Origin of the sequence: Arthrobacter sp. StoSoilB13 (assembly GCF_019977255.1) — a bacterium.
Classification (GTDB): domain Bacteria; phylum Actinomycetota; class Actinomycetes; order Actinomycetales; family Micrococcaceae; genus Arthrobacter.
On sequence record NZ_AP024647.1, the window covers coordinates 1,434,919 to 1,665,604 of the forward strand.

185 protein-coding genes, 3 tRNA genes, 34 pseudogenes and 1 riboswitch (2 of these 223 running past the window's edge) are annotated in these 230,686 nt (G+C 62.0%); of the genes and pseudogenes, 71 read left to right on the plus strand and 151 right to left on the minus strand.

What is annotated here, in order from left to right:
* The 4 genes from LDP01_RS06730 to LDP01_RS06745 form a co-directional block, all read right to left on the minus strand.
* Positions 1-1,158, minus strand: partial view of an ABC transporter ATP-binding protein gene (locus LDP01_RS06730; RefSeq protein WP_224088098.1) — the 5' portion only. Its footprint begins 549 nt before the window's first position; 1,158 of the gene's 1,707 nt are visible here — the first part of the coding sequence; it begins with the start codon at positions 1,156-1,158; its stop codon lies off the left edge, out of view.
* Positions 1,155-2,147 carry an ABC transporter permease gene (locus tag LDP01_RS06735; RefSeq protein WP_224088100.1) on the minus strand — a complete coding sequence of 331 codons (993 nt, stop codon included), beginning with the start codon at positions 2,145-2,147 and terminating at the stop codon, positions 1,155-1,157. The genes LDP01_RS06730 and LDP01_RS06735 overlap by 4 nt, the downstream gene beginning before the upstream one ends.
* A gap of 2 nt (positions 2,148-2,149) precedes the next feature.
* On the minus strand, positions 2,150-3,241 hold the full coding sequence (locus tag LDP01_RS06740; protein ID WP_224088102.1) for an ABC transporter permease: 1,092 nt from the start codon (positions 3,239-3,241) through the stop codon (positions 2,150-2,152).
* A gap of 127 nt (positions 3,242-3,368) precedes the next feature.
* Positions 3,369-4,997 carry an ABC transporter substrate-binding protein gene (locus tag LDP01_RS06745; RefSeq protein WP_224088104.1) on the minus strand — a complete coding sequence of 543 codons (1,629 nt, stop codon included), beginning with the start codon at positions 4,995-4,997 and terminating at the stop codon, positions 3,369-3,371.
* Between the two features lie 319 nt (positions 4,998-5,316).
* On the opposite strand from LDP01_RS06745, the gene LDP01_RS06750 reads away from it, so the two are divergent.
* Entirely contained in the window at positions 5,317-5,847 is a 531-nt protein-coding gene (locus LDP01_RS06750) for a caspase family protein (RefSeq protein WP_224088106.1), read from the plus strand.
* 41 nt (positions 5,848-5,888) lie between these two features.
* Positions 5,889-6,146, plus strand: coding sequence for a hypothetical protein (locus LDP01_RS06755; RefSeq protein WP_224088108.1), 258 nt, complete (start codon positions 5,889-5,891; stop codon positions 6,144-6,146).
* 29 nt (positions 6,147-6,175) lie between these two features.
* Here LDP01_RS06755 and LDP01_RS06760 read toward each other — a convergent pair whose 3' ends face one another.
* Together LDP01_RS06760 and mnmA are read right to left on the minus strand one after the other, a co-directional pair.
* Entirely contained in the window at positions 6,176-7,801 is a 1,626-nt protein-coding gene (locus tag LDP01_RS06760) for a gluzincin family metallopeptidase (RefSeq protein ID WP_224088110.1), read from the minus strand.
* 103 nt (positions 7,802-7,904) lie between these two features.
* Positions 7,905-9,026: a tRNA 2-thiouridine(34) synthase MnmA gene (gene mnmA, locus LDP01_RS06765; protein ID WP_263422309.1), complete on the minus strand. Its 1,122-nt coding sequence runs from the start codon at positions 9,024-9,026 to the stop codon at positions 7,905-7,907.
* Between the two features lie 202 nt (positions 9,027-9,228).
* Between mnmA and LDP01_RS06770 the strand changes: the two genes are divergently transcribed.
* Complete coding sequence (locus LDP01_RS06770) at positions 9,229-10,476, plus strand: NAD(P)/FAD-dependent oxidoreductase (RefSeq protein ID WP_224088113.1); 1,248 nt, start codon at positions 9,229-9,231, stop codon at positions 10,474-10,476.
* A gap of 40 nt (positions 10,477-10,516) precedes the next feature.
* Here the strand turns inward: LDP01_RS06770 and LDP01_RS06775 are convergent, their stop codons facing one another.
* Both LDP01_RS06775 and LDP01_RS06780 read right to left on the minus strand, forming a co-directional pair.
* Complete coding sequence (locus tag LDP01_RS06775) at positions 10,517-11,746, minus strand: cysteine desulfurase family protein (RefSeq protein WP_224088115.1); 1,230 nt, start codon at positions 11,744-11,746, stop codon at positions 10,517-10,519.
* A gap of 57 nt (positions 11,747-11,803) precedes the next feature.
* Entirely contained in the window at positions 11,804-12,487 is a 684-nt protein-coding gene (locus LDP01_RS06780; RefSeq protein WP_224088117.1) for a helix-turn-helix transcriptional regulator, read from the minus strand.
* Positions 12,488-12,578: 91 nt separating this feature from the next.
* On the opposite strand from LDP01_RS06780, the gene LDP01_RS06785 reads away from it, so the two are divergent.
* Positions 12,579-12,998: a hypothetical protein gene (locus LDP01_RS06785; RefSeq protein WP_224088118.1), complete on the plus strand. Its 420-nt coding sequence runs from the start codon at positions 12,579-12,581 to the stop codon at positions 12,996-12,998.
* 3 nt (positions 12,999-13,001) lie between these two features.
* On the opposite strand, the gene LDP01_RS06790 is transcribed toward LDP01_RS06785, so the two are convergent.
* Both LDP01_RS06790 and LDP01_RS06795 read right to left on the minus strand, forming a co-directional pair.
* Positions 13,002-13,718 carry a hypothetical protein gene (locus LDP01_RS06790; RefSeq protein ID WP_346658868.1) on the minus strand — a complete coding sequence of 239 codons (717 nt, stop codon included), beginning with the start codon at positions 13,716-13,718 and terminating at the stop codon, positions 13,002-13,004.
* A gap of 129 nt (positions 13,719-13,847) precedes the next feature.
* A complete protein-coding gene (locus tag LDP01_RS06795; protein ID WP_224088119.1) occupies positions 13,848-14,774 on the minus strand; it encodes a diacylglycerol/lipid kinase family protein in 927 nt (308 codons plus the stop codon).
* Positions 14,775-14,896: 122 nt separating this feature from the next.
* Between LDP01_RS06795 and LDP01_RS06800 the strand changes: the two genes are divergently transcribed.
* The 4 genes from LDP01_RS06800 to LDP01_RS06815 all read left to right on the plus strand — a co-directional run bounded on the left by LDP01_RS06800 (position 14,897) and on the right by LDP01_RS06815 (position 18,018).
* Entirely contained in the window at positions 14,897-15,838 is a 942-nt protein-coding gene (locus tag LDP01_RS06800; RefSeq protein WP_224088120.1) for a J domain-containing protein, read from the plus strand.
* Between the two features lie 85 nt (positions 15,839-15,923).
* Positions 15,924-16,391 (plus strand): tRNA (cytidine(34)-2'-O)-methyltransferase, encoded by a 468-nt coding sequence (locus tag LDP01_RS06805; RefSeq protein WP_224088121.1) that lies wholly within the window; start codon positions 15,924-15,926, stop codon positions 16,389-16,391.
* A gap of 186 nt (positions 16,392-16,577) precedes the next feature.
* Positions 16,578-17,183, plus strand: a complete 606-nt coding sequence (locus LDP01_RS06810; protein WP_527249066.1) for an RNA polymerase sigma factor — start codon at positions 16,578-16,580, stop codon at positions 17,181-17,183.
* 1 nt (position 17,184) lies between these two features.
* Positions 17,185-18,018 (plus strand): anti-sigma factor, encoded by an 834-nt coding sequence (locus LDP01_RS06815; RefSeq protein WP_224088123.1) that lies wholly within the window; start codon positions 17,185-17,187, stop codon positions 18,016-18,018.
* A gap of 97 nt (positions 18,019-18,115) precedes the next feature.
* On the opposite strand, the gene LDP01_RS06820 is transcribed toward LDP01_RS06815, so the two are convergent.
* The 6 genes from LDP01_RS06820 to LDP01_RS06845 form a co-directional block, all read right to left on the minus strand.
* Complete coding sequence (locus tag LDP01_RS06820; RefSeq protein ID WP_224088124.1) at positions 18,116-19,519, minus strand: GntT/GntP/DsdX family permease; 1,404 nt, start codon at positions 19,517-19,519, stop codon at positions 18,116-18,118.
* Entirely contained in the window at positions 19,516-20,061 is a 546-nt protein-coding gene (locus tag LDP01_RS06825; protein WP_224088126.1) for a gluconokinase, read from the minus strand. Before LDP01_RS06825 ends, LDP01_RS06820 begins: the two co-directional genes overlap by 4 nt.
* 74 nt (positions 20,062-20,135) lie before the next feature.
* Entirely contained in the window at positions 20,136-20,915 is a 780-nt protein-coding gene (locus LDP01_RS06830) for a PIG-L deacetylase family protein (protein WP_224088128.1), read from the minus strand.
* Positions 20,916-20,920: 5 nt separating this feature from the next.
* Entirely contained in the window at positions 20,921-21,874 is a 954-nt protein-coding gene (locus tag LDP01_RS06835; RefSeq protein WP_224088130.1) for an electron transfer flavoprotein subunit alpha/FixB family protein, read from the minus strand.
* A 12-nt stretch (positions 21,875-21,886) separates the two neighbouring features.
* A complete protein-coding gene (locus tag LDP01_RS06840; RefSeq protein WP_216924063.1) occupies positions 21,887-22,690 on the minus strand; it encodes an electron transfer flavoprotein subunit beta/FixA family protein in 804 nt (267 codons plus the stop codon).
* A gap of 254 nt (positions 22,691-22,944) precedes the next feature.
* Positions 22,945-24,666, minus strand: coding sequence for a trypsin-like peptidase domain-containing protein (locus tag LDP01_RS06845; RefSeq protein ID WP_224088132.1), 1,722 nt, complete (start codon positions 24,664-24,666; stop codon positions 22,945-22,947).
* A 345-nt stretch (positions 24,667-25,011) separates the two neighbouring features.
* On the opposite strand from LDP01_RS06845, the gene LDP01_RS06850 reads away from it, so the two are divergent.
* Complete coding sequence (locus LDP01_RS06850) at positions 25,012-27,060, plus strand: TPM domain-containing protein (protein ID WP_224088134.1); 2,049 nt, start codon at positions 25,012-25,014, stop codon at positions 27,058-27,060.
* A gap of 99 nt (positions 27,061-27,159) precedes the next feature.
* Entirely contained in the window at positions 27,160-27,948 is a 789-nt protein-coding gene (locus LDP01_RS06855; RefSeq protein ID WP_216924066.1) for a PspA/IM30 family protein, read from the plus strand.
* 99 nt (positions 27,949-28,047) lie between these two features.
* Here LDP01_RS06855 and LDP01_RS06860 read toward each other — a convergent pair whose 3' ends face one another.
* From LDP01_RS06860 to LDP01_RS06880, 5 genes and pseudogenes are all read right to left on the minus strand, one after another.
* Positions 28,048-28,845 (minus strand): GntR family transcriptional regulator, encoded by a 798-nt coding sequence (locus LDP01_RS06860; RefSeq protein ID WP_224088135.1) that lies wholly within the window; start codon positions 28,843-28,845, stop codon positions 28,048-28,050.
* Positions 28,846-28,995: 150 nt separating this feature from the next.
* Positions 28,996-29,069, minus strand: a tRNA-Met gene (locus LDP01_RS06865).
* 406 nt (positions 29,070-29,475) lie between these two features.
* Positions 29,476-29,549, minus strand: a tRNA-Met gene (locus LDP01_RS06870).
* A 203-nt stretch (positions 29,550-29,752) separates the two neighbouring features.
* A pseudogene (locus LDP01_RS06875) lies at positions 29,753-32,750 on the minus strand (UPF0182 family membrane protein).
* Between the two features lie 130 nt (positions 32,751-32,880).
* Positions 32,881-34,017 (minus strand): YlbL family protein, encoded by a 1,137-nt coding sequence (locus LDP01_RS06880; protein ID WP_224088136.1) that lies wholly within the window; start codon positions 34,015-34,017, stop codon positions 32,881-32,883.
* Positions 34,018-34,228: 211 nt separating this feature from the next.
* Between LDP01_RS06880 and LDP01_RS06885 the strand changes: the two genes are divergently transcribed.
* Positions 34,229-35,665: a zinc-dependent metalloprotease gene (locus tag LDP01_RS06885; protein ID WP_224088137.1), complete on the plus strand. Its 1,437-nt coding sequence runs from the start codon at positions 34,229-34,231 to the stop codon at positions 35,663-35,665.
* A gap of 45 nt (positions 35,666-35,710) precedes the next feature.
* On the opposite strand, the pseudogene LDP01_RS06890 reads toward LDP01_RS06885, so the two are convergent.
* From LDP01_RS06890 to nudC, 3 genes and pseudogenes are all read right to left on the minus strand, one after another.
* A pseudogene (locus tag LDP01_RS06890) lies at positions 35,711-36,335 on the minus strand (M48 metallopeptidase family protein).
* Positions 36,335-38,468: pseudogene (locus LDP01_RS06895) on the minus strand (UvrD-helicase domain-containing protein). The pseudogenes LDP01_RS06890 and LDP01_RS06895 overlap by 1 nt, the downstream one beginning before the upstream one ends.
* Entirely contained in the window at positions 38,465-39,454 is a 990-nt protein-coding gene (nudC, locus tag LDP01_RS06900) for an NAD(+) diphosphatase (RefSeq protein ID WP_224088138.1), read from the minus strand. The pseudogene LDP01_RS06895 and the gene nudC overlap by 4 nt, the downstream one beginning before the upstream one ends.
* Before the next feature lie 179 nt (positions 39,455-39,633).
* Here nudC and LDP01_RS06905 point away from each other — a divergent pair, with 179 nt between their 5' ends.
* Entirely contained in the window at positions 39,634-40,929 is a 1,296-nt protein-coding gene (locus LDP01_RS06905) for a macrolide 2'-phosphotransferase (protein ID WP_263433670.1), read from the plus strand.
* A 24-nt stretch (positions 40,930-40,953) separates the two neighbouring features.
* Here the strand turns inward: LDP01_RS06905 and LDP01_RS06910 are convergent, their stop codons facing one another.
* From LDP01_RS06910 to LDP01_RS06920, 3 genes and pseudogenes are all read right to left on the minus strand, one after another.
* Complete coding sequence (locus LDP01_RS06910) at positions 40,954-44,484, minus strand: ATP-dependent helicase (protein ID WP_224088140.1); 3,531 nt, start codon at positions 44,482-44,484, stop codon at positions 40,954-40,956.
* Positions 44,481-47,799 (minus strand): annotated as a pseudogene (locus tag LDP01_RS06915) (ATP-dependent helicase). Before LDP01_RS06915 ends, LDP01_RS06910 begins: the two are co-directional and overlap by 4 nt.
* Positions 47,796-48,212: an MGMT family protein gene (locus tag LDP01_RS06920; RefSeq protein WP_224088142.1), complete on the minus strand. Its 417-nt coding sequence runs from the start codon at positions 48,210-48,212 to the stop codon at positions 47,796-47,798. Before LDP01_RS06920 ends, LDP01_RS06915 begins: the two are co-directional and overlap by 4 nt.
* Positions 48,213-48,278: 66 nt before the next feature.
* On the opposite strand from LDP01_RS06920, the gene LDP01_RS06925 reads away from it, so the two are divergent.
* The 4 genes and pseudogenes from LDP01_RS06925 (at position 48,279) to LDP01_RS06940 (ending at position 51,775) form a co-directional block, all read left to right on the plus strand.
* Positions 48,279-48,989 (plus strand): 3'-5' exonuclease, encoded by a 711-nt coding sequence (locus LDP01_RS06925; RefSeq protein ID WP_224088144.1) that lies wholly within the window; start codon positions 48,279-48,281, stop codon positions 48,987-48,989.
* Positions 48,990-49,312: 323 nt separating this feature from the next.
* Positions 49,313-50,263: an ABC transporter substrate-binding protein gene (locus LDP01_RS06930; RefSeq protein ID WP_224088146.1), complete on the plus strand. Its 951-nt coding sequence runs from the start codon at positions 49,313-49,315 to the stop codon at positions 50,261-50,263.
* 12 nt (positions 50,264-50,275) lie between these two features.
* Positions 50,276-51,041, plus strand: a pseudogene (locus LDP01_RS06935) (amino acid ABC transporter permease).
* Positions 51,038-51,775, plus strand: coding sequence for an amino acid ABC transporter ATP-binding protein (locus LDP01_RS06940; protein WP_224088148.1), 738 nt, complete (start codon positions 51,038-51,040; stop codon positions 51,773-51,775). The pseudogene LDP01_RS06935 and the gene LDP01_RS06940 overlap by 4 nt, the downstream one beginning before the upstream one ends.
* 134 nt (positions 51,776-51,909) lie before the next feature.
* Here LDP01_RS06940 and LDP01_RS06945 read toward each other — a convergent pair whose 3' ends face one another.
* The 10 genes from LDP01_RS06945 to hemE form a co-directional block, all read right to left on the minus strand.
* A complete protein-coding gene (locus LDP01_RS06945; RefSeq protein WP_224088150.1) occupies positions 51,910-53,190 on the minus strand; it encodes a glycoside hydrolase family 3 N-terminal domain-containing protein in 1,281 nt (426 codons plus the stop codon).
* A gap of 142 nt (positions 53,191-53,332) precedes the next feature.
* A complete protein-coding gene (hemL, locus tag LDP01_RS06950; protein WP_224088161.1) occupies positions 53,333-54,652 on the minus strand; it encodes a glutamate-1-semialdehyde 2,1-aminomutase in 1,320 nt (439 codons plus the stop codon).
* Positions 54,653-54,706: 54 nt separating this feature from the next.
* Positions 54,707-55,822, minus strand: a complete 1,116-nt coding sequence (locus LDP01_RS06955) for an LLM class flavin-dependent oxidoreductase (protein ID WP_224088162.1) — start codon at positions 55,820-55,822, stop codon at positions 54,707-54,709.
* Complete coding sequence (gene hemB, locus LDP01_RS06960; protein ID WP_224088163.1) at positions 55,822-56,802, minus strand: porphobilinogen synthase; 981 nt, start codon at positions 56,800-56,802, stop codon at positions 55,822-55,824. Before hemB ends, LDP01_RS06955 begins: the two co-directional genes overlap by 1 nt.
* Positions 56,799-57,692, minus strand: coding sequence for a uroporphyrinogen-III synthase (locus LDP01_RS06965; protein WP_224088164.1), 894 nt, complete (start codon positions 57,690-57,692; stop codon positions 56,799-56,801). The genes hemB and LDP01_RS06965 overlap by 4 nt, the downstream gene beginning before the upstream one ends.
* 1 nt (position 57,693) lies before the next feature.
* Positions 57,694-58,680: a hydroxymethylbilane synthase gene (hemC, locus tag LDP01_RS06970; protein WP_224088165.1), complete on the minus strand. Its 987-nt coding sequence runs from the start codon at positions 58,678-58,680 to the stop codon at positions 57,694-57,696.
* Positions 58,677-59,900 carry a ferrochelatase gene (locus LDP01_RS06975; RefSeq protein ID WP_224088166.1) on the minus strand — a complete coding sequence of 408 codons (1,224 nt, stop codon included), beginning with the start codon at positions 59,898-59,900 and terminating at the stop codon, positions 58,677-58,679. The genes hemC and LDP01_RS06975 overlap by 4 nt, the downstream gene beginning before the upstream one ends.
* Complete coding sequence (hemQ, locus tag LDP01_RS06980) at positions 59,897-60,598, minus strand: hydrogen peroxide-dependent heme synthase (RefSeq protein ID WP_216924089.1); 702 nt, start codon at positions 60,596-60,598, stop codon at positions 59,897-59,899. The genes LDP01_RS06975 and hemQ overlap by 4 nt, the downstream gene beginning before the upstream one ends.
* A 72-nt stretch (positions 60,599-60,670) precedes the next feature.
* Positions 60,671-62,164, minus strand: coding sequence for a protoporphyrinogen oxidase (gene hemG, locus LDP01_RS06985; RefSeq protein WP_224088168.1), 1,494 nt, complete (start codon positions 62,162-62,164; stop codon positions 60,671-60,673).
* Positions 62,165-62,169: 5 nt separating this feature from the next.
* Positions 62,170-63,297, minus strand: coding sequence for a uroporphyrinogen decarboxylase (gene hemE, locus LDP01_RS06990; RefSeq protein ID WP_224088170.1), 1,128 nt, complete (start codon positions 63,295-63,297; stop codon positions 62,170-62,172).
* Positions 63,298-63,456: 159 nt separating this feature from the next.
* On the opposite strand from hemE, the gene LDP01_RS06995 reads away from it, so the two are divergent.
* Entirely contained in the window at positions 63,457-64,776 is a 1,320-nt protein-coding gene (locus LDP01_RS06995; RefSeq protein WP_224088172.1) for a glutamyl-tRNA reductase, read from the plus strand.
* Between the two features lie 10 nt (positions 64,777-64,786).
* Here the strand turns inward: LDP01_RS06995 and LDP01_RS07000 are convergent, their stop codons facing one another.
* Both LDP01_RS07000 and moeB read right to left on the minus strand, forming a co-directional pair.
* On the minus strand, positions 64,787-65,776 hold the full coding sequence (locus tag LDP01_RS07000) for an SDR family NAD(P)-dependent oxidoreductase (RefSeq protein ID WP_224088173.1): 990 nt from the start codon (positions 65,774-65,776) through the stop codon (positions 64,787-64,789).
* 40 nt (positions 65,777-65,816) lie between these two features.
* Positions 65,817-67,016, minus strand: a complete 1,200-nt coding sequence (gene moeB, locus LDP01_RS07005; protein ID WP_224088174.1) for a molybdopterin-synthase adenylyltransferase MoeB — start codon at positions 67,014-67,016, stop codon at positions 65,817-65,819.
* Between the two features lie 6 nt (positions 67,017-67,022).
* On the opposite strand from moeB, the gene LDP01_RS07010 reads away from it, so the two are divergent.
* Genes LDP01_RS07010 through LDP01_RS07020 form a run of 3 tightly spaced genes read left to right on the plus strand, consistent with a single transcriptional unit; the run spans position 67,023 to position 68,370 of the window.
* Complete coding sequence (locus tag LDP01_RS07010) at positions 67,023-67,757, plus strand: TetR/AcrR family transcriptional regulator (protein ID WP_223946458.1); 735 nt, start codon at positions 67,023-67,025, stop codon at positions 67,755-67,757.
* A 50-nt stretch (positions 67,758-67,807) separates the two neighbouring features.
* Complete coding sequence (locus LDP01_RS07015; protein ID WP_224088175.1) at positions 67,808-68,032, plus strand: DUF3107 domain-containing protein; 225 nt, start codon at positions 67,808-67,810, stop codon at positions 68,030-68,032.
* 35 nt (positions 68,033-68,067) lie between these two features.
* Complete coding sequence (locus LDP01_RS07020; protein ID WP_224088176.1) at positions 68,068-68,370, plus strand: hypothetical protein; 303 nt, start codon at positions 68,068-68,070, stop codon at positions 68,368-68,370.
* 58 nt (positions 68,371-68,428) lie between these two features.
* Here LDP01_RS07020 and LDP01_RS07025 read toward each other — a convergent pair whose 3' ends face one another.
* From LDP01_RS07025 to thiO, 4 genes and pseudogenes are all read right to left on the minus strand, one after another.
* A complete protein-coding gene (locus LDP01_RS07025) occupies positions 68,429-68,800 on the minus strand; it encodes a 4a-hydroxytetrahydrobiopterin dehydratase (protein WP_224088177.1) in 372 nt (123 codons plus the stop codon).
* 14 nt (positions 68,801-68,814) lie between these two features.
* Positions 68,815-69,613: pseudogene (locus LDP01_RS07030) on the minus strand (thiazole synthase).
* A 2-nt stretch (positions 69,614-69,615) separates the two neighbouring features.
* On the minus strand, positions 69,616-69,852 hold the full coding sequence (gene thiS / locus LDP01_RS07035) for a sulfur carrier protein ThiS (RefSeq protein ID WP_224088178.1): 237 nt from the start codon (positions 69,850-69,852) through the stop codon (positions 69,616-69,618).
* Positions 69,849-71,105 (minus strand): glycine oxidase ThiO, encoded by a 1,257-nt coding sequence (gene thiO / locus LDP01_RS07040; RefSeq protein WP_224088179.1) that lies wholly within the window; start codon positions 71,103-71,105, stop codon positions 69,849-69,851. Before thiO ends, thiS begins: the two co-directional genes overlap by 4 nt.
* Positions 71,098-71,215, minus strand: a riboswitch (TPP riboswitch). It overlaps the preceding gene by 8 nt.
* 27 nt (positions 71,216-71,242) lie before the next feature.
* On the opposite strand from thiO, the gene thiE reads away from it, so the two are divergent.
* A complete protein-coding gene (gene thiE / locus LDP01_RS07045) occupies positions 71,243-71,926 on the plus strand; it encodes a thiamine phosphate synthase (protein WP_224088180.1) in 684 nt (227 codons plus the stop codon).
* A gap of 41 nt (positions 71,927-71,967) precedes the next feature.
* On the opposite strand, the gene LDP01_RS07050 is transcribed toward thiE, so the two are convergent.
* Positions 71,968-72,636, minus strand: a complete 669-nt coding sequence (locus LDP01_RS07050) for a ferritin-like fold-containing protein (RefSeq protein WP_224088181.1) — start codon at positions 72,634-72,636, stop codon at positions 71,968-71,970.
* 41 nt (positions 72,637-72,677) lie between these two features.
* Here LDP01_RS07050 and LDP01_RS07055 point away from each other — a divergent pair, with 41 nt between their 5' ends.
* The 3 genes from LDP01_RS07055 (at position 72,678) to LDP01_RS07065 (ending at position 77,030) form a co-directional block, all read left to right on the plus strand.
* A complete protein-coding gene (locus LDP01_RS07055; protein WP_224088183.1) occupies positions 72,678-74,162 on the plus strand; it encodes an RNB domain-containing ribonuclease in 1,485 nt (494 codons plus the stop codon).
* Between the two features lie 286 nt (positions 74,163-74,448).
* Positions 74,449-76,158, plus strand: coding sequence for a DEAD/DEAH box helicase (locus LDP01_RS07060; protein WP_224088184.1), 1,710 nt, complete (start codon positions 74,449-74,451; stop codon positions 76,156-76,158).
* Positions 76,159-76,166: 8 nt separating this feature from the next.
* On the plus strand, positions 76,167-77,030 hold the full coding sequence (locus LDP01_RS07065) for a DNA-methyltransferase (RefSeq protein ID WP_224088186.1): 864 nt from the start codon (positions 76,167-76,169) through the stop codon (positions 77,028-77,030).
* A gap of 13 nt (positions 77,031-77,043) precedes the next feature.
* Here LDP01_RS07065 and LDP01_RS07070 read toward each other — a convergent pair whose 3' ends face one another.
* Both LDP01_RS07070 and LDP01_RS07075 read right to left on the minus strand, forming a co-directional pair.
* The gene (locus LDP01_RS07070; RefSeq protein ID WP_224088188.1) at positions 77,044-77,406 is read right to left on the minus strand and encodes a hypothetical protein; all 363 of its coding nucleotides are present in this window, start codon (positions 77,404-77,406) and stop codon (positions 77,044-77,046) included.
* Between the two features lie 153 nt (positions 77,407-77,559).
* Positions 77,560-78,408 (minus strand): PHP domain-containing protein, encoded by an 849-nt coding sequence (locus LDP01_RS07075; protein WP_224088190.1) that lies wholly within the window; start codon positions 78,406-78,408, stop codon positions 77,560-77,562.
* A gap of 80 nt (positions 78,409-78,488) precedes the next feature.
* Between LDP01_RS07075 and LDP01_RS07080 the strand changes: the two genes are divergently transcribed.
* Complete coding sequence (locus LDP01_RS07080; RefSeq protein ID WP_224088191.1) at positions 78,489-80,072, plus strand: aminopeptidase P family protein; 1,584 nt, start codon at positions 78,489-78,491, stop codon at positions 80,070-80,072.
* Between the two features lie 112 nt (positions 80,073-80,184).
* Here LDP01_RS07080 and LDP01_RS07085 read toward each other — a convergent pair whose 3' ends face one another.
* Positions 80,185-81,006 (minus strand): YflT domain-containing protein, encoded by an 822-nt coding sequence (locus LDP01_RS07085; RefSeq protein WP_224088192.1) that lies wholly within the window; start codon positions 81,004-81,006, stop codon positions 80,185-80,187.
* A 76-nt stretch (positions 81,007-81,082) separates the two neighbouring features.
* Between LDP01_RS07085 and LDP01_RS07090 the strand changes: the two are divergent.
* The 3 genes and pseudogenes from LDP01_RS07090 to LDP01_RS07100 all read left to right on the plus strand — a co-directional run bounded on the left by LDP01_RS07090 (position 81,083) and on the right by LDP01_RS07100 (position 84,214).
* A pseudogene (locus LDP01_RS07090) lies at positions 81,083-82,364 on the plus strand (magnesium transporter MgtE N-terminal domain-containing protein).
* A complete protein-coding gene (locus LDP01_RS07095; RefSeq protein ID WP_224088193.1) occupies positions 82,357-83,082 on the plus strand; it encodes a DUF1003 domain-containing protein in 726 nt (241 codons plus the stop codon). The pseudogene LDP01_RS07090 and the gene LDP01_RS07095 overlap by 8 nt, the downstream one beginning before the upstream one ends.
* A 3-nt stretch (positions 83,083-83,085) precedes the next feature.
* Positions 83,086-84,214, plus strand: a pseudogene (locus LDP01_RS07100) (P-loop NTPase).
* A gap of 30 nt (positions 84,215-84,244) precedes the next feature.
* Here the strand turns inward: LDP01_RS07100 and LDP01_RS07105 are convergent.
* Genes LDP01_RS07105 through sigE form a run of 3 tightly spaced genes read right to left on the minus strand, consistent with a single transcriptional unit; the run spans position 84,245 to position 86,262 of the window.
* Positions 84,245-84,643, minus strand: a complete 399-nt coding sequence (locus LDP01_RS07105; RefSeq protein ID WP_224088194.1) for a twin-arginine translocase TatA/TatE family subunit — start codon at positions 84,641-84,643, stop codon at positions 84,245-84,247.
* 31 nt (positions 84,644-84,674) lie between these two features.
* Positions 84,675-85,631, minus strand: coding sequence for a hypothetical protein (locus LDP01_RS07110; RefSeq protein WP_224088195.1), 957 nt, complete (start codon positions 85,629-85,631; stop codon positions 84,675-84,677).
* A 7-nt stretch (positions 85,632-85,638) separates the two neighbouring features.
* Entirely contained in the window at positions 85,639-86,262 is a 624-nt protein-coding gene (gene sigE / locus LDP01_RS07115; protein ID WP_224088196.1) for an RNA polymerase sigma factor SigE, read from the minus strand.
* 236 nt (positions 86,263-86,498) lie between these two features.
* On the opposite strand from sigE, the gene LDP01_RS07120 reads away from it, so the two are divergent.
* Complete coding sequence (locus tag LDP01_RS07120; RefSeq protein ID WP_224088197.1) at positions 86,499-87,131, plus strand: O-methyltransferase; 633 nt, start codon at positions 86,499-86,501, stop codon at positions 87,129-87,131.
* A gap of 123 nt (positions 87,132-87,254) precedes the next feature.
* Here LDP01_RS07120 and LDP01_RS07125 read toward each other — a convergent pair whose 3' ends face one another.
* The 4 genes and pseudogenes from LDP01_RS07125 to LDP01_RS07140 form a co-directional block, all read right to left on the minus strand.
* Positions 87,255-87,422, minus strand: coding sequence for a DUF3117 domain-containing protein (locus tag LDP01_RS07125; RefSeq protein WP_064721643.1), 168 nt, complete (start codon positions 87,420-87,422; stop codon positions 87,255-87,257).
* A 229-nt stretch (positions 87,423-87,651) separates the two neighbouring features.
* Positions 87,652-88,843: pseudogene (locus LDP01_RS07130) on the minus strand (putative hexosyltransferase).
* Positions 88,844-88,923: 80 nt separating this feature from the next.
* On the minus strand, positions 88,924-89,265 hold the full coding sequence (locus LDP01_RS07135) for a DivIVA domain-containing protein (RefSeq protein WP_224088198.1): 342 nt from the start codon (positions 89,263-89,265) through the stop codon (positions 88,924-88,926).
* Positions 89,266-89,283: 18 nt separating this feature from the next.
* The gene (locus LDP01_RS07140; protein ID WP_224088199.1) at positions 89,284-90,123 is read right to left on the minus strand and encodes an LOG family protein; all 840 of its coding nucleotides are present in this window, start codon (positions 90,121-90,123) and stop codon (positions 89,284-89,286) included.
* A 163-nt stretch (positions 90,124-90,286) separates the two neighbouring features.
* Here LDP01_RS07140 and LDP01_RS07145 point away from each other — a divergent pair, with 163 nt between their 5' ends.
* From LDP01_RS07145 to LDP01_RS07160, 4 genes and pseudogenes are all read left to right on the plus strand, one after another.
* Positions 90,287-91,042, plus strand: coding sequence for an amino acid ABC transporter ATP-binding protein (locus tag LDP01_RS07145; RefSeq protein WP_216924118.1), 756 nt, complete (start codon positions 90,287-90,289; stop codon positions 91,040-91,042).
* Positions 91,043-91,116: 74 nt separating this feature from the next.
* Positions 91,117-91,997: pseudogene (locus tag LDP01_RS07150) on the plus strand (glutamate ABC transporter substrate-binding protein).
* A gap of 55 nt (positions 91,998-92,052) precedes the next feature.
* Positions 92,053-92,741 (plus strand): annotated as a pseudogene (locus LDP01_RS23670) (amino acid ABC transporter permease).
* Positions 92,738-93,602: pseudogene (locus tag LDP01_RS07160) on the plus strand (amino acid ABC transporter permease). Before LDP01_RS23670 ends, LDP01_RS07160 begins: the two co-directional pseudogenes overlap by 4 nt.
* A gap of 96 nt (positions 93,603-93,698) precedes the next feature.
* Here LDP01_RS07160 and dapE read toward each other — a convergent pair.
* Positions 93,699-94,823, minus strand: coding sequence for a succinyl-diaminopimelate desuccinylase (gene dapE, locus LDP01_RS07165; protein WP_224088201.1), 1,125 nt, complete (start codon positions 94,821-94,823; stop codon positions 93,699-93,701).
* A 107-nt stretch (positions 94,824-94,930) separates the two neighbouring features.
* Between dapE and dapD the strand changes: the two genes are divergently transcribed.
* Entirely contained in the window at positions 94,931-95,944 is a 1,014-nt protein-coding gene (gene dapD, locus LDP01_RS07170; protein WP_224088202.1) for a 2,3,4,5-tetrahydropyridine-2,6-dicarboxylate N-succinyltransferase, read from the plus strand.
* A 13-nt stretch (positions 95,945-95,957) separates the two neighbouring features.
* Entirely contained in the window at positions 95,958-96,800 is an 843-nt protein-coding gene (locus LDP01_RS07175; protein ID WP_224088203.1) for a transglycosylase SLT domain-containing protein, read from the plus strand.
* 29 nt (positions 96,801-96,829) lie between these two features.
* On the opposite strand, the gene LDP01_RS07180 is transcribed toward LDP01_RS07175, so the two are convergent.
* Together LDP01_RS07180 and LDP01_RS07185 are read right to left on the minus strand one after the other, a co-directional pair.
* On the minus strand, positions 96,830-97,441 hold the full coding sequence (locus tag LDP01_RS07180) for a hypothetical protein (protein WP_224088204.1): 612 nt from the start codon (positions 97,439-97,441) through the stop codon (positions 96,830-96,832).
* A 177-nt stretch (positions 97,442-97,618) separates the two neighbouring features.
* Positions 97,619-98,245, minus strand: coding sequence for a TetR/AcrR family transcriptional regulator (locus LDP01_RS07185; protein ID WP_224088205.1), 627 nt, complete (start codon positions 98,243-98,245; stop codon positions 97,619-97,621).
* Positions 98,246-98,325: 80 nt separating this feature from the next.
* Between LDP01_RS07185 and galE the strand changes: the two are divergent.
* Positions 98,326-99,343: pseudogene (gene galE / locus LDP01_RS07190) on the plus strand (UDP-glucose 4-epimerase GalE).
* Positions 99,344-99,494: 151 nt separating this feature from the next.
* Here the strand turns inward: galE and LDP01_RS07195 are convergent.
* The 3 genes and pseudogenes from LDP01_RS07195 to fdxA all read right to left on the minus strand — a co-directional run bounded on the left by LDP01_RS07195 (position 99,495) and on the right by fdxA (position 102,501).
* Positions 99,495-100,778, minus strand: a complete 1,284-nt coding sequence (locus LDP01_RS07195) for a citrate synthase (protein WP_224088206.1) — start codon at positions 100,776-100,778, stop codon at positions 99,495-99,497.
* A gap of 232 nt (positions 100,779-101,010) precedes the next feature.
* Positions 101,011-102,160, minus strand: a pseudogene (gene dapC, locus LDP01_RS07200) (succinyldiaminopimelate transaminase).
* A gap of 14 nt (positions 102,161-102,174) precedes the next feature.
* Entirely contained in the window at positions 102,175-102,501 is a 327-nt protein-coding gene (fdxA, locus tag LDP01_RS07205; RefSeq protein WP_018776555.1) for a ferredoxin, read from the minus strand.
* 135 nt (positions 102,502-102,636) lie between these two features.
* On the opposite strand from fdxA, the gene LDP01_RS07210 reads away from it, so the two are divergent.
* Complete coding sequence (locus LDP01_RS07210) at positions 102,637-102,873, plus strand: putative acetyltransferase (RefSeq protein ID WP_224088207.1); 237 nt, start codon at positions 102,637-102,639, stop codon at positions 102,871-102,873.
* Here the strand turns inward: LDP01_RS07210 and LDP01_RS07215 are convergent.
* Together LDP01_RS07215 and typA are read right to left on the minus strand one after the other, a co-directional pair.
* A complete protein-coding gene (locus LDP01_RS07215; RefSeq protein ID WP_224088209.1) occupies positions 102,870-103,283 on the minus strand; it encodes a hypothetical protein in 414 nt (137 codons plus the stop codon). The genes LDP01_RS07210 and LDP01_RS07215 overlap by 4 nt on opposite strands.
* Positions 103,284-103,313: 30 nt before the next feature.
* Positions 103,314-105,230, minus strand: coding sequence for a translational GTPase TypA (gene typA / locus LDP01_RS07220; protein ID WP_223933779.1), 1,917 nt, complete (start codon positions 105,228-105,230; stop codon positions 103,314-103,316).
* A gap of 281 nt (positions 105,231-105,511) precedes the next feature.
* Here typA and LDP01_RS07225 point away from each other — a divergent pair, with 281 nt between their 5' ends.
* Positions 105,512-106,363: an SGNH/GDSL hydrolase family protein gene (locus LDP01_RS07225; RefSeq protein ID WP_224088210.1), complete on the plus strand. Its 852-nt coding sequence runs from the start codon at positions 105,512-105,514 to the stop codon at positions 106,361-106,363.
* Positions 106,364-106,468: 105 nt separating this feature from the next.
* On the opposite strand, the pseudogene LDP01_RS07230 reads toward LDP01_RS07225, so the two are convergent.
* The 6 genes and pseudogenes from LDP01_RS07230 to ychF form a co-directional block, all read right to left on the minus strand.
* Positions 106,469-108,179: pseudogene (locus LDP01_RS07230) on the minus strand (ABC transporter ATP-binding protein).
* A gap of 10 nt (positions 108,180-108,189) precedes the next feature.
* Complete coding sequence (locus LDP01_RS07235; RefSeq protein WP_224088211.1) at positions 108,190-109,134, minus strand: ABC transporter permease; 945 nt, start codon at positions 109,132-109,134, stop codon at positions 108,190-108,192.
* Positions 109,124-110,053: an ABC transporter permease gene (locus LDP01_RS07240; protein WP_224088212.1), complete on the minus strand. Its 930-nt coding sequence runs from the start codon at positions 110,051-110,053 to the stop codon at positions 109,124-109,126. The genes LDP01_RS07235 and LDP01_RS07240 overlap by 11 nt, the downstream gene beginning before the upstream one ends.
* 126 nt (positions 110,054-110,179) lie before the next feature.
* Positions 110,180-111,863, minus strand: a pseudogene (locus tag LDP01_RS07245) (peptide ABC transporter substrate-binding protein).
* A gap of 535 nt (positions 111,864-112,398) precedes the next feature.
* Positions 112,399-112,911, minus strand: coding sequence for a DUF1877 family protein (locus LDP01_RS07250; protein WP_224088213.1), 513 nt, complete (start codon positions 112,909-112,911; stop codon positions 112,399-112,401).
* Between the two features lie 72 nt (positions 112,912-112,983).
* Complete coding sequence (gene ychF / locus LDP01_RS07255; protein WP_224088214.1) at positions 112,984-114,069, minus strand: redox-regulated ATPase YchF; 1,086 nt, start codon at positions 114,067-114,069, stop codon at positions 112,984-112,986.
* Between the two features lie 110 nt (positions 114,070-114,179).
* Between ychF and LDP01_RS07260 the strand changes: the two are divergent.
* Positions 114,180-115,428 (plus strand): annotated as a pseudogene (locus LDP01_RS07260) (DNA recombination protein RmuC).
* Between the two features lie 94 nt (positions 115,429-115,522).
* Here the strand turns inward: LDP01_RS07260 and LDP01_RS07265 are convergent.
* Both LDP01_RS07265 and LDP01_RS07270 read right to left on the minus strand, forming a co-directional pair.
* Entirely contained in the window at positions 115,523-116,608 is a 1,086-nt protein-coding gene (locus tag LDP01_RS07265) for a 4-hydroxy-3-methylbut-2-enyl diphosphate reductase (protein WP_224088215.1), read from the minus strand.
* A gap of 9 nt (positions 116,609-116,617) precedes the next feature.
* Entirely contained in the window at positions 116,618-117,490 is an 873-nt protein-coding gene (locus LDP01_RS07270; RefSeq protein ID WP_224088216.1) for a hypothetical protein, read from the minus strand.
* A 201-nt stretch (positions 117,491-117,691) separates the two neighbouring features.
* On the opposite strand from LDP01_RS07270, the gene xseA reads away from it, so the two are divergent.
* Together xseA and LDP01_RS07280 are read left to right on the plus strand one after the other, a co-directional pair.
* On the plus strand, positions 117,692-118,969 hold the full coding sequence (gene xseA, locus LDP01_RS07275) for an exodeoxyribonuclease VII large subunit (RefSeq protein ID WP_224088217.1): 1,278 nt from the start codon (positions 117,692-117,694) through the stop codon (positions 118,967-118,969).
* 53 nt (positions 118,970-119,022) lie between these two features.
* Entirely contained in the window at positions 119,023-119,289 is a 267-nt protein-coding gene (locus tag LDP01_RS07280) for an exodeoxyribonuclease VII small subunit (protein WP_224088218.1), read from the plus strand.
* A gap of 14 nt (positions 119,290-119,303) precedes the next feature.
* On the opposite strand, the gene LDP01_RS07285 is transcribed toward LDP01_RS07280, so the two are convergent.
* The 9 genes and pseudogenes from LDP01_RS07285 to LDP01_RS07325 all read right to left on the minus strand — a co-directional run bounded on the left by LDP01_RS07285 (position 119,304) and on the right by LDP01_RS07325 (position 128,888).
* On the minus strand, positions 119,304-120,158 hold the full coding sequence (locus tag LDP01_RS07285; RefSeq protein ID WP_224088219.1) for a polyphosphate kinase 2 family protein: 855 nt from the start codon (positions 120,156-120,158) through the stop codon (positions 119,304-119,306).
* 51 nt (positions 120,159-120,209) lie between these two features.
* Positions 120,210-121,430, minus strand: a complete 1,221-nt coding sequence (locus tag LDP01_RS07290; RefSeq protein WP_224088221.1) for a pyridoxal phosphate-dependent aminotransferase — start codon at positions 121,428-121,430, stop codon at positions 120,210-120,212.
* A gap of 120 nt (positions 121,431-121,550) precedes the next feature.
* Positions 121,551-122,512, minus strand: a pseudogene (locus LDP01_RS07295) (ABC transporter substrate-binding protein).
* The gene (locus LDP01_RS07300; protein ID WP_224088222.1) at positions 122,509-123,255 is read right to left on the minus strand and encodes an ABC transporter permease; all 747 of its coding nucleotides are present in this window, start codon (positions 123,253-123,255) and stop codon (positions 122,509-122,511) included. The pseudogene LDP01_RS07295 and the gene LDP01_RS07300 overlap by 4 nt, the downstream one beginning before the upstream one ends.
* Complete coding sequence (locus tag LDP01_RS07305; protein WP_224088224.1) at positions 123,252-123,995, minus strand: ABC transporter permease; 744 nt, start codon at positions 123,993-123,995, stop codon at positions 123,252-123,254. Before LDP01_RS07305 ends, LDP01_RS07300 begins: the two co-directional genes overlap by 4 nt.
* Positions 123,995-125,089, minus strand: coding sequence for an ABC transporter ATP-binding protein (locus tag LDP01_RS07310; RefSeq protein WP_276573608.1), 1,095 nt, complete (start codon positions 125,087-125,089; stop codon positions 123,995-123,997). The genes LDP01_RS07305 and LDP01_RS07310 overlap by 1 nt, the downstream gene beginning before the upstream one ends.
* 97 nt (positions 125,090-125,186) lie before the next feature.
* Complete coding sequence (gene rsgA, locus LDP01_RS07315) at positions 125,187-126,374, minus strand: ribosome small subunit-dependent GTPase A (protein ID WP_224088226.1); 1,188 nt, start codon at positions 126,372-126,374, stop codon at positions 125,187-125,189.
* A 223-nt stretch (positions 126,375-126,597) separates the two neighbouring features.
* Positions 126,598-127,050, minus strand: a complete 453-nt coding sequence (locus LDP01_RS07320; RefSeq protein WP_224088227.1) for an NUDIX hydrolase — start codon at positions 127,048-127,050, stop codon at positions 126,598-126,600.
* Positions 127,051-127,091: 41 nt separating this feature from the next.
* Positions 127,092-128,888, minus strand: a complete 1,797-nt coding sequence (locus LDP01_RS07325; protein WP_224088228.1) for a glycoside hydrolase family 35 protein — start codon at positions 128,886-128,888, stop codon at positions 127,092-127,094.
* Between the two features lie 50 nt (positions 128,889-128,938).
* On the opposite strand from LDP01_RS07325, the gene LDP01_RS07330 reads away from it, so the two are divergent.
* Both LDP01_RS07330 and LDP01_RS07335 read left to right on the plus strand, forming a co-directional pair.
* The gene (locus tag LDP01_RS07330) at positions 128,939-129,784 is read left to right on the plus strand and encodes a pirin family protein (protein WP_224088229.1); all 846 of its coding nucleotides are present in this window, start codon (positions 128,939-128,941) and stop codon (positions 129,782-129,784) included.
* Positions 129,687-129,962, plus strand: coding sequence for a pirin-like C-terminal cupin domain-containing protein (locus LDP01_RS07335; RefSeq protein ID WP_224088230.1), 276 nt, complete (start codon positions 129,687-129,689; stop codon positions 129,960-129,962). Before LDP01_RS07330 ends, LDP01_RS07335 begins: the two co-directional genes overlap by 98 nt.
* Positions 129,963-129,970: 8 nt before the next feature.
* On the opposite strand, the gene LDP01_RS07340 is transcribed toward LDP01_RS07335, so the two are convergent.
* Positions 129,971-130,906: an N-acetylglucosamine kinase gene (locus tag LDP01_RS07340; RefSeq protein WP_224088231.1), complete on the minus strand. Its 936-nt coding sequence runs from the start codon at positions 130,904-130,906 to the stop codon at positions 129,971-129,973.
* Between the two features lie 41 nt (positions 130,907-130,947).
* On the opposite strand from LDP01_RS07340, the gene LDP01_RS07345 reads away from it, so the two are divergent.
* Positions 130,948-131,976 carry a nitronate monooxygenase gene (locus tag LDP01_RS07345; protein ID WP_224088232.1) on the plus strand — a complete coding sequence of 343 codons (1,029 nt, stop codon included), beginning with the start codon at positions 130,948-130,950 and terminating at the stop codon, positions 131,974-131,976.
* Here the strand turns inward: LDP01_RS07345 and LDP01_RS07350 are convergent.
* Positions 131,951-132,925, minus strand: coding sequence for a LysR family transcriptional regulator (locus LDP01_RS07350; protein WP_224091106.1), 975 nt, complete (start codon positions 132,923-132,925; stop codon positions 131,951-131,953). The two genes, LDP01_RS07345 and LDP01_RS07350, sit on opposite strands and share 26 nt — an antisense overlap.
* A gap of 108 nt (positions 132,926-133,033) precedes the next feature.
* On the opposite strand from LDP01_RS07350, the pseudogene LDP01_RS07355 reads away from it, so the two are divergent.
* Together LDP01_RS07355 and LDP01_RS07360 are read left to right on the plus strand one after the other, a co-directional pair.
* Positions 133,034-134,253 (plus strand): annotated as a pseudogene (locus LDP01_RS07355) (MFS transporter).
* Between the two features lie 120 nt (positions 134,254-134,373).
* Positions 134,374-134,880: an Lrp/AsnC family transcriptional regulator gene (locus LDP01_RS07360; RefSeq protein WP_224088233.1), complete on the plus strand. Its 507-nt coding sequence runs from the start codon at positions 134,374-134,376 to the stop codon at positions 134,878-134,880.
* A 6-nt stretch (positions 134,881-134,886) separates the two neighbouring features.
* On the opposite strand, the gene LDP01_RS07365 is transcribed toward LDP01_RS07360, so the two are convergent.
* Positions 134,887-136,122: an MFS transporter gene (locus LDP01_RS07365; RefSeq protein ID WP_224088234.1), complete on the minus strand. Its 1,236-nt coding sequence runs from the start codon at positions 136,120-136,122 to the stop codon at positions 134,887-134,889.
* A 187-nt stretch (positions 136,123-136,309) separates the two neighbouring features.
* Between LDP01_RS07365 and LDP01_RS07370 the strand changes: the two genes are divergently transcribed.
* The 4 genes and pseudogenes from LDP01_RS07370 (at position 136,310) to zapE (ending at position 139,448) form a co-directional block, all read left to right on the plus strand.
* A complete protein-coding gene (locus LDP01_RS07370; protein ID WP_263433671.1) occupies positions 136,310-136,780 on the plus strand; it encodes an Lrp/AsnC family transcriptional regulator in 471 nt (156 codons plus the stop codon).
* A 46-nt stretch (positions 136,781-136,826) separates the two neighbouring features.
* Positions 136,827-137,252 carry a DUF1761 domain-containing protein gene (locus LDP01_RS07375; protein ID WP_224088235.1) on the plus strand — a complete coding sequence of 142 codons (426 nt, stop codon included), beginning with the start codon at positions 136,827-136,829 and terminating at the stop codon, positions 137,250-137,252.
* Positions 137,253-137,261: 9 nt separating this feature from the next.
* Positions 137,262-138,258, plus strand: a pseudogene (corA, locus tag LDP01_RS07380) (magnesium/cobalt transporter CorA).
* Complete coding sequence (gene zapE / locus LDP01_RS07385) at positions 138,255-139,448, plus strand: cell division protein ZapE (protein WP_224088236.1); 1,194 nt, start codon at positions 138,255-138,257, stop codon at positions 139,446-139,448. Before corA ends, zapE begins: the two are co-directional and overlap by 4 nt.
* 29 nt (positions 139,449-139,477) lie before the next feature.
* Here zapE and LDP01_RS07390 read toward each other — a convergent pair whose 3' ends face one another.
* The 5 genes from LDP01_RS07390 to LDP01_RS07410 are packed head-to-tail and all read right to left on the minus strand — an operon-like array spanning position 139,478 to position 141,708.
* Positions 139,478-140,008 carry a ferritin gene (locus LDP01_RS07390; protein ID WP_224088238.1) on the minus strand — a complete coding sequence of 177 codons (531 nt, stop codon included), beginning with the start codon at positions 140,006-140,008 and terminating at the stop codon, positions 139,478-139,480.
* A 10-nt stretch (positions 140,009-140,018) separates the two neighbouring features.
* The gene (crcB, locus tag LDP01_RS07395; protein ID WP_224088240.1) at positions 140,019-140,426 is read right to left on the minus strand and encodes a fluoride efflux transporter CrcB; all 408 of its coding nucleotides are present in this window, start codon (positions 140,424-140,426) and stop codon (positions 140,019-140,021) included.
* Complete coding sequence (locus LDP01_RS07400) at positions 140,423-140,854, minus strand: fluoride efflux transporter FluC (RefSeq protein WP_224088242.1); 432 nt, start codon at positions 140,852-140,854, stop codon at positions 140,423-140,425. The genes crcB and LDP01_RS07400 overlap by 4 nt, the downstream gene beginning before the upstream one ends.
* Entirely contained in the window at positions 140,841-141,347 is a 507-nt protein-coding gene (locus LDP01_RS07405) for a universal stress protein (protein ID WP_224088245.1), read from the minus strand. The genes LDP01_RS07400 and LDP01_RS07405 overlap by 14 nt, the downstream gene beginning before the upstream one ends.
* 16 nt (positions 141,348-141,363) lie before the next feature.
* The gene (locus tag LDP01_RS07410; protein WP_224088246.1) at positions 141,364-141,708 is read right to left on the minus strand and encodes a zinc ribbon domain-containing protein YjdM; all 345 of its coding nucleotides are present in this window, start codon (positions 141,706-141,708) and stop codon (positions 141,364-141,366) included.
* 202 nt (positions 141,709-141,910) lie between these two features.
* Here LDP01_RS07410 and LDP01_RS07415 point away from each other — a divergent pair, with 202 nt between their 5' ends.
* Positions 141,911-142,114, plus strand: coding sequence for a cold-shock protein (locus LDP01_RS07415; RefSeq protein WP_144648155.1), 204 nt, complete (start codon positions 141,911-141,913; stop codon positions 142,112-142,114).
* A 63-nt stretch (positions 142,115-142,177) separates the two neighbouring features.
* On the opposite strand, the gene LDP01_RS07420 is transcribed toward LDP01_RS07415, so the two are convergent.
* The 5 genes from LDP01_RS07420 to galU form a co-directional block, all read right to left on the minus strand.
* A tRNA-Ala gene (locus LDP01_RS07420) sits at positions 142,178-142,250 on the minus strand.
* A gap of 37 nt (positions 142,251-142,287) precedes the next feature.
* Positions 142,288-143,088 carry an SDR family oxidoreductase gene (locus LDP01_RS07425; RefSeq protein ID WP_224088248.1) on the minus strand — a complete coding sequence of 267 codons (801 nt, stop codon included), beginning with the start codon at positions 143,086-143,088 and terminating at the stop codon, positions 142,288-142,290.
* Positions 143,089-143,094: 6 nt separating this feature from the next.
* Positions 143,095-144,024 carry a hypothetical protein gene (locus LDP01_RS07430; RefSeq protein WP_224091110.1) on the minus strand — a complete coding sequence of 310 codons (930 nt, stop codon included), beginning with the start codon at positions 144,022-144,024 and terminating at the stop codon, positions 143,095-143,097.
* A gap of 131 nt (positions 144,025-144,155) precedes the next feature.
* The gene (locus LDP01_RS07435) at positions 144,156-144,782 is read right to left on the minus strand and encodes a GNAT family N-acetyltransferase (protein ID WP_224088250.1); all 627 of its coding nucleotides are present in this window, start codon (positions 144,780-144,782) and stop codon (positions 144,156-144,158) included.
* 5 nt (positions 144,783-144,787) lie between these two features.
* On the minus strand, positions 144,788-145,720 hold the full coding sequence (galU, locus tag LDP01_RS07440) for a UTP--glucose-1-phosphate uridylyltransferase GalU (protein ID WP_396133430.1): 933 nt from the start codon (positions 145,718-145,720) through the stop codon (positions 144,788-144,790).
* Between the two features lie 112 nt (positions 145,721-145,832).
* Here galU and LDP01_RS07445 point away from each other — a divergent pair.
* From LDP01_RS07445 to LDP01_RS07455, 3 genes and pseudogenes are all read left to right on the plus strand, one after another.
* A pseudogene (locus tag LDP01_RS07445) lies at positions 145,833-146,448 on the plus strand (5-formyltetrahydrofolate cyclo-ligase).
* Positions 146,449-146,604: 156 nt separating this feature from the next.
* A complete protein-coding gene (locus tag LDP01_RS07450) occupies positions 146,605-146,874 on the plus strand; it encodes an FmdB family zinc ribbon protein (RefSeq protein ID WP_224088255.1) in 270 nt (89 codons plus the stop codon).
* A gap of 68 nt (positions 146,875-146,942) precedes the next feature.
* Entirely contained in the window at positions 146,943-147,734 is a 792-nt protein-coding gene (locus LDP01_RS07455; protein WP_224088256.1) for a Flp pilus assembly protein CpaB, read from the plus strand.
* A gap of 60 nt (positions 147,735-147,794) precedes the next feature.
* Here LDP01_RS07455 and LDP01_RS07460 read toward each other — a convergent pair.
* The 17 genes and pseudogenes from LDP01_RS07460 to LDP01_RS07540 all read right to left on the minus strand — a co-directional run bounded on the left by LDP01_RS07460 (position 147,795) and on the right by LDP01_RS07540 (position 173,182).
* Positions 147,795-152,101 (minus strand): annotated as a pseudogene (locus tag LDP01_RS07460) (DEAD/DEAH box helicase).
* Positions 152,102-152,229: 128 nt separating this feature from the next.
* Positions 152,230-153,819, minus strand: a complete 1,590-nt coding sequence (gene guaA / locus LDP01_RS07465) for a glutamine-hydrolyzing GMP synthase (protein ID WP_224088257.1) — start codon at positions 153,817-153,819, stop codon at positions 152,230-152,232.
* Positions 153,820-153,940: 121 nt separating this feature from the next.
* Entirely contained in the window at positions 153,941-154,441 is a 501-nt protein-coding gene (locus tag LDP01_RS07470) for a DUF3817 domain-containing protein (RefSeq protein WP_224088258.1), read from the minus strand.
* Positions 154,441-155,310, minus strand: coding sequence for an SURF1 family protein (locus LDP01_RS07475; RefSeq protein ID WP_224088259.1), 870 nt, complete (start codon positions 155,308-155,310; stop codon positions 154,441-154,443). Before LDP01_RS07475 ends, LDP01_RS07470 begins: the two co-directional genes overlap by 1 nt.
* Before the next feature lie 86 nt (positions 155,311-155,396).
* Entirely contained in the window at positions 155,397-155,885 is a 489-nt protein-coding gene (locus LDP01_RS07480) for a PTS sugar transporter subunit IIA (protein ID WP_224088260.1), read from the minus strand.
* Positions 155,886-155,932: 47 nt separating this feature from the next.
* Positions 155,933-157,688 (minus strand): annotated as a pseudogene (locus LDP01_RS07485) (glycerol-3-phosphate dehydrogenase/oxidase).
* A gap of 88 nt (positions 157,689-157,776) precedes the next feature.
* On the minus strand, positions 157,777-158,913 hold the full coding sequence (locus LDP01_RS07490) for a GuaB3 family IMP dehydrogenase-related protein (RefSeq protein WP_224088261.1): 1,137 nt from the start codon (positions 158,911-158,913) through the stop codon (positions 157,777-157,779).
* A gap of 52 nt (positions 158,914-158,965) precedes the next feature.
* Positions 158,966-160,846 (minus strand): ABC transporter ATP-binding protein, encoded by a 1,881-nt coding sequence (locus LDP01_RS07495; protein WP_224088262.1) that lies wholly within the window; start codon positions 160,844-160,846, stop codon positions 158,966-158,968.
* Positions 160,847-160,949: 103 nt separating this feature from the next.
* Complete coding sequence (gene guaB / locus LDP01_RS07500; RefSeq protein ID WP_223933862.1) at positions 160,950-162,461, minus strand: IMP dehydrogenase; 1,512 nt, start codon at positions 162,459-162,461, stop codon at positions 160,950-160,952.
* Between the two features lie 257 nt (positions 162,462-162,718).
* Positions 162,719-164,810 (minus strand): annotated as a pseudogene (locus LDP01_RS07505) (acyltransferase family protein).
* Complete coding sequence (locus tag LDP01_RS07510) at positions 164,807-166,849, minus strand: acyltransferase family protein (RefSeq protein ID WP_224091113.1); 2,043 nt, start codon at positions 166,847-166,849, stop codon at positions 164,807-164,809. Before LDP01_RS07510 ends, LDP01_RS07505 begins: the two are co-directional and overlap by 4 nt.
* 139 nt (positions 166,850-166,988) lie before the next feature.
* Entirely contained in the window at positions 166,989-168,167 is a 1,179-nt protein-coding gene (locus LDP01_RS07515) for a flavin-containing monooxygenase (RefSeq protein ID WP_346658869.1), read from the minus strand.
* Positions 168,168-168,201: 34 nt separating this feature from the next.
* The gene (locus LDP01_RS07520) at positions 168,202-168,543 is read right to left on the minus strand and encodes a hypothetical protein (protein WP_224088264.1); all 342 of its coding nucleotides are present in this window, start codon (positions 168,541-168,543) and stop codon (positions 168,202-168,204) included.
* Between the two features lie 168 nt (positions 168,544-168,711).
* A complete protein-coding gene (locus LDP01_RS07525; protein WP_224088265.1) occupies positions 168,712-170,382 on the minus strand; it encodes a response regulator transcription factor in 1,671 nt (556 codons plus the stop codon).
* Positions 170,383-170,566: 184 nt separating this feature from the next.
* Positions 170,567-172,181 (minus strand): annotated as a pseudogene (groL, locus tag LDP01_RS07530) (chaperonin GroEL).
* A gap of 84 nt (positions 172,182-172,265) precedes the next feature.
* Positions 172,266-172,562 carry a co-chaperone GroES gene (gene groES, locus LDP01_RS07535; RefSeq protein WP_011775524.1) on the minus strand — a complete coding sequence of 99 codons (297 nt, stop codon included), beginning with the start codon at positions 172,560-172,562 and terminating at the stop codon, positions 172,266-172,268.
* 191 nt (positions 172,563-172,753) lie between these two features.
* Positions 172,754-173,182 carry a hypothetical protein gene (locus LDP01_RS07540; RefSeq protein WP_224088267.1) on the minus strand — a complete coding sequence of 143 codons (429 nt, stop codon included), beginning with the start codon at positions 173,180-173,182 and terminating at the stop codon, positions 172,754-172,756.
* A gap of 67 nt (positions 173,183-173,249) precedes the next feature.
* On the opposite strand from LDP01_RS07540, the gene LDP01_RS07545 reads away from it, so the two are divergent.
* On the plus strand, positions 173,250-174,476 hold the full coding sequence (locus LDP01_RS07545) for a THUMP-like domain-containing protein (RefSeq protein WP_224088268.1): 1,227 nt from the start codon (positions 173,250-173,252) through the stop codon (positions 174,474-174,476).
* A 6-nt stretch (positions 174,477-174,482) separates the two neighbouring features.
* On the opposite strand, the gene LDP01_RS07550 is transcribed toward LDP01_RS07545, so the two are convergent.
* From LDP01_RS07550 to LDP01_RS07560, 3 genes are read right to left on the minus strand one after another with little or no spacing between them, the layout of a single operon-like run.
* A complete protein-coding gene (locus LDP01_RS07550) occupies positions 174,483-175,295 on the minus strand; it encodes a shikimate 5-dehydrogenase (RefSeq protein WP_224088269.1) in 813 nt (270 codons plus the stop codon).
* Between the two features lie 39 nt (positions 175,296-175,334).
* Entirely contained in the window at positions 175,335-175,457 is a 123-nt protein-coding gene (ykgO, locus tag LDP01_RS07555; RefSeq protein WP_011775528.1) for a type B 50S ribosomal protein L36, read from the minus strand.
* 44 nt (positions 175,458-175,501) lie between these two features.
* A complete protein-coding gene (locus LDP01_RS07560; RefSeq protein ID WP_224088270.1) occupies positions 175,502-176,641 on the minus strand; it encodes a CobW family GTP-binding protein in 1,140 nt (379 codons plus the stop codon).
* A gap of 185 nt (positions 176,642-176,826) precedes the next feature.
* Here LDP01_RS07560 and LDP01_RS07565 point away from each other — a divergent pair, with 185 nt between their 5' ends.
* Positions 176,827-177,978 carry a glutamate--cysteine ligase gene (locus LDP01_RS07565; RefSeq protein WP_224088271.1) on the plus strand — a complete coding sequence of 384 codons (1,152 nt, stop codon included), beginning with the start codon at positions 176,827-176,829 and terminating at the stop codon, positions 177,976-177,978.
* Between the two features lie 10 nt (positions 177,979-177,988).
* On the opposite strand, the gene tsaD is transcribed toward LDP01_RS07565, so the two are convergent.
* From tsaD to LDP01_RS07595, 6 genes and pseudogenes are all read right to left on the minus strand, one after another.
* On the minus strand, positions 177,989-179,116 hold the full coding sequence (tsaD, locus tag LDP01_RS07570; RefSeq protein ID WP_224088272.1) for a tRNA (adenosine(37)-N6)-threonylcarbamoyltransferase complex transferase subunit TsaD: 1,128 nt from the start codon (positions 179,114-179,116) through the stop codon (positions 177,989-177,991).
* A 37-nt stretch (positions 179,117-179,153) separates the two neighbouring features.
* Positions 179,154-179,633: a ribosomal protein S18-alanine N-acetyltransferase gene (gene rimI / locus LDP01_RS07575; protein ID WP_224088273.1), complete on the minus strand. Its 480-nt coding sequence runs from the start codon at positions 179,631-179,633 to the stop codon at positions 179,154-179,156.
* Positions 179,634-179,646: 13 nt separating this feature from the next.
* Positions 179,647-180,319 (minus strand): annotated as a pseudogene (gene tsaB, locus LDP01_RS07580) (tRNA (adenosine(37)-N6)-threonylcarbamoyltransferase complex dimerization subunit type 1 TsaB).
* On the minus strand, positions 180,319-180,948 hold the full coding sequence (gene tsaE, locus LDP01_RS07585; protein ID WP_224088275.1) for a tRNA (adenosine(37)-N6)-threonylcarbamoyltransferase complex ATPase subunit type 1 TsaE: 630 nt from the start codon (positions 180,946-180,948) through the stop codon (positions 180,319-180,321). The pseudogene tsaB and the gene tsaE overlap by 1 nt, the downstream one beginning before the upstream one ends.
* Positions 180,945-182,198, minus strand: coding sequence for an alanine racemase (alr, locus tag LDP01_RS07590; RefSeq protein WP_224088277.1), 1,254 nt, complete (start codon positions 182,196-182,198; stop codon positions 180,945-180,947). The genes tsaE and alr overlap by 4 nt, the downstream gene beginning before the upstream one ends.
* Positions 182,199-182,248: 50 nt before the next feature.
* On the minus strand, positions 182,249-183,343 hold the full coding sequence (locus LDP01_RS07595) for a carbohydrate kinase family protein (protein ID WP_224088279.1): 1,095 nt from the start codon (positions 183,341-183,343) through the stop codon (positions 182,249-182,251).
* Between the two features lie 46 nt (positions 183,344-183,389).
* On the opposite strand from LDP01_RS07595, the gene LDP01_RS07600 reads away from it, so the two are divergent.
* Positions 183,390-184,766: a 6-phospho-beta-glucosidase gene (locus LDP01_RS07600; RefSeq protein ID WP_224088281.1), complete on the plus strand. Its 1,377-nt coding sequence runs from the start codon at positions 183,390-183,392 to the stop codon at positions 184,764-184,766.
* 3 nt (positions 184,767-184,769) lie between these two features.
* Here LDP01_RS07600 and LDP01_RS07605 read toward each other — a convergent pair whose 3' ends face one another.
* Positions 184,770-185,303, minus strand: coding sequence for a GNAT family N-acetyltransferase (locus LDP01_RS07605; protein ID WP_224088283.1), 534 nt, complete (start codon positions 185,301-185,303; stop codon positions 184,770-184,772).
* 123 nt (positions 185,304-185,426) lie between these two features.
* Between LDP01_RS07605 and mshA the strand changes: the two genes are divergently transcribed.
* Positions 185,427-186,671, plus strand: coding sequence for a D-inositol-3-phosphate glycosyltransferase (gene mshA / locus LDP01_RS07610; RefSeq protein ID WP_224088284.1), 1,245 nt, complete (start codon positions 185,427-185,429; stop codon positions 186,669-186,671).
* A 105-nt stretch (positions 186,672-186,776) separates the two neighbouring features.
* Positions 186,777-188,466 (plus strand): annotated as a pseudogene (locus tag LDP01_RS07615) (formate--tetrahydrofolate ligase).
* Between the two features lie 91 nt (positions 188,467-188,557).
* Here the strand turns inward: LDP01_RS07615 and LDP01_RS07620 are convergent.
* The 8 genes and pseudogenes from LDP01_RS07620 to glmS form a co-directional block, all read right to left on the minus strand.
* Positions 188,558-189,643, minus strand: a complete 1,086-nt coding sequence (locus tag LDP01_RS07620) for an inositol-3-phosphate synthase (RefSeq protein ID WP_224088285.1) — start codon at positions 189,641-189,643, stop codon at positions 188,558-188,560.
* A 170-nt stretch (positions 189,644-189,813) separates the two neighbouring features.
* Positions 189,814-190,851: an L-glyceraldehyde 3-phosphate reductase gene (mgrA, locus tag LDP01_RS07625; RefSeq protein WP_224088286.1), complete on the minus strand. Its 1,038-nt coding sequence runs from the start codon at positions 190,849-190,851 to the stop codon at positions 189,814-189,816.
* 69 nt (positions 190,852-190,920) lie between these two features.
* Complete coding sequence (gene treZ, locus LDP01_RS07630) at positions 190,921-192,705, minus strand: malto-oligosyltrehalose trehalohydrolase (RefSeq protein ID WP_224088287.1); 1,785 nt, start codon at positions 192,703-192,705, stop codon at positions 190,921-190,923.
* A 69-nt stretch (positions 192,706-192,774) separates the two neighbouring features.
* Positions 192,775-195,084, minus strand: a complete 2,310-nt coding sequence (gene treY, locus LDP01_RS07635) for a malto-oligosyltrehalose synthase (protein ID WP_224088288.1) — start codon at positions 195,082-195,084, stop codon at positions 192,775-192,777.
* Positions 195,081-197,427, minus strand: a pseudogene (glgX, locus tag LDP01_RS07640) (glycogen debranching protein GlgX). Before glgX ends, treY begins: the two are co-directional and overlap by 4 nt.
* 70 nt (positions 197,428-197,497) lie before the next feature.
* Positions 197,498-199,069: an NAD(P)H-hydrate epimerase gene (locus LDP01_RS07645; RefSeq protein WP_224088289.1), complete on the minus strand. Its 1,572-nt coding sequence runs from the start codon at positions 199,067-199,069 to the stop codon at positions 197,498-197,500.
* A gap of 18 nt (positions 199,070-199,087) precedes the next feature.
* Positions 199,088-199,435 (minus strand): holo-ACP synthase, encoded by a 348-nt coding sequence (locus LDP01_RS07650; RefSeq protein WP_216925115.1) that lies wholly within the window; start codon positions 199,433-199,435, stop codon positions 199,088-199,090.
* Positions 199,436-199,439: 4 nt separating this feature from the next.
* Positions 199,440-201,324: pseudogene (gene glmS, locus LDP01_RS07655) on the minus strand (glutamine--fructose-6-phosphate transaminase (isomerizing)).
* A 144-nt stretch (positions 201,325-201,468) separates the two neighbouring features.
* Here glmS and coaA point away from each other — a divergent pair.
* Positions 201,469-202,436 (plus strand): annotated as a pseudogene (gene coaA / locus LDP01_RS07660) (type I pantothenate kinase).
* Between the two features lies 1 nt (position 202,437).
* Positions 202,438-203,280, plus strand: coding sequence for a M15 family metallopeptidase (locus LDP01_RS07665; protein WP_527249038.1), 843 nt, complete (start codon positions 202,438-202,440; stop codon positions 203,278-203,280).
* A gap of 104 nt (positions 203,281-203,384) precedes the next feature.
* Here the strand turns inward: LDP01_RS07665 and glmM are convergent.
* The 3 genes and pseudogenes from glmM to rplM all read right to left on the minus strand — a co-directional run bounded on the left by glmM (position 203,385) and on the right by rplM (position 205,917).
* Positions 203,385-204,751 (minus strand): annotated as a pseudogene (gene glmM, locus LDP01_RS07670) (phosphoglucosamine mutase).
* 177 nt (positions 204,752-204,928) lie between these two features.
* Positions 204,929-205,435 carry a 30S ribosomal protein S9 gene (gene rpsI, locus LDP01_RS07675; protein ID WP_216925110.1) on the minus strand — a complete coding sequence of 169 codons (507 nt, stop codon included), beginning with the start codon at positions 205,433-205,435 and terminating at the stop codon, positions 204,929-204,931.
* A 38-nt stretch (positions 205,436-205,473) separates the two neighbouring features.
* Positions 205,474-205,917, minus strand: coding sequence for a 50S ribosomal protein L13 (rplM, locus tag LDP01_RS07680; RefSeq protein WP_011775554.1), 444 nt, complete (start codon positions 205,915-205,917; stop codon positions 205,474-205,476).
* A 287-nt stretch (positions 205,918-206,204) separates the two neighbouring features.
* Here rplM and LDP01_RS07685 point away from each other — a divergent pair, with 287 nt between their 5' ends.
* The 10 genes from LDP01_RS07685 (at position 206,205) to LDP01_RS23945 (ending at position 214,206) form a co-directional block, all read left to right on the plus strand.
* Entirely contained in the window at positions 206,205-206,849 is a 645-nt protein-coding gene (locus LDP01_RS07685) for a prepilin peptidase (RefSeq protein WP_224088290.1), read from the plus strand.
* Positions 206,850-207,180: 331 nt separating this feature from the next.
* Positions 207,181-207,375, plus strand: a complete 195-nt coding sequence (locus tag LDP01_RS07690; protein WP_224088291.1) for a Flp family type IVb pilin — start codon at positions 207,181-207,183, stop codon at positions 207,373-207,375.
* 113 nt (positions 207,376-207,488) lie between these two features.
* Positions 207,489-207,737 carry a TadE/TadG family type IV pilus assembly protein gene (locus LDP01_RS07695; RefSeq protein ID WP_224088293.1) on the plus strand — a complete coding sequence of 83 codons (249 nt, stop codon included), beginning with the start codon at positions 207,489-207,491 and terminating at the stop codon, positions 207,735-207,737.
* Positions 207,738-207,884: 147 nt separating this feature from the next.
* Complete coding sequence (locus LDP01_RS07700) at positions 207,885-208,925, plus strand: pilus assembly protein TadG-related protein (RefSeq protein WP_224088295.1); 1,041 nt, start codon at positions 207,885-207,887, stop codon at positions 208,923-208,925.
* A gap of 53 nt (positions 208,926-208,978) precedes the next feature.
* Positions 208,979-209,746 (plus strand): Flp pilus assembly protein CpaB, encoded by a 768-nt coding sequence (locus LDP01_RS07705; protein ID WP_223933928.1) that lies wholly within the window; start codon positions 208,979-208,981, stop codon positions 209,744-209,746.
* Positions 209,743-210,942 carry a CpaE/TadZ family protein gene (locus LDP01_RS07710; protein ID WP_224088297.1) on the plus strand — a complete coding sequence of 400 codons (1,200 nt, stop codon included), beginning with the start codon at positions 209,743-209,745 and terminating at the stop codon, positions 210,940-210,942. Before LDP01_RS07705 ends, LDP01_RS07710 begins: the two co-directional genes overlap by 4 nt.
* Positions 210,939-212,369, plus strand: a complete 1,431-nt coding sequence (locus LDP01_RS07715) for a TadA family conjugal transfer-associated ATPase (RefSeq protein ID WP_224088300.1) — start codon at positions 210,939-210,941, stop codon at positions 212,367-212,369. The genes LDP01_RS07710 and LDP01_RS07715 overlap by 4 nt, the downstream gene beginning before the upstream one ends.
* Positions 212,370-212,371: 2 nt before the next feature.
* On the plus strand, positions 212,372-213,313 hold the full coding sequence (locus tag LDP01_RS07720; RefSeq protein WP_224088301.1) for a type II secretion system F family protein: 942 nt from the start codon (positions 212,372-212,374) through the stop codon (positions 213,311-213,313).
* Positions 213,314-213,325: 12 nt separating this feature from the next.
* Complete coding sequence (locus tag LDP01_RS23940) at positions 213,326-213,889, plus strand: hypothetical protein (protein WP_527249039.1); 564 nt, start codon at positions 213,326-213,328, stop codon at positions 213,887-213,889.
* Positions 213,889-214,206: a type II secretion system F family protein gene (locus LDP01_RS23945; RefSeq protein WP_527249040.1), complete on the plus strand. Its 318-nt coding sequence runs from the start codon at positions 213,889-213,891 to the stop codon at positions 214,204-214,206. The genes LDP01_RS23940 and LDP01_RS23945 overlap by 1 nt, the downstream gene beginning before the upstream one ends.
* Before the next feature lie 110 nt (positions 214,207-214,316).
* Here the strand turns inward: LDP01_RS23945 and LDP01_RS07730 are convergent, their stop codons facing one another.
* The 21 genes and pseudogenes from LDP01_RS07730 to rplF form a co-directional block, all read right to left on the minus strand.
* On the minus strand, positions 214,317-215,207 hold the full coding sequence (locus LDP01_RS07730; protein ID WP_224088302.1) for a tRNA pseudouridine synthase A: 891 nt from the start codon (positions 215,205-215,207) through the stop codon (positions 214,317-214,319).
* Positions 215,208-215,239: 32 nt separating this feature from the next.
* Positions 215,240-215,801, minus strand: a pseudogene (gene rplQ / locus LDP01_RS07735) (50S ribosomal protein L17).
* Positions 215,802-215,867: 66 nt separating this feature from the next.
* Positions 215,868-216,878: a DNA-directed RNA polymerase subunit alpha gene (locus LDP01_RS07740; RefSeq protein WP_011775567.1), complete on the minus strand. Its 1,011-nt coding sequence runs from the start codon at positions 216,876-216,878 to the stop codon at positions 215,868-215,870.
* Positions 216,879-217,027: 149 nt separating this feature from the next.
* Positions 217,028-217,429: a 30S ribosomal protein S11 gene (gene rpsK, locus LDP01_RS07745; RefSeq protein ID WP_014922380.1), complete on the minus strand. Its 402-nt coding sequence runs from the start codon at positions 217,427-217,429 to the stop codon at positions 217,028-217,030.
* Between the two features lie 51 nt (positions 217,430-217,480).
* Positions 217,481-217,858 (minus strand): 30S ribosomal protein S13, encoded by a 378-nt coding sequence (gene rpsM, locus LDP01_RS07750; protein WP_011775569.1) that lies wholly within the window; start codon positions 217,856-217,858, stop codon positions 217,481-217,483.
* A gap of 196 nt (positions 217,859-218,054) precedes the next feature.
* A complete protein-coding gene (gene rpmJ, locus LDP01_RS07755; RefSeq protein WP_011775570.1) occupies positions 218,055-218,168 on the minus strand; it encodes a 50S ribosomal protein L36 in 114 nt (37 codons plus the stop codon).
* 72 nt (positions 218,169-218,240) lie between these two features.
* A complete protein-coding gene (gene infA / locus LDP01_RS07760; protein WP_011775571.1) occupies positions 218,241-218,462 on the minus strand; it encodes a translation initiation factor IF-1 in 222 nt (73 codons plus the stop codon).
* Between the two features lie 194 nt (positions 218,463-218,656).
* Positions 218,657-219,667, minus strand: a complete 1,011-nt coding sequence (locus LDP01_RS07765; protein ID WP_224088303.1) for a P1 family peptidase — start codon at positions 219,665-219,667, stop codon at positions 218,657-218,659.
* A gap of 68 nt (positions 219,668-219,735) precedes the next feature.
* Positions 219,736-220,563 carry a type I methionyl aminopeptidase gene (gene map / locus LDP01_RS07770; protein ID WP_224088304.1) on the minus strand — a complete coding sequence of 276 codons (828 nt, stop codon included), beginning with the start codon at positions 220,561-220,563 and terminating at the stop codon, positions 219,736-219,738.
* A gap of 33 nt (positions 220,564-220,596) precedes the next feature.
* The gene (locus LDP01_RS07775) at positions 220,597-221,508 is read right to left on the minus strand and encodes an NAD-dependent epimerase/dehydratase family protein (protein ID WP_224088305.1); all 912 of its coding nucleotides are present in this window, start codon (positions 221,506-221,508) and stop codon (positions 220,597-220,599) included.
* A gap of 13 nt (positions 221,509-221,521) precedes the next feature.
* Entirely contained in the window at positions 221,522-223,279 is a 1,758-nt protein-coding gene (locus LDP01_RS07780; protein WP_224088306.1) for a class I adenylate-forming enzyme family protein, read from the minus strand.
* Positions 223,272-224,540, minus strand: coding sequence for a cytochrome P450 (locus LDP01_RS07785; protein ID WP_224088307.1), 1,269 nt, complete (start codon positions 224,538-224,540; stop codon positions 223,272-223,274). The genes LDP01_RS07780 and LDP01_RS07785 overlap by 8 nt, the downstream gene beginning before the upstream one ends.
* A complete protein-coding gene (locus LDP01_RS07790; RefSeq protein ID WP_224088309.1) occupies positions 224,497-225,285 on the minus strand; it encodes a glycosyltransferase family 2 protein in 789 nt (262 codons plus the stop codon). The genes LDP01_RS07785 and LDP01_RS07790 overlap by 44 nt, the downstream gene beginning before the upstream one ends.
* Positions 225,282-226,337, minus strand: coding sequence for a 3-oxoacyl-ACP synthase III family protein (locus tag LDP01_RS07795; protein ID WP_224088311.1), 1,056 nt, complete (start codon positions 226,335-226,337; stop codon positions 225,282-225,284). The genes LDP01_RS07790 and LDP01_RS07795 overlap by 4 nt, the downstream gene beginning before the upstream one ends.
* A gap of 110 nt (positions 226,338-226,447) precedes the next feature.
* The gene (locus LDP01_RS07800; RefSeq protein ID WP_224091119.1) at positions 226,448-227,017 is read right to left on the minus strand and encodes an adenylate kinase; all 570 of its coding nucleotides are present in this window, start codon (positions 227,015-227,017) and stop codon (positions 226,448-226,450) included.
* Positions 227,018-227,022: 5 nt separating this feature from the next.
* Positions 227,023-228,334: pseudogene (secY, locus tag LDP01_RS07805) on the minus strand (preprotein translocase subunit SecY).
* A gap of 186 nt (positions 228,335-228,520) precedes the next feature.
* A pseudogene (gene rplO, locus LDP01_RS07810) lies at positions 228,521-229,004 on the minus strand (50S ribosomal protein L15).
* A complete protein-coding gene (gene rpmD, locus LDP01_RS07815; RefSeq protein ID WP_216925092.1) occupies positions 229,004-229,210 on the minus strand; it encodes a 50S ribosomal protein L30 in 207 nt (68 codons plus the stop codon). The pseudogene rplO and the gene rpmD overlap by 1 nt, the downstream one beginning before the upstream one ends.
* Before the next feature lie 2 nt (positions 229,211-229,212).
* Positions 229,213-229,884, minus strand: a complete 672-nt coding sequence (rpsE, locus tag LDP01_RS07820) for a 30S ribosomal protein S5 (protein ID WP_216925200.1) — start codon at positions 229,882-229,884, stop codon at positions 229,213-229,215.
* A gap of 29 nt (positions 229,885-229,913) precedes the next feature.
* On the minus strand, positions 229,914-230,297 hold the full coding sequence (gene rplR, locus LDP01_RS07825) for a 50S ribosomal protein L18 (RefSeq protein WP_223933973.1): 384 nt from the start codon (positions 230,295-230,297) through the stop codon (positions 229,914-229,916).
* A 3-nt stretch (positions 230,298-230,300) separates the two neighbouring features.
* A protein-coding gene (gene rplF / locus LDP01_RS07830) for a 50S ribosomal protein L6 (RefSeq protein WP_144659422.1) crosses the window boundary here: on the minus strand, positions 230,301-230,686 show its 3' portion. Its footprint extends 151 nt past the window's final position; only the last 386 of its 537 coding nucleotides appear in the window; its start codon lies beyond the right edge, outside the window; the stop codon is at positions 230,301-230,303.

Sequence of the window (230,686 nt, forward strand, 5' to 3'; positions counted from 1 at the left end):
AACGAAGCCGATCTCCTTCCGCAGCGGACGGAAGGTCCGCTCCTTGAAGTCCAGCATTTCGTAGCCGAGGACCTTCAGGCTGCCGCCGGTTGTCCTTGTCAGCCCTGCGATCGCCCGCCCGATGGTGGATTTGCCTGAGCCGGACTCCCCCACCAAACCGAAGACCTCATTCTCGGAGACAGTGAAGCTGACGTTGTCCACAGCTTTGAAGCCATGGCGCCCAAAGCGCCCTGGGTACTCGATGGTGAGGTTCTTCGCCTCAACGAGGACCTTGCCATCCTGATGCAACCGGCCACGGGCACCTTCCGAGGCTGAGTTGCGGCCAAGGTGCGGGACCGCCGCGAGGAGCTTTTTCGTGTAGTCCTGCTTTGGTTCCGCGAACAACACCCTTGAGGGCGCTTCTTCCACCACATCGCCCTGGTACATGACCACCACGCGGTCAGCGAGGTCGGCCACTACCCCCATGTTGTGGGTAATCAACACGATTGATGTGCCGTAGTTGTCCCGCAAGTCACGGAGCAGTTGCAGGATTTCCGCCTGTACTGTCACGTCAAGGGCTGTCGTTGGTTCATCGGCCACAATCAGACCAGGGTTCAGTGCCAATGCGGCGGCAATCACCACGCGCTGCTTTTGCCCACCCGAAAACTGGTGTGGGTAGTAGTTGACCCGGGTTTCAGGGTCCGGAATACCCACCTTGCGCAAGGCTTCCGTGGCCCGTTCCTTCGCTTCCCGGGAAGATACGCGATGGCCATCCTTGGCGTGGGCGCGGATCCCCTCGGCAATCTGCCATCCAACAGTGAACACGGGATTCAATGCTGTGGAGGGCTCCTGGAAAACCATGGCGACGTCGCGTCCACGGATCTTTCGAAGCGCGGATTTGCTGACACTGATCACGTTGTTGCCATTGATCACCACGGCACCGGAGCTGATGGCTGTTTCAGGCAGCAAGCCCAGAATGGTCTTGGCCGTCACGGTCTTGCCGGAACCGGACTCCCCCACGATCGCCACGACTTCACCAGGCTTAACGTCCAGGCTGACGTCCTTCACCGCATGGACGTCTCCGCTATCGGTGGCAAAAGTTACCTTGAGCCGGTCAATGGTGAGGACGGGTTCACTGGCGGCCCCGGCGTCGGAAATGTTTCCGAGGTTGGTGGTCATGGCTTACCTGCCTCTGTAGCTGTCGGGGTTGCAGGGGTTTTCGTGGTGCCTGCGCGCTTTCGGCCACGGATCCGGGGATCGTTGAGGTCGTTGATGCTTTCGCCAACCAGCGTCAGGCCCAGGACGGTCAGCACGATGGCGATGCCAGGGAAAACACCGGTCCACCAGATACCGGAGGAGGTATCGGCCAGTGCCTTGTTCAGGTCAAAGCCCCACTCTGCAGCCGATGTTGGCTCGATGCCGAAGCCCAGGAAGCCAAGGCCTGCAAGCGTAAGGATCGCTTCGGAGGCATTGAGCGTAAACATCAGGGGCAGGGTGCGCGTTGCGTTCTTGAAGATGTGCCGTCCGATGATACGCAGGCTGGATGCACCCAGTACCTTGGCCGACTCGACGAAAGGCTCGGCCTTGAGCCGGATGGTTTCGGCGCGGATGACCCGGAAATACTGGGGCACGAACACCACGGTGATGGAGAACGCACAGGAGAAAATACCGCCCCAGAAACTGGACTGGCCACGGCTGATGACGATCGAGATGACGATTGCCAAAAGCAGGGTGGGGAAGGCATAGATGGCGTCCGCCACTACTACAAGGATCCGGTCCAACCAGCCGCCGAAGTAGCCGCTGAGCAGGCCCAGGGCGACGCCAAGGAAAAGTGACATTGCCACGGACACGACGATGACGGTCACGGCCGTCTGGGATCCCCATAGGACACGGGACAGGACGTCATAGCCGCCCACAGTGGTGCCAAGCAGGTGTTTGGCACCCGGTGCCTGTTGGGTGGGGAAGGAACCGGACGCATCGCTGAGTTGGGAGTAGCCGTAAGGGGCCAGAAGCGGTGCGAGAATGCTTGTCAGCAGGAACAGCCCGCTGAGGACAACGCCCACTATCAGCATGCCCCGTTGGAGGCCAACGCTTTTCCTGAGGTGGGAAACCACTGGAAGCCGGGAGAAGAGGGGCTGCTTGGGAGCAGTCAGTGAAGGAGTGCTCATGGTCAGTACCTCACTCGGGGATCGATGAGCGCGGCAATGATGTCCACGATGAAGTTGGTCACGGCGACGATGATGGCCAACAGCACCACAATGCCTTGGACAGCCACAAAGTCACGGGCATTCAGGTATTGCACCAGTTGGTACCCCAGGCCCTTCCATTCGAAGGTTGTCTCGGTCAGGATGGCGCCGCCGAGCATGAGCGCAATTTGCAGGCCCATGACAGTGATGATGGGGATCAGTGCAGGCTTGTAAGCGTGTTTGGTAACCAGCCGGAACTCGCTAACGCCACGGGACCGGCCAGCCTCAATGTAGTCCTTTCCCAGCGTGCCAATGACGTTTGTCCGCACCAGCCGCAGGAAGACCCCTGCCGTCAGCAAACCCAGGGCCACGGCCGGCAGGACAGCGTGGGATGCAACGTCTCCAAGAGCGGCAAAGTTGCCGCTGCGGAGCGCGTCCAGCCAGTAGATGCCTGATGGAGCTCCGAGGCTGCTCATGGTCAGTTCCGTACGGGTGGAGGCGCGTCCTGCTACGGGGAACCATCCGAGCCACACCGAAAAGGTCAGTTTGAGAAGCAGGCCCGAAAAAAACACCGGAGTGGCATAGCAGAGAATCGCGAAGAACCGCAGGACTGCGTCGGAGGTCTTGTCGCGGTGTTGGGCTGCGATGAGTCCGAACGGGATACCAACTGCGAGCGCCACGATCAATGCGTTGATCGACAGCTCAAGTGTTGCGGCACCGAAGGTGGTGAGTACCTCCACGACGGGACGACGATCAGTGATCGTTGTGCCAAAGTTTCCTGTGATGAGTTGGCCGAGGTATTCGAAGTACTGGATCAGAACCGGGCGGTCATAGCCGGCATCATGGATTCGTTGTGCCAGTACATCCGGCGGGAGGCGTCCGCCCTGGGCAGCCGTGATGGGATCTCCAATGACCCGCATCAGGAAGAAGACCAGCGTCACCAGAATGAAGACGGTGGGGATGATCAGGAAGAACCGGATCACGATGTATTTTCCGAGGCCTCCCCCGGCCTTGGACTTGCTTTTTGGAGCTACTATTCCGGGCTCGGCCTCGGGTACCTCTATAAGTGTTGTCATTGTTACCTGTATTTCCTGCCCGCGGATTGCGCGGGATTGGCTCGTGCATGCCGGCCACGAAAGTGGTCAGCAAAGGAGGCGGGACACCGGATCAGCGTCCCGCCTCCTTCCCACCACAGAGGCGTGGTTACTTGGAAATCGTTCCGAGGCGGAACTTGAAGGATGCGTCCAGCGTCTTCTCGACGCCGTTCACGCCGCTTCCGGCCACCGCAACCTGGGCGCCCTGCAGCAGGGGAAGGGTTGAGATGTCCTTGGCGAGCGCGTTCTGGACATCTTTGATGTCCGCCTCACGCTTGGTCTTGTCAGCCTCGGTCAGCTGCTTGGCGATCAAGTCGTTCACAGTGGGGTTGTTGTAGTGGTTCTTCAGGAAGCCGCCGTCCGGGAAGAACGGGGTCAGGTAGTTATCGGCGTCGCTGAAGTCGGGGAACCAGCCAAACTGGAACACAGGGTACTCGTCAGCGCGGCTCGCCTTGCTGTAGGTAACCCATTCAGTGGACTGCAGGTTGACCTTGAAGAGTCCGGACTTCTCCAGTTGTTCCTTGATCATGGCGTACTCGTCACCGGAGGAGCCGCCGTAGTGGTCCGGGTTGTACTGCAGGTTCAACGCAACGGGCTCCGTGATTCCGGCGTCTGCCAAGACCTTCTTTGCCTTGTCCAGGCTCGGCTTTCCGTTGTCTCCATAGGCGTCCTTGAATGACTCGTTGGCGCCAAGGAATCCGCTGGGAACGTTGGAGTACAGCGGGAGGTAGGTGCCCTTGTAGACCTGGTCCGCGATGGCCTGCCGGTCCACGAGATTGGCTACGGCTTGCCGGACGGCGAGCGCCTTGGCGGGATCAGCGCCGGCTGCCTTGGTGCCGAACGGCATGGTGTCGAAGTTGAAGGTGATGTAGCGGATCTCGCCGCCCGGTCCCGTCAACACCTTGACCTTGGAGTCTTTCCGAAGGTCATCAACATCCGTGGCACTGAGGCTGCGGAAGGCGACGTCGATGTTGCCCTGCTGGATGTCCAGCTTGAGGTTGGTGGGGCTGGCGTAGTACTTGATGGTGGCTTCGTCGTTTGCCGGCTTGCCAAGGACACCTTTGTAGTCGCCGAAGGCCTTGAAGCTGACAAGTTCGTTCTTCTTGTAGCTATCGATCGTGTATTGGCCGTAGAAGGCCTTGGCCTTGATGATCTCGTCGTCAGGAAGGATCTTGTCCGCGGGGAAAACTTCGTCGTCGACAATGGGCGCCGCAGGACTGCTAAGGATCTGGCTGAATGTCTGGTCGTTTGCCTTCTTCAGCTTGAAAACCACCGTGGTGGCGTCAGGAGTGCCCACACTCTCGATGTTGGTCAGCAGGGATGCCGGGCCGGCGGGGTCGTTGATGGCGACCTGCCGGTCAAAGGAGAACTTGACGTCTTTGGAATCCAACGTGTGTCCATTGGCCCACTTCAGACCGGACTTGAGCTTGACGGTGTATTCGGTCGGTGCCGTGAATGAGGACGACTCCGCAAGGTCCGGGACCGGTTCTGCACCCCCAGGCTTGGAGTTCAACAGGAACGAGTAAATCTGGTTCATCACCATGAACGAACCATTGTCATAGGATCCTGCCGGGTCCAATGCGGTGACTTTGTCTGTGGTGCCGTAGGCGATCGGGCCGGCGGCAGCCGGGGCGGACGAGGAACCGCCGCCGGAGGGGCCCGTGCATGCAGTCAAAGCGAGGGCGGAAACGCCCGCCAGCGCGATAACGCCATGCAGGGCCTTCTTCTTCAGTGCCATCTGTGAACCTTCTGTTCGATGGATTAGGCGCACCGCCGTGGGATATTTGTGACGGAGCGCACTCTTGATTCCACGATTCAATCAGACTTCGGCGCCCCGGGGACCTTGATTTGGTGATTCGAGACACAATATTTACCTACGAGTAGGTTTGCCCGGGGACGCCAAAGCATTGCCCCCGGAGGGTCGCAGGAATATCTTTATTCCGAGTTGACAAGCGCTGATCACGGGCAGGCGGAACGCGGCCGTGGACAGCATCCAGGCGGCGGTTCAGGGGGCCGCCGAGGTAATGGGTGCAAGGACCAGTCCTAAGGACAGCAACATGAGCAAGGCAGCCCTCTGCGTGGGGATCAACAAGTTCAAGTATTTACCCGAATCGAGCTGGCTTCACGGTTGCGTTAATGACGCTGAAGACCTGGCCGCCCTCCTTGAGGCGCAGTATGGATTCGCATCCTCCAGCATCAAGGTCTTGAGGGATGCCAAGGCCAACAAAAAGTCCGTAATGGCCGAACTCAACAAGCTGGTCGATAGCGCGGTGGACGGAAAATCCAACCACATCGTCTTCACCTTCTCCAGCCATGGCACGCAGATACCCGATGTCAGCGGCGATGAAGCCGACCGGCTGGACGAGGCCTTCGCCTGCTATGACATCAACAACTCCGGCGACTCATGGGACCCGGACACAGTGATCACGGACGATGAGCTGGCGACGCTCTTCGCGCGGCTGCCGGACGGTGTCCTCATGGATGTTGTGCTGGACACCTGCCACAGCGGTACTGGACTGAAGTCCCTGGACCTGTTGCCAGGCCGGCGTCCCCGCTTCCTGCCCGCTCCGACGCCCCGGGGCCCGTGATCGCGAACGAGTTCAGCGACACACGCACCCTGCGCGACCTGGTGAAATCTGCAAAAGGGGCCAAGCCCGTGCTGATGGCAGCCTGCCGATCGGACCAGACGGCTGCGGACGCCCTCATTGACGGACGCTACAACGGCGCCTTCACCTATCACTTCGTGAAGTCCCTCCAGGGCAATGGCACTGTAGTCCGCGCGGAAGTCCTGAAACTGGTGAGCAAGGGTCTCAAAGGCGGCGGTTTTGATCAAATCGCCCAATTGGAAGGCACGACGGCGGCACGCAAGGCTGCGTGGGGCAGCTAACCCTTGGCTGGCGCCCAAGGGGGCATCAGCTATTCCCCCGTGCCGTGGAACTTGTTCCTGACGCCGGAAGATGCGGCTTCCTCGGCGTCGTGCTGTTGATCTGAACCAAACAGCATGCCCTGCCGCTCCCTGTCCATTACCGGTTTGAGCGCGGCGTATACCAGGCGGCCACCGGCGTCGAACCTGAGGACTCCTCCACCGCGGATATCTACGAATTCCCGCCGTGTCTTCAGGCCAAGGCGGACATAGGCCTCCTTACGGCTCATCCGCACTGTTTGAATGAATGATGCCCCGATTTCGGAGATGACGAAGCCGTCCGGTGACACGCGTTCGGACGTACGCACCCGCGTGGAGCTCAGTGGTGTGCGCCGCTCGAGGCGGGCCGCGTCCAGGAGCCTCGGGTTTTCCCACACGAAGCGTTGCACTTCCTGGGGGTCTGACCCCAGGGCCGAGAGCCGGATGGGATAGCGAAGCCCCTGGTAGTTATCCACCCCGCTGATGTTGTTCAGCGACACCCGGCGGATCCCGATGGCCGAGAATTCCGCTTGGAGGGCATCGCGGTAGCTGTAGGTGTCTTCCGGGACCATGTCCAGGTCCGCGGCAATGATGCCACGTAAGAGGTCGCGCCAAGTGACGTCCACAGGTGGCATGTAGGAAAGGCCCCTGATCACCATTCGCAGAACCCTCATGGCCACAATGGAACCGGATTCGGCTTTCTGCTGCAGGCTTTGGTTGTCCCCAAAACGGGCATTTCTTTCCGACCACAACCGCTGGACGGCCCGGAGTACTGCCCCGACCACCACCGCCCCGCGGGCGTGCGGATCCAGCATGGTTTGCCACCCGTCAGGAACGGCGCCAACAAATGGTTCCCTCAGGGGACCACGGGCGAAAAGGTCCCTTGCAAAGTCAAAGAGGGACCTTATCAGGATCGCGTCGTCCACGACCTGGCCTGCTTCGAAGCCTTCCCCGGCAGCTTCAAGTTCCCGGAAGACCACCTCACGCGATGAAAACACCGACAGTATGGCCACCAGGTCTGCCAGTGCCTCATGCATGGCAAGTTGCTCCATGGTGGCCAGCTGGTCCGCCCATGCCGGCCGGAAGCCGTCAAGGATCGCATGGGTGACTTCGTGGGCAACGATGTCCCTGTAGAGGGCGGTGGGTACTTTGTAGCCCATGCGGTCCACCGAGCCGAAGCGGATGGTGTTGGTACCGCGCTCATATCCGGTATCGACAGCTGTGACACGATCCCTTGCCTTCAGGACCACCCGCCCCTCCGGATTCCAGGGCATCCGCCGGCCGAGGGTGGATTCGAAGATATCCAGGGTGCTCATGGCCACGCCGTAGACGTGCTGGGCGAGGAAGCGGGTATCGTCCAGGAGTTCGCGAAGGTCCGTGGGTGGAGGTTCTGAAACGAGTTGCCAGGGGTCGCCTTGGCTGGTCAGGGTAACGGGCGACACATTGGTTCCGCGCCACTTGCGGATGTGGATCGCGTAGCGGTGTCCAGTGGGGCCACGCCGGAGCCGCTCGACGGGTATCCGGACTTGGGCTGTCAGCGGTGGCGCCCCGCCAAAACCTATCGGCCCCTCTGCAAGGACCGTTACGGAGACCATCTGCCCGGCTTTGATGTCTCCCGGGCTCTTCTTTGGAAATGCCACAGCCATCGCCATCTTCGAATGCGGACCCCAACACACCGCAGCGGTTGTGCTGCTTAGGCCAGTATGGGGGCCCTCAAACCCGGAGGCAATAATCCGGTAACGGCTAGAGCACTGCCCTCTGCAGGGAACGCGCGGCGTCGATGGTTGCCTGTCCCAGTACCCGGGTGCCCTGATAGAGAACAATGGTCTGGCCAGGCGCCACTCCCCGCAGCGGCTCGGTCAGGGTGACCACGAGTTCCGCCCGCTCGACACCCTCTTCATCGGCAACCGGCTCAACGTGTGCACGGGCCGGAACGGGGTCGCCATGCGCCCGCACCTGGGCGTGGCATTCGAATTCCGCACCGGTCTCAACCTCGGAGATGGGCAAACCGGCCCAGGACACCTTGATTCCGCGGATTTCATCGATGGCAAGGAGCGCTTCCGGCCCCACGACAACCTTGTTTTCCTTTGGCCGGATTTCCAGGACGAACCGGGGCTTGCCATCGGAGGCCGGCGTGCCCAGCTTCAGTCCCCGGCGCTGGCCGACGGTGAAGGCGTTGGCACCGGGGTGCTCCCCTACCTTCGTGCCGGTTTCGTCCACGATGTCGCCGGTTGTCATTTCGATTTTCTCGGCCAGCCAGCCACGCGTATCTCCATCGGAGATGAAGCAGATATCGTGGCTATCGGGCTTGTTTGCCACCGACAAACCCCGCCTTTCGGCCTCGGCCCTTACCTCGGCCTTGGAGGGAGTGTCCGCAAGCGGGAACATGGAGTGCTTAAGCTGCTCGTGCGTCAGGACGCCCAGGACATAGCTTTGGTCCTTGGCCCAGTCCGCCGCACGATGCAGTTCGCGGTTGCCGTCGGCGTCTTCGATTACTTTGGCGTAGTGCCCGGTGCACACAGCGTCAAAGCCCAGGGCAATGGCCTTCTCCAGCAAGGCAGCAAACTTGATGCGCTCGTTGCAACGCATGCACGGATTCGGGGTGCGTCCGGCAGCATATTCGTCGATGAAGTCCTGGACGACATCTTCCTTGAAGCGTTCGGAGAAGTCCCACACGTAGTAGGGAATCCCCAGGACATCACAGGCGCGCCACGCATCGCGGGAGTCTTCAATGGTGCAGCATCCCCGGCTTCCGGTGCGAAGGGTGCCGGGCATGCGAGACAACGCAAGGTGGACTCCGACGACGTCGTGTCCGGCCTCGACGGCGCGGGCGGCGGCCACGGCGGAGTCGACTCCGCCGCTCATTGCTGCAAGTACTCGCATGCTGGCTTTCCGTGATTCAGGGGGTTTTGAATGGTGATTCCGGCTGAGGCGAGCCGGCACGCCCAACTATTCTAGCGCCCGCACCAATGTGCGCGCTAAATCCCTTGACTGGGCATAGGACGAAATCTAAAGTCAAAGTAAGTTGTTTTAGAAGAGCCAAGACAAAGGTGGGCTGAAATGACGCATGAACGAATGGTCATCGCCGGCGGCGGCCCTGGCTGGTGCAACCGCAGCAAAAACCCTTCGCTCAGAAGGCTTTGCCGGACCAGTGACCCTCCTGACATCCGAGGAGCGGATCCCTTACCTTCGGCCGCCCCTTTCCAAGGAGTTCCTTCTGGGCAAGGACGACGAGGATAGCGTCCCGGTGGTGCCGGCTGGCTGGTACGAAGAAAACGACGTCGAACTGCTGCTGGGCAATCCCGCATCGGGCATCGACGCGGGAAGCCGCACCGTCACGCTAAAGGACGGCCGAAGCCTGGACTACGCCAAGTTGCTGATAGCCACCGGGGCGCAACCCCGGCAGATTCCGCTGCCTGGCACGGACCTGGAGGGAGTCATGACATTCAGGACGTTCGGGGACAGCCTGCGCCTGCAGTCCCTGCTCCGGGACGGCGGCAGGCGTGTGGTCATGGTCGGTTCCGGATGGATCGGCATGGAATTGGCCGCAGCTGCCCGCACTTACGGCAATGATGTGGTCTTGCTTGGCTTGGAGGAAATCCCCCTCAGCGCCGCCATCGGCCCTGAGCTGGGCAACTACTTCCGGGCACTCCATGAACAGAACGGTGTCAGCTTCAGGCTGCCCGCCAGCGCTGCCGGCATCGAAGGGAAGGATGGCCGCGCAACCGCAGTGCGGACCGACACCGGCGAGGTCCTGCCCGCAGATATCGTCATCATTGCCGTGGGGGTTGTGCCCGACACATCGTTGGCGGAAACAGCGGGGCTGACCCTGGACAACGGAGTCCTGGTGGATTCCGCGCTTCGCACCAGCGCCCCGGACATCCTGGCAGCAGGTGACGTTGCCAACGCCCTGCATCCCTTCACGGGCGAACACCACCGCAGCGAGCATTGGGCGAACGCACTTAATGGCGGCAAGGTGGCTGCCAAGACGATGCTGGACCAAAATGCCGCCTTGGATGTTGTCCCGTATTTCTATACGGATCAGTTCACCCTCAGCATGGAGTACTCGGGTTTCCCCTCGCTGGCCACCGGCGTAGAGCCTGTGATTCGCGGCTCGCTCGATGACGGCAGTTTCATCGCGTTCTGGATGCGCGATGGCCGGAAGGAGCAGGGCGAAGTGGTGGCCGGCATGAACGTGAACATGCGGCGCGTACAGAAGCCGATCAAGGCACTGATTTCAGGCCGGGTGCAGGTGAACATTGCACATCTCACGAGTCCCGACGTTCCCCTTGAGGACCTTTTGCCCGGCGACTGACTTTCGCGACCCGGCTTTTGCCGGGGGCCTCATTGCCGGGCTAAGACGCCGGGGCTCCCCGCCGCGCTACGGTTGCCGCTGTCTGGATGTTTGATTCATGACCGGCCATGCCTGCTTGACGGGCCCGGGCGCAAGCCTCGGGAAGCGCCTTGAGCAGGGCATCGAGGTCGGCGTCCGTAGAGCTGTGCCCCAGCGTAAAGCGCTGGGCGCCACGGGCAGTGTCTTCGTCCAGGCCCATGGCCAGGAGGACGTGCGAAGGGCGGGGCACCCCGGCGGTGCAGGCCGAACCGGTAGATGATTCAACGCCGGCGAGGTCCAAAAGGAACAGGAGCGAATCTCCCTCGCAACCGGGAAAAGTAAAGTGGGCATTGCCGGGCAGTCGGCCTTCCCCGGGCGCCCCACGGAGCACAGCGTCCGGAACGGCCTGCCGAACCCCGGCAATGAGACGGTCGCGCAGCTTGCTGATGCGCTCACCCTCGGCGGCAAGGTTACCGGTTACGGCCTCCGCAGCCGCCGCGAAGGCAGCAATGGCGGGCGTGTCCAGAGTCCCCGAGCGCACATCGCGCTCCTGCCCACCTCCGTGTTGAACCGGAGTCAACTTGATGGACCGTCCGAGGAACAACGCGCCGACGCCAACGGGCCCGCCGAGCTTATGCCCCGAGACGGACATTGCAGCGAGCCCGGAGGCCCGGAAATCGACCGGAATGGAGCCGAAGGCCTGGACCGCATCCGAGTGCACCGGAATCCCGTATCGGTTGGCCAGCTCCACTATTTCTGCGACGGGCTGAATGGTGCCCACTTCGTTATTGGCCCACATCACCGTGACAAGCGCGACAGAATCGGGGTCGCGCTGGAGTTCACGCTGCACGGCCTCAAGCTGCACCGCACCCTCTGCATCCACCGGCAACCACACGGCCTCGGCTCCCTCATGACGCTCAAGCCACTCCACAGTGTCCATGACCGCATGATGTTCGACGGCGGAACACAGGATGCGGGTCCGGCGGGGGTTTTCGTCATGGCGGGCCCAGAAAAGGCCCTTGACTGCCAGGTTGTCAGCCTCAGTCCCACCCGACGTGAAAATTACCTCGGACGGGTGGGCTCCAGCGGCCGCCGCCAACGTTTCGCGCGCATCTTCCACCGCGCGCCTTGCCCGCCGCCCGGCTCCATGGAGGGAGGACGGGTTGCCGGTTCGCGCCAGCTCGCGCGTCATAACGGCAAGGGCTTGGGCCGACATGGGAGTGGTGGCGGCGTGGTCGAGGTATACAGGCACGTTGCAATTCTACCGGCGGCGTCATTTCATAGACCGCGAAAGCGTCAGGTCCTGGGGTCAGGTTTGGGGGTCCGGTTCCAGGTTGCCAATCCGCGCACAGCAATGACCAGGGCCAGAATCCGGAAGGACGCTCTCACCACTGAGGCCGGATGCGGTGGCGGCGCCCTTGAGGAACGCGCCATTCATGGCGCAGACCACCTGCTCATGGTCCTGCGAAAGCCGATGGAACGGACAGTTAAGCAGTCGGTACCCTCCCGCTTCATCAGCCACTGGTTCGTAGCCGAGGTCCGCCAAAGCACCCAGGAAATCGCCGGGCCTGCCCGCCTCCTGGCCCTTGCAGTCCGCAACATCCATCAACGCTTCCCGCACGGGCAGGTCCCCTTTCAGGGAACGCGTGATAGCTGTGGCCATCAAATCCCCGGCGAGATCGTACTGGCGCTCAGGGACGGAGGCAACAACCTCATCCATGGCTGGGCGGTAGAGCTTGGCAGGCCGGCCGGAACCGGGTCCGGCTTTGTCAGAGGACTTCCTGAACTCGACTTGCAGGACTCCATCCTTCACCAATCGATCCAAATGGAAGGAGGCCGTGCTTCGGGGAATACCGAGAACACGGGCCGCTTCGTCCCGTCCAACGGCGTCTGCAGCCCCGCGCACGTAGGCGAACAACACCCGGCGGTTGTCGTCGTCCAAGGAGGCGATCGCCGAAATCCTTTGGAGCCAAGAGTGGCGTGCAGTGGTCATACAGCCAGAATATCTCTAAAAACAAGATTCGTTGCTTAACCTTGGGATGAGATCTAAAATCAAGATACCTATTTTTAGAAAGGAATCCGTCATGGAAGCCGCAACGACCCATATGAGCAGGAAGTCCAGCCACGGCGAGCTCAGGGACCCTTCCCGGCAGGCCTTTATCCTCCTGAGGACGGTCTTCACGATTGCCCCGATCATTTTCGGGCTCGATAAATTCAGCAACCTCTTGACGGACTGGACTGTCTACCTCGCGCCCGCAGCCACCGCCGTCGTACCTGTTTCAGCCCAGACCTTCATGTACGGCGTGGGAGTCATCGAAATTATCGCCGGCATCGTCGTCGCCCTGCGGCCGCGCTGGGGATCCCTCGTTGTCGCCGCTTGGCTGCTCGGCATCATCGTCAACCTGCTGGTGCTTGGCTCGTTCTTCGACGTCGCGCTGAGGGACTTCGGCCTGCTGGTGGGAGCACTCGCGCTGAACCGCCTGGCCACCGCGCTCAAGAAATAACACTCAGCCTGGTGGGACCACGGCCAACCCGGACTGGACCTCAGCCCTGGCCTTGGCCAGGGTCCCGCTATCCGGACAAGCAATCGATATGTAGATAGAGGAAGCCGGGCTGCTGAAAAGCCTGGCGAGAACCAAAGCCGCGGTGCCACCGGAAGACGGAGCTGATTCCAAGGCCAAAAATTCCACTCTATGTTCCGGCTTGCCGGAATCCTGGCCCCACCGCAATGAGGCCGGCGTTAGCTTGTCCACATCGGCCCCGGGATCCAGGTAGCGGAACAGTTCCTTCGTGGACGCGGCGTCATCCCCGGGAACCACCAACGGTCCCTGGTTAACGCTGACCCTGACCACCACCACGCACCCATCAGTCTTCGCGAACCGGGTTTCACCTTGCAGGCCGGAGTGCACAACGGACCACCCCGGCGCTTCTTCCAGTTGGCCGGAAACCAATACCGGATCTCCGGGCGCCAAAGTTCCTCCCGCGACCAAGGGCAGGTCCTTCGCGGCGAGAGCCTCAGCATCGTGTCCGGGCGTAATGGTTGGAGTGGACAGCGTCGAGGCCGAAGGTGAAGGCTTTGGTGCTGCGGGATCAGGCACGTTCACACTGCATCCCACAAGCAGCAAAGCCGAAGCAGCCACGGCAGCAAACCCAGGCAGGGCAGCCAACCCAGGCAGGGGGGCCACCATGCCCGGGACCTGCCGTCGTCCAACACCCCGTGCCATAGGCGGTCCTCCCTTTTGCCGACGAGCCACTTCTGCCGCCACCGAGTCTAACCTCCCGCCACAGCGGACCGTGGCCAGCGGACCAACGCGAAATGCCTCGCCCCTCCCAAAACCAAACTGCTCAAGCGACTAGGCAAGGACCCGCAGACCCCCGGGCACAACCTCGACCTCCACAGGCAATCTGCCCACGCGCTCGCCGTCGGCGTAGGCCACGACACCTTCTGCCTCCAGCCGCACTTTCCGAATCCGCCGGATCTCCACGGCCGGATGACCAAGGTGTTTGCCGGCGAACACCTTGGGAAACACCGCCAGGAAATTCAGCCGCGACAACGGCTTGACGATAAACAGATCCAGCCGCCCGTCGTCGGGCAACGCATTGGGCGTAATTCTCATGCCGCCGCCGATCGATTGGCCGTTCGCCACCGAAATCAGCAACGCCGGCTGCCGCCACTGCTCGCCGTCGGCCGTCACCGTGTATTCGATACGCCGGAAGGAACCGAGTTCCCGGAGCATCGCCAGGTTGTATCGGCTCTTTCCCTTGGGCCACCGCCACGAGTTCGCCCTCTCGTTAACGGCAGCGTCAAATCCGGCAGACAGGACCCCCGCAAAATAGCTGCTTCGCCCGGCGGCGGTGACGCGTCCGGCGTCGATCTTCCGCCCGCCCGATGCCATTGATGCCAGCAGGCGGTCGCACGCCGCCTTTGCGTCCCCGAGTGGCAAGCCCAGCAGCCTGGCAACATCGTTGCCAGTGCCGGCGGGAACAATTCCCAGCGGAAGATCCTTTCCGGCGAGCGCATTGACACCCAAATGGACCATGCCGTCCCCGCCCACCACAACCAGCGCACTGATGCCTGAAATTATGGCCTCATCAACCAGGGTCCGGAGGTCGTCGTAGCTTCCGGCTTCCAGTACGACGACGTCACAACCGGCGGCGCGAAGGCAGGCTGCGGCCTCGTCCCCGGCGAGGCCGTGGCGTCCGAACGATGCTGTTGGATTGATGGCAAGGGCGATCTTCTCCGGCGAGTGCTTGGGATTCTTGGGCGCCGGAGGATTCACCTGGTGAATTATGCCAGCCGGGAACCACCGCGCCCGCTGCCGACGTTCTCATAGTGGCTGGATAAACTGGCCGTACCGCCCCAACAGTGGAGCGGCCCACCATCCTAGAGAAGGGCCTGTGCTTGGCCGAGGGCAGCAGTTCCCACTATCAGGTTCTTCGTGTGTCCGTCACTGCGACGGACAAGGAGATCAAGGTGGCATACCGGAAGGCCGCCCGGAAGGCCCACCCCGATCACGGCGGCGAAGCCGAAATGTTCCGCCGTGTAACGCTCGCGTATGAAACCCTGATCGATCCGAAGCGTCGGGCCGAGTATGACCGGAGGTATGCCAGCGGCACCACCGGCCGCTCCCAACCGCGTCCGGGCGACTACACAGGCGCGCCTGCGCCGGGTCCGGCGACCAGCACGGGAGTCAGGCGTCCGCAGGCCCCGCGCAACACGGCAGGCGATCCGCCCGTCTACGTTCCCGCCTTTGATGACCCCCTTGAAGTTCCCCTTATTTCGATGGCAGAAGCTGCCCAACAGGTCCACGGCTTGCCGCGAAAGCGCGGCATTTTTGGAGCCGAAGCCCGCATCCAACGCGAGATGCGGACGGTACAGCTCATCAGCAGGCAGGTCCTGCCTGCCATCCCCGCCGCAAGGCTCATCAACGGGCTCCGCTCCCCCTCTGACAACAACCACATCGACCACGCAGTGCTTTCCGGCTACCGGCTGGCACTGGTTGGTTCCATGCTGTTGCCCAAGGGCGCCTACGCGTGGGACGGCAATTCGTTGCGCCACGGCGGCCGGTCGGTGGCTCCGCCGCAGCTGGCCCACATCGTTCGCCATATGCAGGACATCTTCCCCGAGTTGAACGTCACCGGCTGGGTGGTCCTGCACAGTCCTGACGGCAACCTGCACGAACCAGTCATTGACCAGTACGGAAAAGGGCAAAGCCATAACGCGGTTGAGGTAGTCAACGGCGCAGGATTGGCCCGCGGCTTGAAGCAGTTCCTTGGTTCAGGACCAGCACCGAACACCGTGGTGGTTCCCGTTCTTGCCCGCTTGCTCCGCGGCATGCACTGACATCATGCTTTCGTGGACGCTGGCTGACTCATCATGAAGCCAGCTCGATGGAACCGGCTGGGGCGGGACTGGCTAGGATGGGACGGTGTTCCGCATCCTCTTCCACACTCCAGAAATCCCGGGCAATACGGGCAACGCCATTCGTTTGGCCGCCATCACCGGCGCCGAACTCCATCTGGTGGAGCCCCTGGGCTTTGACTTTTCCGATGCCAAGCTGCGACGGGCGGGCCTGGACTACCACGACCTCGCCGTCGTAACGGTCCATAAGGACATTAACGCAGCCTGGGCTGCCTTGCAGCCTGAGCGTGTGTTTGCTTTTACGTCCGACGGCGAAACGTCCTACACGGATATTAATTACCGCGAGGGCGACGTACTGATGTTCGGCCCTGAATCTGTCGGCCTCCCGGATTGGCTGAAGAAGGATCCGCACGTCACGGCCCGGGTGCGGCTCCCGATGCGGCCTTCCCTGCGTTCGTTGAACCTGGCAAACGCCGCGTCCATCGCCGTTTTCGAGGCGTGGCGCCAGAACGGATTTGCCGGCGCCAAGGTGTAGCCCATCCGCAGCGCCCGCAGCTGCGAATAACCTATGCAGGATCAATTCCTGCCTTGGACATTCGATGAGGGAGCCGATGTGAGCGCGCTGGAGGCCCTGGTGGTGGCAAACCGCTGCACGGCTGTGCGCACAACGACGCGCCCTCGTGCTGCGGGTTTCAAACCACACGACTTATGCTGGACAGTGATGGACATCCCCAACAATCCCGGTCCCCCGGTCGTCGAGACTTCGGGCACGGCGACAGACTTGAACTCGCAGCTCACGGGCCTGCTTGAATTGATTGCTGCAGGCGATCAGGTGGCCTTCGCCGAGTTTTACCGGCTGACCTCCAAACGGGTCTTTGGCATGGCCAGGCGCATCCTGATCGACTCCGAGCTGAGCGAAGACGCCACCCAGGAAGTTTTCATCCAGGTCTGGCAGGGCGCCGCCAGGTTCGATCGCGCGTCCGGCAGCCCCATGGCCTGGCTCATGACCATCGCTCATCGCCGTGCCATCGACCGCGTCCGTGTCGTGCAGGCAGCAACGGACCGCGAAGCCCGGTACGGCGCAGCGAGCCAGGACCTTGATCGCGACGTCGTATCCGAGGAAGCCGACACGAACTTTGAGGCCGAGGCCGTCAGCAGGTGCCTTGGCACATTGACGGATACCCAGCAGGAATCGGTCCGCCTCGCCTATTACGGTGGGCTCACTTACAGGGAGGTTGCGGAGCACCTTGGTGCCGCGGTCCCTACCATCAAGTCCCGCATCCGCGATGGACTCCTGCGCTTGAAGACCTGCTTGGGGGTGGGCTGAAATGAGCGAAAACAATGGTGGAGGATTTGTCCGCAGAATGTTCGCCAATGACATCGCAACCGACCTGGCCGAGGGCCGCGTCCTCGAACTCGCGGAAATCTATGCCTTGGATGCTGTCACCGAATCCGAACGGGCCCTGATTGACGATTACGTCAAGGACGCTCCGGAAGGTCCAGCGTTCCAGGAGCGGGTCCGGCAGGCCCGCGAGACCCTGGTGGCAGGTTTCGCTCCCGAGGAAGAGCCGCCCGCCGCCCTCTTCGGCAACATCATGGACCGGATCGCGAAAGACGCTGCTGCACAGCCGGCTGCTGACGCGGCCCCTCCCTCGGCACCTGGGACCGTCGTCGATGAACTCGCCGCCGCCCGGACAAAGCGCGTGGAACGCCGAAGCTTCAGTGGCGGGCGCGCATGGCTGGTGGGTGCTGCGGCTGCTGCTGCCATAGCGTTGGGCGGCGTGGGTGTCGGTGCATACGTTGCCGCCCAGAACGACCCCGTGAACCAGGTCCTCCAGGCCCAGGATGTCCAAAAGAAAACTGCAGAGGTTCCTGGAGGGGGCACGGCAACGATTTCCGCTTCCTCCGCCAAGGACTCCTTTGTGGTGTTGATGGACGGCGTTGCCCCGGCCCCCGAGGGCAAGGTCTACCAGTTGTGGACATTGCCGAAGGATGGGTCAGCCCCCGTGCCGCAGGGCACTATGGACGCCCAGACATTGTCCAAGCCGGCAGTAGTGAAGGGGTTGTCTTCAGCTTCCTCAGTAGCTATTACGGTGGAGCCTGCTGGCGGGTCAAGCTCTCCCACGCAGCCACCTGTGTTGGTGGTTCCGCTGAGCGCCTGATCTCAGCCAGGAATGGCGTCAACCCTTAAGGCCCGACGGCGGCCGTCCCACCAAGGTGGGCCGGCCGCCGTCGTTCTTGCTTTCAGGTGAGTCGCAGCTACAAAACCAGCGACAAGAGCATCACGAACCCGAAGCCGACCACGGAGATCAGCGTCTCCATGACGGACCACGTCTTGAACGTCTGCCCGACCGTCAGCCCAAAGAGCTCCTTGACCAGCCAGAATCCGGCATCATTCACATGCGAGAGGAACAATGAGCCTGCTCCGATTGCCAAGGCGAGCAGAGCCGCATGGGTGGGGGTCAAACTGCTGGCCAGTGGCGCGACGATGCCCGCAGCAGTCACGGTTGCAACGGTCGCCGAACCCGTGGCGAGGCGGAGCGCTACCGCCACGATGAAGCCCAGCACGAGGACGGACATGTTGGCGCCTTCTGCCCACTTCTTGACGGCGTCACCCACGCCGGCACCAATCAGTGTCTGCTTGAAGCCGCCGCCAGCTCCGACGATCAAAAGGATTGCGGCGATGGGGCCCAGGCTGTCGCCCAGCTTGGCGGTGATCTTGCTGCCCGTGAATCCCACCGCGTATCCAAACGTCACAATGGCGGCCAGTACCGCCAACGTCATGGCGACCAGGGGCTGGCCCACGAAATCGAAGAAGATCCTGATCATCGGAGCGGTCGCCGCGTCCGGCCAGATGATGTCGCCCAATGCCTTGAGCAGCATGAGGACCACGGGGAAGATGATGGTCAGCAGCGTTACCAGGAACGAGGGCTGGCGCTTGACGTCACTAAGGTCTGCGCGGTGCTTGGTATCGATGCCACCCGCCACGGCGGGAGCCTCCACCGGAACCCAACGTGCGGCCAGCCGCGAGAAGAGCGGGCCACAAATCATGACCGTGGGAATGGCAACAAGGATGCCCAGGCCCAGTGTTGTGCCCAATTCAGCCTTTACGGCGCTGATGGCGATCAGGGGTCCGGGGTGCGGGGGCACCAAGCCATGGAGAACGGAAAGCCCCGCCAAAGCCGGTATGGCTATCCGCATGAGCTTCATCCCGGATCTCTGCGTCACAAGGACAATCACCGGCAGCAGGAGCACCAGCCCGATTTCGAAGAACATCGGCAGCCCAATGATCACAGCCACAAGCGTGATCATCCAGACGATCTTGTTGCCGGTGGCCTTCGCCAACAAGGTGTCCACTACCCGGTTGGCCCCGCCCGAGTCGGCAAGCAATTTGCCAAGCATGGCGCCCAAGGCAATGAGGAGGCCGACTTCCTTGAGGACTCCCCCAACCCCGTCTTCGAAGTTGGTAATGACTTTGCCCAGCTCCACACCCGAGGCAAGCCCAACAAACGCCGAGCCCAGCACCAGGGCCAGGAATGGGTGGAGTTTCAGCTTTGCGATCAGAACCACGATCAGCGCAATACCCAACGCTGCCACCACAAGAAGCTGGGTGTCGTGCCCGGACCATTCCTGCACCTGTGTGGCCGTTTCCAGCGCGATCATGAGGCTGCCGCTTCGGAACCCGCGCCCAGGGGACGCAAGCCGAGCCGTTCGATGACCTCGTCCGCCTCCTCAGCGGGCGAGGCCGAAACACACAGCGAGATGTAGTTCTCGTCTTCCGTGGGTTCCTCAAGTGCTTCGAACTGGGACTCCAGCAGCGAGGGCGGCATGAAGTGGCCGTGCCGCGACGCGAGCCGGTCCGAGATCTTGTCTTTGCTCCCTTGCAGGAAAACGAAGACAACCCCTTCGCCCCGGAGTACGTCGCGGTACTTCTTCTTCAATGCCGAGCACGTGATGATGGCCGGCGTACCGGCATCTGTGTGTTCCCGGATCCACTGGGCAATAATGCCAAGCCAAGGCCACCGGTCCTCATCGCTGAGGGCCTGGCCCGAGTGCATCTTGGCCACATTCGCTTCCGGATGGAGATCGTCGCCTTCGGCGAGATCCCATCCAAGCTTGCCGGCCAGTACGCCGGCTACAGTCGACTTGCCCGAACCGGAGACTCCCATAATCACCAGCACGGGTTGCTGTGCAGTCTTCGCCATCAAAGTCTGCCTTCCTCGAATAAATATGATTTAACCGAGGTCCAGCATATGACACGGGTTACATATCGGCAATGTCAAAAGCCGGCGATAGTATTGGATCCGTTGACGGACACTACGTGAAAGCTCTCGGCGCTTGCCCCGGCAGGAAGCCCTGCACGGGCACCGTTGGCCATTAACATGCCACGGACCACGCGCTCCATCCCCTCGATGTCCGGGTGCTGGCTCGCGTGGATGCGGATCGCATCGAGCTTGGCATCAACATGCTTGGTGACGTCCACGAAATGGTTCTCACGGTCCTCTGGGCTGGAGATAAACCAGAGCCAGGGAAGCTTGTAGGCCATAAGTCCGGCCTCAGCCAACTCAGGGTAGGCAAAGGGATTCTCCACGGCGGGATAAACCGCCCTGGTCACGGCTTCCCCGGCTGCGAGGTGATCCGGATGGCTCTTCTGAAGGCGGTCCCAGTTCCGTTCCGGGTGCATGGTCAACACGATGTCCGGGCGGATTTCCCGGATGAGCTTCACAACCTGCTTGATGACGTTGTGTGTCGGCTCAAGGTAGCCATCGTGTTCGTGCAGGTACCGGATGTCTTTGACCCCCACCAACTCTGCCGCCCGTTGCTGTTCCGTGGCACGGAGTTCGATAATGCGTTCCCGGTCAACGGGATCAAACCCGCCGGCGTCGCCATCAGTCATGATGCAGTAGGTGACCTGTACGCCGGCAGCAGTCCAGGCAGCTATGGTTCCTGCGGCTCCGAAGTCGATGTCGTCAGGATGGGCAGTAAAACAAAGCACCCGCTCAACACGCTCCGTGGAGGTGTTGAACGGGCTCTTTGCTGACGAAACGCCAGAAGTCAAAGGGATCAGCCTTTCCGCTTTTTGATCTCAGCTGTTGCCTGCGGCACAACTTTGAACAGATCACCGATGATGCCGAAGTCCGCGATCTCAAAGACAGGAGACTCTGCATCCTTGTTGATCGCCACAATGACCTTGGACGTCTGCATTCCAGCCTTTTGCTGGATTGCTCCTGAGATGCCTGCCGAAATATACAGCTGCGGAGACACAGTCACACCGGTTTGGCCCACTTGGGCGTCGTGGCCAATCCACCCAGCATCGGTTGCTGCCCGCGAAGCGCCAACGGCAGCACCAAGGGCATCGGCGAGTTCTTCCAACGGGCCAAAGTCGCCATCGACGCCCCGCCCGCCGGCCACAACGATCCTGGCCTCGCTGAGGTCGGGCCGGCCACTGGCGGGCTTCACCGTGCGCGAGGAGATCCGGGCCGCATTCGCTGCAGCATCTGCAGGAACCTCAACCTTGGCGGTCGCGGGAGCTGCGGCTGCGCCTGCCGGCTCTGGTTCCACGATGTTCGCTTTTACGGAAAAGACCGACACCGGAGTAGTGGCCTTTGCCGTGGTGTTGTAGGAACCCGCGAGAACCGACTTGTGGGCGGTGCCATCCGCATCCACACCAACGACGTCGGTGATGACTCCGGCGTTCAGCTTAATGCCGAGTCGTCCCGCGATCTCTTTGCCCTCCGGCGAGTTTTCGACCAGGACAGCTGTTGCGCCTGAAGCCGCCACTGCCGCCGCGAGGTACCCGGCCTTAGCCGCAACCAAGTAGTCGTCCAGGTCATCCGCAGAGGGCTGGAAGATCGTCGCCACGCCATAGGCACCCAACGTAGCTGCGACGTCGTCGGTCAATTCACCGTTGATCGCGACGGCGGTCTCCCCCAGCTTCCGCGCAAGGGTCAGGAGCTCCAAACTGCTCTTCTTAAGCGCAGCCCCGGGATTGTCAATGAAAACAAGTGCATTTGCCATGGTTGGAGTCCTTTAGAGCAGCTTCTGTGCGGCCAGGAAGTCGACGAGCTTGATGCCGGCGTCGCCCTCGTCGGTGATGATCGTACCTGCGGTCCTGGGCGGGCGGGCAGCTGCAGACTCCACAACCGTCCACGAGCCTGCCTGGCCTACCTCGGAAGGATCGACACCGATATCGGCAAGCGACAACGAGGCAATCTTCTTCTTCTTCGCTGCCAGGATTCCCTTGAAATTGGGGTATCTCGGTTCATTGATCTGATCTGTGACCGAGACCAGCGCCGGGAGCTGCGCTTCCACGGTTTCCGAGTGGGAGCCGGCATCCCGACGCGCCACCACGGTTCCGCCGTTAACCTCCAGGCTTGAGGCAAACGTAAGCTGCGGGAGCGACAACCGCTCGGCCAGCTGAGCCGGGATGAGAGAGGTCTCGCCGTCCGTGGAAGCCATGCCGGTCAGAACCAGGTCCACCGGGCGTCCATCTGCGGAGAGATGGCGGATGGTGGCTGCAAGCGCCAACGACGTGGCCGCGGCGTCCGAACCAGCCAGCGCGTCATCGCTGAGGTGGACCCCGGAATAGGCGCCAATCTGCAACGACTTCTTGACTGCGTTTACCGCACCGGAGGGCCCCATGCTGAGGGCAATGACCTCGTTGCCGGCTTTGGCCCCGCCACGCTCTTCAGCCAGCTGCAGTGCTGCCTCAAGTGCGTACTCGTCAAGTTCGGACAAGATGCTCTCATCACGGTCAGTTGTGTTGCCGGGTCCTGTGATGTGCCGGTCGAACTGCGCGTCCGGGACGTGCTTGACCAGAACGACAATCTTCAATGTCTCTTCCACTGTCTTCGAAGCAGCCTTCCATGCTTGTGGACGGCCAACCGCAGGAGCGTGGCCGTGAATTGCCCAGCGTGTGGGCTTCCCCTAGCTAAGCATATTGCCCGCAGAAACCCGCAGAAAAACGATTGTGCGTTAACGCCTGTTTCATTCGGTACGGCAACTGCGGGCACAGACCGACGGCGGGCCACACCGCTGAGGTGCCGCCCGCCGTCGTCTCCTTTGTGCAGGTTACTGCCGTTGGGTTGTTATTGCTGTGCAGCGTCCAAAGTGACTTCCACTTCCTGGGACTGGCCGTTGCGCTGGATAGTTACCTTGACCTTGGCGCCAGCGGGCTGTTCGCGGACCGCCGCGGTCAACTGGTTGGGGTCAGTCACCTGGTAGTCACCGAACTTGGTGACGACGTCGCCAACCTTGATGCCTGCCTTCGCCGCGGCCGAACCCGAGGTCACTGAAGCCACCTCCGCGCCAACCGAGAACCCTGAATCGCTGCCCGTGGACGACTTCGACCGCACAGAGACACCAAACTGGCCATGGCTTGCCTTGCCGGTATCGATGATTTCCTGTGCAACCCGCTTGGCATGGTTGATCGGGATACTGAAGCCCACACCGATGTTGCCGGTTGAGGAATCCGATGTGCCACTGCCTGCAGACGCGATGGCGACATTGACGCCGATGATCTCGCCCTTGCTGTTCACCAGCGCACCACCGGAGTTGCCCGGGTTGATCGCGGCGTCAGTCTGGATCACGTTGATCGAGATCGAGCCCTCGTTCGCAGTCGGCTGGCCCTGGCCACCGCCCGGAGGGGCGAACTGGAAGCCCTGGTCACCACCCTGCGAATCGTCAGTGCCTTCCTTCGGCGCAGCAGAGGAGGCGACGCTGATAGTGCGGTTGAGCGTGGAGACAATACCGTCCGTCACAGTGCCAGTCAGGCCAAGCGGCGAACCGATCGCGACGGCGGTGTCCCCCACATTGATCTTCGAAGAGTCACCGAGCGTGGCAGGTACCAAGCCGGACGTGTCGTCGACTTTGATGACCGCAAGGTCCGATAGCGGATCGGTTCCAACGACCTTGGCTTTCAGGACTTTCCCATCACTGGTGCGGACCTCGATGGCAGCATTAGACGTAGCACCATCCAGGGTCACCACGTGCGTATTGGTCAGGATGTGGCCCTGGTCATCGATAATGATGCCGGAGCCCGTTCCGCCTTCGTTACCGGCCGTCGCTTTGATGGTGACGACGCTCGGCGACGCCTTGGCTGCCGCTGCTGTGATGACGTTGACGTCATCCTTGTTGTTGACTATCACGGTGCTCGACTGCCCGCCCGTTGAAGCCGCCGGTGCCGGGTTGTCCAAAAGCATGTTGCTGCCCGCCACCACGCCGCCACCCACCAGGCCCGCGGCGAGGATGCTGGCAAGCAGCGTCCCAATACCGAAAGCCGGCTTGCGCTTGGTGCCTACCGGGGACTGCTGGGCAGGTGCGCTGTGGAAGCCCTGCCCGGGAGCGGGGTTTCCGGGCGCGTGGTTTCCGGGGTTGGTCCCCCCGCCGTAAAACGGCTGGTGCTGCGGGTAGTTGGGGCGGTGCCCGGGTTCGTGGGGCTGAGGGCCGCCGTAGTACTGTGGCTGGCCTGTGTTTGGCTGGCCTGTGTGTGGCTGGCCTGCGTTGGTCTGTGCCCCCGTGTTTGGCTGGCCTGTGTTGCCCTGTGCCCCTGGGTTGGCATTGGCTGGACTGCCATTGGTGTGAGGCGCCGATTGGGCAGGAGGCTGGAAGGCCGGCAGCGGAGTTGTTGCATGCGTACCGGTTTCGTGCCCGGAATTCCAAGCAGAGTGCTGGGTGGGCTGCTGATGGGTTGGCTGCTGCTGGGTTGGCTGCTGCTGGGTTGGGGCGGCGTCAGAGCTTTCAGCGGGATCCCGGGGCTCGGACGGATCACGGTTCTCTGGTGCGGTGCCCTGCGCTGGGTTCTCCGTCATGGGACTTCCTTTCATCCTTGTCTCCCATAACTATGGCCCTTATTACTGGAACAAAATCGGACGTTCGCTGGGAGCTTCCTGAAAGCCCGTTTCAGTGCTGCACAGGACCTGGGTAAAGGAAAGCGAGGGCTGATACACAGAGCCTCAACGCGCGGGCATTGCGCGTTTCTCCTATGTTTCGCTGGTGGCATATTCAACGCTGTGGACGGGGTATGGGGTGCACCATAGAATCAAGTGGAATTGCCACAGCGACCTGCGGCTTTACAAACCATGCGTGGGGGCGCTGAGCATTCTGTGACGATTGGTTCGCCTTGTTCCAGTCGCAGACGTGCTGAAGGGTTGCACATGCGGTCAATAGTGAAACGTGTACTCGCCGTGATTGGCGTGGCTGGAATGTTGGCCCTCCCGGCCGGCGCCGCCTGGGCTGCAGATCCGGTGACCATACCGTCCGGCCAAAACATCGTGGATGATGCCAATGTCCTGGGCAGCCGCAAGGGCGAAGTTCAGGAAGCCATCCAGAAAACACTCAAGGACCACAAATACAACCTGTACGTGGTTACGGTGAACTCCTTCGAGAATCCGTCAGATCCCAAGGCGTGGACCGCAGCGGTAGCCAAAGCCAAGGGCATGGGCAAGCCTGATGCGATCCTTGCGATTTCCACGGCTGGCCAGTACAACTTCGCGCTCAACTCAGGTAGCCCCATCTACTCGAAGCAGGGCGCTATAGCCCAAAACGCCGTGGCTGCCAACCTGGGCGGCGGCAAGAAGGACTACGCCCAGGCAGCAATTGACACAGCCGCAGCAATTGGCGACGCCGCCGGTGGCGGCAGCGGCACCGTGCCGAGCGGTAATGGCAGTGTCGGAGTCCTCGTCGGTGTGGGCGTAGTGGCAGCAGGCGGCGCAGCCACCTACCTCTACCTGCGAAATCGCCGCAAGAAGACCGGCCAGGCATCCAGCGCCAGCTACGGCCCCCAAGGAGAAGAGCTTGACCCACTGGCAGGGCTGAGCATTCCGGAGCTGCGCCAGAAGAGCGGCTCGTTGCTTATCGAGGCCGATGACGCCATTAAATCCAGCGAACAGGAACTCGGATTCGCCCAGGCCCAGTACGGTGATTCGGCGATCGGCAACTTCACCAAGGCTCTTCAGGAAGCCAAAGCCCACATGACCGAATCGTTCAAGCTGCAACAGCAACTGGACGACCATATTCCGGACACCGAGGAACAACAGCGGACGTGGCTCGGAGAGATTATTCGCCGTTCCGAGGCGGCCCTCGCATCACTGCGTGACCAGAAGGCAGACTTCGACTCCCTTCGCGAGCTCGAGAAGAAGGCCCCGCAGGCCCTGGCCACCGTCACGGCAGGTGCCCGGGAGGCCGACTCCAGGATCGCCACTGCAGAGCAATCCCTTGAAAGCCTTCGCAGCAAGTACGCCGAGTCTGCGCTGACGCAGGTCTCCGACAACATCCTGCAGGCGAAGGAACGCCTGGCGTTCGTTCAGAATGCAGCCACTACCGCCCAGGAAAAACTGGCTGCGGGAGAAAACAGCCTGGCCGCCGTAGCGGTTCGCGCTGCCGAAGAGAGCCTGCACCAGACGAACGTCCTGATCGACGCGATCTCCAAGACGGCGGGCAGCCTTGACGAGGCCCGCGCCTCCCTGGAAAGCGCTGTCGCCGAGACCAGCCAGGACCTCGCGCAGGCCAGGGCCATGATCCAGTCAGGTGAACATCCTGAACTCGCAGGACCGGTAGCTGGCGTGGAAGCGGCGCTTGCCCAGGTCAAGACAGAGATCCAAGGTGGAAAGATCGACCCCATTGCCACCCTGACGCGCGTTGAAACAGCGCACCAAGCGCTTGATCAGTCATTGACCGGCATCCGGGACCAGCAGGAACAGGCCCGCCGCGCGCAAGCATCCTTGCAGCAGACCATCATGGCGGCGCAGGCCCAGATCAGCGCAACCTCGGACTACATCACGGCACGTCGTGGCGGCGTTGGAACTGAGGCCCGCACCAGGCTCGCCGAAGCCCAGCGCAATCTGGACTACGCTTTGTCGATCTCGCGCAATGACCCTGTAACGGCGTTGACCTACGCCCGGCAGGCCCACTCACTCGCTGCACAGGCAGCCCAACTGGCGCAGGCCGACGTCGACCACTTCGGTTATGCCGATCAAGGCTACGGCCGCGGTGGAATGTTCGGAGGCGGCGGCGGAGGTGGCGGCCTTGGAGGCGCAATCCTCGGCGGTATCCTGATCAACTCCATCTTCAACAGCGGAGGCGGCGGTTGGGGCGGCGGCCACAGCGACGGCGGTGGCGGCGGATTCTTCGGTGGCGACTCCGGCGGCGGCGACTGGGGTGGCGGCGGAGGTGATTTCGGCGGCGGCGACTCCGGCAGTTTCTAGCCCCACACTTTAGCTGGGGTCCATGCCCCATCTAGGAGCGGTACAACAACTGATCACTGATTTCAGTGGGTTCCACTGAGCAGGACGAAAGGCAACACCATGGTTAAGCAGTCCATTTTCGGCCGGATCTCGCAGCTCGCCAAAGCAAACATCAACGCTTTGCTGGACCAGGCTGAAGACCCGCAGAAGATGCTGGACCAGATGGTCCGCGACTACACGAACAACATTGCTGAGGCCGAGTCGGCAGTGGCTCAGACCATCGGAAACCTCCGCATGCTGCAGGCCGACTACAACGAAGACGTCAAGAACGCCCAGGACTGGGGCAACAAAGCCCTTGCCGCGTCGCGCAAGGCCGACGAGTACCGGGCTGCCGGTGATACCGAGGATGCCACGAAGTTCGACAACCTGGCCAAGGTTGCCATCCAGCGTCAGATGACGGCAGAGTCGGAAGCCAGGGCCGCGGAGCCCAGCATTGCGTCCCAGACCGAGGTTGTGGACAAGCTCAAGAGTGGGCTTGACCAGATGAAGAACAAGCTCAACCAGCTCACGGCGAAGCGCAACGAACTCGTAGCCCGCTCCAAGACCGCAGCTGCGCAGTCGCAGGTACACGATGCTTTGAAGAGCATTGACATCATGGACCCAACCAGTGAAGTTGGCCGTTTCGAAGAGAAGATTCGCCGGGAGGAAGCCAAGGTCCTGGGCCAGCAGGAACTTGCCGCATCCAGCTTGGATGCCCAGTTCAATCAGCTGGAAGACCTCGGGGAGCAGACCGAAATTGAGGCCCGCCTGGCTGCTCTGAAGTCCGGAGGCAGCAAGCCTGCCATCGGGGCCGGGGCCCCGGCCTCCAGTGGTGCAACGATCGACGAAACCGACTTCGACAAGCTCTAGCGAGGTAGGGCCTTACGGCTCTCTGATGTGCACGTGAACCATGCAAATGGCCGGATCCCTTCCAGGGTCCGGCCATTCTGCTTCTGTCGCCAACCATGCCTAGAGCAGGGAAGACTCCAAAGGGTCCTGGCCAGGACCAACGTCCGTGGCCACTTCAGCACGGATTTCGAAACCCTTGGGGTGGAAATAAGTCACCGTGCATTCAAGGACTTCACCGTGCGGCCCCAAAGTGGTCCGCTCCAAGCGCGGGACCATGGGAAATTCACGGACATTCAAGGCATCGGCAAGGTGCTCCGGTGGGGCGTGCATCGTGACCGTGATTTCGGCCCGCTGGAGAGGCTTGGACGTCCTGTCCTGGATCACCTGGTAAATGGAATTGCGCTCAGCATCCGCGAGGCTGATGTGACGGCCGATGTGGGAAGGGATAAAGATTTCCGCAACGGCATAGGGCCATCCGCCGCTTGAATAGGAGCGACGGATCACCAGGACGAGATTGTCATCGGAAACCAGCTTGGCTGGCACGGACCTGTCCTTCTCCATCCATTTGTATTCAATCAGGCCTTTGACAGTCTTCATTCCTGCTGCTGTGAACGTCTCCATGAAGGGCGCCAGGCGGTTCAGCATCCGGACCGGACGCTGCGCCATGACAAAAGTGCCCTTGCCCTGCCGGCGAACAAGCAACCCCTTCACAACAAGGGTTTCTATTGCTTTGCGGACCGTAGTACGACTGATCCCGTACTCATCCATCAACGATTCCTCGGTCGGGATCCGTGCGCCCGGTTCCAACCGGCTGACTTGATCAGTCAGGACGTCTGCAACCTGCTGGTACACCGCTACGGGGCTGTTCCTTTGCAGGGCCTGTCGATCCAGGTCCTGGTTGAAGTCTTCCTTGACCATCCGGCCTTCCCATTCATTCCCCGCACGCAGCCATACCGGATTTGATGCTAGCACCGGCACTGGTCCCTAGCACCGGCACCGCGGGCGCCTGGCGCAGCATGAAAACAAAAAGGTCCGGATCAGTGAAAACTGATCCGGACCTTTCTCCAGTTGCGGGGACAGGATTTGAACCTGTGACCTCTGGGTTATGAGCCCAGCGAGCTACCGAACTGCTCCACCCCGCGTCGCAAGACCAACTCTACCGCACCAGGCAGGGTGCTTATGACCATCACGTGGTGAAGGTGGTGCAGATCACGGTCCGGAGGGTTGGTCGCCTAAGATCCGGGGTCATAGGAAAAACGTGTGTATGGGGGACACTGTTCAGCTACCTGGGCGCCGAGTTCGCCGGCCTCCAGATCGCCTCGACCACCAACCGCATGGAAGGCGGCACCAACGCCCAACTGCGGTTACTGCTGCGGGCCCACCGGGGCATGAGCGAAGAGCACCGCAAAGGCTGGGGCCGGACGCACATGACACACCCGGGATTTACACACGTTTTGTCCTATAACCCCACGTTTTGTCCCATAACCCTAAGACCCGGGAAAACAAAAGATCCGGACCAGTGAATACTGATCCGGATCTTTTCTCCAGTTGCGGGGACAGGATTTGAACCTGTGACCTCTGGGTTATGAGCCCAGCGAGCTACCGAACTGCTCCACCCCGCGTCGCAAGAACAACATTACCGTCCGGTGAATGGCAGACCAAATCCTGACGACGTGATGTGCATCTCCCCCGGTCAATATCGCTCAATCGAATTTCCGGAAGAGCGCTTCCCCAACCATTTTGTAAACCAAAAGGGCCGTTGCCCGCTCCAGGAGGAGAGGACAACGGCCCTTCTAGTCACGCGGCGTCAACCTTTCACCGGCTACTAGCTGCTCGGCGACGGCGACGGCGTGGCGCTTGGTGTAGCACTCGGCGTCGCTGTCGGTTCCGGCGTTATGCCCAGGCGGGTCTCGGCGTCGATGGCCCTCTTGAGTGCCTCGGAAAGCCTGGTCTGCTGCTGGCCATAACCGGCAAAGTCTCCCTTTGCCAGAGCTGCCTGGCCATCCTGGATTGCCTTGTTGGCCTCGTCCAGAGCCGCCTTGAGATCAGCCTTGGCGTCAGTCGGGCCCGCAGGAGGCGTTGTGGTACCGGGCGGCGTTGCGGGCGTCTGGCCATTGTTCTGGAAGTCACCAGCCTTCGCACCGGAGTTACCACCGAACAACTGGTCCAGAGCCTCATCCAAGGTAGCTGCAAAGCCGATCTTGTCACCGAAGGCCACGAGGACCCGCTGCAAGGTGGGATAAGAGGTCTCGCCTGTTGACTTCAGGTAGACGGGCTGGACGTAAAGTAGGCCGCCACCCACGGGCAGGGTCAGCAGGTTTCCGTTCAAGACGTCTGATGCGCCCTGACGCAGCAAGTTAAGCGCCTGGGACACGGTGGGATCCGAGTTGAACTTGTTCTGCGCCTGTCCTGGGCCAGGAACCTGGGTATCCGTAGGAAGTTGCAACAGTCTTAGCTTGCCGTAGCTGTCAGCCTTAACTCCCTTGACGTTCCCGGCATCCGAATCAGCGGCCAGGAATCCGTACAGGATATTCCTTGCGTTGCCGTTGACTGTTTGCGGAATGAAGGATGACGTCAACTGGAAAGCAGGCTTGTCCTGATCAGGCATCTGCAGGGACATGTAAAACGGCGGCTGCTTGACGGCTTCCGAGACCGTGGGGTCATTCGGAACACTCCACGCATCATTGTTTTGGTAGAAGCTGTCAGGGTTCGTGACGTGGTAGCGGCCAAGGAGTTCGCGCTGGACCTTGAAAAGGTCCTCCGGGTAGCGGACGTGGCTCATGAGGTCGCCGGACATCTCCGTGTAGGACTTGATCGTGGTGGGGAACACCTTCTGCCAAGCCTTCAGGAGAGGATCATGGTCGTCCCAGGCATAGAGCGTGACCGAGCCGTCGTATGCGTCGACAGTGGCCTTGACCGAGTTGCGGATGTAGTTCACGGAGCTATTGGGCAGCGTCACCGTCCGGCCCGCACTGGTCTGCGAATCAACGGTCGCGTTCTGCAACTGCTGGGGCTGGGAGTACGGGAAGTACTGGCTGGTGGTGTAACCGTCAACGATCCACTTCACGCGACCATCGACGACGGCCGGATACGCGTTGCCATCCACCGTCAGGTAGGGAGCAAGCTTCTCAACCCGTTCGCGGGGATTGCGGTCATAGAGAATCTGGGATTTCTCGTTCACGCCGTCCGAAAGCAACAAGTCCGAGGACTGGAACTTGATGGAGTACAGAATGCGGTTGAGCCAGTTGCCTACGATGGGTCCGCCGTTGCCGGTGAAGGTGTATTGGGTTTCTCCCCCGCCTTCGCGACCAGCCGGGCGGTCCTGCTCGCGGTGTTGGGCACCCTCGGGAGCGCCAACGATCGAATATTCAGGAGAGTTCTCGCCGAAGTAGATGCGAGGTTCGTACGTGGTGTCATTGCCGAGAACGCCGTTGGACGGAATGCCTGATTGCAGGAAATCCGGCTTGCCATCAACCGTGAACTTGTTGCCCTTCGCTGCGACAACACCATAACCGTGCGTATAAACGATGTGTCGGTTGACCCAGGTCTGCTGGTTTGCGCTCAGGGCCGTCCGGGTTCAGTTCGCGAACAGCGATGACGGTGTCCTGCACTTTGCCATCCACGGTGTAGCGGTCCACATTCAGTGTCTGGGGGAACTGGTAGTACGGACGGTACTGCTCAAGCTGGGCGAACGCCGAGGAGATGAGGTTCGGATCCAGCAGGCGGATGTTGGCCGCAGTCTGGGCGTCCTTTGCCAAAGCTCCGCTCGTAGCCGTTGTTGTGGCGTTATAGGCGGACACATCAATCTTGTCCAGGCCGTAGGCTGCCCGGGTCATCTTGATATTGCGGTCAATAAACTCCCTTTCCAGGGTGTTCTCCGAGGGACGCACCTGGAATTGCTGGATAACCCATGGGTAGACGCCACCCGCCAGGATGGCCGTGATGATCAACATCGCGGTACCGATTACCGGCAGGCGCCAGCGGCCAATAACCGCAGCGATGATAAAGAGAATCGCAACCAAGCCCGCGGCAACCGCCAGGATTGCCTTGGTGGGCACAACGGCATTGACGTCTGTATACAATGCACCTGCCCACCGTCCGGATGAGCTCTGCACGGTGGAGTACCTGTCCAGCCAGAAATTCACGCCAAGCAGCAGCAGGAAGAATGCACCTGTTACGGCAATGTGGATCTGGGCGGCACGGCTGGTGAAAACACCACGCTCCATAAGCCGGATGCTTCCGTACAAGTAATGCGTGAGGATGCCGGCAATGCCGGCCACTACCGCAATGCTGATGAGGAATCCGGTAACAAAGCCAAGGAACGGGAGCGACATCAAGTAGAAGCTGATGTCGAGATTGAACAACGGATCCGCTTGGCCGAAGGGCTCCTGGTTGAAGAAGAGGAGAACCTTCTGCCACTGGCTTGCCGCTGCGCTGCCGGCAAAGAGCCCGAACAGGATCGGCAGGCCGACCATGACGACACGGCGGACAGGCTCAAGCTGGGCCTGGTAGCGGTTGAGGTTGTCACGTGACTCAGCATCCGGAGCGTAGACCGGCCTGGCGTGGTACGCGATCCTGATGGCGAAGTAGACGGCAGCGAACATCATGGCGAAACCGACCAGGAACGTGACGATCCGGGCGAGGTTCTCGCGGACATAAACTTCGAAGAAGCCGAGCTGCTGGTACCAGAGGACGTCTGTCCACACATTGGCGAAGAAAATGAATCCAACGACGGCCACTGCCACGACGATGAGCGTCGGAGTCAGGGCACCTCGTCTCAGCGGCGATCTTCCGGGCGGGTTGGAGCTGGCGGGACGGGACAAACTCTGTACCTCATTGGTGGTCGTCAGTTAAAAGTCGGTGTGCGTGTGTTCAACGATCTCTGCCCCTGGGCGATGGCGGAGTCCGTCATATATGCCACGAGTGGCGGTGGAGCTAAGTTCCACCGCCAGTCTAGTTGTTGGTGCAGGTGGGAAGGCCCGCCGTGTCCTGTCCTGAACCGAGTCGTTCCACTGCTGCGGTGGCATCGGCCAAGGTTTCCACCTTCACCACCTGCAGGCCATCAGGAATGTGCCCTACGACGTCGGCGCAATTCGCGGCCGGCGCAAGGAACATGGTGGCTCCATGCTGCCGCGCTCCAATCATCTTCTGCGCAATGCCGCCGATGGCTCCCACTGCCCCATCAGCGGTGATGGTTCCGGTCCCTGCCACGTGCTTTCCTCCAGTGAGGTCCCCCGGCGTGAGATTGTCCACGATGCCCAGGGCAAACATCATTCCGGCGCTTGGACCCCCCACGTTGTCCAAGGAAATTTTCACTTCAAACGGGAACGTGAAGTCGCTACCCAGGAGGATGCCCAGGACGTAGCGGCCAGCGGGATTCCTGGTTGGCGTTATCGTTTCCGTGACTGCAGAACCGTTCCTGTCCACGACGAGGACGGCCGGGGCGCCGTTTCCGGCTGCCAGTTCAGCCTGGACCATGCTGAGGGAGGAGATCGGTTTTCCGTTAATGGAGGTCAGCCGGTCTCCTTCCTGAAGTTTCCCCACGGAAGGAGACGGATCCGAGAGGCCGGCCACCTTGAGCCTCTGTTCAAAGGGGATATCCAATTGCCGCAGTGCTGCGGCAACAGCGTTTTCCTGTGAAGTCTCCATGGCAATTTCGCCTTGCTGGACCGTCTCTTCAGCTGTGGTGCCTTTGGGGTAGATCAGTTCCTCGGGATAAACGGCTTTGGATTTGTCCAACCAGGCCCGGAAGACTTCGAAAATTGTTGCAGGAGTCTTCGGCCCGCCCGCCATCACCACCGTGGTCAGGTCCAGGTTTCCCTTGGCTGGGAAGGACTCATGTCCCGAAATGCTGATGACAGGTTTGTCCCCATCCTGCCCCAACGTATTAAAGGTCGGTCCGGCAGACTCAACTACGTAGGGAACCGGCAAAGCAGCCGCCCCGATCCCAAGTCCCAGTGCCAGCAGGCCCGAAACCACCATGATCATGTACCGGCCGCTGCCGGCAGGTTCCGGAGATTCAGGGGAGGAATCGGCGTCGGGCGTTCGACGCGGATCGAGCGAGCCCTCGGGGCTGGGCGAAGTAAGCATTGAGGCCTCTCTTTACCGGTACTGCGCGACCGGCATTTTGGCTCCTGCCGCTGGCCGCGGCGACGGGCACATACCAAACATCCACATTACGCGGTCGGACGTTGTGGGGATGCTTTGCCTACAGCGAACGGCGCCGCACACAGGCAGACAGCCTTCCCACCGCGCGGTACGGTGAAAGTGATCACCAGCCAGTTCGACGATCGGCGGCACCATGACTTCCAATCCCAACAACCCGTCAGATGACGATGAGACGCCCAAGGACCCGCTGGCGGAAATGCTGCAGAACCTGATGGGCGGCCAGGGCATGGGCAACATCGATCCCGCCGAACTGGCCAAGGCTGCAGGGCTGCCCAACGATCCCCAGCTCCTGCAGCAAATGTTCGCACAAGTCCAGGCCATGATGAGCTCAACGTCCGAGGGTCCGGTGAACTGGCAACTGGCCCATGAGAACGCACGGCGCGTTGCGGCGTCCGGGAGCGATCCATCGGTGAACGCCCAGCAGGCCCGGGACATCGATGAAGCACTCCGGCTCGCGGAACTATGGCTGGATCCTGTGACGGACCTTTCCGCCACCGGACTTATCGGCCGTGCGTGGTCCCGTGCGGAATGGGTTGAAGCAACTCTTGGAACCTGGAAGCGGCTGACTGAGCCAGTTGCCAACAGCATCGCCAATGCATTGTCCAACGCCTTGACCCAGCAGATGCCCGAGGAAATGAAGTCCATGATGGGTGGTGCTTCGTCAATGCTCCAGAACATGGGCGGCGCCATTTTCGGGATGCAATTGGGCCAGGCGATTGGCGCGCTCTCGGCGGAGGTAGTGAGCTCTACGGACATCGGTGTTCCCCTGGCTGACCTGGAGATGGCCCTGCTCCCGGCCAACGTCGCCAAGTTCGGCGAAGGTCTCAGCCTCCCCGAAAACGATGTCCGGCTCTTCCTCGCCGTCCGCGAGGCAGCACACGCCCGGTTGTTCGTGCAGGTTCCGTGGCTGCGGGGCCACTTGCTCGGCGCCATTGAAGCCTATGCGCGAGGCATCCACATTGACATGTCCCGAATCGAGGATCTCGCACGGGAGCTGGACCCCGGCAACCCTGAAGGAATCCAGGAAGCCTTGTCCCAGGGCGTCTTCACTCCGGAGCGGACGCCCGTGCAGACTGCCGCTCTTGAAAAGCTCGAAACGGCGCTTGCCCTAGTGGAGGGATGGGTGGATGAACTCACTGCTGAAGCCACGGACAAGGTACTCCCCTCGGCTACCGCCCTTCGCGAAACTGTCCGTCGCCGGCGTGCCACCGGCGGCCCTGCCGAACATGCCTTCTCATCGCTTGTCGGGCTGGAACTGCGCCCACGCAGGCTCCGGGAGGCCGCTACCCTGTGGGCAACACTGAAAGCAGAACGCGGTATTGCCGGCAGGGATGCCATCTGGCACCACCCTGACCTGCTGCCCACCGGGGAAGACCTGGACGATCCCAAGGGCTTCTCCGAACGCCGCAGGCTTGCCGAAGCCAGCGATACCGAGGTTGACGATGCTCTGCAGAAGCTCCTGAGCGGCGGTTACGATGAGCCCGGGGACGCCAAATCGGAGGGTGACGACTCCCAGGACGACAGCGGGCCCGACCCGGGCAGCCCAGATCCGAAGTCACCGTCCACCTAATGTCAGCAATGGTCGCCATGAATTTCATGGCGACCATTCTCGTCCCTACTCCGTTTCGTCCGCGCCCGTTCCAGCTGATTCATTGGCGTCACCGCTAATCCCACGGGAGGTCGCGAACGCGACCCCTTCCAAGAATGCTTTGGCGCGCTGTGTCTCCGGGTAGGCCGTCAGCAAGTGCCAAAACTGCGCATTGTGCCCTGCTACCAACAAATGCGCCAATTCGTGCAGGAGCACGTAGTCGATCACCCACTGGGGCATCGCCTGAAGCTTGTTCGAAAGCCGGATGGTTCCATCCGCTGGAGTAGCCGAGCCCCACCGTGAGTTCTGGTTCGTCACCCAGCGGACCGACGTCGGAACCGCCCGTCCTCCGAGGTAGGTCCGCGAAAGGTGCGCTGCATGCTGGGCAAGTGCCTCGTCCGTAGCAGGCCCTGCGCCGATCTGGTTTACCCGCCCGGCGCTCACCCTGCCTCTGGAGCTTCGCAAGCATGCGCCGCACCCACTCGCGCTCCTGCGATTTGGTAAAGCTGGCGGGAATCGCGACAACGGCATTACCGTCTTCCCAAAACGCAGCTACCGTCCGTCGGCGCCGGGCTGAGCGCCTGACAACTACTGGAGCACCGTCGTCGGTGAGCGTGGGAACGTCGGCCTGGCCGGCCGTTGAGCGCGGCATCAGAGGTTGGTGCTCTCTGCGAGGACGGCGAGGACGGCTTCTCCGTAGCGCTCCAGTTTGGAGGGCCCGACCCCCGCCAGTCCGGCCAATTCCTCCAGCGACGCCGGCCGGGCTTCGGCTATTGCGGTTAATGTGGCATCAGTAAAGACAACGTAGGCGGGAACATCGGCAGATTGCGCTTCATCGCGCCGCCACTGCCTCAGTGCGTCAAAGGTCTGTTCCTCGTATGTCGGCGGGCATTGGTTGCACCGACCCACCTTCCTCTCGGCTCCGGAGGCAAGCATGCTTCCACATACCCTGCACGACGCCGGCGCGGCAGCTTTGCGGTGGGTGGAACCTGCCCGGCTCCTGGCGTTCGCGGACGCCACCGAATCCGGCCGGAGTCCATCGAGAAAGCGCGAGGGCTTGCGGTTGGCGCGGCCACCCGGAGTACGCGCGGAGGACCATGACAGGTTCAGATGCTCACGCGCACGGGTGATCCCGACGTAGAGCAGCCGGCGTTCTTCGTCCACGTCCTCCGGTGTGTCCGCGAAGGAGATAGGCATGAGTCCTTCGCTGAGGCCCCACCAGGAAAACGGCATCCCATTCGAGGCCCTTCGCCGCGTGAAGAGAGGCAAGGGTCACACCCTGAACTGTGGGAGCATGCTGGGCCACCGAACGTTCCTGGAGCTCGTTGACGAACTCAGCCAAGGTGAATGACTCTCCACGGCTGACTGACAACTCATCGGCCAAGGCCACCAAAGCGGCCAGGGATTCCCAACGCTCGCGAAGGGCTCCCCCGCTGTGTGGCGCGGCTTCGCTGTAGCCAAGCGAGGCAACAATGTCACGGACAATCTGGCCCAGGGGCTCCGGGGCGCCTTCTGCCACAGCCCTGGTCGCCGCACGCAGTTGCAGGATGGCATCCCGGACCTCCTTGCGGGCGAAGAACCTCTCTCCGCCGCGAAGCTGGTAACCGATCCCCGCCGACGCCAGCGCTTGCTCGTAAGCTTCGGATTGCCCGTTGGTGCGGAACAGTATGGCGATCTCGCTGGCTTTTACTCCCGTGTTGAGCAGCTCCTGGATTCTGCCGGCAACGACCGCCGCCTCCGCTTCGTCGTCCGGACATTCCATGAACCGCGGTTCCGGGCCTGCTGGCCTTTGGGCGACAAGCTTGAGCGGAGGCGCCCACGCCGCATCGGCAACCGGTCCACCACTTCGCCGGGACCCGAGAAGCTCATTGGCCAGCTTAACCACCTGCGGGGTGGACCTGTAATCACGGATGAGCTTGACGACGGTGGCGCCTGGGTAGTGTGCCTTGAAATTCAAGAGATGTTTGGGTGAGGCCCCCGTAAAGGAGTAGATGGTCTGGCTCGCATCACCCACCACGCACAATTCATCACGACCACCCAACCAGAGATCCAGGAGCCGCTGCTGAAGCGGGGAAACATCCTGGTACTCGTCGACGACGAAGTGGCGGTATTGCTCCCTGACCGTCGCTGCAACCTTGGGATCCTCCTGGAGGATCCCAACCGTAATAAGCAGGACGTCTTCGAAGTCAATGACGTTGCGGTCAGTCTTAATATCCTCGTACGCCTGGAACACCCTGGACACAGCCGTGAGGTCGAAGCCTCCCGGAGTCCCGCGTCCTTGTGCATTCTCCAGGTAGTTGGCAGGTGTGAGCATAGAGACTTTTGCCCACTCAATTTCTGCAGCCAAGTCCCTGATGGAAGCCCGATCAGTGCTGAGGCGAAGCCTGCGTGAGGCCTCAGCAATCATGTTCGCCTTGTGGTCCAGCAGGCTGGGCAGGGTACCGCCGATCGCCTGCGGCCAGAAGAACTGCAATTGCCTCAGGGCCGCAGCATGGAAAGTCCGTGCCTGCACATTGGCCACGCCAAGATCCCGAAGCCTGCTCCGCATTTCGGCCGCAGCCCTGGCTGTGAAGGTCACGGCCAGCAGCCTCTGTGGTGAATACACCCCCGAATGCACTCCATATGCGATGCGGTGCGTAATGGCGCGGGTTTTGCCTGTGCCTGCACCTGCGAGTACGCAAAGAGGGCCAGTGAGAGTGCTGGCTACTTCACGTTGCTCATCATCCAAGCCGCTGAGGATCCGCTCCTCAAGTGAGCCTCCGACGTCGAAAATTCCTCCTGTCACGGCTGGAGGTCTTCGATGACGCCGCCGTACCAATGCTCAATCAAGGAGCGCGCAATGGACAGGCGCGTGGAGATGGTGATCTCGCCACTCAACACAGCCTCCTGCAACTCTTCACGGCTGAACCACCGCGCGCGGGTGACCTCTACGCCGTCGGGGCGGGCAACGGCGTCGTTCGTTATTGCCGTAAAGCCCAACATGAGCGAGGCAGGGAAGGGCCACGACTGCGAACCAAGATACTGGCAGGCAGTAACGCGTACCCCTACTTCCTCGCCGATTTCGCGGACAACAGCCTGCTCAAGCGATTCCCCGGGCTCAACAAATCCAGCAAGGGTGGAGTAGTTACTGGCGTCGGCAGGCCCGCCGCCACCCAGCAGGAGCCGGCCGTCAGGGCCAACGACAGTAACGATGATCGCCGGGTCTGTACGCGGATAGTGCTCAGAGTTGTCCTTGGGACACCGCCGCACCCAGCCCCCGGTTTCAATATCAGTTGGCGTGCCGCACTGCGGGCAATGGGTATGGGTCGCGTGCCAGTTGGAGATGGCGCTGGCTTCGATGAACAAGGCAGTGTCAGTAGCATCGAGGCGTCCTGCAACTTCCCGGAAGCCGGCCCACTGCGCAACGGAGGGGATCAGGGCTGTCCCGGGCACAGGCGGCTCAGCAACAGTAAACAGCAAAACGGGAGTACCCTCGGCCACGGACGAAGGCCTCAAGGTGGTACCCAGGTAGATAGCAGTCAGGGCGCCGGCTTTTGCTTCGCCGAGGGCAGCCCACAGTGGACCAGCATCCCCGAACCAAAGGCCGTCCCTGCTCACCAGCGCCTTGCGTTGGGAAATGACCATGGCCTTGGCCCTGCCGGAGGCGATGAGGTCCTCAACCATGCCAGGCTTCATGCGCTCACTGGAGCCTCGGTCCACCAATGCCGGGCGCACTGGAAGAACAGTTTCCATCAAGTGGTTGGCCAGCGCCGGAGACTCCGCATAACTCATGTATCTACCGTACTGATTCGCACCGACAAAGAACATTTGGATCGGCCGCTTGTGCATATCGTGCCAATGCCGGCGGCTGAGGGGACCGATGATCCGCTTCTGCCTTGTTTTCGTGCGGATCTGAAGACTCGCCGCACTGCATCATGGCCATAGGCGCCACTCAATCTACCGTGGAAGACGTGAGAAGAACACCGCTCGAACTGGCCGCTGTAGCAACCGCGGCGGTGCCCGGACTGGCACCGACGGCTACAGCCTATTCCCCCGATGACGACGCCGACTTCGATTCGGCGTCGTTGCTCGATGCGGAAGGCAAGCGTTGGCGCGTCCGTTCGCCGCGTCATCCCGAGGCCAGTACCCGCCTCGAAACGGAATTCATGGTCCTTCGGGCCTTCGCGCCCGCCATCCGTGCCGAGCTTCCTTTCCATGTGCCAACCATCGCCGGCACAGTCCGGCAGGGCGCCCTCACAACATTCGTGTATGCCCATCTGCAGGGTTCCACGCTGTCCATTGACGAGCTATCCGCCGGCAGTCCGGCTTTGGCCCGTGATATTGGCAACGCCCTTGCCGCCATCCACGACCTCCCCCTGGCACTGGTCAACAATGCAGATCTGCCCAGTTACTCGGCCAACGAGTTTCGGCAGCGCAAGCTCAACGAATTGGACCAGGCGGCCACTACCGGCAAGATCCCCGCCACTTTGCTGCGCCGCTGGGAACATGCCCTTGAGGACGTCGCACTGTGGCGGTTCAACCCCTCGGTGGTTCATGGCGACCTCCACGAAGACAACCTGATGGTCCAGGACGATACCGTGACGGCCTTGACGGGGTGGACCGACCTCCGCATTGGTGATCCCGCAGATGATTTCGCGTGGCTGGTGGCGTCCAACGAAGCCTCGTTCGTTGAAGCGGTCCTCGGCCGGTATACCGAGGCGCGCCGGGACACACCCGACGCCCATCTGCTTCGACGCGCCGCTTTGCTGGCTGAATTCGCGTTGGCCCAGTATTTGGTGAAGGCAATGGCCGTTGGGCACGACGACATGACGTCAGAGGCAGTATCAATGCTGCAGTCCCTTGCGGATGACATAGAAGAACAAGCCCGGCATGACGAGGCCGTTCTGGCAGCCGAGCAGGCGGCTGCAGCTGAGGCTGAAGGCGCGGCACTGCAGGAAGCCGCGAATCACCCGAATAACGTCCGGCAGCCTGCCGTTACTGTCGTGGCGATTCCCGACGCCGGGACTTCAGTCCCGGCGCCTTCCCAACCTCCCACATCGTCGAAGGAAGCCCCCCGCGCCGGAGTGCCTGACGCCGAAGCACCTGACAACGAGGCACCTGGCAAGGAAGCAGCATCCGATGCGGATGCTGAAACGGTGTCGAACAAGGTGGCGGATGAATCCTCCCCTCGGTCTCAGGATGACGCGTCGACTGCAGCTTTGAATGTTGTCAATGTGACACCGCTGCATGCCGGCGAGCGTTCCTAGACCAGCGCTTCTCCCGGATTCCTTCTACCCGGAAACCCCACGCGCGGGATCGTTCATGAGGGCCTCGTCGATGATCTGCTCGAGTTCCTCGGCACTGCCCAAGTCATGCGGACGCACAACAGCATCCTCCGCCACGTAATAGAACGCCGCGCTGACTTCCTCCACGGGAACGCCCTTCAACCGCGCCCATGCAAGACGGTACACAGCCAACTGCACGGCTTTCGCTGCGAGCTGTTTGCCTGCAGGCCTGCGTCCTGTTTTCCAGTCGATGAGTTGCCATCGCCCGTCCGCGTCGCGGAAAACGGCGTCGATACGTCCGCGGACCACCAAGTCACCGATCCTCGTTTCCACAGGCACTTCCACAAAGGCCGGGGCCCGATGCGCCCACTCGGACTGCTTGAACGCTTCAACCATTTGATCCAGGCCGTACGCTTCGTCGATATGGGCATCCGAGCCGGGTGCTTCGTCGATGTCCAACATGCCGGTTGTTCCGAAGTACTCCTCCACCCAGGCATGGAAAGCTGTGCCCTTTCGGGCCGAAATGCCCGGTTCCCGGGGCACGGGTCGGCGCAGTTGGGCCAGCACCGCTGCGGGATCTGCGCCAAGGTCAACGAACAGGGAGGCCGAGATGTGGCTGGGCAAGTGCACATCCTGTCGAAGCTTTCCCTGAAGCCGGCGATCCAGTAGAAGCTGGGCTTCGTGTGACCACCTCCCCGGGTTGCCTGTCAAAGCTTCCGGGGATGCTTGAGAAGCGGACTCCTCCATGAATTCACGTACCCGGGCCGCAGCCCGGTCCATGGCGGCACGACGCCCGGGAACGAGCCTGATGCGGGCTCCCGTACGGGGATCGGACGGGCCTTCGAGTGGATCATACGGAAATTGAGCCACTTCCAACGTGGCGGTGAGCGGGCTGCTATCGGGCAGCGATTCTTCGGCTACCGACTCGGGGTGGACCACAACGCTGTGGACATTCGCGACAGCCAGGGCGTCCCCGGACGAGGAGGACACTCCCGCGAGCGGCGCCAGCTCGGAGAGGAACGACGACATCCCTGCCATACCGGATCTGGACCCATTCCATGCGGAGCTGGACACCATCAAAACAAACTTGGCCCGCGTGTAGGCGACGTACGCAAGCCGGCGTTCTTCGGCTTCGCCATGATGTTGAACTTCCGATTTGAAGTCCTTCTCAGCGTCCAGCCACCCCTTTTGGTCGTTGTGGTCAAGATCCCACTGCGGCAGATCAGCCCGGTCACCGCGCAACGGCCATGGCAGGGCGGCTGCGCCGCTGCTCCATCGTGAGTCCCTGTTGCTGGGGAAGGAACCTGCGTTGAGCCCGGGGACAAAGACGACGTCCCATTCCAGCCCTTTGGAGGCGTGGACTGTTAAGAGTTGGACTGCTTCCCGATTGGTTTCAAGAGGAGCAATGTCCAGGCCACCTTCCTCCGAGGCTGCGGCTTCCAGCCAGGAGAGGAAAGCCAGGAGATCGATCCGCTGGGAGGTCTGCAGGAATCCGGCGGCCGCGTCCTGGAAGGCATCCAGGTTCCGGCGTGCTTGGTGGATGCTGACGCCAGGCTTTGCGGCCACCTCGATATCCAGCAACATGGCACGTTCAACCTCGCCGAGCAAGGTTGTCAGGTCATCCCCAATGTAGGTGCGAAGGGTGCGCATTTCCTCCGACAACCTCGTCAATCGTTCCAGGGCTGGAAGGCTCAGCGACCTCCCATGTCCTGATGTCCAGCCCGGCCGCGGCAGGAAGTCCAAGGCTTCCACAAGGCTCGCTGCGTCAGTGATGTCGCTTTCCATCACGACAGCAGCCGGGTCTTCGTCCGCCACCTCAGGGGTGTTGCCGGGTCCTGACCTCCGTTTGGCCAGGAAACGGGACCAATCATTAAAGGCCATGAGGTCCGCTGGCCCAATGCGCCATCGTGCTCCGGCCAGAAGCCGCATCAAAGCATCGGAACGGCCCGGATCAGCCAGAACCCGCAGCGTTGCCACCAGGTCCACTATTTCAGGCGTGTCCAACAGACCCCCGAGGCCAACGATCTCATAGGGAATTCCTTGAAGTTCGAATTCCCTCCGAAGGCATTCCATCTGCGCGCGTCGCCGGCACAGAACCGAAATGGTTGGCTTGACCGGAGTACCGTCTTTCTCTTCCTCGAAGACGGTCCTCTGGTACCGCCGGACGTCGCGGGCAATAGCGCCAGCCTCGTCTTCGTCTGTGCTGAAGCGACCGATAACAACGCTGCCTTCGGCCGCGGCCGGACTCGGCACCAGGGGTGGAACCGCCACGCCACTTGCAGTGTCCCTCTCCCCCGCGGGGCCGTCGGCTGCTGCGGCTTTATTCAAGGGCGCGGCAATAGTGTTGGCTGCCTGGAGGATGTTCCTGCCGTTGCGCCAAGCCGTGGTCAGGTAAGACGTTGGCGCCACAGAATAGGAGTCTCCGCCAGATGCTTGATCGTTGTGCCTCACGGGGAACTCCTGCACAAAGTGGAAGAGCTGTCCTGCGGAAGCGCCGCGGAATCCGTAGATCGATTGGTTCGGGTCCCCTACCGCGGTGACGGCATGACCGCGGCCGAAAAGGCGCGAAAACAAGACAAGCTGGGCATGCGAAGTGTCTTGGAACTCGTCCAGCAGCACCACCTTGTAGCGTGCCCGCTCCGTGGCGGCGGCCAACGGTATTTCCCGCGAGATGCGGGCTGCAAGTGCCACGAGGTCCCCGAAATCCAGCACTCCCCTTTGACGTTTGGCATCCTGGTAGCGCAGAACCATATCTGCGACGCTGGCCCGGGTGCGCAGCATGGCAGCGAGCTCCCCTGCCGCCTGCGTGGGGCTCTTCTTTGCCCCGGCCGCATAAGGGAGTTGCTCGAAGGACTGAACGCGTTCCAGCACCCAGTCCCGGACGGTGGCGGGGTCCTGCAGGTGTTCCGCGCACTCGCCGGCCAGCTGGATGACGGCATTGACGAGCGTCGACTTTGCCGCGGTGAAATGCTCGTATTCGCCGTCGTAAGCCTCAACAACCTCGCTTGCCAACTGCCACGATTGGGCACCGCCGAGCAGGACGACATCCCGCTCGATGCCCAACCTCAATCCATAGTCCGAAACAATTCCGCTCGCGTAAGAGTGGTAGGTGGACACTTTGGGCTCGAGGTCGTCGGCACCCAGAAGCCCTTCCGGGAAGCCGATGCTGCCATCGTCTTCGTTGGCTATGCGCTGGAGGGTGGCCAGTTTTGCCCGGATTCTGCTGGCCAACTCGCCGGCAGCTTTACGGGTAAATGTCACACCCAGGACTTCCTCGGGCCGGACCCAACCATTGGCCACGAGCCACACAACGCGGTCTGCCATGGTGGCGGTTTTTCCCGACCCCGCGCCGGCAATCACCAGCCGTGGCGTAAGGGAGGAAGCGATGATGCTTGCCTGCTCTGCGGTGGGGTGGTTCTTTTCGCCAAGGATGTCTGCCAGTTCCGACGGGGAGAACCTGGGAACGGGCAGCCCGGACTCCCCTTCCAGGATTCCGGCATCCCTGCTGCCGGATCCTTCAAGAAGATCGGTAGTCATTCAGTGACCTGCTTTCCTCTGGCGCACAGTGGGCAAATATCGGGCAGACGGCAGCCATCTCCGCCGTGTCCCGCTTTGCTCGGATCATGCCGGGCTTCGAACGTTGCGCCGGCCATGAGTTCCGCGGCCTCATGGACCAAAGCCTCTGCCCAGTTGTCGTCGGGCTCGAGTGGATCCTGCTGTTGAATCCCCGGGCTCTTGGTCTTGGTTCCCAGCTGTGCAAGGACGGCCCCACCTGGAACAGGGTGGCCGGACTCCCCAAGTGCGCCCGCATCCTCGAATGCACCTTTGAGCACCGCTGCCTGGTACGCCCCCAGCTGGGGGTGCCTGGCTACTTCGGCCTTGCCCGGCTGGCGTTTTCCGGTTTTGAGATCGACGATCACCAAACGGCCTGCGGCGTCGATTTCCAGGCGGTCAACCTGTCCGCGGAGCACAGCGTGCCGAGTGGCGGCCGAATCATCTGCATCCTCATTCAGACGTGCAGAACCCAGGTGGACGTCAGGAAGTTGGACTTCGAAGTCGTGCTCCACCGCCAGCAGGCTCCTGCCTTCGCTTCGCATGATGAGCACGTACTGGGCCAATTTGCGAACCATCTGTTCCGCACGCTGGTAATCGAGCTTTCCTTCCCAATTGTCTTTCATGCCAAGGGTGGGCCAGCGGCGAACGAGTTCCGCAACGTACTGCGTCCCTGAAGCGTCCGGCAGCTCCTGTGCAATGCTGTGCACCAGTGTGCCAAGGCTCCGTGCGAAGTCCGTGGCAGCTTCTCCCCCGGCCGCTTGCACAAACCAATCCAGTGGGGACTTGTGGACGGTCTCCACCTTGGATGGCGATACCGCAACGGTGCCTCCCGGTGGGACAACCGCCTCCTCGGAGCTCAAGGGCGCCAAGCCCCACCAGGTATCCGGATGGGCTCCGGCCACGGGTGGATCAACAGAAGCAAGACGAGCCAGCACACGTGCCGCCTCGCGCGCCGTGGGTGTTTCGCCGTTGGCGTCTTGGTCTTCAGCCTGGGCATGCTGCCTCAACTCGGCCACCAGCGCACGAAGAGTCATGGGTCGATCCACCGGGGTGTAGTCGCGCCGGTACTCGCCGGAAGCCAACGGTGCGACATAATCCAGGAAGGCGGAAGGTTGTTCGTCCTCCGAAGAGACAGCCGTGCAGATGAGGACCTCCCTGGCGCGTGAGACCGCAGTGGAGAAACTCCTGAGTTCGTCGTAGCGGATGTCCCTGAGCCTGCTGAGGGGTCCGCGGCCCAACGCGTAGTCGACTCCATGCTCCACGGCGTCCGCAAACAGGGTGCTGCCCAGGAGTTCCCCGCGTAGACGGGTATTCGGCCAGACACCTTCCTGCAGGCCGGCCACGATCACCACAGGCCATTCGCGGCCAGCCGCACTGGCAGGAGTCATGATTTCCACGCATTCCTCAAGCTGGGCCCTGGCCGCAAGGGTGTCCATCGGAAGTTCCTGGTTCAACAAGTAATCGAGGAACTGTTCCGGGCCTGAGCCGGGCAGTTGATCCACAAAACGCTCCGCCGTGTGGAACAGCGCCATCATGGCGTCAAGGTCGCGGTCAGCGCGCGCCCCTGCACTCCCTCCTTCCAGCGCGGCGTCGGACCAGCGTGGCGCCAATCCCGTGGCGTGCCATAGCGCCCAGAGGACGGATTCCGCGTTGGCCCCGGGTTCGGCTGCTGCGGCACTGCCGGCAGCAATCATCCGTGCAAGTCGTCGGGCAGGGTTTCCTTCAATTCCCAACGAAGCCAGCGCTCCCGGTTCAAGCAACGCTTCCACCAGCAAAGCGTCACTGGAACGTCCGCCGCCGCCAAGCAGCTCCTCGCGCCGGAGAGATTGACGGAGGCGGCGGAGCTCAATGGCAGACGCTCCACCAATGCGCGAAGTCAGGAGGGAAACAGCGGTTTCGGGAGTGAGCTTGGCCGGATCAAGGATGACGGCGAAGACTTCCAGGAGGGGCCGCACGGCCACCTCATCCCGGACTGCGGAATCAGCCACAGGAACGCGCACGGGAATTCCCTGTCCATTGAGGTACCGCTGGAGTTGCGAGATCAATCCACCATTTCGGACAATGACGGCAATATCACTGAAGTCCCGGCCCTCACGCAATTGCGCTTCCAGAATCCGCTGTGCAACGTATCGGAGCTCATGGACAGGAGAAGGCAGCACGTGTCCTTCCACCCGCCCGCCGTTGCTGATTTCCCGGGCGCCTTCGATGGACTCCGGCTGTTCGAGTCGCCTCGCCTTTTGGCCCCCGGATCGTTGTGAGATACGTGCGGCAACCCTTGTCCAGGCCCGCGCCACCTCGGGGCGATGACGATGCGTGGTCCACAGTGGCCGCTCAAGAACCCCGTGGCTTCCCTCGAGAAGCACGGGCAGCTCCGGGACAAGGTCCGGCCGCGCTCCACGAAAGCCCTGCACCACCGTGTCAGGCGAATACGTAACTATGGCGTCCTTGCCCTCGGCAATATCCGCCAGGAGTTCAAACACGGCAGGATTGGATTCCTGGGCATCGTCCACGAGAACCAGCTGCAGCCGGTCACGCTCAGCGGCCAGGAAAGCCGGCGAGTCCTGGAAAATCTGGCGCGCCGTGGTGATGATCCCTGCGGGATCAAAGGCCTCGGGCATGCGGAGGTCCAAAACATCCCGATACTCGCTGTAGAGCTGGGCGGCCGCCATCCAATCCGGACGCCCACATTCATAGGCGAGCCCCACCAGGTCCTCTGCAGTGCGGCCGGACTCGATAATGCGATCAAACAATTGGCGGATCTCGTGGCGGAAGCCGCGGGTGGGCAATGCTGCGGAGAGGTCCTCCGGCCAAGGCAACTGATGCCCTGGGCGGGAATGGCCTTCCAGCAGCTCCTTGATGATCAGATCCTGTTCCGGTCCGGAAAGGAGCTTCGGCGGACGGGGCAACGGCAGGACGCCTTCCGCTTTGGCTCGCCGGATGACGTCGAAGGCGTACGACGCCCAGGTGCGCGCCGGCGTCGTACTGAGGCTTCTGTCCAGGCGACCGGTGAAGGTGTCCCGCAAGGCGGCCGCGGCGTGTCGGCCAGGAGCGAGAATAAGTATCCGTTCGGGATCCACGCCGTCTTCATTAACACGGCGGACCGCCGATTCGACCAACACCGTGGACTTTCCGGTGCCAGGGGCCTCCAGGGACCAGGACAGGTCCGCCTCCTTGCCTGACTGACACAACCGCACGCTGGTCCGGAGACAGGTCAGGCGCCGCGTAGTGAATCTCGCGCGGCGGTAGCAGGCGGAGGGCTGCCGGGGCTTGGCGGGTTTTGGTAGCTGTTGCGGTCACACAGTCATTTCATCATCGGGCACCGACAAATTATGGAGCTGACGCTCCAACTGGTCCGAGATCACATCAATACGATCGAATTCAGCATCAGTTGGCGCCCATCGTGCAGCTCCAAGGTCCACGCGCCAGCGGCCCTCACCAGTCCGCAGGAATTCCTCAAAGGCGCCGTGCAGGGGCGTGGACTCCTGCACATAATGGCGCAGGGCCTCTGCCTCGTGGCCGGGCGGGGCATCCCCGCTTGCCCGTAGGACACGCCACCAAGCTACGGAACTGCCGTAGTGGCTCATCACCGCGCCCACCTGCCTGGGTCCGCCGGCTCCAAGAAGTTCTGCGACGTCACCATATGACAGGGCCGTGCCGGGCGGAACAAGGTCCACGACAGCCAGCACCGCCGTCACATACTCCATCCGCATGTGCTCCAGCGTAGCCGCAGGAGTGTCGCGCCCAGTACTGTCAGTGCCAGCCGGTAGCGTGAAAACATGAGCTCCTGGAACACCCTCCCCCGCGCTGCCTTCGACCTCGAAACTACTGGGAAGAATTCCCGTTCCGCCCGCATCGTCACCGCTTCAATCACTGTGGTGGATGCGCACGGACAACTCATCAAAGAGCATGAATGGCTGGCGGACCCCGGGGTGGAAATTCCCGTGGAGGCCAGCGAGGTCCACGGAGTGACTACGGAGAAAGCCCGCGCGGAGGGCCGCCCGGCGGCCGAGGTCACGCGCGAGGTGGCAGCGGTTCTTCAGGAATTGTTCGACGACGACACCCCGGTCATTGCATTCAACGCCAGCTACGACTTCACGGTGCTCGCTGCAGAGTCGGCACGGCATGGCGTCCCGCAACTGACCCGTTTCCCAGTATTGGACCCCTACGTGATGAACAAGCAGGTGGACCGGTACCGCAAGGGCAAGCGGACCCTGACCGCTTTATGCGAGGAATATGGCGTGATCCTGGACAACGCCCACACCTCCGCTGCGGACGCCTTGGCCACCCTGCGGGTTCTGGATGCCATGGCTGGCAAATTCCCCAAGTTGCAAATGCCTGCCTCCAAGTTGCACCATTTGCAGGTGGACTGGGCCGCTTCCCAAGCGGCTGACTTCCAGGAGTATCTGCGGCGGAGCAAACCCACCGCTGTCATCGAAGGCGAGTGGCCCGTACTGCCACCCGAGGATGCCAGCCGAGGCGGCTTCTGAGGCAGATTTCGGCCCGGACGGCCCGCAGTTGGGACGCAAGTCACAAGAATTTCGAAGGTCCCCGCGCACCAGCGTGGTGCGCAGGGATTTCATCACTCAGGCCATCACCGGAACAGTTCGGGGAAGACAGGGCTAAGGGTAGGAACTTTCTTCGGAAAAAACGAGCCAAGGCAATCACTTGTTCGATTCACCAGCCGTTCGGGGGCTGGTGACATAATTAAGTTTGGCGGGTTGAAGTCTGCTAGGGCAGCCATCCCCATACTTGCTGCCACGTTCCCCGCCCACCGCGAACGTCTCTGTGACCCGACGAAAGTGATTTCTTCATGAAATTCAAAGCCCTCAAGTGGCTGTCTGCTGCTCCCGTAGCAGCGGCCCTGGTGATCTCCTTGGCAGCATGCGGCGGAGGAACCTCCCAGCCCAGCGGCTCGCCCACCGACGCCCTCGCCGGCAGTGACCAGCAGACCCTGGACAAGTACACCACCGCGGACGTCACGGCGCTGGACAAAATCGACAAGTCGAAGCTAGGCCTCATCACGGACGGCACGCTGCGCGTTGGAACCCTGTCCGATGCACCGCCGAACATCTTCATCGACCCTTCGGGCAAGTTCACGGGTTATGACAACGAACTCCTTCGCGCCATCGGCGACAAGCTTGGCCTGAAGGTGGAGTTTGCATCGACTGACTTCTCCGCCCTGCTGTCGCAGGTAGCAAACAAGCAGTTCGACGTCGGATCCTCCTCGATCTCCACCACGGATGCCCGTCGAAAGACCGTCGGCTTCACCAACGGCTACGACTTTGGCTACATGGCCGTTGTGACCAAGAACGACGCCAAGGTCACCGGCTTCGCCGACCTCAAGGAAGGCGTCCGGATCGGCGTCGTTCAGGGCACCGTTCAGGATGACTACGTCACGAACACCCTCAAGCTGGAGCCCGTTCGCTTCCCTGACTACAACACTGTTTATGGCAACGTGAAGAACGGTCAGATCGACGCTTGGGTTGCTCCGTCCCAGCAGGCTTCGGGCCAGGTCAAGGACGGCGACGGTACCAAGATCGCCGAAAAGGTTGTCAACACTCAGAACTTCACGGCCTACGCCGTGAACAAGGACAACCAGCCCCTCCTCGATGCACTGAACGCCGGCCTGGATGCCGTTATCGCTGACGGTACGTGGACCAAGCTCACCTCCCAGTGGTACACCGACCGCCCCACCGCGGCCGAGCAGACTCCCCAGGGCTGGAAGCCGGGCAGCAAGGCCGTCCAGATCCCGGCCAAGTAACCCGGGCGTTCCATGGATATCCTCAAGCAACTGGCTGACACCTTCCTTGACTGGGAGGCGATGGGCGAAGTAATTCCCAAGATGTTCGCCGTCGGCCTGCCGAACACACTGGTGCTCGCTGTCATTTCGGGCATTATCGGGACCCTGCTGGGCATGGCCCTGGCCCTGATGGGGATTTCCCGGAACGCCGCGGCCCGGTGGATTGCACGCATCTACACGGACGTCCTGCGCGGACTTCCGCCCGTGCTGACCATTCTGGTCATCGGATTCGGCTTTGGCCCCATTATCCGTGAACTGACCGGTTCCACGAGCCCCTACCCAATGGCCATCGCAGCACTGTCTTTGATGTCGGGGGCGTACATCGGCGAGATCTTCCGCTCCGGTATCCAGAGCGTGGACAAGGGACAGCTCGAAGCGTCCCGCGCCCTGGGGTTCGGCTACGGCGCTTCCATGCGCCTGGTGGTGGTTCCCCAGGGCATCCGCCGGGTGCTTCCTGCGTTGGTCAACCAGTTCATCGCCCTGATCAAGGAATCCTCCCTCGTCTTCCTCCTGGGGCCTGCTGGCCACGGAACGCGAGATCTTCCAGATCGGCAAGGACGCGGCTGCGACCAGCGGCAACCTCTCGCCCTATGTGGCTGCGGCAGTCTTCTACCTGGTACTCACGATTCCGCTCACGCACTTCGTGAACTGGATTGATGCCCGCTTCCGTTCAGGCAGGCCTGAAAAGAAAGAACCGGACGATGCTGCGGCGGTCGTCGGGAAGGGAGCCCACGCATGAGTGAATTCACATCCGGCACGTTGACGGCAAAGAACATCCATTTGTCGTTCGGCACCAACCACGTCCTGCGGGGAATTGACCTGCACGTTGAGAAGGGCACCACGGCTTCGGTCATCGGACCCTCGGGTTCAGGCAAGTCAACGCTGCTCCGCGTGATGAACCGGCTCATCGAACCGGACCAGGGCGACATCCTGTTGGATGGCCGTTCCGTCCTCAAGGACAACCCCGACGAGCTCCGGCGCCGGATCGGAATGGTGTTCCAGCAGTTCAATCTCTTCCCCCACAAGACGGTGGCCGAGAACATCTCCCTGGCGCTGCGTAAGATTCGCGGAATGTCCAAGGAACAGGCGCGTGAGGAGGCCTTGGCCCAACTGGACCTGGTCGGCCTCAAGCACAGGGCCGATGCCCGCCCTGCCAACCTTTCAGGTGGCCAGCAACAGCGCGTAGCCATTGCCCGTGCGCTGGCCATGAAGCCCGAGGTCATGTTCTTCGATGAGGCCACCTCCGCGCTGGACCCGGAACTCGTCAAGGGCGTCCTTGCCCTGATGACGGATCTCGCGCAGGGAGGCATGACCATGGTGGTGGTTACCCATGAGATGGGCTTCTCGCGCAACGTCTCAGACGTCGTGACGTTCATGGACGCTGGCGTAGTTGTGGAATCCGGTCCACCGGAGCAGCTTTTCAACAGCCCCCGGACAGAGCGGCTCCAGGGTTTCCTCTCGGACGTCCTCTAGTCTCCGTAGGGCAGCCAAACAGCAGACCCCGCCTCCGGACGATCGCCGTAGTGGTGAAAGTCAGGCAGCGGGGTTTCCTGCATTAAGCGCAACTGCGGTTGGGCACCAGCCAGTCCCTTGTCTTGTTTCCAGCATTACTTTCCGAGTTTCACAGACAACACTGTCAACGCCGCTGCGTCCACCTTGTTGCGGAAATCCGGCTCGGATTGCGCTTTCTGGAGTACGGCGTCATACATGGCGGGGATGCTTCCCGGGTCCGCGCAAACCAGCATCGTGCCGCCCGCTGCGAAGAAGTTGGTGGCGCGGTCCGCAGGGGTCCACGGCTTCAGCTGTGCTGCACTACAGACGTCATCCGAGAGGATAATGCCTTTGAAGCCAGCGTCCCCGCGAAGCATCTGCCCCATCACCACGGGCGAGAACGGCGCGATGTTGGCGGGGTCGATTTGGTCGTAGTAGGCATTGGACACCATGACCCATTGCACGCCGTTCGCAATGGCTGTGCGGAACGGTTCCAAGGCAGGATCATTCCGTGTGGTTTCAGTGTCCCTGACGTTCTGGCTGACATCGGTGTTGGGAACTACCCTGCCGAGGCCTGGGAAGTGCTTGACGACGGGTGCAACGCCCGCCTCCTTCATGCCTTGGGCAAAAGCGTTTCCGAGGTTGGAGACCTGCCCCGGTACATATCCGTACTCGCGTTGGAATTGTCCGATGGGAGCATTGGACGGCGCGAATCCAGGGCTCGTCACAGTATCCAGGACCGGAGCCAGATTGACGTTGACGCCAGCGCTACGGAGTTCCTTCCCCCAAACTGTGGCATCTGCCCGAAGCTTCGCGGGACCAGCTCCGGCTTGCACCAATGCGGCAGGGATGGTGGAGAAACCCGGACCGGCCAGGACCTGGACGTATCCACCTTCCTGGTCCGTGGCCACGAAGAGAGGGAGCCCACCGGTAGTTTCGGCGGAAACTGTCCGGGTGAGGGAGGCCACGACGGCAGCTGTGGCAGCAGTCCCGGCCTTGCTGCGACCACTCAAGTAGACGTTGCCAGCGTGGTATTTGGTGAGTGCTTCCATGGTGCCCGGCTCCGCACCCGTCGCCTTCGCGGCAATCATGAAGAGTTGCCCGACACGTTGCTCCAGGCTTAGCCCGGCAAGCTGTTGTTGCGCCGCGGACAGTGCTTCAGGGGTAGGTGGTGCGGAAGGTGGCTGGGAGACCTTGGGATCGGTTGAAGCCCCGGAAGTGGACTTGCCCGGAACAGGGGTGGTCGTCGGCGAAGGGGTACTTACAGGCGGCGAAACCGGTGCAGTTGTTGGGCCAGCGGTTTCATTTCCACTTGAGCAACCAGGCACCATTGTGACCAGGATTCCGGCCGCCGCGGCCCTCACGCCAAGGGATGCAATTGACTGGATCTTGCGCATGGTAAACCGTGAATTCGTTGGGGTTGGGTTTCCCTTACGAGCCTACCCCGGGAAGTCGCAGTGCCCCAGACTGCTTCGACCAGCCGGCTGGGGCACTGCGTTGTCCATGACCTCGGGATCGCGGACCTTGGCGATCGCGGACCTAGGCGATTGCGGCGGCCGCTGCCTTCGCAGCAGCCGGGAGTGCGTCAATGATCCTGTTCATGGCAGCGTCGTCATGCGCCGCGGACAGGAACCAGGCCTCGAAGACCGACGGCGGCAAGTAGACGCCGGAATCCAGCATCGAGTGGAAGAACGGTGCGTAGCGGTAAGCTTGCTGGCCCTGGGCGTCGTCGTAGTTGTGCACGCCGTGGGTGGAAGTACCGAACGCAACCGAGAACAGGTTGCCTGCACGCTGGATGGAGTGGTCCACGCCTTCGGCATCAAGTGCGGAGGAAAGAGCTGCGGACAGCTCCAGCGAACGGGCGTCCACATAGGCGTAAACGTCAGGCGTGGCATGGGTAAGCGTTGCGACGCCGGCAGCCATGGCCACAGGGTTTCCTGACAGCGTGCCTGCCTGGTACACCGGGCCAACGGGTGCGAGGTAATCCATGACGTCGGCGCGTCCGCCGAGGGCCGCCGTCGGCATTCCGCCTCCAATAACCTTGCCGAAGGTGAGCAGGTCCGGGGCCCATCCTTCCTGACGGCCTGTGAGCCCCCAGTAGCCGGCGTAACCGGTCCTGAAACCGGTGAGGACTTCGTCGAGGATGAGGAGCGCCCCGTGGTCCTTGGTGATGCGGGACAGCCCGGCATTGAAGCCCTCGCCCGGGGTGACGACACCCATGTTTGCCGGGGCAGCTTCGGTAATCACGGCCGCGATGTTGTTGCCGTGCTTGGCGAAGGCAGCTTCGACAGCTGCGAGGTCGTTGTAAGGCAAAACAAGTGTCTCAGCTGCGGTGGCTGCCGTGACGCCGGCCGAACCGGGGAGGGCCAACGTCGCGAGGCCGGAACCTGCGGCTGCCAACAGGCCGTCCAGGTGACCGTGGTAGCAGCCGGCAAACTTGATGATCAGGTTGCGGCCGGTAAAGCCGCGGGCGAGGCGAACCGCCGTCATGGTGGCCTCGGTGCCCGTGGACACCATCCGCAGGCGTTCGACGGCGGACACGCGCTCCTTCACGATCTGGGCGAGGTTGGCCTCATCCGGGGTGGATGCTCCGAAGGACAGACCGCGGTCCACGGCAGCGTGCACGGCATCGAGCACGGCGGGGTGGGCATGGCCGAGCAGGGCCGGGCCCCACGAGCAGACAAGATCTACGTATTCCTTGCCATCAGCGTCAGTGAGGTAGGCGCCCTTGGCCGAAACCATGAATTTCGGTGTGCCGCCAACGGACCCGAACGCACGCACGGGCGAGTTCACTCCGCCGGGCATGAGGGACCGGGCTCGATCGAAAAGCTGGTCGGACACAGGGGTGTTTGAAGTCATGGTTCCTATTCTTTCAGTCATTCAGAAGCGTCTTTCGGTGATTCAGCATCGCAGCTATGAAGCGTCCGCCAGCAGCTCCGCGACCCGTGGGGCCACTTCAGTGCCGTACAACTCGATGCAACGCATCATGGATCCGTGCGGGAGGGTGCCGTTGCTGTATTTGAGGTCGAAGCGGTCCACGCCGAGGTTGCGCTTGAGCAGGACGATTTTGCGGGCCACCGTCTCGGGAGAACCCACATAGAGAGCGCCCTCCGGGCCGCACATTGCGTCGAATTCCCCGCGGTTTCCCGGACCCCAGCCGCGCTCTGCCCCGATTCTGTTGCGCTGCTCCAGCCAATGCGGAAACAGTTCTTCCCGGGCATGCTGGTCAGTGTCTGCAATGAAGCCGGGCGAGTGCGTTGCGATCTGTCGCATGGAGTGACCGTATTTGGCCATTGCGTCGCGATAAAGATTTACCAACGGAGCGAAACGGCGGGGCTCTCCCCCGATGATCGCGAAGATAATCGGATAGCCATATTCCGCGCACCGCAACACGGATTCAGGTGTACCGCCCACGCCTATCCATGCCGGCAGCAAATGGTGCTGCAAACGCGGGTAGACCTGGAGTCCGTTCACGTTGGGGCGGGTGCGCCCTTCCCAATGAATCGGTTTTTGGGCCCGCACTTTGTCAAACAGCTCAAGCTTTTCTTCGAACAGGACGTCGTAGTCCGCCAGGTCCAGTCCGAACAACGGGAAGGACTCAATGAATGAGCCCCTGCCCAACATGACCTCCGCCCGGCCATTGGAGATTGCGTCTACAGTGGCGAAACGTTGGAAGACCCGGATCGGATCATCCGAACTAAGTACCGTCACGGCCGATCCGAGCCGGATCCGGGATGTCACTGCGGCAGCTGCCGCGAGGAAGACCTCGGGAGCAGATACAGCAAAATCGCGGCGGTGATGCTCTCCCACGCCAAAAGCATGGATGCCCAGGGCGTCAGCCAGCTTTGCTTCCTCAAGCAACTCCCGCAGGACCTGGGCGTGCTCCTTGGGATTGCCGTCGGCATCGAGGCCCGCGTCCCCGAAAGTGTTCAGGCCGAGCAGGATTTCGGCGGCGCCCACCGGTGCGGTGGGGTCGGATTCAGCCCTGGATGCAGACGGAAATCCCGGTTCGGAAGGCACTGCGGTCATCAGGACTCCTTCAGCCAGCCTGCCAGTTCGGAGGCCCAGTAGGTCAGGACAGTATCGGCTCCGGCCCTTTTGATGCCCAGCACTGACTCGGTGATGGCGCCCCGCCGATCGATCCAGCCGTTGGCAGCGGCGGCTTCGATCATGGCGTACTCCCCGGAGATTTGGTAGGCCGAGACGGGTACGGGGCTCATGGCCGCAATATCCGCGAGGATGTCGAGGTAACTCATGGCCGGCTTGACCATGACCATGTCGGCGCCTTCTTCAAGGTCCAATTCAACTTCGAGAATGGCTTCGCGACGGTTGGCTGCATCCATTTGGTAGGTCCGGCGGTCACCCTTCAGCTGGGAGTCCACGGCTTCACGGAAAGGACCGTAGAAAGCTGAGGCGTACTTGGCGGCATAGGCCAGGACAACGGTGTTCTTGTGGCCCGAATCCTCCAACGCCTGGCGGATGACGGCGATTTGTCCGTCCATCATGCCCGAAGGTCCCAACACATGGGCGCCCGCCTCGGCCTGGGCAACCGCCATCTGGCCGTAGATCTCCAAAGTGGCATCGTTGTCCACGTATCCTTCGGCATCCAGAACGCCGCAATGTCCGTGGTCAGTGAATTCGTCCAGGCACACATCGCCCATGATCACGAGGTCATCGCCCACCTCGGCCTTGACGTCCCGGATGGCCTTGTTCAGGACACCTTCCGGGTCCAAGGATGCGGTGCCCCGTGCGTCCCGGACCTCTGGTACGCCGAACAGCATCATGCCGCCCACGCCAAGTTCCACGGCTTCCGCAGCCGCGCGCTTGAGAGTGTCGGTGGTGTGCTGGACGACGCCGGGCATTGAACTGATCGGGCTGGGCTCGCTGAGGCCTTCACGGATGAAGGCCGGAAGTATGAGGTCTGCGGGGGCCAGGCGTGTTTCTGCCGTGAGCCTGCGCATCGCCGGGGTGGTGCGCAAGCGGCGGGGACGGTGGTTCGGAAAGCTCATCTGGGGTTCCCTTCGTTGACGAATACTGTTTCCAAGGCGGCCGCGATGCCGTCCGAGGTAGGTTCTTTGGCGGTGGCTGCGACGGTGATTCCGAGGTGGGTGGCCTCTTCCGCCGTCGGACGCCCAATGGCTATGAAGCGGCACCCGCCCAAGGGCAGAAGGGTCTCCGCAATACGTCGCGCGGCGCTCGGGGAAGCGGCCACAACGGCGTCGAGAATCCCGGCGTCAATGGCCGCACGAGCTTCCGAGGGAGTCATTTCCTGCGGCTGTCCGGTACGGGAACCCGCACTGCCGGAGGCAGCACTGCCGGAATGCACGACGACGGCGGGTAGTTCCGCTTTCAGGCGCAGTCCCGTCCGGGCCGGGTAGTCCACCGTGTGATAGGCGGTCACCGATGTTACCTCTGCGCCCTTGGAGGCCAATCCGTCCCGCAGGCCGGGGCCCGCGATATCGGCTTGCGGGAGGAGAACCCGTGCAGGTTCCGGTTCCCATAGGGTGACGAGGCCTCCGGCAGATTGAAGGTCCGTGGGTGCCAGTGAGACGGTCAGGCCGATAGCTTCCAGGATCCGCTGTGACGATGGACCGATCGTTGCCACCCGCGTCCGTGATGGCACGAGGTTTGCCGGAAGCGTGCCACGCTCGGCAGCCTTTTCGAGCAGGACGCGCACGGTGGTGATGCTGCTGACCACCATCCAGTCAAAATATCCAGCGGCGAGCTGATCCAGGGCGGCGTTGAGGGAAGCCTGGTCCTCCGCCCGTTCGAAATCGATGAGGGGAAGCACCAAGGGCTCCGCTCCGAGCGTGTGCAGGAGCGAAGCAAGTGGCCGGGCACGGTCGGCGCTCCTGGTAATCAGGACCCGCCGACCGACCAAAGCCGATGTTTGAGTCACATCAGGACGCTGCAAGGTCCGCGATCTCCGCGGCACCGGCAGCGAGCAGGAGCTCCGCAACTTCGATGCCGAGCAACGTCGCCCCTACTTCGGTCAGCCCATCGGTGGCCTTCTTCTCGCGCACGGTCTTGGTACCGTCAACGGCGCAGACAACGGCTTCAAGGTGCAGCATGCTGCCCTTCCTGAACGCGTAGGCACCTACCGGCGCGGCGCAACCAGCTTCGAGCCGGGCCAGGACGGCACGTTCGGCTGTCACGGCAAGCCGGGTGTCGGCGTCGTTTAATGCGGCGAGAGCCTGGGCGAGAACGCCTTGGGAGCCTTCCAACTGCGGGGCGTCCTCCGTACGGCATTCGATGGCTAGCGCGCCTTGGCCCGGGGCAGGCAACATGACATCCGTCTCGAAGAACTCGCTCACAGTGTCCAGCCGGTCCATCCGTTCCAGCCCGGCCGCAGCGAGCACTACGGCGTCCAGGTCGCAGGACTTGCCGGGAACAACTTCGTCGGTGACGTTGCCGGGAAGCCCGGGGACGCGTCCCAGGCGCGTGTCCACGTTGCCACGGATATCCAGCACCTCAATGTCAGGCCGGGCCGCCCTTAGCTGTGCAGCACGACGAGGTGAACCCGTACCTACCTTGGCACCACCGGGCAATTCGGCAAGGGTTAGTCCATCCCGTGCACACAGGACGTCCCTGACATCCACGCGCTTGGGGGTAGCGGCGATGCTCAGTCCAACTGCAGCCCCCGTGGGCAGATCCTTCAAAGAATGGACAGCGACATCGCAGGTTTCGGCAAGCAAGGCATCCCGCAGGGCCGCCACGAAGACACCCGTGCCACCCATCTGCGACAGCGAGCCGGTCTTGACGTCGCCCTCGGTCTTGATGTGCACCAGCTCCACCGGGAAGCCACCAACAGCCGCCAGCTGATCGGCCGTCTGCTGGGTCTGGGTCAGCGCGAGCTTGCTGGCCCGGGTGCCAATGCGAATGGTCACTTGCTGGCCTCCGTGGAGGAGTAAGCGTCATGGCCAACACCGATAGTGGAACCGACCTCGGCAATAGCCGGCTTTGCTCCCCGGAAGTTTTCGCAGCAATTGGGGCGGCAGACATCGTACCAAGGACCAAGGTCCGTTACGTGGGGGCGATCGGCGATGTTGTTATCCACCGTGCGTTCACAGATCAGGTCAACCAGCCCGGAAACAAAGGCAGCGTGCGTTCCCGGGGTGGGGACGCGGGTGGCTTCCATCTCCAGGTTCCTGCAGGTCTCCAGGGCCTCGGTGTCCAGGTCCCAAGCAACCTCCATATGGTCACTGACAAAGCCAAGGGGAACGATCACGACGCCGCGTACGCCTTCGGGGGCGATTTCTTCGAGGTGATCGTTGATGTCCGGTTCCAGCCAAGGAATGTGCGGCGCGCCGGAGCGGGATTGGTACACGAGGTCCCAGGCCACGTTCGGGGCAACGGCATCCATGATGGCCTGGGCATTTGCCAGGTGCTGTGCCGCGTAGGCCGATCCTTCCGCGAATTCGCGCGGCTCGTCCTCGGACCGGCCGGCTGCTTCGGCGTCGCGCGTGGGGATGGAGTGGGTAGCAAACAAGACCCGGATTTTTGAATCGGGATCGGATTCACCGGCGGCTGCCAACTTGCCGCGGATCTCTTCCAGCCCGGCGGCGGTCCCCTCAAGAAAGGGCTGGACAACACCGGGGTGGTCGAAGTACTGGCGGATCTTGTCCACCTCGAGCTTGCCGTCCAGTCCTGTTTCGGTCAGGGCGATGCCAATGTCTTCACGGTACTGGCGGCAGCTGGAGTAGCAGGAGTAGATGCTGGTGGTGAGCATCAGGATGCGGCGGTGGCCGGCGTCGTAGGCGTCCTGCAGGACCGGAGCGATGTACGGGTCCCAGTTCCGGTTGCCCCACAGGACCGGAAGCTCGATGCCGCGTTTGGCCAATTCGGCTTCGATTGCGGCCTTCAGTTCGCGGTTCTGCTGGTTGATGGGGCTGATGCCCCCAAACGCGCGGTAGTGGTGTGAGACCTCTTCAAGGCGCTCATCCGGGATGCCACGGCCCCGGGTGACGTTGCGAAGGAAGGGAATGACATCTTCCTGGCCTTCAGGACCACCAAAGGACGCAAGAAGCACGGCATCGTACTGCTTTGCTTCCTGACGGCCACGCCCGGTGACTTCGTTGGGGGTGGTGGAGACGGCAAGGCCACTCATGCGAGGACCTCTGCAATCTCGGCGGCAGTCACGCGGCGGCCGGTGTAGAACGGAATTTCTTCGCGGACATGGTTGCGGGCGTCGGTTGCGCGCAGGTGGCGCATGAGGTCAACGAGGTCAACGAGTTCAGGTGCCTCCAGGCCCAGGATCCATTCCCAGTCACCCAGCGCGAACGAGGAAACAGTGTTGGAGATGACCTGCGGGAACTCCCGGCCCAGCATTCCATGGTCACGCAGCATCTTTCCGCGTTCTTCCGCGGGAAGCAGATACCACTCGTAGGAGCGGACGAACGGGTAGACGCACAGCCAGGTGCTGGGCTCAACGCCCCGTGCGTAGGCCGGAACGTGGCTCTTGGCAAACTCGGCTTCCCTGTGGACGCCCATGGCGGACCAGACGATCTCAGTGCCGGCAAAGAGCTTGCTGCGGCGAATGGAACGGACGGCTGACTGGAGGTCTTCCGGCTTGGATCCGTGGAGCCACACCATGATGTCGGCATCCGAGCGCATGGCCGAAACGTCGTAACTGCCCCGCAGCGTCACGCCTTCTTCGGCGAGCTTCCCTTCAAGGGCTTCGAATTCCTGGGCAGCATCGCCGCTGCGCAGGACATCGGCCGAGCGTTTGAAGACGGTCCAGAGCGTAAAGAACTGCTCTTCGGTTCCAGCAGTTTTAGTGACAGATTCGGCAGAAGTGTGGCTCATGGTTCAAGTTTGCCCCGTGCCAGCCACTAAGTCGAAACGGATCACTTCTACAAGGCGTAGAAGTGACATAAATCACGAAATGGGGCGAATATCGCCGATGCCCTGGGCGAGCTGCGAGCGGGTATCCGCCACCACGGCGGCAAGGCCATTACCTGCCAACCAGCCACCAACGACCATTAGGCCATCGGCTGCGGCGCACAGTTCCCGCACCCGGGCTACGCGCTGTTTATGACCGACGGCGGCAAACGGCAGGGCGCCTGCCCAGCGCACCACATCCCAATCGACAATGTCTGCGCGCGTAACGGGCACAGTCAACAACGCGGAAGCATCATCAAGTGCTGCGGCCAGCAACTCTTCATCGTCCATGACAACATCCGGCACTCCCCCATCGGCGTCCTCACGGCGGCCATAGGAAAGGCGCAGGACGTGGGTTCCCGGCCCGGCCTCCTCTGCCAGCCAATCCCATTTGGCAGTGGCGTGCGTCAGTGCCTTTGCCCGGATACCCGGGGTCTGGGGGGCCACCAGGATTCCGGTGCCGCGGGGCCGTCCGTCCAGTTCGGGAAGATCAACAACCAGTGTCACCAAGCTCACCAAGGGTCCGGGCGCGGGGCGCAGGCCGGACAGTTCCGGTAAAGCCCTTTCCAGGAGCCCCACGGCAGCGGGACCGTCCAGCGCTACTACCAGCCGGTCGGCGTCGTACGTGGTTTCTCCGGCGGCGACCCGCCACCCCGTGGCGGTTTTAGAAACGGTGTCAGCGCTCTTTCCACTCAGCATGTCCACGCCCCGGCGGCGCAGGTCGTTAACCAGCGCCGTGACCAGTGTGTTCATGCCGCCCTTCAAACCCGCGACGGCGGAACCCGCCTTGGCGGACCCGGAACCGGGGCCGGGGGCTGCCTTGCGCTGGGCAGCAACAGCCGCAGCCAGCGACCCGTGTTTCTTCAGGCCGGAGCGGAGGCCCGGAGCCACCATATCGACGTCCAAAAGCCCGGGATCGGCGGAGTGCACACCGCCCACCACAGGAGCAACCAGCCGTTCCAGGACCTTCTTCCCCATGCGGGCGCGGACCAGTGAGGACACGCTTGTGACCTCGGATGTTGTGCCAATCGAAGCGGGCAGCCAGCGGTCCAGGGATGCACGCAGGGCGCCGGAGAGCCCAAGCGATCGCCTGACCTCGGGGTCCCAAGGATTGGCCGGGATACCAAGAATTCCAGTCTTGGGCAGCTCTTGCGGTCCATTCGGTAGCTGCACCCAGGCGCCGCCAGGGTGCGGGGAAACGATCTGGCCCTCCAGCCCGAGTTCGCGCGCCAGATCGGCCACGGCCGTGGACCGCGTAGCAAAGGACTCGGCCCCGCTGTCCAATGACAGGCCGGCCACCACGTGCCTTCCGACGCAACCGCCCCAGGCCTCGCCTGCCTCCAGGATCGTCACCGAGGTTCCGGCCATTGCCAGTTCCCTCGCAGCCAGAAGGCCGGAAATGCCGCCACCGATCACAACAGCGGTAGGCCCAGGCGATGGATGCGTTGTGGTTGTGTCCTTCGTCTTGCCATGGACGTGTCCCCCGCGCATGTTTCCTACTCTGCCGGGATCGAGTGGATGAGCTCCACAACCCGCGTCAGGACAGCCGGGTCCGTCTCCGGGGGCACGCCGTGGCCCAGGTTAACGACGTGGCCTGGAGCGTGCGAGCCCGCGGCTATGACTTCGCGGACATGGGCCTCCAGGACCTCCCACGGAGCCGGGAGGAGGGCGGGATCGATGTTGCCCTGGAGCGGCACCGTGCCACCGAGGCGGCGGTTGGCCTCATCCAGCGGCAGCCTGTAGTCCACCCCAACAACGTCCACGCCGACGTCGCGCATGGCGACAAGGAGCTCCGACGTGCCGGTACCGAAATGCACCAGCGGAGCACCCAGCCCGCGCACATGATCCAGCGCCCGCGCTGACGCAGGAGCGACGTACTTGGTGTAATCAGCCAGGCCCAAGGAGCCGGCCCAGGAGTCAAAGAGCTGTCCGGCGGACGCCCCGGCCTCAAGCTGTGCCTGAAGGAACATTCCGGAAGCATCCGCTGCCCAGTTGGCGAGGGCGGTCCAGGTTTCGGGGTCCGCGTGCATCATGGTCCGGGGGCCGAGGTGGTCCCGCGAAGGCTTCCCCTCAACCATGTACGCGGCGAGCGTGAACGGCGCACCGGCGAACCCGATGAGTGGAGTCTCGCCCAGTTCCGCAACCGTCAGGCGGACGGCTTCGCGGATGGGCTCAAGTGCTTCCCAGGTCAGCTTGGGGAGGGCGGCGACATCGGCGGCCGTCCGGACCGGCTTGTCCAGGACCGGACCCACGCCCGGAACGATGTCCACGCCAACGCCTGCGAGCTTCAACGGGATAACGATGTCGGAGAAGAAGATGGCTGCATCCACATCATGGCGGCGAACCGGCTGCAGGGTGATCTCCGCGGCCAGCTCGGGACGCAGGCACGAGTCCAGCATGGCAACGCCCTCGCGGACCTTCAGGTATTCCGGCAGGGAGCGGCCGGCCTGGCGCATGAACCACACCGGCCTGCGCGAGGGCTTGCCGCCCCGGTAGGCGGTGATGAGCGGGGAGTCCGACGTACGGCCGTCCATCAACGGGTGATCCGCGCCAAGTTTGCCGGCAGGTTCGCCTGCAGTGGCGTTGGTGGCCGTACTATTGGATGCTGCCGCGCTAGAAGTCATGCCTTTGATTGTGCCGAAAATCCCGGCCAAAAGATAACGACAGGCTGTCACGTCCCACCCCTCCAACCGGTGGCGTGGCGGGGATCACGTAACCGCGTGTGAATTCCCACTGCGCCGCATTGTTCTACCGGCCTGCGAAAAAGCTATGATTGGGGTGCTGTGGTTCTTTTCTCATTGGTGGCTACACACGCCGACATCGATCTCGAAACCGTTGCTCAGCTGAGCAACGGTTCCTCTGAGCTTGCCTCTTCGGCCCTTTCCGGATCCCCGCTGGTCTCCGGTGCCGTCGTCCTGGCAACCTGCAACCGCTATGAGATCTACGGCGAAACAGCCAACGGAGCAGGCCTCGAAGCTGCCCGATCGGCCCTTGTCTCCCAGATCAGCGAATTGAGCGGCCTCAACGAACAACTCGTGTCCCGCTCTTTCAGCACGCACACGGGACCTGACGTCACCCGGCACCTCTTCGCTGTAAGCGCCGGCCTGGACTCTGCGGTGGTGGGCGAACGCGAAATAGCGGGCCAGGTCCGCCGGGCCCTGATCACCGCGCAGCAGGAAGGCACTGCAAGTTCCGGACTCGTCCGCCTGTTCCAGGCTGCATCCAAGACCGCAAAAGACGTTGGCGCCCAGACGGCCCTCGGCTCCCGCGGCCTTTCCATCGTCTCTGTAGCCCTGGATCTGGCAACGGACCTCTCTGACAGTGACGATTGGTCTGCCAAGAAGGTAGTCGTCTTCGGAACGGGCGCCTATGCCGGGGCCACCATGTCCCTGCTCCGCGAACGCGGATGCACCGATGTTTCCGTCTACTCCTCCTCCGGCCGCGCCGAGGGTTTCGTCGCTACCCGGGGTGGGACAGCGCTCGACGCCGACAGCCTTCCGGCGGCGGTTGCCGCAGCCGACGTCATGATCGGGTGCAGCGGTTCGGACACGCGCGTTGAAGCCGATGATCTTGCGCGGGTCAGGGCAAATTCAGGTAAGCCACTAATCGCGATCGATCTTGCGCTCACCCACGACTTCGACCCCGCAGTAGGCGAGCTCGACGGCGTCGAGCTCCTCACGCTTGAATCCGTACGTCTCGCTGCACCCCAGGAACAGGCAGAATCCCTGTCCCATGCCAGCGAGATCGTCAATGGGGCTGCGTCCGCATTCGAAGCGGAACGCGAATCCCGCTCCGTCGACTCCGCGATCGTAGCCCTGCGCCGCCACACCATGAACGTACTGGATGCGGAGATGGAAAAAGTCCGCGCCCGCCACGGATGCACCGCTGCCGCCGAAGAGGTGGAATTTGCGCTCCGCCGGATGGTTAAGCAACTCCTCCACATTCCAACGGTGCGCGCCCGCGAACTTGCAGCCAACGGGCAGCAGGACGACTACGTGGCCGCACTGGAAGCCTTGTACGGCATCCAGGTGGAGCAGCCCCAGGCTCCTGCTGCTGCAGAATGCCCCGTGGACCACGAGCAACTCCGCTCCGAAAGCGCCTAGCCAACCGGAATCAGCTGAAGGCGTTCACGCCCGTCAGCTCGGCCGATAGTTCCCACAACTTCCGCGCATCTGCCCTGTCAATCGCGTGCGCATCGACTCCCCTGTACCTTGCCAGGGGCGAATCCTTGTCCGTGGGTTCGGCAATGTCACAGTCCTCGCAGTAGACACCACCCATACCGGCCAAAGCCGGAGACGTTGCAGCCCAGACAGACGTCGCGGCGCCTTGCTCCGGCGTCTTGAAACCCTCACGGAGGTTTCCTTCCGCGTCCATCCATCCCGCAGCCACCATTTCTTCCTGAGGCAGGTGGCGTTGAAGTTCGGTCATGATTCCGCCGGGGTGGACCGCGAAAGCACGGACGCCCGATTCCCGGCCCAGGCGGTCCAGCTCCACGGCGAAGAGCGAATTCGCGGTTTTGGCCTGCCCATAGGCGCGCCATTTGTCATAGCCGGACGTGAAATTGATGTCGTCAAAGCGGATGGGTGAGAGCTTGTGGCCGGTGGAGGAAAGGGACACAACCCTCGCGTTCCCGGAGGCGGCAAGTGCAGGCCACAACAGGTTGACCAGCGTGTAATGCCCCAAGTGGTTCGTGGCGAACTGAGCCTCCCAGCCCGGCCCAACGCGATGCTCCGGGCTTGCCATGATCGCCGCGTTGTTGATCAGGATGTCCAGGGTGTCGTGCTGTTCCAGGTAGCGCGCTGAGAACGCCTTGACGGCCGCCTGGTCGGCGAGGTCCACGACGTCCGCTTCCACGGTGTCCGCCAAACCTGCCTCTGCCAGCACTTTCCGTGCGTGTTCGAGCCTGCGCGCCGGAACGGTAACCGCCGCCCCGGCCGAGGCCAAAGCCCGCACTGTCTCCAGTCCAAGCCCGGAGTAACCACCGGTGACAATTGCCGTCTTACCCGTCAGGTCAAGGCCTTCTACCACTTCCATGGCGGTTGAGCCGTGCCCAAAACCGGAGCCGATGGGGCGTTGGGGCGTTGCTATGGATTCTTCGCTCATGCTTGAGCTTTGCACAGATCAGGACCGATGCAGGCAACGACTAGTAGACAGGCTTTTCGGGCTCGACGTCGCGGACCCAGGCGAGGATACCGCCGTCGAGATGGCTGACGCGCTTGTAGCCTGCCTTCTGCGCGGCCTCCAGGACCGCAGCAGAGCGCGTCCCGGCCTTGCAGTGGAACACGATGTCCTTGTCCTGCGGCAAGTCGACCCAGGCCTCGCCTGAAAGAATCCTGCCCTGCGGGATAAGGACCGATCCATCGATGTTCACGATGCTGTGCTCGCCGGACTCGCGGACATCCACCAGCTCAAAGTCGCGTTCACCCGCCTCCCGCTCGGCCAACATCCGCGCGAGGTCCTTGGCGGTGACCGTGTGCTCCTGGTCAGTGGCCGCAGCCGGAGTCACCCCACAGAATGCCTCATAATCCACGAGTTCAGTGATGGGCTCCGCTTCAGGATCCTTGGAGACCTTGATTTCGCGCCAGCTGCCGCCAAGCGCATCGAACAGCGCAACCCGGCCAAGCAAGGAACGGCCGACGCCGGTAATCAGCTTGACTGCCTCAGTCACCATGAGGGATCCAACGGCAGCACACAACATACCGAAGACTCCGCCCTCACCGCATGAAGGCACTGAGCCGGCAGGCGGGGCTTCAGGGTAGAGGTCGCGATAGGTGGGGCCGTGCTCGGCCCAGAAGACGCTGACTTGCCCGTCGAAGCGGAAGATGGAGCCCCAGACGTACGGCTTGCCGAGAATCGCGGCGGCGTCGTTGACCAGGTAACGGGTGGCAAAGTTGTCCGCACCGTCCAGGATGAGATCGTAATCCGCGAACAGCTCCAGGGCATTCGAGGAGTCAAGGCGGACGTTGTGGAGGACAACATCCACCAAAGGGTTCAGCTCCGCAATGGCCTTCCGCGCAGATTCGATTTTGGGCGTGCCCACATCGCTGACGCCGTGGATGACCTGCCGCTGCAAATTGCTGAGGTCTACGTCGTCATCGTCGACGATTCCCAGGGTTCCAACGCCCGCCGCGGCGAGGTACAGCAATGCTGGGGATCCCAGCCCGCCGGCACCTATGACAAGAACTTTCGCATTCTTAAGCCTGCGTTGGCCCAGAGCGCCGATTTCCGGAATGATGAGATGCCGGGAGTACCGTTCCACCTCGGCCGACGTTAGTTCGGCGGCCGGTTCAACGAGGGGCGGCAGGACGGCGGGCGCGGGGCGGGCAGCAAGAATTGAGGCCATACCCCAATGTATGCCTGCCGATGCCGCCCGGTCATATTACCCACCGGTACAGTGGTCATAACTGCAAAGGAAAGGCGGCAGACTGTGGCTGACGGCACACGGGCAAACGATGGAGCACCAGCGAAGCAAGAACGGACTGGTTCGACGCGTTCAGCAAGGTTGCCCCGGGACGAGCGCCGCGCGCAGTTGCTGAACGCCGCCTTGGAAGTTTTCGTATCCAACGGCTTCCACGGTGCGGCCATGGACGAAATTGCCGAGACAGCACATGTGAGCAAGCCGGTCCTGTATCAGCACTTCCCTTCCAAGCGCGAGCTGTACATGGCGCTGCTGGACAGCCACCTGGCCGCCCTGACCGATTTGATGCTCAATGCCCTGAACTCCACCACGGATAACAAAGAGCGCGTAAAGGCAGTCATGCGGGCCTACTACAGGTTCATCGCCGACGACGACCAAGCCCACCGCCTGGTTTTCGAGTCTGACCTCATCAATGACCCCGATGTCAGCTCGCGTTTGGAGACGTTCAACAAAACGTTCGCCGACGCAGTGGCCCACGTCATCGCCGAGGACACCAAGTTGCCCCCTCTGGAGGCGCAGCTCCTTGGCCGCGGACTGGCAGGAATGGCGCAGGTCAGCGCCCGCTACTGGCTCGAAACCGATGGAAACCTCGACCTCGATGTAGCCAGTGATCTGATCTATCGTTTAGCTTGGCGCGGAATCAGTCGATTCCCCAAAGAGTCCTAGGCTACAAATAGAGGACTGACTTAAAACTTGATTGGCTTGGAGGCCTTGCTGTGGAAGTAAAGATCGGCATTCAGAATGTTGGCCGTGAAATTGTGCTCGAATCCGCACTCGATGCTGATGCTGTCGCCAAGATTGTCGGAGAGGCCATCTCCAAGGGATCGGATCTGCGGCTCACGGATGAGAAGGGCCGCCAGATCATCGTTCCCGGCAATGTGCTGGGCTACGTTGAAATTGGTGCCGAGGAAGTGCGCCGCGTCGGTTTCGGCGCACTCTAGCGGTTCCCGGTTACAGCTGCCGCTAAGGAGTCTCCATGCTTTCACTCGTTGTGGTGGTTCTTGCCACGATCGCTACAGGATTCATCGTGTGGGCAAATGACAAGCGACACGGCAAGTACGGGATCGCATTGCCGGCGGGCGTTTCGGCAACCGTCGGCGTGCTCAGCTGGATAGCTTTCATCATGGCAGGCTTTGGTTACCAGCCCGGCCTGACCTGGATCCCCTGGGTCCTCCCCATCGTGTTGGGGACGGTCATCGCGATTGCCGTTGTGGTCTTTCTGGGCCGCAAACGCACCCAGCATGACACCGCCGCCCTCACCAAAGCCCTGAGGCTCTAGGCACTGTTCACTCAATAAACGTCGCTGGCCATCACCCATGGGTGATGGCCAGCGAAGTTTAACGTTCTATCCCGTCCAAGCCCCTGGGTAGCGATCCGGCTGCTGGGTAGCGATCCGGCTGCGCCTTGGCACCGGACGCCGCTGCCGCCTCGCTCACGGCGGTCGCAGCGGCGATGTCGCGCTGGGTCACCTGGCTGCCGGCGTCATGGGAAACGTAACGCAGGAACACCTTGTTGTAACGCCAGTCAAGATCCGGATGGTGGTTCTGTTCCTCGGCGATCCGGCCAATGGCGGCGATAAGCGCCAAGGCGTCGGCCGCCGTCGAGGTTTTGAACACCGTCACGAGGCCGTCCTGGAGCCTCCAGTCCGGGAGGTCCTTGAGGGCGGCCTCCATGGCGACCTGGGTCAATTGCTCTTTCCTGTCAGCCACCACGGCTCCTTCATTCAGAGGAACTCTGCCCGGCCTTCCATGGCCGACGACGCGAGGGCGTGCTCCCGGCGCGGAATACGGCCAGCCTGCTTGGCCAGCCTACCGGCGATCACCGCGTGTTTGAAGGCTTCGCCCATCTGCACCGGATTCTGGGCACGGGTCACGGCTGTTGCCAGCAGGACAGCATCGCAGCCCAGCTCCATCGCAAGCGCGGCATCGGAGGCGGTCCCGATGCCGGCGTCGAGCACTACCGGTACGGAGGCCCCGGGACACGATCAGTTCGATGTTGTGCGGGTTCAGGATGCCCAGCCCCGTTCCAATAGGCGAACCGAGGGGCATGACAGCTGTGGCGCCCAGGTTTTCCAGGCGCAGCGCCAGGACGGGATCGTCATTGGTGTAAGCGAAAACCTTGAAGCCGCGGTTCACCAGCTGTTCCGTGGCCTCAACGAGTTCCACCGCATCCGGAAGAAGCGTGTGTTCATCGGCAATGACTTCCAGCTTCACCCAGTCCGTCTCCAGGGCCTCCCGGGCGAGCTCCGCGGTCATCACCGCGTCCTTGGCAGTAAAACAGCCAGCCGTGTTCGGCAGGACCCGGATGTTGTGGTCCACCAGGAGCTGGAACAATGAACCTGTCTCGGCCGGTGAGTATCGGCGCATCGCAACAGTGGTCAGTTCCGTTCCTGAAGCCAGGAGGGCTGCTCCCAACCCGTCCAGGCTCGGCGCACCACCGGTACCCATGATCAGGCGGGAGCCGAATTCGACGCCGTCGATCACCAAAGCATCAGTGCGGACGTCAGTTTTTGCTGCGGTCATTTTTAGCCTCCCTGGACTGCGGTTACGAGTTCGAGTTCGTCTCCATCGGCGAGCGCAGTCGCTGCCCATTGGCTGCGCGGCACTACCTCGGAATTACGCGCGACGGCGACACCCAGCTTGCCGCCGTCGGCTGCCTGTCCCCGGTGGTCCAGCGCGCGGCCTGTGATGGCACTGACGAGTGTGCTCACGGACGCGTCGTCCGCCACGGCGTGTTCGGAGCCGTTGAGTTTGATGTTCATGGTGTGTCCTTGATTGCTGGTTGGAGGAGGTGATCCTGAGTTGCCGTAAATCGATCAGGCCGGAAAATGGACCATCGGGGGTCGGCTGGGCCGCTGATCAGTCCGCCTACGATTTTGGCGGCCACAGGCGTTAAGAGAACGCCGTGGCGGAAGAACCCGGTTGCGATCACGAAACCGTCGATGGTGCCCCCGGACCCGGTAACGCGTCCCAGTAATGGTGCGTTGTCCGGTGTGCCTGGCCGCGCACGGGCTGTCGCTTCCAACAGTTCCAGCTCCGCCACGGCAGGAACCAACACTTGGGCGTCACGCAGGAGTTGATAGACGCCCCCGGCGGACACTGCGTTGCTGGACGCAGACAACCCGTCCTCGCGCTGGGTGGCTCCAATCACCACCGTTCCGTCGTCGCGGGGGACGATGTAGACCGGCACCCCGCGGACCATGCCCCGGATGGTGGATGTGAGCAGCGGCTGGAGTTGTTGGGGAACGCGCAGCCTGAGGATGTCGCCGTAAACGGGCCGCAGGGGCAGGTTGAGACCCTCGGGGAGACCGCCGATCCTGGCTGCATCCAGCCCGCAGGCGAGCACAGTCTCTGAGGCCCAAACAACGCGCCCGGCGCCCGGACCGAGCTGGACCCCGCAGACTCGGCCGCCATCCCAGAGCAGGCGGGACGCTTGGAACGGCAGGGCGAAACCGTCCTCCGCTCCGGAAACCCACGTTGCGTCACTTGGTCCGTGGGCCGATAACCCGTCCAGGAGGCATCGTGCAAGGCGCCGCGGATCCACTTGGTGATCGGCCGGTATGTCGAAGGCACAGGAAATCCCGGGGCTGAGCAAAGGCTCGCGCTCGCGCGCTTCACGCAAAGACAGTGGCTCCACGCGCAGCCCCGCGGCCTGCTGGACCGTTCGGAGGTCTGCCAGCGCACGGCGGTCGGCGGCGTCCGCACCAACGGCGATGGTCGACGTCGTGCGGTATCCGGCGGCTGATTCGCTGCCGTGGACGCTCCGGACGAAAGCCGGCCACAGTTGGGAGGATTCCAGCATGAGTTCCAGGAGGTCTTCCTCCTGGTAGTGGAGTTCACTGACCGGAGCCAGCATTCCGGCGGCAGCGAACGTCGCACCCGCTGCGGGGGTGGGATCAATGAGGACCACAGAGCGGCCCTGACGGCGGGCTTCGTGGGCGATGCCAAGGCCGATGACGCCACCACCAATGACTGCCACGTCTGCCTGCAAGGGGATTTGGCGGGATTCTGCCATATGTTTCCTTCCCTACGCCGGTATTAGCCGGATCAGGTCAAGCGGTCGGCGCTGAAGCCCTCTCAGCCGGACGGTCATATGACGCTGTCACGGCTCCCGCAGTACGTGCCCAGTTTAGAGGAACTACTCTGGTTTCCATGACCCAGCATGATGTCCACACCACTGCCCGCCTTTACTTGTGCACTGATGCCCGCAAACGCCAGGGCGATTTCGAAGACTTCGTCGACGCCGCGTTTGAGGGCGGCGTCGACATCATCCAGCTTCGCGACAAGACGCTCGAGGCCGCCGAGGAGCTTGAGGTCCTGGAGGTCCTGCACAACGTTGCCCAGCGGCACGGAAGGCTGTGGGCCGTCAACGACCGCGCCGATGTTGCCAGTATTTCCGGGGCTCCGGTGTTCCATATCGGCCAAAAGGACATCCCATTACGCGCTGCACGGCACCTCCTCCATGACCGCACAGTCATCGGTCTGTCCACCCATACACCGGACCAGGTTGACGCCGCGATAGCTGCCTCCCCCGGCAGGAGCGGACTGGATTATTTCTGTGTTGGCCCGGTGTGGGCAACGCCCACAAAGCCAGGCCGTGAAGCAGTTGGGCTGGACCTGGTCACATATGCCGCGGAAGCCGTAAAGCGCGCGGATGAGGAGACCGTAGGCGGCGTCCTCCTCCCCTGGTTCGCCATCGGCGGCATAGACCTCACCAATGTTGAACAGGTGGTTGCAGCCGGAGCCAGCCGGATCGTGGTGGTACGTGCCATCACTGAGGCGGAGGACCCGACGGCGGCGGCCAAGACTTTGCTGGAAGCGCTCGACGCCGGATAACCACCCCGGCGCCCTGGCTGCGGAGGATATTCGAAAGTGTCCTAAGCCGTGAGCCCCAGCCCGGACATGCGTCGCCCATGCCGCTCCGCCAGCTCAGCGGTGAGGGCCTTGACTGCATTGCGCGCATCCCCGCCGCCCTTGAGCAGCGGTCCCAGCTGGGGATGTTCCATGCCTACGCGTTGTGCTTGCGTCAGGGCTTCACCGACCAGGCGGCGGCCCCACAAAGCCAGGCGCGACGCCAGGCGGGGGTCGTCAGCCAGGGCCCTGCGCAGGAGGATGCGTAAAACTTCCGTGGCTTGGTCGGCGGAGGCCACCTTCTGGACAAAGAGTTGCGTCCCGCCGTCAAGGAACGACGCGACCATGCGGTAGAAGTCCGATGACACGGTGTCGATCACATAGGCCTTCATGACAGATTCAAACCAGTCCGCTGGCTTTGTTCGCTCGTGAAAGTGGTCAAACGAGCGCTGGAACGGAAGCATGGCTTCTTCGGCATCGAGTCCCATCTCCGAGAGCCGGCTGCTGATCAAGGCGAAGTTTCCGTAAGCGCCGACGGCGATCTTTGCCAGCACTGCCCTGTCATGGAGGTTGGGAGCGTACCGCGAGTCGAAAGACAGCCGGCCAAACGCGGAGAGCTCGCCGTACGCCATGGCCCCCAGCAGCTCCGAAGAGAGTCGCTGGATGCGAGCATTATCGTCCAAGGAAGTGCTCATGGTCCAAGACTATCCAGCGATTTCGGGCTAACCTGATTTTCGTGTCACATCATCGGATTTCGCCCAACGTCGACGACTCGTCGGACCAGCTCGCGGCGGCATTTGCCGCCCTCCGGACCGAACTGGAGCTCCCGGGCGAGTATCCGGCCGAAGCCGTGGCGGAAGCCCGCAAAGCGGTGGAAAACCATACGCTGCCGGACCGTGACCTCAGGGACATTCCCTTTGTGACCATTGATCCCGCCACGTCCACCGACCTGGACCAAGCAGTGTTCATTGAACGTGCCGACGACGGTTACAAAGTCCTCTACGCAATCGCGGACGTGCCATCCTTCGTTGCTCCCGGCGGGGCGCTCGATGCCGAAACCCGGCAACGGGGACAAACGTTTTACGCTCCTGACGGGAGGATCCCGCTGCACCCGGAGGTCATCAGCGAAAACGCCGGAAGCCTGCTGGCCGGTCAGGACTGCAGCGCCTTCGTGTGGGACTTCGAACTGGACCGCAATGCGGAGGTAACCGCCACGTCCGTGGCCCGTGGCACTGTCCGTAGCCGCACGAAGCTCAGTTACAAAGGTGCCCAGGAGCAGATCGATGCCGGCACAGCCCCGGAGGTCCTTAAGCTCCTCAAAGAGGTTGGCCTGAAGCGCGTGGAACTGGAACGACTCCGCGGTGGTGCCAACCTGAACATGCCGGAGCAGGAAATCGTCCAGGCGACAGGTGGCGGGGGCTACAGGATTGTGGCCGCGCCGTCCTTGCCTGTGGAGGACTGGAATGCGCAGATATCCCTCATGACCGGGATGGCGGCCGCCCAACTGATGCTTGACGGAAAAGTGGGCATCCTGCGCACCATGCCGGCACCGGATGAGCGGTCACTGCTCCACTTCAAACGCCAGACAAAGGCCCTCGGGAAACCCTGGGACGGCGAGATCACCTACGGTGAGTACCTTCGGACACTTGACGCTTCGGATCCCAAACAACTCGCCATCCTGCACTCGGCAGGCACACTCTTCCGCGGCGCTGGATACACGCCTTTCGATGGCGAACTTCCCCCCAACATCATCCAGTCAGCCATCGGCGCACCCTATGCCCACACCACTGCCCCTTTGCGTCGCCTCATCGACCGCTTTGTCCTGGTGATCTGCGAGGCCCTCAGCAACGGCCACCAGATCCCCGCCTGGGCGCGGGAAGCACTTCCATCCCTGCCTGAGATCATGGCCTCATCCGACCAACTGGCCGGCCGGCTTGAGCGTCTGGCCATGGACACAGTGGAAGCTGCACTCGTGGCCAACCACATCGGCGAGGAGTTCGACGCGGTCGTCATCTCCGGTTCCAAGCCGTCCAATGGCACGATCAATGGCAATGGAAGGGCAAACGGAAACGGCAATGGGCCGTTCGGCATCATCCAGATAGCCGAACCCGCGGTGACAGCCCGATGTGACGGCGAAATGGAATCAGGCACCAAGGTCCGGGTGCAACTCCTGAAGGCCGATATCGCCAGCCGCGAGATCCGCTTTACGCTGCTCCCCTAAGTCCCCGCAGGACCCGAACTGCCGCCGATCCGGGCTTTAGCGCTCCCAGAGGATAGACTGACCCTGTAGTAATGGATGCCCGGTCGTTGATTCAGTTAATTTTTGAACTCAACAAGCCCGCCCCTACGCGATCTTGAGATGTGCCCGCTGGTCACCAGTGCCAGTACTTAGATAGCCCGCGATCGGCTTCCACTGGATTAGCTTGCGCGCCGGTTCGTGCTCCGGTACGGCTCCGCCACCCGTTGAGCATGCAGCGCCAATGCCCAAATGAATAAGGAAACTCCCTGTGAGTGAATTGCACACCCATGAAGTCCTGACGGACGCCACCGGCACCGAATCCATCGAGCCCGAGGAAACGATCATCTCTGATGAGACGCCCCACGAGATCGAAGAGAAATCGTTCGCTGACTACAACGTCCGCGCCGACATCGTCGAATCCCTCGCCGATGCCGGTATCACCCATCCCTTCCCCATCCAGGCCATGACGCTGCCCGTAGCCCTTAGCGGCCACGACATCATCGGCCAGGCCAAGACCGGTACAGGCAAGACCCTCGGTTTCGGTATTCCGGCACTGCAGCGCGTGGAAGGCCGCGATGACCCCGGCTACGCCAAGCTGGCCGTCCCCGGTGCCCCGCAGGCCCTGGTCATCGTTCCTACCCGTGAGCTTGCGGTCCAGGTAGCCAACGATCTCCAGACGGCATCCCGCAAGCGCAACGCCCGCATCGCCACGATCTACGGTGGCCGTGCGTATGAGCCGCAGATTGACGCCCTTCAGAAGGGCGTCGAGGTAGTGGTTGGCACCCCGGGCCGTTTGATCGACCTCTACAAGCAGAAGCACCTCAGCCTGAAGAACGTCAAAATGGTGATTCTGGACGAGGCCGACGAAATGCTGGACCTCGGCTTCCTGCCTGACGTGGAAACACTGATCGCCGGCACGCCGGCCGTTCGCCAGACCCTGCTCTTCTCCGCCACCATGCCCGGCCCGGTCATCGCGATGGCCCGCCGCTACATGACGCAGCCCACCCACATCCGCGCGGCCGACCCGAACGACGAAGGCCTCACCAAGCGCGACATCCGCCAGCTCATCTACCGTGCCCACAGCATGGACAAGACCGAGGTAGTGGCCCGCATCCTCCAGGCCCGCGGACGTGGACGCACCATTATCTTCACCAAAACCAAGCGCACCGCGGCCAAGGTCGCGGAGGAACTGGTGGACCGCGGATTTGCCGCTGCTGCGATCCACGGCGACCTCGGCCAGGGCGCGCGCGAGCAGGCTCTCCGCGCGTTCCGCAACAACAAGGTAGACGTCCTGGTTGCCACCGACGTTGCCGCCCGGGGCATCGACGTTGATGACGTTACGCACGTCATCAACTACCAGTGCGTGGAAGACGAAAAGATCTACCTGCACCGCGTGGGCCGTACCGGCCGCGCCGGCAACAAGGGAACGGCTGTAACCTTTGTCGACTGGGACGACATGCCCCGCTGGGGCCTGATCAACAAAGCACTGGGGCTCAGCGTTCCGGAGCCGGTTGAAACCTACTCTTCTTCCCCCCACCTCTACAGTGACCTCGACATTCCCGAGGGCACCAAGGGCCGCCTCCCGCGCAACAAGCGCACCCTTGCCGGCGTCGATGCCGAGGTCCTTGAGGACCTGGGCGAAACAGGCAAGAAGAACTCCCGTTCCGGCGGTTCATCCCGTGAAGGCGGACGCGATGGCGGCCGCGGCAGGGACGGCGGCCGTGGCCGTGGAAACGCAGCCAAGTCCACCGAAGCCAACTCGGAATCCAAGGGCGAGGGTGGACGCAACCGTACGCGCCGCCGTCGTACATCCGAAGCCGATGCCGCCCCTGCTGCCGGTTCCTCCGAAACCCGTACCGCTACCGGCGAAAATGCCGAGAAGCCGGCCCGCACGCGCCGTACGCGCACGCGCCGCCGTAACGGCGAAGTGGTTTCCGGCGGGACCGCTGGCGCCCAGTCCGGTACCTCCGAGGCCTAAAGTCCTCAATGACTGAAACTGTTTGGGCGCCGGACGGCGGCAATCTGGTGGTGCACGCGGACAACGCGGAATTCCTCCCGACGCTGCCGGACGGCGCCTTCACACTCATTTACGTGGACCCGCCCTTCAACACGGGCCGGGTCCAACGCCGCCAGGAAACGCGCATGGTCCGCAACGCGGACGGCGACGGCGACCGCGTCGGGTTCAAGGGCCGCTCCTACGACACCATCAAGGGTGCCCTTCACAGCTACGATGACGCCTTCAGCGACTACTGGTCCTTCCTGGAACCCAAGCTCGTAGAGGCCTGGCGGCTCCTTGCCGACGACGGCACGCTATACCTGCACCTGGACTACCGCGAAGTGCACTACGCCAAGGTGATGTTGGACGCCATCTTCGGCCGGGAATGTTTCCTCAACGAAATCATCTGGGCCTACGACTACGGCGCCCGGGCCAAAAACCGCTGGCCCACCAAGCACGACAACATCCTGGTGTACGTAAAAAACCCTGCGAAGTATCACTTCGACAACGCCGAAGTGGACCGCGAACCCTACATGGCCCCCGGCCTGGTCACACCTGCCAAACGCGAGCGGGGAAAGCTCCCCACGGACGTCTGGTGGCACACCATTGTTTCGCCCACCGGCAGGGAAAAGACCGGTTACCCCACCCAGAAACCCGAAGGCCTGGTGCGCAGGATCGTCTCTGCTTCGAGCCGCGAGGGCGACTGGTGCCTGGACTTCTTTGCCGGATCAGGAACCCTGGGCGCTGTTGCCGCCAAGCTCGGGCGCAACTTTGTCTGCGTGGACCAGAACGAGCAAGCCATTGAGGTCATGCGGAAGCGGCTGGGCGCCAAGGCGTCGTTCCACTGCAACTAGAGGCGTCTTCTGGTCAGCCGCACCCGTGCATCAATTGGATTCCGTGCTCGCCCTGCCTATTGTCCAGGGCTGCCCCATAGGAATCACACAATGCGTTGACCAGCAGTGCGAAGCCTTGGCCGTTCTGATAATTCCCTTCACCGCCGGGCACATCAGGCACCGTGCCTGGAGGAAGGAACACCCAGGCGCCCCAGGCTTCCACATAGCCCCAGTTTCCGCTGAAGTGGACGTTGCTGCTGATATCCGGCACAAATACCCACTCGGTGCCTGTGTAGGCCGGGCGGCTCACGTTATTGCAGTCCAGGGCATTTGCTGTGGCAGGGATGAACATTAAAGCTGCTGCAAGGGCTGTTGCAGCCAAGGATTTCTTGAACATGATTGCTCCATCGACGGGGTGAGTCATTGGTTGCGATGAGACCTTCAGTGGTGCGGCCCAGCCCGCCTCCCCCACGAGCGCCAGACTACTCTTCCCCCGCAGCACGTCAACCTATTTTCCGAACCCGTGGTACTGGGCAGCGGTGGTCCTCGTTTATGGCCGCACAACCGTGCTGCCGGTTGCCAGTTCCTCGATCCTTGCCAGGACGTCCGGGGATGTCAGGTTCTCTCCCAGCAGATTCGGTTTGCCGGCTCCGTGATAGTCGGATGATCCCGTGATGAGCAGCCCATGCTCGGACGCCATGGTGCGAAGAAAGGCACGTCCTTCTTCAGGGTTGTCGCGGTGATCGATTTCCAGGCCCAGCAGTCCGGCGTCTATCATCTCCCGGTACGTCCGCTCCCCCACGATCCGTCCCCTCGCTGAAGCGACCGGGTGCGCGAAGACCGGCACGCCGCCAGCGGCACGGACAAGTTCGACGGCGGTAGCGGGGTCGGGTGCGTAGTGCTGCACGAAGTATCGCGAATGCGAGGTGAGGATGGACGTGAAGGCCTCGGAGCGGTCCGCGACCACGCCGGCAGCGACCAAGGCATCCGCGATATGCGGGCGCCCTACTGTGGCACCAGGAGCCACATGGTGGATGACGTCGTCCCACGTCAAGGGATAATCCTCGGACAGCAGGGTGACCATGCGCTCAGCGCGAGTAAGCCGGGCGTCCTTTGACTTGGTGATCTCTTCAAGAAGCCCGGGGTGGGAAGGATCATGCAGGTAGCTCAACAGGTGGACGCTGATTCCCTGCTCCGTCCGGCACGAGATCTCCATTCCCGGAACAAAAGTGACTCCATGTTCCTTGGCGGCGGCAGCAGCAAGCTCCCAGCCATCAGTGGAATCGTGGTCCGTCAACGCAATGACGTCCAGGCCTGCAGCTGCGGCCGAAATGATCACCCCGGCCGGGGTCTCGGTTCCGTCGGAAACATTCGAGTGCGTATGCAGGTCTATCCTCACTTTCCCAGCCTATGGGATGCGGACCGGCTTGGGGTGTTGCGCCGTTGGCCTCCTCACGAAACTGGTGGGACGATGTAACGGTGAATGATGCCGAAAACACCCCGTACGCGGAATCCACAGATTCCCAGCCCCTGCAAGAACGCGTCAACAACCGTTCGCAGCGGCCCACATCCGATGCCTTCAAGGCATTCATGGCCAGCAACTGGGCGCCCTCACCGCAGGTGAACCCCGCTCGTGACGCCGTCGCAGACCACGCTGCCCGCCGCCGTCGCGCAATTTCCGAACTGTTCAAGGGTGAACGGCTCGTTATCCCGGCCGGTCCGCTCAAGGTCCGCTCAAACGACTGCGACTACCGCTTCCGCCCGCACTCCGGATTCGCCCACCTCACGGGGTTGGGCCTGGACCACGAGCCGGATGCCGTTTTGATCCTGGAACCGGCCGGTGAAGGAAAGGGCGACGACGGCGGCCACCACACTGCCACCCTGTACTTCCGTCCCCTGGCTGGCCGCGATACCGAACAGTTCTACGCCGACTCCCGGGCCGGTGAATTCTGGATTGGCGCACGGCCCACACTGGCAGAATTCAAAGCCCGCCTGGGTCTGCCCACGGCGCACATTTCCGAACTTGAACTGGCCATCACCAAGAACGTGGGCGCGCCGGAAATCGGCGGCATCTCCATCCGTCTGGTCCGCAAGGTAGATGAGAACATCGATGCTTTGGTGGACACTGCCCGTTACAACACGGCCAAGGATCCTGAGAACCTTGATCTGGGCGAACTCGATGCTTTGGACGAAAAGCTCAGTGAAGCACTCTCCGAACTCCGCCTGATCAAGGACGAGTGGGAGATCGAGCAGATGAAGATCGCCGTTGCCGCCACCGTGGAAGGCTTCGCCGACGTCGTGCGCGCCCTCCCACGTGCTTTGACGCACAAGCGCGGCGAACGCGTGGTTGAAGGCGCTTTCTTCGCCCGTGCCCGCGAAGAAGGCAACGAACTCGGCTACGACACCATTGCGGCTTCAGGCAACAACGCCACGGTGCTGCACTGGACCCGCAACTCGGGCCCCGTCAACGCTGGTGAACTCCTGCTGCTTGACGCAGGAGTGGAGGCTGATTCGCTGTACACAGCGGATGTCACGCGGACCCTGCCGGCAAACGGCGCGTTCACCGAGGTGCAGCGTAAGGTCTACGAAGCTGTCCTGGACGCCGCCGATGCGGGGTTTGCCGCCGCACAGCCCGGCGTGAAATTCCGGGACATCCACACTGCAGCCACCACGGTGCTTGCCGAGCGCCTTGCTGAATGGGGTCTGCTGCCTGTCTCTGTCGAGGAAGCCATCAGCCCCGAAGGCCAGCAGCACCGCCGCTGGATGCCCCACGGAACCAGCCATCACCTCGGCCTGGACGTCCACGACTGTGCCCAGGCCAAGCGTGAGCTTTACCTGGATGGAATCCTCACTGAGGGCATGGTCTTCACGATCGAGCCCGGCCTGTACTTCAAGAACGAAGACCTCGCCATTCCCGCCGAATACCGTGGCATCGGTGTCCGCATCGAGGACGACATCCTCATGACCGCGGATGGCCCCGTGAACCTGAGCGCGGCATTGCCACGCAAAGCCGACGACGTCGAGTCCTGGATGGCCGGCATCTACCAGGAAGCTGCGGGCTAGCCTCCAGCAAGGGGACCCGGTCCGGCAGACAACAGCACAGCGGACATCAGAACAAAAGGAAGGCCACCGGATGCATACATCCGGTGGCCTTCCCTTTGTGCTTCTTATACAGCTATTGCTTGTGGGAATCTCCGTTCCCGGGCCGCTGTTCCTCTTGCCGGTGTTCCTCGGGCCGGGGGGCATTCTGGCCCTCCGTGACCCGGACACCGTACTGGGGGCGGCCATCGGGCAGGTCCGGATAGCGCACGGGTGACGGCGTCGGGTTCTGTACTGGCTGTGCAGCAGGAGCCTGCGCGCCGGAGGCAGCGGATTCGGTGGGCTCCGGTCCGCGCTGGCCATAGGGATCGTTCCAGGTGGCAGGACGATCAGGGGCCTGGCCGGGCTGCTGGAAGGGCGCGTTTGGCTGACCGTAAGTTTGTGCTTGCCCGGTGGCAGCCTGTGCGGAATTCATCGGCAGTTGGTGGAGCAACCTGCGGGCTTCGTGGGCTGCCTCGATGGCAACAATGACATCGTAATTGGTGGCGACCACCTGGCTTGTGGACGTGAAGTCGCGCTTGCCGCGCTGGGTGGCGTACGTGGCGATGCCGAACAGCATGAAGAAAGCCGCACCCATAAGCACGGACGTGATGATGGAGAAGGTGCCGCCAGCGGGCGTGAAGAAGGAAAGCATGACGCCGACGAAGAGGCCGAACCACATGCCGCTCAAAGCACCGGACAAGGCAACGCGTGGGTAGCTCAGCCGCCCGGTGACCCGCTCCACCATCTTGAGGTCGTTGCCCACGATCGATACCAGGTGCACGGGGAACTGCTGGTCTGCGAGGTAGTCCACCGCCTTTTGGGCATCCAAATATGAGGTGTACGAGCCAACAGTGTCGCCCTGGGGTACGCTGCGGGACTCCTCAACGGCTTTAGGAGCACCAAAAATGTTTGACATAGCCCCATTGTGTCGCATGTAGATGTGAAGCGGCTGGAATTCAGCTAAAAGAGAGCAGACTCGGTAGCCTGTAAACATGAGCACACATCCCTCACGCGTCTTTGTCGCGCGTCTGCTCGGCTTGGACGTTTTCGACCCCCTGGGCGATCGTTTAGGCCGGTTGCGCGACGTCGTCGTGCTCTCCCGAGGGACCCGCGGCGCCCCGCATGTCGTAGGCATCGTGGTGGAAGTGCCCGGCAAGAAGCGCGTCTTCGTACCGATGACCCGGATCACCTCCATCGACCAGACCCAGATCATTTGCACGGGCTTGGTGAACCTGCGTCGTTTCGAACAACGGGGCGCGGAAACGCTCGTGGTCGCGGAAATGTTTGATCGCCGCGTCACCCTTGCCGATGGCAGCGATGCAACGATCGAGGACATCGCGATGGACCAGCACCGGTCCAAGGACTGGTTCGTCAGCAAACTCTTCGTCCGTCGCGGGCATTCCTTGTCCCCCCTGAGCAGGCTCCGCCGCAACGAAACCCTGATCATTGACTGGGCGGACGCGCAGACCGGCGGGCATAACGAACCCCAGGCCGCCACACAGTTCGTTGCCACGCACGAGGACCTCAAGCCTGCCGACTTCGCCGAAGCCCTGCAGGAGATGAGCGACAAGCGCCGCTTTGAAGTGGCAAGCGAACTTCAGGACGAACGATTGGCAGACGTCCTCCAGGAGCTTCCCGAGGACGACCAGGTGGAGATCCTGTCCGCCCTGGACGTGGAACGGGCCCGCCGATGTCCTGGAAGAAATGGACCCCGACGACGCCGCCGACCTCCTCGCCGAACTCCCCTCCGCCCAGGCGGAAGAACTGTTGCAGCTCATGGAGCCTCAGGAAGCCGAAGATGTCCGGCGTCTCCTGGAGTACGACGAAGACACTGCAGGTGGCCTCATGACGCCCGTGCCCGTCATCCTGCCTCCTGAAGCCACGGTCGCCGAAGCCCTGGCCCACGTCCGCCGCGAGGAACTCTCCCCCGCCTTGGCGTCCTCCATCTTCATCACACGGCCTCCGCTGGAAACGCCCACCGGGCGCTTCCTGGGCGTTGTACATATACAACAACTCCTGCGCTTCCCTCCGCCGGAGCCGCTGGGAAACCTTGTTGACAAGAACCTTGAGCCGTTGTCGGACCAGGCGCACATCAGCGAAGTAGCCCGGACCCTGGCCACGTACAACCTGAACTCCCTGCCCGTCGTCGACGACGACGGCCGCCTTGTGGGGGCGGTGACTGTTGATGACGTGTTGGATCACCTGTTGCCCGATGACTGGCGCGCTCACGAGGACGACGCCCCTATAAGGAAACTCGGAGGCCGCATTGGCTGATAACAACGCCCCCCGATCCCCCAGGTCCACTGGACGTACGAACAGTCCCGGCAGCCTGGACACGCCGCTGAGCGGGCGTCAACGCATACTGCCCAAGTTCTCCCCCAACCCTGACGCATTCGGCAATGCCACGGAGGGTTTTGCGCGCTTCATGGGTACGCCGCAGTTCCTCGTGTACATGACGGTCTTCTGTCTCTTCTGGCTGGCATGGAATACGTTTGCGCCCACGGAGTGGCAGTTCGACCGCGTGGAACTCGGCTTCACGCTCTTGACGCTCATGTTGTCGCTGCAGGCTTCATACGCGGCACCGCTCCTGCTGCTGGCCCAGAACCGTCAGGACGACCGGGACCGGGTGTCGCTGCAGCAGGACCGCCAGCGGGCCGAGCGGAACCTGTCAGACACTGAATACTTGACCCGTGAACTGGCTTCCCTGCGAATCGCACTCCGTGAAGTAGCCACCCGCGACTACGTCCGCGCCGAACTCCGCAGCCTGCTGGAAGACATCATCGATGCCCAGGAGGAACTGCGGGAGAGCGAAGCGGCAGCAGAGGGCAACGAGTCTTCGGCCGACAAGGTCAAAGAGAAGCTCAAGGAGAAACGGGACAAGTCGCGTGGACCACGCACGCAACAGATCCCCAAAGTACGCCCGCAACGTCCAGGGCCCCAGCACTCCAGCGCGAAGCCGGCCCCTACCGAAAATCCTGAAAGCCGAGCGTAACCCATGACCACCCCATCGGCCGAGGCACTTCACGCTGCCCTGGCAACCGTCATCGACCCCGAGTTGCGGCGTCCAATCACCGAACTTGGCATGGTGGAGTCGGTGTCAGCCACCGACGACGGCAACGTCCATGTAGCAGTACTGCTCACGATCGCCGGTTGCCCGCTCCGCGACACCATTACGGCGGATGCGACCACTGCGTTGTCAGGCATCGCAGGCGTCACCGGTGTTGACGTGGAGCTGAAGGTCATGACCCCCGCCCAGCGCGAGGCCCTGAAGGAACAACTGCGCGGTCCGGGTGGCCAGCGGGGCATCCCATTTGCCAAGCCTGGCTCCTTGACGAAGGTCTACGCAGTGGCCAGCGGAAAAGGCGGCGTAGGTAAGTCTTCCGTCACCGTCAACCTCGCCTGTGCCCTGGCCGCACAGGGCTTGCGGGTGGGTATCGTGGACGCTGACGTGCACGGCTTCTCCGTCCCGGGGCTCATGGGCATCACGCAGAAACCGACGCAGGTGGATGACATGATCCTGCCTCCTGTGGCCTACGGGGTGAAGGTCATATCCATTGGCATGTTCGTTGCGGGAAACCAGCCCGTGGCGTGGCGTGGTCCCATGCTGCACCGCGCTTTGGAGCAGTTCCTCACGGACGTCTACTTCGGTGACCTCGACGCCCTGTTCCTGGACCTGCCTCCCGGAACAGGCGATATCGCGATATCCGTGGCCCAGCTCCTCCCGAACGCCGAAATCCTCGTGGTAACCACCCCGCAGGGCCGCCGCTGCGGACGTCGCCGAACGGGCCGGAACCATCGCAACCCAAACCGGCCAGAAGGTTGCCGGCGTCATCGAGAACATGTCCTTCCTGGAAATGCCAGACGGCGGTCGCATGGAATTGTTCGGAAGTGGCGGCGGTGCCGTCCTCGCTGAGCGTCTGAGTGCTGCTGTGGGCAGCGACGTGCCCCTGCTCGGCCAGATTCCCTTGGACATCCGCTTGCGTGAGGGCGGTGACGCCGGAAAGCCTGTAGTCCTTGCCGCGGGCGAAACTGCTGCTGCGAAGGCGTTGGAAGGCATTGCAGGGATGTTGGCAACGCGTCCGCGCGGATTGTCCGGCATGCCGCTGGGAATCCAGCCGCGCTGAGCCACCGCGTTTCGAAAGAGACTCCGAAGTTTACGTAGCTTCGGTATCGAAAGGCGCGGCCTCGCCTTCGGCGAGCCGCTCAATGATGCGGGCCGGAGCCTTGGGCTTCGTGTCCACTGCTGCGGCTGCAACTGTCGCCGCAGCAGCCGGCGCGCCTGCGTTGACGGGCTTGGAATCATCGTCAAGCAACGCATCCTTGATGATGCGTCGCGGATCGTATTGGCGGGGATCGTACTTCTTCCAGTCGACCTCATCGATGTCGATGCCGACTTCTTCCTTGATCTGCTCGCGTGCCCCGGAGGCCATCCGGCGGACTTCCTTCACCAGGTTTGCGAGCTTTTGAGTGTATTCGGGCAAACGGCTGGGACCGATGACGAGTACGCCGATAATCAGAAGGAGTATGAACTCCGGGCCGTTGATTCCAAGCACGCTACGAAGATTACCTTGTCTGTGGTGCCGGTCATAAACCAGCGGGACGGAGCAGTGTCCGGAGGCCGCGGATCATCCGTTCGGACCACGTCTCGGAGGCTTGCGGAGCTTTGTTGCTGACCATGGAGTCCCCTGCACGAACCAACTCGGGAACGGCGTCGTCGGCTACATCAGCCGGGAGGTCCGATGAGTAGCTGAGGACTGCTGCGGAGGTCCGGTATACAGCCTCCCACGGCGTCCCCTGCGTGAGGGAGAGTTGCGCCGATGCCGGTCGTCCAGTGACGGCGATGTCCGAACCCTGCAGGTGCTCTTCCACGACAGTGGCGTAATGGCCGTTGCTTTCAAGCCGGAGTTCCACTGCCGGGTGACCGTTATGCATGGTGGCCTTGGCGGCTACGACGTGGAAGCCCATACCGCCAAGTTCAGGACAGGCCCATCCCTGGTCCCGCAGGGCATCCAACTGTTCGGAACTCAAATTCACGGGCCCGGTGGGGCGGAAGTCCGGCGTCGCCACGGATTCCGACGTCATCATCAGTTCCGCGGGGCCGCCGGTAAATGCACTGGAAAGGGATGAAGCGCCGTTGCCTGCACCGATGGCTGCTTGCGGCGCGGTATCTCCTGCCACCGCATATGCGGCAAGGCCCAGCGCACCTGCACTTGCCGTGAGAGTGCCCGCGGCCACGCCGGCGATTCGAAGGGCCCGCCATGCACCACGCCTGGTCCGTGGATTTGCGACCGGCGCGGCCTGCTCATCCGCGAGTCGTTGTGTGTGCTGGAGCAAACGCGCGGTCAGGTCCTGGCTGGCTTCGGGCACCGCTGCTCCGCGGAGCCGTTCAAGATACTGCCGCTCCCTGTTCAGGGCAGCACGGCACTCCGGGCAATGCCGAAGGTGCTCCGGGTTCCGGGTGTGGCGCAGGGCAGCCAGTTTGTAACGTGCAGCCAGTTTGCGACGTGACAGGGCACCCGGACGGATGTGGCGTCGAGGCATCGACTACCTAAAGAATGCTGGCGATGCGGGGCATCTTCAGGCGGGGCTTGCGGGCTTCAGCCGGACGGGGGTCACGGTGGGCGAGCTTCTCCCGCAGCATGGTGCGGCCACGGTGGATACGGGACCTGACGGTGCCCAGCTTCACGCCCAGCGCCTCCGCCACCTCGTCATAGGACAATCCTTCAAGATCGCATAGAACAACGGCAGCCCTGAAATCCGGTGGCAGTTCTTCCAACGCACGCTGGACATCAAGGTCCAAGTTGTTGTGTTCGAAGCTCTGCTCGGGGCCTGGCTCACGGCCCGGCAGGCGTGATTCGGCGTCCTCGGCGAGGGCGTCAAAGCGGATCCGGCTCTTACGACGTGCCTGGTCCAGGAAAAGGTTGGTGGTGATCCGGTGCAGCCACCCGTCCAGGGTGCCCGGCTTGAAGTTTTCCAGCGAACGGAAAACCCTGACAAACACCTCCTGGGTGAGGTCCTCGGCGTCGAACTTATTTCCGGTCAGGCGGTAGGCAAGGCGGTACACCTTGGCGGAGTGGTTGGCGACCACGTCCTCCCAGCTGGGCGCGACCCAGTCCGTAACGGCCTCAAGGCTCTCCGATATCTGGACTGGCGCAGCATGCGATGCCGGCATCGTCCACTCCCCTCAAACTGTGGTTCACCGGACTCCTCCGGTGCCGCCCACCACGTGGATGACCGGATCAATATCATCCCAAGTTTGTCTGGGAATTTCCTGACTAAGGCACATTTTCCACGCAAGGCGAAATCCTGCCGCAGACACAATCCCGGGACGGGTGCGAACAGGGGGTTTGGATCACCGGACACAGTAGGCTGGTACAGACACCCCTACGCGCGGAAAGCGAACCCTTCATGAGTGCCGACAAGTCAACCAGCTGGTCCTATGCAGAAGATCTGCCTGCTGAAGATGACGTGTTGTTGCGCGCCCGGGAGAGGTCCTTCGAGCTGGGAGTCAAGCCCATCAGCCCCGGCGTTGGCGCGGTGTTGACAGTCCTTGCCGCGGCTTCAAAGGCACAGACAGTAGTTGAGGTTGGCTCGGGCGCGGGGGTCTCAGGTGTTTGCCTGTTGCGGGGCCTGGGTCCACAAGCCGTCCTGACCACCATCGACGTCGATGTCGAACACCTCAAGGCCGCCCGCGAAGCCTTCCTGGAGTCGGGCAGCCCCGCCAACCGTACCCGGACCATCTCAGGAAGGGCCGCCGACGTCCTCCCACGCCTCACGGACTCCGCCTATGACCTTGTTTTCATCGACGCCGACAAGCCGAACTTTCCCCGCTACGTTGAACAGGCTGTCCGGTTGCTCAAGACCGGTGGCACCTTGGTGATCAACGACGCCTTGGATAAGGACCGCGTCTCAAATCCGGCAGCCCGCGACGCCACCACTGTGGTTCTTCGGCAAGTTGGCAAATCCATTCGCGACGACGACCGCCTGGCCTCTGCGATGCTTCCCACCGGCGACGGACTTCTGGTGGCCGTCAAAAAATAGGCAATTGCCATTTAGCGGACATTCTTAAAGAACGGCCCCCAAGAAACACGCTGCTGCTTAAACAAAAGCAGGGCTCCGGCTCCCGCCGGGCCCTGGTCTTTTGAATCCAGCCTGCCTATGAATCTATTCGGTAACGCCTACGAGGCATTCCTTGAGGTTCTCCGCCTCCGCGGCATTGAGCTCGACTACAAGCCGTCCTCCGCCTTCGAGCGGCACACGCATGATCAGGCTGCGTCCCTCTTTGGTTACTTCCATAGGGCCGTCGCCAGTACGTGGTTTCATAGCCGCCATTAGGAAAATCCCCTCCATTTGTCCCAAGTCACGCCCAACCCGGCCGGGCTGGATCCGCTTCGCAATTGCAGCCGGCGGCACCGCTTGGGAGGCCGCCTTGGCCGGGCACTTTTAGGTGCTTTTGTCCTTGCTCGTATTCCATTATCCCGTACTTACTGCTCCGTAGCGAATCAATGGACTAATTACCCCCACACGGAACAAACACACTTCCCGACGGCGGGCGGTCCGGTTATGGCGGATAGTCTCCGCCTCCAGGCAATGGCGCCCAGGCCCAAAGCCAAACCACCCAGACGATCTGGAGGAGGACAAACATGACGACGACGGTTCCCCTGTATGCCTTGGACCCGGACAGCAGCGCCGCACCGAGGGCAAGCGGGAAAAGAGGAAGCAACATCCGGAAAGTACTGGTCTGGGGATGCAGGAATACCAGCAAATAACCCATGTAGCAGGCGCACCAAAGTCGCATTTCCGTTCCCAGTGCGCGAACAGGCTTTGAAATCATCAGCAGCACGAACAAGCCGACGAAAACGAAGGGCGCCAACACGCCAAGAACCGGACCGAACAGCATCCGTCCGGTATCGAACCACGGCTTGAAGGGCACCAGATCGTGTCCTCGCCAGGCAGTTTCCGTCCGCGTATAGGCGCTGGGGTCCCCCGTGACTGCCCAGGCTATAGCCGGCCAGGCCAGGGCTCCGAGTCCGGTTGCCAGCACCAGGGCGCCCAGGGACAGGAGTTCCGGCGCGGACGAAGCCATTGCCCGGGGCTGGTCATCATTTTCTGATGGCCTGAAGTGCTGCCAGAGCCGCCAGACCAGGAGGAGGCCCAGCATGGCAGCGAAGGGGACTCCCGTGGGCCTGGACAAACACATCAACAGCACTACAGGTATGGCTGTCACGTAGCGTCGCCGGACCACCAGAAGCAATGAGCCGGACAGCAGCAGGAGGTTCAGGGATTCTGCGTAGGGTACCTGGAGAATTGGGGAGACCGGGAATGCGGACACGAAGATGACGCCCCACATCGCAGTGCGCCGGCTGGCTGCTTCCCTGAATAGTTTGAAGATCACCAAGGCAGCACCGAGGCCCGCAACCATGGCTATGGCAGTGAGGGCCTGCAGAGTCCCGAGTCCCGTAATGGCGGAGAGTCCCCGTCCAAGAAACGGGAACAGGGCATAAAAGGCCCAGGCGTTCTCCTTGACTACCCCGTTTGCATCCACCGGGAGCACGGAGGGGTAGCCGTTGTCCGCTGCCTGGGAATACCAGCGCGCATCCCAGATAGTGATGAAGTTCCAGTAGTCGGGGGCGGGCGGGAACCAAGGATTCACTCCCTGATGAACGGCAGCCGCCATAAAGATGCAGGCACTGACCACCCGGGGCCACGACAAAAACCAACGAAACCTGCAGCCACCACGGCCACTGTGCCATCCGGGCTCCCGCGGCGGAGATACCGCGCGACAGGCGGGCAGTAGGTCCCTCCCCGCCAAAACGGATACGTGGAGTTGTACTCACGGCGTGGTCCGCTGGGCGCCGCCATTCTCAAGCTTTGATTGGACCAACGCGCTGAGTCTCTCGATCTCACGGTCCTTGGCCACCAGTTGGTCCCGTAACTCATCAAGGACCTGGTCCACCTGGTCCATGCGGTAACCACGCAGCCCCAGCGCAAAGCGCACGGCGTCGATGTCTGTGGCTGCGGCCTTCTCCGGGAGCAGCACCGGAGGCAAGTTGGGCACCGGGTCATCCAGGCCCGCTCCGACGGAGCCGCCACGGATGATGGCGGCCCCAAAATACAATGCGGCACCAATGAGGACAATCGCGACAAACACCAGGAAAAAGCTCACAGCCACCATCGTGCCAGAAACAGCCGCCTACTCCGGGCGCTGGTTTCCATTGGTGGTGGCCGGAAGCGGAGCACCGTGCAAGACGCGGTGGACGGCATCGGCAGGGTCATCCACCAGTTGGATCAGGTCCAGGTCCTTTTCAGACACCATCCCTTCAGCAACCAAAGTGTCCCGGATCCACTCAATCATTGGACCCCAGAAGCGGACACCCAGCAGCACGATCGGGAACGATGTCACCTTTCGTGTCTGTACCAGGACCATTGCCTCGAACAGCTCGTCCAAGGTTCCAAGTCCGCCGGGCAAGACGACGAAGCCCTGGGCGTATTTCACGAACATGGTCTTGCGGGCGAAGAAGTACCGGAAGTTGATGCCCAGGTCCACCCACTGGTTCAAGCCCTGCTCGAACGGCAACTCAATGCCCAGCCCGACGGATACGCCGTTGCCCTCAACAGCACCCTTGTTGGCGGCTTCCATGGAGCCCGGACCGCCGCCGGTGATCACTGCGACCCCGGCTTCGGCGAGCTTGCGTCCTACATCCACTGCCATCTCGTAGTACTCGGTTCCCGGTTTGGTACGGGCAGAACCGAAAACACTGACCGCCGGACCAATATCGGCCAAGGCCCCAAAGCCCTCAACGAATTCGCTCTGAATCCTCAGGACGCGCCAGGGATCGGTGTGGATGAATTGCCCGGCACCGCTCGTGTCCAGTAAATGCTGATCGGACATTCCCGTGTCTGCCTGTTTGCGTCGCAGTTCCAAAGGACCCTTGTGCTTGGCCGGTGGAATCTCCGAAGGCAGGGGCACATTGACGCCCGCGACGTGGCCATTCGCGTCGGGGCCGGAAATCGGGTGCTGGCTAATGCTCATTGCCCAAGGCTAGCGCGGATGAATGCAAGCGAAGACGCTACGACGCGGTTCTTGCATTGCAGTCTGGTATATCGCTGGAGGGCAGGTTTCTGTTCAGTCACGATCTGGAGGAACTTGCCGTGACCGTGGTCATAATTGTGTCTTTGTTCGCTAGATTCGTCCTATGACTACTCAAGTGTCCGGCGATGCGCTCGTCTCCCTGAACAGCGTCAACAAACACTACGGTCAATTGCACGTCCTCAAAGACATCAACCTCCAGGTTCGGAAGGGTGAAGTCGTCGTGGTCATCGGGCCGTCCGGCTCCGGAAAGTCCACGTTGTGCCGTGCCATCAACCGTTTGGAAACGATCGACGACGGCGACATCGCGATCGACGGGAAGAAGCTCCCGGAAGAAGGCAAGGAACTCGCCCACCTGCGTGCAGACGTGGGAATGGTCTTCCAGTCCTTCAACCTGTTCGCCCACAAGACGATCCTTGAGAACGTCACGCTGGGACCGATCAAGGTGAAGGGCGTCGCCAAGGGCACGGCGGAAAGGGAGGCCATGGCCCTCCTGGAACGTGTCGGCGTCGGCCACCAGGCTCCCAAGCTCCCCGCGCAGCTCTCCGGTGGCCAGCAACAGCGCGTGGCCATTGCCCGCGCACTTGCCATGAAGCCCAAGGTGATGTTGTTCGACGAGCCAACCTCGGCTCTGGACCCCGAAATGATCAATGAGGTCCTGGACGTCATGATCCAGTTGGCAAAGGAAGGCATGACCATGATCGTGGTTACCCACGAGATGGGCTTTGCCCGCAAGGCAGCCGACCGCGTCGTGTTCATGGCCGATGGCCAGATCGTGGAAGATTCAACACCCGAGGAATTCTTCACCAATCCGCAGAGCAACCGCGCCAAGGACTTCCTGTCCAAGCTTCTGACCCACTAGCTCCCTGCTGACCGCATCCAGGCCCGCACGGACCGCACCCAGGCCGTACGACGGCCAACCAATGAAAGAATGTCATGAAGAAGGCTTTTATTACCCGGAGGAAATCTCTCCTGGTGGCCGCTTCGGCTGCACTGGCCCTCTCGCTGAGAGCCTGTGGTGGAGGCAGTGGCACCACCACTCCGCCTGTTGCCTCGGCGAGCTTCGAGGCCGGTACCACGATGGCGAAGTTGAACCAGGCCAAGAAGATCACCATTGGTACCAAGTTTGACCAGCCGCTGTTCGGCCAGAAGGGCCTTGACGGCAAGCCTGTCGGCTTCGACGTCGAAATCGGCAAGGCCATCGCCGCCAAGCTCGGCATTGAACTGACAAGATCGAATGGGTTGAAACTGTTTCCGCCAACCGTGAACCGTTCATCGAGCAGGGCCGCGTTGACATCGTCATTGCCACCTACACGATCAACGATGCTCGCAAGCAGAAGGTCGCCTTCGCGGGTCCGTACTACGAAGCCGGCCAGGCTTTGTTGGTGAACAAGGACGACAACTCCATCACCAAGCCCGAGGACGTGAAGGGCAAGAAAGTTTGCTCCGTTACGGGTTCCACGCCAGCCAAGACCATCGTTGAAAAGTACGGCGCCGAACTGGTTCCGGCCGCCAACTACACCGCTTGCCTGGAGCCGTTGCGCAACAAGCAGGTTGTCGCCGTCACCACGGACAACGTGATCCTCGCCGGTTACGTTGACAAGGAACCGGACGCCTTCAAGCTCGCTTCGGACCAAACCTTCACAAAAGAGCCTTACGGCATCGGCCTGAAGAAGGACGACACGGTCTTCCGCAACTGGATCAATGACCAGTTGGAGGAATTCGCCAAGGACGGCACCTACAAGAAGGCCTGGGAAGCAACAGCAGGAAAGGTCATCAAGACCGCTCCTGAGCTGCCCAAGATCGACCGTTACTAGTCGGAAGCCGGTGGCTGCCGCCCTCCCCTCGTGGGAAGGGCGGCAGCCACCGACCTTGAGGACTCCCTACCTTTCCGCCGCAGCCGAAGGAAGCCAATGTGACGCCATCTTCGAAAGCCTCCCCCAATATTGGGACGGATTTTCTCCGAACCCTGTTTCTAGCCGTCGTGTCCGGCGTGATCGCGCTGGCAGCAGGTACTCTGCTCGCCGCAATGCGTGTCTCGCCCGTGGCAGCCTTACGGGCTTCAGCACGTTTTATGTTGAAGTCGCCAGAAACACCCCACTCACAATAATTTTCTTTTTCTCAGCAATGTGCTCCCGGCTTGGCGTCAAGTTTGAACAATTTGAAGTGGCCGCCATCATCGCGTTGAGCAGCTACACGCAGCATTTGTTGCTGAAGCTGTGCGATCCGGCGTCAACAGCGTCCCGGTCGGACAGCCGAGGCAGCCCGCAGCATTGGCATGACGTTCACGCAGGTTTTGGGCCTGGTGGTCCTGCCCCAGGCCGTTCGCACCGTTGTACCCCCGTTGATCAACATCATGATTGCGCTGGTCAAGAACTCATCCGTGGCGGGTGCCTTCTTTGTCCTGGAGCTCTTCGGCTACGGCCTGCAGTTGTTCAAACAGCCATGGTGACGCAGTCATGTGGATCTTGATCGGTGTGGCATTCTTCTACCTGCTGATCACAGTGCCTCTGGGCTTGTTGGCCCACTTCGTCGAGAAAAAGGTGGCGATTGCCCGATGACTTCGGTTCTCTATGACGTACCAGGCCCCAAGGGGCCCGCCGCGTTTCCCTCATTGGTTCAGTTGTCGGGTCCATCATCATTGCCGGTGGCGTGGTGGGAGCCATTGTCATCCTGTCTTCGCAGGGCATATTCAACGCCTCCCGTTGGGAAGTCTTTGTTAACGAGTCTGCAAAGGACGTATGGACGCAGCTCGGCTACGGCGTCCTTGCCACCCTGCAGGCAGCCGGCATTGCAGCCGTCATTGCCTTCCCCTCGGAGTCGCACTGTGTTTGCTCCGTATCTCGCTGATCTCGTGGATCCGGGTGCCCACGCAGGTGGTCCTTGAGTTCCTCCGCGGTATGCCAGTGGTGCTCATGATCCTCTTCGTGCTGCTGGTGTTCGCCACCAGCCCCTTCATAGCAGTTGTCAGCGGCCTGGTCCTCTACAACGCGGCGATCTTTGCCGAAATTCTGAGGGCAGGCATACAGTCACTTCCCAAGGGACAACGCGAGGCAGGTTTGGCCATTGGCCTGCGCAGCTTCCAGTCCAGGATGAGCATCGAGTTCCCCCAGGCAATCCGCCGCATGCTCCCCTCACTCATTGCACAGTTGGTCGTCCTCCTCAAGGACACCTCGCTTGGCTACATCGTGGCCTACGAGGAACTGCTGCGTAAGGTGAAGCTGATCTCGGACCTGGAACCCAGCCTGCTGTTCTCCGCCTTCTTCGTTGGCGCCGCGATCTACATCCTGATCAACCTGTCAGTTTCCCGACTTGCGATCTGGATCGAAAGGCGCGGCTCCAAGAAGGCCGCAGGAGGTATGGCTTCGGCCATCAAGACCGTTGACCTTGAGGTAAACGTCCCGGGATCTGAAGCGAAGTAGAACCGGGAACATTCCGTTAGTCATGAAAAGAAGGTCCGCAGCCGTTCATTCGGCTGCGGACCTTCTTTTTATGTGCTTGCAGAGTGCATTTGGACCTTAGCGAACCAGCCACGACCGGAGAACACGAAGGCATTCCCGGACGGCACCGGCGTCGACATGTTCATTGTCCTTATGTGCCAGCAATGGATCCCCGGGTCCGAAGTTCACGGCCGGGATGCCCAGCTCACTGAAACGCGCGACGTCGGTCCAACCGTATTTGGGCTTTGGTTCCGCGCCGACTGCGGCCACGAAAGACGCAGCTGCAGGGTGGTTCAGTCCGGGCCGGGCGCCGGCAGCAGCGTCCGTTCGAACGACGTCGAATCCCTCCAGGAGCTCCCGCACGTGGGCCTCGGCCTGGTCCGGCGTCTTGTCCGGAGCGAAGCGGTAGTTGATCTCTACGACGCAGCGGTCCGGAATGACGTTGCCTGCCGTGCCGCCATTGATCCTGACCGCATTGAGGCTCTCCCGGTAGTCGAGGCCGTCCACGTTGATGGTCCGCGGCTCGTAGGCTGCGAGGCGGGCGAGGATTGGTGCAGCAGCGTGGATGGCGTTGCTTCCCATCCACGCACGGGCCGAGTGGGCGGCTTCGCCGATGGTGGTCGCTTCGAACCGGCTGGTTCCGTTGCAGCCCCCTTCAACTGTGCCGTGTGTGGGCTCGAGGAGAATGGCGAAGTCCCCCAGGAGCAGGTCGCCATGGTTGCGGACCAGCCTGCCCAGGCCACTCTTGACTGCCTCCACTTCCTCGTGGTCGTAGAAGACAAAGGTGACATCCTTGTCCGGCTCTTTGCCGTCGTCGAACAGGGTCGCCGCGAGTGCGAGCTGCACGGCAACGCCGCCCTTCATGTCGGTAGTCCCGCGGCCATAAAGCACACCTTCCCCGGGGATGCCCGACTCCCACGTCGCCGGAACGGTGCCCAACGAGCCTTCCACCGTGGGCAGCGGCACAGTGTCCAAATGTCCAGCGAGGATGACGCGCTCGGAGCGGCCAAGTTCGGTTCGGGCAACGATGGCGTCGCCGTCGCGCACCACGGTGTATTCGGGGATGGCGCGCAGGCCGGCCTCGACGAGATCGGCGAGCGTAGTCTCGTTGCCGGAGACACTGTTGATATCGATGAGCGCGGCGGTCAGCAAGGCGACGTCCTGGCGCAGGTCCAGCAGGGCGGGGGCAGGGTTAAGGGTCACCACTCCACCTTAACGCTCCGGGCCGCTGTGTTCCGGGCAACAAATGCGACCTACCCCGGGGTGAGACGGGTTTCAGCCGTGCCATGGGCGGTCGATACACTGGGGCCATGACTGAAACTGCTTCCTCTGCTGTGCCCGCAAACCACCGATCAGCCTACGGATTCGGCCTCGCCACCATCGCAACCTCGCCGTCCGGGGAAGCAACCGTGCTGGATGTCTGGTACCCGGCGCCTGCCCTGGGTGTAGCCGCTGAAACCCTTCGCGACGTCGAGAATGCCGATCCCGCACTCACCGCCCTGGCCGACGACGGCAAAGACGCCGATCGCGGTACCGAGCAAAAAGTGGTCTTCGCCCAGATCGACCTCGACGCCGCGCCGGCCGACACCGCCGATGCTTACCTGCGTCTTCACCTCCTTTCGCACCGCTTGGTCAAGCCCAACAGCATCAATCTGGATGGCGTCTTCGGCAAGCTCCCCAACGTCGTATGGACCAACTTCGGTCCAGCCGCCGTCGAAGGTTTTGAAATGACGCGTGCGCGCCTGCGTAAGCGCGGCAACGTCGTGGTTTACGGGGTTGACAAGTTCCCGCGCATGGTTGACTACGTGGTCCCCACAGGCGTGCGGATCGCCGACGCTGACCGCGTCCGTTTGGGTGCGCACCTCGCTGAGGGCACCACTGTGATGCATGAAGGCTTCGTGAATTTCAACGCCGGAACCCTCGGCACGTCCATGGTGGAAGGCCGCATCTCCGCTGGAGTGGTGGCCGGTGACGGCACGGACGTCGGCGGCGGCGCCTCCATCATGGGTACGCTCTCCGGCGGAGGCAAGGAAAAGATTGCCTTGGGCGAGCGCGTTCTGCTTGGTGCAAACTCCGGCGTCGGCATCAGCATCGGCGACGATTCCGTGGTGGAAGCCGGCCTCTACGTCACCGCCGGCACCCGCGTCCGTGTGCCTGGTCCCAAGGATGAGAACGGTGAAGATACCAGCAAGATCATCAAAGCCGTCGAGCTTTCCGGTGTTCCCAACCTGCTGTTCCGCCGCAACTCCACAACCGGTGGCGTGGAAGTCCTGCCCCGCAAGGGCCAGACCGTGGAGTTGAACGAGGCACTCCACGCCAACTAGCAGAAGACAAGCAATGCGCCGGTTCCGCCGCGCCATTGTTGCGGTGCTTGCGCTGGCCCTCGTGGCCGGTGCTATCTACGCGATAGTTGCCATACTGCAGCGCTCCGAGACCCTGGTCTCGGAGCGCTGCCTCGCCGTCATGGGTTCCGAAAGCTACGAGTTGGCTACCGACCAGGCGGCCAACGCCTCGCTCATCACGGCTATCTCCGTTCAGCGCGGACTTCCACCAAGGGCGGCAAGCATAGCCCTCGCCACCGCGATGCAGGAATCCAAGCTACGGAACATCAATTATGGTGACGATGCAGGACCTGATTCCCGCGGGTTGTTCCAACAGAGGCCATCGCAAGGCTGGGGAACCGAGGCACAGGTCATGGACCCCGTCTATGCGACAAACGCCTTCTATAACGGCCTCATCAAAATTCCCGGTTACGAGACCATGGAAATTACCCAGGCAGCCCAGCAGGTCCAGCGCTCCGCGTTCCCTCGGGCATACGCCCAGCACGAGAACATGGGGCGTGCCTTCGCTTCTGCCCTCACCGGTCATTCCGAATCCGCGCTGACCTGTGAACTCCGGATGCCTGAAGCAGCTGGTGACCCTGCCGCCGTCGTACAAGAACTGACGACGGCGTTCGGCCCCCAGCGCGCCACAGTCCAGGGCCGCTCGGTGCAACTGGATATCACCGGTACGCAAGCATGGGCAGTTGCCCATTGGGCAGTGGCCAATGCCAAGTCCCTCTCCATCACGCAAGTGGATGTTGGCGGCCAGACGTGGAACAGGGAAAAACGCAGCGGGTGGATTGCGTCGGCGGCACCGTCTGAGTCAGTGACCATCACGGTCTCGGCACCCACTACCTAACTGGTACATAGGGGGTGCAAAGCCGCTACCTAGGCCAGTATCTCCACCACAGGCTGGACATAGCTGCGGAAGACATCGGGCTCGGACAGCAGCTTGTGGCTCATGATCATGGTGCTGGGCTCCAAGTACCAGGCACGGGGTTCGTTGAGCGGCAACTCGATGATGGTGAGATCAAAGTCCCGCGAACTACGCCCGACTTCCAGAAGCCGGTCCTCCACCATCTCGTTCAGGACTCCCGTGACCCCGTTGGCTTCGCGCTCTGCCTCGATCTTTGCGTATTCATCGATCCTGTCTGTTGCCCATCCCAAAGCTGAGCCAAAGTGTGCCTGAAGGACACGCTGGAGGGCAGGGGAATTGCCGAAGGCCTTGAAACTGGGTGGCGCGAGCTCAAGTGCGGGGTCGGGATAGGTCTTCACGAGCTTTTCCCACCAGGCCTCCCACTCGGTTTTCAGGGCGTTGATTCCGCCCACATCCGAGGTGAGGTGACTATGGTCGGCATGGCGGACCTTGGGAGCAGCGTGCGACAGCAACGGCTTTCCGGCACCGTCGAGTCCAGCTACATCGCGCAAGTACAGGGCGATGAGCATCGGCCCGGACGTGTCCATGGTGATGCGCCATCCCGGGCCGCCTGACTCATGCATCCGAATTCCTCCCTTGGCAGGTTCCCGACATGTCCCAGTCTATTCCCGTTGGCTTGCTACGGTAACGGTGCGGGACGCACTGCTTGCCGAGCGGCACATTGGTCCTCCTGCGGACATCCGCGGGACGCCGGGACAGTCAATGGCGTGGCTGGACTGCCTATGGCGTGGCCGGTCAGTCTATTGCGTGGCCGGCGCCGGAGCGAAAGCCGCGAGATGAGCCGTGAGGACGTCACTGCACATCTCGGCCGTCATCCATTCCGGCTGGAGCAGGGCGTGCATGCAAAGGCCGTCCATGGTGGCCAGGAGCCGCTCAGCCTCTGTGACGAGGCTTTGCCGGGCTGCGGCTTCGCCGGGGCTCAGCAGCATGATGAGGCGTCCCACAATGGCAGCGACTGCGCGGTGGCTACGTTCGGCCTCGGCAGCCAGGGCGGGTTTGATTCGCGCAGCGTGGCGGAAGGCCATCCAAACGCAGGCGTCCATAGCGAGCTGTTCGTCCAAGGGAAGGAACTGACCCAAGAGGTTCAACACCGCGGCGTGCTGCCCGGCGCTGCCCGGAGTTTCGCTTTCAACGGCAAGAAAAGCTGACTCCAGCCGGGCGCTGATGCGGTCGATGACGGAGGCAAAGGAGAACGCGAGTAGCTCGTCGCTGCTGGCAAAATAGTGCCGCACTGAGCCGACGGCCAGCCCGGCTTCATCAGCTACTTCACGAAGGGATGCCCGCTCCAAACCGTCGCTTGCGATGATCCTGAAGACAGCTTGGACAACTTCCTGGCGCCGGACTTCGGCATCAACAATTTTGGGCACCAGTATTTTTTAGCACGAACGTGCTTCAACACCGCTCAACACTGAGCGGCGTGGCTCCGATTTCCGATAGCGTAGACACCATGAAAATTCTTGTCACGGGTGGCACCGGCTACATCGGCTCACACACCGTTCTGTCCCTTCAGGAAGCCGGCCATGACGTCGTCGTGCTCGATAACCTTGTGAACTCCAGCGAAGAGTCCCTGCGCCGGGTTTCCGAGCTCACTGGCAAGACAGCGGCCTTCCACAAGGTCGACCTGGTGGACGAGCCCGCCGTCGAGGCCGTGTTCGACCAGCACCAGATCGATGCCGTGATCCATTTCGCAGGACTAAAAGCCGTGGGCGAATCCGTTCAGGAGCCATTGGCGTACTACTACAACAACATCGTGGGGACCCTGAACCTGCTCCGGGCCCATGGACAAGCACAACGTCCGTTCCATCGTGTTCAGCTCCTCCGCAACCGTCTATGGCGAGCACAATCCCATCCCGTACATCGAGAAGATGGAAATCGGTGCCAACAACCCATACGGCCGTACCAAGGAACAGATCGAGGACATCCTGTCGGACCTGGGCAATGCGGACGACCGCTGGCATATCGCACTGCTGCGCTACTTCAACCCGGTTGGCGCGCACCCGTCCGGACGCATCGGCGAGGACCCCCAGGGCATCCCCAACAACCTTGTCCCCTTCATCGCCCAGGTTGCCGTGGGACGCCGCGAGAAGCTCATGGTTTTCGGCGGCGACTATGACACCCCCGATGGAACAGCCCAGCGCGACTACATTCACGTCGTGGATCTCGCCGAAGGTCACGTAGCGGCACTGAACTTCATCGCTGATCGGGCGGGAGTCCGCCGCTGGAACCTTGGCTCGGGCCGCGGTTCGTCCGTTCTGGAGGTCCTGCGTTCATTCGAGAAGGCCGTAGGCCGGCCGATTCCATACGAGATCACCGACCGCCGCGCCGGCGATCTCCCCGCCTTCTGGGCTGACGCTTCTTCCGCCCTCGCAGACCTCGGATGGTCCACCACGAAGACTGTGGACCAGATGTGCGAGGACCACTGGCGCTGGCAGAAGAACAACCCCTACGGGTACAACGCTTCCTAATAACAACGCGGGGTCACTTAGGGCCCATTTCGGCCTGCTTTATGGGCCGTAAGTGACCCCGCGTTGCTTTATCACAGGCGGAACCAACGACGGCGGCCGCCCACCTCGCGTGAGGTGGGCGGCCGCCGTCGTGATTGACGCTGTTGCCGAATCAGTTGGCCGGGTAGTTGCGCTCCGGCTCCCCTGTGTAGAGCTGCCGCGGGCGGCCGATCTTGGTCTGGGGATCGTTGATCATTTCGCGCCACTGGGCAATCCAGCCCGGGAGGCGGCCGATGGCGAAGAGGACAGTGAACATCTTCTCCGGGAAACCCATCGCCTTGTAGATCAGGCCAGTGTAGAAGTCCACGTTCGGGTACAGCTTGCGCTGGATGAAGTAGTCATCAGCCAGGGCCTTCTCTTCAAGGCGCATGGCGATGTCCAGCAGTTCGTCGTTGCCGCCGAGCTTGCCCAGGACCTCGTGGGCCGTTGCCTTGATGATCTTGGCACGGGGATCGTAGTTCTTGTAGACACGGTGACCGAAGCCCATGAGGCGGACGCCGTCTTCTTTGTTCTTGACCTTTTCCATGTAGTCCTCGGGCTTGATGCCCTCGGCCTGGATCTGGCGCAGCATCTTCAGCACGGCTTCATTGGCGCCACCGTGGGCGGGACCGAAGAGGGCGTTGATGCCAGCGGATACCGAGGCGAAGAGGTTCGCGTTGGAGGAACCTACCAAGCGGACGGTGGAGGTGGAACAGTTCTGCTCGTGGTCAGCGTGCAGGATGAGCAGCAGGTCAAGGGCCTTGACCACAACGGGGTCCAGCTCGTACTGCTCGGCCGGGAGGCCGAAGCTCAGGCGCAGGAAGTTTTCCACGAGGTTCATGGAGTTATCCGGGTAGAGCATCGGCTGGCCGATGGACTTCTTGTGGGCGTAAGCGGCAATAACCGGCAGCTTGGCCATGAGGCGGATGGTGGAAACTTCCACGTGCTCCGCGTTGAAGGGATCCAGCGAGTCCTGATAGAACGTGGACAACGCCGAAACAGCCGAGGAAAGCACCGGCATGGGGTGGGCGTCGCGCGGGAATCCGCCGAAGAAGCCCTTCAGTTCCTCATGCAGGAGCGTGTGGTGGCGGATGCGCTGATCGAAGGCTTCCAGCTCCGTGGGAGTGGGAAGGTTGCCGTAGATCAGCAAGTAGGAAACTTCCAGGAAGCTCGAGTGCTGGGCGAGCTGCTCGATCGGGTACCCGCGGTAGCGCAGGATGCCCGCGTCGCCATCGATGTACGTGATGGCCGAGGTGGTGGCCGCTGTGTTCATGAAGCCGGGGTCATAGGCAACGGCGCCCGTCTGCTTCAGCAGCTTGGAAACGTCATAACCTTCGTTTCCTTCTACAACCTGGATGCGCGGCAGTTCAAGTTCGCCGCCGGCATGGCGCAGTGTCGCGCTGGTGGTCTCAGTCATGGAGTCCCCTTCATGAGGCCTCTGGGCCTCTATAGAACGCTTGTCCAACCAACTTCTGGTGACGCCGTTTTCGGCCCCACTGTTGCAGGGCTCCAACGACCGCAGTGCTTTCTTATTGAAGGCCACCATTGATAGTCAGTTAAAAAGCTACCGCCAGTAACCCCCCGGAACTAATCCGTTCCGTCCGGTTACTGGCGAAATGACGCGGCTTGTGGCACAAGTCACAGCATTGTTATGAGCCTGCGCTTAACCTCTCCACGGCTGCGTCAATGCGTTCATCGCTGCCGGTTAGTGCCACCCGGATGAAGCCGTTACCGGCATCACCGTAGAAGACACCGGGGGCCTACGACGATTCCCAGCTCAGCAAAACGGGCCACCGTATCCCACGTAGCTTCCCCGGCCGTAGACCACAGATAGAGGCCGGCGTTGGACTCATGGATCTGCAATCCGAACTTCTCAAGAGCCGGAACGATCCTCTCCCGACGTCCGCGGTAGAGATCCTTCTGTGCAAGGACGTGGTTCGAATCGCCCAAAGCGACGCGCATCGCTTCCTGCACCGGATAGGGCACGATCATTCCTGCGTGCTTCCGGCTGTTAACAAGGTTGGCCATAATCGCGGAGTCGCCAGCCACGAAAGCAGCCCGGTAGCCGGCCAGGTTGGACTGTTTGCTCAACGAATAGACGCACAGCAGGCCATCCGTGGAACCACCGGAAACCCGTGGGTCCAGGATGCTCGGGACAGCTTCTCCCCCACGCTGAACATCCCATTCGCCCCAGCCAAGCTCGGCGTAGCATTCGTCGGAGGCTACAACGGCGCCGACTTCGCGTGCCTGGCCCACGATCTCCCGGAGCGATTCGACACTCCGGACGCTGCCCGTGGGATTGCCCGGCGAATTGATCCACACCAGGCGAACCCTTGCGCGCGTGGCGGCATCCAGTTCGTCCAGGCTGTCAGCCGCCACGGCAGTGGCTCCTGCCAGCATCGCACCGATGTCATATGTGGGGTAGGCAACGGTAGGCCTGACTACGACGTCCCCGTTGCCAAGGCCCAGCAGGAAAGGCAACCAGGCGACGAGTTCCTTGGAACCCACCGTGGGCATAACGTCCTTCGGATCCAGGTTGACCACTCCGCGGCGGGCGGCAAACCAGTCCACGACAGCCTGCCTCAAGGCTTCCGTGCCATGCACCGTTGGGTAACCGTGCGCATCCGACGCCGCTGCCAGCGCATCCCGGATCAGGCCGGGAGTGGGGTCGACCGGTGTTCCGATGGACAGGTTGACTGCTCCCCCGGGATGCTTGGCGGCCGTGGCGACATACGGTGCCATGGCCTCCCACGGGTAGTCGGGCAGGTTAAGGCCAAAGGCCGGTGCCGCGGAAATCAAGGAAGCAACCGCCCTTAGTGGTCTTGGTTCTGCGGGGGCAGGGCGGCAATGAACGGGTGGTCCTTGCCGGTGTTGCCGATCTTCGCAGCGCCGCCCGGGGAACCGAGGTCGTCAAAGAATTCGACGTTGGCCTTGTAGTAGTCGGCCCACTCTTCCGGGGTGTCATCCTCGTAGTAGATGGCTTCCACGGGGCATACGGGTTCGCAGGCACCACAGTCGACGCATTCATCGGGGTGGATGTAGAGGGAACGCTCACCTTCGTAAATGCAGTCGACAGGGCATTCTTCGATACATGCCTTGTCCTTGACATCTACACACGGCTGCGCGATTACGTACGTCACGTCCCAGACCTCTCCACGGTTTGTCCCGGCCACAGCCGGGGTAATACGGCCGGCAGCATGCCGGACACTCAACTTCTGAGCCTATTATCCAACAGTGCTATGACGCCAACCTAGCCCGCGTCTTAGTATGAAACGGTGACTCCCCCGCATTTGCCACCCAGACAATTTCTGCTCAAGGCCCAGCCGGGCATCCGGGTGGTGGTGCGCTACAGGATCGAGGACGGGCTCACGGACGCACTGGGGTACCTGGTGACCACCACGGAAAGCAGCTGCACCGTACGAACGCGGACCTCCGACGTCGAAATTCCACTGGGGTTGGTCATCGCGGCAAAGGAAGTTCCTCCTCCTCCACCGCGGCGCGGGCAGCGTTAGCGGCTGCGTGCCAGACGCTGCGTATGAGCAGCGCCGCGCCAGCGCATCCGTAGCCGGCTGGCCACCACAAGCATGATCAAGGTGACCGCGGCAATGCCAAACACCCAAATGTTGCCCATGGCGTCGCCCAGCAACAACTGTTTGCTGGGTCCTCCGGACGACAACGCACCGACGGCGGCATAGGCCCCTACGCCAGCTACCGCCGTCGGAATAACTGAAACCGACCACGCCGCCAACCACAACTGGACGGACGCAAGCAACAACAGCGCTGCGCAGACGCCCCAGGGGACGTCGACGCCGGAGAGCACCACGGTTTGCCGGTGCAGTGCCGTGCCTGCCGCAGCAACAAAAAGAGCCGCCAGCACGGCGATGGCGATGCCACGGGCCGCACTGGCGACTCCTTTGTTCATTCTGGTACAGCCGGATTGGTCCGGGCTGGACTATGCCTTGGCGCGGGCGCGGTTGGCCTTGGCACGCTCGTTGGAATCGAGGATGACCTTACGGATACGGATGTCCTCCGGAGTCACCTCGACACACTCGTCTTCACGGGCGAATTCGAGGGATTCCTCAAGGGTCAGATCGCGCGGCGGCGTCAGGTTCTCGAAGGTGTCCGAGGAAGCAGCACGCATGTTGGTGAGCTTCTTTTCCTTGGTGATGTTGACGTCCATGTCGTCGGCGCGTGAGTTCTCGCCGACGATCATGCCTTCGTAAACCTCAGACGTGGGCTTCACGAAGAAGGAACCGCGCTCCTGCAGGTTGATCATGGCGAACGGGGTGACGACACCGGCGCGGTCGGCAACCATCGAACCGTTGGTGCGGTATTCGATGGGACCGGCCCACGGCTCGTAGCCTTCGGAGATGGACGCCGCGATGCCCGCACCGCGGGTGTCGGTGAGGAACTTGGTGCGGAAGCCGATGAGGCCACGGGCCGGGACGATGAATTCCATGCGGCACCAGCCAGTGCCGTGGTTGGCCATGTTGGTCATGCGGCCCTTGCGGGCTGCCATGAGCTGGGTCACGGCACCGAGGTATTCTTCGGGGACGTCGATGGTCATGTGTTCCATCGGCTCGTGGATCTTGCCGTCGATGGTCTTGGTGACTACCTGCGGCTTGCCAACGGTCAGCTCGAAGCCTTCTCGACGCATCTGCTCAACGAGGATTGCCAGGGCGAGTTCGCCACGGCCCTGTACTTCCCAGGCGTCGGGACGCTCGGTGGGCAGAACCTTGATGGAGACGTTACCGATCAGTTCCTTGTCCAGGCGGTCCTTCACCTGGCGGGCGGTGACCTTGGCGCCCTTGACCTTGCCGGCCAGCGGCGAGGTGTTGATACCGATGGTCATGGAGATCGCCGGGTCGTCCACCGTGATCAGCGGCAGCGGCTGCGGGTTCTCGGCGTCCGTAAGCGTTTCACCGATGGTGATTTCCTCGATGCCTGCGACAGCAACAATCTCACCCGGACCGGCCGACTCGGTAGGAACGCGGGTCAGTGCCTTGGTGGCCAGGAGTTCGGTGATCTTGACGTTCTTGAGTTCACCGTTGGCGCGGGCCCAGGCAACGGTCTGGCCCTTGCGGAGCGTGCCGTTGTAGATGCGGAGCAAGGCGAGGCGGCCAAGGAACGGCGAAGCGTCCAGGTTGGTCACGTGCGCCTGGAGCACGCCATCCGGGTTGTAAGTGGGAGCAGGGATGTGCTCGATGATGGTCTTGAAGAGCGGCTCAAGGTCCTCATTCTCCGGGGCGGAGCCGTTGTCCGGCTGGTCCAGGGAGGCGCGGCCAACCTTGGCAGCAGCGTAGACAACCGGAACCTCAAGGACCTTGTCCAGGTCCAGGTCCGGAACTTCATCGGCAAGGTCCGAAGCCAGGCCCAGGAGCAGGTCCATGGACTCGTGGACAACCTCATCGATGCGGGCGTCGGGACGGTCCGTCTTGTTGACCAGGAGGATCACCGGAAGGTGCGCGGCAAGGGCCTTGCGGAGCACGAAGCGGGTCTGGGGCAGCGGACCCTCGGAGGAGTCGACCAGCAGGACGACGCCGTCGACCATGGAAAGGCCGCGCTCGACCTCGCCACCGAAGTCGGCGTGGCCGGGGGTGTCGATGACGTTGATGGTGATGGTTTCGCCGTTGGACGACGGGCCGTTGTAAGCAACCGTGGTGTTCTTGGCGAGGATCGTGATGCCCTTTTCGCGCTCAAGGTCACCGGAGTCCATGACGCGGTCCTCAACCTCACCGTGGGAAGCGAAGGAGTTGGTCTGCTTGAGCATGGCGTCGACCAGGGTGGTCTTGCCGTGGTCAACGTGTGCGACGATCGCGACGTTGCGCAGATCGCTCCGCGACGCAGTGTTGGTGATGGTTTCAGACATGCGTTGATGACTCGTTTCAGTGGTGAAGTCAGTTGTTTGTATCCGCGCGCATACCTGATCACCTGATCGGAACACACAACGAAAAGACCCCGGGACACAGGGCACCTACAGCAAGTCTAAACGCAGTTGCATTTATCAGCCTAAAAAGCAAGCCATTTAGGCCCTAATTGTGGCGTCCATCACAGCACATCACGCTTTAGTAACCGGCAGTCAAGATGCTGGATTTTCTGTTTCCTTTGCCCCATGATTGCTGCAGAACCAGTGCCATACGGAGACCAACGATGCGCAAAGCCTCGGCCGCGTTCCGCCTGCTCGCACCCTTGATCGCCGTTGGCGTTCTGGTGGTCGGCTGCGGACCAAACCAAGCAACCCCACCATCCACCCCCTCGCGCTCAGCCGCGCCCGTTCCTGCCGAGACGTCCGCCGCGGACAAACCCCGTACGATAGCGCCCACCCCGGGTGCCCTGGACCTGCCAGTGGGTTCGCTCTACAGAAATCCGTCGAACAACCGCGACGAAGTGGTCCTGGCCGACGTACGCCACACGGCCGTGTTGATTGGCGATTCCCAGGCCATGCCCAAGGACTCATGGCCGCAAAGGGGAATCTCCGCGCTTGGATACAAATTGCACGTGGTGGGCATGGGCGGCACGGGATTCGTTGCCTCCAACGGCAAAACGGGCAATTACATCGACGCCCTCCAGCGCGGGGACTGGTTGTTGCCCTATGGAGATCCGCCACTGATCGTGGTCCAGGGTGGCGGCAACGACGCCTCACAAAAGGCCACCGATGCCCAGATCACAAGTAACGCCGAACGGCTCCTCGCTGCGCTCAGGAAGCGCTATCCGGGGGCTCGCCTGGCGATGATCGGGACGTTGGCCCGGGGAGCCGAGAATGGTGGCGGCCGCCGGTCCGAGGTGGACGCACTCCTAGGCCGGATCGCCGCCAAGCAAGCGATCCCGTTTGTCAGCGCGGGCGACTGGCTGACCCGCTACGATGCCGTTGCAGACCTCCAGGACGGCGTCCACATGAAGCCGTCCGGCCACGCGAAGTTGGGCAGTGTTCTGGCGCGGGAATTGACCGCGCTCGGCCTCACAGCCCGCCCGGACACCGCCGCGTCGGTGTCAGCCGAATAGGGCACCGTTGTGGGGCCGACTCCTTAACGGCAAGAGCCGGTGGTTCCCACATGTGGGTACCACCGGCTCTTGCTGTTCTCTCGTCGGCGGAGAGTACGACGGCGGTCAGGCCACCGCGGGCGGCAGCAGCAGCGAGCCGCCGGGAATGGCATCCAACAGGGCCTGCGTGTAAGCCTCGCGCGGGTTGTCGAAGACATCGTCCGTGCTGCCCGTCTCAACCAGTTTGCCCTTTTCCATCACGCAGACGTGGTCCGCGATCTGGCGGACCACCGCGAGGTCGTGGGTGATGAAGAGGTAGGTCAGGCCCAGGTTGTCCTGGAGGTCTGCCAGGAGATTCAGCACCTGGGCCTGGACCAGGACGTCCAGTGCCGAAACGGCCTCATCGCAGATGATCACTTCGGGATCCAAGGCCAAGGCCCGGGCAATGGCAATGCGTTGCCGCTGCCCACCGGAAAGCTCGTTCGGATACCTCTGCATCATGGACTGTGGCAAAGCCACCTGGTCCAGCAGTTCGCGGACCTTCTTTTCGCGACTCGCCGCATTTCCGATCTTGTGGACACGTAGAGGCTCTTCGATGGTCCGGAAGATGTTGTACATCGGATCCAGGGAACCGTAAGGATCCTGGAAAATCGGCTGTACGCGGCGCCGGAACTTGAAAAGATCCTTGCCTTTGAGCCCAGCGGTATCCACGCCGTCGAACACAATCCGGCCCTCGGTGGGCTTCTCCAATTGGAGGACCATTTTGGCCACGGTGGATTTACCCGACCCGGATTCGCCCACAATGGCCGTGGTGGTTCCGCGCTTGACGTGGAAGCTGACGTCATCCACGGCGGCAAAGTCCGCGGTTTTGCCCAGCCCCTGCCGCAGTTTGTAGACCTTGCGCAGGTTTTTGATCTGCAGGACCTCGTCCGTTGCATGGGGCCTTGGCTGCCGCCACGGGAGCAAGGAGGTCGCTGGCTTCCACGCCCTGCTCCTTGGCAACCTGGATTCGGCGCGATGCGAGCGAGGGTGCCGATTCCACCAGTCGCCGTGTGTAGGGGTGCTGCGGGTTGCGCAACAGCTCCAAGGAAGGTCCTGCTTCAACAACGTTGCCCTGGTACATGACCACTACCTTGTCTGCGCGCTCAGCCGCAAGGCCGAGGTCGTGGGTAATGAGCAGCACGGACGTACCGAGCTCCGTGGTCATGGTATCCAAGTGGTCCAGGATTTTGCGCTGGACTGTGACGTCCAGCGCAGAGGTGGGCTCGTCCGCGATCAGGAGCTTGGGCTGGCAACTTAGCCCTATGGCAATGAGAGCACGCTGGCGCATACCGCCGGAGAACTCATGCGGATACTGTTTGGCGCGCCGTCCAGCATCGGGAAGACCTGCCTCAGCCAAAGCGCGGGCAACGTCTTCGGGTCCGTCCGGACGACCGTTGGCCTTGAGGGTCTCGCGGACCTGGTAACCGATCTTCCAGACCGGGTTGAGGTTGGACATCGGGTCCTGGGGAACCATGCCGATGTGGCTGCCGCGGAGTTCAATCATGCGCTTTTCCGGCGCATGGGAGATGTCCTCGCCGTCCAGCAGGATCTGTCCACCCGAGACGTGTCCGTTGTTAGGCAGCAAGCCAATGGCGGCGAGGGCCGTCGTCGACTTCCCCGAACCGGACTCCCCCACGATGGCGACAGTCTCGCCCGGCATGATGGTCAAGTGGGCGTTCTTTACCGCCTTGACCTCACCGGAGCCGGTCCTGAAGGTAATGGCCAGGTCCTTGATTTCCAGGATTGGCCTTACCTGTGCCGCGACTTCATCGATTCTAATGTTGGCAGAAGCCATGTTCGCCTCCTTAGCGCTGACGGCTCTTGGGATCAAGAGCATCGCGGACGGCGTCGCCGAGCATAATGAAGCTCAGGACGGTGATGGACAGTGCCGCTGCCGGGTAGAGCAGAATTCCGGGGTTGGTGCGGATGGACGCGTTGGCCGCCGAGATGTCGTTACCCCACGACATCACGCTCGGCGGCAGGCCCACACCCAGGAAGGACAGTGTGGCTTCGAGAACGATGAAGACACCGAGCTCCAGGGTTGCCAGGACGATCACCGGAGCCAGTGCGTTCGGCAGCGCGTGCTTCAGCAACGCCCCGAAGTTGGAGACACCCAGCGAACGCGCTGCGGTCACGAAGTCAGCGTTGCGGACCTCAAGAACGGCACCACGCGTAATACGGGCCATCTGCGGCCACGCCAGCATGGATATGGTAATTACGACGGTCCAGACGCCCCTGTTTTCCCGGAAGAACGGCAGCTGCGTAATGACCAGGGCACCCAGGATGATGGGGAGGGCGAAAAAGATGTCACCCAATCGTGCAAGTACGGCATCGAGCCAGCCGCCGTAGTATCCGGCCAGTGCACCCAGGGTCACACCGATGACGATCACGCACAGCACAGACAGGACGCCCACGGACAACGAAGCTTGCGTGCCATGAATGACACGCGAATAGACGTCACAGCCTTGCAGCGTGAAACCAAGCGGGTGTCCGGACGTGGGTCCTGCCTCCGAGTTGGCCAACTGACAGTCGCTGTCGGGCGCAACGCTCGTAAACAGGCCCGGGAAAAGTGCAACTGTGGTCAACAGCAGGATTAGCAGAGCGGAGATGATGAACAGCGGGCGCCGGCGCAGCTTGCGCCAGGCATCGGCCCAAAGGCTGAGGGGCGCTTGTTCAAGCTTGACGGTGTCCGTGGCCTGCAGCGGAGTCTCATCGATTGGGGCGACGAAGTGTTCAGTGTTACTGGTCATAGCGGATCCTCGGGTCAAGCCAGGCGTACAGGAGGTCAACCAGGAGATTGGTGACAACAAAGACAAGAACAAGGACACTGACGATCACAACGATGGTGGGGCCTTCGCTGCGCTGAATGGCTTGGAAAAGCTTGTTGCCGACTCCCGGAACGTTGAAGATGCCTTCAGTGACGATGGCACCGCCCATGAGGCCGCCAAGGTTTGCACCAAGGTAGGTCACAACCGGGATCAACGAATTCCTCAGGATATGGGCCATGATCACACGCGGACGCGAGAGCCCCTTGGCTGTTGCGGTCCGCACATAGTCGGCATTCATGTTTTCGCTCACCGATGCACGGGTCAGGCGCAGGACGTACGCGAAGGAAACAAGGCCTAGAACCACCGCAGGCAGGATCAGGTTGCCCCAGTCGGCGTTGGCCCCAACGGTCGGTTTTGCCCATCCGAGCTGGACACCGAACACGAGCTGGAAGACAAAGCCGAGCACGAACGTGGGAACAGCAATCACCACCAGGGAGGCGACCAGGACGGTGGAGTCGAAGAACTTGCCCTTGCGCAGTCCGGCGAAAACACCGAAAGCGATGCCGAAGACGGCCTGGATGATAAGTGCTTCGATAGCAAGCATCGCCGTCACCGGAAAGGCCCTTGCCAGCGAGGCTGCAATGGGTTGCTGCGTAAAGTCAACGCCGAGGTTGAAGGTAAACAGGTTCTTCAGGAAGATCCCGTACTGCACCCAGAACGGTTGATCGAGGTTGTACTGGTTCCTCAGGGCGTCGATGACGCTCTGAGGAGGTTGGCGATCGCCGAAGAGCGCCGCAATGGGGTCGCCGGGAAGGGCGAACACCATGTAGTAGACAAGGAGTGTGGTTCCAAGGAAAACGGGAATTACCTGGAGGAGCCTACGCAAGATATAGCGAACCACAGGTCACCCCTTTCCGCTTGATGGGCGTTGGTGTGTCATGTTTGCCTTCCTGCCGAAGCAAGCAATTGGGGGCCCGGCGCCATGGCCGGGCCCCCAATGCCTCACGGCAAGTTCAGATCCTGAGGACTACTTGGCCTCGATGTTGTAGTACAGGATGCCGCCGTTCCAGCCGGTCTCGGCCTTCACGACGTTGTTGCTCCACACAATCGGACGGTTCAGGTACCACAGCGGCAGGCCGGGCAGATCCTGGAACAGGATTTCCTGTGCCTTGTTGAACTTGGTGTTGGCGTCCTGAGGCGTCTTGGCTGCAAGGCCTTCCTTGAGCAGTTTGTCGAACTCCGGGTTGGAGTACTTCTCGTAGTTCGACGATGCGTTGGTTGCCCACACCGGTCCAAGGAAGTTGTAGAGCGACGGGTAGTCACCCTGCCAGCCGGCGCGGGTCAGGGCCCGGAAGGGACTGGGACTTGCGCAGGTCGAGGACTTCAGCAAACTTTGCAAATGGCTGGATTTCAGCCTGGATGCCGAGGTTGTTCTTGAAGCCGTTGGCCACGGCGTCGATCCATTCCTTGTTGCCACCATCGGTGTTGGAAGCGATCTGCAGCGGCTTTGAGGCGTCGTAAGGCTTGATCTTTTCAGCCTGGGCCCAAAGATCCTTGGCCTTTGCAACGTCGAACTTCAGGACGTCACTGCCCGGGATCTTGTCGTTGTATCCATCCAGCACGGGAGCCGTGAATTCAGTGGCCGGCGTGCGGGTGCCGTTGAAGATGACCTTGGTGATCTCTTCACGGTTGATGGCGTGGGACAGCGCCTGGCGGCGCAGCTTGCCTGCTTCGCCCTGGAAGTTCGGGTTGTAACCCGGAATGTTCAGGGTGGAGTTGTTGGCAACCGGCTTGGTGGAGTTACGATCCTGGAAGTCCGTGGTGTACGTCTTCAACGCGTTCGAAGGCAGGACGTCGGTGACGTCGAGGTTGTCAGCCTGCAGATCCGTGTAAGCGGGACCCGGGTCCGTGTAGAACTTGAAGGTCACGCCACCGTTCTTGGCAGCACGCGGGCCGTTGTAGTCAGGGTTCTTGACCAGGGAGATGGACTGGTCGTGTACCCAGGAACCTTCCTTGGCGAACTTGTACGGGCCGTTGCCAACCGGGTTTTCACCGAACGTCTTCGGGTCCTTCAGTGCCGCGGAAGGCAGCGGGTAGAAGGCGGAGTAGCCCAGGCGCAGTGACCAGTCCGCCTCGGGCTGGGACAGCTTGACGGTAATGGTCTGGTCATCCTTGGCTGCCAGGCCGGACATCGTCTGAGCCTTCGGTGCCGGAGTGGAGGTCTTCTTGCCGTCGGCTCCAGTGGTTTCATTCACGGCACTGACATCGGCGTAACCCTCGATGGACTCGAAGAAGAAGCCGTTGTTCTGGAGGTTGGTGCTCAGCGCTGCAAAGTTCCAGGAGTCAACAAACGTCTTGGCCGTGATGGCCTCGCCATTCGTGAACTTGGCACCGGACTTGACCTTGATGGTCCAGTTCTGCGAGTCCGTGGTGTCAATGGACTCGGCCAGCGCGTTGACCGGCTTGCCGCTGGCATCGTAGGCACGGAGGCCTTCGAACAGCAGCTCGACAACGCGGCCGCCATACACCTCGTTGGTGTTTGCGGGAAGCAGCGGGTGCTGCGGTTCGTTGCTGTATGCGGTGATGACCTTGTTGGGGTCGGCTGCGGCAGAACTGTTCGTGTTGCTGCCGGAGCCGCCGCCGCAACCGGTCATTGCGAGGGCGATTACCGCCGCTACGCCTAGAGCTTTGGAAGTGCGCGAGAAACGCATTCCGCCTCCTATGAGTCGTGGAGTTGATCAGGGGAAATTTGTGATGACCCCCAGGCGCGAGCACAGGTTTCCTACTGTGACGTTGCCTACATGTGTGTGTAAGCCTACCCACATTGTGTCCGGATGTTGGGACTCGCTGGCCAAACTGTAACCGTTCCGCAACCTCCAGATGCCTAAAGTGGCGGGAATTTCAAGTCAAAAGCTACTCGGTGGTAATATTCGCTGTCTGACAGCAGGACAAGCTGTTTCTAGGCACAAAAAGGGCCTCGGTTCATACTCTGAACCGAGACCCTTTACAATTTCGCTGCCCAGGGCAGCGTTCGCGTTTTGGATTTAAAGCGGAACGCACCTGCAAGTGACTGCCGGCAAAGCCGCACGTAGCGGACGAGCGTCAGTGGCGCGTCGACGTCGGAATGAGAGACACACGGTAGCGATACCGCTGAACGTCCCAATTTGTTCCTGTGGCCGCAGTTTCGTTCCTTGCCTGGCAAGAACCACTCGGCGACCACGAGCAGATCCGTCCACATCATCATCGCTACCCGATGAGGTAGACCATGCCACGTCCCTCGTTAGCGAGATTCCTGGCGAAGGTTCGCGCCCGCCGAAGATAGCCAACGGCGTAATCGACCTCCAGGTCACCGTCGAGGTGCGACGAAACCGGCAACCGCAGCCGTACTTCCCCGTCAGAGACTTCATCCAAGTCCTGAGCAATCGCTAAAACCTCTGACGGAGACAAGGCCCGCACCCAAGGCTCCCAGCCTTCGTCATGCATCGTGACGCTACCTTCAAACATGCGAAAAGCGGTTCGCGCCGCCGCCCCCGCACTCAATGGCGCAGTGAGAACTTGCAAATGCCGCCACGCCTTGTCCAGATAGAGCATGTCGCGCTCAGATATAACTTGCTCGAAGGTGGTATGGCTGGTCCCGGCACCAGGTTCAAGGCCCCAGGCGTCAGCAAGCGGGTCGGCCGGCACGACGCTCAAAGGGTCGGAAAGTACTTGGTCAGTAACGTCGCCGTCGAATGCATATGCGTAATATCGGATTCCCATTCACCAAGTGTTCCCGAGGCTCAAGCGCCGCAGGACAGCCGCTTTGCGCTATGTGGATAACCCAGCAAAAGATCAGACGTTGAAGCGGAACTCCACCACGTCGCCGTCGGCCATAACGTACTCTTTGCCTTCGATGCGGACCTTGCCACGGGACTTTGCCTCGGCCATGGAGCCGGCGTCAATGAGGTCATCGAAGGAGACGACCTCGGCTTTGATGAAGCCTCGCTGGAAGTCAGAGTGGATCACGCCCGCGGCCTGGGGCGCGGTGTCGCCTTGGCGAATGGTCCATGCACGGGTTTCCTTGGGGCCGGCCGTGAGGTAGGTCTGCAGGCCAAGGGTGTGGAAACCAACGCGCGCCAGCTGGTCCAGGCCGGATTCGCTCTGGCCGTTCATTTCCAGCATTTCGCGGGCTTCTTCCTCGTCCAGTTCAACGAGGTCGGATTCGAGCTTGGCATCGAGGAATACGGCATCTGCGGGAGCAACCAGGGCACGCAATTCATCCTGCTTTTCCTGGTCACCAAGAATGCCTTCATCGGCATTGAAGACGTAGATGAAGGGCTTTGCAGTGAGAAGTCCGAGCTCCTTGAGGTGCCCCATCTCCAGCTTGTCGCTCTTGATTGAGCTAAAAATTGTGTCGCCGCGCTCCAGAACTGCCTGTGCTGCCTTGATGGCGGCCAGTTCCGCTGCTTCGCGCTTCTTGATCTTGACTTCTTTTTCGATACGCGGGATCGCGTTTTCGATGGTCTGAAGGTCTGCCAGGATCAGCTCGGTGTTGATGGTCTCCATGTCGGAGCGCGGATCAACCTTGCCGTCTACGTGGATGACATCGGGGTCGTCGAAGACACGCACAACCTGCGCGATTGCCTGGGCTTCACGGATATTGGCGAGGAACTTGTTGCCCAGGCCCTCGCCCTCGGATGCGCCCTTCACGATGCCGGCGATGTCCACAAACGACACAGGAGCGGGAAGCAACTTCTGGGAACCAAAGATCTCCGCCAGCTTGGCCAGACGGGGATCCGGCAGGTTAACGACACCGACGTTCGGTTCGATCGTTGCGAACGGATAGTTCGCAGCAAGCACCTGGTTGCGGGTCAGTGCGTTGAAAAGAGTTGATTTGCCGACGTTGGGCAGTCCGACGATGCCAATAGTAAGAGCCACGAGCATTTATTCTACCCGTTGCCGCGATAACCATGCTTGTTCGCTCCTGAAGACAACACCGTCAACTGACCTTCACTAAAACTGTCGGACCCCTATGACAGGGTTGCCTCATGGATGGATTTGGATTTGTTTTGGCATTGCTCATGCTGCTCATCGGAGCCGCAGTGGGACTCAGCGGTGCGTATGTAGTCTTTCGACGCCGGACGGCCGGTTTGGAGGAGGACTTCGACGCCGTTTCGTCGCGCCTTTCGGACGTGACGGCCCAGCTCGCAGCCGCCGACGCCGAACGCCGGCTTCTGTTCGCACAGAACCGGGAGCTGAGTGAATCAAGGACCTCAGACGGCAGCGTGTTGCGCGCCCTCGGGCCCGTGGCCGAAAAGCTCACTGCCGTACAGCAGCAGGTCTCGCTCCTGGAACGCGACCGAGTGGAGCAATATGGCCAACTCGCACAGCAACTTCAAGACGCCAGGCTCTCCGACGAACAGCTATTACGGTCCACGCATGCCCTTGCGTCCGCACTCCGATCCAACAGTGCCCGCGGACAATGGGGCGAGGTTCAGTTGCGCAGGGTTGTCGAAGCCTCTGGAATGCTCCGTCACGTGGACTTCCACGAGCAAGTGCACTCCGGGCCGGAGCGAGAACACGCTGCGCCCGGACCTTGTGGTGCAATTGCCAGGCGGCAAGCAAATCGTGGTGGATGCCAAGGTCCCGCTGGCTTCCTATCTGGCGGCGCAGGAACAAGTGCACGGCGAAGGCTCCATGGGTGAATCAGTCGGGCCAGCGGCCAATCATGATTCCAAGACGCTCCTGGCACAGCACGCCAAGGCACTCAAAGCCCACATCGATGCCCTCGCAGCCAAGAAGTACTGGGACATTCCGGGCAACTCCCCGGAGCTCGTCATCTGTTTCCTCCCCGCGGAGTCGATTTTGGCTTCAGCCCTTGAGGCTGATCCGGCGTTGTTGGAGCATGCCCTTTCCCGGAACGTCGTCCTGGCCTCGCCGGGGACACTGCTGGCGGTTCTCAAGTCGGTGGCATTCACATGGCGGCAGGATGTCTTGACGGACAGCGCCCACGAACTCTTCGAACTGGCCAAACAGCTCTACGAACGCATGGGCACGCTGGGCGAGAATGTCGGGAAACTCGGAAGTTCCTTGAAGACATCGGTGGACCGCTATAACGCGATGGTCGGCACACTGGAGGCACGTGTACTCCCTACTGCCCGCAAACTCAACACCATGGACGACGCCGGACTGGCCACTCCCCTGTCCGTCGAAGCAGTCCCGCGGGCCTTGGCTGCGCCCGAGCTGCTCGCGGTGGACTCCCTGGATGCTGCAGCCCAAGAGGAGTCTGCAGCTTAAAGGGACAGGCCCGCTGTGGCAGCTTCCGAAAGGGTGGCTGCCACAACGGGCCTGCTAAGTACATTCAGGATACGTACATTCAGGATAAGTACGTTCAGGACGTAGGGCGGTTCCCGCGGCCACCGAGGGCCCGGGTCACGTCGCCAGCCTCCTTGAGGGTAGCCCGCAATTCCTTCGGCAAAGAGAAGAGAAGGTCCTCCTCGGCCGTGACGACTTCCTGGACTTCGCCATAGCCGTAGTCCGCCAAAAGCCGGAGGACGTCCTGAACGAGCACTTCCGGGACGGAAGCCCCGGAGGTCACACCTACCGTGGCGACGCCCTCGAACCAGCTTTCATCCACCTCGTTCGCGAAGTCCACGCGGTAGGAGGTCCGTGCCCCATACTCAAGTGCCACTTCAACGAGGCGCACCGAGTTGGACGAGTTGGCCGAGCCGACCACTATGACCAGGTCAGCCTGGGGAGCGATCTTCTTGATGGCCACCTGGCGGTTGGTGGTGGCATAGCAGATATCGTCGCTCGGCGGATCCTGCAACGTGGGGAAGCGGTCCTTGAGCAGGCGGACGGTCTCCATGGTCTCGTCCACACTCAGGGTGGTCTGCGAGAGCCAGATGGTCTTCTCCGGGTTCCGCACGGTGACTTTGTCTACCTCGTGGGGGCCGTTGATGATCTGGATGTGCTCGGGGGCCTCGCCGGCTGTTCCTTCGACTTCCTCGTGGCCTTCGTGGCCGATCAGCAGGATGTCGTAGTCCTCCTTGGCGAAGCGCACGGCCTCACGGTGAACCTTGGTGACCAGCGGGCACGTCGCGTCAATGGTGCGAAGACCGCGGTCTTCGGCGGACTGGACTACAGCCGGGGAAACGCCATGTGCCGAGAAGATCACCAAGGCGCCTTCAGGAACCTCATCCGTTTCTTCGACGAAAATGGCGCCTTGCTCTTCGAGGGAGCTCACGACATGCACATTGTGGACGATCTGCTTGCGGACATATACGGGTGGTCCGTAATGTTCCAGGGCTTTCTCAACAGCAATGACAGCCCTGTCCACGCCGGCACAATAGCCACGGGGAGCCGCCAGCAGAACCTTCTTGGGTCCAGTAACCGGGGCCGCCGCCTGAATCTCTTCCGGTGATCGCCGTCTGCGGGGCACCGTGGGCATCGGAATGGAAACTGCTGTGCTGGTCATCCCTCCATGCTACCGGCCCGGCCCCTGGCCGCTGGCAGAACGTGATCTCCGTCTCGCGGACAGAATCCAGGCGATGACGCCCAGTGCCAGGAATGCACCTGACACCACAGCAGCGATGACAATCCATTCAGCGAAGCCTGTCCGGACCGCCGAAAAGAACTCCTGCTTGAACAACTCTGCAACACCGTTGCCACTGGATAGGCTTCCCATCAGTCCGCCAGCCAGATCCACCGTCGCCGACCACAGCGCAGCAAGCACCAACCCGCCAAGTCCGAGGGAGACCATCACCAGGGAGCGGCGACGCGCAGCAGCGAGGGCCAACAGGACCGAAACAACAGCACCGACGGCGGCAAGCCACCAGAGCGGGGCAAAGGCCGCCACCCGATCAACCAATTGCTTTTGGGATGGTTCACCCATGGTCACCAAACTTTCCGCCGGGACCTCAATTTGTAGTCCGCTGGCGGAGGATAGACGGTCGCGGATAAGCCTCATGAGTGGGCCAATGTCCAGGAGCAGTGCTGTATGGGACACCGTCTCCTCCGGCTGCTTCCCTCCTCCGAAGTTCAACCGATGACTGTTCCTGGCCGTTTCTTCCCATGCTTTGGGGTACTCAGGCCATGACTGCATTCCGGATGCAGCTTCCCTGAGGGCATCCGCCGCCACCGATTTGAGTGGTTCCGGAAGATTTACGGAGGATTCGAAGTTCCCCGCTGCGGCTGTAGCAAGCCGGCTTTGGAACTCCGGATCCTTGCCCAGCGCGCTGGCCAGGTGGACGAAGCCGTCCTCCTTGACCACGTTGACGTCCGCCCAAGCGGCCGGAACTGCGACGGCCGTGAGCAACAAGGCGAGGACCACTGCCACCGCGGAAATGAAACTGCGCAAAAGTCATCCTCGGGGTAAGGGGCCAGTGCCACCATCCTAGGTCTGTCCACAGGATAGGAAAAATGTCGGGGTCCACTGCTAAAGCTATGGATAGAGTTGGAAGGCCGGCCCGGTACTGATTGCGTGCGGGACCGATTGGCCGCGACCACGGCCGCACAGCTAGCGAGGATATACACATGCAGGTAAACGCACGGATCACCCATGGCAGCTGACGCGAGCCCGGAATCAACGCTGCCCGGTACCGCTGCGGAGACCAGCCCCGACAACCCCTGGCCCCTGCAGTTGCTATCCAGGAAGCTAAAGGCCCACATCGAGCGTGCGCCCGCGGCGTGGATCGAAGGCCAGGTCATCGAACTAAACCGGCGTGGCGGGAACGCCTTCCTGACACTCCGTGACGTCGATGCTGAGATTTCACTGCCGGCGTCCGTATGGTCCACGGTCCTGGATCGCCAGAAGATACCCCTTGAACGTGGTTCCCGGGTGGTCGCCCTGGTCAAGGCCGACTTCTGGGTCAAGACCGGGCGCCTGAACATGTCCGTCAAGGACATCCGGCCCGTGGGCCTGGGTGATCTTCTTGCCCGGATCGAGCGGCTGCGTCAGGCCCTTGCCGCAGAAGGCCTGTTCGCCGACTCCCGCAAACGGAAGTTGCCCCTCCTCCCCCACCGCATCGGGCTCATCACAGGGCGGGATTCGGATGCCAAGAAGGACGTCCTCCGTAATGCGGCACTCCGCTGGCCGGCCGTTGAATTCGACGTTCGCGAGGTAGCTGTCCAGGGCAATACGGCCGTTGCACAGATCCTTGCCGCGCTCCGTTCGTTGGATGCCGATCCACACATCGACGTCATTGTCCTCGCCAGAGGTGGCGGCGCCTTGGAAGATCTTCTGCCGTTCAGCAATGAGGACTTGATCAGGGCAGTGGCAGCGGCAACAACGCCGGTGGTCAGCGCCATTGGCCACGAAGCGGATCGGCCCATCCTGGACGACGTGGCTGACCTGAGGGCATCGACACCCACCGACGCCGCGAAACGCATCGTTCCTGATGTCAGTGAGGAACTCGCCATGGTCCGCCAGGCCCGGGACCATCTTCGCCGGAGCATTGGCAGGATGGTGGACAGGGAGACGGACCGGCTTCACGCCTTGAGGTCGCGGCCCGTCCTGGCAACGCCGGACACCATGGTCGCAGCAAGATCAGAGGACATCACCCGGCTTCAGCGAAGGTCGCATGCAGCCGTCAGCACAGCGGTGGTCCGGGCGCTTGACCAGGTCCACCACCTGCGTGCCCAGGTGCGGGCATTATCTCCGCAGAAGACCCTGGACCGCGGCTACGCCGTTGTCCAGATCGTCGGTGCAGACCAAGCCGGACACACAGTGGTCAGCAGCCCGGCACAGACTCCCGAAGGCACACCGCTGGCCATCAGAGTGGCAGAAGGCCGGTTCAGGGCTGTCTCCAGCGGCCAAGCACAACTCGCCGAGCGCTGATTTCGCGGCAGCTGCACGGCACAAACACTCACCATCGAATGCGAAGGACCACCATGACAGAGAACAATCCCACAGCACCTTCAACGGATTCCCTGGATTCCCTTAGCTACGAGGAAGCCCGCGAACAACTTGTGGCGGTGGTCAGCCGGTTGGAAGCAGGCGGAGCCAGCCTTGAGGAATCGCTGGCGCTCTGGGAGCGGGGCGAGGCGTTGGCAAAGCGTTGCGAGGACTGGCTTGAGGGCGCCCGCAAACGGCTGGCAACAGCCAGGGACGCTACCAACGACGCCGGGGCTGCCGCCGGCACAGACCAGCCGCGATGACGGTTCCCTAAAGCTCAGGATTCCTCAACAAGGGCACGTTCTGTCGCGACGTCGAAGTCCGCCTTTGGCCATTCCAGGGACAAGCCCTCCAAGGCGTCCAAAAGCAACTGCTGGACAGCGATCCGCGCGTACCACTTCTTGTTCGCCGGAACAACGTGCCATGGGGCGACGTCAGTGGACGTCTTCGCAAAGGCCATGTTGTAGGCATCCATGTAGTCATCCCAGAACGCCCGCTCCGCGAGATCGCCCCGGCTGTATTTCCAGTGCTTGCCGGGATCATCGAGCCGCGCCAGCAGGCGCTTCTTCTGCTCATCCTCGCTGATGTTGAGCATGACCTTAACGATGGTGGTTCCCTGTTGGGCCAGCCTGGACTCGAAATCGTTGATAGCGGCGTAGCGCCGTTCCAATTCCGCGGAGTCCGCCCATGCGTGGACGCGGTGGATCAGGACGTCCTCATAATGTGAGCGGTCAAAGACTCCCACCATCCCAGCAGCGGGTGACTCTTTCTCGATCCGCCACAGAAAGTCGTGCGACTTTTCCTCATCAGTGGGTGCCTTGAATGCCTTCAGCTGGACACCCTGGGGATCCATTGCGCCCACGACGTGGCTGACGATGCCTCCCTTGCCGGCAGTGTCCATGGCCTGAAGGATCAGCAGGAGCCGCTTGTTGCTCCCGAACTTCCCCTCTGCGAAGAGCTTTTCCTGAAGTTCTGCGAGCCTGGCGTCCTGTGCAGCCAACAAGGACTTGCCGTCGGCCTTTGTTCCGGCGTAGCCAGGCGTGGCCTGGGGATCGACGCCGGCCAACGAAAAACCCGGTCCAACCTTCAGCACCCTGGCTGGACTCTCAGCGAACTCCACTGCAACGGGCATGGCTTGCCTTTCTGCCTGACGCGACCTCGTGACGCGGCCATGCACCACAGGCTAGTTCCCGGGGTACCTCGACAGGAAGTCCGCCATGCGGCCAATTGCCTCTTCAATGTCCTTGACGTTGGGCAATGTCACCATCCGGAAGTGGTCCGGCCGCACCCAGTTGAAGGCACGTCCGTGGGAGACCAGGATCTTCTGCTCCTTCAGCAGGTCCAGGACGAACTTCTCGTCATCCCGGATGTGGTAAACCTCTGGATCCAGCCTGGGGAACAGGTAGAGGGCACCCCTGGCCTGCTGCGTGCTGACACCCGGGATCGCGTTCAGGAGGTCATACGCTTTGTTGCGCTGCTCCAGGAGCCTGCCACCGGGAAGGATGAGATCGTTGATGCTCTGGTAGCCGCCAAGCGCTGTTTGTATGGCGTGCTGTGCCGGGACGTTGGCGCACAAGCGCATATTGGCCAGCAGGTTGATGCCTTCAAGGTAATCGGCAGCATCCTTCTTGGGACCGGAAATGGCCATCCAGCCGGCGCGGTAGCCACAAACGCGGTAGGCCTTGGACAGGCCACTGAACGTCAGGCACAGGACGTCGTCGCCGGTCAGTCCGGCAAGGTTCACGTGGACAGCGTCTTCGTAGAGGATTTTCTCGTAGATTTCATCGGCAAACAGGACCAGGCCATGCTTCTCGGCCAAAGCAACGATCTGCTTGAGCGTGTCCTCGGGGTAGACGGCGCCCGTGGGGTTGTTCGGATTGATGACCACGATGCCCTTGGTCCGCGGCGTGATCTTGGACTCCAGGTCCTCCAGATCAGGTTGCCATCCCGACTCCTCGTCACAGAGGTAGTGGACGGGCCGGCCGCCGGCCAGGGCAACGGAAGCCGTCCACAGGGGGTAGTCCGGCGTGGGAATCAGCACTTCATCGCCATCTTCGAGAAGGGCCATGAGGGACATGGTGATGAGTTCGCTGACCCCATTGCCGAGGTAGATGTCATCAACGTGGATGTTCTGGATTCCGCGGGTCTGGTAGTACTGCGAGACGGCCGTCCGGGCTGAGAATATTCCGCGGGAGTCGCTGTAGCCCTGGGCATTGGGCAGGTGGCGGATCATGTCCACCAAAATGGCGTCAGGCGCTTCAAAGCCGAAGGGAGCCGGGTTTCCGATGTTCAGTTTGAGGATCCGGTGACCCTCTGCCTCCATCTGCTGGGCGGCCTGAAGAATCGGTCCACGGATGTCGTAAAGGACATTATGAAGCTTGGTGGACTGCTTGAAATTCGCCATTCATCAAATATGCCACACCGGTGATGGACTTCAGTTGAGACTTAACTCACAGATACGACGACGGCGGTGACAGACCCGCACGGGTCCGCCACCGCCGTCGTACGCGGTTTACGTCAGGCGCTACTTAACGATGCCCTTGTCTTTCAGCCATGCGGCCGCTGCGTCCTTGGGGCTTTGCTTCTGGTCGCCGCTGACTGCCCGGTTCAGGTCCACAAGGTCATCGGTTGTCAGGATCTTGGACACATTGTTGAGCGCGTCCTTGGCCTTGTCCGTCATTTTCGCCTTGTTGTAGAGCGGCAATACCTGCTGGGCCTTGAAGTTGTTCTTGGGGTCTTCCAGGACCACGAGGTCGTTGTCAGCGATTGACGGTGTGGTGGTGTAGATGTCGGCCACCTGGACCTTGTCCTCCAACAGTGCCTGGAGCGTCAGGTTCCCGCCGCCGTCGTTGAATGGCTGCAGGCCCTTGAGCTCGCAGTTGTAGTTCTTCTTCAGCCCGGGGAAGCCGTAAGCACGGGTCTCGAACGTTGCCGGGGGCCCGCCATCGTGAAGTCCTTGCAGACCTTGGCGAGGTCCTCGATGGACTTGAGCTGGTACTTTTCGGCAGTGGCCTTGGTGACCACCATGGCGTCCTTGGACTCCGCCTTTGCCGGATCAAGCACCGCCAGTCCCTCCGGAAGCTTGCCAGGAAGCGCCTTGTACACGTCCTCAGCCGAGACCTCCGTGGCCTCTGGATCAACATAGGAGAGCAGGTTGCCGGAGTAGTCCGGGACGAGGTCCACGGACCCGTCCTGGACAGCCTTGAAGTAGATTTCGCGCGAGCCGATGTTCGGCTTGGTAGTGGCCATAACACCGGCCGCGTTCAGGGCGCCCGCATAGACCTCGCCAATCACCTGGCTCTCTGGAAAGTCGGCCGATCCAACCACAAGGGGCCCACTGGATCCGCTGGATCCACCGGGAGCAGAAGTGGACGGGGTGGCCAAAGGGCTGCCGCCGCACGCGCTCAAGGCGAGGGCCACACCGACGCCGGCCGCGAGGCCGCCGAGTCCACGGCGCGTAAGGGTCATGGGAACGGGATTTTTCATGGTGTACCTCCTTGAACGGCAGCCGCGGCGGGAGCTGCGGCTGTGAGATCGTCGGCCGCCGTGTGGCGTCCGCTTGAGTCGAGGGTGAGGCCGGGCGGGAGGACCAGCCTCTGCAGGGCGGCCAGAACGAGGTCCACCGCAATGGCAAGGGCAGCGATCAGCAGCGATCCACCAAGCATCCGCGGAAAGTCCTGCAGGACAAGCCCATCGAATAAATACCGTCCCAGGCCACCCAGCGGCAAGTACGCAACTACCGAAACGGTTGCAATCACTTGCAAAACAGCTGTCCGGATGCCACCGAACATCACCAGGAGCCCATTGGGGAGCTCAACACGGAACAGGATCTGAAGCTCCGTCATGCCCATGGCCCGGGCTCCGTCCACCACCGTGGCATCCACGCTGGAGATGCCCGCATATGTCCCCGCAAGCAATGGTGGAACCGTGAGGATCACCAGGGCCCACACCGGCGGCATCAAACCGCTGCCGGCCAACAAGGCAAAGAGGACCAGCAGACCCAGAGTGGGCAGGGCCCGCAGGGCACCCGCAATGGCCACGGCAACCACCCTGCCGCGTCCCGTGTGGCCAATGTAAAGACCCACAGGTACTGCAATGGCCGCAGCGATGAGGAGCACCAGCCCGCTGTACTGCAGATGCTCGGACAACCGCGTGGGGATGCCTCCGCTTCCCGTCCAATGAATAGGATCCGTCAACCACGCAATGGTGTCCGTAAAAACGTTGCTCATGCCGATGCACCCGGATCCGGCCGTACGGGGGTGTGGGGCAGGTGTGGCCCGGTTTTCGGTTCAGTGAGCAAGGCGGTGCCGTTCTTGCGTTCGCCCCTGCCGCCCCCTGCCGCCCGTGTCCACGGAGTCAGGAGACGCTCCAGCACAACAAGGACTGCATCCATCAGCAAGGCCAGGATAAGGATGGCGATGATGCCAACCACTACTTCGGTAACGAAGGTCCTCTGCAAGCCATCAGTGAAAAGGATTCCGAGATTGCCGACTCCCAGCAGGGCAGCAACGCTGACCAGCGAGATGTTGCTGACTGACACTACGCGGAGCCCGGCGAAAAGAACCGGCAGTGACAGCGGGAGGTCCACCTGGAAGAAACGGGCCGAGGGCTTGAAGCCCATGGCCACGGCAGCGTTGCGGAGATCGTCGTCAACAGAGTCGAACGCATCCATGGCGGCACGGACCAGCAAGGCCACCGCATAGATCGTCAGGGCGACGACAACGTTGAGGGGATCCAGGATCCGTGTTCCCAGGATGGTGGGCAGGATGATGAAAAGCGCCAGGGACGGGATGGTGTAGAGCAAGGACGTCGCCGTGGCCACCACAGACCTCAGGGTACTGTTCCGCCGGGCGAGCTGCGCCAGGGGAATTGAGATCACCAGCCCAAGCAGCATCGGGATGAGTGCGAGCACAAGGTGCTGGCCGGCCAAGCCGAGAACCAGGCCAATGTTCGCCAGGAACCACTCCATCAGGTGGCGTCCTCCCTGTGGCGGCGGACTTCCTCGATCAGGGCAAGGACTTCCGGCGCCTTCAAGACCCCGGCTACCCTGCCGTCGTCGTCCACGGCAACGCCCAAACCCGATGGCGAGGACAACGCCGAATCCAGCGCCCGGCGCAAAGTGTCTCCCTTATGGAAGAGGGAACCTCCGGGGACCAGCCCGGCACCGTCCCGGGGTGAGGACCACCCGAGGGGACGTGATTCGTCGTCCACCACCAGCGCCCACTCCCCCGAACGGCGTCCGGCGTTTTGGCCCTCGGTTTGTCCCACCATGGTGACGGGGTGGAGTCTCACGGAGTCGGCGACGTCGAAGGCAAGGTGGCGGAAACCACGGTCCCTGCCCACGAAGGAGGCCACGAAATCGTTGGCCGGTGCCCGCAGGATTTCTTCGGGGGCGGCATACTGGGCAAGCTTGCCGCCAACAGCAAAGACTGCCACTTTGTCGCCCAACACCGTGGCCTCGTCAATATCATGCGTGACAAACACGATGGTTTTAGCCAGCTCGCGCTGCAGGCGCAGGAGTTCCTGCTGGAGTTCATCGCGGACCACCGGGTCAACGGCGCTGAAGGGCTCGTCCATCAGAAGCACCGGCGGGTCGGCTGCGAGCGCGCGTGCCACTCCCACGCGCTGCTGCTGACCGCCTGACAGTTGCGAGGGATACCGTTTGCCGAGCACCGAAGCCAGCCCAACGACGTCGAGAAGTTCTGCGGCACGTTTGCGCGCATCCGCTTTGGATACGCCGTTGAGCCGCGGAACCGTAGCGATGTTATCCAAAACGGACCGGTGCGGAAGCAGCCCGGAGGACTGCATGACATAGCCCATGGAGCGGCGAAGCTGCGCTGCCGGCACTGTGGAGACATCCTTGCCTGCCACCGTGATGGTGCCCGAACTTGGTTCCACCATGCGGTTGATCATGCGCAGGGACGTCGTTTTGCCACAGCCCGACGGACCGACGAGGACGGTGATGGCCCCCTTGTCGATGGACATGGTCAGGTTGTCGACGGCCGGCTGGCCGCCTTGGTATTGCTTGGTCACGCTCTGGAACTCAATCATGGCTTCTGCCATACCCGGGCCTATCTTCGGCGGACGATCTTCACCCAGCGTAGCCAGCACCACCGACGATGTCAGCGACGCCACGTATTCCGTAATGAATCGGCAATGTTCAGCGTTTGCGTCGTTTGCCGCCCTTTGCTGCGCGTTCCTGGGCTTGATCGTGCCGGTGTCTTTCCGCGGCACGCTGTCCCCTGTCCGCCGACATCACCTTTTGATGCCATTCGCGCTGATAGGCCCGCCTGGCTGCGGCATCGTGTTTCCGGTTCAGGGCCGCCAGTTCGCGTTGCAGTTTGAGGTAGCTGCCCCACCGGCGCTCGTCCAGGGTTCCGTCGGCGAGCGCCTCCAACACGGCGCACCCCGGCTCGGCTTGGTGGGAGCAATCGGCGAAGCGGCATCCGGCGAACAGCCCCTCAAGGTCGCCGAACATCTCCTCCATTCCGTCTTCGGCGTCGAACAGCCCAAAGCCACGGACACCTGGAGTGTCCATGAGCACGGCACCGCCTGCCAAGGGGACCAGTTCCCGGGAGGTAGTGGTATGCCGCCCCTTGCCGTCACTGGCACGCACCTGACCCGTTGCCTGGAGATCGCGTCCGGCGAGGGCATTGATGAGCGTGGATTTGCCGGCCCCCGAAGGGCCGAGCAGCACCAGCGTGGCCCCATCCGGGATGTGCTGCCTGAGGTCCTCGATGCCGTCGCCCTGCTCTGCTGACGTGGTGACCACCTCCACGCCGGCAGCCTGGAGGATGACTTCACCTACGACGTCGTCTGCCAGGTCCGCCAGGTCGGCTTTGGTAATGACGACCAGCGGAGTTGCGCCGGAATCCCATGCGGCCACGAGCGTCCGCTCCAGCCGGTTATGGGTAAGAGGCCGGTCCACGGGAACCACTACCGCCACGATGTCGATATTGCTTCCCAGGATTTGTTCCTCGGAGGATGCCTCGAAAGCGCGCTTGCGGCTCAGGGCCGAATGCCGTGGAAGAACCTCGACGACGGATGGCTCACCGGCGCCGTTATGCCCCAGCCACACCCAGTCCCCGGTGGCGGGCACCAAACCATGCCCGGGATAGGGAAGATGGAGCAGGCCGCTGCTCGAGGCTACGAGCACACGGTTCCTGTCGAGGCGGACTACCCGTGCCGGAGTGTTGACGCTGGTGTGGCCGTCCGTAGCCGGGTTGGCGCGGAAGAGTTCAGCGGTGCTTTCGGTATAGCCGTAGTCTGTTGGGCCTTGGAGACGGTTGCCGTCGACTGCGTCGCTGAAACTGATTTTTGGGTCGCTTGAAGAAGCGTAAGTATTCACGTTGGTACCTCTGCTGAGGCCCGGCCGCCTAGCTTTGGCAGGCTGATGCCGGGACAGGAATGGTGGTGTGATGACGGTGCGCCGCGCGTGAGTGCGGGGCGCGCAGGATTATGGCAATCATCAGTTCCACCTCCTCAGCATCCGGGCCGGCAGCTGGAGGGCCGGCAACGTTCTACAGCGTAGCCAAGCCACTGGGCCTTTGGCTAGGTCTTTTGGGAGGCCTTTAGTCGAGCTTCCCGTCGGCTGGCCGCTCATTGTGCAGACGTAGTGCCACGTCCACCAGGGAGACCCGGTTGAGTTTGCCGATATCTTCCAGGGGAATCCACGCCGCATGGGTAGTGCTGCCATCCACCTCGTGCGTCAGCTCGCCACCGACGATCGTGGCCTCGTAGACCAGCCGGAGCGCCTGGAAGTCCCGCAGCGTACCGTCCTGCCCGGCTTCCGCGGGCCAGTGTCCGACGTCGATGCCGAGCATGCGATCGATGCGGGCCTCATAACCGGTTTCTTCATAGACCTCACGGCGGCATCCGTCCACGGGATGCTCCGCAAGGTCCAGTCCGCCACCCGGCAGAGTCCAGCCTTCTTTGCCGTCCTGCTTCCAGTAGGCGAGAAGAATCCGGTCCTCCTGAATGATGATGGCGTAAGCGGCGGGGCGGGTGTCGAACTCCAGGGTCATGGTGCCAGCTTAGTAGGCAGCTACTTCCCAGCCGGTCTGCACTAAGGCAATTCGGCCGCCATGATCGGCCCGGCTTCTTCCGGGCCGAGGTCCGGTCCTTCGCGGAGCTCGACGACGGTCCCCGCTTGGGCGAGCTCCAGCACCTTGATGCTGTTGAGGCCACGCTTCACCAGGGGCGCCGGGGCATACAGGGTTACCTGGGGCCCTTTGTCCCAGTACCGGCCCAACAGGAAGCCGTTGAGCCAGACGAAGCCCTTCCCGGAACCAGGGAGTGCAATATATGTATCCGCCGGTTCCGCAACCTCGAACTGCGCTCCGGATAGTCCCTCGAGCTCCTCTGCCGCCCATTCAGCCAACGGTACTGGCGTTTGCGTCCAGTGGAAGGTGTAGCGCTGGTTGATCAGGACACCGCCCTGGATTCCTTTGCCATGCCCGGTCAGGGGACCGTAGTTGATGCGGCCCAGGTTCTCCACGAGGATCTCCAGCTTGGCCGGGACGCCGGTTCCGGTGACAGCCAACCCTTGGGCCCCGTTCACATCGTCCAGGACCCCGGCAAACTGACCATCCACCCAGATGTAGGCACGGTCATTCAACCCTGTGATTTTGAGGCGGCTCTCTACTGGGGCCCCGGGGCGTCCCGGGAGAGTCGCCTCGGCCGCATAAAGGACCATGCCGGCGTCGAGTCCCAACTGTTCAAAAGTGAGCGGTTTGACGCTGGTAACCGGCTTGCCCGAATCGCGGACGAGCTCCAACAGGTCCCGGCCTTCCGTCAGGGCCAGGGACTGCGCTGGAAGGACCGGGGCGTCCGTGAGCACCCCGGCAGGCAGTTCAGGAAGGTCCTCGATGCCCTGGGCGCGGTAGAACTCCTTGCGGAAGGCATGGAATTTTGGCGTTAATGCTCCGTTCTCGGCAATGGGGGCATCGGAGTCGTAGCTGGTGACCGTCGGCTGGAGCATGGTGCCATCGTGGTTGCTGCCGGATCCCAGGCCAAAGTTGGTGCCTCCATGTGCCATGTAGACGCACACCGATCCACCGGCATCGAGCATTTTCCGTGCTTCCGCCGCGGCGTCGTGGGCGTCGCGGCGATGGTGGTGTTCGCCCCAGTGGTCAAACCAACCACCCCAGAATTCGACATTGAAGAACGGCTCGTCCGGTCGGCGCCTCTGCCATGTTGCGATGGCCTCGTCACCCCGGCTTCCCAACGTGGCTGTCGCCCAGGTCCCCTCGACGGAGCCGCCGTCGAGGAAGTAGTCGGTGCCGCCGTCGGCAGTGAACAGCAGCTCAGTGATCCCGCGCTCCTCCAAAGCACGGCGGTTCCAGCGGATGTACTCGTGGTCGTCGCCGTAGCTGCCATATTCGTTCTCAATCTGGACGGCGACGACCGGGCCACCCGCCGATGCCTGCCGTGAGGCGACCTGTGGGAGAAGGTGATCGAACCACTCCTCGATCGCGGCCGTAAACTGTGGATCCATGCACCGCAGGCCGATTCCAGGGATTCCGGTGAGCCAGGCCGGGAAGCCGCCGTTGTCCCACTCCGCGCAAATGTAGGGGCCTGGCCGGACAATGACGTCCAAACCTTCCTCCGCGGCGATATCGATGAAACGGCCAATGTCCCGCCAGCCTGTAAAGTCCGGCGCCTCTTCGCGCTTAGGCTGGTGGAAGTTCCAGGCGACGTAGGTGTCAACAGTGTTGGCGCCCATGGCCTTAAGCCGACGTAGGCGGTCCTGCCACAAATCGGGGTGAACCCGGAAGTAGTGGATGGCTCCCGCAAGGATGCGATACGGTTCACCCGAACGGTAGAGGACGGCGTCGTGGTAGCTCAAAAGGGCGTTGGTCACACGGAACAGATTAGCTCAATTTCCAACATTTATGCACAGGTGATGAACACATGACCAATCTTGATACTTCGCCGGCGGAACAAGTCTGCCCCGCCGCCCATGAAGGACAAGGCCCGTGCGTGCAGTTATGGCCCGAGCGTGAAGTTCCGCTGGGCGGCGTCCGTGCCATGAACGTGTTCCGCACCTTGCCCCAGCGCGGTTTGCCCACCGTTGGCGCTTGGTGCTTCCTGGACAGTTTTGGGCCGGACCGTGTGGCAATGAGCGTTCTCCCCCACCCCCACTGCGGTCTCCAGACGGTAACATGGCCGCTGGAAGGGGCCGTTAGGCACCGCGACAGCGTGGGAAGCGATGTTGTGGTCAAACCCGGTGAACTGAACATCATGACCGCCGGCCACGGAATCTCGCATTCGGAATTCTCGGTCCTGCCTGCGGCTACGGTGGCCGGAACGGATGACGGGATTCCCATGTCGCGGGGACTCCAGTTGTGGGTTGCACTCCCCGACGAGCACCGGCACCGCGAACCCTCCTTCGAGCAACACAGCGAGCTTCCAGTCGCTGTTGGCGAAGGCTACACGGCAACCGTGATGGTGGGTGAATTCGCTGGCCAGCGCTCACCCGCCACGATGTTCAGTCCCATCGTTGGTGCGGACATCACCGGCGCAGGTACGCTCCAGCTTCCGCTTCGACCCGAGTTTGAGCATGCAGTGTTGGTGCTGGACGGCCACCTGGTCATCGACGGCGAAGACATCGAACCAGGGCCCCTTGGCCTATCTGGGTGCCGGCAGGAACAACCTGATCGTGGGGGCCCAACCGGATACCCGTTTCATGCTTTTGGGTGGCGAACCGTTCGGGGAAGACCTCTTGATGTGGTGGAACTTCGTGGGACGCACTCATGAAGAAGTGGAAAAAGCGCGTTTAGAATGGGAAGCCGAAGGCCTGCTGGACGACGACGCCGCCGCCACGTCACGCTTCGGATTGGTCCAGGGCCATGGTCCTGACGCAGGACCGGAAGCCGGACGCATCCCCGCGCCGCCACTTCCGGGCGTTAAGCTCCGGCCCCGTACCAGGGGCTGAGCCAAGCGCTACGCCCGCTGCTCGGCCACAAGCCGGGGGACGCCGAACACAGGGTCCTGTTGGAGAATCCGGACATCGACGATACCCTGCTCGGCCAGCCGCGCCTTGAATGATTCCTGCAGGCGGCGGACGTTCATGCCCAGTCCACTGCCCAGAATCACGGGACCGTCCAAGCCCAGTTGTCGAACGACCTGCTCGGCCAGGTCAGCCAGGTCCTTCCCCGCCTGGTCCACCAGCCTGGCGCTGGTTTCATCACCGGCGTCCGCAGCCTCGACGACCAGCCGCGCTTGTTGCGCCCAATAACGGCGACCGGTTTCCGGCGAGTGGAACAAGGCGATCAGTTTGCCAGGCTCCTCCACTCCACAGGAGTCCAGCAAGGCACGGCTCAGGGTGTCCGGCTCAAGTCCCTGGTTCATCCGCCGCAAGCTGTGGCGCACGGCTTCGCGGCCCAGCCAGTAGCCGCTTCCCTCATCGCCCAGAAGATAACCCCAGCCTCCGGCGCGGGCTTCCTCACCGGCCGCGTTCCGTCCCCACGCGGCAGAACCGGTTCCGGCAATCACCGCGACGCCCGTGCTTGCTCCCCCTGCCGCCAGGAGCAGCCTGGAATCGTGAACCACGGTGATGCGCGCCCCGGGGACGTGTGGGGAGATCAAGTCGGCGAGCGCTTGCGCGTCCTCATCGGTATCAATTCCTCCGGCGCCCGCGTAAACCTGGTCAATGTCACCGCCGCCGATCTTTCCGAAGAGTTCGGCGAGATTTGCCATGGCCTGCTCGCGGCTCACATTCTGCACATTGGAGCTTCCGGCGCTTTCGTCCAGGACGGGAACGCCGTCTTCGAACCTCACGCCGCGCGTTTTCGTTCCACCGATATCCAGCCCGATCACGGTACCGGTGAGTGCCTCCTTGGACGCGTGGGAATGCATGGCAGAGTCAAGATTGTTCACCGTGAAAGACTAGCTTGGAGCGCCCCGAGGAGAAACTGCACATGTCGCATTCCCTGTTTGATACGCCTTTCATTGCAGCGCCCATGGCTGGTGGAACGTCCACTCCCGCACTCGTGCAGGCAGTCCAGGCCGGCGGAGGCTTGGGTTTTCTGGCGGCCGGCTACAAAAGTCCCGAGGCCATGGCAGCCGAGATCGCAGCAGCGCGTGCCATGGGCATCCGGTTCGGAATGAACGTTTTTGTACCGGACACGGTGCAACTCTCCCCGTCCGCCGGGGCGCGCGCGAGGCTGGAGGCGTACCGGACGGAACTTGAAGCAGAGGGCGCCCGCTACGGCGTGGCAATCCCAGCCCTCCGATTTGACGACGACGACGCCTGGCAGGACAAAATCGACGCGCTGATCGCGGATCCTGTGGAGTTCGTCAGCTTCGTCTTCGGGCTTCCGGGACGCTCTGTGGTCAAGGCCCTGCAGAAGGCCGGAACTGCTGTCATCTCCAGTGTGACCAGTGTCGCCGAGGCCCTTGCGGCCGCGGAAGAAGGCCCGGATGCCCTTGCGGTGCAGCACAGTTCCGCAGGAGCACACAGTGCGACGTTCCTGGCGGCCGACCCGGGAGAAAGCAGCACGACGGCGGGTCTCATCGCCGAGGTGCGTACCGCCGTCGACCTTCCGCTGATTGCGGCCGGTGCGGTGAGCGACGGTACAGCGCTTCGCGAAGTCCTGGCTGCTGGTGCGTCAGCCGCGCAAGTTGGTACGGCGCTGGTACGAACGGAGGAAAGCGGAGCCCGGCAACCGCATAAAGATGCCCTGGGCGACCCGCGCTTTACGGAGACGGCCAGGACCCGGGCCTTTACGGGACGATACGCCCGTTCACTGGTCAACGCGTTCGTTCGCGATCACGCGGACGCGCCAGAGGGTTATCCGGCAATCCACCACCTGACGGCGCCGATCCGGGCAGCAGCATCGGCGGCGGGTGATCCTGACCGCCTCAATCTGTGGGCAGGCACTGGTTGGCGATCAGCAAAGGAAGGATCCGCAGTGGATGTTGTCAGGGGTTTCCTGAGCGGGCTCTGACAAGCTCGGCCAGCAATGCTTCGCCCTCCGTTACCACCAGCTCACGGAACAGCCTGACGGCGTCAGGTTCGAAGGTGCGCTCCCGCCACGCCATGCCGATTTGCCGGAACGCAAGGTCGGATTCGATGGGAACTTCCACAAGTCCCAACTCAGCCCCTGGCAGGAACTGGCCAGTTCCGGAGCCGGGCCCGGCGGGAGGCAGGATGCAGAAGCCCAGCCCGGCCGCCACCAGCCCCCTGGCAGTGTGGGATTCCTGGACTTCAAAGGCGGTCCGCGGACGGAAGCCCGCTTCGCGCAACAGCGCTTCGCCCAAGGCCCGGAGCCCGACGCCAGCCGGCAGCGTCACATAAGGGTCATGCCGCAGCTCGGACAGGTGCACGCTGGGGCGGCCCGCGAGTGGGTGCCGATAATGCAGCACCACACGCAGTGGCTCCCTGTAGAGGGGCAGGGAGTGGATTCCCCTGCCTTCCGGGGCGATCGGTGCAGTGAGGGCGAAATCTGTATCGCCCCTGGCTAGTTCGTCCAGGCAGTCGTCGCGCGGACCCTGCCGTAGCTCGAAGACCGTATGCGGATGCCTGCCACGGTATGCGCTGATGAGCAGGGGCAGAGTCGCTTCACCGAACGTGTGCTGGAACGAGATGCCGATGCGTCCCCTCACCACGTCCGATTCGTGCCTTACCCTGTCCAATCCGGCTTGGAAGTCTTCCAACGCAGCTTCGATGTAGGGCAGCAACGTCCTTGCCGCCGGAGTCAGGCGGATGCCACGCCCATCACGAACAAGAAGATCCATCCCCACAATCGCGCTTGCCCTCGCCACTGCACGACTCACTGTGGACTGGGGAACGCCGAGGAGCTCGGCCGTCTCCGTCATATGCTCCGTCCGGCCCAGTTCTGCCAGGACGGGAAGCAGCGGCAGGAGCTGCACAAGCTGTTGGTGATCCGGTTCCATGTGCCTGCCGTTCCGCTCCAGCATCAGTAGGACAATCATGCAGTTATGCATGAATCATAAGCGAATGATGCATTGGATCACCCAATCCGGGAAGCCTAATCTGGGCCAGTGACTAAAACAGCCGTGAGCGTTACACCATGGGAAGGACACGCCAAGGGTTCCCGTGGCTATCGACGCGTGCTTGCCGCGTTGGCTTTGGCCGGGGTTGCGACGTTCGCCCAGCTGTACTCAACCCAGGCAGTCCTGCCACTGATGGCCGCCGACCTCCGAATCTCCGCAGCTGAAGCCGCCCTGAGTATCTCGCTGGCCACCGTGGGACTTGCCGTGAGCGTCCTGCCGTGGTCCTTCGTCGCAGACAGGATCGGGCCCGGGTTCGCGCAATGGCCATCGGCATTGGAGCTGCGACGGTGCTGGGGCTGGTTGTTCCACTGGCACCGACTGTTCCACTGGTCCTGGGACTACGGACTCTTGAAGGCATGGCCCTGGGCGGAATCCCAGCCATAGCCATCGCGTATCTGAACGAAGAAGTCACAAAAATCCACACGGCATTGGCGGCCGGAAGCTACGTTGCCGGAACCACGCTCGGCGGACTGGCCGGGCGCTTGGTCGCGGGTCCGGTGGGAGAACTCTGGGGGTGGCGGGCAGCCGCGCTGGCAGTGTCCCTGCTGGCCACCGTCTCGGCGGTACTGTTCGTGGTGCTGGTTCCCAACCAGCGTCGCTTCATGCCCGCGCCGGCCAGTGGATTCCGAGGAGCCTTGCGCACGCTGGGGACCCATTCCAGAAACCCCAAACTGTTTTCCCTTTACCTTCAGGCATTCCTGCTCATGGGCGGATTTGTCGCGGTCTACAACTACCTCGGGTTCCGGCTCCATGCGGAACCATTCGGGCTTCCCACCACGGTGGTGAGCCTCATTTTCCTGGCCTACCTGTCCGGAACCGTAAGCTCCCGGTGGGCGGCCGGACTCACCACTCGCTTCGGGCGGCGCAACGTCCTGCTCTTTGGGATAGTCATGATGATCACGGGCCTCGCCCTGACGTTGGCAGAGAACCTCGTGGCAACGTTGATCGGCCTCGTGGTGTTTACTGGAGGCTTTTTCGCAGCCCACAGCGTAGGCTCCGGCTGGACCGGTGCCATCGCCACAACAGGACGCGCCCAAGCGGCATCACTCTATAACCTCTCCTACTACTTGGGGTCCAGTGTCATCGGCTGGGCGGGAGGCCTTGCTTTCCAGGCGTCCGGGTGGCCGTCTTTGGCCTGGAGCGTCATGGCGCTTGCCTTCACGACGGCGGTAATCACCGCCGTCGTGCATCGCTCACCGACCCCGTAAGAATAATCCACGCTGTACCGGGGCGACCCTAGGCAAATATTCGGGAACAACGGGCGGGAACGAATGGATGGCCAGGATTTCAATGATTATGATGAATGAAAGGCAATTTCAGGAGGATCCGTGAGCAACCCCGCGAAGAATGTTCGGCCACATTCAGGCAGCGCCGAGCCGCTGGACGCTATTGATGAACGAATCCTCGCCGCCCTGGTAGAGGACGCCCGCATCTCCAACAAACAATTGGCGGAACTCGTGGGAATCGCTCCCTCCACTGCTCTGATGCGGACCAGGGCCCTGTCCGAACGCGGGATCATCGAAGGCTTTGAGGCGATCCTCAGCCTGCCGGCGATCGGCCGCTCGGTGCAGGCGCTCATTGCTGTCCGTCTCCGCGCCCATGATAGGGATCAGATCGACCGCTTCACCGCACGCGTCCCTAAGCTGCCGGCAGTGATCTCCACCTTCCACACCACAGGCTCCGTGGATTATCTTCTGCACATTGCCGTCGCCAACACCGACGACCTCCGCAACTGGCTGCTCGATAACCTCGCTACTGATCCAGTGGTCGGACACACGGAAACCACCATGGTCTTCCAGCACATCCCCGGCAACCGCGGCCCGCTTCCCGAGTAGCCCGGCTCAGGCGCGCAGGGCGCCCCGGACTGATGCCGCAGCGAGCGCCAGCGCCGCAACCCCGCATAGCACCGTAAAACCAACGACGGCGGTCTGCAAGCCCAACGCCGACACCGCCAGTCCCAAGCCAATCACCGGAACCGCGCTTCCCAGATAGGTGATGACGTACACCGTACTGATGACCTGCGCATGCCGGGCCGCCTCTACCTTCCCGGCGACGTCGTTGAACACCTGACGGAACGCGATGCCCTGCCCTGCACCGGCGGTCACGCTGGCGGCCACCAGCACCAACGGGCTCGACCAAGCGGCGGCAGCTCCCACCAGGACTATGGAGACGCCCAACACCGCCAGGGCAACGGGGACCAGGTAGCGTCCGCGTACTCCCACCAACTGGCTGAGCGCCGATGCGCCCAAGGTCACCCCCGCCATCAGCCCGACAAGGGGCCTGGAATCGGCATGCACCACCGTTGCGAAATATCCCGGAGCCAGCGACAAACAGAAGCCAAAGACTGCGAAGCTTAGGAAGCCCACCGCGGATGCCATCCAAAAGGCACCGCGTGCATGACTGGAAATAGCGGGCTTTCGTGGAGCGAGAACCTTCAGCGCCGGCTTTCCCGCAGCGGGGGCAATCGCGGGCCTTGCCTTGAGTAGCCACAGTGGAATGAGCGCGGCGAGAAGCACCCCGGAGTGGATGAAGTAGGGCGTTCGAGTAGGGTCCGGAAGCAGCGACAGGAGACCACCGATTGCGGGTCCGGCAGCCACGCCACCAGCCGAGGAGAGCAACGTGAAGCGCGAAGCCCAGTCAGGCCTCTGGGGCAACAGTTCACGCAGGGCTGCGGAGCTGGCCCCGGTGGCCAGCCCTACTGCCACACCTTGGAAGGCCCTGCCGAGGGACAGCATGCCAAGGCTGTCCGCATTCGCGAAGATGATGCCACCCAGCAATCCCATGACGACGGCAAGCACCAGTGCCGCCCGCCTTCCAATGTGATCGGACCAGTGCCCCGCCACCATGAGAACCACAACCAGCGCCACAACGTAGCTGGCAAAGGCAACCGTGACGTCCAAGGGGGACATCCCCAGCCTGGCCTGCAGCAAAGGATACAGAGGTGTGGCCAGGTTTGCGCCCACCAGCAGGGTGAAGATCACGATGCCGGCCAGGACCAACCTTGCAGTGGTGGTGGCATCCCAACTCCAGGCTCCGGCTTTGGCCGGACGCATGCGGAGTTCGCTCAAGACAGTCATTTCCGTGCCCTTGATTCGGGGCCGCGCGCGGGGTCCTTGTGGGATGGAAGACGCAGCCAGGTTTCGGTAGCAACAGATTGCCGTAGACCTGCGCTCGACGAAGCAGAAACGTGGGAAAATTGAGCAAAATAGTCAAACTATTGTTGTCTCAGTGAGCCGGAGTGACCATTTGAATACCTTGGACCCCATGGACTTGAAGATCCTTCTGGAACTCATCAAGGATCCCCGCATCCAAATCGCCGAGCTCAGCGACTCACTCGGCATCGCCCGCAATACTGCGCAGAGCCGCCTTAAGCGGCTGCTTCGGTCCGGGGTCCTTCAGGCAGCAGGCCGTGAAGTGGACCTGGAAAAGGTGGGGTACGACGTCGTAGCTTTCATCACCATCGAAGTGACGCACCGCGAACTCGATGGCGTCATCGGTGCCCTGCGGCTGATTCCACAAGTGCTGGAGGTCCACGAAATCTCCGGACGTGGAGATCTCTGGTGCCGCGTGGTGGCAACCGATACGCATAACCTGCAATCCGCGTTGAGGTCCGTCCTGCGTACCAAGGGCGTCATCCGAACAGAAACTGTCCTGGCGCTCCACACACATATCCCCTACCGCACGGAGCCTTTGATGGAAAGGCTGGCCGGTTCCACCAACACGCAGTCAGCATGAGCGCTTGAACGCGGTTCCACGTTCGTACCCGATTAGGCTTTTGACCATGGATTGGCTCTCACACATATTGCAGATCAACTGGCTCGCTGTTCTCCTGGCCTTCATTTCAAGCATGGTGATCGGCTTCATTTGGTACATGCCGGCCGTCCTTGGGCGCAGGTGGATGCAAGCGATCGGCAAAACCGAAGAGGACCTTAAGAACATCGACGGCGGAGCCGGCATCTGGATTCCCATGATGCTTGCCGCCGCGCTCACCAGCATTCTGCTGGCCATCCTGATCAGTGCCCTGGAGCTCAACACGTTCCTGGCAGGTGGCTTCTTCGCCCTCATCCTGGCTTTGGTCTTCCGTGCCGGAGGACACGTCATCCACAATGGTTTCGCGGGGCGTCCCTCGGAGGTGACCGTTATTGATGCGGGGCACGACATCCTCGCCATGACCGTTGCCGGCGCCATCATCGGTGCCATGCAGTAGCGTTCACTCGTGACCATCATTGATAACGCCGTCTATGTAGAAGGCGTACGCACAGCCACCCCACGTAACCTTGAGCAGACTTTCGAGACACTCTCGGAGCAAGGTGGCATGGCGTGGATCGGTCTCTACCGGCCCACCCGGGACGAAATGACCGCTGTCGCCCACGAGTTCGGCCTCCACGAACTCGCCGTGGAAGACGCCGTTTCAGCGCACCAGCGGCCCAAACTGGAGCGCTACGACAACAACCTCTTCACAGTCCTGCGACCCGCCCGCTATCTGGATGCTTCCGAGACGGTGGAGTTCGGCGAGCTGCACATCTTTACAGGTCCCAATTTCGTAGTGACCATCCGCCATGCCGAGACCGGCGGAGTTGCGCGTGTCCGCCACCGTTTGGAGCAGCGGCCCGGACCTCCTGCGGCATGGACCGGAAGCGGTACTCTACGCCCTCCTGGACCAGGTGGTGGACGATTATGCACCTGTCGTTGCCGGGCTCGAGAACGACATCGACGAAATTGAGGACCAGCTCTTCAGCGGCGATACAGCAGTGTCCAGGCGGATCTATGAACTTGCCCGTGAAGTCATTCAATTCCAAAGGGCCATCCAGCCTCTTCCGGACATCATGGTGCTGCTTGAGAAGGGCTTCGAGAAATACGGCGTGGACATCGAGCTCCAGCGCTCCCTCCGTGACGTAGAGGACCACGTCCAGCGCGTCATCTCCAGGGTGAACTCCTTCAGGGATCTCCTGCAGAACGCCCTGACCCTCGACGGCACCCTGACAGCAAACCGCCAGAACGAGGCGAGCGCTGCCCAGAACGAACAGGTCAAGAAGATTTCCTCGTGGGCCGCCATTCTGTTCGCGCCCTCCTTTGTGGCAGGCGTTTACGGCATGAACTTCGACCACATGCCGGAGCTGCACTGGGACTTCGGCTATCCCATGGCCATCGGCCTCATGTTCGGAGCAGCACTGCTCATGTATCTCATCTTCAAGCGGAAAGGCTGGCTGTGACGCCCCCATTCCTCCCGCAACCGGGGAGCCTCCCGCAACGTGGAAGACTCCCGCAACGGGGAAGACAGGGCAACCGGGAAACTGTCCTGGCGCTCGTGGAGGGCATCACGCACGACGCCGGACTGCTGGGTTTCCAGCTTGAGCCCAGCCAGCATGAAGCAGCGCAGCGGTTGGCGGCCTTTGGTGCAGAGGTAACGGCCCGCCGTCGAGCGCGTCAGCGAAGGACGCCGCGAAGTATCTATCTTCACGGACCTGTGGGTCGCGGCAAAACGTGGCTCATGGACAGTTTCCACGACAGGCTCCGCGCCCGGAAACGTCGCGTCCACTTTCATGATTTCTTCCGAGGGCTCCACGCCGGGACCCGCCGTTCCGGTTCCGCGGATGGAACAGCCATCCAGCACTCGGTGGATGTGCTCCTGGCGGACATCGACGTCCTGTTCTTCGATGAGTTCCACGTCCATGACGTTGGGGATGGGATGTTTATCGCGCGATTACTGCGAACCGCGGCGCAGCGCCGGATTCCCTTGGTGGTGACGTCCAACTACGCCCCGGACGATTTACTGCCCAATCCGCTGTGGCACGACCATTTTGTGCCCACCATCGAAGCCATCAAAGAGATGATGGATATTGTGGAGGTCAATGGCCCCGCCGATTTCCGGCGGTTTCCTGCAGCAGGTTCCCAGCCCAGCGCCGCGCCCAAAGCCTTTAGCTCTGGCCGGATCATCACACCGGGGACGCCCAAACAACTGGGACGGTTGGGGCTCTTCCGGCCATCGGTATCCCAAAGCCGCGTCCTGACCCCAACGACGCAGCCGATCGTGGTCAAGAACGCAGACCGGGACCTGCTCTGGGTGGGGTTTCCGGAATTGTGCGCAGGGCTGACCTCCACTGCGGACTTCCTGGCCTTGGCGCACAGTTTTAAGACCTGGGTGATCGACGACGTTCCCTCCCCTGCCGGGAGCGACCCTGCTTCCGCGCCCGCATGGCAGCGATTCAGCAATGCCGTGGATGTGCTTCACGATCAAGACATCACTCTGTTCCTGATCGGCGCCGGACCCCTGGACTGGGACGCGGAGCCCTCCGGCAGCGTCCTTCCCGTGGACCTGGCCCGCATTGCCAGCCGCCTGTCCCTGCTAGGCAGGTCCGACCCTGACGATGCCCTGGCAATCGAAGAGGCCGCCGGAAGCTGAGCTTCGGGCGGCCCCTTGGTTTTTTGCAGCTAGATCGCGCCGCCGGCAGCAGACGGTGCACTGGAATCATGCCCGCCATCGCCAACGCTCTCACGCGCAACGTAATTCTCGATATCGAAGAGGTTCTCCGCCCGCTCCGTGATGTTGAGAAGCGTGGTCATGGAGGCAACTTCCTCAACCTGTTCCTTCAGGAACCACAGCATGAACTGCTCGCCCAAGGCGTCGCCCTCAGCACGGGCGGCGCGGAACATCTCCTCGATGTTGCGCGTAACTTCCCTTTCCTGCTCAAGGGCCAAAGCGATGGGTTCCTTGGCGTTGGTGAAGTTGTTGCGGACCGGGGCGATGCCCGGGATCTCGACGGGCACGTTGCGGTCCAGCATGTACTGGACCATCATCATGGCGTGATTGCGCTCCTCGAGGGACTGGCGGTAAAAATGCCGGGCAAGCTGCGGCAAGTCCTGACCGTCAAAATACACGGCTACTGCAATGTATTGCTGGGAGGCCGCAAATTCATTGGCGACCTGAACGGACAACAGCTCATTGAATGTCTTGTTAGCCATGGCACCGATCCTACAGCCGGGCCAAGACAGCCAGACAGTCTTCTTTTAAGCCAGCAGCAGAGCGAACCAAACACCAGCGGCGGGCCGCCCCGACGCTGATGGCCATGGACCCCAACCCGTTGACGAGCGCCAGCCCCATCCGCCCGCTCTGCACCAGCCTGATGGTCTCCAGACTTGCCGTGCTGAAGGTGGTGTAGCCGCCCAGGAAACCCGTGCCGAGGATGAGTTGAAGGGATTCAGGCGCCTGCCCTTCCATCACCAGGCCTGCCAGGAACCCCAGGAGCACGGAACCTGAAACATTGATGAAAATGGTGGCCCATGGCAGGGCAGTACGTACGCGTGCCCGGATGAGCCCGTCCAGCATGAACCTAACAGCCGCGCCCAGTCCTCCCGCGAGGGCCAACAGGATGACTGTCATTTCGCACGCCTGTGATGCCATGCGGCGAACCAGATTCCCGCCATGGTTGCGAGCGCCCCACCCAGCAGGCTCAGGCCCAGATAACCCAGGGCAGCAGTCGTGTCACCTGAAGTGAAGAGGTGCACCGCATCCAAGGCGAGCGTGCTGTACGTGGTGTAGGCACCCAGGAAGCCCGTACCCAAGGCGAGGCGCAACGCCCGGCGACGGCCGACGTCGGGCCCCCTCCTGGCAAGTCCCTCCAGCAAAGCGCCCAGGGCCAAAGCGCCGGAAAGGTTGATCACAAGGGTGGGCAACGGCCAGGATCCTGGCGCAGGAATCATAAGTCCGAGGCCGTAGCGGGCGAGTGCCCCGAACACGCCACCCGCGGCCACAATTCCGATGAACCCCCAGTGAAGATGGACGGGACGCCTGGCGTCAGTCGTCATCATCCACCGGTACCCGTGGCTCCACGGGTACAACCAACACAGGGCGATCCTGGCGGTGGAAGAGCTGACGGGCAATGGAGCCCGCCGTCAGCTCTTTAATGGCCGAACCGAGCTTGCGGTCCCTGGAGCCCACCACAATCATGGACGCGCCGATATCTTCGGCCTCACGGGCCAATGCCCGTGCCGGTACCCCTGCCAGGGAAACGATGGACCAGCTCAAGTCAGCTTCGGCCAACTGGGTGGCAATAGCTGTCCGCAAGGATTCCGGGACGTTCTCGGCATCATCGTCCACGCCGTCGGGATCAATCGGAGCAGACGGCCCGCCCGTGGTTCCATCCACGGGATAAACGGTCACATCAACGAAGGCGCAGACCAGCGGCAGCCCGGCGCTAAGCGCCACCTCGGCGGCACGCTCTACGACGACGGGACGCTGCCCGGGCATGACGCCTACCAGGATGGGGCCGATGAGGCCTTTGGGTACTGGGGTCCCCGTCATCGTAAAGCGCCTCCCGTCAGACTTTCTTCACAACGCTGGACTTGAGCTGCATGGGGCCGAACCCGTCCACCTTGCAATCAATATCGTGATCCCCCACGCCGTCGACCAACCGGATGTTCCGCACTTTGGTGCCGACCTTGATGGCCGTGGCGCTGCCCTTCACTTTGAGGTCCTTGACCACCGTGACGGTGTCGCCGTCACTCAGGATGTTGCCCACCGCGTCCTTGATGACATTCCCCTGCTCGTCGCTCCCGCTCATTGGTGACCATTCGTGGGCACATTCAGGGCAAACCAACAGCGCGCCCATCTGGTAGCTGTATTCACTGGAGCATTCGGGGCACGGAGGCAGGGAGTCGTTCACAGGGTAATTCTAAGGGGGCATCCACCGCTGGCCGGCCCTTCCAACCACGGCCCGGAAGCCTACCCCGGCACAAGGACATTATGAAAGGCGCGGCAGAATCTGTTGCCCCATGTCAGATCGACACATAGGCTCAATAATGTGAGTGGCGGGGACGGTGATCCGACAAGCGGTACCGACCAGCTACCCGTGAAGGAAAACAAGCATGGCTACAGGCACAGTGAAATGGTTCAACGCTGAAAAGGGCTTCGGATTTATTGCCCCGGACGACGGTGGACCGGATGTATTCGCCCACTATTCAGCAATCACGTCCAGCGGATACCGTTCCCTGGACGAGAACCAGAAGGTCCAGTTCGACATCACCCAGGGCCCCAAGGGACCTCAGGCGGAGAACATCCAGCCCCTCTAAACTCCCACAAAAAAACCGGCCAGGCATGTTGTGCCTGGCCGGTTTTGTTGTTGCCGGAATCCGTGGAGCTAAGGAGATTCGAACTCCTGACCTCTTCGATGCGAACGAAGCGCTCTACCAACTGAGCTATAGCCCCTGGGCACGGCGTCTACGGCCGGGCCAGTGTCCTTAGGCTACAAAGTTTCCGAGCGCTTTTCCAACCACGACACGAACGTTTCAGTGCCATACCTTTGCTCGGGCATAAGGTTGAGTCCCGCACGCAGGTAGGCGCCCATGGCACCCGGGAGCGGGACTTCCAGAACCTTGCCCCGCGCGCCGGTAATGGCTTTCCATGACTCCGCCATGTCCTTCATGGCCAGCACTTCGGGCCCGCCAATGGTCCTGACGCGATGCCGCTCGGGAGAAGGCACCTCCAGCGCAGCTTCGAGCAATGCAGCGGCGGCTTCCCTGGGTGAAATCGTTTGGAAGCGGACTCCCTTGAATGCCGGAATCAACCGCACTTTTGCACCTGCAGCAAAGATCATTTCCACCAGGCTGTGGAATTGTGTGGCCCTGATAACCACCGTTTCCAGTTTGGCCCTCGCATAGACCCGTTCCTTGTCCGCCTTGGAAACGTAGAAGGAATACGTGCTTTGGTCACAGTTGATAATCGACAAGGCCACAGCCTTACGCACTCCTGCCCGGTGAGCCGCGTCAAGAAGACGAGCGCCGCCGTCGGCGAATTCCTTTTGGGCTTTCCCGAACCGGCCTTCAAGGCAATCAATAACGACGTCGGCACCCGCCACCGCGGCCGCCAAACCATCACCCGTGGTGACGTCGCCGGCAAAGTAGGCCGCGCCGTCATGATGCTTCTCCGAACCGGCCGGCGGCACGTGGCGACTCAGGGCGGAAACCGTGTGCCCGGCGTCGAGCGCCTGGCGAACAACTTCACGGCCAACCTGGCCAGTGCCACCCGCAACACAGAGCGCGGTCATGCCGGGCTATGCGCGGCGACGCTGCAGGACATCGTCCAGATTGCTCAGGGCACTCTGTCCCTTCGATGCAGTTCGCACCTGCGCAACTGCTGCGGCCTCCGCCTGCTCAACACTTTGCTTTAGCACCGGCTTGCCCACAGGCTTGGGAGCTTCAGGAAGATCCAAGGGCTCCGGAGCGGGGCGCGGCGCCTTGGCGGCACCAACGTAGGTGGGCTTGGGAACCTCAACCGGTTCCCAGCTGGCATCTTCGGAACCAGCGGACTTGTCGCCAACAGAGTTGCTGCCGGCGGACTTGTCCCCAGCTGACTTGTCCCCAGCTGCCAAGGCAACAGCCAAGGCAGCCTGGCGTAGTTCCACGGCGGAAAGGCGTGCGGCCTCGGACTTTCCGGCCTCGGCGTCGAAAACCCGTGTTTCCTTGGCTTCGACAGGCGGTTCCTTAGGCAGGTACCGCGCGGGTGTCTGGATGGGCACCACCGGCGCAGCCCGACGCGCCCGGCGTTCGCGGAGATCCCGGAGGGCGAGCCGCCGCAAAGTCACCACGGCAAGTACCGAACCCGCGAACGACACCAACGGCAGCCAGACAGTACCCGTACCGAACAGCCGCAGCACGCCCGAAACAATGGCAGTCAGCAATAAAGCAAGGCCGGCCAAGGCCAGAGTGAGCCGGGCATAACGGATCGTAAAGGGAGTTGTGGGTGGCTTCCTGGCAGACGACTCAGCCACGCGGGATTCCTGCGGCGACGCCGGTGCTTTGCTGTGCATGGTCTCCATCGGTTTCTCCTGCCGGGGTGCCAAAGTCAGTACCACCCCTGCCTGCGTTTCGTCTGGTTCGTCGTCAAATGCCTCTGCTGAAACAGCGGCCGCCTGGACCTGCTGCCGTCTGTTCCGAAGAACGTAAGGAGCGACCCATACCATCCAAAGCGCGACAGTGACCACGAGTATCACTGAGCTGCTGAGAGGGAAGTCCACATTCAAAACCGTAGAAGCAAATCATCAGGGGCGGCGGCATTGCGGTCGGTGTGTCGCCGGCGAGTCCGCAAATGAATGGAGATACGGCTCAAAAGGGCCTATGACCTGCCCGTTCTTCCTCTGAGCCACCAGTCAAGGAGTCCCTGCGGAACTTCCTCCGACGTAAGCGCGAAAGACCGGTGATCTGCCCACTCGCCATTGATGTGCAAGTACCTCAACCGGTAGCCCTCGTCCCTGAATCCGAGCTTTTCCACCACCCGAAGACTTGGCGCGTTCTCAGGCCGGATATTGATTTCCATCCTGTGCAGGCCAAGGGTCCGGAAGCAGTGGTCCGTAGCCATCGCAACTGCAGTTGGAGCGATACCGTGCCCGGCGCGTTCCTTATCAACCCAGTAGCCAAGGGTCGCCATCATCGCCGAACCCCACACGATGGATGAGACCGTCAACTGCCCCACAATTTGAGGGTCACGGAAACCCTCGGTGCGCTCCGTGATGAGGAAGGGCAAAGCCGTAGCCTGCCGGGCTTGCGCATTCAGGGATGCCACCATTTGACGGTAACTGGGCAGGCGCCCACCCGGTGCAGGATTGGACGCCTCCCAAGGTGCAAGCCATTCACTGTTCCGCGAACGGACTTCAGACCACTCCCGCTTGTCGCGGTAACGGATTGGCCGGAGCACCAAGGCTCCGCTTTCCAGCGTTACCGGCCAGATCGCAGAGCCGTACACCGGTGTTATTTGGGAAGACCGGCAGTGAAGGTGGGCAGCCACTCGCGGAGCTCGGGGCCCAGGTCATCGCGTTCGCATGCCAACTCGATGCAGGCTTTCAAGTAGCTCAACTTGTCACCGGTGTCATAGCGGCGTCCACGGAAGACAACGCCATAAACGCCGTAGCCTTCGCCTTCCCCGGCAGCCAGAACTTCAAGGGCATCCGTCAGCTGGATCTCTCCGCCACGTCCGGGAGCGGTGTTTTCCAGGACGTCAAACACTGCCGGATGGAGAACGTAACGGCCGATCACCGCGAGGTTGGATGGAGCTTCCTCGGGGGACGGCTTTTCAACGAGCTGCTTGATGCGGACGTAGCCGTCCTCATCGCTATCCTCGACGTCGGCGCAACCATAGGCGCTGATCTTGGAAGGCTCAACTTCAATGAGGGCAACAACGGAACCGCCGGTTTTTTGCTGGACAGCGATCATTTCGCTCAGCAGGTCCTCACGGGGATCGATGAGGTCATCGCCCAGCAAGACCGCGAAAGGCTCGTGCCCGACGTGCTGCTTTGCACGAAGGACTGCATGGCCGAGGCCGTTGGGATCGCCCTGGCGGACATAGTGGATGTCACCCAGGTTGGTGGCGGACTGGATGGCTTCAAGCTTGGCAGTATCGCCCTTCTCTGCCAGCGTTGCTTCCAACGCCGGCACACGGTCAAAGTGATCTTCCAGGGCGCGCTTGCTGCGCCCGGTGATCATCAGGACGTCGTGCAGGCCAACCTTCACCGCTTCTTCGACGACGTACTGGATGGCTGGCTTGTCAACCACGGGCAGCATTTCCTTCGGCATCGCCTTTGTGGCGGGGAGGAACCTGGTACCAAGACCCGCTGCGGGGATGACGGCCTTACGGACAGCATTGTTATCGAGAGTCACCGGACTAATGTAACGGAAGGAATACATCAACGGGTAAACCCCCGCCGTGGCAAGACGCAGAAACAGCCCCTGAACTGGAGCGGATTTGCTGCTTTAGGCACACCACGGTGGCCCGCGGGAATCTCATGATCGGACAAAAATGGCATCCAAGGAAGACATCCGCAGCAGCCGGCGCCTGTACAGGCGCAGCCTCACCAAGGAGCTTGTAGCCCAGGCCGGCGAATCAATTGCACGGCACGGCTTGGCCTGGGCCCGGAAAATTTCGGCCGGATCGCCCACGACCTTCGCCATCTACGTGGGCGTCTCCCACGAGCCCCCAACCATGCCCTTGATCGCAGGGCTCCACAACGCCGGCCACCAGGTCCTGCTTCCTGTCTGCGAGGGCCGGCCGCCAGTTGAGCTGGGTGTACTGGACGCCGGAGACAGCCTTCGTCCGGTCCGACTACGCACCCATCGACGAACCCGAAGGCGAACGTTTGGACAGTGCTGTGGTGAGCTCTGTTGCGGGCATCTTCATGCCGGCCACGGCCGTCGACCGGGATGGCAACCGCATCGGACAGGGTGGCGGCTACTACGACCGGCTCCTCCAAGGCCTGGACAATTCCGGCGGGCGGCCACCCACCATTGCAGTGGTGTACGACGACGATGTGTTGCCTTCGGGAGCTATCCCCGCAGAGCCTTTTGACCGGCCGGTGCCGGAGGTGCTGACGCCCTCCGGAATCATCACGCTTGGCCGCGGTAGTGATCTCGATTGACCCATACGTGAAGTCCCGCATTTATATGCAGTTGGGAGATAGCGAACGAGCCGGATGCGGATGATAGAATTGGCACTCAGGCCCTGCGACTGCTAATGCGGAGATTCTCCGCCATGGCTCCACAGGACCTGAACTTTGTCCTGAAGGAGGAACTCAGTGCCCACATACGCATACGCCTGCAAAGACTGTGACCATGCCTTTGACATCGTCCAGTCCTTTTCTGACAGCTCTCTGACGGAGTGCCCTGAATGCCAGGGCGCGCTCCGCAAGAAGTTCAACAGCGTCGGCGTTGTCTTCAAGGGCTCGGGCTTCTACCGCACGGATTCGCGCGATGCCAAGGGCAGCACCGTCTCCGCCGCGCCCTCCCCGGCGACTCCGGCCCCTGCTGCCACGCCTGCACCGGCGGCCGCAGCCGCTGCCAGTTAGCCGGCACTTTTCCACATAGGGCACCCGGCCGCTGTTGGGTGGCCGGGCCCGGTGGCTAACGTGGCGTCATGCCACTAAAGACAACCACTTCCCCAGTCCCCCGCCGCGAACGCCCCAGTCCCCCTGTCCGGGGCCGTGATGGCCCCCGGAACAAGCCCACAACCACGGCTGGCCATTTCCTCCTCCGGAAGCAGGGGCCACATCGCCAGATCAGGCCGGGCCGCAGGCAGAGCCTCAAGTTCTGGGTCACCCGGAACCGTCGGCTGACAGTTGCACTGCTGCTCTGCCTCGCCACAGGCATTACTGTCCAACAGCTAACCCCTGCCTCTGAGCAGCGCGTCAGCATTCTCGTCGCTGCCCATGACCTCCCAGCAGGCACCAACCTCACCGAGTCAGACTTCACCAATGTTGGTGTGCCGCCGGACCTCGCAATTTCCGGAGCCCTGGAGGATCACGTTTCACTGGTGGGCCGCCAGCTCGCCTCGCCTTTGGCCAAAGGGCAGATTCCCACTGAATCCAATCTTCTGGGGCCGGGACTTCTCACAGGCGCACCCGTGGGCTCAGCTGCGGTCCCCCTTCGAATGGCTGACCCTTCATCCATCCAGCTGCTATCCCCGGGACAGCTGGTCAATGTAGTACTTACCGCCGCCGGGTCATACGACGAATCCCGGCAAACTGAAGTCCTTGCCGCCTCCGTCCCTGTCCTATGGACATCTGCCCAAGGGGGTAAACCCGGCCAATGGCTGGGAACCAGCGACACAGACGGGTTGGTGGTAGTGGCTGCAAATCCTCCACAAGCAGAAAAGCTTGCCGGCGCATCAACGAAAGGCAAACTTTTCTTTGTTTTGGTCAATCCCTAGGTTTGGTCAATCCCAGCGTTTGGTCAATCCATGGTGCAGGGTTTGGATTCCATGACGCAATCAGCCCCAATGCGGGGGCTTTTGCTCTTTCAACCACTGCTCATGGTCATAGTTGCCTTCGTCGCCCCAACGGCGGGGGTCGTCTTCAGCGGCCTTGGTGGGCAAGATGCCACCGGAGGCTTGCTTCGCCGCAGGAGTCTTTGTCTCCGCGGACTCTTTAGCGTTTTCGGCGCTTACGGCTGCGGTCTGTTCGTCAGAGCCGCTTTCGTTGCCGGTTCCCTGTTCTTTCACTGGTGCTTCAGTCCCATCCTCTGGATCACTGGGGGTTGGAGTGCTGGCTTCTGCGTTGCCCGGTTCGCCACCTGGCCCCCTGCGATTGTCCACACCTGCCTGCCCGGGCAGCTGGGATTCCACCGATGCCTGGGCACCTCCCGGGCTTTGCCGATGCGAGGCCCGGCTGTAGGAGGAACTGCTTGCGGAGGAACTGCTGTGCGGGGAACTGCTGTAGGAGGAGCTTGCGTACGAGGAAGCCGCATTGTCCAGATTCAATTGTTCAACATCCATGTCCAGGAAGCCATGCTCCGCTGGGGGTACGGCCTGGGGAACATGGTTCTCAAGACCCAAATAGGATCCGATTCGATCCGCGCAGGACGAGGGATCGGTGAACACTTCGATGGTCCACAGGGACATGTAACGCCAGCCCATGCGTTCCAGCAGCTGGGGCCTCAGACGGCTGCGTTCGCGGACGCTCATGCGCCGGTAACGTTCCGTGCCGTCGGACTCGATTGCCACCGGGGTGGGAATCTCTGCGCCCTCCCGTCCAATGGTGTGAACGGGATCGGCAGCGGCGGCAATGTCCAGGACACCGTCATAGAGGTGCCAGACGCGGGCACCCCTGGCCCGCAACCTCTCGCCGAGATCGGCAACCAGGGGGTCCTCCCCCAGAGCCTGTTCGCTGGCAACGGCGCGCGAGGCAGGAGTTCCAAGGTTGCTGTTCCCGGACAGTTCACGGTCCAGCAGTTCGTAAAAGTCCACAGCCCCGTGCGCCAGGCGATCCAGATCCAGATCTTCCGGGCGGAAGCAGCTCAGGACGTGCATGGAACGGCGGGCGCGGGTCATAGCCAAGGCAAAGCGGTTTCGTCCGCCCTCCGTGGACAGCGGTCCGAACGAGTGCAAGGCGCGGCCATGGGGTGTCCGGCCGTAGCCGAGGGAGAAAATGACATGGTCACGCACCAGGCCTTGGGCTCGCTCAAGGTCAACCACGCGGAAGGACTCGGGGCCAGCACCGAAGAAGGCGGACAACAAGGGGTGGTTGGGCAATTGAAGCCTGATTGCCTCGCCAATCCGCGCAGCATGGCGCAGGCTGGCCGTGACCACAGCCAGGGAAGTCCGTGGCCGAAGCCTGGCGTGCTCGAAGACAAGGTCCACTACCCGGTTGACCTCCGCCGTAACGGACTCAACGCCCTCATGGTCGGCGCCCGGGAGTCCGGTTCCATCGGGGATGTACTCCACCAGGATCGAACGATCCAGGCCCGTCACCGAACTGCCATCGGGCAAACGCCGGAGGCCGCCGTCGTAGTAGTTCTTGCTCAACTGCAGGATGAGGTCCTCATCGACCGCCCGGTAGACCCAGTTCAGCTGCCAGGTGGGCAGGACGCGTGCCAGGGCCTTGAACGCGCTGTCCACGGTCTCGTGGCTGGCCACTCCCGCCACTGGAGGTTCCACGGCCACGCTGAAGGTGCGGGCATTCGCAATCTTCGCATCACCGAAGGCTATAACTTGCCGGGCTCGCGCAATCGCCGGAAGGACGGCCTGGAGGGAGGTCGATTCAGCGTCGATGACGATCACCGCGTCAAACTTCTGCCCCGCGGGAAGAACCCCCGTCAACAGGTAGGGACTTACAGACCACACTGGAACAAGCATTGGTACGAGGTCGGGAGCCTGGGCACTCAGAGCCGGGAGCGTAACCCGACCATCCTTGAGCAGGGGCCCCGAAGCAACTCAGCCTGCCGGGGGTGCTCAACTATCCCCTCGCTCCACTTCCGGGCCAACTGCCACCGCAAACGCGCAGCACCACTGGCAATGTGGGCTTGGTCCGCAAGGCGGTACTCAGCTTCCAGGCGGCGGAGCGAGTCGCCGTCGGACATGGCGAGGTAGTCGTCACCACTGATCATTGCTTCCAAAGCAGACTGCCACCAGGCGAGGTCCAGCTCGGCCGCCACCGAAGCGGCCGGCACTTCACGGGCAGCAAGGTCAGCGAGCAGTTCGCCGAGGCCGTGCTCGCGCATCTCCTCAATGAGCAGCGTGCGCTCCGGGAGTGTTTCAAGCGTGGCAGTATCCGCTACCAGCCGTTCGAGCCGCTCCATCAGTTCCAGGTACGGTGTCTGGTGCAGCGAACCACCGGCAGAGGTGTGCTTGAGTGCCTCACCCAGGCGGCGAAGCTCGCCATCCAGTTCGCGATACAAGGACCCGAGGTCCGCGAGTCCGGACGGCACGGCCGGGTGGCGTTGGGTGGTGGCGTACCCTGCCCACAGGGCACGCTGCTCCTGGACGAGGACCAGGGAGCTGTGAAGGTCCGCGATGTGAACACCGGGCCGCACATACTCTTTTGCCACCCGCCGCAGCCTCGAACGCTGCATGGAAGGCATCTCCAGGTTGCGCTCGCGTCGCCACGCAGAGCTTGCAGTTGCAGAGATGAGGTCGTGCACCGGGCGATCGAAAATATCCGGAGTGAACTTGTCCAGGCTTTCGCGCACCGCAATCAACAATTCAAGCTGAGCACCCCACTCCGTGAAGGTGTCCGCCAAACGGATCTCGGCGTGATCCGAAAGCTGCTTCATACGATCGCGCAGGACGGGGAGTTTCTCCTCGGCGATGCGGGCAAGCTGTTGGGCCTCTTCTGTCTCCTTGCGGGTTACGAGGCGTGCGCCGTACCAGGGGCTGGAAGTGGAAGCCCGGCTAAAGCTGCCCAGCTCGGCAGCGCGACGCAAGCGGCCAGCCAGTTCTTCGCGGTCCTTGATGTTATCCAGCACACTGCGCTTGAGGCGCACCGTGGTGGACGGCGCCGGGTGGATGGACGTCAATTCGGCCAACGATTGCATGGCCTGGTACGGCGAGCAGCCCCAGCGTTCGCGGACGTTGTGAAGCGAGGCAACGTGGTCCATCAGGGCATGCCGGTGTCCGACCAGCGTCTGGTGGAGGTTCCCAAGCTGCGGTTCCAGTGCCTTTTCATTGCGCATGATGGCACGGACCAACTGGCCCTTTAGCTGCTGTGGTGTGGTGCCGTTGCCCGGACGGAACAACATCGAATCCAGGCCCAGCGCTTCCAGGTGCGCTGAAAGTCCCGCCAAGCTGGACTGCCTGTCCCCCACTACGAGGACGGATTTGCCTTCGCTGACCAATGCGCCAATGGCATTGATGGCTGTCTGCGTCTGGCCGCTCCCTGGAGGGGTGCTGACAACAAGCGAATCTCCTGCGCGAACAGCGTCCACCACGTACTGCTGGTCAGTGTCCGCGTCGAGCAGGAGCAGCTCATCCGCCGGATCACGTTCGTCAAGGCTTGGGAACCGCCCCGCTTTAATGGGTTCGGGCTCGATGTCGCCACCATTGGCAGCAGTTACCAGGGCCGCCACGGTGGGATTGTTCATGTTGATCCACGGATCGTCCAGGTTTCCCGAAAGATCAGCCAAAGTGGTCACGAGCAAGTTGAATTCAACCTCGGCGCCGTGAATCGGCTGAACCAGGGTGGCCAGGCGGTCCAGGACCGGCTGGGGGTCCAGCCTGGCAGTGTTGTAGGCCATGCGGGCAACTGCATTGACGTCGAAGACGATGCCGTGGACGGTCTTCAGGTGGCGCACCAAAGCCGGGTTCATGCGTGCCTGCTCGGTGAGCTGCAGCTCGAAATCGTCCTCGCCCGGGCGAACGGTCAGGACAATGGAGGTCAGCATGACAGGGGCCGAAACCCGCTGGGGTTTGCCACCTACGGCCGAAGTCCACACCACCGTGCCCGCCGAGAGGTACCCGGCCTCGATGCCGCGATCATTGCTGAGCTCAAAAATCTTGGACCGGATGTTGCGCGCGGCCCGTGCCGCCACCAGGTATTGCTGCCTGTCTCGGATAAGCGTGGACAACCTCGTTCTACGCCCCGCCAGCAGCTGTGCGAGGCCCGAGGGATGTGCGTTGCTGAGATCGATGGCGCCTTCGGGCGTCTTCACGAAACGCAGCATCGTGTCCGCCCCTGTAACGGGCTTAAGTCCGGACAGCCATTTCCGGAGCTCTTCGGAGCCCTCTTCCTGGCCTTGACCTAATGACACAACTGCTGCCTTCTTTTCTGTACTAGCTTTAGACGCCTTGGACCATACCGGCATACTTTCGAGGGTAGCGGGAATACTCCTTCAGCCCGCTCCGCAACACTGTGGCAATGCGAAATTGGCCGTCATTTCACAGCTGAAAGAACAGTGGCCGGCCTCCCAAGGGAGGCCGGCCACTCAAAATGCTATTCCCACTCGATGGTTCCCGGCGGCTTGCTGGTGACGTCCAGCACCACGCGGTTAACTCCATCCACTTCGTTGGTAATGCGGTTGGAGATGCGGGCCAGGAGGTCGTACGGCAAACGCGACCAGTCGGCCGTCATTGCGTCCTCGGACGATACCGGACGGAGAACGATCGGGTGGCCGTAGGTGCGGCCATCGCCCTGGACGCCGACGCTGCGGACGTCAGCCAGCAGAACCACCGGCATCTGCCACACATCGTTGTCCAGGCCGGCAGCGGTCAGCTCGGCACGGGCAATCGCGTCAGCCTTGCGAAGCAGGTCAAGGCGCTCCTTGGTTACTTCACCGACGATGCGGATACCGAGGCCAGGGCCGGGGAACGGCTGGCGGCCAACGATTTCCTGAGGCAGGCCAAGTTGGGCGCCGACCGCGCGGACTTCGTCCTTGAACAGGGCGCGCAGCGGCTCGACCAGTTCGAACTGCAGGTCCTCGGGAAGCCCACCCACGTTGTGGTGGCTCTTGATGTTCGCAGCGCCCTCGCCGCCGCCGGACTCGACGACGTCCGGGTACAGCGTGCCCTGGACCAGGAACTTGATCTTCTCACCCTCGGCTGCTGCCTGGGCGATGATGGCCCGCTCCGCTTCTTCGAAGGCACGGATGAATTCCCGGCCAATGATCTTGCGCTTGGTCTCGGGATCGCTGACTCCGGCCAATGCAGACTGGAAGCGCTCTTGCTCGTTGGCAACATACAGATTGACGCCCGTGGCAGCGACGAAGTCGCGTTCAACCTGTTCTGCTTCGCCTTCGCGAAGGAGACCGTGATCCACGAAGACACAGGTCAGCTGGTCTCCAACGGCCCTCTGGACCAGGGCTGCGGCTACAGCAGAATCCACACCACCGGAAAGACCGCAGATGACCTTGGAATCGCCGATCTGCTGGCGGATACGTTCCACCTGCTCTTCGAGGATATTTCCTGTGGTCCAGTTGGGGCTCAGGCCAGCGCCCTTGAACAGGAAGTTCTCCAGGACGTGCTGGCCGTGCACGGAGTGCTTGACCTCCGGGTGCCACTGCACACCGTAGAGGCGCTTTTCCTCGTTGGCGAAGGCGGCTACCGGCGCGCCAGCCGTGGTGGCCAGCACTTCGAAGCCCTCGGGAGCTTCATGGACGGAGTCGCCGTGGCTCATCCAGGTGTTCTGTGAAGATGGCACGCCATCAAGGATCGAGCGGGCATCGCCAACCACCAGTGCTTCGGTGGCGCCGTACTCCCGGAGGCCCGTCTGGGCTACCTTGCCGCCCAGTGCGTTGGCCATGGCCTGGAAGCCGTAGCAGATACCAAAAACCGGCACCCCGGCTTCAAACAGGTCCGCTCCAACACGCGGAGCACCTTCTGCGTAGACGCTGGAAGGTCCGCCGGAAAGGATGATGGCTGCCGGGTTTTTGGCCAGAAGCTGCTCGGTGGTGAAGGTATGCGGAACAATTTCCGAATACACATTCGCTTCGCGGACGCGGCGTGCAATCAGCTGCGCGTACTGGGCACCGTAGTCAACAACCAGCACCGGCTTCTGGGAAGTCTGGGGTGCGGTGGGAGTAGTCACCAACCAAGACTACTTTGCCGGGCGGCCCCCGTGCACGTTGACAGCGGCCCGAAGAGGTCAATTACGGGCTCGTCGTTAGGCATCTCACACCCTAACGCCGCCGTGGCTGGCGCTGCCGCGGCTAGTAGCGCTTTGACGCCTGGGGGTTGGCTGCCAGTTCCACTTCAACCTGTGCGTGGAACTTCTTCTCCACGATGAACGACATCAGCGGTACGACACCACCCAACGCCAGCAGGACCAGCTTGGAGAACGGCCACCGCATGAGCGACCACAAGCGGAAGTTGGACACCAGATAGACCACGTACATCCAGCCGTGAACGATCAATACGGTGGTGGAGATATTGAAGCCACCGATCACGCCCTTGGGCTCAGACTCGGCGAATCCGAAGCCAAAGGGCTTACCCGTGATGGCGTCCGTGCCACCGGCAAAGAGCGATACACCGAAACCGTAACGGGCAATCAGCTCAGCGCAGAGCAGCAGCAGCATGGCACCGGTCAGGTAGGCCATGACCTTGTAGAACTTCAGTGCCGAACGGATTTGGGCTTCCGTTCCGCCAAACCTGCGCTTCTTCGGCTTGGGTCCGGACTGCTCGGGCTGGATGGCCGGCTTGGGCTCAATCATTACTGCACCTTTTGTTCTGGCCCAGGTTGCTGGGGTTCAGGGCTTGTCGGTTCATTGGGGTGGTCTCTGTCATCGTCGAATCCGTCGTCGTTTGCGTCGAACTCGTCGTCTTCGAGGTCACGACGGTAGTCGTCTGCCACCATGCGCCACCAGATGTACAGCGCGAATCCTGCGAAGACCACCCACTCAACGGAATAGAAGAGGTTTAGCCAGTTGATCTGTTGCGCGGGCGGCTGTGCTGGGATGTTGAGTGCCTTCAGCGCTTCGTCCGCGGCGACGGGAACGCCGTCGGAAACTTCGGATGTCGCGGCAATGAAACCCTGGTAGCTGGAGACGTCCCAGATGTTGATAAGTTCGGCAACTGCCACTGCGGACGCCCGGCCTGGACCGGCGTCGACGTTTGGCACCGGCGCTTCAGAGGGCAGCAGGCGGCCGGTCAGCGTGATGGTGCCCGACGGCGGCGGACCGGCCTGGGCGGCATCGGCCACCCAACCCCGGGCTACTGGAATCCAGGTGTTGGGCGAGGCTGCCACACCGCTCAGTTTGGGAGCATTGTCCACCGCGAAAGCCGAGACAATCCAGAATCCCTTCTGGCCGTTGTACAGGCGGCCCTCAACCAGGACCTGCTTGGCAGGATCGTAAGATCCGGTGGCGCTGACCATCTGGTCCGAAGCAGAACCGGGGAAAAACTGCCCCGGCTGCAGGACGTCCACCAAGGGCTTGACATCTTCAATGCTGGACGAAACGGGAGCTTCGTGTTGGGTGGACCTGCTGAGCTGCCACTGGCTGAGCAGCACAAACACCGCGGACAGGAGAAGCGCAAAGACGAGTCCTGCGATCCAGCGGGGTTTCAGCGCGGTTTTCAACACCCCTTAACCGTACTTCGTCCGGCTGTAGAACAACGAAACGAACGGTAGGGACCTTAGCCCTGGAACTGGTCCGTGGGCGCCCGTTCTCAATGGTCGAAGAACACCAGGCTGGAGTTGATGAGTTCGGAAATAACCTCGGTATCGTGTGCCCGGCGCAGGGACTCCCGGAATGACTCTTTGGAGAGCGAACGCGCCAAAGTAGCCAGGACTTCCAAATGATCCGAGAAGGAACTGGCCGGCGTGGCTATGAGGAGGATCAGCGTGGCGGGGCCATCGGCGGCACCAAAATCCAGGGCATGGCCGAACTTTGTGACGCCTACGGCGATGGAGATCCGGTCTACGAATTCACTCCGTGCATGTGGCAGTCCAATGCCACCGGGAAGCCCGGTAGCCAGTTGGTGTTCCCTGGAATGGACCTGCTCCAGGAAGGCCTGGAGGTTGGAGATCCGGCCAGCCGCGTGAAGCCGTTCCGCGAGTTGAGCCGCTGCGTCGATTTTGTCCTCGGCAACAAGTTCCAGGATGACGGTGTCCGGCGTAGTCAGTTCCGCGTCATACCGGTCAAGTGGTTCAGCCAAGTTGTGTTCCCTCCAGTGTGGCCTCCCGGCCGCAGGTCCTGTGTTGCTCAGCGAAGGGGAACGATGTCATCGACTCCCATGCGCGCGGCGTCAGCTGATTCGTCGTCGGGTTGTTGCTGGCTAAGCCGTTCAGCTTCCACCCGGGCCAGATAGTGCTTGATTTCGCTTTCCCGCTGTGTGTCGCTCCAGCCAAGGATTTCTCCCATCAGCTTAGCCACTACAGGCACTGCTGACACACCCCGGTCCCACGCTTCGATCGAGATCCGGGTGCGGCGCGTCAAAACGTCGTGAACATGACGGGCACCCTCATGGGTGGTGGCGTAGACCACCTCCGCGGCGAGGTAATCGTCGGCCCCGGGAAGCGGCTCCCGGAGTTCGGGTTGCGCGGCGATGAGATCCAGCACTTCGGAGGCCATGGACCCATAGCGGTTGAGCAGGTGTTCCACGCGCGCAACGTGGACGCCGGCTTCTTCCGCGGAACGGGCGCGGCGGTTCCAAGCGGCTTTGAACCCCTCGGCACCGAGCAACGGGATCGTTTCCGTGCAGCTGGAGGGAACGCGTTCATCCATGGCCCGCGTGGCCTCGTCAACGGCATCTTTGGCCATGACACGGTAGGTGGTGAACTTGCCCCCGGCCACCACTACCAGGCCAGGCACCGGATGAGCCACGACATGTTCGCGGGAGAGTTTGGCGGTGGAGTCGTTTTCGCCTGCGAGAAGCGGGCGGAGTCCGGCGTAAACGCCTTCCACGTCCTCACGGGTGAGGGGCCGCTTCAGGACCTTGTTGACGTGCTCCAGGACGTAGTCAATGTCCTTGCTGGACGCGGCCCGGGTGCGCCTTGTCCAGTTTCCAATCCGTGTCCGTAGTCCCGATGATCCAGTGGCGGCCCCAGGGGATCACGAAGAGCACTGACTTCTCCGTGCGAAGTATCAGCCCAACGGTGGACTGGAACCTGTCCCGCGGTACAACAAGGTGGATCCCCTTGGATGCCCTGACTTTGAGCTGTCCGCGGTCCGTAACCATGGCCTGGGTTTCGTCCGTCCAGACTCCCGTGGCATTGACTACCTGCTTGGCACGCACCTCGAAGACGCTCCCGTCTTCCTGGTTTTCAAGCTTGGCGCCCACCACGCGTTCGCCTTCCCGGAGGAAGTCCACCACACGCACCCTGTTCACAGCATGGGCACCATAATGCGCTGCGGTCCGCACAACGTTGACCACCAAACGGGCGTCATCCACCTGGGCATCGTAGTAGCGGATGGAACCAACGAAAGCATCGTCTTTCAAGCTCGGAGCCGCCCTCAGGGTGCCGCGCCTGAAGAGATGCTTGTGCATCGGCACCCCGCGGCTGTGCCCGGACGTGAGGCCCAGGGTGTCGTAAAGCATGATGCCCGCGCCCACATAAGGGCGTTCCCAGAACCTCCGGGTCAGCGGGTAGAGGAAAGGGACAGGGCGGACAAGGTGGGGTGCGATCTGCTGGATCAGCAACCCGCGTTCCTGCAGGGCCTCCTGGACCAGTCCGAAATCAAGCATTTCAAGGTACCGGAGGCCACCATGGATGAGCTTGGACGAGCGCGAGGATGTCCCTGAGGCCCAATCCCGCGCCTCGACGATGCCGACTGTAAGGCCGCGCGTCACCGCATCCAGGGCTGCTCCAGCCCCCACCACGCCTCCGCCGACAATCAGGATGTCCAGCTGTTTGCCGGCTTCGGCAGTGGCTTTCAGGACTTCAATGGACGCGGCACGGGATTCCGGGCTTAATGCTCCCGGAGAATTCACTTGCGGACCGCCTGCGACATTGCTCATCGGACCCCTCCTCAAACGCAACAGCTGGTAGTCCCCTACCCTACTTGTTGCCCGGTCCGATTGGCAGAAGTCCCGATTGGCGGAAGTCTTAGTTGCCCGCGTAAGGGGATACTACGACGTCCACGCGCTGGAACTCCTTGAGGTCGGAATATCCTGTGGTCGCCATGGACCGGCGCAGTGCGCCAATGAGGTTGGACGTGCCATCGGTGTGGTGCCCGGGCCCGAAGAGGACTTCCTCCAGGGATCCGACCGTGCCAACGTTGACGCGGTCGCCGCGGGGCGATTCGAGGTGGTGCGCCTCCGGACCCCAGTGCCAGCCGCGGCCCGGAGCTTCTTCGGCGCGGGCCAGGGCGCTGCCCAGCATTACGGCATCCGCTCCCATCGCGATGGCCTTGACGATGTCGCCCGACCTGCCCATGCCGCCGTCGGCAATGACATGGACATAACGCCCACCGGACTCATCCATGTAGTCACGGCGGGCCGCAGTGACATCTGAGATAGCCGATGCCATGGGCGAATGAATGCCCAGCGCACGGCGCGTGGTGGTGGTAGCACCTCCACCGAAGCCAACGAGGACGCCGGCGGCACCCGTGCGCATGAGGTGCAGGGCCGGTGTGTAACCAGCCGCTCCACCAACGATCACAGGGACATCGAGTTCGTAGATGAACTGCTTAAGGTTCAGCGGCTCATGATTCTTGGACACGTGCTCCGCGGAGACGGTGGTTCCACGAATGACGAAAATATCGACGCCGGCGGCCACCACGGTCTTGTAGTGTTCCTGTGTCCGCTGCGGGGTCAAGGAACCGGCAACAGTGACGCCTGCGGCGCGGATCTCGGCGAGGCGGGAGCTGATGAGCTCTGGCTGGATGGGCGCCTGGTACAGGTCCTGCATCCGGCGGGTGACGGCCGGGCTGCTGGTTTCATTGGCCAGGCCGGCGATCTCGTCGAGCACCTTCTGTGGGTTTTCGTACCGGGTCCAGAGGCCTTCAAGGTCCAGGACGCCAAGACCACCCAAACGGCCCAAGGCAATGGCCGTGTCCGGCGACATCACAGAGTCCATGGGGGCGGCAATCACCGGCATATCGAACTTATAGGCGTCGATCTGCCAGGAGACAGAGACGTCCTTCGGGTCACGCGTCCGACGATTCGGAACGATCGCGATGTCATCCAGGGAGTAGGCACGACGCCCACGCTTGCCACGGCCAATCTCAATCTCATAAGTCACTGCTCGAGTTTATCCCACCAAGACCAAGCCACCGTTTTGTTCCAACTTGCTCCTACGGGGTGTTCTGGCTGGTCTCTTCCACTGTGAGCTGGGATTCGAACATCCGGAAGTAGCGGCCCCTCAACGCCACAAGCTCCTTGTGGGTCCCCTGTTCGGCAATGCGCCCGCCCTCGAGCATGTACACAACGTCCGCCTTTTCGATGGTGGCCAGCCGGTGGCTGATGGCAATGATGGTGCTGTTCCGGTCCGCGAAAAGGCGTGTGAAGATCCGGTGCTCAGCCAAAGCATCAATGGCCGACGTTGGTTCGTCCATGACCATGAAGGAGGCATCCCGGTAGAAGTTCCGGGCCATGGCCAGTCTCTGCCATTGCCCGCCGGAGAGGCCACTCCCCTTGCGTCCGCGGGGATCCTCCATCCAATTGCTCACATGGTTTTCCAGGCCATTGGGCAGCTTGTTGATGAACTCCATGGCCTCGGCGTCCGATGCTGCCCTTCGGATGCGTTGCTCGTCCCGCGGTTGATCGACATCGCCCAGGTAGATGTTCTCCGCCGCGGTTGCGAATTCATACTTCAGGAACTCCTGGCTAAGCACCGCGAGGTGCCGGTGCCAACTGGTCACGTCGATACCGGTGAGATCGACGCCGTCGAGCAGTACTTGGCCTGAATCCGGCCGGTACAGGCCAGCCAGGATCCGGATCAGCGTGGACTTTCCTGCACCGTTCTCACCCACTATGGCAATGTGCTGGCCCGCCCTGATGGTCAGGGATGTGCCCTTGATAACCTCAATGTCACTCCCCGTATAGCTGAATCGGATGTCCCGCATTTCCACTACGGAAGGCGACTTCACCAGGGGAGGCTCGTAGCCGCTGGGCACAGGAAGCGCCATGAAAAGCTCGTAGTCTTTGAGGTTGGCAAGGTCTTCGTCGATGGAACTCAGTGAGGAGACCAGGTTGTTGGCGGTGGATAGAGCCCGGCTGACGATCTGCTGGATGTAGAGGAACTGCCCTACCGGCTGGGCCCTGGCGATGATTTGTCCCACCACCCAGATCAAGGACACAACTTCGGCACCATACTGCAGGGCGTCCGCTGCGAGTTGCTTGGGGATGTAGCGCTTCTGGAAGTCCAGCCGCCTGCGCTCGTCAGCGTCCCGAAGCCGGGATCGCAGGTCCATCAGATAGCCCACGATCCCGTAAAGCCGCATCTCGGCAATGTGCTGGGGACGCAGGAGGTTCGTCTCGATCATGCGCCGTTGCCGCCGGGAATCCACCTGGGTATTCCAGTGGGCTATTTGCTCCCTTGAGAGCTTGAACTGCAGGTAGACGCTCGGGACGATTGCAATGAGGACAATGACGGCGATCCACCAACTGACCAACAACAGCGCACCGACTGCCAGGATGACTGAAACCAACTGCGTAAAGATGGCCGCGATCCTGTCCAGGACCCGGGCGTAGGAATCGGAGAACCGCTTGGCGCGATCGTAGAGGTCCACCGTTTCTTTGTCGTCGTAGCGCCAGAACTCCAGCGCCAGAAAGCGCTCATACATCATGTCGCCAACGATTGCCCCCACTTTGAAGCTCATCAGCTGCTGGATGTACCGGTCCACGCTACTGAAGGCGCCCCAGAACAGCCCCAGCGCCGCAGTAATGATGACGTACAGTACCGCCCGCGGACCGGCGTCGGGATCTCCCGCGTAACCGGCGGCCAACGCGGTGGTGGTCAACGCGGCGAAGTAGGTGGTGACCAGCGGCAGCGTGGCCGAAATCAGGGACCCGGCCACTTTCATGATGACTGCAACAGGTGATGCCTTGAAACTGACCTTCAGGACCTGCCCGACGGCGCGTGCGTACGGCCGGAGGGCAAGCTTGCGGGGCGCTGTGCCTGAATTCAGCCGGACTGACTCCGGATGCCGCGGTTGTGCGGGCTTTTCGGACATGTCCCCAGCCTATTCCTACCCACGGACATTTCCGTTGCGGCCCTTAAACAGCTGTTCCCCATGGAAGGATCCACAGGGAACAGCCGGGAGGAACTGATGATGGTTAGCGGGAACCGTAGTTCGGCGCCTCTACGGTCATCTGGATATCGTGCGGGTGCGATTCCTTCAGGCCGGCAGGCGTAATCCGGACGAACTTGCCGCGTGCCTTGAGCTCGGCAATGGTGGGGGCGCCGGTGTAGAACATGGTCTGACGGAGGCCGCCCACCAGCTGGTAGGCCACGGATGCCAGCGGACCACGGAATGCGACGCGGCCTTCGATGCCTTCCGGGATGAGCTTGTCATCGCCGGAAACGTCGGCCTGGAAATAGCGGTCCTTGGAGTAGGACGTGTTCTTTCCACGCGACTGCATGGCGCCCAGGGAGCCCATGCCGCGGTAGCTCTTGAACTGCTTGCCGTTGACGAAGATAAGCTCGCCGGGAGACTCTTCACAACCAGCCAGCAGTGAGCCGAGCATGACGGTGTCGGCACCGGCGACCAGCGCCTTGCCGATGTCACCCGAGTACTGGAGACCGCCGTCGGCAATCAGCGGCACGCCCGCCGGAATGGCAGCCTTCGCGGATTCGTAGATGGCCGTGATCTGGGGAACGCCGACACCGGCAACAACACGGGTGGTGCAGATGGAGCCCGGACCAACGCCTACCTTGATGCCGTCGGCACCGGCGTCGATCAGTGCCTGGGCACCTTCGCGGGTGGCAGCCTGGCCGCCAATGATGTCCACGTGCGCAGCGATCGGATCCGACTTCAGGCGACGGATCATGTCCAGCACGCCCTGGGAGTGGCCATTGGCCGTATCCACGAACAGGGCGTCCACACCGGCGTCGATGAGCTTCATGGCGCGCTCCCAGCCATCACCGAAGAAGCCGATGGCGGCACCTACGCGCAGGCGGCCTTCGTCGTCCTTGGTGGCCAGCGGGTACTGCTCTGCCTTGGTGAAGTCCTTGGTGGTGATGAGGCCCTTGAGGCGGCCCTGCTCGTCAACGAGAGGGAGCTTCTCGATCTTGTTGGTGGCCAGCTTGTGCGAGGCTTCCTCGCGGCTGATGCCCACATGGCCGGTGATGAGCGGCATCTTGGTCATGGCATCGCTGACGCTGCGCAGCGGGAATTCAGATTCGGGAATGAACCGGGTGTCGCGGTTGGTCACGATGCCCAGCAGGCGCCCGTCCGTGTCCACCACGGGAAGGCCGGAGACGCGGTAGCGGGAACACAGCTCGTCCAGTTCCTGCAGCGTTGCCTGCGGGCCAATGGTCAGCGGGTTGGTGATCATGCCGGACTCGCTGCGCTTGACGCGGTCAACGTGCTCAGCCTGGTCATCGATGGACAGGTTGCGGTGCACTACGCCCAGGCCGCCCTGGCGGGCCATCGCGATGGCCATACGGGACTCCGTGACGGTGTCCATGGCAGCAGACAGCAACGGCGTCTGCACCGTAATCCGCTTGGAAATGCGGGAGGACGTGTCCGCGTCCGAGGGGATGACGTCGGTGTGCCCGGGCAGGAGCAGGACGTCGTCGTAGGTCAGGCCTACGAAGCCAAAGGGATCGTGTTCGGGCTGGGTCATGAGTGCGGCCTCTTACCTGGGTTCCGGGGGCTATAACTGGTAGGGGTTGCAACTGATGACCAGCCCGTCATTACGGGACTGGCCTGTGCATAAAGTACTGGCCTGTGCATGAGGTACTGCAAGGCAAAGGTGCTTCGGGTATTGAATAAATAGTAGAACCTCCGCGGCGATCGCCATATTCCGCGACGCCTGAGTGTGAGCAACGGCACTGGCGGCAGGCCGGCGTCGTGCGTTGCATGCTCCTGCGGATGGCGAGGCTAGCGCTCAGACCAGCCCGTCGCGGCGAGGAGCCGCTCCTCGAACATGGGAATCATGCTCTGTACATAGGTCTTGGTGAGATGGTTGTCGTCCTTGTAGACGTACACATTCCCAACCACTGCCGGACACGTGCCCTTTTCACAGATGAAGTCGCTCATGTCCATCAGGTACAACCGATCCACCTTGCCCGCGTAATCGTCCAAGGGCGAGGACGCAGCCAGGGAATCCTCCAAGGGAGGGTTGCAGTCAGGCGAATCAGGGCCCTTCTTCTGCACGCACTCGGGCATGTTGATGCTGAACCGCGGGTTGTCGCGCACGCCGACGACGTCGATTCCGGCATCCGTGAAGGGCTTGATGCCTTCCAAATAGCCGGGCACTTCGGTCTCGAAAGGGGCCGTGACATGAGTTAGTGACGCCACAGTGAACACTGCATCGGGTTTGTGTTCCATGACGTAGGCGGCACTTGCCTTGTTGAAGTCGTTGCATTCGCTGGTGCGTTCAGGAGAGTCCGCACCGAACCGGCAGTTCCCCTTCAGCAGAGTGACCACTTCCCAACCATGCTCCTTGGCGATGGGTCCCAGGGCGGCCATGTACTGCTGGGCATGGGAATCGCCCAGGACCACGATCCTCTTGGTCACCACTGCCGGTTCATTATTCTGGAGGCAACCCTGCAGCAACGGATCTGACGGGACGTTCGCGCCAGTACACAGGCCATCGATGTCCGCCCATTCATCGTTCATGGCGGCGGGTGCGGGAATGATCATTGCCTCGGGCGTCGGTTGGCCCGCGAACCCAGGCGACAGCGCTGCGGCACCGGGCGTCAGTTCCTTGGGCTGGTCCGCAATCGCCACACTTTCGGCGGCGATGGCACCCTGCCAGGCGGTCATCGGAAGCGCCAGCAGCGCACCGCAGGAAACAACGACGACGGCGGGCCCGCCAGGACCGTGCGTCCGGCCACTGCCAGCGGCGCATGGGCACCTCGACATACCGCGTGGTGGCAACGGCCAACATCATGGATACCGCCATGATGCCCAGGCCCTGCAGGAGGTTGGGACTTGTGGTCTCCGTGACGAGCAGGAAGAACACCAGGACAGGCCAGTGCCACAAGTACAAGGCGTAGGAATTGTTGCCCACCAGGACCAGGGGCTTTGAGCTGAGCACGCGGTCCGCACCAAAGCGGCTGTTGCTCTGGCCGGCGACGATAACGGCCGCGGCGGCGAGCGTGGGCCAGAGGGCCACGAATCCCGGGAAGGAACGGTCGACAGTCAGGATCAAGCCACACGAGAGCATGGCGGCCAGTCCTGCCCAACCCAGGAATACCCGGAGCCGCCGACCCGGTTTGAGGTACGGGAGAGCAAGCGCCAGCAGGGAACCCAGCGCAAATTCCCACAGCCTTGTCCGGGTATCGAAATACGCATAGGCCTGGTTGTTCGCCGTCTGGTCGATCGAATAGACCAGCGAGGCCACAAAGACCAGGCCGAACGCCATGAACAGCAACTGCCGGTGTTCCATGACCCTTCGGCCTGGGAACAGCTTTGCCAGTTGCGGCTGCAGCAGGGCTACGGCGCCGAAAATGAGCGGCCACAGAATGAAGACCTGGCCCTGGACGGACAGGGACCAAAAGTGTTGAAGCGGACTGGCCCCGGAGTGGTCCTGGGCATAATAATCAACGGCAGAATCCGCAAGCTGCCAGTTCTGCCGGTACAGCAGGGAGGCCCAGGCCTCGGCGAGCACATCCGGCCACCGGCTCTGCGGGACAAAGGCCCACGTTGCGGTCAGAACCGCCAACAAGACAACAACGACGGCGGGCAGCAGCCGCTTGAACACGTGGAGCCAGTGCTGCAGGAGCCTCAGGGGCTTGTGGTTTTCGAGCTTCCGCGTAAAGGACAGGGTCAGCAGGAAAGCCGAGATGAGCAAAAAGACGTCGACACCACCGGACACCCGGCCCAGCCAAATGTGGTAAGCCGCCACCATCAACACAGCCAAGGCCCGCAGGCCCTGAACCTCGGGGCGGAAGGTGCGTTCCGCCGTCGTGGGCCTCGCTGTGGTGGGGTTGCCACCCAAGGGTGCAGTTGCTTTCACGTCGCTCATCGCTCCCACCCCGTCGCGGCAAACCACCTTTCATCGAACATCTCACCCATGCTGGTGACGTAGGTCTTGGACAAGTGGTTATCGTCCAGGTAGACGAAGACATTTCCTACGACGCTGGGGCACTGGACACCATTGCAGAGGAGATCCGTCATATCCAGGAACGCGGCATTTCCAAACTTTCCCTGCACGGCCGCGAAAGGGCTCTCCGCTGCCAGGACGTCATGCTGGTCGGATTTGCAGTCAGGGCTGTCCACGCCCTTGGACAGGGCACACTCGGTGACGTTGTGGTCATAGCGGGGGTTGTCACGGATGGCCACCACCTGGATGCCGAGGTCGTTGAAGTTGGTGACCGACTGTTCAAAGCCGTACACCAACTCCTCATCCGGTGATGACGGGGCAGCCTTGGTGCCCACCATGAACACGGAATCCGGGGTGTGCGCTGCCACATACTTGAAAGCCGCCGAGTTGAAATCATTGCAGTGCTGGTCAGCGTCGGGGTTCTCCGGCATGAACGGGCATCCGCCCAAAAGGAGGGCCGTGACCTTCCAGTGCTCAGCCTCAGCGAGGGGACCGAGCGCGGCCAGCCACTGCTGGGCATGGGAATCACCCAAGACAATGATGCTCTTGGTGGCGTCATCGCCCACGCCGTTTTGCTGGCAGTTCTCCTGCAGGGTCTTGTCTTCCGGCTGGGACGCTCCCTCGCACGTCCCACCCAGATGTGCCCAGTCCTCAGGTAGCTGCTCTGCGGTAGGAAGCGTTTTGGCGTCAGGGCTGACCTGGTCCACGTACCCGGGCAGGAGGGCATGTGCTCCCGGGTTGTCGTTGAATGCCTGCGTGTCAGCGGCCTTCTGGTCCAGGTACTGCTTGTACTGGAAACCGAGCAACGGCGTGCACGCCACGGCAAGGCACACCGCGATCGAGATGGCTGCCCGGCGACGCTTCACCTCGGGCCACTTCCACTCCCGGAATGGCTTCTCCACATACTTCGTGGTCAGGAACGCCAGGACCAGTGCCAACGCCACAATCGCCGTGCCGGAAAGCCAACCCGCATGATCCTTGCCGCTCCAAGCCAACGCGATCACCAGGATGGGCCAGTGCCAGAGATAGAGGGCATAGGAATTGTCGCCCAGCCGAACAAGGAATCTGGAGCTCAGGATCCGATCCACGCCGAAGCGGCTACCGGTCTGTCCCGCTGCAATCACCGCAACGGCAGCCAGGGTAGGCCAGAGTGCAACAAAGCCCGGGAACGCCGTCTGGACCTGCAGCAGGATGCCGCAACTGAGCATGGCGGCCACGCCGATCCACCCCATCGCCACGCGGACAGGTTTGGAAAAGTCCAAGGCAGGCAAAATCAAGGCAACAAGGGTTCCGAGGGCAAACTCCCACAGGCGGGCGAAGGTGTCGAAGTACGCCACCGCCTGGTTGTTGGCCGTAAAGATGATGGAGTACGTCAGGGAAACGACGAAGATGAGCGCAAAAACGTACGCGAGCGAAGCCCGGTACCGGAGATCGAATTTGCGGCAGATGACCGCCATCACGGCGAAGATCACCGGCCAGAGAATGAATATCTGGCCCTGGATGGAAAGCGACCAGAAGTGCTGCACTGGACTGGCCAGGCTGTGGTCCGTTGCGTAGTAGTTGACCGCAAGAGTCTGCAGGAGCCAATTCTCGTAGTAGAAGAGTGAGGCCCAAGCCTGATTGACCACTTCTACCCAGCGGGTGGGAGGCAGGAAAGCAAAAGTAGCAGCCAATGTTCCGAAGAGTACAACCACGACTGCCGGGAGGAGGCGCCTGAACAAGTGCAGCCAGTGCCGCAGCAAGTCCATCGGGCGCCGCTGTTTGAAGCGGCTGGTGAACTGAAGAGTCATGAGGAATGCCGAGATCAGCAGGAAGACATCTACCCCGCCTGACACCCGCCCAATCCAGATGTGGTAGCTCACCACCATGAGGACAGCGAGGGAGCGGAGGCCCTGGATTTCGGGCCGGAAGGTGGACTTTACAACGGGACCGGTAGCCCGCCTGTTGGGACGGGCGGGCATTCGGATCGTTGATGTAGTCACGTTAGGCAGTTCCTCAAGGCTATTGCACAAAGCATCCATCATACGCTGTTCCGGGCTCCGGCCCCAGTCGGGCCGGTCTGCGGAACCGCCTTACGAGTGTCTATTAGCTCAGGTTGGACTATGCATTTGCAAAGATGAAACTGTGCGTTGCCTGTGCCAAGGCACTGTGTCTGAAGGCCCGGAAAACTAGGTCAAGGCCGGCCGACGCCCCACCATCAGCTGCCGGTCGACTGTGATTCGTTGTGCCAGATAACGGGCATCCCGGCCAACTCCTGGAAGCGTTGCCGAGACTGCAGCGAACAGGAACTCCTGGCCGATGAAATAGAGTCCAGGGACAGATTCCACTACTCCCCTCTTGTGGGGCCGGCGCCCCCTCTCCGTCCTGGTACGGGAGCTTCAGCCACGAGTAGTCCTCCCGGTATCCGGTACACCAAATGACGTTCGCCACGTCCAGCGTCCGGCCCTCTTCCAGCAACGGTTTGCCCTGCTTTACGCCGGCTATCCTTGGCAGCAGTTCCACCTTCGCTTCACGCAGTTCCTTGGTACGTGTTCGGATCAAAGGTGCCGCCATCATCTTGAATGCCGGCGCCACCTTCCGGCCAACCGGTGTGTTGAGCGTCAGGACGTGAAGGCCTGCGAACCGGATCACAGGCAGCACAAACCGGGCTGCAGCGCGTCCATGGCGAACAGGGATTTCGCCACTGGCTTTGCCCGCCAACAACGTGGTGTGGGTCCTGCTGGCTTCGAGGGCAATCTCCGCGCCGGAATTGCCGAGCCCGACAACGAGCACTGGTCCAGGTTGGAGTTGCCCGGGATTCTTGTATTCCTGCGAGTGAAGCTGCACGATGCCCGGATCCAGCTCATTCGCGAATGCAGGCCGCTTGGGCAGGCGATACCCTCCGGTGGCAACCACTACGTTGTTGGCGGTCCAGGACCTGTCACCGGAGCTCACAAGGAAGCGATCACCCTCTTGTGTCACTCCATCAACATGGACCCCGGGAACCACGGGAAGACTGAACCGCCGTGCATATTCTTCGAGGTAGTCCGCCAACTCATCCTTACTCGGGAACGCCAAGCGGTCGCCTGGGAAGGGCATGCCCGGCAAACCGTCGTACTTGGCCGGCGTGAAGAGACGGAGCGAATCCCACCGCTGCCGCCACGAATCGCCGGTCCTGGCGTTCTCGTCGAGGATGACGAAGTCGTGGTGCCCTTTGGCCAGCCAATAGCCGAGCGCCAAGCCGGCCTGGCCACCGCCTACGATCACGGTATCGAACTGTGGGTCACTAGCTTTTTTCATGGCTTTTCCTTTCTCATTACTGGTCAACGCGGGGTCACTTATGGTCTATGGCAGCGGCCGACATGGGCCTTAAGTGACCCCGCGTTGCTGGAGTTTCAGTTGCTGGGGTTCCAGTGGGAGCCTTCCGGTATCGCAGGCACCACACCAACATCAGTGCCGACGTCACCACATAGAACGTGTGCAGCAGCCACACCGGCCCCGCCGGAAGGTCGAAGACGTAGAACGAGTGCACGGCATTGGCGATGTTGGTCAGGGTGATATTGCTCAAACTGTAGGAGGCCAGGTCCTTGGTCCGGACTGCCTTGAACAACATGGGCAGCATGCTGGATGCAAAGAGCACGGTGGATACGGTGCCGGCGAGCAGTGGAATGTTCATAAGCCCAAGCTATGAGTCCGGCGCCCCTTGCCGCGTCGGCCAAATGACGCATCCTGCTGGAATGGGCATGGGTATTTATGCGCATGCCGGGAAGTGATAGAGCGTTCGGGAAAACCCTGCAGTATGTGAGAGAAGATCGGGAGAAAAGCGGTGGGAAGTGATAGAGCATCAGTTGGTTAAGTGGTGCTCAAACGCGTATTTGGTGGCAGCAACCCGGGATGGCAAGGAGAGTTTGCTGAGGATGTTGCTGACATGGCGGGCAACGGTTTTTTCACTGAGATACAGTTCCCGGGCAATGGACTTGTTGGCTTTTCCGTCGGCGACAAGCCTCAGGACTTCAAGTTCACGGGCAGTCAGTTCACGGGCGTTCAGTTCACGGGCAGTGGGCATGGAACCATCGCCGCCACTCACCGTTCCGGCTCCCGCTTTGAGACCCAGCACCCCGGCCAGGGCAGGCGCTGCGTCGAGTTCCGCGAACTCGGCTGCGGCCGCTTCGAATTCCATGGCGGCAGAGTCGGGGTCGCCCAGCCGGGCACACGCACGACCGGCCAACAACCGGCACCGGGCAGCCTCATACGGAGCCTCGAGGCTGTACCAAAGCCGCCAAGCCTTCCGGGCGGTCATCAGTGCGGCTTCGGCACTCCCCTCGGCCAAGAGAACGCTCGCTTCCGCCTGGGCTGATAGCGCCCGCTCCAAGGGGCGGCTGGCTTCGTGGAGCGGTGCTGCGAGTTCATCCGCGGCCTCTCGGGCTGCGACGACGTCTCCCGCCGCAAGCTCCACCTGGACCACCGCCGGAAGCAGCCTGCAGCGGTTGGCCGGATCTGCTCCGGACATTGCACGGTGCAACATGGCCTGCGCCTGGGACGTTTTGTTCTGGGCCATACGTAGAAGCGCAAGGCCAGGCAATGGCTCAAAGCCGGTCTCCCCGGCCTTGGCGTAGGCTGCTTCAGCCTCGTCAAACCTGCCCCTGAGGCGGAGGACTTCCCCCTGTTGGTACCAAGCTCCCCAGGCTGCTTCCGGATCGCCCCGACGCGAACGGTCCTGGGCGATGCGGGCCGCAGCCAAGGCCTCGTCCCAGGCGCCATGCAGGATGAACAGCTCTGCGCGGTGCGATTGGCATTGCCCACTGAACATCACCATGTCCGGCCGGTCTCCGCACCACCGTTCCAAGGCTGTCGTCCATTCCTGGGCGCGATGGACATCCAAAGCGAGCCTGCAGCTTCCAATCACCGCACAGTAGATGATCCCGGAAGGTATGGGCGAGACCTCGCCGGCGGTGACGGACAACATCACTTCATCGAGGAGCTGCAATCCCTCGTCCGGGGAGCCGAGTGTAATCCTGGCTGTGCCCAGGCCCAGCTGGCCCAACGCCATGAGATCCCTGTCGTGGAAACGCCGGCCCACTTCAAAGGCCCGGCCAAACAGTTCGTGGCTGGCCTCCGGATTTCCTCCGTAAAGGGAACCCAGGGCGGATGGGATGAGGAGATAGCCCTCCGCTTCGGTGGGCTCTTCCATTTCGGCAATCAGATGCTGGGCGCGGGACATCCAACCGGAACTTCGCGCGGGCTCCCCGATGTCCATGAGGAACAGCACCAGCCACGCCGCGCAGCGCGCCGCACCGGCCATGTCGCCCAACGTCAGGAATTCCTCATGGGCCCGCGTCAGGTACTTCACTCCGTCATCGTCATGGCCCAGCAGCATTGCCACGGATGCCACCAGTTCCATGTCCCGGGCAGGCAAGCCACCTTCGGAATCGGCCCGGGCAAGGCAGTCCAGCGCATCGCTCCAGCGACGCTCGGAGAATGCCGAGCGGCCCATATCCAAGGCTGTGACCGACATAGTGAACACTCATTCCGCGACCGGGAGCAACCCGGTTGGCGCACCCAAGCCGCCGTATTAGCGTCAGGGTACCGCCGCCGTCGTAAGTCCCACAATAGGTCCCCGCGGCTCCGGGGAACCTGCGCGTTCCTGACAAAAAAGCCCTGGCCACACGAAGGTGACCAGGGCTTTTTTGAACAGGCTGTTAGTGCTGGTGGCCTGCGTGTGCGTCTTCTTCCTCGGCCGGCTTTTCGGCAACCAGGGTCTCGGTGGTGAGAACCAGGGCAGCGATGGAAGCGGCGTTGCGGAGTGCGGAGCGCGTGACCTTGACGGGGTCGATCACGCCGGCGGCGATCAGGTCCTCGTACTCGCCGGACTTGGCGTTGAAGCCGTGGTTGGCTTCGAGTTCGGAGACCTTGGAAACGACGACGAAGCCGTCGAAGCCGGCGTTCTGCGCGATCCAGCGCAGCGGCTGGATCAAGGCGCGGCGGACGATGCCAACAGCTGCTGCCGCGTCACCTTCCAGGGCCCTTGACGGCCGGGGACTCGTCCAGTGCCTTCAGGGCGTGGATGAGCGCGGAACCGCCACCGGAAACGATGCCTTCTTCAAGGGCTGCACGCGTGGAGGAAACGGCGTCCTCGATGCGGTGCTTCTTTTCCTTCAGCTCAACCTCAGTGGCGGCGCCAACCTTGATGACACCGATGCCGCCAGCCAGCTTGGCAAGGCGCTCCTGCAGCTTCTCGCGGTCCCAGTCGGAGTCCGTGCGGGTGAGCTCGGCACGCAGCTGGGCCACGCGGTCGGCAACGTCCTGCTCGGTTCCGGCGCCATCGACGATGGTGGTGTTGTCCTTGGTGACCGTGATGCGGCGAGCCGTACCCAGTACCTCAAGGCCAACAGTGTCCAGCGAAAGTCCAAGGTCCGGGGAAACAACCTGCGCGCCAGTGAGCGTAGCGATGTCCTGGAGCATGGCCTTGCGGCGGTCGCCGAAGCCGGGAGCCTTGACGGCGACGACGTTCAGGGTGCCGCGGATGCGGTTGACGATCAGCGTGGACAGGGCTTCGCCTTCGATGTCCTCGGCGATGATGAACAGCGGCTTGGAGGCCTGCAGCGCCTTCTCCAGCAACGGCAGGAATTCCTGCAGCGAGGAGATCTTGCCCTGGTTGATCAGGATCAAGGCGTCTTCGAGGACGGCTTCCTGGCGTTCTGCGTCAGTGACGAAGTACGGGGAGAGGTAGCCCTTGTCGAACTGCATGCCTTCGGTGAGGACGAGTTCGGTCTGGGTGGTGGAGGACTCTTCGATGGTGATGACGCCATCCTTGCCCACCTTGCCGAAAGCCTCGGCCAACAGTTCGCCAATTTCGTCGCTCTGGGCGGAGATAGCGGCAACGTTGGCAACCTGGGTGCCTTGCACTTCGCTGGCGTTCTCCAGGAGGCGGGCTGCGATGGCTTCGATGGAAACCTCGATGCCACGCTTGATCTCGCCAGGCGCGGCACCAGCAGCAACATTGCGCAGGCCTTCCTTGACCAGTGCCTGCGCCAGCACCGTAGCGGTGGTGGTGCCGTCGCCAGCGACGTCGTTGGTCTTGGTGGCTACTTCCTTGGCAAGCTGCGCACCAAGGTTCTCGTAGGGGTCGTCAAGCTCAACTTCGCGGGCGATCGTCACGCCATCGTTGGTGATCGTGGGAGCGCCCCACTTCTTGTCCAGCACGACGTTGCGGCCGCGCGGGCCAAGCGTCACCTTGACAGTGTTGGCGAGCTTGTCGATACCGGCCTCAAGAGACCGGCGGGCAGCATCGTTAAAAGCAAGCTGCTTTGCCATGGTTGTGTCCTTTCAAGACAGAAAACCCGCACCGCAGAAGGTCGGAATGATTCCAACGCGGCTGCGGTGCGGGGCTCCAGGAAGTTACTTTACGACGATCGCAAGGACGTCGCGGGCGGACAGAACGAGGTACTCGTTGCCGCCGGTCTTGACTTCGGTTCCACCGTACTTGGAGTAGATAACGACGTCGCCAACAGCTACGTCAACCGGCACGCGGTTGCCGTTGTCATCGAAGCGGCCGGGGCCGATTGCAACAACTTCGCCTTCCTGCGGCTTCTCCTGTGCGGAGTCCGGAATTACCAGGCCGGAAGCCGTGGTCTGCTCTGCTTCGAGCGGGCGAACAACAATACGATCCTCAAGAGGCTTAATCGAGACCGACACTCGGACTCTCCTTTTCATGAGCTGATTCATGGACTAAGAACTAGGGTGCCGTGGCGTGCAACCGTCGTCGCGGTGCCGGTGGACGCCTGGCGTGATTAGCACCCTCCGGGGGAGAGTGCTAACAAGACTCTATGTAAGCGTTAGCACTCGGTCAAGGTGAGTGCCAGAATTTCGTCGTTGGTGAACTCCCGTTACCGCCCGGTGAGGTCATCCAGATCGTAGTCTTCGCCGTCGTCATCCTCATCCACAGGTGCCGATCCGCGATTCAAATACAGCACGACGGCGGCTGCCAGGGCCACGACGCCGGAAATCACCAGGGCGATAATCCCGCCAATGCGGGCCCCGCTGTAGAGGTCCCGGATATCGCGGGCTTCATCAGTAGCGTCGTTCACGCTCTTGCCTGTGACGGAGTAGGCAGCTGCGTTGAATGAGTCCAGGACGAAGATGACGATCAGCAGGGCAACGCAGATTACCGCGATCACGGCCCCCGCGATCAAGGCAGGACGGGCAAACGCCACAAGGGACCGGCCGGCGGAATGCTCTGAAGCTCCCGGGGCAGCGGGGCGGTTCCCGCCCGGGTTGTTCGTGTCGGAGGGCTGCGGAGCTGCGTTGTCTTCCATGAAAACAACCCTATCGGGCTGATTCCCAACTCACGGCGTCAAGGCGCGCCCCGTTAGGCTTGATCCCATGTCTCATGCACCGCAGGAACAGATCGCACCCTTGCTGACCACTGAAGGATGGGAACTCCTTGCCTCGCTGGGGCCGTACCGCGAAGCCGATGCGTTCAGCATGAACGCCGATCTTCGAAAGGCTGGCCACCCCCCTGAGCTGGTGGCCGCTGTACTCACGCAGTCCCGGCTCCGAACCCGCGCCGAGGCCAAGTTCGGCGAGTTCGCCCGCCAGATGCTGTTCACCCAGGCCGGACTCGAGCAGGCGACGCGCCTCAACGTCGCGGCCCGGCACGCCGAGCGTTTTGCCAAGGCCGGCATTTCCCACGTAGCAGACCTTGGCTGCGGTCTTGGAGCCGACTCCATGGCCTTGGCCTCGATGGACATTGCCGTGACCGCGGTGGAGATGGATGAAACCACCGCGGCCTGCGCCACGATCAACCTCATGCCCTTCCCGCACGCCACAGTGGTGCATTCGGATGCCACGTCAGTGGAACTGGACGGGATCGACGGCGTGTGGCTGGATCCCGCACGGCGCACAACCTCGACGTCCGGGACAAAGCGGATCTGGGATCCGGAAGCATTCTCTCCCCCGTTGTCGTTCGTTGAAGGCCTGGCCGCAGCCGGCCGTGCGGTCGGCGTCAAGATGGGTCCTGGCATGCCCCACGACTCGGTTCCGGCGAACTGTGAAGCGCAGTGGGTCTCCGTAGGTGGCGACGTCACGGAGGTCACCCTGTGGTTCAACGCCGTGGCCCGCCCCGGGATCCGGCGCGCGGCACTTGTCATCGGCTCCCAGGGCGCTGCCGAGCTCACCAGCGGTGAGGATTTCGACGGCGGCCCGGTAGCCGCCGTCGGGCCGGTTGAGGGGTTCCTCTACGAACCTGACGGTGCGGTCATCCGCGCAGGCCTGGTGGCCGACGTCGCAGAACGCCTGGGCGGGCACCTGGTGGATGAACATATCGCCTACATCTGCGCCCCGGAACTCCATGACTCGCCTTTTGCCAAGGCTTACAGGGTGCTGGAGGTCATGCCATACAACGTCAAAGCCCTCAAAGCCTGGGTCAAAGCGAACGGCATCTCGGTGCTGGACATCAAGAAGCGCGGCACCGCTGTCACTCCCGAAGAACTGCGGAAACAACTACTTCCATCCAAGCGCGACACCAAGCCCGCGAAAACGGCCACCCTGGTCCTCACCAGGATTGGCGAGGAAAGAGTGGCCGTAGCGGTGGAGCCCGTGACGTTCTAGTCCGCGTCAGCGTCGGGAGAATTCCGAGGCCTCACGGACCTGGTCAGCACTCGGGCGGACGCCCGTGTACAGGACGAACTGCTCCTCCGCCTGGATGGCAATCACTTCCGCTCCAGTGATCACCGGCTTGCCTGCCTGCCGGGCAGCCGTGATGAGGGGCGTCTCGGAGGGTAGGGCGACGACGTCGAACACTATCTTTGCCGCCGCAATGGTTGCGTCGTCAAAGGACTGCGCCCTTTCGTCCGCACCAGCCATGCCCAGGGGCGTGACATTGATGATCAGGTCCGCCGTGGATCCGTTGACGTCGTCCTGCCAGGCGAAACCGTAAAGGTCCGCGAGCGCACGTCCTGTGATTTCGTTGCGGGCAACGATGGTCACGGACGTAAAGCCTGCATCGCGGAGGGCTGCGGCCACCGCTTTTGCCATTCCTCCGGCTCCTCGCAGCAGCACGGTGTGGCTGCTGGGTACTTTATGGTCCTTCAGCAGGCGGGCAATGGCGATGTAGTCGGTGTTGTATGCGGTCAGGACGCCGTCGTTGTTGACAATCGTGTTGACCGAGTCGATGGCCTTTGCCGAGGGATCCATCACGTCCACGAGCGGGATGACCGCTTCCTTGTAGGGCATGGAAACCGCGGCTCCCCTGATGGGGAGGCCGCGGATGCCAGCCACTGCAAGAGTGATGTCCGCCGGGGCGAATGCCTTGTAGACAAAGTTCAGTCCGAGCAGGTCGTACAAATAATTGTGGAACCTGGTCCCAATGTTGCTGGGCCGGGCCGCGAGCGAAATGCACAGGGACATGTCTTTGTTCAGGATTGGCATTCACCCATTAAACAACGGGCCCTTTGCGCTTCCGCGCCGTTAGCCCTGGCGGGCCTTCATTCGCGGGTTGTTCTTGTTGATGACGAACGTGCGCCCACGGCGTCGGACGATCTGTGCGCCCGGAATCTTCTTGAGAGCACGCAGTGAGTTCCTGACCTTCATGGTTTTTCTCCTTGTTGTTGGTGGTTGGTTTTTGGGGTGGCTGGCTAAAATGCTTCGCTAAGTTCCAGGGGATCCTCCCAGACACCAAAGTCGAGTTCCATCTCGGCCTCTGTTAATTGGCAGCCCTCCAGGAGGGCGCGGATTTCCTGGGGGTCGATGTCCTCGGAGCGTCCGGTAATGGCCAGGACCGTTCCGCGGTCGCCGTAATTCGGGTGCCAGTCAAGGACGGCGTCGACGTCGGCTCCCACCTTGCCTCTGCGACCTGCGGCAGGTGCGTCCGCCAGCCAGGTTCCGGTGCTCTCAAGCCACACCCGGGGACCAATTCCCTGTACCGCAATCCGGATCTTGGCAGCCGAGGCGATCCACAAGCGTCCGCGGAGCCAGTGGGTTCCGGCCGCGAGTTGGGGAAGTGCTTCACGGAAACGGCCGGGGTGCAGCGGCCGCCCGGCCTTATGGAGGACCGTTCGGAAGGAACCGGGAGAATCATCCAAAGGCACGCAGACCACTCCGGGCCGGGTACGTGCGGCCGCTTCGGCGTCGTCGAAGCAGCCCGATCTGAAGTCATCGGCCGCACCGATTGCTGCAGCGTGTGGTGCCAGCTGCCCGAGCAGCTCCACGCCAGTCACCCATTCTTCGGATCCCACACGGGGATTTCCGGACAATTCCGCTCCCAAGCCCGGGTGCAACATGACAGTATCCACCTGCCCGAACTCGCCGATCAGGAACTCGCCGCTGGTCCGTTCATCCTCCGGCATCGATGTGAAGCCGGATTCAAAGAGGGTGTGCCGGTCCCAGATGTGATCGTCGAGATCCACGGGGTCCAAGGCCAGGATGGCGTTGTCCATGACGGCAGGCTGGGTGAGGCCGCGCCGGAGTTCCGCGACTGCCATCCCTGCCGGGACGCCGGGTGGCAGGCCCAGGACCACGTGGTCGAACCCGCAAGCGGCGAGGCGCTCCGCCGTCGGTACGACATCCAGCTTGACCGTACAGCTGAGGCAACCGTGTTCCAGAACGGTCGTTTCACGCTCAAACAGCTGGCCTCCCCTGTAGACGCGCCGCATGACCAAGGAACCATCCAGGAGGTCGTGAAGAACGACGACGGAGTTCGTGTGGGTTCGACCAAGCCGGGCGGTGGCCGCTTCGCGGCACTGACTGTCCAGGGAGCTGACAACGGTGAGGTGCATGGAAGGATTCTAATTGAAAACCATTCTCATTAGCAATTCGCTTGCGATGTGTCGCGGCGCTTAACTTCGCCCTGTCCGCAATCAGCCATGCTCCGGCTGCACTAGACTTGAGCCGACCGCTGACGGCCCCGCAGCGGGTTGCGTCCAGCAGAAAGTCCAGCAGAAACAAGCAACGAGGGGACTACGTGCAGATTGAGTTTGCGCCATCCAGGCAATCGACACTGGGTGTGGAATGGGAGTTGGCGCTCGTCAATGCACGCACCGGAGAACTGGTTTCAGTGGCGAACGACGTCCTCAAGGGTGTCGCTGCGAACCATCCGGACCTCAACGAAGACGACGAACACCCCCACATCAAGCGCGAACTGCTCCTGAACACGGTGGAACTCGTTACCGGAATCTGCGAAACGGTCAAGGAAGCAAAAGAGGACCTCAACCGCTCCCTCGCCGCTGTCCGCGAAGTCATCGACCCCATGGGAGTGGAGGTGTTCTGCGCAGGCAGCCATCCGTTCAGCCCTCCCCTGCTCCAGCCGGTCACCGACAAGGAGCGTTACGCCAAGCTGATCGAGCGGACCCAATGGTGGGGACGCCAAATGGTCATCTATGGTGTCCACGTCCACGTAGGCATCGATCGCCGGGACAAAGTACTCCCCATCCTGGACGGCCTGGTCAACTACTTCCCGCACTTCCAGGCACTGTCCGCCTCCAGCCCCTTCTGGGCCGGCGAAGAAACCGGCTACGCATCCCAGCGGGCCCTCATGTTCCAACAGCTCCCCACCGCTGGCCTGCCGTTCCAGTTCGAAACCTGGGAAGCATACGAGTCCTATGTCCAGGACATGTTCACCACAGGTGTCATCGACGCCATTTCCGAGATCCGCTGGGACATCCGGCCTGTTTACAACCTGGGCACTATCGAGATGCGCATTTGCGATGGCCTCGCCACCCTTGAGGAAGTGGGCGCCATCGCCGCACTCACACAGTGCCTCGTGGACGAGTTCTCCTCCATCCTCGACGCCGGCGGGAGCATCCCCACCATGCCGCCCTGGCACGTCCAAGAGAACAAGTGGCGTGCAGCGCGCTACGGCATGGAAGCCATCATCATCCTCGATGCCAAGGGCAACGAGCAGTTGGTCACCGAGCACCTCGCAGAAACCGTCGCACGCTTGGAACCCGTGGCAGCCAAGCTCGGGTGCTCTGAGGAACTGGCCGACGTCATGAAGATCATTGAACGCGGCGCCAGCTACCAGCGCCAGCGCCGCGTGGCCGCCGAACACAACGGGGACCTGCAGGCAGTGGTCATGGACCTCGTACAGCAGATGCGTAAAGGCCCCGACGCATAGTTGGGTGGAGTTACGCAGCCACCGACACCGTAGTAACGGGCATGGAGGAATCCGGCGCGAACGCTATTCCGCTGGGCCCGATTCCGGCCATGACCAGTTGAGCACCGAGGGCTGCCACCATGGCACCGTTGTCCGTGCAGAGATCCAGTGGCGGCACGTGCAGCTTGATGCCCGCCGATACACACCGTTGGCCGGTCAATTCGCGCAGCCTCGAGTTGGCAGCAACACCTCCACCAAGGAGCACGTCGGTAATGCCGTGCTCCCTGCAGGCCAGGACCGCCTTTGAACTGATGACGTCCACCACGGCCTCCTGGAATGCCGCTGCGATATCGGCTACGGGTACTTCTTCCCCGCGGGCTTCGAATTGCTCCACGCACCGGGCCACCGCGGTTTTAAGGCCGCTGAAGGACCAGTCGTAGCGGTGGGGTCCTTTCTCCTCCGCGGTGCCCATGTATTTGGGCTGGGTGAGGCCGCGCGGAAAGCGGATGGACTTCGGGTTGCCTTGGCGTGCCAGCTTGTCGATGGCGGGCCCACCGGGGTAGCCAAGGCCCAGGATCCGGGCCACTTTGTCGTAGGCTTCACCGGCGGCGTCATCGATGGTGGAACCAAGGAGCTCCACGTCATCTGTGATGCTGCGGATACGGAGGATCTCCGTGTGGCCACCGGAAACCAGGAGTGCACCGAGGTTCTGCGGCAAGTGGCCGGCACCCAGGCCGGCGGCAGCACCGGCGTCGGGCCTTGAATCCAACAGCCCCACGCCAACGTGCGCTACCAGGTGGTTGATCGCGTAGAGCGGCTTGCCCGTAGCGACGGCCAGGGCCTTCGCGGCGCAGACACCAACCATGAGGGCGCCCGCCAGGCCCGGCCCGGATGTGACAGCGATGGCGTCGATGTCCTCCAGAGTCACCCCGGCTTCATGCAGCGCTTCCTGAAGCGTGGGGACAAAGGCATCCAGATGGGCACGCGAAGCGATCTCGGGGATGACACCACCAAAGCGCACGTGCTCGTCCATGGAGGAGGACACCGTGTTGGTCAGCAGCGTTGTACCGCGCACGATTCCGACGCCGGTTTCGTCACAGGACGATTCGATGCCCAGCACCAACGGCTGCTTCGGCTGTTCTGGATAAGGGCCGCTCACGCGTTGGCTCCTTCTGTGGAATGTGACGTGTTCAGTGTCATGGGTTATTCAGGGGCAGGCGCATGATCAACGCATCCGTACCGTCCCGGTAATACCGCGGCCGGACATGGATCTGTTCGAATCCGAAACGCAGATACAGCTGCTGTGCACGGGGGTTGTCCGCGCGCACCTCCAGGAGGACGTCCGCCGCGTGACGCCGCCGCGCCTCCTCGATCAGCTCGGTCAGGATGGCAGAACCGATGCCTTTGCCTTCGAATTCAGGAACGACGGCGATCGTCTGGACGTCCGCGATCGGCTCAATGCACATCAAGCCGGCGTAGGCCACGATCTGGCCCTCAACCTGGGCCACCACGTAGCGGCGCGTCTCCGGCTGTGACAACTCGTCGAAGAACATCTGCAGGGGCCAGGCATCCACGGGGAACAGTCGACGTTCCAAGGCTTCGACGGCCGGTACATCAGCCTCGGTCATGTCGCGCAGGGAAACTCCTGCGAGCTCCAGTTTGGGTGGGAGTTTCATCGGTCCACTTCCATCACAGGGCACGCTTCCTGGGACCCGGCACCTGGGCGTCCGATTCGCGCAAGTACAAAGGTGTGGAGTCCAAGAGCTCCTGCCCCGCCGTTATTCTGGCAAGCGCGAGCTGGCCAAGGGACGCCGCGTCCGGTTGGGGCCTCGGCAAAGTCTTCGTCGGCACAGAGGACGTCGGCGTATAGTCCAGCGCCGGCCCCAAACACGGGCAGGTCCGGTAAGTCCGAGGCGAAACCCACATGCGGCCCGTCGATGAGCTGGGGAAGCTGGCCTTCCTCAAGGACGTACCGCGCCCAGTAGACCTCTTTGCGCCGCGCGTCAGTGGCCACCAGGAATTCGGGAACAGCCGCAGTGGACTCCGCTACTTCGAGGGCGATCGCATCAAGGCTCATCAACCCATACAGCGGCTTGTTCCAGACGAAAGCCAGGGTCCGTGCGGTGGCAATACCTGAGCGCAGCCCGGTAAACGGTCCGGGGCCCACGCCTGTGACTATCACGTCAATGTCCGCGCCGGTAACGCCGGCACCGGCCAGCAGCTTCCCGATGCCCGGCGCAAGGACTTCGGCATGGCTTCGGGTGTCCTCGGTGGAAAAGGAATCCACCACGCCTTCCATGGCAACATCCGAAATCAGCGCAGCACTGGCCACTGCCGAGGTGTCGATAGCCAGGATCAGCATCAGTGGCCTCCTTCGGAGATCGTGGTTTCAAGAAGCTTCGGCGCCTCGGCCCAGCGTGGGCCAAAACCGCGGAAAATGATGGTGCGTGGTTCGTCGTCGTCATCAGTGTCAAAGTCCAGGACCGTGCCGCTGTCCTCGACATGGATAGCCGGCACAACGCCTTCGGCACCCACAGACCGGTGAAGGTCCACTTCCAGGCGGCTGTCCGAGAGGTGCTCAACCCGGTCCCTCCCCCACTCCACCACGGTGACGGACGAGTCCATGGTGTTCTCGAGATCAATGTCATCGATCTCAGCAGCTGATTCCAGCCTGTAGGCGTCGACGTGGACCAGGTCCGGTCCACCGGGGCGTGGGCCATCCGGAAGGTTTGGGTGGATCCGAACCAGCACGAACGTAGGCGAGATGATCCCGGCACGTACGCCCAGGCCCTCTCCCAGCCCCTGGGTGAAGGTCGTCTTCCCCGCACCCAGCTCTCCGGTCAGGACAAGGAGATCTCCCGCCTCAAGCACCCCGCCCAGTGCTGCACCGAGCGCGTGGGTTTGTTCCGCCGTCGTGACCTTCAGGCTGCGTTCCCAGAATGGTTCGCCGCCTTTCAATGGTTCGCTGGGTTCGAGCAGTGGTTCGTTCATAGCGTCGCCGATTCCGATGCTGCCTGGGTGCCCTGGTGTACCTCCGGCAGCGCCGGAACCTCGTTGACGTAACTGCGGGGCACCCGCGGACTAATGCGGGTCACGATCTCATAGTTGATGGTTCCCGCTGCCGCCGCCCAGTCATCGGCGGTGGGGCCGCCATCGGCACCGTCGCCGAACATCACGGCTTCGCTGCCCTTAAGCCCGGCCGCTTCTTCAGGGGTGAGCGGTCCAAGATCAATCACCATCTGGTCCATCGCGATCTGGCCCACCACAGGGTAGGTGACGCCGTTAACGCGAACCGGACCGCCCGTGGCGATGCGCGGGACCCCGTCGGCGTAGCCCAGGGGAACCAGGCCCAGCGTGCTCTCCTGGCTGGTGTGGTACTTCAGGCCGTAGGAAACGCCTTGCCCCTCCGGGACCTTTTTGCAGTTGGAGAGGAGTGTGCGGACGCTCATGGCAGCGTGCAGGCCAAGTTCGGCGGAGGTGACTCCTTCGAAGGGCGACAACCCGTAGATGCCGAGCCCCACGCGGATGAGGTCGAAGTGCGAATCCGGCCGGGACAGCGCAGCGGGAGTGTTGGCGATGTGCCTGACCTCGGTATCGACGCCGGCATCCTCAGCGATGGCGAGTGCGTCACGGAAAACCGCCAACTGCTGGTCCGTTTCGGGCCGGTGCGGTTCGTCGGCCACCGCAAGGTGGGAGAAAATGCCCACAACCCGAAGCAGGCCCTCGTCCTGGTATTCCATGGCCTGGCCCACCAACTGGTCCCATTCGGCGATAGGGCAGCCGTTCCGGCCCAGCCCTGTGTCCACCTTCAAATGGACCCGCGCGGGACGCTCCTGTTCGCGGGCGGCCGCCACCACGGCGTCGAGTTCCCAACCGGAAATCCCGACGTCGATGCCGGCGGCAACTGCGGCTTGGAAGTTGCTTTCACGGGTGTGCAGCCACGCCAACAACGGTGCGTCTATGCCCGCTGCGCGCAAGGCGAGCGCCTCTGAAATGTGGGCGACGCCCAGCCAGGCCGCTCCGGCGTCGAGGGCTGCACGTGCAACCTGAACCACGCCATGGCCATAAGCATCAGCCTTCACCACAGCCATCACGGAGGCCGGGGAGGCGATCGCGACAAACTGGCGAACGTTGTGCCGCACGGCATCAAGATCGATCACGGCGGAACGCTCAAGAACCGCTGACTTTGCTATGGAGGCCTTGGACCCGATCCCGATATCTGCAGCTGCTTCGTAAGTCACCCTAGAGATTCTAGTGGTGCCGGGGAACGGGGGTTCAATTCCCCCCGTTCCTACTGGGCATCGGACAAGTGCGCGATCGTGGCGCGGGCGCGTCGCTGTGCTTCAGCGGGGATGTCCTTCACGATCGGTTCAAGGAAGGCGAAGCGCCGCAGCCACTGGCTCGATTGGCGTTCCTTCCGCGCGTTGGCACGCTGCCACCAGTCCGCGATGTCGCCCCAGCCAGGCGCTGCCAACGACCCACCGACTTGTTGGACAGCCAGCGAGGCACAGAGGTTCGCGAACCGCAGGCGGTCCCCCAATCGCCATCCTGCCAGGCACCCCACAATGAAGGCCGCCCCGAAACAATCGCCGGCGCCGGTGGGATCGTACGCGGACACGGGCAGCGATGGCACCCATTCCTCTTCGCCCGTCTCCGAGTCCACGGCCATAGCCCCCTGCGCGCCCAACGTCACCACAGCCACTGGAACGCGATCGGCCAAGGAGTAGAGCGCCGCCCACGGATCGGTCTTGCCTGTGAACGCCATGGCCTCCGGCGCGTTGGGCAGGAAAGCGTAAAAATGTTCCAGTTGCTCCAACCTTCGCTGTGACCACTCTCCACTGGGGTCCCAGCCCACCACGCCGAAAAGTTTGGTTCCGGCGGACTTCGCCGCCAGCATCCAGGGTTCCAATTCCTCGCCCAGATCCGCGACGGCCGCGAGCGCCTTGGGTGGCTTTCCGATCAGGTCCGAGGCTTTGATCGGCGCGGGGTGCCCGTGGGTGACCATGGATCGATCCTGGTTCACGCACATGGACACGGTAACCGGCGAGTGCCAGCCCGGGACGCGACGCGACAGGGACAAGTCCACATGCTCCTGGCTTTCAAGGATCTGCCAGTTGTAATCCCCGTAACCGTCGTCGCCAAAGGCTGCCGCCAGGTTGGTCCTCAGGCCAAGCCGGGCCGCGGCGATCGCTTGGTTGGCAACCCCGCCCGGGCAGCTGCCCATGCCTTCGCTCCACACTTCAGTGCCGGGCTCGGGAGAGTGCGGGAGTCCGGTGAAAATGATGTCCTGGAAGACCGTTCCTGCCAGGAGAAGGTCGCATTGGCCGTCGCCCTCGGTGCGCACGGCGGCAAGGGGATCAAAACGTCGCTGGGGCATTGCGTCCATGCACGGCACACTACGCTGCGCCTTCCGGGCTGCATAGACTCGGATCATGCGGCTCATGATCGCCGGTGGCGGCGGCTTCCGGGTACCCCTTGTGTACCGTGCCTTATGCACGGGTCCATTCGCGGGACTGGTGCACGAGGTGGTGCTCTACGACGTCGATCCCGCGCGTCTCGCCGCCATCCAGGCAGTCCTCCGCGATATGCCCACGCCGGAAGGTTCCCGGCCCGCCGTCGTGATTTCCACGGATCTGGGGCAGGCACTCACCGGCACCGATAAGGTCTTCGCCGCGATCCGCCCGGGCGGAACGGCAGGACGGATCGCCGACGAACGCGTGGCCCTGGATCTCGGTTTGCTGGGCCAGGAAACCACGGGTGCGGGCGGCATCTCCTATGCCCTCCGCTCCATTCCGCACATGCTGGAGCTCGCCGGGGGAATGCGGCACTATTGCCCGGATGCGTGGCTGATCAACTTCACCAACCCCGCCGGGATGGTCACCGAGGCGCTTGTGCCGGAGCTGGGACGAAAGGTGATCGGTATCTGCGATTCCGCCGGCGGCCTGGTCCAACGCGCCGCACGGGCCGCCGGTTCACCCCTTCAAGAAGGAACGCTCGACGGCGTGGGCTACGTCGGGTTGAACCACCTCGGCTGGCTTTACAAGCTGGCACCCGACGGCCGGGATCTGCTGCCGGAGCTGTTGTCGGATCGTGGGGCGCTCGAAAAGCTGGAAGAAGGGCGTTTGTTCGGCCAGCACATTCTGGAGAAACTCGGTTGCCTGCCCAATGAATACCTTTACTACTACTACCAAACCGAACAGGCGACGGAAGCCATCCTGAAGCAACGCGAAACGCGTGGGGCGTCCATCCACCAGCAACAGAGCTCGCTCTACCCATCCCTTGTGGAAGCCTCAAACGCCTACGCCATGTGGGATGCGGCCCGGCGCTCCCGCGAGGAAGGCTACCTGGCCGAGGCCCGCACTCACGGGGAGCACCGCGACGAGGAAGACCTCGCCGGGGGCGGCTATGAGCGTGTGGCTTTATCCGTGATGCGGGCTCTATCCGGAGGCGGGACGGCGCAGCTGATCCTCAATGTGCCCAATTCACCCGTCGCCGGCTCTTCGGCACATGAGGCGGAAGTCGCCGTGCCCGGGCTGCCGGAGGACGCCGTCGTCGAAGTTCCCTGCGAGGTAACACCCGACGGCGCCCTGCCGCTTGCGCAGGAACGGCCCGGAGGCCAGTTCCTCACCTTGATGCAACACGTCAAGGAAGTGGAACGGCTGACGATCAGGGCTGTCCGGGACGGTGACAGGGAGGCTGCATTGCAAGCCTTTGCTGCGCACCCCCTGGTCGGCTCGGCCTCGCTGGGCGCCCAACTCCTTGACGGCTACGAGGCAGCCTTCCCGGAACTGCGCGGACTCTGGAAGTGATTTCTAGAGCTTCCGGTACATCACGTGCAGGCCGACGTACCCAATTTCAGGGTGGTCGAAGGCCTCGGGCACCGTGGCCAGGATGCGGAATCCCATGGATTGCCACAACCACACTGCCCTGACGTTGCTCTCCACCACAGCGTTGAATTGCATGGAGCGGAATCCTGCCGCTTTGGCTTCCTTTAACGAGTAGGCACACAGCGCCCGTGCAATTCCCTGGCCCGAATGCCTGGAGCTCACCATATACCCGGCGTTCGCCACATGGCTGCCGCCACCGGACTGGTTCGCATGGAACTCGCCAGTGCCCAGCACCTCGCCTCCCGGGTGCGGCCCATCCGCAGTGCGCACGGCCACGAACGTTTGGCCGGGCGCTTCCTTCATCCACTTGGCACGGGCAGCTTCTTCAGTTGTGTCGCGGTCCCAGGTGAAGGTCTCCCCCTGACGGAGGATCGGCTCCATGACGGACCAGATGCCGGGCCAATCTTCGGGCGTGGCTGGGCGGATGTCGAAAAGGGTTTCTTGGCTCACAGCGCACACGCTAGCAGCCTTGTCCACATAGCCGGGATTGGCGCCATGTAGTGCCCGGCTTCAGGAGTAGTGTTTTCTGCAGGGCAAAAGTGGTTTGCCTTCACAAGTTGGCTTCACGGCAAGGAGGAAAGTGTGCCATTGATCCGTAGGGTGGCATTCCTTTCACTGCACACCTCCCCCATGGAACAGCCAGGGGCCGGAGACGCTGGTGGAATGAACGTCTATGTGCGGGCTTTGGCCATGGCACTGGCCGAGTCCGGTGTGGAGGTGGAGATCTTCACCCGTTCCACCAAAGCCGGCCAGGCCGCCGTCGAGCATCCCGGACCCGGCGTATGCGTCCACAACGTGATGGCCGGACCCCGGCGGAAAGTCCCCAAGGAAGAATTACCTGCCCTGCTCCACCAGATGGTGGAGGAGATCGATCGGATCCGGCAGCAGCAACCCCACGGCCGCTACGACATCATCCATTCCCATTACTGGGTGTCCGGGGTTGCCGGACTGGAATTGTCCGAGCTCTGGGGCGTTCCGCTGGTCCACACCATGCACACCATGGCCAAGGTCAAGAATCTTGTTCTCGAGTCCGGCGAGCGGCCCGAACCGCGGCGTCGGGAAGACGGCGAGCAGCGGATTGTTGATGGTGCCGCCCGCCTCATCGCCAATACTCCAGCCGAGGCAGAAGAGCTTGTCTCCCACTACGGAGCCGACATCGACAAGATTGACGTCGCACCTCCGGGCGTGGACCTGAAAGTATTCACGCCATCCTTCCGTCGCAAGTCGCGCGCCCAGCGGGATGTGAGGCCGGACAGTTTCCACATACTCTTCGCAGGCCGGATCCAACGGCTTAAGGGTCCCCAGGTCTTCGTCAAAGCGGCTGGTCTCCTGCGGAAGCACAGGCCTGACATCGATCTGGAAATGACCATTCTGGGCTCACTCAGCGGCGCCAAGGACTTCAACCTGCAGCACATCATCGAGGAGGCCGGGCTGGCCGACGTCGTCACGCATCGCCCGCCCGTTGTAGCGCCCGAGCTCGCCAGCTGGTTCCGCTCCGCCGACGTCGTGGTGATGCCCTCGTTCAGCGAGTCATTCGGACTCGTGGCCTTGGAAGCACAAGCGTGCGGCACCCCCGTAGTGGCCACCAACGTTGGTGGGCTCTCACGCGCAATTTCCGATGGCCGGACGGGCATCCTGGTAGATGGTCACGATCCTTCCGACTGGGCTGATGCCCTTGAGGATTTGTACGACGACGTACAGACACGCGAGGACATGGGCCGTTTGGCCGCGACCCACGCCGAATCCTTTGGCTGGCAGCGGACTGCTGCGATCACCTTGGAAAGCTATCGCGAGTCTGTTGGCGGCCTGCTGGTCCCCGGGCGGTGAACCTCACGCGGTTACTGGCTGGCGCCTGATAGATTGTCGCGCACAGCGTAGGCAGGGCGCCGAGCGTCAGCCCACACAGCGTAAGCACTAAGCCGAAGGACAACGATGTCTGAAAACAAGGGCCTGAGCGATCTTGAGATAGCCCACAAAGCCACCATCCTGCCCATCGAAGAAATTGCGCGACGCGCGGGCATCAACGTGGACGCACTGGAACACTATGGGCCTTACAAAGCCAAGATCACTCCGGCCAAGCTTGTGCTCCCCGAGGGCAAGGCGCCCGGCAAGGTAGTCCTCGTTTCAGCCATGTCCCCCACCCCCGCCGGCGAAGGAAAATCGACAACCACAGTCGGTCTGGCCGATTCCCTTGCACGCGCCGGCCACAAAGTGATGATCGCGCTGCGCGAACCGTCACTTGGACCCATTCTTGGCATGAAGGGCGGAGCAACCGGAGGTGGATACTCCCAGGTATTGCCCATGGACGATATCAACCTCCACTTCACCGGCGACTTCCACGCCGTCACCTCGGCCAACAACGCCCTCATGGCACTCGTGGACAACCACATCTTCCAAGGCAACCACCTCGGAATCGACCCCCGCCGCATGACGTTCAAACGCGTTATCGACATGAACGACCGCTCCTTACGGGAAATCATTATCGGGCTCGGCGGCCCTGCCCAGGGCGTACCCCGGCAAGATGGCTTCGACATCACCGTGGCCTCCGAAATCATGGCCGTATTCTGCCTGGCCTCGGACCTGGACGACCTCCGAGCGCGCTTGGGCCGGATCACCTTCGGCTACACCTTCGACCGCCAACCGGTAACTGTTGCGGATCTTGGTGTCGAAGGTGCCCTGACATTGCTCTTGAAGGATGCCATCAAGCCAAACCTTGTCCAGACCATCGCCGGGACACCGGCACTGGTACACGGTGGCCCTTTCGCCAACATCGCCCACGGGTGCAACTCCATCATCGCAACGCGGACTGCACAGCAACTGGCAGACATCGTGGTCACCGAGGCAGGATTCGGCGCGGACCTGGGTGCCGAAAAGTACATGGACATCAAGTCGCGCATCGCTGACGTGGCGCCGTCCGCCGTCGTTGTTGTGGCCACAATCCGTGCGCTCAAGATGCAAGGCGGAGTTCCAAAGGACAAACTCAGCGAACCCAACGTGGACGCCGTAGCCGCCGGAGTGGAAAACCTCAAACGACATGTTGGCAATGTCGCCAAGTTCGGCATTTCGCCGGTCGTTGCCATCAACAGGTTCGCCACCGACACCGACGAAGAACTTCAGTGGCTGCTGAACTGGTGCGCAGCGGAAGGCGTGGAAGCCGCCGTCGCCGATGTCTGGGGGCCGCGGCGGAGGAGGCGACGGTGGGGATGAACTCGCGGCCAAGGTGGCAGCGGCAGTGCAAGGGCCGTCAAATTTCCACCACTTGTACCCACTGGAACTTTCTGTGGAGGACAAGATCCGGACCATCGTGCAGGAGATCTACGGCGCCGACGGAGTGGAATTTTCCGTCCCGGCACAGAAGCGGCTGGTGGACATCCAAAAGAATGGGTGGGGCGGGTTGCCCGTCTGCATGGCCAAGACGCAATACTCATTCACCGACGATGCGTCCAAGCTCGGGGCGCCAAAGGGATTCCGGGTACACGTGCGCGAACTCATTCCCAAGACGGGTGCGGGCTTCATAGTCGCCCTGACCGGAGCCGTCATGACCATGCCCGGGCTGCCCAAAGAACCGGCCGCCATGCGCATGGACATCGGTCCCGACGGCAACCCCACTGGCCTCTTCTGACCTCCTTAAAAGCAACGCGGGGTCACTTACGGCCCATCCGATGGTCAATCATCGGCCGTAAGTGACCCCGCGTTGCTTGTGCTGTTGCGGTTTAGCGCTCGATATCGCCGCGGATGAAGGCTTCCACCTTGTCGCGGGCGATGTCGTCGTTGAACTGCTCCGGCGGGGACTTCATGAAGTAGCTGGACGCGGAGAGCAGCGGGCCGCCGATGCCGCGATCCAGGCCAATCTTGGCCGCGCGGATGGCGTCGATGATCACACCAGCGGAGTTCGGGGAATCCCATACTTCGAGCTTGTATTCGAGGGAAACGGGAGCATCACCGAAGTTGCGGCCCTCAAGGCGGACGAAGGCCCACTTGCGGTCGTCAAGCCAGGCAACATAGTCGGACGGCCCGATGTGGACGTCGTCAGCGTGAAGGTCTGCCTCAACGTTGGAGGTGACGGCCTGCGTCTTGGAGATCTTCTTGGATTCGAGACGATCGCGCTCAAGCATGTTCTTGAAGTCCATGTTGCCGCCAACATTCAACTGGTACGTGCGGTCCAACGTGACGCCGCGGTCCTCGAACAGCTTGGCCATCACGCGGTGGGTAATGGTGGCACCGATCTGGCTCTTGATGTCGTCGCCCACAATCGGAACACCGGCCGCAGTGAACTTGTCAGCCCACTCCTTGGTGCCGGCGATGAAGACGGGCAGAGCATTGACGAAAGCCACGCCAGCGTCGATGGCGCACTGGGCGTAGAACTTGGCAGCCTGCTCCGAACCAACGGGCAGGTAGCAAACCATGACGTCTACGTTGGCTTCACGGAGGGCAGCAACGATGTCGACGTCCTCCTCGGGAGCTTCGACGATGGTCTCGCGGTAGTACTTGCCCAGGCCGTCAAGGGTATGTCCACGCTGAACGGTGACTCCGGTGGCAGGGACGTCGGCGATCTTGATGGTGTTGTTTTCGCTGGCGCCGATGGCGTCGGCAAGGTCCAGTCCAACCTTCTTGCTATCGACGTCGAAAGCAGCAACGAACTGAACATCGTTGACGTGGTACTGGCCGAACTCGACGTGCATCAGACCCGGAATCGTGGCCTTGGGGTCAGCGTCGCGATAGTACTGAACACCTTGGACCAGCGATGCGGCGCAGTTTCCTACGCCGACAATGGCAACACGAATCGGATGTGAAGACACGGAACTCCTTTTGAGAACTAAACCTCAGGTGCCAGGCGCAAACTCTGACTGAGCTCAGAGCACGACTGATTGGCACGGCGCCAGTTGGCGCACACTTGCATTGTAGCCAACAGAGAAGGGGCCGGCTTTGTTCCCGCCGGCCCCTCCTGTTTTATGTCTTTCCCCTGGGTTTACTCCTGCGCCCACAGATTGATGTCGGATTCGACGGCGAACTCATCGATCGCTGTCAGCTCATCAGTGGAGAACTTCAGGTTGTTGATGGCGCTCAGCGTGTCTTCAAGCTGCGAAACGCTGGACGCTCCAACAAGTGCGGATGTTACGGGAGAGCCCTTCGGCTGGTCCCGGAGAACCCAGGCAATGGCCATCTGCGCAAGGGTTTGTCCACGGCCCTCGGCGATAGCGTTGAGTCCCCGAACGCGGTCCAGTTTGTCCTCCGTCAAGGCGGATTCGGAGAGGAACCGTTCCTTGGCGGCCCGCGAGTCCGCCGGAACACCGTTGAGGTAGCGGTTGGTTAGCATCCCCTGGGCAAGAGGCGAGAAGGCGATGGAGCCGGCGCCCACCTGGTCCAGTGCCTCGTAGAGGTTCGGCGAGCCATTCTCGGTCCACCGGTTCAGCATGGAGTAGCTGGGCTGGTGGATCAGCAGAGGCGTGCCGAGCTCCTTCAGGATCCGGGCTGCCTCGAGTGTTTGCTCGGGGGTGTAGGAAGAGATACCTGCGTACAAGGCTTTGCCGGACCGGACCGCGTAGTCCAGCGCCCCCATTGTTTCCTCCAACGGAGTCTCAGGATCCGGACGGTGGCTGTAGAAGATGTCCACATAGTCCAGGCCCATGCGCTGCAGGGACTGGTCAAGGCTGGAAATCAGGTACTTGCGGGATCCCCATTCACCATAGGGACCCGGCCACATGTAGTAGCCGGCCTTGGTGGATATGACGAGCTCGTCACGGTACGGCTTGAAGTCTTCCTTTAGGTGGCGTCCGAAGTTCGTTTCCGCCGATCCGTCCGGCGGGCCATAGTTGTTGGCGAGGTCGAAGTGGTTGACGCCCAGATCGAAGGCACGGCGCAGGATGGCGCGCTGTTCGTCGAACCGCTTGTCGTCGCCGAAGTTGTGCCAAAGGCCCAGCGAGATAGCGGGGAGCTTGAGCCCACTGCGTCCGACGCGGCGGTAGGGCATGGTTTCGTAGCGGTTTTCCGCAGCCGAATAAGTCATACGTACCATCCTGCCACTGCACAGATCACCGCGTTCGGGCTGTCCGCAATGTGGGCGCCGTCACCCTTTTCACTGCTCGCCTTGCTGGACGCGCACGACGGCGGCGCTCCCACCGGGCAGGGTCAGCGAACCGTCGTCGAGAGCTACTTCGGTGTCGGTTGCCAGCAGCAGGGACCCAGCCATAGGCGAATCCAACGGCTCGTCTCCAAAGTTGCACACCACGCGGATGGCACCACGGGTCAACTCCAGCCAGTGCTCGTCGTCGTCGAACTCCACCGTGGTCTCGCCGAAACCACCGTTCACAAGCTCCGGCGTATTGCGGCGCAGCTGTGCTAAATCCCGATACAGCCGCAGCAGGCGTGCGTGGTCCCCGATGCTTGGCTCGCTCCAGTCCAGCTTTGAACGCTTGAAAGTTTCGGGGTCCTGGGGGTCCGGCACAACGGCAGGGTCCCAGCCCATCCGTTCGAATTCCTTGATCCGGCCCTTCGCTGTGGCCTCCCCCAATTCCGGTTCGGGGTGGGAGGTGAAGAACTGCCACGGCGTGGAAGCCCCAAATTCCTCGCCCATGAAGAGCATGGGCGTGAAGGGCGATGTCATGGTCAGCACTGCGCCGATCGCCAACCGACCAAATGACAGTGATGCCGTGAGCCTGTCACCGGTGGCGCGGTTGCCGATTTGGTCGTGGTTCTGCAGGCAAACCACCAATGCGGAAGGATGCGCGAGGTCGTGCCGGATCGGCCGGCCGTGGTGGCGTCCCCGGAAACTTGAGTAACTGCCATCGTGGAGGAAGCCGTGCTCGAGGACCTTGGCGAGGACAGCGAGGGACTCGAAGTCGGCGTAGTATCCGGTGGTTTCACCGATAAGGTTCACGTGGAGGGCGTGGTGGAAGTCGTCGCTCCATTGGCCTTCCAAGCCATAACCGTTGTCCTTGCGGGGATAGATCAGGCGCGGATTGTTCAGGTCCGATTCCGCGATGAGCGTCCGCGGAATGCCGGACTCCGCCTCGATCTGGTCCCCCAGCGCGCCAAAGTCCTCAAGGATGTGCACGGCACGTTCGTCGCGCAGGGCGTGCACGGCGTCCAGCCTGAGCCCGTCTACGTGATAGTCACGGAGCCACATCGCCGCATTCTCCAGAATGTACCGGCGAACCTCATCAGAGCCCGGGCCATCGAGGTTTACCGAATCGCCCCAGGTGTTCCCCTCCCCCGATTTCAGGTAGGGGCCAAATTTGGGAAGGTAGTTGCCGCTGGGTCCAAGATGGTTATAGACAACGTCCTGGATGACCCCCAAGCCAGCGGCGTGGGCGGCGTCGACGAACCGTTGATAGGCCTCGGGGCCACCGTAGGGCTCGTGGATGGCGTACCAAAGCACGCCGTCGTAACCCCAGTTGTGAACTCCGTTGAATGCGTTGACCGGCAGCAGTTCGATGAAGTCGACGCCCAAGTCGACCAAATAGTCCAGTTTCCGGGCGGCAGCGTCAAGTGTGCCTTCGGGAGTGAACGTGCCCAGGTGGAGCTCGTAGATGACGGATCCCTTGAGGCTGCGCCCCTTCCACTCGCCATCCCCCCAGTGGTAAGCGGCAGGATCGAAGGTGGCCGACAGCCCATGCACCCCGTCCGGCTGTCGCCTTGAGCGTGGATCGGGAAAGGGTCCCTCGCCGTCCACGATGTAGCCGTACGCTACCGCGTCGCCTTCGTTGCCGGTGACCTCGGCGGACGCGCGCCACCAACCGGTAGCGCCGCCGTCGTGAATTTGTTCCATCGCGTGCTCGCTACCTCCGGCGAGCAGTTTCACTGACCCGGCGTTGGGCGCCCAGACGTCGTAGCGGTTTTTTCCAGCAGCGTGCTCCAGCATCGTGTCCCCTGTGCTTGTTTTAGCTTGCGTTGCAGTGGCGGTGTTGGTGGTGTTCGTGTTTTCAGCGGATCAGTCAGTGGGCACCAGCAGGGCCACCGGGTAATGCTCCAGCAGCGTAGCGACCGAGACCGAACCGGCGTCATAGATGGTCCCGGTCAGTTCGTCATGACAGTTCACCGGCAAGTCGATAACCGTGTCCCGCCAGCCGCCTTCGCGGGCGAGCCGCTTGGGCAGCCGCGTGCCAACGGTGACCACGCCGGGTGCGTCCGCCCCACGGTTGAAGGCAACTACGTGATCAGCGGCGGCGCCGCTCGCGTGCACGGGCTGGTAACCAGCAAACAGTTCCGGCCGGTCACGACGTAACCTGAGCGCCCTGGATACCACCAGCAGTTTGGCGGCTTCCTCTGTGAAAGCGGGCCGCGCACCAGTATCGAGTTCTGCGAGCGCCGCGATCCGGGCTTGAAAGTCTACTGGCCGCCGGTTGTCGGGGTCGGTCAATGAACCGTCCCGGAACTCTGTGCCCTGATAGACATCCGGAACGCCCGGCATGGTCAGTTGGATGAGCTTGGCCGAGAGTGAGTTCGACGTTCCAAAAGGTTCCAGTTCCTCGACGAAGTTCTCCAATGCGGCAGCGACCTCAGGGACGTCAAAAACGGCGTCGACGGCGGCAGCCAAGTGACGCTCGAAGTCCAGGTTGGGATCGGTCCAGTTGGTCGAATTTCCGGCTTCGCGGGCGGCCTTGAGCGCATACGATTGGAGGCGCCCACGGTCGGCGGGCCAAGCGCCCGCAATTGACTGCCAAACGAGGGCTGCCAGCGGACCGTCCGGGATGGGCGCCAGCTCCTGGACAGTGCCGAGGAAGAGTTCCCATTCGGGGACGGATTCGGAAATGACCGAAATCCTGGCCCGGGCGTCCTCGCTGCGCTTGGTGTCATGCGTGCTCAGCGTGGTCATGGAAAGCGGGATCTCTGCCTGACGCCGTGCCATGCGCTCATGGAACCCGTCAGGGGAAAGCGCAAATTCAGTGGGATCAGCTCCCACTTCGGTTAGCGTCCCCAAGCGTGTGTAGCGGAAGAACGCGGTGTCCTCCACGCCCTTCGCCATAACCATTCCTGAGGTCTGTTGGAAGCGACGTGCCAGTTCCCCGGTGGGATCAACCAGGAGCGGGCGCAACCCGTTCAGCACAGACAGGAGCCCGGGCCGGTGTTGCCCGGCGCGCTCTATGGCTTCTTCCAGAATCTCCTGGCCGTGCGGCAGGTAGGTCCTGTAGATGGGGAACCAACAAATAATCTCGGCCAGCGCATCGGCTACCTCGGCGCGCGGCAATTCCGGCGACTCGGGAACAAGCCGGGACAACCGGAGGATCTCGGACCTCAGGATGCCATCGGCGATGCGACGTTTGGTCCCGTGGATCATGTCCTCATAGTCAGCGGGCTGGGCTGCATCCCGCAGCCGGGCGTCGAGGGAATCCAGATATTCCTCTGCTGCGGGGTCGACGAACAGACGGTCTACGTCCGCCAGTGCGTCATACCCTGTGGTGCCTTCGCAATCAAAGGTTTCCGGCAGTTTCTCCCCCGGCTCAAGGATCTTCTCCACCAGGAGGTACGCCCCGCCTGTCTCCTTGCGAAGCCTCGCCAGATACCCTTCCGGATCGGCCAGCCCATCGGGGTGATCGATCCTGAGACCATCCACCAGCTCTTCCCGGAACCACCGCACGATTTCCTCGTGCGCCTCATCGAAGACCCACGGAACCTCGACGCGCACGCCTGCCAGCGTGTTCACTGCGAAGAAACGGCGGTAGTTCAGTTCAGCGTCCGCGCGGCGCCAGCCCACGAGTTCATAGTTCTGCCGCGCATGAACGTCCTGTGGGCTGTCTCCGGCACTGAAGCTGCCCTCGGCCAACGGGAAACGGTGATCGTAGTGCAGTTCGCCGTCCACCACCGTGAGTTGTTCAAGGTCGTCATCGCTGCCGAGCACGGGGATGCGGATCTTTCCGCCACCAAAGTCCCAGTCGACGTCGAACGCTTCTGCGTACTTGGACGAGCGCCCCTCTTTCAGGAGCTGCCACCACCAGGCATTCTGTCCTGGTGAGGCGACACCCATATGGTTGGGAACGATGTCCGCGAGGATGCCAAGTCCCTTCGAGCGGGCGGCCTTGGACAACGCAGCGAGGCCCTCGGTTCCGCCCCTGGCCGGATCCACGGAGGAAGGATCCGTGACGTCATAACCGTGGTCTGAACCCTCCTCCGCTGTGAGGATCGGGGATACGTAGACCCAATCAACCCCGAGGTTGTGCAGGTACCCGGTGAGTTCCGCAGCGTCCTGAAGCGTAAAGCTCCGGCGGATTTGCAGCCTGTACGTTGAAACGGGCGTCCTCATGAATCCGCCTTCTTCGACGTACGGCGCTTCCGGGTGGGTTTTGATTCCGCAGTGGCCGCATCTCCCCCATCGGAAGAGGTGCCCGCCTCTGAGGCATCCAGTGATCGAGCGTTCGCCGACGAATCTGTCGGCAGCGAGTTCACCGCAGGTGCCGTGAGCGACGCAGTTTCGGGGGTGCTTGTCTGGCTGAGCGCAGCAAGGGAGGCGGCCACTGAATGGTCCGGCTCGGACTCGGGTGTGCTGTGGGCACGAAGCACTACCAATGACTTGGCAGCGATCATCAGGATCTGGTCTGCCTTCACGACGTCTGAATCTGCGCCTTCACCGCCGGTGTCGATCATGACGTCCCAGGCAGGGGCATATTCGTCCGACGGCACCCTGAACCCAACCTCGTCCTCGTCCGCATTGAAGTACAGCAGGAAGTTGACGTCGGTGATCCGGCGACCTTGAGTGTCGCGTCCGTGGATTCCGTCACCGTTCAAGAACACGCCAACAGAACGGCCCAACGCGGTGTCCCAGTCCGAGGGCGTCATGGTGCTGGCATCGGCATCCAGCCATACGATGTCCGGAAGCCGCTCGCCCTCGCCTCGCAGCACGGGCCGTCCATCGAAGAACCTGCTTCGGCGAAGGCTCGGGTGTTTGGCCCTCAGGGCGCTAACAGCAGCCGTGAACTCCACCAACGGCTGGTCAACGTTATCCCAATTGATCCAAGTGAGCTCGGAGTCCTGACAGTAACCGTTGTTGTTACCCTGCTGCGTCCTTCCAAGTTCATCGCCGTGCAGGAGCATGGGGACGCCCTGTGACAGGAAAAGCGAGGCGATGAAGTTCCTCTGTTGTCGGGCCCTGAGGCCCAGAACCTTCGGATCGTCCGTGGGGCCCTCAACGCCACAGTTCCACGAACGGTTGTGCGATTCGCCGTCGTTGTTGCCCTCACCGTTGGCCTCGTTGTGTTTCTCGTTATACGACACGAGGTCGGCCAACGTGAAGCCGTCGTGGGCAGTGACGAAGTTGATCGAGGCCACGGGCCGGCGACCCGAGTGCTCGTAGAGGTCGGCGGAGCCTGTCAGACGCGAGGCGAATTCACCAAGGGTGGAGGGCTCTCCCCGCCAGAAGTCGCGGACAGTGTCCCGGTATTGGCCATTCCATTCCGTCCATTGGGGCGGGAAGTTTCCCACTTGGTATCCACCCGGACCAACATCCCACGGTTCGGCGATGAGCTTCACTTGGGACACAACAGGGTCCTGCTGGATGAGTTCGAAGAAGGTGGAAAGCTTGTCCACGTCATAGAATTCGCGGGCCAGCGTGGACGCGAGATCGAACCGGAACCCGTCCACGTGCATCTCCGTCACCCAGTAGCGGAGCGAGTCCATCAGCAGCTGGAGTGAATGGGGGCTCCGGACATTCAATGAGTTCCCGGTGCCTGTGTAGTCCATGTAGTACTTTTGGTCGTTCTCCACCAGGCGGTAGTACGCGGAGTTGTCGATGCCCTTGAAGGACAACGTGGGCCCCAGATGGTTGCCCTCGGCCGTGTGGTTGTAAACGACGTCCAAAATGACTTCGATCCCGGCGTTGTGCAGGGAACGCACCATGGCCTTGAAGTCCTGGACCTGCTGGCCTGTATCGCCCTTGGAGCTGTAACTGTTGTGCGGGGCGAAGAAGCCGATGGTGTTGTAGCCCCAGTAGTTGTTCAGGGCCCTTATCCTGCAGGATGCCATCGTTGACGAACTGGTGCACGGGCATGAGCTCGATCGCAGTAATACCCAGCTTTTGAAGGTGGGAAATGACTGCGGGGTGGGCTACACCTGCGTAGGTTCCGCGCTGTTCCTCGGGAACTTCCGGGTGCAGCTGGGTAAGTCCCTTGACGTGGGCCTCGTAGATGACCGACTTGTGGTACGGAATCTTCAGGAGTTTGTCGCCGTCCCAGTCGAAGAAGGGGTTGATGACCACGCCCAGCATCATGTGCGGTGCGGAGTCAGCGTCATTCCGGGAGTCCGGGTCCCCCATGTTGTAGGAGAACAGGGCCGGGTCCCAATCGATCTGACGATGGATGGCCTTGGCGTACGGGTCCAGCAACAGCTTGTTGGGGTTGAACCGTTGGCCGGCGTCGGGGTCGTAGGGTCCGTGCACCCGATAGCCATATTTCTGTCCGGGTTGGACTTGCGGCAGGTAGCAGTGCCACACGTAGCCGTCTACCTCGGTGACATCTACGCGGACTTCCCCGCCGTCGTCGTCGAAGAGGCACAGCTCCACTTTCTCGGCCTTCTCGCTGAACAGCGCGAAGTTGGTGCCGGTCCCGTCAAAGGTGGCTCCAAGCGGATAGGCCGATCCAGGCCAGACTTCCATGCGTTCTCCTCTGGGTGATGCGGATAACTTGCTGCAAGCCTACTCATGACCCCCGACACGGACAGTAACCTTACGGTCTTGTAGGGTCGTATTCCGCAGTCAGCGAACCTACGACGCGCGGTACAGCCGCCATGATCGCTGACGCTGTAAGGGGGCCACCATCAAAATCGTTCGACGCGATCGAGCCAGCGCGGCCGTGAACGCTGGCGGCGACCGCCGCCACAGCAGCCCAGCGGTCGTCCAGTTTCAAGCCCAGGGCTGCGTACGCGCCGTCGTCGTCCCTGACAGAGTCCACAGATTGCGCCAGCAAGGCTCCCAGGATGCCTGCAAGGACATCGCCGCTGCCTGCAGTCGCCATCCAGGCAGTGCCCTCGGACTGGCTGAAAACAACGCCCGACGGCGAGGCCACCAGTGTGGTGGCACCCTTCAGCAGGACTGTGGCACCGGTTTGCGCGGCTGCTTGCCGTACGAAGTGCAGCGGCCGGGACTCGACGTCCTCACGGGTCACGGCAACCTCGCCGGTGGACGGAAGGGCTGCAAGGAGCGTCGCCAGCTCCCCGGCGTGCGGGGTGAGGATCCAATGGGCGGGACAATGCTCGGGCAGGATACTCAAGGCTCCGGCGTCGACGACGACTGGCAATTCAGCGTCAAGCGCCAACCCTGCGGCATCCTTGGCACGTCCGAGTTGGTCCTCCCCGTCGACGCCGGGACCAAGCAACCACGCCTGGACCCTGCCGGGATCCCCGGTCTCCCACAGGGCCTCCGGAGTCCGGGTCAAAACCTGGCGTGCCGCAGATTCCGGTCCTACATAGCGGACCATGCCTGCGCCAGCCACGGCTGCCGCATGGACGGTTAGTACAGCCGCCCCGGCAAAACGAGGCGAGCCAGCGACAACGCCCAACACGCCACGGGAGTATTTATGGGAGCGGCGGCCCGGCTTGGCGAGCAAAGACTTCAGGTCCGGGGCCTCAAGCCGACGCAACTCAGGGGTATCCAGGGAGTCTTCGATCCCAATCGGTACCAGCACCGCGCGCCCCGCACAGCCTTCGCCGGGGTCCGTCATCAGCCCGGCCTTGATGCCACCGAAAGTCACTGTGACATCGGCATCCAGCACCGGCCAGTGGACTTCGCCCGTATTGGCATCCAAACCGCTGGGGAGGTCGCACGCCACCACGCAACGCGGCTTCAGCTCCTGAAGGGAAGCAACCAACTCAGCCGAAGCATCACGCAATCCGCCGCGCGCGCCGGTGCCCAGGAGGGCGTCGATAATGACATCGTCGCCAGCGCACAGGACAGCAAGTTCTTCGGCGTTTCCGGAATCCAATCGCAGCACGCGGCCACCTGCCGACTGAAAAGCCGCCAGAGCCTCGGTATGGACTTCCGCTGAGGCGAGTACCGCCGTCGTCCGCATGCCGCGGCGGGCAAGCATGGAAGCCGCGAAGAGTCCGTCACCGCCGTTGTTGCCCTTGCCTGCCAGGACCGTGACGCTGGCACCGGTCAGCTTGCGCCTGGCCTTGACCACGCGCACCACTTCCTGCGCCAAGCCGTAGGCGGCCCGTTGCATGAGAACAGCGCCCTCACCGGAGTCCAGGAGCGGTTGTTCCGCATCCCTGATCTGTTGTCCGGTGAAGGCGCTGATCATCGTTATATAAAGGTCCGTTTAGCCCTCGGCGAGGACATACGCCGTAGCGATGCCGCCATCGTGGCTCATGGACAGGTGCCAGCGCTTGACGCCCTTGGCATCGGACACGGCCAATACCGTTCCTTTGACCTGGACGGTAGGACCATTCTGGTCAAGACCAATCCAGCAGTCCTGCCAGTTCATGCCAGCGGGAGCACCCAGGACCTTGGCTACTGCTTCCTTGGCAGCGAAACGCGCAGCGAGTGACCTGGTGTTGAGTTCACGCTCCGCAGGAACGAAAAGTCTGTCCCGCAGTCCGGGGGTCCGCTCCAGTTGCCGGGCGAACCGCTCGATGTCTACGACGTCTACTCCAATGCCAACAATCATGCGGTTATTCTACGGTCACGCTCTTGGCGAGGTTACGCGGCTGATCGACGTCGTAACCCTTTGCCCCGGCCAGTTCAGCAGCGAAGATCTGCAGTGGCACGGTGGTGAGCAGCGGCATGAGCAACGTGGGCGTCTCCGGGACGTAGAAGACGTGCTCTGCGTAATCCTTGACCGACTCGTCGCCTTCCTCAGCAATGACCAGGGTGCGTGCACCACGTGCGCGGACTTCCTGGATGTTGCTGACAACCTTGGAGTGCAGGGAGTCACGACCACGCGGGGACGGGACAACCACGAAAACCGGCTGGCCGTCGTCAATCAGGGCGATCGGTCCGTGCTTGAGTTCCCCGGCAGCGAAGCCCTCAGCATGGATGTAGGCGATTTCCTTGAGCTTCAAGGCGCCTTCCAGCGCAACCGGGAAGCCAACGTGGCGGCCCAGGAACAAGACGGACTTTTCGTCCTTCATGCTGCGGGCCAGTTCACGCAAGGGGCCTGCGTTGTCCAGGATCTTCTGAATCTTGGCCGGGATCTTGTTCAGGTCAGCGAGGACGTCCTTGATCTGGCCGGAGAAGATGTTTCCACGCAGCTGGGCCAGGTAAAGACCAAGCAAGTAAGCGGCAGTGATCTGGGCGAGGAACGCCTTGGTGGATGCCACAGCGATCTCCGGACCAGCGTGGGTGTAGAGCACGGCGTCGGATTCGCGCGGGATGGTGGAACCGTTGGTGTTGCAGATGGAGATCGTCTTAGCGCCCTGTTCGCGGGCGTAGCGGACGGCCATGAGCGTGTCCATGGTCTCGCCGGACTGGCTGATGGAAACCACCAGGGTGTTGGCGTCCACGATCGGGTCGCGGTAACGGAACTCGTGTGCGAGCTCCACTTCCGTGGGGATGCGGCACCAGTTTTCAATGGCGTACTTGGCCACCAGGCCAGCGTAGGCTGCGGTTCCGCATGCCAGAACGATGATCTTGTCAACCTGCTTGAGGAGCTCAGGATCGATGCGGACTTCGTCCAGCGTCAGCTTTCCGTTGAGGTCCGAGCGTCCCAGGAGAGTCTGGGCCACAGCATCGGGCTGGTCGTGGATTTCCTTCTCCATGAAGGAGCTGAAGCCACCCTTTTCGGCAGAAGCCGGGTCCCAGTCAACGTGGTATTCCTTGCCTTCGGCGGGAGCACCGAAGAAGTCGGTGATCTCCACGGAGTCCGCGGTGATGGTGACGATCTGGTCCTGGCCGAGTTCCACGGCGCGGCGCGTGTAGTCGATGAAGCCGGAGACGTCCGAGCCGAGGAAGTTCTCGCCGTCGCCAAGGCCGACCACGAGCGGGGAGTTACGACGGGCGGCCACGACGACGTCGGGCTGGTCCGCGTGGACGGCGAGGAGGGTGAAGGCACCCTCGAGACGCTGGCAGGCCAGGCGCATCGCCTTGGTGAGGTCGCCGCCGTTGCCATTGAGTTCGTTGCGGAAGATGTTGCCAACCAGGGCGGCAGCCACTTCGGTGTCGGTTTCGGACTCGAACGTGACGCCCTTGCCCAGCAACTCCTGCTTGAGCTCTGCGAAGTTTTCGATGATGCCGTTGTGAATCAGCGCCAGACGCCCCCCGTCGGAAAGGTGGGGGTGTGCGTTGCGGTCGGTGGGGGCCGCCATGCGTGGCCCAACGGGTGTGGCCAATGCCGGTCAGGGATTCAGGAACCGGGTTTGCTTCCAGTTCACTGATCAGGTTGCTCAACTTGCCGGACTTTTTACGGGACGAGATGGTTCCATCAGCCACCACTGCGACGCCGGCGGAGTCATAGCCGCGGTACTCAAGACGACGCAGCCCCTCCACGACGACGTCAAGGGCGCTGTGACCAGCTGCCTTACGAGACGAATTGCCAACATAGCCTACGATTCCACACATGGGTATAAGCCTAACGGCTAGGTCAAACAACTGATGTGGGACGTCCCCCCTTCCGCTCTTGTCTCTGACGCGTTAATCACTCAGAATTCACCCTCACGTCGTCCCGCATTTCCTGATCCGCCGGGCTAAGGGCAGAATCAGAACGTGACTTTGCAACGCACCGAAGCAAACGGCGACGGCGCTTCCCCCTTTGTTGAGCTGGACCGCCAAACGTGGTCCCGGCTGGCAGCACAGATGGAGCAGCCCCTCAACGAAGAGGACATTTTCCGCCTGCGGGGCCTCGGCGATCCCCTGGATATGAAGGAAGTGCGGGAGGTGTACCTCCCCCTTTCGCGGCTTCTGCACCTCTACGTCGAAGCTTCACATCAGCTTCACGCGGCGACAACAACGTTCTTGGGCGAGCAAACACAGCGCACCCCGTTCGTGATCGGCGTGGCCGGTTCCGTTGCTGTTGGAAAGTCCACCATCGCCCGCGTGCTTCGTGAAATGCTGCGGCGCTGGCCGGGAACACCGAACGTGGAACTCATCACCACGGACGGCTTCCTCTACCCGTTGGCCGAATTGAAGCGCCGCCATTTGCTGGAACGTAAAGGTTTCCCGGAGTCCTACGACCGCCGGGCGCTGTTGCGTTTTGTGTCGGAAATCAAAGGTGGAGCCGAGGAAGTCCGGGCACCGTGGTACTCCCACGTCACCTACGACATCGTCCCGGGCAAGGAAGTCGTAGTGCGCCGGCCTGATGTGCTGATCGTGGAAGGCCTCAACGTTCTGGCCCCTGCCAGGGCCCCCGCATGGATGGCAAGCAGGGGCTTGCGCTGAGCGACTTCTTTGACTTCTCCATCTACGTTGACGCCAAGACCTCCTACATCGAGGAGTGGTACGTCGACCGGTTCCGAAAGCTCCGCAGTACAGCCTTCGCGCAGCCGGAGTCCTACTTCCACCGCTACGCCACGCTGTCCGACGAAGATGCCGAGTCAACAGCCCGTGGCATCTGGAAGCGCATCAACGAGCCGAACCTCGAAGAGAACGTTCTCCCCACCCGTGGCCGCGCCCAGCTGGTACTTACCAAGGACGCAGACCATTCCATCCGTCGCATGCTTTTGCGGAAGGTCTAGCGTGGACACCCAACCCCGGCCGATGCCCAGCCGGAGGGCATTCGCGGGTTTGCTCACCGCCGGCGCAGGCCTGGCCGCCCTGACGGCCTGCACTCCGGATGGCCCCTCCCCGTCCCCTGCCGGGGCTTCGGCGACGCCGTCCGGCGCTGGCTCGAGCCCCACGCCAACTCAAGTCACTGCCGTTACGCCCGCTGCCGCTGCCGAGCCTTCCAGCGCACCGCCCTCACAAGCCGCCGCCAAGCAGTTCTCGCTGACCGATCCAGCGAGCCCATGGGTGGTGGTCAACAAGCACAGGCCGTTGAACCCTCAAAACTATGTGCCGGCGGATTTAGTTCAGCCGAACATCCGGCTCGCCGTCACTGGCGAAGCCACACTGATGAACAGCACGACGGCGGCTGCCGCAGAGAAGATGTTCGGCGCAGCGGCGGCCGAAGGCGTCATCATGGCATTGGCGTCCGGCTACCGTTCCTATTCCACCCAGGTCACCACTTACAACGGCTACGTCACCAACAGTGGCCAGATTGGAGCCGACCGGGCCTCTGCACGCCCGGGTCATTCGGAACACCAAACGGGCTGGTCCTTTGACATAGCCGACGGCGGGGGCGCCTGCAGTTTCCAGCCCTGCTTCGCCGAGCAGCCCGCGGCTATTTGGGCCAAAGCCAACGCGCATCAATTCGGTTTCATCGTCCGCTATCCATGGATGTTCCACGAAACAACCGGATACTTTTACGAGTCCTGGCACCTGCGCTACATCGGCGTAGAAGCAGCGACGGAGATGAACACCCGAGGCATTGCAACACTTGAGGAGTACTTCGGGTTGGAAGCAGCGCCGGACTACCTGTAGCGCAGGTCCTTATAAAGCCGGTCCGTTTAAACCAGTACGGCCCGCTCCCTGGTAATCCGGTCAAACCGGTAATGCAGGAAAGCGGGCCGAAGCTGTTTGGGTTCTTAGACAGCCAGTTCGCTGGGAGCGCTCAGGCGTTCTTTGACCACGGCAGCCAGGCTGTTGCAAATCCGCTCGGCCGTTTCCATGTCCGCTGCTTCCACCATGACGCGGACCAGGGCCTCGGTCCCGGACGGGCGGAGCAGCACACGGCCGGTTTCACCCAGTTCGAGTTCAGCAGCGGCTACTGCTGCAGCCACGCCTTCGTCTGTGGCGGCACGGGGCCCTTGTCCACGCCCTTGACGTTGATCATGAGCTGCGGGAGCTTGGTCATCGCCGTTGCGAGTTCCTTCAAGCTACGGCCCGTGAGTGCCACCTGCGCAGCGAGCTGCAGCCCGGTGAGTACGCCATCGCCGGTGGTTGCGTAGTCGGAGAAGATCACGTGGCCGGACTGTTCGCCGCCCAGGTTGTAGCCGCCGTCGCGCATTTCCTCCAGCACGTAACGGTCGCCAACAGCGGTTTCGCGGATGGTGATGCCGGCATTGCGGAGGGCAATCTTGAGTCCGAGGTTGCTCATGACCGTGGCAACCAGGATGCTGTCCTTGAGCTTGCCCGCTTCATTGAGTGCCAGCGCCAGGATCGCCATGATCTGGTCGCCATCTACTTCGTTGCCTTCGTGGTCTACAGCGAGGCAGCGGTCGGCGTCGCCGTCGTGGGCAATGCCAAGGTTCGCGCCGTGCTTGACCACCGCTTCCTTCAACGGACCCAGATGGGTGGAGCCCACGCCGTCGTTGATGTTCAGGCCGTCCGGCTCGGCGCCAATGACGACGACATCCGCGCCGGCGTCCTTGAACACCTGCGGCGAACAACCACTCGCCGCGCCGTGGGCGCAGTCCAGGACAACCTTCAGGCCCTCGAGGCGCTTGGGGAGGGTGCCGAGCAGGTGGACAATGTAGCGGTCCTCAGCGTCGGAGAAGCGCTGGATGCGTCCGACGTCGCCGCCCACGGGTCGCTGGGGCTCTTTGCCCAGCTGTGCTTCGATGGCGTCCTCGACGTCGTCGGGCAGCTTCTGGCCGCCTCGGGCGAAGAACTTGATCCCGTTATCAGGGGCCGGGTTATGGGAGGCCGAGAGCATCACGCCGAAATCGGCGTCGAGGTCTGCCACCAGATAGGCCGCAGCCGGGGTGGGCAGCACCCCGGCGTCATAGACGTCGATGCCGGAGCTGGAGAGCCCCGCTTCGACGGCGGCGGCAAGGAACTCGCCACTCGCTCTGGGGTCCCGGGCGACTACGGCGCGTGGCCGCTTGCCATCGGTTGTGCGGTCATGGCCGAGTACGACGGCGGCGGCCTGGGCCAGCTGCATAGCCAGCTCGGCGGTGAGCAATCCGTTCGCGAGACCGCGCACGCCATCTGTTCCAAATAATCTAGACATCGGCTCAAGTTTAGACGACGACGGGACACCACCCGTCCAGCAGCGTGTCGGAAGGTCATGTGCGCAGGTCACATCCGCCTCTCAGCTTGCATCTTCGAACTGCTTGAAGTGCAACTTCTTAAACGGCGAAAGCCCGCCCCGCCGAAACGGCGGAACGGGCCTTCGAGTAAGCGCAGATTAACGCTTGGAGTACTGCTGAGCCTTGCGTGCCTTCTTGAGACCAGCCTTCTTACGCTCGATGACGCGGGCGTCACGGCGCAGGTAACCGGCCTTCTTGAGGGTGGCGCGGTTGTTGTCGACGTCGATCTCGTTCAGCGAGCGGGCCACACCGAGGCGCAGTGCACCGGCCTGGCCGGAGATGCCACCGCCGTGGATGCGGGCGATGACGTCGTAGGCGCCTTCAAGATCAAGGATCTTGAAGGGCTCGTTGACGTCCTGCTGGTGCAGCTTGTTCGGGAAGTAGTTCTCCAGCGTGCGGCCGTTGATGATCCACTTGCCGGAACCCGGGATGACGCGAACGCGTGCAACGGCTTCCTTGCGGCGGCCAACAGCGGCACCGGCAACGGTCAGTGCCGGGCGCTCCTTCTTGGGCGCATCTTCAACAGATGTGCTTTCAGAGGTGTAGCTGGTGAGGGTTTCCTCAGCCTCGACGGCTTCGGCGGTCAGTTCTTCGTTCTGAGCCACGGTTCTCCTTGTAATGAAAAGTTGTTTGGTGGCCAGGACTACTGGGCGACCTGGGTGATTTCGAAAGTCTTCGGCTGCTGTGCAGCGTGCGGGTGCTCGGGGCCTGCGTAGACCTTGAGCTTGCCCAGCTGCTGAGCGGCGAGGGAGTTCTTGGGGAGCATGCCCTTGATGGCCTTCTCAACAGCGCGAACCGGGTTGGATTCCAGCAGCTCGGCGTAGTTGACGGAGGTCAGGCCGCCCGGGTAGCCGGAGTGGCGGTATGCGCGCTTCTGCTCCAGCTTGGCGCCGGTGAGGGCAACCTTTTCAGCGTTGATGATGATGACGAAGTCGCCCATGTCCATGTGGGACGCAAAGGTCGGCTTGTGCTTTCCGCGCAGCAGTGTTGCGGTCTGGCTGGCAAGACGACCAAGGACAACGTCGGTGGCGTCAATGACGTGCCACTGGCGGTTGATATCGCCGGGCTTCGGGGTGTACGTACGCACGGTTTTGCCTCGTTCTTGTTCTGGCGTTCATGTTTTAGGCGACACGCAGTGAGGCGTGTACCTACTATGTATGCGTTACCGGAGCAGAGGTGAGGGCTCTATAGACCAGTCATCCCAGAATCTCGATATGCCTCTTGAGTTAGCGACCCTGCAACTGGATCCCCGAGAAGGCATGTGTCATCGAGATAGGACACGCACAACGACTATAAACAATACCTTCAACGGGCCGTCCGGGTCAAAATGGGGTATCCGCCCCTCGGGGTCGCATGCGCTTTGAGGGAGAGTACATGACCAACGGTCCCGTTTTCCTGATCCTGCTTGCCATCGCCGGCTTGCTGTTGAGCCCGGCCGTCGAGTTTGTGATCTCCCGCGGCCTTCCGCGCCTGGGCGGACTCCCCTCCCCTGCCGTCCGGATCACGACGGCGGCAATCACCGCGCTGCTCTTTGCGCTGCTGGGGTGGCGCTTTGGTTTTACTCCGGAATTGCCGGCGTTCCTTTTATTGGCACTTGTTGGGGTGCAGCTTTCGAGAATTGATTTCACCCTCCATTTGCTGCCAAACCCCCTCGTTTTGTTCCTGCTGGGGGGCGGTTTTGTTCTCCTTGCCACGTCCGCGGCACTGGATCCCGCCTGGCCCGAGCTGCTCCGAGCACTCGCCGGAGGCCTCATACTCTTCGTTTGCTACCTGATTCTGGGACTTATTTCGCCGAGAAGCCTCGGAATGGGCGATGTGAAGCTCGCAGCACCCGTCGGACTGTACTTGGGGTACTTGGGTTGGAAGCAAGTACTCTACGGCGGACTACTGGGATTCGTGGTGGGCGGGGTGCTCACGGTGCTGATGTTGCGCCTGAATCACAAGGAAAAGACAGTGGAAACGGCGCACGGGCCGGCGATGGTTATCGCGGCACTTGGCGTGACCCTCCTACTTCAGTAGTCCTGGTTCTCCCGGGTTTCCGCGGGCCCTGCATGGGCTCAAAAATATAAGGCTGCTGTCGATTCCAAGTAGTCGCTTGCCTTTTTTGACCTCTCAACTGAGTACTCCCCTGCCCTTCTACGGGTGACCGCGTCATATGCGTTGCAGGAATTCGAGTACGACTACGCATTGTTCAGCAGCGCGTCCAGGGTGAATTCTTATCTCATCGAATTCCGAACCGCTAAAGGCAACATGGGGGTAGTTCGGGAATCGAAAGCAAATTCCGATAATTTGCTGGACCTATATCCATAATTTACCAAACCCAAAAAATTCATCTGGGAAGGATTTTCCAATGTCTGCTCTTATGTTCACCATCACTTCGTACATCGCCGGCGTCAAGTCTCGCCTCACCTCCGAGGAGAAGGGCGCGACGATGGTTGAATACGGCCTCATGGTCGCCCTGATCGCGGTAGTGGTTGCAGTGGCGGTCGGTCCCCTGGGACTGGCTATCCAAGGCTTGTTCGGCGGCGTCACCGCATCGCTCTGACAACAGTTGAAGTGGCCGGTGGCCGTGGCATAAACACAGTCACAGCCGCCGGCCACTCCTCTTAAGCGCTATTACCGCAAACCCCACTGGGGATCCGGGTCTGGGAGACAGTCGTGAAATCGAAAAAGAATGAGCGCGGAGCAGTAGCCGTGGAAATGGCAATCCTGTTGCCGCTGCTGCTGCTGATCTTAATCGGGATTATGGAATTCGGGCGGGTGCTCAACGTCCAAGTGTCCCTCACGCAAGCAGCGCGGGAGGGCGCCCGTTATGCAGCCGTTCACTACCAGGATGGTGGTCTGAACGTATCCGGTACGGCTTTGGCTGCAGCACCGTCCCTTGACGGCCCTGGGAGTTTCAGTTAGCGATAACGCGTCAAGCTGCGCCCCCGGCTCCAACGTCACAGTGACAACGAGTGTCTCCCTGACTTCCATGTCCGGCTTCCTTGATGCCGGATTCTTTGGCGGTCCTGGCATTTTCCCGCTGAACATGACTGGAGTAGGAGTGATGAGATGCGGCGGCTGAATTTTCTTCGACCGGGTTTAGTCCAAGAGGACGCCAAAGAAACCAAGGAGCGCGGCGCTGCCACGGTCATCGTCGCCGGTCTCATGGTGGTCCTTCTGGGCTTCGCCGCGATCGCCGTTGATGTCGGAGCCCTTTATGCGGAAAAGGCGCAACTTCAAAATGGAGCTGATGCCGCCGCCCTGGCTATTGCAACTGACTGCGCCGGCGGCAGTTGTGGTAACAGCACCTCAACCGGAAACCAGTTCGCCAATAGCAACGCTAATGACAACTCCAGCGGTGCCGTCGTCACTTTTCCGGCCGCTACAACAGTTCGGGTAGTGACAAATGCCCGGGATGCAGGCTCGGGCGCTAACAGCTTCTCGCTGTTCTTCGCCCAAGCCTTTGGAGTGCAGACCGCGGCTGTGAATGCTACTGCGGAAGCGTCCTGGGGTGCACCCTCAAGTGCAACCACACTCCCTTGGACTGTCAGTGAGTGCGTCTTCAAGAAGTACCTCTCGCCAACACAACTTGCCTCGCTCAATTCCACAGGCACATTTACCGGCGATCCAATACCCACCCACGTCACGCTTCGTTACGACACGAACGCTCCTGCGGTTGGTGGCTGCGTGGCACAAAATGGCTACCAACCCGGCGGTTTTGGCTGGCTTGAGACCACCTCGGGCTGTTCGACCGATATAAGCATTAGCGCTGTAGTTCAGGGCCAACCTGGCAACCACTTCCCTAACGCAGCAACCTGCGATTCAGTGCTTGCCCACATCATGGACGAGCCTGCGCTCATACCACTCTTCAAAACGGCTGCGCAGAACGGCAACAAAACAAAGTACACCCTCATCGGTTTTGCAGCCTTCCAGGTGACTGGATACAAGTTCGATGGCGGCCAGCAGTTGGATCCCGCAGCACCCAGCTGCACAGGCAATTGCCGGGCTCTCCAAGGCTATTTCACCCGCTTCGTGTCACTCGAAGAGGGTTCGCAAATGTCGGGGGGCATTCCCAACTATGGAGCGTCAGTTGTAACGCTCACCGAATAGGCGCCCTTGGGCGTCTGCTATCAACCTCATGAGAACTCGAAGGGAGTTACAAAGTGAAAACACGCCTACTGGGAGGCATTGCAGCACTGCTATTAGCAGTCATTGGCACCGTCTTGCTGGTCACCTATGTTCAGGGGGCCGACAAGCGGGCGCAGCAAGGGCTTGATCCCGTCAGCGTACTTGTGGTGAAGGAACGTATTCCGGCCGGCACCAAAGTCGAAGAAATTCAATCGAAGGTCAAGGCGGAGACGCTGCCGCAATCCGCGGTTGCACCAGGCACCATCAACGCCCTTACCGATCAAAAGGGCAAGGTCACTTCAGCGGAGCTTCAGCCCGGCGAACAATTGCTGGGAGTGAAACTGGTTGATCCCAAGGATCTGGCTCCGGGAACGGTGCCCGTGCCGGAGGGTTTGCAGGAATCAACCTTTGTCCTCGCTCCCGAGCGCATACTCGGCGGTCGGATCGAAGCCGGCGACACCGTCACGGTGTTTGCCTCATTCAAGTTGGACGACGCGGTTCCTGCCGGCGCCAACCTCCCAGCCGGTCTGACGGGCTGGAAAAACTTCACTGAGCTGCTTTACCACGATGTTCTCGTCACTGCTGTCCAACAAGCGGCCCCTGACGCGGAAAAATCCGCCGGGGCAGACAAGGGAGTAGCCCTCCCGAACGGTTCAGCCTACGTGACGGTGGCCCTGAGTGATGCCAACGCCGCCAAAATGGTTTTCGGTGCAGAGTTCGGGACGTTGTGGCTCTCCAAGCAGACGGACAAAACCGCAAAGAGCGATCCACCGACGACAACCTTCGGAGGGCTGGTCCAATGAGCCGCTTTGTAGCCATCACTGCAGTTCGTGATTTTGAAGGCCGTGTGCGCCAGGCCATCGCCGGGGCACTCCATGGGGACCTGCAAACGCTCGCCCCCGACGTACTCCGGGGTGGGACGGATGACGTCTTCAAGGAACTCACAGGGGCGCCACCGGAGGTGTTGATTCTGGGACCGGGCGTGAGTCCGGACGACGCTTTGAAGCTGGCCACGGTCTTCGACCTCCAGTATCCGGAAATCAGCCTGTTGCTGGTGGCCGAACCCAGCCCCGAAATCGTTCTTCGTGCCATGCATTCGGGCATCCGGGACGTTGTTACACCGGAAATTGAGGTTAACGAGCTGCGGATACTCCTGGAACGAGCCTGCCTGGCCTCCGCCAGCCGGCGTCGTGGAATGCAGCCAGCTGCTGAATCCGGTCAGGACAGAGGCCGCGTCATTGCCGTCATGTCCCCGAAAGGCGGAGTCGGCAAGACAACGGTTGCAACAAATTTGGCGGTCGGTCTTGGAGCCCTGGCGCCTATGAGCGTGGTCATTGTTGATCTTGACCTGCAATTCGGCGACGTCGCCTCTGGACTGCTGCTGGAACCAGAACACTCGATTACCGAGGCTGTTCATGGTGCGGCTGCCCAGGACTCGATGGTGCTCAAGGCATTCCTCACCGTCCACCCGGCGGGAATCTATGCACTTTGTGCACCGCAGAAGCCATCGGAGTCGGATTACATCACAGCTGACCACGTCACAAGGCTCCTCAACCAGCTGGCCACGGAATTCAAGTACGTGGTGGTCGACACAGCACCGGGACTTGGCGAACACTGCCTGGCGACTCTTGAGCTTGCCACGGACGGGGTCTGGGTCTGCGGCATGGACGTCCCCAGCATTCGTGGGCTCCGGAAGTGTTTCAGCGTACTGAGGGAACTTCAGCTCTTGCCACAGGGCAGGCACACAGTGCTGAACTTCGCGGATAGAAAGAGCGGCATCTCGGTACAGGACGTTGAGGCGACCATCGGTGTCCCTATTGATACCGTCATCCCCCGTTCCCGGAACCTGCCGTTCTCCACGAACCGGGGTGTCCCAGTGCTCCAAGGCACCACTCGGGATTCAGCCACGAAGGGGCTCAAAAAGCTTGTTGAGCGATTCGATCCCCGCCTGGAAACAGTTACTCCGAGCAAGCTGCACCGGAGGGTGGTGGTGTCATGAAACTGTCAGAAAGGCTCACGAGGAACAACCCGCTTGCCGCCGTCGAAATCAAGGAAGCCGAGCCTGCAGGACAGGCCGCCAGCGTAGCGCCAACAGCGAATTCTCCGATGTTGGGAGGGGCTCCGTCTGCACCGGTGGTCGATGCCCTTTCAGGCCTTAAGCAAAGGGCCGCTTCGGCACTCTTCGAGCGAATGGGCTCAAGGCTTGGGGACGCCTCCTCGTCGGAGGAAGAGCTTCGGTCCTTCGCCGTGGACGAACTTTCAGCTGTCATTGATGACGAGCAAGTGCCACTTTCACCCGAGGAGCGCCGCCGGCTGATCCGCGAGATTTCGGATGAGGTCATGGGCTTCGGTCCCCTGCAGCGTCTCTTGGAGGATCCCTCGGTTACGGAGGTGATGGTCAACCGCTTTGACCAGATTTACGTTGAGCGTCACGGTCACCTGGCATTGACTGACCTGCAATTCAGCTCGGACGCGCACCTCAGGAAAGTCATCGAACGGATCGTGTCCAAGGTCGGACGACGGATAGACGAGTCTTCCCCGCTTGTTGATGCGCGCCTCGAGGACGGCTCCCGCGTCAATGCGATTATCCCGCCGCTTGCTGTCAACGGACCCTCGCTGACCATCAGGAAATTCAGCCACGTTCCACTCACCGTCCGTAACCTGATCGAGTGGGAATCCATCAGCCACGAAATGGCGGAGCTACTGAGTGCCTGTGTGTTGGCCCGGCTCAATGTCATCGTCTCTGGGGGCACCGGAACAGGGAAGACGACTCTCCTGAACGTCTTGTCTTCCTTCATCCCGGAGTCCGACCGCATCGTCACTATTGAGGACGCGGTGGAGCTTCAATTGCAACAGCGCCACGTGGTCAGGTTGGAGAGCCGCCCGCCCAATATCGAAGGCAAGGGCGCCATAACCATTCGGGATCTGGTCCGCAACTCCCTCCGCATGCGGCCCGACCGGATCATCGTGGGCGAGGTTCGTGGCGGAGAGTCGCTGGACATGTTGCAGGCGATGAACACCGGCCACGATGGCTCATTGTCCACCGTCCATGCAAACTCGCCGCGGGATGCGATCGCGCGCCTTGAGACGCTCGTCTTGATGGCTGGTATGGACTTGCCGCTCAGGGCCATCCGCGAGCAGGTGTCCTCTGCCGTGGACGTGATCGTCCAAGTGACACGATTGCGGGATGGCAGCCGCCGCGTCACGCACGTGACCGAAGTGCAGGGTATGGAGGGCGACGTCGTCACGCTGCAGGACGCTTTCCTCTTTGACTATTCTGCTGGCTTGGATGCCCAAGGGCGTTTCCTCGGGAGGGCTCTGCCAACGGGTATCCGGCCAAGGTTCCTGGACCGTTTTGCAGAACTCGGTATCACGGTATCGCCATCCGTGTTTGGCGTCGCTCCCGTAACTGCGGGGAGGCGATAGCCATGGATACGCCGGCGCTTTTTGTTACAGCCATCGGCCTTTGCTTCGTTGCCCTCATGGTGCTCGTCATCGTCGTCCTGAAGCCACGCAACGGAAGCATTCCCTTGGAACGCCGGCGCCTGGGCACAGCGCCTGACGATTCCGCAGTGGGCCGCGTTTCACAGTCTGCAGTCCAATTTATGGACACTGCACTGGGCCGCTCCGGTGGACCGTTTAATCGCGACGTCTTATATAACGCAGGAGTCAAGCAAGCACCTGCCGACTTCACCGTTATGGTTGTCGTCGGCACGGTGGTCGTGGGCGTCATCGGCAGCTTCCTCATCAATGTGTTTATCGGTATCTTGCTGGCACTGGCCACGCCATTCGTTGCGAAACTGCTGCTGGTGTTCAAGACCGAAAAACGCCGCGGGAAATTTGAGTCGCAGCTAACGGATACCATCCAGATGTTGATTGGTGGCCTCCGCGTCGGCCACAGCATCATGCGGTCATTCGAAGCAGCTGCACAGGAAGCACAAGCACCCACCTCGGAAGAATTGGGCCGGATCGTCAATGAAGTGAGGATCGGCAAGGACGCCCGCCAAGCCATCGAAGACTGCGCGGACCGCATGGACAGCGAGGACTTCCGCTGGATTGGCCAGGCCATACAAATCAATCGCGAAGTGGGCGGTGACTTGGCAGAGGTACTGGAGCAAGTCGCCGGCACCATCCGGGAGCGCAGCGAAGTCAAGGGACACGTGCGTGCCCTCAGTGCCGAAGGCAAGATGTCGGCCGTCATTCTCATGGCGCTCCCGGTGGCAGTCGGACTGTTCGTGACAGCCATCAACCCGGGCTACATGAGGGTCTTCGTTCAACATCCCATAGGAATTGCCCTGATGGTTGCCAGCGCGATCCTGTTCACCGTCGGTGGCTTCTGGATGAGCCGCACCGTAAAGATTAAGTTCTAGGAGGCTGTGCCCATGACTCCCATGGCTTGGCTGATCATCGCTGTGATCGTCCTCCCCATTGCCTATTTCGCGTGGTCGTTAGCCACCATTGACCGCAAGTCCGTGGTGGCAATTCAGACAAATCTTGGTTCCGGATTCGCCCAGGGCACTGGCGTGAATATCCACCGCCCCCCGATTTTGTTAGGGCTGGCCCGGAAACTCACCCCTGGCAGTTACGAAGCCAAGCTTGATCAATGGCTGGCGCTTGCCGGACGCCCCAAGTCGATGCCCCTGACCAAACTCATCGCCATCAAACCAGCTCTCGCCCTTGCGGGCGCTGTAGGCGGAGTCCTGCTGGTCGCCAGCAACCCGAGCCCCACAATGATCGGCCTTGGGTTGTTCCTGACAATCCTGTTGTACTTCCTTCCGGATCTCTTGATCTACAACACCGGGATCAAGCGCCAAGAGGCCATACAGCTGGAATTCCCGAACACGTTGGACCAAATGCTCATCTCCGTTGAGGCAGGACTCGGTTTCGAAGCGGCAATGGAACGGGGCCCTCCTCTTATGGCACGGGACCTTTGGCCCTGGAATTGATGCGAACACTCCAAGACATCCAAGTGGGCCGTCCACGGCAGGAAGCCTATGAGGCCATGGCCGAACGATCCACTGTCCCTGACGTCCGCAGCTTTGTCCTCGCAGTGATCCAAGCTGACAAATATGGCATCGGCATCGCCAACGTCCTCCGTGCACAAGCCAAGCAAGCCCGGGTCAAGCGTCGTCAGAAAGCAGAAGAAAAAGCGATGAAGTTGCCCGTCAAGGTGCTTTTCCCGCTGATGTTCTGCATATTTCCGGTGCTTTTCATAGTCCTTCTGGGTCCCGCTGTCATCAAGATCATCCAGATGTTCACCTGATCTTGGCCTTCGGGAAATAGACCGGCCGTTCACGGATCCCAGACCGCGGACGGCCACAACGGCCCCCTTCCGGTACCCAGAGCCGGGAGGGGGTCCTCCAACGTCCGGACTTACTCGCGCCGGGCCCTCGTCAGCTCGGCCCGTGCCAGCAGCTCGCCGTCCGATGGGTACGCAACTTCCTCCAACACCAAGGGGTGGGGTGCAGCCAACACGGACTTGGCATCACGCTTACGTTCCAGAAGACGTTCATGCAGCCAGCCCGGTCGCTCCAGGCCTTCGCCCACGCGCAGGGCCGAGCCCACCAAGGACCTGACCATGTTGTGGCAGAACGCATCGGCCTGAACGGTAGCGACAATGACCCCGTCGCTCCCCCGTTCGAACTCAAACTTCTGTAGCTCGCGGATGGTTGTGGCGCCCTCGCGGGGCTTGCAGTAGGAGCGGAAGTCCTGGAGCCCCAGCAACCGGGAAGCGCCGTCGTTCAAGAGAGAAATGTTCAGCGGCGCCTTGTGCCACAGCGTAATTCCTCGAAGCACGGGATCCCAGCGCTCGGCACCATCAGCAATGCGGTAACTATAACGACGCCACAACGCAGAGAACCGGGCGTCGAAACCTTCCGGCGCCAGACCGGCGTCGTGCACTTCTATGGCACCGGTAAGATCGCCGAGGACGCGGCTGAGGGCGCCGCGAAGTCGCCGCAAAAGCGCGACGGCGGGGTCCAGCTCGTGTCCACGCGGAAGTCCCAGCCACTCGGCTTCAGTCAGATCGAGATGGACGACCTGGCCGCGGGCGTGGACACCGGCGTCGGTGCGGCCGGCAACCGTGACCCGCACGGGACGGCGCACGAGGAGCGCCAAAGCTTCCTCAAGTGATCCCTGAACCGTGAGCAGACCGGGCTGAAGGGCCCAGCCGTTGAATGGTCCACCGTCGTAGGAAAGATCCATCCGGACACGCAAAAACCCGCCGCCCTCCAAAGCGGGGGCAGCGGGTTTTCGTTCGTTCATAGACTTAAGTCTACTAAGAAGAATTCAGTGAATTACTTCTTTTCCTCAGCGGCCGGAGCCTCTTCGGTTTCAGCAGCTTCAGCGTCAGCAGCCTCAGCCTCAGCGGCCGGAGCCTCTTCGGTTTCAGCAGCTTCGGTCTCTACAGCCTCGGTCTCAACAACCTCTTCCTCAGCAGCCGGGGCAGCCTTGGCAGCAGCAGCGGTTGCTTCAGCAACTACGGCCTGCTTCGGGGAAACCGGCTCGAGGACGAGCTCGATGACAGCCATGGGAGCGTTGTCGCCCTTGCGGTTGCCGATCTTGGTGATACGGGTGTAGCCACCATCGCGGTTGGCAACGGCGCCGGCGATGTCGGTGAACAGCTCGTGGACGATGCCCTTGTCGCTGATCAGGCCGAGAACGCGGCGGCGGGACGAGAGGTCGCCACGCTTGGCGAAGGTGACCAAACGCTCTGCGTACGGCTTCAGGCGCTTGGCCTTGGTGACCGTGGTGGTGATGCGCTTGTGCTCAAACAGAGCAGCTGCCAGGTTCGCGAGCATCAGGCGCTCGTGAGCCGGGGCCGCCTCCGAGGCGCGGACCCTTAGTGGGGGTAGGCATAATAATTTCTCCTGTTGTGTAAGCCGGTCAGGTCCATCGCTGGACCTGACGGCCAAGATCTGCTTTTTAGAGCTCGTCGTCGCTGAACGCGGCGTCGTCCTCTTCGATGGCTGCGGCGCGGGCTGCGAGGTCGAAACCGGGAGGGGAGTCCTTGAGGGACAGACCCAGTTCGACGAGCTTTGCCTTGACCTCGTCAATGGACTTCGCACCGAAGTTACGGATGTCCATCAGGTCAGCCTCGGAGCGGGCAACGAGTTCACCCACGGTGTGGATGCCCTCACGCTTGAGGCAGTTGTAGGAACGGACGGTAAGGTCCAGATCCTCGATCGGCAGAGCCATGTCCGCTGCCAGGGCAGCGTCCGTCGGCGACGGGCCAATCTCGATACCTTCAGCTGCGGTGTTCAGCTCACGAGCCAGACCGAACAGTTCCACCAGGGTGGTGCCTGCAGAAGCAACGGCGTCGCGCGGAGCGATTGCCTGCTTGGTCTCGACGTCGACAATGAGCTTGTCGAAGTCAGTGCGCTGCTCAACACGGGTAGCTTCCACGCGGAAGGTTACCTTCATGACCGGCGAGTAGATCGAGTCAACCGGAATACGGCCGATCTCGGAGTCGCCGGACTTGTTCTGAGCTGCCGAAACGTAGCCACGGCCGCGCTCGATGGTCAGTTCGAGTTCGAACTTGCCCTTCGAGTTCAGGGTGGCAATGTGCAGATCCGGGTTGTGGAATTCGACGCCGGCCGGCGGAGCAATGTCCGCGGCGGTGACGACTCCGGGGCCCTGCTTGCGCAGGTAAGCAACAACCGGCTCGTCGTGCTCGGAGGAAACCGAAAGGTTCTTGATGTTCAGGATGATCTCGGTGACATCTTCCTTGACACCCGGAACCGTGGTGAACTCGTGCAGCACGCCATCGATCCGGATGCTGGTTACAGCGGCACCGGGGATGGAGGAGAGCAGGGTACGGCGGAGGGAGTTTCCGAGGGTGTAGCCGAAGCCCGGCTCCAGCGGTTCAATGATGAAACGGGAGCGGTTCTCGGATACAACTTCTTCAGACAGGGTGGGGCGCTGTGCAATGAGCACTTAGGTTTCCTTTCGGCGAGCATCCGCTATATGACGCAACACAGGTGGTGGAAATCGGCTTCGGTTTCCAGCCTGACCAGCCGGGCCATGCTTGTAGATGGTCTAAACCATGTACAGCAGGCCCGGCCGGTCAGACAGGGAATACCTAATTAGACGCGGCGGCGCTTCGGCGGGCGGCAACCGTTGTGGGCGCTGGGGGTGACGTCCTGGATGGAGCCAACCTCAAGGCCAGCAGCCTGAAGCGAACGGATTGCGGTTTCGCGTCCGGATCCCGGACCCTTGACGAATACGTCAACCTTGCGCAGACCGTGCTCCTGAGCGCGCTTTGCAGCAGCTTCAGCAGCCATCTGGGCAGCGAACGGGGTGGACTTACGGGAGCCCTTGAAGCCAACCTCACCGGCGGAAGCCCAGGAGATTACAGCACCGTTCGGGTCCGTGATGGAGACGATGGTGTTGTTAAAGGTGCTCTTGATGTGCGCCTGGCCAAGCGCAATATTCTTCTTATCCTTGCGACGCGGCTTACGAACCGCTCCACGAGTCTTCGGGGGCATTGTTTCTCCTACAGAAAGTTATCGGGGGAAAACCAGGTCAATCCCGAGGGATTAACGTCCGGCCTTCTTCTTGCCGGCGACGGTGCGCTTCGGGCCCTTGCGGGTACGAGCGTTGGTCTTCGTACGCTGTCCGCGTACGGGCAGGCCCTTGCGGTGGCGCAGGCCTTCGTAGCTGCCGATCTCAACCTTGCGGCGGATGTCAGCGGCTACCTCGCGGCGAAGGTCACCCTCAACCTTGTAGTTGCCTTCAATGTAGTCACGCAGCTGGACCAGCTCGGCGTCAGTCAGGTCCTTGACGCGAACGTCAGCGCTGATGCCGGTGGCAGCCAGGGTTTCGTGTGCACGGGTCTTGCCCACGCCGTAGATGTAAGTAAGCGCAATTTCCAACCGCTTTTCGCGGGGAATGTCTACGCCAGCGAGACGAGCCATAGTGGCGGTACTCCTTGAATAAACCGGAGGTCGTAGGCAGTACACCCACACGATCCGTGTGGCCCCAGCCTCCGACCGGGGGTACGTTGACCAGGCTCTGTAATGCAGTCCTGGCACAACTTGTGCTGCCTTTATTTACTTGCGTGGGCTAGCAACCCAGGTTTGCCCTTGCGGGCGCTGATTCCCAGAAGGGGAATTAGCCCTGGCGCTGCTTGTGGCGCGGGTTCTCGCAGATCACCATGACCCGGCCGTTACGGCGGATCACTTTGCACTTGTCGCAGATCTGCTTGACGCTCGGCTTGACCTTCATGGCGTTCCTTTGCGTGTTTTGCAGTTGATCTGCTGGAGCGGCTTGGCACTATTGCCTGGGCCGCCCAGCAATTTACTTGTAGCGGTAGACGATACGACCACGTGTGAGGTCGTATGGGCTCAGCTCCACCACTACCCGGTCCTCGGGGAGGATTCGAATGTAGTGCTGACGCATCTTCCCAGAGATGTGTGCGAGAACGACGTGCTTGTTGGTGAGCTCAACACGAAACATCGCATTGGGCAGCGCCTCAGTCACAACGCCCTCGATCTCAATGACCCCGTCCTTCTTGGCCATATCCTCCGCTAACTGTTGTTTGCCGCTGTCCTCCGGTTAGGCACCGAAAATCCAACGGACGTTTTTTGTTTGCTTGGCCCTCTTGGAACCACGACACTAAAAGGGCGTGGCTGCACAGACAACCAACAAATAACTCTACGCCAATGGGGCCGGAAAGTTAAATCCGTCTATGGTAGCGCACGTACCGCCGCCCGTCACTCCCCTACGGTCCGGTAAGCAGGGAAGTCTCCTGCCGCCGTCGTGACACTTTCGGCGGCTTCAACACCGTCCAGGATCGCCAAACGCACGGCCTCAGCTGCGGCGCTTTGGAGCGTTATGAGCGATACCTGCCGTGCCTGCTCACTACTGCGATCAAGCCCGACGGCGCCAGTCGCCAGAGTGAAAACGGTGTCACCGTCCGCCAAAGTGTGGGACGGATCCAACGCCCGCGCGAGCCCGGCGTGCCCAGCGCTGGCGGTCCGCTTGCACTCAGCAACGTCCAGAACAGCATTCGTAGCGACAACGACGAGCGTTGTGTTGAGACCTTGGGGAGAAACGACCGGAGCAGAGGGAGACGTGCCCTGGGGGCCCGGAACCCGGCCGCGCGCGTCCAAGGGAGGAACGACCGAGCGCGCAGAGGGTTGCGGGCCCCCACTCACGGGCGCACCCAGCGCGTTGACTACTGCTATGGCACCGACGATGATCCCACCGTCGAGCGTAATCGAGGATGTTCCGACGCCACCTTTGTACTGTCCGCGCGCAATCACCGCGCCAGTGCCTGCGCCAACGTTTCCACGCCCGACGGCGGCGTGGTCACCTGAGGCGAACGCTGCGGCGGCTGCCTGATAACCCATGTCGGCGCCTGGTCGCGCTTTGACGTCACCACCGCGTCCGAGGTCGAAGATGGCTGCTGCCGGAACGATCGGCACTACAGTCCCTGGAACCGCAAAGCCCCTGCCCTGCTCCTCACACCAGAGCTGGGCACCAGCAGCTGAGACGAGGCCGAACGCACTGCCACCCGTCAGCACGATGGCATCGACCGTGGATACCAACGTCGTCGGATCCAGAGCATCAGTTTCATGCGTACCTGGACCTCCCCCGCGCACGTCCACTGATCCCACGGTTCCCACAGGCGGAAGGACGACTGTCACGCCAGAGAGCCACCCGCCGTCGTTCTTCTGGACGTGGCCAATACGGATGCCCGGTACATCGGTGATCGCATTCATGGCTTCATTGTCCACCTGGAGGCAACGCCCTAAGCCGCAGCACGCCGACCGGGAGCCGGCCCGCCCGGTTACGGGATCGGGACGGGCACGACGCCGAGCGGCGCCAACTGCTCGGCGCCTCCGTCCGGGGCGGACAGGACCCAGATGCCCTTTTCGTGCACGGCCACCGAGTGTTCCCACTGGCAGGAGCGCTTGCCGTCGGTGGTGACAACAGTCCAGTCATCATCCAGGGTGGCAGTCTCGATGCCACCGCGCACCAGCATGGGTTCAATGGCGAGGCACAGTCCCGGGCGGATCTTCGGGCCGCGGTGATTGGTGCGGTAATTCAGGACGTCGGGGGCCATATGCATTTCCGAACCGATGCCGTGGCCAACATAGTCCTCCAGGATGCCCAAGGTCTTACCGGGGACGGAAGAAACGTAGTCATCAATCGCATTGCCGATGTCGCCGACGAACTTGCCCTTGGCCAGCGCAGCAATCCCTCGCCACATGGCGGCCTCAGTGACATCCGAGAGGCGCTGGTCCTCAGGGTCTGCCGTGCCAACGATGACAGTGCGGGCGGAGTCCGAGTGCCATCCGTCCACGATGCAGCCGCCGTCGATGGAAATAATGTCGCCATCGTTGAGGACACGGTTTCCTGGGATGCCGTGGACCACTTCCTCGTTCACTGACGTGCAGATGGTGGCGGGAAAGCCGTGGTAGCCAAGGAAGTTTGACTTGGCCCCGGCGTCATTGAGGACTGCCGCGAAAACGTCGTCGAGGTCCTTGGTGGTGACGCCTGCCTTGGCCGCCGCAACGGCAGCGTCAAGGGCACGGCTGAGGACCAAACCGGCCTCGTGCATCTTGCGCATTTGCTCGTTGGTTTTGTACTCGATGCGGGGCTGACCGAACGCCATGTTCTCCTCTGGATGGTTTGCTGTAGGAGCCCATCAGGCCCCATGCTCCAACCATTTTCCCGCATCGGAGAGCGTGGTCGAAATTGGTTCGATTCCCAGCTCTTCCCGGAGCCGCTCCAAACGGTAGGTTCTGTCCCGTCCGAGCTGGCTGACGGCGTAGCGCGTGAGGCGTGGTGCCCGGCCGGAAGCGAGGGCAACGGCTTCGGAAATACCGGCAAGTGCCATGGCAGCGGGCTCCGGAATGTACCTGATACCCGCCCCGGCGTGGCCAGTAACAGCAAGTACCTTCCTCAACACGGTCCCAAGCTCCACAGGCTCCGCGTCGGCCACGTTGATGGCACCTCGGGCATCGGACTGGCAAGCTGCCAGCGCTGCCTCTGTCAGGTTGTCAACATGCGTGAGCTGATGACGAATACCGGCATGGCCCACGGTGAGGAGCCTTCCGTGGCGTACGTTGCTGATCAGGCGCGGCATCAGCGTCCGATCGCCCGGTCCATAAACTCCATGTGGCCGAAGAACCACGGCATTGCGATGCCGACGTGCCTCCACGTCGGCGAGCGCCTTGCTGCTTGCGTAGGCGTTGAGGTGGCGCACAGCCACCTCATCTTCGCCGCGGTTGGTACAGGGCTCCCACCACGGGTAGACACTTGAACTTGAAACGTGCACCAGCCGCGTTGTTGGGTAGGCCTCAACCACGGCACGGGTACCCAGCACATTCGTGCGGTAGAACATGCCTGCGGGGCCCCAGTCCGCCACGTGGGCGGCGGCGTGGACCACCGCGTCCACGGCCGGCATTCGGCCAGGCGGCACACCCGTTAGGTCCCAATACGTCAGCCCAGGGCCTTGGCGCCGTGCGAAACGAACAACTTCCCACCCCTTGGCCTCGGCGGCAGCGGCGACTGCTCCCCCTATGAAGCCTGTGGCCCCGGTAACCGCGATTTTCACTGCGCCGCGGCCTTCACAGCGCTACGCCTTTATCAGCGGACTTGCGGGCAAATTCGCGTCGAAGCGCTTCCCGGTCCGGCTTCTTGTGGCGTCCGCCGACAGGGATGGCATCCACGATTTCGATGTGGTCGGGGAGAGCGGATTCGTCAATCATCTCCGGGAGGACCTTGGTCAGCTTTGCTTTCAGCCCCCCGTCCGCCCCTGGGTTCCCCTTTGCAGCCACGACGGCCAGCCACACAGCTTCATCACCGATCCCGTCGGGAACCCCGACCATCACGGCCTGCTGAACTCCTGGCACGGAAGTGATCAGCGGTTCATACAGGGCAGGGTAAATGTTGGTCTTGCCCCGGATGATCATGTCCTTCTTGCGCCCGATCATCACCAAGCGCGCGGGACCCGTTCCGGGGCCGGCCGCACCGTGGTCCAGCCGCACCAGGTCTCCGGTGGCGTGCTCAATCATGGCTTCCTCACCCAGATATCCGTGACACATGTTCGGTCCCCGGGCGTACAGTTCGTGGTCCTCCCCTACCCGGATGCCGACGGCGGGCAGTGGCTCTCCGAGGAAATCGCCTTCGCCACTTCCATCCGGCGACGTGAATTCGGCATCAGCGCCGGACGCAAAGGCCAGCTTTTCCCTACCATCGGCCACGGCAATCGGCAGCAACTCCGTCATGCCGTAGATGAGTTTGAACTCGACGCCGGGAAGCAGTGCCGTTGCCCGTTTCAAGAACGGAGCAAGCACCGGCGCGGCTCCAAGCATTACTGTCCGCAGTGTTGCGGGGAGCGTGACGCTGCCGTCCTCGATGCCGTCCAGGATGGGCGCCAACTGGGACGGCACAAGGAAAAGGTGCGTCGCGCCGTCGTACGAGTCCTCTTTGCCAGCCACCGGCCCAAGCTCGCGTGCCAAGCGAAGAGGGTCAATGTGCGCTGAGAAGCCATAGCCGGGCATGGTCCAGTGCGCACCGGCGATGAGTGCCGGCAAGCCCATCATGAGCTGCTCGGAGTGGATGCGATCGCCCTCGCCAAAGGTACAGCGCTGGCTGAGCTGCTCGAATCCTGCCCCAAGCGAACGCCGGGTGTGTACTACGCCCTTCGGCGCACCGGTGGTCCCTGACGTAAAAATGATCACGGCTTCCTGCCCGGAGGAAGCCCCCGGGGAGGGCGGAACGATATCCCTGGGAAGCCCCGGACTGGCGAGTCGCTTCACCGGGGTCGCGCCTCGGGGAACACCGGGGAGCCATGGGCCGGAATAGTAGTGCCGGACGTCCATGGCACCATAATCCGGCAGCAGCAATCCCCGCCGCCGGGCCAGCGGCCGCAGTGGGCTCCGCGTACTGAGGGCGTACAGAAGGGACTCCGAGGCAGCCCACCGCGGCGCAGCCAGCCTGGCCCGGTCATGGAAAAGAGACGGTCCGATTCCTGGATCGATGAACACTACGGAACCACCGGCGCGGACGGCCCCCAGGGCCAGGATGAACGCTGCCGGGCTGGGGCGGACCGAGAAGAGCATCCGTTCACCGGCACCAAAGCCGTCATCATGGAGATGCCTGGCCGTAGCATCTATGCCTTTGACCAATTCGCGGTATGTGATGGTCCGTCCTGGTCGGAGCCGGCCGGGACGCCGTAGTCGCCCTGGAACATGGTTCCAGAGGGAAAATCTGCCAGGCGCCGTGATCGCGGGGCTCTCTGGCACGCGCCCGGCTGCGGCGTAGACGGCTTCGATAAGATCGGTGCCGGACGAAGTACCTTCCCACAATGCGTCATCAGGCATTGACCAGCTCCAACTTTCTGTATCCGGGAATCAGCACACCTTTGCTCACTTGCCGGGACGAGACGAGCCACGGGTGCCGGGCATACCTGTCCAGGAGCAAAGACAGCGTCGCATTGATCTCGGCCATGGCCAACGGCATGCCGATGCAAAAGTGCGGACCCGCACCGAACCACAGCTGACGCGCCTGCGGCGGGGTGGGAATCCCGGGTTCGAATCTGCCCAGGCTCTTGGAGGCGTGAACAGTCGATAGCAAAAGACGGTCCCCCGCTCGGATAGCGACTCCGCCAAGGGTGCAAGGAGAAACAGCGTCCCTCAGCATCATCGGGGACGGCACGGTGAACCGTAATGCCTCGTTCACGGCCGAGGCAACACCGGTGCGATCCTCAACCAGTCCTGCAAGCCGTCCACTGTCAGCCAACAGGGCAATCAGCCGCGGAACGAAGGACACCAGCGTCTCTGTTCCCACCATCACGAATGCGCTGATGATGCCCATGGCCTCCTCCTCGGTCATGCCGAGTGCGCGCAGCCTGCCTGGAAACGTTTGGGGGTCGCTCTTCCGGTACGCTGCCCGCGCCGGTCCTGCCAAAACCCCGACGGCGGATCTTCCCTTGGCGATCTGCCTCACGGTCAGCGTGGGGCGCCCCAGGCGGACGAGGGAAGAGATGGAAGACCCTAAATTGAAGAGTTCCTTATTGGGCAACCGGCCAGGTGCATCATCCGGCACGCCCAGCAGCCTGGAGATGACTCCCCCGGCAAGCTCCTTGACGCAGTCCACCAGATCCACGTGCACACCTGCGTCCAGTCCGTGGTGTAAGCGGTCATGAAGCGACGCAGCCGCCGGCTCGACAATCGCCGCCACCGAGCCTGGAGTGAAGAGGTCGGCAAGCTTGCGCCGCAGCTCCCTGTGCTCCGTGCCGTCCATGTTCACCAACGCCTTTGGTCCCACTACGGGAGTCCAGAGCGCACCTGAACCCGACGGTCCGTTCTTGATGAACCGCTGGGTATCCATGAGAACGTCACGCACCAAGGCGGCTTCGCTGACAAGGATCCCCAGACCGGGCAAACGCATCACCGGCCGCATGCTGCCCAGCCCACGAATCGCCGGGTAGAGCAATGGATGCGCCCCCAGTTGAACACGCTGTTCCCAGCGTTCGGCCTTGCTCATGAGGCCGCTGGATATCCTGCCGCTGGGCTTTCTGCCGTTGGTTATCACGGCGTCACCGGATGTCCACATGCTCTGGGCGGTACCGGTGGTCCGCATACCAAGCCAGGGTGTTCTTCAAACCCCAGGCTTTGACCCGCCGTGACGAGCCGTACACCACAACATCCCGGCGCAACCCGTAATTGCGGGTCAGCTTTCGCACGCGGTTGGACAACGCGCGGTCTTCATGGAGGTCTTCAATTCTGGTCCGCGGGAACCCACCTGAACGGTGATACATATCTGCCGTGATCGCCATATTGCACCCTGGAAGCATCTGATAAGGGCCCAGATATCCGTCACCTTTGTTGCCGGGGCGAATACGTCCGAAGAAGGATGCGATCTCAACTGCCAGGAGCATCATCCTCCGCTCCCCCGCACTGATGCCTTCATCCTCACGGGGCACAAGCTGGCCGGCGATGAGTTCCAGGCCGTCGTTGAAGGCCCGGACAATCCTCGCGGTCCAATCCGGCGCAGCGAGGCAATCGGCATCCGTCCGGGCCAGCCACCTCGCGCCATGCTCCACACCGAAGCGCATGCCGGTATCCGCGGCCGCGCCCGTCCCCTTCTCGGCTTCATGGACAAGCCTGATGTCCATAGCGGGATGGGCTGCGGCGAACTCTGCCACGATCGAACAGCTGGAGTCCGTCGATCCGTTGTCTACAACCACCACCGTGAAGTCCTGGTGCTCCTGGGCCGCAAGAGAGTCCAACGTCTGCCGGACAAGCTTCTCTTCGTTCAGCATGGGCACGGCGATGGACAGCGGCCGGGTACGGGCCGTGCTTCCGGGATGGTGTTCCGGCGTCACAGCCGCACCACCGCCATACCCAGGCTCACGCCGCCGGCGAGTCCCACCAATGCCACAAGATCTCCCGGACCGCAGCGTCCACTGTCCACGGCGAGTTTCAATTGCAGGGGCAAGCTAACTGAGGCCAAATTTCCGAAGTCCTCTACCGAAGGAACCAGCAACTCACGCGGAACACCGGCCCGTTCCGCAAAGACCTCCCGGTACGGTGCACTCACCTGGTGCACGCAAACCACGGCGAAGTCCGTCCACTGCAGACCCAGGCCGTCCAAAGTTTCGTCCAGGACGCCGCAGCCCAAATCCAGAAAAGCGTCCTTGAGCTTCTCACCGTCCATGGTGAAATAGGTGGCTTCCGGATCGCGCGGATAAGCAGATCCACCTGCAGCCAAGGTGCCGACAGACCAGTGGCTGCTGCGGGCAGTGAAGCCCATACCAAGAATGCCTGCCGGCCCCGCCTCCAGTCCGTTGGACGCCATCGCCGCCGGACCGGCAGGTTCAAGCAACACTGCCGCACCGCCGTCGCTCATGGTGTACCCGGGAAAGCTTGATGCGAAAGTGCCAAAGTCCGGAACCCTCCAACGGACCGCCCGCGACGGCGACTCCCCCGTGACCACCAGGACCCGGGAATACCGTCCCGTGGCAATCAGGGCATCGCCCACTTCCAGGCCGTTCAGGAAACTGTTGCACGCATTCTTCACATCCATCACAGGGCAGCAGAGTCCGAGTTTGGCGGCGGCCATGTGGCCCGTAGCCGGTTCCACCATGTCCTGGCTGGCGGACGCGAAGATGAGGAGGTCTATGTCCGGGGCCTGCAGGCCACATTCAGCAAGGAGCTTCGCCGCAGCATTGGCGGCAAGGTCCGATGCTTGCTCGGAGTCTGCCATGACGCTCCGGGAGCGGATCCCGGTAACACGGGAGATCAAGCCCTTGGGTACCCGGAACCCCGGACTAGACTCACCAATACGGCGTTCGACGGCGGAAGACTCCAGGCGCGCAGGTGGAAGGTAAACCTCCAAACCCGCAATCCTGCTGTGTCCGGAAAGAGCTGTTTGCATGCGGTTCCCCCAAAACTGCCGCGAAACGAAAAGGGTGTGTCCCGCACCAATGGTACGGGACACACCCTTTGCTCCAGCGCCGACGATCCGGCTATGTGGAAAAGCCCTCGCTAGACGGCCTTGGCCGACTCGATGGCGGTGAGAACGCGGTCGGTGACTTCGTCGATGCCGCCGATTCCGTCCACCTGCGTCAGGATGCCACGCTCGGCATACTTGGCAACAACGGCCTCAGTCTGCTCGTGGTAGAGGTCCAGCCGGTGACGGATGACGGCCTCATTGTCGTCAGAGCGCCCGGTTTCCTTCGCACGGCCCAGCAGGCGGGACACCAGTTCTTCGTCGTCGGCAGTCAGCTGGAGCACGACGTCGAGCTCCTGCTCGCCTTCAGCGAGGATCTGGTCCAGGTAGTCGACCTGCGCGGTGGTGCGCGGGTAGCCGTCCAAAAGGAAGCCGTTCTCGACGTCGCTCTGGCTCAGGCGGTCACGAACCATGTTGTTCGTGACGCTGTCCGGAACGAAGTCCCCTGCGTCCATGTATTTCTTGGCTTCAATGCCCAAAGGGGTTTCGCCCTTAACGTTGGCACGGAAGATGTCGCCGGTGGAGATGGCGACTACGCCGAGGCGCTCGGAAATCCGCTCAGCCTGCGTACCCTTACCCGAACCGGGAGGTCCAATGATCAGCATTCTCGTCATCGCAAAAGCCCTTCGTAGTGACGTTGTTGTAGCTGCGCATCAATCTGCTTGACGGTTTCCAGGCCGACACCCACCATGATCAGGATTGACGTGCCACCAAACGGGAAGTTTTGGTTGGCGTTGATCAGGACGAGTGCAACCAGCGGAATCAACGCCACGAAGCCCAGATAGAAGGCTCCAGGCAGGGTGATCCTGGAAAGCACGTACTGCAGGTAGTCCGCGGTCGGTTTACCCGCCCGGATGCCCGGAATGAACCCGCCGTACTTCTTCATGTTGTCCGACACTTCTTCAGGGTTGAAGGTGATGGCCACATAGAAGTAGGTGAAGAACACGATCATGGCGAAGTACAGCGCCATGTAGATGGGGTGGTCGCCGCGGGTGAGGTTGTTGTTGATCCACTCGACCCATGGCGCCAGCTGTTCCCCTGGCTTCGGCTGGTTGAACTGCGCAATCAGGCCCTGGCAGGTACAGCATGGAGGAAGCGAAGATGACGGGCACGACGCCGGCCATGTTCACCTTGATGGGGATGTAAGTGCTGGTGCCACCCACGGTGCGGCGTCCAATCATGCGCTTGGCATATTGGACCGGAACCCGCCGCTGGGACTGTTCCACGAAGACCACCAATGCCACCGTGAGCAGACCCACAGCCAGGACGGTGAAGAACGTTCCCGGCCCCTTGGAGGTCCAGATGGAACCCAATGATCCAGGGAAGCCTGCAGCGATGGAGGTGAAAATGAGCAGCGACATACCGTTGCCCACACCCTTTTCCGTGACGAGCTCGCCCATCCACATGATGAGGCCGGTACCGGCCGTCAGCGTGATGATGATGAGGATGGTGGTAATGATGCTCTCATCAGGAATGATCGGGAGGTTACAGCCCGGAAGCAGCTGGCCGGAACGGGCCAAGGACACCAGGGTGGTGGCGTTCAACAGGCCAAGCGCGATGGTGAGGTACCGGGTGTACTGGGTCAACTTCGATTGGCCCGAAGAGCCCTCTTCGTAGAGCTGCTGGAACCGGGGAATAACCACCCGGAGCAGCTGCACGATGATGCTCGCCGTGATGTAGGGCATGATGCCCAGGGCAAAGATCGAGACCTGCAGCAACGCGCCGCCGCTGAACAGGTTAACCAGCTGGTAGATGCCCTGCGAGGTGTCACCGGTGTTCAAGCATTGCTGGACATTCTGGTAGTTCACACCAGGCGAGGGGATGAAAGCTCCCAAGCGGAAGATTGTGATGATTCCCAGCGTGAACAACAACTTGCGTCGCAAATCAGGCGTCCGAAACGCCCGGCCGAATGCGCTTAGCAAGCGTCCTCCTGAGTAGAAAGTACAAGGATGTGGATGGGCTCAATGAAACCCAACAACCGAGTCTAGCTGCTTGTGACGCCGTCGTAATAATCGAGAGTCCACTTTCACGCAAAAAATCCCGGCATACGGGGCCGAAGCCCCGCATACCGGGATCTTTTTTACAACGGGCATCAGCCCCACTGGCTCTTAGAGAGCAGTGGTGCTTCCACCTGCTGCAGCAATCTTTTCAGCAGCGCTGGAAGAGAAAGCGTGGGCGGTGACGTCAACCTTGACGGTGATGTCGCCGGTGCCCAGGACCTTGACGGGCTGGTTCTTGCGAACGGCACCCTTCTCAACCAGGGACTCAACGGTGACAGCGCCACCTTCCGGGAACAGCTCGTTGAGCTTGTCCAGGTTCACAACCTGGAACTCAACCCGGAACGGGTTCTTGAAGCCGCGCAGCTTCGGCAGGCGCATGTGCAGCGGCAGCTGGCCGCCGGCAAAGCCAGCCTTTACCTGGTAGCGGGGCCTTCGTACCCTTGGTACCGCGACCAGCGGTCTTACCCTTGGAGCCTTCACCACGACCAACACGGGTCTTGGTGGTCTTGGCACCCGGGGCGGGACGCAGGTGGTGGACCTTCAGAGCGTTCTGCTTCTCAGCAGCCTCTGCAGCGGTCTTGTTCTCGGCCATTACTTCGCCTCCTCTACATTCACGAGGTGCGGAACCGTGTTGAGCATTCCGACGGTCACGGCGTCGGCGTCACGGACAACAGTGTGTCCGATGCGCTTCAGGCCGAGGGACCGGAGGGTAGCCTTCTGGTTCTGCTTGGCGCCGATGACGCCCTTGATCTGGGTGATCTCCAACTTGGCGTCGGAGGGAGTCAGGTTCTTAGCCATGACTAAACACCTGCCTTCTGGTTCTGGAGCGCGCGCACCAGAGCAGCAGGAGCAACCTCGTCCAGCGGCAGGCCACGGCGGGCAGCCACCGAAGCGGGCTCTTCGAGCTGCTTCAGAGCGTCAACGGTCGCGTGAACGATGTTGATCGCGTTGGAGGAACCGAGCGACTTGGAGAGGATGTCGTGGATACCCACGCACTCCAGTACCGCGCGGACCGGACCACCGGCGATAACACCGGTACCGGCGGAAGCCGGACGCAGCAGGACAACGCCTGCAGCAGCCTCACCCTGCACACGGTGCGGGATGGTGTTGCCAACGCGGGGAACGCGGAAGAAGGACTTCTTGGCCTCTTCGACGCCCTTTGCGATAGCAGCGGGAACTTCCTTGGCCTTGCCGTAGCCGACGCCAACCATGCCGTTGCCGTCACCGACGACGACGAGTGCGGTGAAGCTGAAGCGACGACCACCCTTGACGACCTTGGCAACGCGGTTGATGGTTACAACGCGCTCTACGAACTGGCTCTTCTCGGCTTCGCGCCCGCCGTCGCGGCCACCACGGCCACCACGGTCGCCGCGGCCCTGGCCACGCTCGCCGCGCTCGCCACGACGTCCGCCGCGGCGGTCGTCGGTAGCGGGTGCGGTCTCAGTTGCTTCAGCAGCTACAGCTTCAGTCACCTGAATGTCCTTTTCGTTATTTTCAACGGTCACAGTGCCAGCCCACCTTCGCGAGCACCGTCAGCGACGGCGGCGATGCGGCCGTGGTACTTGTTACCGCCACGGTCGAAGACAACAGCTTCGACGCCTGCAGCCTTGGCACGCTCGGCAACGAGCTCACCCACGCGCTTGGCCTTGGCAGTCTTGTCTCCGTCGAGTGCGCGAAGGTCAGCTTCCAGGGTGGAAGCGTAAGCCACGGTTACACCCTTGCTGTCATCGACAACCTGGACGAAGATGTGGCGGGCCGAACGGTTGACGACCAGACGAGGACGTACAGCCGTGCCGGTGATGCGCTTGCGGATACGAAGCTGGCGACGGCTGCGTGCAGCAGACTTGCTCTTGTTCGTACGCTTCTTGTTAATTGCGATGGCCATGGTTTACTTACCAGCCTTTCCGACCTTGCGGCGGATGACTTCGCCGGCGTAACGGACACCCTTGCCCTTGTAGGGGTCAGGCTTGCGCAGCTTGCGAATGTTGGCAGCAACCTCGCCGACCTGCTGCTTGTTGATACCCGCAACAGAGAGCTTGGTCGGACCCTCTACTACGAAGGTGATGCCTTCGGGTGCCGAGACATTAACCGGGTGGCTGAAGCCAAGAGCGAACTCCAGGTCAGAACCCTTTGCCTGAACGCGGTAACCAGTACCAACGATTTCAAGCTTCTTCTCGTAGCCCTCGGTAACGCCCTGGATCATGTTGGCGATCAGGGTGCGGGTCAGGCCGTGCAGCGAACGCGAGTTGCGCTCGTCGTTCGGGCGGGTGACCG

Bases quoted from the DNA above. Each gene is read 5' to 3' on its own strand.
- LDP01_RS07000 (WP_224088173.1), bottom strand. From the start codon at position 65,776: ATGAGCGAAGAATCCATAGCAACGCCCCAACGCCCCATCGGCTCCGGT.
- infA (WP_011775571.1), bottom strand. From the start codon at position 218,462: ATGGCCAAGAAGGACGGGGTCATTGAGATCGAGGGCGTTGTGACTGAG.
- LDP01_RS07120 (WP_224088197.1), top strand. From the start codon at position 86,499: ATGAGTGCCGACAAGTCAACCAGCTGGTCCTATGCAGAAGATCTGCCT.
- LDP01_RS07145 (WP_216924118.1), top strand. From the start codon at position 90,287: ATGACTACTCAAGTGTCCGGCGATGCGCTCGTCTCCCTGAACAGCGTC.
- map (WP_224088304.1), bottom strand. From the start codon at position 220,563: ATGGCGTTCGGTCAGCCCCGCATCGAGTACAAAACCAACGAGCAAATG.
- hemL (WP_224088161.1), bottom strand. From the start codon at position 54,652: ATGACTTCAAACACCCCTGTGTCCGACCAGCTTTTCGATCGAGCCCGG.
- LDP01_RS07320 (WP_224088227.1), bottom strand. From the start codon at position 127,050: ATGACCCTGGAGTTCGACACCCGCCCCGCCGCTTACGCCATCATCATT.
- LDP01_RS07650 (WP_216925115.1), bottom strand. From the start codon at position 199,435: ATGATTGTTGGCATTGGAGTAGACGTCGTAGACATCGAGCGGTTCGCC.
- LDP01_RS07250 (WP_224088213.1), bottom strand. From the start codon at position 112,911: ATGGGAATCCGATATTACGCATATGCATTCGACGGCGACGTTACTGAC.
- LDP01_RS06920 (WP_224088142.1), bottom strand. From the start codon at position 48,212: ATGCGGATGGAGTATGTGACGGCGGTGCTGGCTGTCGTGGACCTTGTT.
- LDP01_RS07645 (WP_224088289.1), bottom strand. From the start codon at position 199,069: ATGATCAGCGCCTTCACCGGACAACAGATCAGGGATGCGGAACAACCG.
- mnmA (WP_263422309.1), bottom strand. From the start codon at position 9,026: ATGAGCGGCGGAGTCGACTCCGCCGTGGCCGCCGCCCGCGCCGTCGAG.
- LDP01_RS07545 (WP_224088268.1), top strand. From the start codon at position 173,250: ATGTCTCATGCACCGCAGGAACAGATCGCACCCTTGCTGACCACTGAA.
- LDP01_RS07020 (WP_224088176.1), top strand. From the start codon at position 68,068: ATGCTTTCACTCGTTGTGGTGGTTCTTGCCACGATCGCTACAGGATTC.
- LDP01_RS07215 (WP_224088209.1), bottom strand. From the start codon at position 103,283: ATGAACAAAGGAGTCGCCAGTGCGGCCCGTGGCATCGCCATCGCCGTG.
- LDP01_RS07265 (WP_224088215.1), bottom strand. From the start codon at position 116,608: ATGACCAGCACAGCAGTTTCCATTCCGATGCCCACGGTGCCCCGCAGA.
- LDP01_RS07720 (WP_224088301.1), top strand. From the start codon at position 212,372: ATGGATACGCCGGCGCTTTTTGTTACAGCCATCGGCCTTTGCTTCGTT.
- LDP01_RS06955 (WP_224088162.1), bottom strand. From the start codon at position 55,822: ATGACCGCAGTGCCTTCCGAACCGGGATTTCCGTCTGCATCCAGGGCT.
- LDP01_RS07350 (WP_224091106.1), bottom strand. From the start codon at position 132,925: ATGGAACCGGATCACCAACAGCTTGTGCAGCTCCTGCCGCTGCTTCCC.
- LDP01_RS06790 (WP_346658868.1), bottom strand. From the start codon at position 13,718: ATGGCACGGGGTGTTGGACGACGGCAGGTCCCGGGCATGGTGGCCCCC.
- hemQ (WP_216924089.1), bottom strand. From the start codon at position 60,598: ATGAGCCACACTTCTGCCGAATCTGTCACTAAAACTGCTGGAACCGAA.
- LDP01_RS07730 (WP_224088302.1), bottom strand. From the start codon at position 215,207: ATGAACGAACGAAAACCCGCTGCCCCCGCTTTGGAGGGCGGCGGGTTT.
- LDP01_RS07125 (WP_064721643.1), bottom strand. From the start codon at position 87,422: ATGGCGGCTATGAAACCACGTACTGGCGACGGCCCTATGGAAGTAACC.
- LDP01_RS07065 (WP_224088186.1), top strand. From the start codon at position 76,167: ATGACTGAAACTGTTTGGGCGCCGGACGGCGGCAATCTGGTGGTGCAC.
- mgrA (WP_224088286.1), bottom strand. From the start codon at position 190,851: ATGACTTATTCGGCTGCGGAAAACCGCTACGAAACCATGCCCTACCGC.
- LDP01_RS06975 (WP_224088166.1), bottom strand. From the start codon at position 59,900: ATGAGTGGCCTTGCCGTCTCCACCACCCCCAACGAAGTCACCGGGCGT.
- LDP01_RS07700 (WP_224088295.1), top strand. From the start codon at position 207,885: ATGCGGCGGCTGAATTTTCTTCGACCGGGTTTAGTCCAAGAGGACGCC.
- LDP01_RS07310 (WP_276573608.1), bottom strand. From the start codon at position 125,089: ATGGCAGAAGCCATGATTGAGTTCCAGAGCGTGACCAAGCAATACCAA.
- LDP01_RS06820 (WP_224088124.1), bottom strand. From the start codon at position 19,519: ATGATCGCGCTGGAAACGGCCACACAGGTGCAGGAATGGTCCGGGCAC.
- LDP01_RS07345 (WP_224088232.1), top strand. From the start codon at position 130,948: ATGTCGCATTCCCTGTTTGATACGCCTTTCATTGCAGCGCCCATGGCT.
- LDP01_RS07010 (WP_223946458.1), top strand. From the start codon at position 67,023: ATGTATGCCTGCCGATGCCGCCCGGTCATATTACCCACCGGTACAGTG.
- LDP01_RS06945 (WP_224088150.1), bottom strand. From the start codon at position 53,190: ATGCGCAAGATCCAGTCAATTGCATCCCTTGGCGTGAGGGCCGCGGCG.
- galU (WP_396133430.1), bottom strand. From the start codon at position 145,720: ATGTATTCCTTCCGTTACATTAGTCCGGTGACTCTCGATAACAATGCT.
- LDP01_RS07550 (WP_224088269.1), bottom strand. From the start codon at position 175,295: ATGCCAATCCTGAACAAAGACATGTCCCTGTGCATTTCGCTCGCGGCC.
- LDP01_RS07795 (WP_224088311.1), bottom strand. From the start codon at position 226,337: ATGCAAACAGCTCTTTCCGGACACAGCAGGATTGCGGGTTTGGAGGTT.
- LDP01_RS07400 (WP_224088242.1), bottom strand. From the start codon at position 140,854: ATGATGACGACTGACGCCAGGCGTCCCGTCCATCTTCACTGGGGGTTC.
- LDP01_RS07800 (WP_224091119.1), bottom strand. From the start codon at position 227,017: ATGCTGATCATTGGACCTCCCGGTTCGGGTAAGGGTACGCAGGCTGAG.
- LDP01_RS06860 (WP_224088135.1), bottom strand. From the start codon at position 28,845: ATGGTCAAGGAAGACTTCAACCAGGACCTGGATCGACAGGCCCTGCAA.
- LDP01_RS07560 (WP_224088270.1), bottom strand. From the start codon at position 176,641: ATGCACCTCACCGTTGTCAGCTCCCTGGACAGTCAGTGCCGCGAAGCG.
- LDP01_RS07110 (WP_224088195.1), bottom strand. From the start codon at position 85,631: ATGCCTCGACGCCACATCCGTCCGGGTGCCCTGTCACGTCGCAAACTG.
- LDP01_RS06845 (WP_224088132.1), bottom strand. From the start codon at position 24,666: ATGACGGAGAACCCAGCGCAGGGCACCGCACCAGAGAACCGTGATCCG.
- LDP01_RS06855 (WP_216924066.1), top strand. From the start codon at position 27,160: ATGGTTAAGCAGTCCATTTTCGGCCGGATCTCGCAGCTCGCCAAAGCA.
- LDP01_RS07515 (WP_346658869.1), bottom strand. From the start codon at position 168,167: ATGAAAAAAGCTAGTGACCCACAGTTCGATACCGTGATCGTAGGCGGT.
- LDP01_RS07300 (WP_224088222.1), bottom strand. From the start codon at position 123,255: ATGAGCAACGTTTTTACGGACACCATTGCGTGGTTGACGGATCCTATT.
- rpsK (WP_014922380.1), bottom strand. From the start codon at position 217,429: ATGCCCCCGAAGACTCGTGGAGCGGTTCGTAAGCCGCGTCGCAAGGAT.
- LDP01_RS07470 (WP_224088258.1), bottom strand. From the start codon at position 154,441: ATGATTGAGCCCAAGCCGGCCATCCAGCCCGAGCAGTCCGGACCCAAG.
- LDP01_RS06885 (WP_224088137.1), top strand. From the start codon at position 34,229: ATGACTTCCAATCCCAACAACCCGTCAGATGACGATGAGACGCCCAAG.
- LDP01_RS06735 (WP_224088100.1), bottom strand. From the start codon at position 2,147: ATGAGCACTCCTTCACTGACTGCTCCCAAGCAGCCCCTCTTCTCCCGG.
- LDP01_RS07180 (WP_224088204.1), bottom strand. From the start codon at position 97,441: ATGCATGAGTCAGGCGGCCCGGGATGGCGCATCACCATGGACACGTCC.
- nudC (WP_224088138.1), bottom strand. From the start codon at position 39,454: ATGAGTTATGCGGAGTCTCCGGCGCTGGCCAACCACTTGATGGAAACT.
- LDP01_RS06825 (WP_224088126.1), bottom strand. From the start codon at position 20,061: ATGGCGAAGACTGCACAGCAACCCGTGCTGGTGATTATGGGAGTCTCC.
- LDP01_RS07280 (WP_224088218.1), top strand. From the start codon at position 119,023: ATGACAGAGAACAATCCCACAGCACCTTCAACGGATTCCCTGGATTCC.
- LDP01_RS06815 (WP_224088123.1), top strand. From the start codon at position 17,185: ATGAGCGAAAACAATGGTGGAGGATTTGTCCGCAGAATGTTCGCCAAT.
- LDP01_RS07685 (WP_224088290.1), top strand. From the start codon at position 206,205: ATGACCAACGGTCCCGTTTTCCTGATCCTGCTTGCCATCGCCGGCTTG.
- thiE (WP_224088180.1), top strand. From the start codon at position 71,243: ATGACCCAGCATGATGTCCACACCACTGCCCGCCTTTACTTGTGCACT.
- LDP01_RS06810 (WP_527249066.1), top strand. From the start codon at position 16,578: ATGGACATCCCCAACAATCCCGGTCCCCCGGTCGTCGAGACTTCGGGC.
- sigE (WP_224088196.1), bottom strand. From the start codon at position 86,262: ATGCCGGCATCGCATGCTGCGCCAGTCCAGATATCGGAGAGCCTTGAG.
- LDP01_RS07510 (WP_224091113.1), bottom strand. From the start codon at position 166,849: ATGCCCGCCCGTCCCAACAGGCGGGCTACCGGTCCCGTTGTAAAGTCC.
- LDP01_RS07070 (WP_224088188.1), bottom strand. From the start codon at position 77,406: ATGTTCAAGAAATCCTTGGCTGCAACAGCCCTTGCAGCAGCTTTAATG.
- rplR (WP_223933973.1), bottom strand. From the start codon at position 230,297: ATGGCCATCGCAATTAACAAGAAGCGTACGAACAAGAGCAAGTCTGCT.
- LDP01_RS06850 (WP_224088134.1), top strand. From the start codon at position 25,012: ATGCGGTCAATAGTGAAACGTGTACTCGCCGTGATTGGCGTGGCTGGA.
- rpmD (WP_216925092.1), bottom strand. From the start codon at position 229,210: ATGGCTAAGAACCTGACTCCCTCCGACGCCAAGTTGGAGATCACCCAG.
- LDP01_RS06745 (WP_224088104.1), bottom strand. From the start codon at position 4,997: ATGGCACTGAAGAAGAAGGCCCTGCATGGCGTTATCGCGCTGGCGGGC.
- LDP01_RS07415 (WP_144648155.1), top strand. From the start codon at position 141,911: ATGGCTACAGGCACAGTGAAATGGTTCAACGCTGAAAAGGGCTTCGGA.
- tsaE (WP_224088275.1), bottom strand. From the start codon at position 180,948: ATGAACGAACCACTGCTCGAACCCAGCGAACCATTGAAAGGCGGCGAA.
- hemG (WP_224088168.1), bottom strand. From the start codon at position 62,164: ATGCGCGGGGGACACGTCCATGGCAAGACGAAGGACACAACCACAACG.
- guaB (WP_223933862.1), bottom strand. From the start codon at position 162,461: ATGACCCAGCCCGAACACGATCCCTTTGGCTTCGTAGGCCTGACCTAC.
- LDP01_RS07520 (WP_224088264.1), bottom strand. From the start codon at position 168,543: ATGAACATTCCACTGCTCGCCGGCACCGTATCCACCGTGCTCTTTGCA.
- LDP01_RS07715 (WP_224088300.1), top strand. From the start codon at position 210,939: ATGAAACTGTCAGAAAGGCTCACGAGGAACAACCCGCTTGCCGCCGTC.
- LDP01_RS07785 (WP_224088307.1), bottom strand. From the start codon at position 224,540: ATGCGGACCACCGGTACCGCCCAGAGCATGTGGACATCCGGTGACGCC.
- LDP01_RS07710 (WP_224088297.1), top strand. From the start codon at position 209,743: ATGAGCCGCTTTGTAGCCATCACTGCAGTTCGTGATTTTGAAGGCCGT.
- LDP01_RS07195 (WP_224088206.1), bottom strand. From the start codon at position 100,778: ATGACTGAGACCACCAGCGCGACACTGCGCCATGCCGGCGGCGAACTT.
- hemE (WP_224088170.1), bottom strand. From the start codon at position 63,297: ATGACTTCTAGCGCGGCAGCATCCAATAGTACGGCCACCAACGCCACT.
- thiS (WP_224088178.1), bottom strand. From the start codon at position 69,852: ATGAACATCAAACTCAACGGCTCCGAACACGCCGTGGCGGACGACGCG.
- LDP01_RS07175 (WP_224088203.1), top strand. From the start codon at position 95,958: ATGCGCCGGTTCCGCCGCGCCATTGTTGCGGTGCTTGCGCTGGCCCTC.
- LDP01_RS07290 (WP_224088221.1), bottom strand. From the start codon at position 121,430: ATGGCGAATTTCAAGCAGTCCACCAAGCTTCATAATGTCCTTTACGAC.
- LDP01_RS06940 (WP_224088148.1), top strand. From the start codon at position 51,038: ATGAGTGAATTCACATCCGGCACGTTGACGGCAAAGAACATCCATTTG.
- LDP01_RS06750 (WP_224088106.1), top strand. From the start codon at position 5,317: ATGAGCAAGGCAGCCCTCTGCGTGGGGATCAACAAGTTCAAGTATTTA.
- ykgO (WP_011775528.1), bottom strand. From the start codon at position 175,457: ATGAAGGTCAGGAACTCACTGCGTGCTCTCAAGAAGATTCCGGGCGCA.
- LDP01_RS07690 (WP_224088291.1), top strand. From the start codon at position 207,181: ATGTCTGCTCTTATGTTCACCATCACTTCGTACATCGCCGGCGTCAAG.
- LDP01_RS07405 (WP_224088245.1), bottom strand. From the start codon at position 141,347: ATGACGGGGACCCCAGTACCCAAAGGCCTCATCGGCCCCATCCTGGTA.
- treZ (WP_224088287.1), bottom strand. From the start codon at position 192,705: ATGCTGGAGCACGCTGCTGGAAAAAACCGCTACGACGTCTGGGCGCCC.
- LDP01_RS07540 (WP_224088267.1), bottom strand. From the start codon at position 173,182: ATGGAAGACAACGCAGCTCCGCAGCCCTCCGACACGAACAACCCGGGC.
- LDP01_RS07050 (WP_224088181.1), bottom strand. From the start codon at position 72,636: ATGAGCACTTCCTTGGACGATAATGCTCGCATCCAGCGACTCTCTTCG.
- LDP01_RS07765 (WP_224088303.1), bottom strand. From the start codon at position 219,667: ATGAATGCGATCACCGATGTACCGGGCATCCGTATTGGCCACGTCCAG.
- LDP01_RS06910 (WP_224088140.1), bottom strand. From the start codon at position 44,484: ATGACTACCGATCTTCTTGAAGGATCCGGCAGCAGGGATGCCGGAATC.
- LDP01_RS07780 (WP_224088306.1), bottom strand. From the start codon at position 223,279: ATGCCTGATGACGCATTGTGGGAAGGTACTTCGTCCGGCACCGATCTT.
- thiO (WP_224088179.1), bottom strand. From the start codon at position 71,105: ATGGCAGAATCCCGCCAAATCCCCTTGCAGGCAGACGTGGCAGTCATT.
- LDP01_RS23945 (WP_527249040.1), top strand. From the start codon at position 213,889: ATGCGAACACTCCAAGACATCCAAGTGGGCCGTCCACGGCAGGAAGCC.
- LDP01_RS07595 (WP_224088279.1), bottom strand. From the start codon at position 183,343: ATGGACGCAATGCCCCAGCGACGTTTTGATCCCCTTGCCGCCGTGCGC.
- rimI (WP_224088273.1), bottom strand. From the start codon at position 179,633: ATGAAACTCCCACCCAAACTGGAGCTCGCAGGAGTTTCCCTGCGCGAC.
- LDP01_RS06740 (WP_224088102.1), bottom strand. From the start codon at position 3,241: ATGACAACACTTATAGAGGTACCCGAGGCCGAGCCCGGAATAGTAGCT.
- LDP01_RS07330 (WP_224088229.1), top strand. From the start codon at position 128,939: ATGACCAATCTTGATACTTCGCCGGCGGAACAAGTCTGCCCCGCCGCC.
- LDP01_RS07305 (WP_224088224.1), bottom strand. From the start codon at position 123,995: ATGGAGTGGTTCCTGGCGAACATTGGCCTGGTTCTCGGCTTGGCCGGC.
- xseA (WP_224088217.1), top strand. From the start codon at position 117,692: ATGGCAGCTGACGCGAGCCCGGAATCAACGCTGCCCGGTACCGCTGCG.
- LDP01_RS07455 (WP_224088256.1), top strand. From the start codon at position 146,943: ATGCCACTAAAGACAACCACTTCCCCAGTCCCCCGCCGCGAACGCCCC.
- LDP01_RS07365 (WP_224088234.1), bottom strand. From the start codon at position 136,122: ATGACTGTCTTGAGCGAACTCCGCATGCGTCCGGCCAAAGCCGGAGCC.
- treY (WP_224088288.1), bottom strand. From the start codon at position 195,084: ATGAGGACGCCCGTTTCAACGTACAGGCTGCAAATCCGCCGGAGCTTT.
- LDP01_RS06880 (WP_224088136.1), bottom strand. From the start codon at position 34,017: ATGCTTACTTCGCCCAGCCCCGAGGGCTCGCTCGATCCGCGTCGAACG.
- LDP01_RS07285 (WP_224088219.1), bottom strand. From the start codon at position 120,158: ATGCCCGTTGCAGTGGAGTTCGCTGAGAGTCCAGCCAGGGTGCTGAAG.
- LDP01_RS07085 (WP_224088192.1), bottom strand. From the start codon at position 81,006: ATGTCAAACATTTTTGGTGCTCCTAAAGCCGTTGAGGAGTCCCGCAGC.
- rpsM (WP_011775569.1), bottom strand. From the start codon at position 217,858: ATGGCTCGTCTCGCTGGCGTAGACATTCCCCGCGAAAAGCGGTTGGAA.
- LDP01_RS06770 (WP_224088113.1), top strand. From the start codon at position 9,229: ATGAACGAATGGTCATCGCCGGCGGCGGCCCTGGCTGGTGCAACCGCA.
- LDP01_RS07140 (WP_224088199.1), bottom strand. From the start codon at position 90,123: ATGAGCATTAGCCAGCACCCGATTTCCGGCCCCGACGCGAATGGCCAC.
- LDP01_RS23940 (WP_527249039.1), top strand. From the start codon at position 213,326: ATGACTCCCATGGCTTGGCTGATCATCGCTGTGATCGTCCTCCCCATT.
- LDP01_RS06780 (WP_224088117.1), bottom strand. From the start codon at position 12,487: ATGACCACTGCACGCCACTCTTGGCTCCAAAGGATTTCGGCGATCGCC.
- dapD (WP_224088202.1), top strand. From the start codon at position 94,931: ATGACTGAAACTGCTTCCTCTGCTGTGCCCGCAAACCACCGATCAGCC.
- LDP01_RS07135 (WP_224088198.1), bottom strand. From the start codon at position 89,265: ATGGTGGCTGTGAGCTTTTTCCTGGTGTTTGTCGCGATTGTCCTCATT.
- LDP01_RS06785 (WP_224088118.1), top strand. From the start codon at position 12,579: ATGGAAGCCGCAACGACCCATATGAGCAGGAAGTCCAGCCACGGCGAG.
- LDP01_RS07600 (WP_224088281.1), top strand. From the start codon at position 183,390: ATGCGGCTCATGATCGCCGGTGGCGGCGGCTTCCGGGTACCCCTTGTG.
- LDP01_RS06930 (WP_224088146.1), top strand. From the start codon at position 49,313: ATGAAATTCAAAGCCCTCAAGTGGCTGTCTGCTGCTCCCGTAGCAGCG.
- moeB (WP_224088174.1), bottom strand. From the start codon at position 67,016: ATGGCCTCAATTCTTGCTGCCCGCCCCGCGCCCGCCGTCCTGCCGCCC.
- LDP01_RS07225 (WP_224088210.1), top strand. From the start codon at position 105,512: ATGCGCAAAGCCTCGGCCGCGTTCCGCCTGCTCGCACCCTTGATCGCC.
- LDP01_RS06925 (WP_224088144.1), top strand. From the start codon at position 48,279: ATGAGCTCCTGGAACACCCTCCCCCGCGCTGCCTTCGACCTCGAAACT.
- rpmJ (WP_011775570.1), bottom strand. From the start codon at position 218,168: ATGAAGGTCAAGCCGAGCGTCAAGCAGATCTGCGACAAGTGCAAAGTG.
- typA (WP_223933779.1), bottom strand. From the start codon at position 105,230: ATGTCTGAAACCATCACCAACACTGCGTCGCGGAGCGATCTGCGCAAC.
- hemB (WP_224088163.1), bottom strand. From the start codon at position 56,802: ATGAGCTTTCCGAACCACCGTCCCCGCCGCTTGCGCACCACCCCGGCG.
- crcB (WP_224088240.1), bottom strand. From the start codon at position 140,426: ATGACAGTCATCCTGTTGGCCCTCGCGGGAGGACTGGGCGCGGCTGTT.
- LDP01_RS07425 (WP_224088248.1), bottom strand. From the start codon at position 143,088: ATGACCGCGCTCTGTGTTGCGGGTGGCACTGGCCAGGTTGGCCGTGAA.
- LDP01_RS07390 (WP_224088238.1), bottom strand. From the start codon at position 140,008: ATGGCTAACAAGACATTCAATGAGCTGTTGTCCGTTCAGGTCGCCAAT.
- LDP01_RS07235 (WP_224088211.1), bottom strand. From the start codon at position 109,134: ATGACCAGTAACACTGAACACTTCGTCGCCCCAATCGATGAGACTCCG.
- LDP01_RS07375 (WP_224088235.1), top strand. From the start codon at position 136,827: ATGGATTGGCTCTCACACATATTGCAGATCAACTGGCTCGCTGTTCTC.
- LDP01_RS06835 (WP_224088130.1), bottom strand. From the start codon at position 21,874: ATGGCAAATGCACTTGTTTTCATTGACAATCCCGGGGCTGCGCTTAAG.
- LDP01_RS07370 (WP_263433671.1), top strand. From the start codon at position 136,310: ATGGACTTGAAGATCCTTCTGGAACTCATCAAGGATCCCCGCATCCAA.
- LDP01_RS07495 (WP_224088262.1), bottom strand. From the start codon at position 160,846: ATGTCCGAAAAGCCCGCACAACCGCGGCATCCGGAGTCAGTCCGGCTG.
- LDP01_RS07525 (WP_224088265.1), bottom strand. From the start codon at position 170,382: ATGTCGGTCACAGCCTTGGATATGGGCCGCTCGGCATTCTCCGAGCGT.